The organism is Streptococcus sp. Marseille-Q5986, from assembly GCF_946902915.1.
In the GTDB taxonomy this organism is placed as follows: Bacteria; Bacillota; Bacilli; order Lactobacillales; family Streptococcaceae; genus Streptococcus.
On the sequence record NZ_CAMPPY010000002.1, the window covers coordinates 171,273 to 352,922 of the forward strand.

The window sequence follows — 181,650 nt, forward strand, 5'->3', positions numbered from 1 at the left end:
TTAATTCCACTGTAAATAAAAGCAAGAAGTCATTGACATATTTTCTTGCTTATACACGAATTATTATAGCAAAAACTTAATAATGAACAAAAAAACTCCTGATTGCCACTTTGACAATAAACAAACACCTTAAACAGCTATCACTTTCTTGCAAAGAATAATCAAAATCACTAACTCAAGTCTATCCTGAATCAAATAAAAGTTCAACCTTCTTCTCATTGTTAAAGAAGGTTGAGTCTTTATTTTTCACCATTCAACTATTCATCAAAAATTTAAACTTTCATTCGCTTGCTTAGCAACTGCAATCTGATATTTAACTTGCTCAAAGCCGGTTCCTCCTAAGGAATTCCGTCTCTGAACAGCGGTTTCTGGACGCAAGTAGATATAAATATCCTCTTCAATCAAGGGATGGTAGGCTTGCAACTCCTCCAAATCCCAATCTTGGATGTTTTTACCATGCTTGATAGAGTCTAGAACCAATTTCCCTACTATTTCATGCGCTTCTCTAAAGGGGAGGCCTTTTTCTGCCAAATAATCTGCCAGTTCAGTCGCGTTTGAAAAATCATTCTCTGTAGATTGCTGCATTTTGGCATGATTAACCTGCATGCTCGATAGCATACCCGCTAACACATCCAAAGAATTTAAAATCGTTTCTACTGTATCAAACATGCCTTCCTTGTCCTCTTGCAAATCCTTATTATAGGCCAGAGGCAAAGACTTCATGACGGTCAATAGTCCGAGTAAGTGCCCGTAAACTCGTCCTGTCTTCCCTCGAATCAATTCGGCCATATCAGGATTTTTCTTCTGGGGCATGATAGACGAACCCGTTGAAAAGCTATCAGACAAGCTGATGTACTGATACTCAAAACTGCACCAATTGATGATTTCTTCACAAAAACGGCTCATATGCATCATCAAAATGCTGGCATTTGATAGAAATTCCAAGATAAAATCACGGTCACTCACTGCGTCCAAGGAATTGGTATAGGGTTGTTGGAAGCCCAATAAATCACTCGATAATTGACGATCGATTGGAAAAGTTGTCCCCGCCAAGGCAGCCGCACCCAGGGGAGATAGGTCCGTATGTTTCAAGTTAAATGCAAAGCGTTCGCTATCCCTTTGAAACATATTATAATAAGCCATGAGATGGTGGGCAAAACTAATCGGTTGGGCGTGTTGTAAATGGGTATAGCCTGGCATGATGGTTTCCACATGTTTTTCAGCCAAATCCAGCAAAACACTGTTCAGATTCGCCAACTTATCCAAGACATGGCCAAGCTGCTCCTTTAGATATAAGTGCATATCCGTTGCGACTTGGTCATTCCGAGAGCGAGCTGTATGTAGTTTCCCAGCCAGAGGACCGATTTTCTCTGTCAGCAACACTTCCATATTCATATGAATATCTTCATTTGCAATATCAAAATGAAGCTCTCCTGCCTCTAAATCTCGCAACAAAGCTTGCAGACCATCTTGGATCTGCTCTGCCTCTTCCAAGCTCAAAATGCCAGTCTGTCCAAGCATTTGAACATGAGCTAGGGAACCCATCAAATCAAATTTTGCCAGCCGGTGGTCAAAGGAAATACTCGCACCGAACTGTTCTACCCAATCTTCCACAGTGCCTTCAAATCGACCACCCCATAATTTTGTATTTTTCGGCATATCCTGTCGTCTCTTTCTATCGCGTCACTACTCAACATTTTTCTGAACTTCTGAATAAACCTTAGTCGGAAGCCCCCAAAGCTTGATAAATCCAACAGCCGCATCTTGGTCAAAAGTATCCGCACTAGTATAAGTCGCCAAATTTTCATCGTAAAGAGAGTTTGGAGATTTCCGAGCCACTACCTGAGCGTTCCCCTTATAGAGTTTAACTTTTGCAGTTCCATTGACAACTTTCTGTGTCTCCTTGATATAGGCAATCAAAGCCTGAGTTGCTGGGCTAAACCACAAGGCATTATATATGAGATTGGACAACTCATTCTCGATAATGGGTTTGAAATGAGCCACTTCTCTCACAAGAGTCAAGTCCTCAATCTCCTTATGAGCTGCCAATAAAGTCACAGCACCTGGGCACTCATAAATCTCTCTGGACTTAATACCGACTAGGCGATTTTCCACGTGGTCAATCCGTCCGACCCCATGTTTTCCAGCTATTTCATTGAGTTTTTGAATCAAATCCACCACTTTCATCTTCTCTCCATTGAGGGAGATGGGCACCCCGCAACTAAACTCAATGTCAATAAATTCTGGACTGTCTGGTGCCTCTTCTGGCGAAGACGTAATTCCAAATGCTTCTTCTGGTGCTTGGTTCCAAGGATTTTCCAAGACACCACATTCATTTGCACGTCCCCATAGATTTTGATCGACAGAGTAGGGATTGTCAAGGTCAGCTGGAACTGGAACGCCGTTTTCTTTTGCATATTGGATTTCTTCTTCACGAGACCATTTCCACTCGCGAACAGGCGCAACTACCTTTAAATTGGGATCCAAAGCTGCAATCGATACTTCAAACCGAACTTGGTCGTTTCCCTTACCTGTACAACCATGGGCAATTGTAGTTGCCCCCGTCTGATGAGCTATTTCAACGAGTTTTTTTGAAATAAGAGGGCGACTAAGAGCAGATACCAAGGGATATTTTTGTTCATAGTAGGCATGAGCCTGAAGGGCCACTAATACATAGTCATTAGCAAATTCTTCCTTAACATCAATGACATAAGACTCTACAGCCCCAACCTTGAGAGCTTTATCATGGATGAACTCCAAATCTTTTCCCTCACCCACATCCATACAAACAGCGATCACATCATAGTCTTTTTTTAACCATGTAATAGCAACTGATGTATCCAATCCACCTGAATAGGCTAAAATAACTTTTTCCTTACTCATTTCTCTTCCTTCTTTCTATTTTTCGATAGAGGCTTTAAAAGCATCATCAATCAATTTGTCCAATTCCCCAGAATCCTTCAATTTCTGGATGGTTTTGTCAACCGCATCTTTTAATTCTTTACTATCTTTTTTCATGGCGACCGCGTAGGAATCATCTTGCTCTTTTTCAAAATCGAGGTCTGCGATGGCTAAATCAGGATTATTTTCTACAAATCCTTTCGCCACTGGTTCTTCAAAGATAACCGCATCTAGTTGCCCTGATTTCAAATCTGTTATCAAATTTCCATTTTTAGGAAGTGAAACGGGAGAAGAATTCTGCAAGGTTTCTTTGGCCAGAGTTTCCTGGATAGAACCTTTCTGCGCTCCAACCTTTTTCTGAGCCAAATCCTTCACTGACTGGTAATTCGTTAATTCAGATTTTCTTACGATAACCTTATTTTTCGAAGTGTAGTAGGGAATTGAAAAATCGTAAACTTGACTTCTCTCTTCTGTTTTAGAAATACCTGATATGGCAAGATTGGCCTTTCCTGAATCAAGATTAGCCAGTGCATTGTCAAAACTCATTGGAGAGAACTCCACTTCTACACCTAGTTCCTCTGCGATGGCTTTGGCGAGCTCAACATCTGAACCCACAATCTGATTTTTCCCATCAACCACTTTTTGGTATTCAAATGGAGCAAACTCTGGATTAAGGGCTACAACCAATTTTCTTTTGGGCTTGACGGCTTCAACACCTTGGGATTGAGTGTTACTACAAGCAAATAATAAGGGAAACATAAGCAAGCCAAACATCGTCATCAACACCTTCTTCATCTTATTCATAACAAAGCCTCCTTTATGTTTATTCCTTTTGATTGTATAAATAATACACCTATCTTCATCCTTTGTCAAGCCTAAATTGAAAAAATTTTCAATTTGAAACAAAAAAACCTAGAAATACTACATAAAAATGTCATTCCTAGGCGTATTTATGCTATTTCTCTCTGAGAAACATGAGTAGTCAGTCATCAAAAGGAGCTGAACGAGCTCATTTTCCCTCGCCCAATTCAATGATACGATGACATTGTTGGGCTACATAAGCATCGTGGGTCACAATAATAACTGTTTTCCCCTCGCGATTCATCTCTAAGAGAAACTTCAAGACCAAATCTCTATTTTCAGGATCCAGAGAACCTGTTGGTTCATCGGCTAAAATCAGCTGGCTGGGTTTTAAGATGGCCCTAGCAACTGCAATTCGTTGTTGTTCACCACCAGACAACTCGGAGACCTTTTGGTGCAACGTAGCTGACAAACCTACTCTCTCTAAAATCTCTTCCACCTTTTTGAGCTTGTCTTTCTTGGACAATTTCACATATTTCAGCGCCAGCATGAGATTGTACTCGACCGTTTCATCATCAATCAGGGCAAAATTTTGAAATAGATAAGAGATATGTTCACGGATTATTGTTTGTGACTTGGCAGAATTAACCGCTAGATTTGTCTGACCAAAAATCTCATACCGTCCGCTGTAATCACCATCTATCAAACCTAATAAATTTAACAAGGTCGACTTCCCACTACCACTCTTGCCAACAATGGCTACCAAATCCCCCTGATCAATCCTGAGAGACAAGTTATCCAAAATCACTTTTCCCCCAATGGCTTTGGTAATATTTTCTAACTCAATCATAAGATGCCCCCTTTCAATAATTCTACTAGACTTCTTTTCTCCATCCTAGAAGCCAAGGCTAGCACAAATAGTATATCCAAACATGTAAAACCTGCAAACAGTAGAAGCGGCAAGAGCGCATAGGCAAAGAAAATCAAGACTAGAAGAGGAAGACTATAGCCCAGCAAGAGCAGAACGAGGAGAGGACGGTAGCGATCGACCAGTTTCCACCCCATAAACTTCTTGGTAATGATATCTGTTCGCTTCAATAAGAAAGTTGTTACTAGTAAGAAGTAGGAAATCATCATGCTAAGGAGACCAAACAAAGCAAAGAGTATATTAAGATTTCGAACTGCATCTCGATAAGAATCTACTTTCTCTTGTTGAATGGCTTGAATCGATGAAAATTTTAAATAGCTACCATCAGATAAGTTATCGACTAACTCTGTAATCACTTTTTGATTTTGTTCTGTATTTTCAACTTTCATCGGGTTGTTTAAACCTGTCGTTGACAAGCGAGTCTTTTCTTCCCACATCATGTCTTGATCATTTACCAGACTAATGATTGGATTGTGGAGATTTTCCTTTCGATCATTATTATAAGGGAAGAAAGACCAATCTCCTTCATAATAGGCAATCTCGACATCCATATCTTCTATTGTTTGCTTTTGCTGATCTTCATACCTCATAGAAAGATAGGCGATGGATTTTCCCAAGAACTGATTCTTGCCTTCTTGTCCTTTATCACTGGCTGGCATCAAAATAACTTTTTTAGTGCCGGTATCTGGTAACTTGAATCCCTTGCTCTTTAGAAAATTGCTATTTGCATAGTAAACATCTACCTCATCAGGCAGTTGGTACTGCTGCACTTGTTCTGCTTTGATGACTGGTTTGATAGGAAGACTTGCACTTCGCACATAATTTACTTGTATTTTTACTAGCAAGTCTTGATAAAATTGGTAGAAATAATCTGTAGATTTCCCTGACCCTGCTAGCTCTTCTTGCCACAGATTATCACTGAGTTTGAAGGTTTCTAAGGTCAGGTAATTGCCTTGGCTTACCCACTGTTGCTGATAAGCAAGTTCTTTGTTTTCTTGTTCTAGACTTTTGCCCACCCCAATCAGTAAGGTCGTCAGTAAAATAGTTGTTCCTATTTTCATCACATAATTGAAGATGAGACCAAGTTTGACAGATGAAAAGCCTTTCAACATAGAGCTGACTGTTATTTTCTGAATCATCAGGTAGGTCAGCCAACTGATGAACAAATACAACTGTAAAAGCAGGACTTGGGATAAGAGTAAACTTGGGAATAGAAGTTTTGGTCTATAATCCAGCATTAAAAATAGTCCCAAGTCAATGATAAGACTTCCACCCAAGAGAAGATAAAAATTAGTCTTTACAAAACCAGCTAAAATCGCCCTACTTTGAAAACCAAGTAACTTTTGAACCCCCACTCGTTTCATCTCCATCATCGGCTGATACACTGTTACTAACATAAGAAGTAAAATAGCCAAGACAAAAACAATAGCAGATAAAAGCAAATCTCGATTTATGACTTCCACTGCACTTTTATAGGTAGGCTCTAGTAAGGTAGCCTGGTCTATCTTGAAAAAATCGCTCCATTTCTGTACAATCCTATCCTTATCCATCTCTTGTGTAGAAGTTATCGTATAGCGACCATTTAAACTACGAGATGTATCCTTGATATAGGTTTGAAAAGTCATAAGCTGAATAGGCTTGGCTTTTAGAAAGGTCGGAATCGTACCAAGTTTATTGGAAACTTCTCTATTACTGTAGACTCCGTCACCATCTGTAGTAAAATCAAGAGAAGAAATCCCAAACTCTTGGTAGGGGAAGGTATCTTTATCAAAAACACCAGACTTGATTACCTCATCACCACTGTCTGTTTTGATGATGGAGACTTTGTACTCCTTTGATACATCCTCAAAAAATCGAAGAACAGACGCTGCAGGTTCGTTAATATCTTTCAAATACAAATCCAAAGAATCTACAGTCTTTCCCATTTCCCGAATCCGAACCGCTTCACGTGTGTAGTTTACATTAAAAACAAAAAAAGTGGTACACAGCAACAGCAGAAACACACAAAGATGACTGATTTTTTTCATAGAGATACCTCCCGTGAAGAAACTCCCTCTCCAAAAGGGGAGGGAGAATTTTAATTAAAATCCATAGAAATATTCCATTCCCGTTGGTGGAAATTTGACGATTGAAGCCCGAGCCCATACCTCAGCATCTGCACGATCTTTAGAGATTTTACTTCCATCTTTAACAGTTGCTGTATGAGAGCGAGTAGAATGTAAATAATCAGAATATCCAAAAGTTCCTGTCCAACCTACTCCATAGTTCCATTGACCACCATCAACCCATACTGCCAAAACACTTGTAGAAGCAAGTATACCACATACCATTAAAGATGCAATACCAATTTTAACTAATTTTCTCATGATTTATTTCTCCTATCATTGAGAGCTATTCCGTAGAAACAGCTATAGTAATTTGTCAACAAGTATCGTAGTCCATTGGACTCTCCTTCCTTCTATCTCATTTCATTTTTAAACAACGAACTTACTCTTAACTGGGAGAATAGTGCTCTTCTGTATCAGGTCTTTGAACAACCAGAGTAGTATTAATCACACTCTAACTATTACTCAAGAATTAGCACAATAAACAATATGGATAGCGCTTTCAAATATTTAAACTCCTATCCCACCCTTTTGCCTACATTATAATTGAAAACATAATAACTGTCAAGTAATTGAAGTGAAAAATCATTTCTTTTGCATAAACCATTAACACCGGCGAAATTGCGAAATTTATAATTAGCACAGTAAGTAGTAAACTAAAAAATTTTGTAACCTTTTTCATATGCAAACTCCTTTATAATTTCCTAATTTTTCTCCAGTTATATACTGTACCTAATATCATGCCACTGCAACAAACAAATCTAAAAATATTTATGTTTTGTGTAATTATCAAGAACACAAGAATCAATTCTAACATCAACAACAAAACAAAAAATACATCAATTATTCTATATTTCATCATAGACCTCTCGTATTTAGCTATATTTGTTGCTATGTTATTGATTTTGCAACAAGTTAGCTTACAATAAATGATAGACAATAAATTGTAGGAATAGACTAAAAATTGTCCATTGGACTCTCCTTTCTTTTACTTAATCAAAATTTTATAAGAGTCATCCCCAAGGGAAGAAAATAGCCATCAATAACAACAGATGATATACTTTTTTATACCTTGAATATACAATATAAGTGCACAATAAAAACTCATAAGATTTTCTAATAAAATAGAATTGAACGAACTAGTTACGAAAAGAAATCTTATGAGCTACCATCATTTTACCGTAGATGAGCGTGAAAGTATTCTCATTTACCGTATGCAAGGCCTAAATTTTTCTCAAATTGCTAAGTTGCTCCATCGTCATCCGGCTAGTATTAGTCGCGAGTGGAAACGACATCTAAGAGAAGAAAGCTATTCTCCAAGAGAAAAGTGTAAACTGACAAAGTTCCTGCTAAAACACTATCCTCCCAGCAAATAGAGAGTCAGCAAAAATAAGACAACCGAGATTGGCAGAAAAGTAGCACGATTTGTTTTACAAAAAATGGAATAACAAAGACTACCTATCGAAAATGTCAGAATAACTTCAATAGTCATCTTTAAAGCAGGGTAATATATATTTTTAATAAAAAGAATTAAAAGGATAAAAAATACCAATGAACCAAGAACAGATTTGATATAAAATTTTAAATGAGTCATATTATGGAATATATACGTTATAAGACAAACTAATGCCAGGTATGTGATCTCCTAGATGTAAGACAGTTACACCATTTTCAACACCCCATTTAACTAATGCTGCAGCAGAAGCTGTTACAAGCGCAGCAACACCAGCTCCCCACAGTCCTGCCGCTGCTAATTCCTTGGCATACCAACCAACATAACCACCTGCAAAAGCCGCAGCAGCCCATCCATTCACACTTCTAATTTTAGGTCCAAGATTAATATACAAACCGACAAATCCTCTAAATTGAGTTTTTCTAACATCTAATTCTGCAATAGATAATATATCTTCGGCTTCCTGCTCAGTAATCTCTAAGTCTTCCATTAACTGTTCTTTAGTTGCGTATAAAACTGGATCTCCATATTCATTTTTCGAAAAATAATTTTCTAATTTCAAAGCAACTTCTGTCAATTTTTTATCATATGAATACTGTCCGTAATTTGTAATTATATTTATATCTGCGGAAGTAAATTCATCCACCTTATCTGAACTACTTATATTAGAAATCGTATATGCATTAGCAAGTGTTGGAGTCACTGCTCCAAATAATGATAATGCTACTATAGACGATGTTATTAATTTTTTCATGTTATTCTCCATAATTCTTAAAAAATCTAACAAAATAAGCAACGTTAAGTTTATATTGTGTATCAAAACAAGAAACAAGTATCATTCAAATCGAATATTGAAAACGATTGATTTCAGTTATTTATGGTAATTTACTTTATAGAGTTAATCTACTATAGCTAATATCAGCTAATATCGTCTCTATTATTCCGTTTACAGGATAACCATTTAAATGTTATCATTTATTAAAACTTCTGTGAAGCCAAATGTGATAAACTAAAAATCAGAAGTATACTTAATTTAAATTTATCGAATAACTACTTTAAAACAAAATTAACATTCACAGAAAATCTTATGTAATCACTAAATAGTCCATTGGACTCACCTTCCTTCTATCTCATTTCATTTTTTAACAACGAACTTACTCTTAACTGGGAGAATAGCGCGCTTCTGTATCAGGTCCTTGAACAACCAGAGTAGTATTAATCACACTCTAACTATTACTCAAGAACCAGCCCAACAAACAATATGGATAGCGCTTTCAAGTTTTTAAACTCCTCTCCCATCCTTTTATCTATATAATAAGTGAGAATATAATAACTGTCAAGTAATTGAAGTGAATTTTATAAAAAAAAAATTACAAACCAAATTTGTAAAGTTTACAATAAGCCGCTAGGGCAATTGTCTATCAGAATGTTCTTTTATCTGTTAATAATCTTAGAAAATCTTGTCGTTTCAAGTCTGAGAAATGTTTGGTAGAAAGACTTCCTTTTTGAAGTCCATCATCTCTAATCTGTAAATAATAGCTATGCTGGCTTGTTTTGATTGTCAAAAAATCACCCAATACAAAAACTCTTTTCCAGTTGCGAATCTCAAATTCTTTCATCTCTGATTTTGGAGTGCGGATAAGTCCTTGTCGCAAATCACGATGATGCTCACTTGTGAAAGTCATCCCATTCCCAAGATTTCTTATCAATAGTTCATCTGGAGTTACCATCACCAGCGCTATTTTAGTTAAGAAAATTGCAACTGCTGGTGGTAAAATCGCCAAATCAAACCAAGGATGTAAGTAGCGATAGGCTAAGAAATAATGAGGCTCCTCACCCAATCCTAGTTGTTTATATAAGTCCTTGACCTCACTATCTAACCTCGCTTCAAAAGACACATCCGAATGCTCTTCTTCCTTCTTCTGATTAAAATAACGCATCCAGACTAGGAAACCTATAAAGACTAGGACAAATATTCCTGATAAAAGATATTTTAAATTGTAGTTCATTACTTAACCTCCTGATTCACGACTTAATCTAATCAACATAGGGCAGGGACAACTTATATTATAGTATATTGAAATTAGAACAAGACCGTTGTCTCTTCCTAATTCAATCTACTATAAAATACTTTTCCTACTATATGTGAACTAAGTTCCCCAACAAGAGATAGCATTTAATGCTACTCCTGCTACAACAGCTACATTAAATTTAGCTAATTGAGATGAGGTAAATTTAGATTATTAACTTTAGTAAACAAGAGAGAGTCTTATTTTTTCTTTTTAACATTGAAAAAATAAAAAATAAAATTTTCAGTCATCAGTGTTACAATAAAAAGTCCAATTAAATCAGTTATTTTTATTCTCATCCAAAACCAAATAATGTAGGCTAAGACAGTACAAACCGTTACTGTATATTTTATTGTTTTAAGCATCTTAAACTATACCATGACAAAGTAGCTGCAATTGCCACACCAGAAGTTTTTACGGTAGATTTTAATACCAATTTTGCAATCTTTGGCCACGCTTTCTTTTGAATAAGTCCTGATAGCCCTCCCAGACCTCCACCGAATATATCTGTTAATAAATTTATTCCCAAAAAGTCTATAGTTGAATCCAGCATACAACTCATCCAACTCCTAGAATAAAAATCAGACTTCATATTCTGCAGAACTATATCTGTTTCCTTTGGATCCGATAATATTCGAATTCCCTCCGCTATATAAGGAGCTTGTGCTTTACCATAAGTCTGTTGTAAAGCATCCATATCAATCACTCGATTACCATTTTCATCCAAGTTACTAGCAATTTCAAATAAATAACGAAATTCAGATGCTATTTCTCTTTCTTCGGAAGTCAACTGAATACTAGGTGATGAATTGTCATCCGCATAAGCCACAAAGCTAGGTATTGACACTGCGCTCAACATCGTAATAATCATCAACAAACTTAAACTTTTACTCAATCTATTAAACATCTTTCTACCTCCAGTCTATCGGTTATTCTATTCAATTGCCATAAAAGCAATTTAAAAATATAATTTCAGTTCCCCTATTATACATTATTTAAAAATAATCCATTGGACTCACCTTCCTTTCATTTTTACAACTAGCGCATTATATCAGCCATTTCCATGGGAAAACCGTAGCAATGCTGAATAAGAAAGCAAGAATAACTAAAAAGCGAAAAACTTTTTTATTCATACTCTTTCCCTCCTATCTGTATTTTGTATCTATAGTATACCTCTTCTTTACTCTATTTTAAAATTAGTTAACTTTTTTCACACATTATTTTAGTTTTCTTTTTTACTATTCCTGTTATTATGATACAATATTTTTAATAGGATTTTATTGTTTGTTAACTTTTTTCACGAAAAGGAGGAAATCATGCGTTATGATTTCGGAAAGGTCTATAAAGAAATACGTGAGTCAAAGGGGCTGACCCAAGAAGAGGTCTGTAGGGGTGTTCTCTCAAGAACTAGCTTATCAAAAATCGAAAGTGGTAAGACAACCCCAAAATATGAAAATATGGAATTTCTTCTCCGTCAAATCAATATGAGTTTTGAAGAGTTTGGCTATATCTGTCAACTTTATCAGCCGAGCCAACGAACAGAAATCATGCAAACCTATCTCAATATGCGTTCCATTATCGGGACCAGCGATCTTGTCAATTTATTTCAAAAATGCCAAGACTACCTCAAGACCCACCACGATCTCCCTATAGAAGAAATCAGAGATATGCTTGAAGTTGTCATTTATATCCGTCAACACGGGACAGGGGAACTATCAGATCACGTAGAACAGGTTGTCAAAAAACTTTGGAGAAAAATTGAAAAACAAGACACATGGTATGAAAATGACCTGAAAATCCTCAATACCATTCTTTTCAGTTTTCCCATTGAATACCTCCATCTCATCACTGGAAAAATATTGCAACGCCTAGAAGTTTATAAAAACTATCAACATTTATATGAATTGCGAATGACAATTCTATTAAACCTTTCTACACTCTATCTATACAATCAAGACAAAAACATGTGCCAACAAATCTGCTATACTTTACTAGAGGACGCCAAGAACAAGAAAAGCTACGATAGGCTTGCTATCTGCTATGTCCGTATCGGGATTTGTAGAGATGATGCTAAGCTTATCCAAAAAGGCTTCTCCCTTCTGGAACTAACCGATGAGACCTCCATGCTGTCTCATCTCAAAAAAGAAGTGGAGACCTATTACCAACCGAAAGAAATATAAAAAAGTCGAGGGGCTTCCTCGACCTTTTCATATTATTCTGTTCGTTATTTCTTAATACCATCCGTTGTTAAGCCAGAAGTTTTTAGCAGCTGACCATGAACCATAACGTCCTGCAACGTAGGCATCTGCTACACGTTCTTGGTTTTCAGCTGAGTAGTCACCGTTCAAGTATGAATCTGTCAATTGGTAACGTCCGATATAACGTCCGTTTGTAGCTGTGTAGCTACCGCCTGATTCTTTTTGAGCGATCCATTCTTTAGCTTCTACTTCAGATCCGCTTACAGTTGCAGCAACTGTTTCGCTTACTACTGGAGTTTCTTCCTCTACCTCTGTAGTTTCTGCCACTGTAGCTGAAACAGCTTCATCTTGGGCAGCTGGTGCTTCATAAGTAGTTGGCGCTGGTGTTGCAGCAGGCGCTACAGGACCATCGATAACCAACTCTTGACCAACATAAATCAAATGAATGTTATCAATGTGGTTGTTTTCTGCCAATTTTTCAACTGTTGTGTTGTGAGTTTCAGCGATTTCTGAAAGTGTATCACCTTCTTTAACAGTGTATGTTGATGATTCTTGAGCAGATACAAATGATGGAGCAAATACTGCAAACAAGGCAGCTACTCCTGCAAGAGTTGTTTTAATCTTTTTAGTTATTGATTTCATATTCGAAAATTCTCCTTCTTTCTATAGTTCTATCATACCCTTTAAATATTACTATTTCTTGACACTTTTATATAGAAATATTACAAAATTATTTTTTATTTCCCTAAATAAGGTGTTTTTTGTCATAAACGATACTATTTTTATGATATTTGAGGTATTAGAAAGGTTTGCATCCGCAATTAAAGCCAAGACCTTTATTCTTTGATATAATAGAGATAAGAATTTTTATAAGGGGAAACTGATGAAATCACTTCGTTTTCAATCTGTCTTTGATATCATCGGACCAGTCATGATTGGCCCATCTAGTAGTCATACCGCTGGTGCTGTTCGTATTGGAAAGATTGTCTCTTCCATTTTTGATGATACTCCGACAGAAGTCGAATTCCAACTATTTAACTCATTTGCCAAAACCTATCGTGGTCACGGGACAGACCTAGCCCTTGTTGCAGGTATTTTAGGCATGGATACAGATGATCCTGAAATTCCAAACAGTCTGGAGATTGCCCACAAGCGTGGTATCAAGATTGTCTGGACTATTCAGAAAGACAGCAATGCTCCCCACCCAAACACCACTAAAATTACCGTCAAAAATGCTCACAAGACCATCAGCGTGACTGGTATTTCTATCGGTGGAGGGAACATTCAGGTAACCGAACTCAATGGCTTTGCCGTCTCTCTCAATATGAATACACCGACCATCATCATTGTTCATCAAGATATTCCAGGTATGATTGCCCTTGTAACGGAGGCTCTTTCACGCTATGGTATCAATATCGCCCAGATGAATGTCACTCGTGAAAAAGCTGGTGAAAAAGCCATTATGATTATCGAAGTCGACAGTCGCAACTGTGATGAGGCCATCGAAGAAATTCGCAAAATCCCTCATCTCCACAATGTCAATTTCTTTAAATAGGAGGAAGCATGTTTTATTCTATCAAAGAATTGGTCGATCAGGCAGAACTGGACTTTCAAGGAAATGTCGCAGAACTCATGATTGCAACAGAATATCAATTAACCGGTCGCGAACGTGAAGAAGTCTTCCTTCTCATGGAACGCAATCTGGAAGTCATGAAAGCCTCTGTCGAGCTCGGTCTCAATGAAAATAAATCTCGTAGTGGCTTGACAGGTGGGGATGCTGCCAAGCTGGACCACTACATCGAAAACGGAAAAACTTTATCAGATTATACAATTCTCTCGGCTGCCCGAAATGCCATCGCAGTCAACGAACACAATGCCAAAATGGGCTTGGTCTGCGCTACTCCAACCGCAGGAAGTGCTGGCTGTCTCCCTTCCGTTCTCACTGCTGCTATTGAAAAATTAGACCTCAGCCACGAGCAACAGCTGGATTTCCTCTTTGCTGCCGGTGCCTTTGGACTAGTCATCGCAAACAATGCCTCTATCTCAGGTGCTGAAGGTGGCTGTCAGGCAGAAGTCGGCTCTGCCTCTGCCATGAGTGCCGCAGCCTTGACATTGGCTGCAGGTGGGACCCCCTATCAGGCTAGCCAAGCCATCGCCTTTATCATTAAAAATATGCTGGGTCTTATCTGTGACCCTGTTGCCGGTTTGGTTGAAGTTCCCTGTGTCAAACGCAATGCCATGGGAGCCAGCTTTGCCTTTATCGCGGCAGATATGGCCTTAGCAGGTATCGAATCTAAAATCCCTGTGGATGAAGTTATCGATGCCATGTACCAAGTGGGTTCAAGCATGCCAACTGCCTTTCGTGAAACGGCTGAGGGTGGACTCGCTGCCACTCCTACTGGTCGCCGCCTACAAAAAGAAATCTTCGGAGAATAAGATTATCTATATCTATTAGGAGAAACTATGCCCTCTATCTCAGCAATCTTTTTTGATCTAGACGGAACCCTGGTTGACAGTTCCATCGGGATCCACAATGCCTTTACCTATACCTTTGAACAACTAGGAGTTCCGAGCCCTGATACCAAAACCATTCGTGGTTTCATGGGACCGCCCCTTGAAAGTAGTTTTGCAACATGTCTTCCCAAGGAGCAAATCTCGGAAGCCGTTCAAATCTATCGTTCTTACTACAAGAAAAAAGGAATCCACGAAGCGCAACTCTTCCCCCGAATAACAGAATTGCTTCAAGAGCTTTCGCAAAACTACCCTCTCTATATTACCACAACAAAGAATACTCCTACTGCTCATGATATGACTAAAAATCTAGGAATCCATCATTTCTTTGATGGCATTTATGGTTCCAGTCCTGAAACACCTCACAAGGCGGATGTCATCCGTTACGCCTTACAGACGCATCGACTCCCTGCAGACCAAGTTCTCATCATCGGGGACACCAAGTTTGATATGATCGGAGCCCAAGAGACTAGCATTAAAAAGTTCGCTGTCACTTGGGGATTTGGAGAAGAGGCTGATTTACTCAGCTATCAACCTGACTGGATTGCCCATACCATTGACGGTATCATTAAGCAACTATAAATAATACAACGATTTAAAACTACAGAGTAAAAAGGCCAAGGTCCTGTACAAACAGAACCTTGGCCTTTTATTTATAATTAATTGATTAGCCACCCTTACTCAGCATGGGTTGTCTCATTTGCAAAGGAAATAATCGCTTCTTTGAGCTCTTCTCCACTGAGTGAACGGAATTCTTCAATCTTTTGATCGATGGCTTCTAGAGGCATGACGTTAACCTTACCAACGAAAATCTTATCCATGACTTGGTTATCAACCAATTCGGTCGAAACCAAGAGTTCTTCGTAAAGTTTTTCGCCTGGGCGAATTCCAACTTCAACGATTGAAATTTCACTTTCCGTGTGCCCACTTAGAAGGACCATTTTCTTAGCCAAGTCGTAGATCTTGACCGGTTTGCCCATATCAAGGATAAAGACTTCTCCGTCCTTGGCATAAGCCCCTGCATGGATTACTAGACGGCTAGCCTCTGGAATGGTCATGAAGTAACGCGTCATACGGAAGTCTGTCACCGTTACAGGGCCGCCTTCAGCAATCTGACGTTCAAAGACAGGAATCACACTACCACGACTACCGAGAACATTCCCAAAACGGACTGCACAGTAGGTTGATTTGCTACGTTGGTTAAAGCCAGTGACAATTAACTCTGCCACGCGCTTAGTCGCACCCATAACATTGGGTGGATTGACCGCCTTGTCAGTCGAAATCATGACCATCTTAGGCACCTTGGCTGCATCAACAGCCTTGGCAACATTGTAGGTCCCAAAAATATTATTCTTGAAGGCTTCTTTTGGATTGCGTTCCATCATCGGAACGTGTTTGTGAGCTGCAGCATGGTAGATGATAGCTGGTTTATACTGCTCAAACACTTGTAAAAGACGATCATAATCCTGAATATCTGCAATGACAGGGACATAATCAATCCCTTGGAATTTACGAATCAACTCATGATAAATAAGGTAGATTGAATTTTCCCCATGACCGAGCAAGACAATGCGTTCAGGATTGAAACGGCTAACTTGTCGACAGATCTCAGAACCAATTGAACCACCAGCCCCTGTGACTAAGATAGTCTTACCTGTCAGTTCTGCGCCCAGACGAGATTCGTCAAGACAAATTTCCTGACGACCCAAAAGGTCCGTAATATCAATCTTCTGAAATCCTCCACCTGCTTGGTGAAGTCCCTGAACAACTGTTTCAACCTTAGGCATCTTGTAACATTTGACACCCAATTTATTACACATCTGCAAGATACGCTCATATTCTGACGGGTCAAGAGACGGAATCGCAACGATAACACGTTCGATTTGATGACGTTTGGCTAATTCAGGCAGATTATCATAAGAGCCTAAAACAGGGATTCCACCAAGTTTTTGACCCTTTTTCTTAGCATCCTTATCTAAAATACCGACAAGTTCCAAATCACTGGTTGGATGTTGGTAACTATCCATAAAGAGAGCCCCACCATCACCGGCACCAATCAAGAAGGTCCGACGGTGTTCTCCATCACCACTACCTTTTTTGCGTCTGGAGTAGATTAACTGCCAAGTAATCCGTGGCAATAAAATCAAGAAGGTACTCAACAAGATAAAGAGAATGATGAAACGAATGGAGAAGAGTGGCAAGAAGGCATAGCAGATACTATATGACAAGACACTGCTGGCAGTCACACCAAAAAAGATTTTCATAAAGTCCGCAATCTTGCTGTAACGACTAATACTCGCGTTCAACCCCCAAAAACCAATCATGAATTGATAAAACAGGAAGGCCAAACTCGTATAGATAATGTAGTCAACAGGTGCTGGATTAATCAAGCCGTAAAATAAGATATAAGATACAATAATGGAAACCACCATACTGAAAATATCAAATATTCCCCAGAAAACCTGCTTTTGTTGTTTATTTAAAATTTCCACCAGATCAATCACATAATCTGTGAGTTTTTTATTCATAGAAATTTACTCCTCCTTAAAAGAGTCAGATGATACTATTATTATGATAACCCGAATCGTTCAATCTATCAGGTCTTACTTGCTCTTTCTTAAAAGTTTGGCAAAGATAAACTGACGTACAAAACCTGGACAAAGTGCAACAATTGCCTGAATGAACATACTTTTAGCATATTCCATGTAAAAAATTTGCCCTCGTTCCAGCATCCGTTGGCGAGCTTGACGGTAGAATTTAAGGTAACGCAAGCCACCTCGACGCTCAAACATTCCTGCACCTACACGAACCCTACACAAGATTTGATCTAGGTTGCCAGTCTTGGCACCTGCCGTAATCATATTGAGCCAAAGGAGATCATCTTCCATGTAAAGCCCGTCTTCATAATTGCCCGCTTTGAGGACCATGTCCTTTTTGAACATGACTGTCATATGGTTAAAAGCGCTTCTCATTCTCTGATAAGACACAATGTCTGCATGCTGAGTTGGGACACGACGATAAGACACAATCTCATCTGGATTGTCAATAAACTCTGCAATCTGCCCACCTAAGAGATCGAGATTTTCTTTCTCCATTAGTTGAAGCTGTTTCTCAAAACGATCCGGAACGGCTAAATCATCCGTATCCATGCGGGCAATAATGTCATACTGGCACTGCAAAACACCGTAACGAAGAGCCAAGCCTAAACCTTGATTTTGCTCTAAGGGGCAACGTTTCACTGGAATGTCTGACTGAGCTTCCACTTCATCTAGCACCTGATAGAGCTCAGGCGTGAGGGATCCATCCTCAACAAGAACAAGTTCATTCGGTTTCAAGGTTTGATTTTGAACACTTTTGATAGCATCTCTCAAAAACGTCGGCTTTTCCTTTACATAGACCGACATCAAGACGCTCATTTTTTGCTTTTCAGGCACCGTTTTTCTCCAATATATAGATTTCCTTCCACTATTTTATCACAAATTTTCTCACTTTCCTATTTTTATATCAAATCAAGGAAAATTCTAGTAAAGAAATGTATCTCCTTTCACTCTGTTCTCGCTTAAATCAATCGAACTTTCTTAGCTGTCATTACTTGACATTATATAGAAAAAGCCTTAAAATAAGCTGTTAATAAAATCATCTATTCGAGGTTTTTATGAAAAAACAATCACTCTTTTTTATCCTAGGAATTGTCTTAATCGGGACTGTTTTACGCTCTCCTTTCACTGCTCTTCCAACCATTTTAGGAGATATCGCTCAGGGACTAGGAGTTGAGGTTAGTTCTCTTGGGATTTTAACCAGTCTCCCTCTCTTGATGTTTGCTCTTTTCTCTGCTTTTGCGAGTCACTTGGCGCAAAAGATCGGACTAGAACTCCTCTTTACCTACTGTCTGCTCCTCTTAACTATTGGCTCTGTCATTCGTATCCTCAATCTTCCCCTTCTCTATCTGGGAACTCTGATCATCGGAGCGAGCATTGCGATCTTCAATGTACTCCTCCCAAGTATGATCCAGGCAAATCAGCCTCAAAAAATCAGTCTCCTAACAACGCTCTATGTCACTGCCATGGGGATTTCAACTGCCATCGCTTCTTATCTATCCGTCCCTATCACCCAAGCTAGTTCTTGGAAGGGCCTCATCCTCGTTCTCAGTCTTCTCTGCTTGGTCACTCTGCTAGTCTGGTTGCCAAATCATCGCCACAACCACTACCTAGAAGGCCAAAAAGAAAAACAAGTCAAAGAAAATATTCTAAAAAGTAAAGATGTCTGGGCCATCATTATCTTTGGTGGTCTTCAGTCCTTGCTCTTTTATACAAGCATGACCTGGCTACCAACGATAGCCATTAGTGCTGGTCTTTCTAATAAAGATGCGGCCCTCCTCGCTTCTATCTTCTCACTGATCAGCATTCCTTTTTCAATGACTGTTCCAAGTCTGGCAACTCATCTGTCAGACGGCCACCGTCGAATCATGCTGGCAATTATCTCTATCGCTGGTATGACAGGAATTGCCATGCTCTTGTATCCAACCAATAATTTCCTCTACTGGTTAGTCGTCCATCTCTTGATTGGAACGGCCTGCAGTGCTCTCTTCCCCTACCTCATGGTTTGCTTTTCTCTTAAAACCAGTTCTCCTGAAAAGACAGCTCAGCTGTCAGGACTAGCGCAAACAGGGGGCTACATCTTAGCAGCTTTTGGTCCTACCTTGTTTGGTTACAGTTTTGAACTTTTCCAATCTTGGATTCCAGCTGTCCTTGCTCTACTTGTCGTTGACATCATCATGACTGTCTCACTCTTTATGGTGGATCGGGCTGATAAAATTCTTTAAACTTCTAGTTTTTACTAGGAGTTTTTTATATATAAAATTTTTACACATACTTCTTGACAGAGCTTTCAACTTGAGATACAATATATTTGAAAAGAATATATAAAAAAATTTTATATAATAAAAAGGAGGTTTCCCATGTACTTCCCAACATCCTCTGCCTTGATCGAGTTTCTCATCTTGGCTGTACTGGAGCAGGAGGATTCTTATGGTTATGAGATTAGTCAGACCATTAAGCTCATCGCCAATATCAAAGAATCTACGCTCTATCCCATTCTCAAAAAATTGGAAGCCAGTGGCTTTCTGACCACCTACTCTAGAGAGTTTCAGGGGCGTATGCGCAAATACTACTCCTTGACCAATCGGGGCGTAGAGCAGCTCGTTTCTCTAAAGGAAGAGTGGACGCTCTATACCGACACCGTCAACGGCATCATAGAAGGGAGTATCCGCCATGACAAAAACTGACTATCTGACTCAGTTAGAAACCTATCTCCATAAACTGCCTGAAGCTGACCGCATCGAAGCCATGGACTACTTTAAGGAACTATTTGACGATGCAGGACCAGAGGGCGAAGAGGAACTCATTGCCAGTCTAGGAACACCAAAAGAAGCTGCCCATGATATCCTCTCTGATCTTCTCGATAAAAAAGTCAATGAAGCACCTGCTCAAAAGAATGACCGCCAACTGCTGCACATTGCCCTCCTGGCCTTACTAGCAGCCCCTATCGGAATCCCTGTTGGAATTGCAATGATCTTAACCATTATCGGGCTTTTTATCGCGGCTGTCTCCGTCATTCTAGCTTTTTTCACCGTTTCGGTGACGGGTATCCTGCTGGGCGGACTCTTTATCGTAGAGAGCTTTAGTGTCCTAGTAGAAGTCAAATCTGCCTTTATCTTGATTTTTGGGGCCGGTTTGCTTTCTATCGGTGCTTCTTCTCTTGTTCTACTAGGTATCTCCTATGTAGCCCGTTTCTTTGGCCTCCTAATCGTCCGCTTGGTGCAATGGATTCTTAAAAAAGGAAAGAGAGGTGACAGACATGCGTAAATTGACAAAAGGATTTCTCATCTTTGGTGTGGTTTCTACAATTCTTGGTTTTATCATGATCATTGTAGGCGCTCAGTCCAACGGTATTCAAAGTTTGCTTGCCATGTCAAAAGACCCCGTCTATGACAATCGTATCGAAGAAGTGACCTTTGGAAATGAAGTGGAAAAACTTGATCTAGCCCTCGAGGAACACAGCCTGACCATCACAGAGTCTGTAGATGACAAGATCCACATCACCTATCATCCATCAGTGTCTGGTCGTCACGATCTAACTACTGGCATGAGTGACAAAACACTGAGCGTCACTGATAAACAAGCCTCCCAACATCATTTTCTCGGTTCAGGAATCGAAGGCCTACTTCGTATTGCCAGCAGTTATTCTCACCGTTTTGACGAAGTCGTTCTCTCCCTCCCTAAAGGAAGAAGGCTGCAAGCTATCACCGTCTCAGCCAATCGTGGACAAACCACTATCCGTCAAGCGACCCTTGAAAATGCAACCATCAAAACAAAAGGCTATCTCTTAAGAATAACAGAAAGTTCTATCAAGAACAGTACACTAACGACACCTCGTATTATCAATATCTTTGATACCGAATTGACAGATAGTCAGGTCAAGACCGAAGAAGAACATATCTATGCTGAGAATATTACGATCCACGGTAAGGTTGAGCTAGACTCTCATAACGACTTAACACTCTTTCTTTCTAAGACAGAATTCGATCGTATCAATCTAGACATTTCTTCTAAGTATAGCGGTATTTATTGTAAAGCATACAGAGAACATCCTAAACAAAAAGAAAATGAACTTGCCAACCCTTATAAAATTGAGAAAGCAGATGTTAAGGATATGCTCATTATAAAAGCCAATCAAGATATCTACCTCTCCAAGGAAGAAGAATACTCTACTCCATCTAGAAATCATTGACAAAAACGCTTTTATCTGCCAGTCTAAAAATAGAAAACAACCATAAAAAAGGAGGTTCCAATATGACACAAAAATGGTTTGAAAGTGCCGATCTTGAGAAGAAATCACCTCAGACGAAATCGGAAATCCAACCCGACGAGACCGAAACTACGGGAACTGAAGCACAAGCAAGCGAAGAAACTTCTGTCTCACCTAAAGAGTTGGAAACGCATAAGGAGGAAGCTCCCGAAATGATTGAGGAAACCCAAACCGAGGGACAGGGAGAAGGGGAAGCTGAAGGGGAACGCAACCAAGAAAAAAGCACCCTCAGCAAGGCTTTAGAAAGCCCCTATATCCCAGATATTGACCCTCGTAAAACAGCCAGATTCAAAGAAGAAATCACACTGTTTTGGACTTGGCTACTGGATGCTATCCAAGAACCAACTGCTAGCAAGACTACGGACCAAAAGCAGCGTTACAGTGTCTTTGGCCTACTCACTTTGCTATCCTCAATTAACCTTTTCTTTAGTATCTATCATATCAAGCACCTCTACTACGGCTGTATAGCTTCTATTGCCAATAATTTACCTAACCAGCTCCCTCCTTTAGATCTCTTTGCTGGACTCTCCATCTTGGTCGCTAGCGCTCTATTTTACTTTTCTATCATTTTGGGAGGCTTTACTGTCCGACGTGTACTGGACCAGGAGAGCGACTTCACATTCCAAGAAGCTTACGATTGTTACAGCCGACTCTTTGCTATTCCACTTGTCCTAACGGCTCTAGCAAGTTTCTTTGCACTCTTTGGTGGCTTGCGATTTGCTGGCATCCTCACTCTTCTAAGCATGGTCATCTTTGCCCTTGGCAATCTCTTTGTGATTAGCAAGCCAAGTAAGACCAGTAGCCTTGACCCATTTTATCGTTTCTTACTAGCTGTCTTACTTGACGGCGCTATTCTCTTACCCTTCTTCATTGCAGAACTCGCGCTGACAGTTGACTACCTTCGCATCCTGACCTTCTTTTAACCAAAATCCCTGCCATTTATTGATGACAGGGATTTTTATGCTTACTCTTTTTTGGACAATGGCTACTTGATGGTTGTCAATTCTTCAAAATCTTGTCCTAGGATGGGTTGTACTTCTAATTGATTAGCATCTAATTGCTGGTAAAATGCTTCTGGTAGTGACTCTAGGAATTTTTCATAATCCAAGCGAGCGATGGCTTCATAGTCTTCTGCTTTTGAGCCATCACCAGAAATCTTCACTAGGTCAATCTCCCAAACAAGCTCCTTGCCTGCCAGCTGCTCGGTATAAGGAGCTGGTACAAAGGCTTCCTTTGGCAAAATCGTCTTGACTCCCTGGGCTAGGTGATAGATACCGTGCACCTTACCTTGGGCGTCTGGGTAAAATTTCACACTGGCAAGGTAGGCATCAGATCCTTGAACCTTCTTGACCAACTCTTCAAAACGTGCCAATCCATCCTCAGCCAAAAAGCTCTCGAGGTATTCCTTGTTGAGATAGATAGGGGCCAAGAGCCCTTGGCAATATACTAGACGAGCTGCTTTGTCAGCTAGATAATGCTTGATCGTTTGTCGGAAATAAGCTTCAAACTCAAACTCTTCTAACCCTTCTACCACTTGCCCCAACTTACTCGATAGGGCTTGGAGGAGAGCTTCTACAATCTCCCAGTCCGCTCTGGTAAGGAAATCTGGAATCACCACTTGATAGCCTTTTCGGCTATCCGCATAGTTCACCTTGAAGAGAAATTGCGACTGACCTACAATCTCACACTCGATATACTCGAGACGATTGAGGGGCTGACGGAGATAGACCGCATCATAACTGTGTGACTCCAAGCCCTCTACCAAGGCCAAGATAGACTTGGCAGTCAAAATTTCCTGTTCTCCTAAAATGCTCTGTTTATTTGGAATAAAAAATGTTTTCGTCATAACTGGGCTCCTTTGAAATCGTTTATACATAGTATACCCTATTTTCCTGAAAGATACAGAAACAAATTTTAGATTTTTAGATAAAAAGCATAGAAAAACAGCCCCTAAGGGCTGTTTGATGTTATACTGTAGCTGCTTGATCCAAGCTTTCACCGATAGCAGCTAGGCGCTCCACCACTTCTGCTTGTGTCAATTCATTTTCTGAAACATAGCGGTTACGTGGGTGAACACGGCACTCGTGTGAGCATCCACGAAGGTACTTGTCTTCATTTTCTTCTGATGTCAAGATACGACGGTTACAGAAGGGATTTCCACAGTTGACATAGCGTTCACATGGTGTTCCATCAAACCAGTCTTTCCCTACGATGGTTGGGTTGACATGGTTGACATCAACGGCGATACGCTCGTCAAAGACGTACATTTTCCCATCCCAAAGCTCACCTTGAACTTCTGGGTCTTTACCGTAAGTAGCGATTCCTCCATGCAATTGACCGACATCTTTGTAGCCTTCACGGACCATCCAACCTGAGAATTTCTCACAGCGAACTCCACCTGTACAGTAAACCACGACACGCTTGTCCATGAATTTTTCCTTGTTATCACGAACCCATTTTGGCAACTCACGGAAGTTGCGGATGTCTGGGCGGATAGCCCCACGGAAATGTCCTAGGTCGTACTCATAATCGTTACGTGTGTCAAGGACAACTGTATCTTCATCAAGAAGGGCTTCTTTGAACTCTTTTGGAGACAAGTAAGCACCTGTTGTTTCAAGTGGGTTGATGTCGTTGTCAAAGTCGTTGTCTTCCAAACCAAGGTGGACAATCTCTTTTTTGTAGCGAACAAACATCTTCTTGAAGGCTTGTTCATTTTCTTCGTCAATCTTGAACCAGAGGTTTTCCATGCCTGGGAGGCTGTGAACGTAGCCCATATATTTTTGAGTTGTTTCGTAGTCACCTGAAACGGTCCCGTTAATCCCCTCATCAGCGACTAGGATACGACCTTTAAGGCCGATTGATTTACAGAAAGCCAAGTGATCTGCAGCAAATTGCTCTGCGTTTTCAATTGGAGTATAAAGGTAGTAAAGTAAGACACGAATATCTTTTGCCATAAGATTTGTTCTCTTTTCTATTCTTAAATTTTCAGAATTTCTCATCTAACTATACTAGTATACCCACTTGGGAAAACGAATGCAATTTATTTGACCGGAAATTGGAGAAAGGGGCCTGTCCCTGCACTTCATCAGTAACCATAGCGAATCGCCGACAATTCTCTCAATTTTTTGATTTGCTTAGCTTGACTTTCTGACAAACCCAGCTTATTGTCAATCAACACACGTGAGATATCAACGTTCATTTGGCTCAGAATAAATGGAGTAGAGGTTCCGTCGTCCCTTAGTCGTCTTTTATATATAACTAACTGATTTTTCAAGGGAGTAAGTTGATGCTCATCCTTTATATCTTCCAGTAGATAATCTATGATAGTCATGGCTTCACAACGCCTTTCTCTGCCTCCAGCAAACCATTTTAATGGTGTCATACTCATTTTCCTCCTGAAATTCACTTATAAAATTGAAAAACTATAACCCCTAACTCGCCTGCCAGTATTTTACCACACCCTATCTAAAACAGTCAGCAAAAATGGCAAGGTCGCTACAATATTATTGATCACATGAACCGCATAGGAAGGATAAATGCTCTTGGTATAGCGGGTCAAACCAGCAAAGATGATGCCAAATGTTGCAAAGACTAAGATATCTAACAGACTAGCCAGTCTTGAAAAATGAGGGAGAGCAAATAAAATGGACGGAAGAAGCAAATCAAGACCAAATCGCGAATGTTTAAAGAAGGCATGTTGAAGTAATCCTCTATAAATCAGCTCTTCCATCAGCGGTCCTAAAAAGAACAGGGATATGTAGATACCTAGCTCAGCAAAGTTAGTCTCACTATAACCAATCAGTAGAGCCCAACCTTCAGCAGTTGACTGAACATGTTTAGCTGTCTGAACGTTAAAAGAGATATAGAGCACTAGCGCTAGTACTGTCAAAATCGAAGACCAAAGCCTTTTTTTCTCGGAACGCAGAAGAGATAGCCATGGTCTGTCTTAAGCAGAATCCAAATCATGACTCCACTAAATAGTAGACTTAAGATATTTTGAATCCAGAAGAAATTACCTATCTGGGAAGAAAATTGCCAATAATTTTGAGCAATAAGCGTCAGCTGAGAAAGGCCAAATACGAAAAATAGGTAAGAGAAGACAGCACTCATTTTAAAAAGAAGACGATACTTGTTCATGTGAACTCTCCTTTGTAAACTCGAGACATCTCTCTTCGAAAATCTCTTCAAACCGCGTCAACGTCGCCTTGCCATAGATATATGTAACTGACTTCGTCAGTCTTATCTACAACCTCAAAGCAGTGCTTTGAGCAACCTGCGGCTAGTTTCCTAGTTTGCTATTTGATTTTCATTGAGTATAAATCATATTCCCCCAAATCCTAAATGGTTCTTGGGATTCCCTGAATGGTTAAAATAAGGAAAAGAGAAAACATAAATATCTATGCCCTTGTTTCAAAAAAATCACTGCCTTCCCCAGATAAACCTTAGGAAAACAGTGATTCCGTTTTTAGGAATTCGGAATGAATACACGAAATCAATTTAGTTGATTATTTTTTGTTTTTCAAGAATTCATCGTATTGTTTTTTCTTTAGTAAAAATTTATCTTATGAGTTGACACTCTAAAAATAAAATAGTATAATATAAATGAGAACGATTTCATTAAAATATAAAGGAGGTAGTGTGATGACAAATTTGAAAAAATGCATCGCATTAGGACTGGGGGTCACCTGCTTACTCCCCTTAACTAGTCAGACTGTTTCTGCTAGGGTGGTGTATTTTGATCTTCATGTTACACGCGAAGACTATTCCGTCAGTAGCCGAAAAACTGAAAAAACAGACGGCTCCCCTGCTGTTGCTAATATCACAGGTGGTCTTGGTTGGGGAAAAAAGGTCAGAATTCGTGCTTGGACTGCTGCTGAGGATGAACCTGCAACTGAGATGAAAATAGCTGATTCAAATGGTCGTTATAATCTTCGCTATAACAATGGTTATGGAACAATTGGACGCTATTATTATCTCAACGCCTCTAAATATGGTTGGCTTGATTCAAATATAACAGGACGTTTTGACCCTTAATTCGTCTCAAAACAAAAGTAGCAAACATTGGGTTATTCGCTAGTGTGTCATTTGAGCGCTCACTAGCCTAACACCCCCCTTCTAAGAGTAGAGGCATCATCTAAAAAGTATTATGTCTCTGCTCCTTTTTTAAAGGAGCTTTTTACTATGAAAAAATACCTATTATTTCTACTTATTCTTCCCTTTATCTTTTTAACAGCTTGTCAATATAGCAAAAAGCAAACAACTGAGTTAAATAAGGAAAATCTTCCCATAAAAGAAGGTTATAAAGAGATAACAGAGCAAATCTATCTCTCAGACCAGATAGATACCTCCTATGAAGAAGAATTACCTTTTTGGGATTCAAAAAAAGGAGACAAAGAAACATTGGTAACAGCTATCCAAAATTTTATGGGAAGGGATAGTGAAATTAGTGAAATTATTGCCGATAAGAATCCTTTAACCAGACTCCAAAAAGGAAAGACTAGAGCAGATATTACCGTCAATAAAACTGGATCATGGATTCATTTAGCATCTGATCAAATATCAGATCTATCAAGTGTTTTCGACAACCTACGATCAGACGCTATTGAAAATAATCTAAATCTAACCGACTTTAAAGAAGAACTTCCGTTTTCAAAAGAAGATAGTGTTAACAAGGTTAAGCAATTTCTAAATACCCTCCAATTAGGATTTGACGATTATGATTATCTCATCTACGCTATCTCAAAAGAAACACTCCTTGAGTATCTCCCAACCTACGAAAGAAATGCCAAAGAATTAAAAGGAACAAAGATAGACAAAAACAATCTGACAGATATGTATTATATTACTGTTTTTCCAAAACTTTCTAGTAAAAGAGTTATTGATGGCGAAACTCAGCTAGGTTCATCCGGAGAGATTAATTTTGCTCATGGTCCTGACCTAAACTTTATCATCACCCAAGCAGGGATTCAAGAAATTGACTTAGCTGGTGTTATCTTACCAACTCAAAAAACAGATAAAATGGCTACTCTTTCTGTCCAAAAAGGATTAGATGTTTTAAAAGAAAAATACGAAAATTTGATTTTGGACAGTCCAATTTATATTGAGTCATTTACAATCGAGTATATACCTATTCCCACTCAAGAAAAAGAACTCTATGGAGGAAATCTCTATCGTCCCTTCCTAATCTTTATAATCAAAGAAAAAGATCGTATAGATAAAGTAGTTATCGATCCCGCAAACTGGAAAGAGGTAAGTTAGATGAAACTACTTCTCCCCTTTAAATATACGCTAAAAGATTGGAGGATTTGGATTGGATTACTCTTTTCCTTAGTAGTTGCATTGATGATGTCCTATACAGATCTAACAATAAAATTAGACGGAGGAAATTCACTAGCAGTCCTTGATTATTTCATGTCCTCTTTCTCTAGAAATCTGGCAATGTCATTATATATCTTAACAGCAGCTTCCACTGTAGTAACAGACTTTTCACAAGACTACCATCAAAATAGACTCCCTTTTTTACTTAGTCGTATGTCTCTGCGACAATACGCTTCTTTCTTCGTAAAACGGTTAATTTTCCGTTCTTATTTTGTAGGACTGACCTTAGGATTCTGTTTTTTAATTCTCCTCTCATTTTATTTTCCCCTCACTAATTCTCACTACTCATCTACTTTTAGCAATCAGTGGTTGTTAAATCAAGGATTTATATTCCTTTTCTACTTCTTTCTCATTAGTCTAATTGGACTCTATTTTTCATTCTTTACTCTATTAGGTGGGGTTCTCTCCGTTTTTTACCCTAATGTGTTAATGGTCTATCTTCTTCCAAGTACAGCCTGGTTTGTCCTCACACAATTTGGTTTAGAGAGAGTTCTCCCTTTTTTTACTCTACCACATATCGTCTTAACGACAGATGATTATTTACGAGAAGGTCTAGAATATTTTCAAGTAGGTGACGAAAACTTTCGAAACATTTTTTCGCTACTTTATCCTTATATTTTCTTAATTCTATGGGCACTTTTGTCAATAGAAATCATTCGACTAGCTCTTAAAAAGCATTGGCATTTTTATGATAAGGAGTAATCTTATGGAGATTATACGTGTGGTAACTATTCTCTTAAAACAACAATTCACCTTCAAACGATTGTTGCCTATCTTAATTTTCTTTCACCTCTATACTTTGATTTTAATGCTACCTTTTTTTAACTTAGCTAATCACTTCGAAGAAACCTATCCTATCAGCATTGTAACCGTTCTCTTCACGAGTCAATGGTTCACTGCGATTGCTATTTTATCTGTCATACTACTATTTAGCAATCTTCCTTTAAAAGATACTTTCCAGTTTTGGTTGATCTTAAAGATCGGACAGAAAAAGTGGATGGTCTGCCAGTTTATTTATCTGATTATCGCGAGCTTAATCGCTTCGATTTACCAAATCATCAGCATTTTAATCACTTTTCTCCCTACACTACACTTTTCAAATCATTGGGGACGTCTCCTACCTTCCCTAGCTCAAGGGCGTATCTCATTTCCGGAAGGCGTTGATGGCATGACACATTTACGCTCAATTATACTACAATATTATTCTCCCTATAGAGCTTTTTTTCAAATATTCTTATTGTTATTCCTTATGTTCATATTGATTGGGGGAGTGATTTTCGTTTTCAATAGTCATTATTCTAATTTAGGAAATACCTTAGCCTGTGGATTAGTTATTGTAGAATTATTTATTACAGAAGCTTCACGTTTCTGGATTAAATTTTTATCTCCTTTAACTTGGCTAGACTTTCATTATATTAAATACGAAGCCCATTCTGGTTTACTATCCCTACCAGAAATAATTACTCGTATCCTACTTTTATACCTTTTGCTCGTCATAATCCTAGTAGTGATGAAAAAAATAAGGAGGTAATAGATATGACAGACTTACATTTAAAATCTATTCGTAAAAACTATAAACACAATGTAATTTTTGAAGACCTTTCCTTTGAATTTTCCAGTGGAAATATATACGGAATTGTTGGATATAACGGTTCAGGAAAAACAGTTTTACTCAAGTGTTTAGCGGGATTAGAAACTATAACTGAAGGAGAAATCAAATTAGATGGAAGCATACTTGGAATCGACTTTCCCTTCTTACCCAGTGTAGGTGTTATTATTGAAACTCCAGGATTTCTGGAAGGTTATTCTGGTTTTGATAACTTACATCAACTAGCTCTAATCAAAAATAAAATAGGCGAGAAAGAAATTATCCAGAGTATGATAGATGTCGGACTCGATCCTAGTTCCTCTAAAAAAGTAAAGCACTACTCTTTAGGAATGAAACAAAAATTAGCTCTAGCACAGGCTTTTATGGAAAATCCAGATATATTACTTTTAGATGAGCCAATGAACGGACTTGATAAGCAATCTGTTCAAAAAATTCGAGAAAAATTACTCCACTTAAAAGAAAAGGGTAAACTCATTATTCTAGCTTCTCATATAGAGCAAGATATCGAATGTCTCTGTGATGAAGTTCTATACTTGGGATAAGAGTGATTTATTACAGAGCCAATACTCCTCATAAAATAGCCCTTCTATACAAAAAAGACCAACTATACCTAAATTATAGGAGTTGGTTTATTTTTCATTCCAAAAAATCACTGCCTTCCCCAGATAAACCTGAGGAAGGCAGTGATCACATTTTTAGGAATTAGGAATGAATACACGTAATCAATTGATCTTATGATTTTTTGTTTTTCAAGAATTCATCGTATTGTTTTTGCATTTCGTTCAATACTTTATCGTAGACACCTTCAGATTTCAATTTTTCCATCAATTCTGGAATTGCTTTATCTGGGTCTACAGTACCAGTGTTGATAGCTGTATCGAATTGTTGCATTGTGTTAGCGATAGCTGAAATTTCATCTTTCACACTGTCAGTGTGAAAGATGAATCCAAGCGCTGGAGATTCTTTAGCTTCTGCCAATTGTTTCTTAGAATCTTCGATTTGTTAGTCTGTAACGTTTTCGTTGATGTAAAGAATCCAGTTGTTACCAGTGTTCCATCCACCCATGTGAGTATTTCCTTTGTAGGCATCAAGGACACGTACACGGTTTTCTTTACCTGCAAGTTTTCCCAGTTCTTGCCTTCTGGACCGTAAACAAGACCGTTCAAGAGATTCAACACTTCCATTGATTTTTCTTTGTTCTTAGAGTTGTTTGAACTGACAAAGTTAGCAACTTGTGTTGTTTGGTTTTTCTGGATGAAGTTAGTGATTGGTTTGATTTGGATGTCTTTGTTGGCAACACGTGAAAGCAAGCTGTTACCGTAGTCAGCTGGTCCTACTGTTTCTTCACGAACGAACCAAGTATCTTGTTGAAGTTCAAATGAAGTATCGCTTGTTGCTACGTCTTTTGGAATGTATCCAGCTTCATAGAATTTGTGAAGAGTCTTCAAATGTTCTTTGAAACGAGGAACGTCGTAACGGTTTACGATCTTAGTAGTGTCTCCTTCAAGGTCGATAACAAATGGAAGACCGTTTGGTACTGGGTAGTCAAAGTTATCAGATGGGATAAAGTTCTTTGTAACTGCAAATGGTACTACGTCTGGAGCTTCTTCTTTGATTTGGACTGCTTCAAGTGTTTCGTATGAAGTGACACCTGAAATGCCAATACCCTATTTTTCAAGAAGAGCGCCATTAAAGGCAAAGTTCTGAGATGATGCAACGTTAGCCGCAACTGGAACAGCATAGATCTTACCGTTTATAGTGTTCCCTTTGATGTAAGCTGGGTCAAGTGCTTTGTAAAGATCTGCTCCTTCTTTTTTGTACAATTCTGTCAAGTCAGCATAAGCACCTTTTTGAGCATTTACGACATAGTTAGTTGCAAAAGTGATATCATAGTTAGCACCAGAAGATGTAATAACAGGCATTTTCTAGCAATTCATCCAAGTTATCTGGTTTGTCACCGATTTAGTACATTTTAAGAACAGTTTTTTCACTTGAAGCAGTGTCAGCGGCTTTTTTTGTTGTTACCTGTAAGGTTTCCATAAGCAGCAAGACTTGCAGCCAAAGCGACTACGCTAGCAGATGCAAAAGCATATTTTTTTCAGTTTTTCATGATAAAAACTCCTTTTTTGTTTTTAAACTTATAAACGATTTAATGACTTTTACTTCAATCACTAAGATGAAGTTGGGAAGGGAGAAACGGTATTTCTCAGCAAGTGCTATTCTTTCACACCACCGATAGTCAACCCTTTAACAAAGTAGCGTTGGAAGAATGGATATAGAATCGCGATTGGAAGAGTTGCAACGACAACCATAGCCATACGTCCTGTTTCTTTTGGAAGAGAGACTCCCAGTTGACCAGATAGGCCGACTGCTTTGGCGATGTAGTCCATATTTTGCTGGATTTGCATGAGCAAATATTGCAATGGATACAAGTTGTCACTCTTGATGTAAAGAAGGGCGTTGAACCAGTCGTTCCAGAAACCAAGAGCTATCAAAAGCGTGATGGTTGCGATACCTGGAAGTGACAATGGCAAACAAATCTGGAAGACGATCCGTGCTTCACTGGCACCATCGATACGAGCGGATTCGAGAATGGCTTCTGGAATGGTCTTCTTGAAGAAAGAACGCATCAAGATAATGTTGAATGGTGAGAGGAGCATTGGAACAATCAAGACCCAAACCGTATCACCAAGTTGAAGCAAACGAGCCACCACGATATAGCCTGGTACCAAACCAGCATTGAACAACATACTAAGAAGAGCGAAGATCGTGAAGAATCTGCGGTACTTAAAGGTTGTCCGTGAGAGGGCGTAGGCATAAGTTATCGTGATGAAGACATTAGTCACTGTCCCGACTACTGTTACAAAAACTGAGATAAAGAGCGCTTGGAGGATTTTATCTTTAAACTGAGCCAAGAATTGGAATCCATCTAAAAATTCCTTTTTAGACTTTTGATAACGATTACATTATTAGTATACTCCTATTTGAAGGCTAGGTTAGGCTACTAGTTATAGAAAAAAAACTCCACAAATTATGTAGCAGATTTAAAGCTTTATCACCACTATCAAACAAAAGACCTACAGCAATTGTCTACTTTATCGCTATTAACCTAATGATAGATACCTTGTTATGACGCGCTGACACTAAACTTTGGGACAACTGACGCTAGTATTTTCAGAAGAAAAGTAACCGTCCAATAACGAAGTATATTGAAAAATCTCCAGACTAGGGAACTCAACGATAGTTCCTAATCTGGAGACTTTTAATGGGCTTGTTATTAGGCGTTTGCTTTCAATTTAGCAAGAACCTCTTTAAGATTATCAATCAACTCTGCTTCAGTATGCTCAGAGCCTTTTTCATCTGCTAAGAAGGAATCTGCATGACTCCAAAAAAGGTTATCCATGAAAAAAGCACGAGCATGATGGTTTTCAAAATCAAAACTCCATAAAATAACATCTGCTAGTTCCACTAACGTTTTTGTTTTTGGAATCTGTATATGTCGGTAGCAACCTTTTTAAAATTTAACGGAAATGATCCAAGCTTCTACAGATGTTGGCTTTTCAGCCTCTATTTCTTTTTTTACTAATTTTAAGTGTACCATCATACCTCCAATAGCAAATCGATAGGATTGCTCTTAGGAAACATTCCCTCTCAGTCATTTTAACATAAGTTTGTCTAACTGTGATATTTAAAACTAGATAATTCTTCTGTTTCACGAGAAACACTCTGACTTGGAAAAAGATGCCTTTAAGTCGTATAAATCATCGAAGCTGTCGCAATGGTATGCCACTGATTAGCTATAGTTGCTACGAAATCCTTATCTGTGTAGAAATCAGTAAATGGTAGGATTTCAACTTCTAGCTCGTCGATGCAGTCAATCTGACCAGACAGATAATCCTCTATACGGCTTTCTGCGCGTTTGATACATTGCAAGAGTCCGCCCATACGGATATCGACTGTATCCAAGCCAAAGACCTTATTTTCTTTCAACCATTGGTAGCTAAAGAGGACATGGAAGTGTTCGATTTGGCTTCTGAGTTCTGGTAATTCTTGTCTGGTGATTTGTTGTAAACTTTCTTTATCGTTTTCTTGGTAGGCATTACGAATACGTCGTCCCACATCCACTTTACTACTTAAAATCTGCTTCAACTGATCCTGAGTTTCAAAGAGGTAAGCATAGTTTCCTGCTTTTTCTTTGATTTCAGCAAGAATCTCAGCTGCCTGAGCGAAGTGTGGTTTGTCCTGTTCAGGTGTTATGTGCTGGTAAAGGATAGGGCAGAGAACATCCTGATAAAAGACATAGCGGTTGGGGGTGATTCCACTGAGATTGCCTGGCGGAACTTTTCTTTTGGCAAATCATACTCAAAATTAGCTCCCAAATCTTCGATTTTCGCTTCTACAGCATGACCTTACAAGTCTTCGACACGGTAGCTTGGCAAAACGTGTCTCCATCTCACGGTGAACTTCGTCAATACTACAGCCATAGATACTATCATGCGGAGCATTTTGTAGAAGGACTTTCCAAGCATAGGTCAACTGGTCCTTATGGTTGTGCCCACCAGTGATGACAGTTAATGGCTCCACCACTTGTTCTAGCAGGTTGCTATTTTCTTGGAAGGCTTGTTTAAAGTAAATCCGTGATGAAGAAGTGTTGGCAAGCGCGTACCAACCATCTGTTTCCTGGCTCGTCAACTCACCTGTAACGGTTGATATCTGCTCTGGTAGGGTACTTTCTACTGCATGGACATAGTCGTCAAATGAACTATGCACAAAAGTCACATCTGGGAAGAATTCATTGGCCACACGAATGGCTTCGCTTAGATTTTTATGTACAGGCTGATGGTCACATCCATTCATCATCAACCATTGGTTGGTCGAAACGTAGTCACGCACATCTGACAGTTTTTGTTTCCAGAAAGTTAGGGTCTCATCCTTATCAACTGGGATTTCATTCCCATTACTGTACCAGTTGGCAAAGAGGATACCGAGGACACGACTTCCGTCTGCACCCTGCCAGTACATTTCTGAAAACTGAGAAGTGAACTGCTTATCTTCGAGAACTTGGTTGTCAAAGCCAATCGGCTTGACACCACGGCCAAAGGCTGCCACGTGAATGCCTGATTTTTGAAGGATTTGAGGCGCTTGTCCCATATTCCCAAAGGTATCTGGAAAGTAACCAATCTGGGTTGATTTACCCCATTTAGCAGTTTCTTGCTGACCGATAAGAGTATTGCGGACGTTGGCTTCACTGGAAATCAAATAATCATCCTGCAAGATGTAAAAGGGACCAATTTTGAGTTTGCCTTGGTCGATGTAACGTTGGACTTTGTCGCGATTTTCAGGGCGAATTTCCAAGTAGTCATCAAGGACAATCGTTTGGCCGTCCAAGTGGAAACTCTTGAACTCAGGGTCATTTTCAAAAAGATCAAAAAGATTGTCAAATAACTCCACCAACTGCATACGGTGGCTTTCAAAAGGTAGATACCACTCACGGTCCCAGTGACTATGTGAGATAATATGTACGACAACATTTTCCATGAAGTAAAACCTCATTCTAACTTAAATTTTTTAACGTTTTAAATGTAAATTTGTGATTCTGACACGAATCGGTGAAACTAAAGCGAGCTCCTTATACTCAATGAAAATCAAAGGACAAACTAGGAAGCTCACCGCAGGTTGCTAAAAACACTGTTTTGAGGTTGTGGATAGAACTAACCATACCTACGGCAAGTCGAAGCTGACGTGGTTTGAAGAGGTTTTCGAAGAGTATTAGTATCCAGGTAATCCAAGACCAATTCACAGAACATCATGTTGGCCCAAGAGAACCATTCACGTGAGTAAAGCGTTGGGTCGTCAACGTGGAAGCTTTCGTGCACGACACCTGTACCACCATCGCAGGCAACCAGCTGATCGAGTAAGAATTTCTTCACAGTCTTATCTCTTGTTGTCAATCCTTGGATAGAGAGGGCAATGGGCCAGATATAGCGATAGAAGGTATGAGAACTTCCGAGACCGCTAGCGTATTTCCTTTGATAGAAGTATGGATTTTCAGGGCTCAGAATGGTACGACGTGTGGCTTGATACACCTCATCGTTGACATCGCAGTAGCCCAGATAAGGCGCAGCCAACAAACTTGGTACGTTTGGATTATCCATGATGCTAGCATTTCCACTTCAAAGGCATAAATCTTTTCACCTTTGCTGTTAGTAGTGTAGGCGTAGTTTTCGATGCCTTCTTGGATCTCTGCCTGCAAGCGTTTAGCGTCAGCAATAATACTCTCGCTATCATCTAGGTCTAGTTCTGCAAAGATTTCTTGCACATACCCCAAGACAACTACTGCAAACATATTTGACGGAATCAAATAGCTATACTGACAGCAGTCATCACTCGGACGAAAGGCTGACCAGCTCATACCTGTCACCGCAAAGGCAGGTCTAAAGCCATCATTTACCAGAGTATCTTCCTTACGGTCTGTATCTCGAACAAAACGATAAGGAGAATGGTTGTGGTCTTGCTCCACTGTCCAGAGATGAAGAATTTCCTTAGTCTCTGCGACAAAAGTCTCATCAAATTGGCTAGTCTCACCAGTTTCCTTCCAAAGGAGATAAGCCAACTGCAAAGGGTGGCAAAGCGAGTCCACTTCATACTTTCGCTCCCAAATCCAGCCATTAAGGTCTGTGTGATCAGTCTCGTGGTGGCCCTTCCAGTTTTTCTCAATGTTAAAGGAGTTGGCATAAGGATCCTTAAGCACCAAGGTCATCTGACGTTTAACCAAACCAGCAATGGTCTGACGCAGGAAGGCATCTCTTTTAGCCACATGCAGGTAGGGTCTGAGTTGAGCTGTCGAATCCCGAAGCCACATGGCAGGAATATCCCCAGTCAAGACAAAAGTTGAACCATCTTCTAGGATCTCAACTGTATTATCCAAGGTATCTGTATAACAACGCTCAAATACATCTACCCACTCTGGATGTTCCTTGACCCGCTCTGCTACTTCATCCAGCCAGTCTCTAACAATTTCTTTCGAATAAATCATCGTGCAATTTCCTCTTTCAAACAAGTTTCATTTTCAGTATATAGCTTTTAAGGCAGAAAATACATACACAAATGATAGTCATTTTCTACAAAATAGTTATCTTTAAAACTCCTTTTCTAAAGGCCCTCTTTTTCTGATATAATGTAGAAAAACAGCTGAAGGAAATACCCTGAAACCACTACTTGAAACCATCGATACCCGTTTTGGCACTGCCAGCAAGCATGCCTTTCTCGGGGAAATACCCTGCCTTATACAGGCGTGCCTTTTGGGATGAATTACTTTGTGCCCCAGACCAGCGACCAGGAGGGTTCTTGGTTTTTCGATCCGCATTTGCCCATCTTTCAGGGGATTCGATTAACCCACCAGCCCAGTCTTTGGATTGGGGAACTACTCTTGGCTCCTTCTGACACCTATCACCGGTCAACTTGGGGGAGACAGCCTCTTCCATCGCCAGCCTTCCTATGATAGGGATAAGGCTACTTTCCAGCCTCATTATCTAAAGATTTTCTCCCTTCGCTATCAGATTGAAATCCAGCTTACCCCGACTTGCTACGGCGCTTCTATTCGTTTGGAGCAAAAGCAAGGCAAAGCCCTCTCCCTCTACCTTCACGCAGCAGATGAACTGACAGTAGAACAAGTAAATAAGCGGACTCTTGCCCTGCGACAAGAAGGTAAAACTGAAACCAACAAAAATCCACTGATACTGTTCACTGCCCTGCAAATGAATACGGATATTCTTGCTGTCAGCAAAGAAGATGGAGACTGGCGAATTGACTTAGCAAACAGTCATGCAGATATTCAGCTAGCGACTTCTTTTATCTCTCCTTCTCAAGCTCTGATTAATCTACCTCAAGAAGATTTTAATAGCTGTAAAGAAAATGCCCAAGCGAACTGGGAAAATTTCCTCCATCGTTTTGACATTATAGAGACAGGAGAGGCTGACCGAACCTTCTTTGACCACTGCCTCTACAGACTCTTCCTCTTCCCACCAACTTTTTATGAGGTTGATGAATCAGGGCAAGCCATCCATATGGACCTGGTTACTAGTACTGTCAAGCCCGGTGTCCTCTTTAGAAACAATGGTTTCTGGGATACCTTCCGGACTACATTTCCCCTCTTTGCTCTTATCATACCAGAGCATTATCGTCTCTTTTTAGAAGGCTTTCTCAATAGCTACCGCAATACTGGATTCCTTCCAAAATGGCTAGCCCCTGATGAACGGGGTATGATGCCAGCTACACTTTTAGACGGTATTATCGCAGATAGCGCCTGCAAGGACATGGCCCCCGACCTAGAAAAAGAACTGCTCCAAGCCATGCTTGAAACAGCCAGCAAGTCCGACCCTCTCGGCATCAATGGTCGTCACGGACTAGCCCAATAGCAAGAACCAGGCTACCTCACTACCGACCACCACGAAAGCGTCAGCCATACCCTAGACTATGTCCATAGTGATTTTTGCATCGCTAGCTGTGCCGAAAAACTAGATTAGAATGACATCGCGGAAACTTATAGAACTGCATCACAAAATTACCGCCATCTATTTGACGCAGATACAGGTTACATGAGGGCGCGAGACAATCAAGGCAACTTCCGCCCTGACTTCTCTCCTTATAGTTGGGGACGTGATTATGCCGAATGTCCAGCCATTCAAGCGACTTTAGGCGTCCTCCACGACATCTCAGGCTTAATCCAACTTATGGGTGGAAAAAAGCCTTCAGCAACTATCTTTTGAAAACCTGTCAGGACGCTCCTCTCTTTGAAACCACCGGCTATGGTTACGAGATTCATGAAATGAGCGAGATGGCAACAGTTCCCTTTGGACAACTCGCTATTTCTAACTAGCCTAGCTTTCACATCCCTTATCTCCTTCGCTACAGCAACTACCCAGACTACACTGCCCTTCTCATCAAAACCTTGCGTCAGAAAGCCTTTCACCCAAGCTGGGAAGCCTATCCTGGCGACGAAGACAATGGCAGTCTCTCTGCTTGGTACATCTGGTCGGCTCTCGGATTTTATCCAACCTGTCCAGGCAAACCCAGCTACGACCTCGAAATCCCTCTCTTTGACCACCTCCGTATCTACCTGGCTAAGAAAAATAAATGGCTGGATATCCATGCCGAGCAAAACCACAGCCACTTCAACTTTGTCAAAGAATGCCGATTGGACAAGACCATAGTATCTAGCATCCAACACCAAGACCTCTTGAAAGCTGAGCAACCGACCTTCACCCTCAGCTGCTTGCCAAGCCAGCCGTCCACTTCCTGAAATGCAAAAATCTCCTAGCAAGCTTTCCTGCTAGGAGATTTTCTTATGAGAGGTACTTGTTTAAGCTTTAAAAATCGGATTTATCATCTGATGTTTATCAAACAATCTATCAATTAAGCTTCTTCGTCTTCTTTACGACGACCTGCAAGACCAAGACCAAGTAATGCACTTGCTGCAGCTGCTACCATAGCTACGGTAGAATCTGCTGTACCTGTATTTGGCAACTCTTTAGATGCTTTACGCGCATTTGCTTGTGCTGACGCTGTTTGACTAGCATTAGCTGAACTTCCATTGTCTGTAGAAGGACGTTGTTTAAATATGTCTTTACTTACGATTGTGTAAACTTTACCGTCTTTAGTAATTACAGTTGCATCTCCTGCTTTGTCGAAGATCACTTCTACTACATCAGCATTTACTCCTTTAATCTTAGCTTTTGCAGCTTCTTTTTCTGCATCTGTTAAGTTATTGAGATCTACTACTGTTTCTTTTTCGAAGTCAACGTTGGTGTTTTCACCATTGTTCTTAGCTGCAACATCTTTAGCATCTTTAACTAATTGAGCTGCTGGAATTGTTGCTGTCTTACCTTCTGGAGTTGTTACTGTCGCATTTCCGTTTTCGTCTACTACTACAGTTGATCCTGGGTTGACTGCTTTAATTGATTCTTTAACTTTTTCAATTTCATCAGCTGTTAATTTAGCTTTATCTCCAACTAACACTCTAGTTGCTGGTGTGTTTACGTTGTTTCCTGCTTCTGGCTTAGCTGCGTCTTCTGATGATTTAGTTAAGTCTGATGCTGGAATTACCGCTGTTTTTCCTTCTGGTGTTGTGACTGTTGCATTTCCTTTGTCGTCTACTACTACAGTTGCATCTGGATTTACAGCTTTAACTTTGTCTTCGACCATTTTCTTCTCTTCTGGAGTTAAGTTAGCTAGATCTTGAACCTCTGTCTTAGCCGCTGGTGTGTTTACGTTGTTTCCTGCTTCTGGTTTAGCTGCGTCTTCTGATGATTTAGTTAAGTCTGATGCTGGAATTATCGCTGTTTTTCCTTCTGGTGTTGTGACTGTTGTATTTCCTTTGTCGTCTACTACTACAGTTGCATCTGGATTTACAGCTTTAACTTTATCTTCGACCGCTTTCTTCTCAGCATCTGTAAGTTTTTCTGGATTTGCTACTACAGTCTTATCTGCTGGTTTAACGATGTCGTTGCCTGCATTTGGTTTAGCTGCGTCTTCTGGCGATTTGAATAAATCTTTAGCTGGAATTGTTGCAGTAGTTCCATCGTTTAAAGTAACTGTTGCAGTTCCTTTATCATCAAACTTAATAGATTTAGCTTCTGGGTTGAGTTCTTTTAATTTCTCTTCCACTTTAGTTTGTGCAGCTGGATCTGTCGGCTCACCAACCACTTTATCTGCTGGTTTAACAATTTCACTGTTTCCAGCATCAGGTTTAGTTGTATCATCTTTAGTTCTTACCAATTCAACTGCTAGAATTGCTGCAGTTTCTCCATCTGGAGCAGAAACTGTAACTGTTCCTTTATCGTCAATTGTTACGACAGCATCTGGATTTACAGCTTTAACTTCATCCACCAACTTAGCTTTTTCAGCGTCTGTTAGGTTAGCTGGATCTTGAACTACAACTTTATCAAGTGGTTTATTAATATCATTTCCACCTTTACCGTTATCTAAGTCGACTTCAGTTTTCACTAATTTAGTTGGAATAACAATCCCTTTGTCACCATTTTCAGTAGTAACTTCAATATTGCCTTCTTCGTTATATTTAACGTCTTTGGCTGTTGGGTTAACTTTCTTAACTTCTTCTAAGATTTTAGCTTTTTCTTCATCTGTTAACTTAGCTGGATCTTGAACTAGAGTTTTATTAACTGGTTCTTTAACTTCATCAACTGCTTTAATCGCTGCTTTATCAGCTTCTTCAATCTTATCAACATCTGTTGCTGATGTAGCTTTATCTACTGCTTTCTTAGCTTGATTTGCGATTGCATCTACTTCAGATTTTAGATTTTCTTTAGCTTTAGGAGTTAAGTCTGTACGTGCATCAATTGCTTCTTTCTTAGCTTTTGCTTCGGCTTCAATTGCTTTACGTGCATTTGGCTTATCTTCTACAACTGGTACAGATTTGTTGATTTCTTCTTTAGCTTCAGCTTGAAGTTTTTTTACTTCTGCATCTGTTTTAGCATCATCAATTGCTTGCTTAGCTTGTTCTGCTAAATCTTTAGCTGCCTGAACTACTACTGCTTTTTCTTCATCAGTAGCATCTGGAGTGTTAGCAATCTCTTTTAATTGTTCAGCTAATTTATCATCAATTGCTTGCTTAGCGGCTGGTTTAGCTACTGCTTCTGGGTTTACAGCTTTAACATCTGCTACACCTTTTTTACCTGCATCAACCACAGCTGTTTGAACTGCTGGTAATGCTTTTGGATCATCAACATTATCAGGTTGCTCATCAATTTTCGCTAATTGTGCATCTGCTAATTGCTTAGCTTCAGCTTTAGCTTTAGTTTTTTCTTCTTCTGTTAAGTCTTTACGACCGTCGATTTCTGCATTTTTTGTAGCTAATTCATCAGCAATTGCTTTCTTAGCTTCTTCTTTTGCTACTGGGTTAACAGCGGTTACATCTGCTATACCTTTATCTTCTGCATCATCCACAGCTGTTTGAGCAGTTGTTGCTTCTTCTGGTGTATCAGTAAAGTTTGGTTGCTCATCAATTTTCGCTAATTGTTTATCTGCTAAGTCCTTAGCTTTGTCTTTAGCTGCTAATACATTTGTTACAGTTTCTTTTGCTAGCTCTTTTCCTACGGGATTAACTTTATTAAGTACGTCTCCAATTTTTCCTGCTGCAGTTGCAACAGCTGCATTTGTTGGTGCTGCATCGATTTGGGCTTTAACTTTATCAGCTTCTTCCTTAACTTTATTAAGTGCATCAGCTTTTTCCTTGTCACTTAAGTTAGCGTTTTTGTTGATTTCTTTTTCTTTAGCTTTAACAGCTTCGTCAATTGCTTGTTTAGCTTCTGGTTTTACAGCTACTACAGGATTATCATTTGCGATCGCAGTTGTTCCTGCGTTTTGTGCTTGTGTTAGAGCATCCTGTGTTTTAACAGCATCAGTATTAATTGCATCAAGAGCTGTTTTCTTATCATTGTTTACTTTTTCAATAGCTGCTTGTTTTTCTTCTTGAGTTGCGTCTTTATTACCATTGATTTTTTCAATTTGTGCAGCTGCTGCTTGTTCTACTGCGTTAATAGCAGGTTGTTTATCCAGTTTTACAACATTTGTCAAAAGAACACTATCAGTAGATCCGTCTTTATAAGTAACGACAAGCTGATTACTTTGTTTTGCTACAGATTGAATGTAGTTTGATGCATTTTCTACTTCTGTATTATTTTTATCTGACAATCTTGCATCATCAGCTGTGCTATATTTAATCTTGATATTCTCTTTAATTTTAGCAAAATCAGCTTCAGTTAGATTATCTACATCAGAAACCGCGATTTTATCAGCTTCGTTTGTCTGACTTTCAATATCGTATTTTTGAGTTTGTTCACGAACTACAAGTTTGAAAGCTCCTTCTTGAAGAAGATTAGTATTCTGAAGTGGTGGGGAAAATACTGCCCCCTCTAAATCTTCAGCTACTAGGTATCTTGTCATTAATGTTCCTACAAATTTTGGTTGATCTGGAACATTTACCGTTCCCACAATTTTCGTAATAGCTGGACTATCTGCTGGTGCATTAATACCATTAGTATCCGTCTGTGAGGTCATAGTTAAACCATAACTATTTACAACTTGTCCTTGTGCGGCACCAGAATTTCCTACAATACCTTTCGCCTGTACTATACGAAGATCCTTAATTTTTCCACTGTCGTCTGTAACACCAAATTCAAGATTTGTTTCTTCACCTTTATAAACATAGATTTCTTTTGCAGTAGAGAACGGAATAATTCCTTTGGGTCTTACATTCAGAACTTTACTTTTTTCAATTGTATCTACAGAGCCGTCATTATATGTTACAGCAAGTTTTGTAGAATCTGTTGGAGACACTACTACTTCTTTAATCAGTTGAGAAGGGTTGTTAACATCTGTTCCCGCTAAGTCTTGCAAACGAGCATCAGTATTCGTTTTAGAGTACTCTAATTGTAATCTTGATTTAATTGTTCCTAACTCATCGTCTGTAATGTTATCAATATCATTAACAGTGATACGTTTAGAGCCCGTTAAATCTTTAACATCATACTTTTGAGTTTGTGGTTTAAGCATGACACGGAAAGCGTGATCGTTAGCTACTTCGTTTCCAGAACCAGTAAAATCTGTTCCTTCCGTATCCCTAACTCGCACATAACGCCAACCGAGAACCATACCTGTAGGGCTCTCCCCTTTTGTTGCTGCGTCTAGTCGATCTTTTGATAAATCATCTACTGCTGCTGGAGTACCTGAGTATCTGATAACCGCTGGTGTCGCTTCCGAAGCTGGTGTTTCAGTTGTAAACTCATTTGCTGTATATCCATACTGGGTATTGATTTTATCAGTTTCACCTGCTACAGGATTAAATAGCCTATTACCCCCTTGTAGCACCGTAGCTGCCAAAATCTTATCCGCATCGTCTTTTATTTTAATATCAAATGAGTTTTCTTCTGCTCCATAGACATAGATTTCTCGTTTAGCTGCATCAGAGTATGGAATCTCTACGGTCGGATCAACGTTTGTGCGAGCAACAGTTGAAAGTGGAGTTTTATCTGTTGCTTCTGTTCTAAACGCATTATCTTTACCTTCAGTTGGAGTTACTGACGGAGCAGCAGCTGTTTCTGGCTGGATTTGATCCGCTTGAACAGATACAGCTCCATTACCTAAGAACATGAAGAGAGCAGCGACCGCTACACTAACCGCTCCAAAACTATATTTACGGATCGAGTAACGAGTGACCTTCTCACGGTGCAGACGTTCAACACGACTCATAGATGGTTTGTTTGCCATTATTTTCTCCTTTTATCAGGTCAATTGATTTGATTTTCACATGACACCTGCATACAAAAATCCGACACTTATATTTTACCTTATTTTCAATATATATGCAAATGATTTTATTTGAAATTTTCGCAAAAAAAAAAAAAACGTCTTGGGAAAGCGAGGACTTTTTGCACAAATTCATTTAGTATATTTTCCCGTTTTTATAAATAAATAAGTCGCACATTTTTATAATGAATTTACTTTTGTTTTAATTCCATTCACAAAGATAGCACATTCATATAGGAGTGTTAGTAAAATAAATAAGTTTGAAGGGTGAAATAAACTATTTCTACACCGCATAAGAAAAAATTATTCGTAAAAAATATGAACCAAAAATAAAACATACTACCTCATTTCGGTAACATGTCATTATTTTCTCTTACAAGGAAGCCTCAAACTCAGCGACAGTCATGTCCAGTTACTGGCTAGCAACTTCAGAATTCAGAAGACCTTGGCGAATCATATCTAAAAAGTAACGAGTTTCCCACGTTCAAGTTCCTGTTCAATACCTTTCTCAAGCCCTCAGATCGACCGCGTTCTAGTCCTTTTTCTTCAGCTTGTTCCAAGGCGTAGTCCTGCGCTAACAAGGCTTGTTCTTCTCGCATACGTAGTTGGCTAAACATTTTTCTGCCATCCTCGGACCAGCTCTTATAGTCCAGCAGTTGGTCTGCCTGGCTAATAGCTCGCTCGAGTTACTGAGTAAAGGGCTTGTTTCCAAAAAACTCCAACCAGGGCTTGCGAATCTTGTCTTTGCTGCTTTCCTCAATTTGAAATTGAAAGACTTAAATCTAGTCCGGTTAAGTCACATCATGCCCACCTAGTTTCAGGTGAAGTCAAATCTTAACTTCGTAAAGGAGAGGCACTTTCTCTACATGAAACAATAGATAAAGTCCGTCATCTTATTAACAACCTTATCCACAGTTTGTGCATAAGATTGTTAATAAGTGATACCTCTTTTCATAAATCTATTCTGATCCAGTCATCATTCCTCAAAAATTATTTTTTATTACAATGTATGAATGGCTGTTCGACTGACTGCTACAACTTATCCGTCAAAAGATAATAAATTGAACTTCCCGCTCTCTCTAGTCATACTTGGTCTTTGTTAGCTAGTCTATCAATTCAAAAAGAAGGAGCTATAAACTCCATTTAGCTATAATCAAGCAGATATATCCCCATAATTATCCACAAGCTGTTGATAACTTCTGTGAATTACCCATTTTTTTGGAACTGTTTCACTCTCAGTTGTCTATTATCTCTAAGGTTAATAGGATATTCCCACTCTTATAAATCTATGGAAAAGTCTGAAAATCACTCCATGTTCATATAAACTGTCATTTTCAAGAAACAAGGTCATACTCTTCTAAAATCTCTTCAAACCACGTCAGCGTCGCCTTACCGTAGGTATAGTTACTGACTTCGTCAGTTTTATCTACAACCTCAAAACCATGTTTTGAGCTGACTTCGTCAGTTTTATCTGCAACCTAAAAGCTGTACTTTGAACAACCTGCGGCTCGCTTCCTAGTTTGCTTTTTGATTTTCATTGAGTATCAAATCTGACAAGAACCAAAAAACACCTCTCTGAATGTTCATTCCAGCGAGATGTTCCTTTTATCTTAGCTATTGTAAATCGATTGTCTAAAGTCATCTGAATCTTTGAGATAAGCTTTATAAATCGCTTTTTTCAGTTTTTGAACGGGTGTTTCGATAAATTTAAACTTTTTAGCAGCTGTATTGCCTGATTTTATTTGAGCAAGTTCTTCTTTAACAGCTTTCTGCATCAAGTCACTTAACTGCTGACTTGTCAGCCTTACTTCCTGACCTTCATATTGGATTGTCAAAGGTTTCAATTGATCAATCTTAGCTACTCTTTCCTTGATCTGTGCTTTTTTGAACTCAGCATAGCTCTTACCATTCAAAATTTTATTGAAAATGTAAGTATCAGATAGAGGCTTGTTCTCAGATTCTGCTGCTTGTTTGTATTGATTTGACACATAAGGAACAAAGCCTTCATAATAACCCAAAGCAGCCATCAATTCAAATGCTTGTTTTCTAAAGGTGATGTCCCCACTCATACCAGAGTCATTTTGACTAACACCATAAATGGTATCAAACATATCAACAGTATAGTAACCGTTTGCTGCAATCTTACCTTTATCCAAAAAACCAGCAATAATATAACGATTGACCAGGATATGATTGTCAATCAAACTATCAATATCTGTCAATTTTTTGGCATCTTCTAATGTCAGAGCTTGAATTTCCTCACTCTTATGAGTTGGTTTAACCGCTGGATTGCGGTAATCTACCCAAGTTCTAGGACCTGTTGAAGTGATTGGCGTTATTTTTTTGAAATAACTCATCTTGTCTTCTGCAGATAAGTTTCTACTTGCCTCTGCTTCTAGGTAATCTAGAGTATAAAGGACATCAAAACTTCCCTTCATGTAAGATTGCAAATCTTCTGCCGTTTTAAATCGATCAGGTGTTTTATTGTAAAATCCATTCTTATCACTCTCATCATATACAAAATTGAGATTGAAATAAGTATCTTTTTCTGGATTATAGGAGTTTTCAAAAATACCACGCGCATAAAACTCTGCTCCTGTGCCATCTCGACGACCGTGATTATTAAACAAGACCGTTCTATCTAGTAAGTGCGTCATTTCATGAGAATAAGTCGCTGAACCTCTATCATCCAAAACCCTATCTATAAAGTAACGGACACCTAATCCATTGGCCTCAGCTCCCACCTTACTTACTGGAGAATAGTAATTCATAGGGGTCATAAACTGGTCGACTCCCTTATCAGCTCCACTACCAGTAGCTGGTGACCAAGTGCTATCAATCTGGGCATTCGGATTGCTTGTATATTTCTTCATCGTATCAATAATCAAGCGATTTGTAAGCAACTTATCACGATTTTCTGGTTTTGTTATACGATAAAGAGTATCAACATAGTTGGCTTGCTGTACAGCCGCCTTTTCAATTAAAGACTTGACTCTAGCCAGCTCAGCCTGATACTTAGTTGGATTAGACTGGGCAAGAGAGGTATCTATATAGGAACCAATGTTACCATAGGTAATCGTCGCCATATTACTAATCACGTAAACATGTGGTTCTTTCACATTCAAAAGTCCCAAAATAGCAGCCATATTAGCCTCTTGTTTACGAGGATCCTTTTCCCCAGCTGTCAACTTGCTATATAGCCCGACATACGCTGAAGGATTTTCTTTAGATGGTTTGTCGACAATCATAGCTTGGCTAGATTTTTTAAGCCAAGTATCCGCATCATCTGACGTAAAGAGTTGGCGATTGCTGTCTAAAAATTCCTTCAAGCTAGCCTTACCTGTAATAGTAGATAAGTATTTTGTAAATGTTTGAGGACTATTGGTCAATTTCATCTCTTCATAAGACATGGACCCTAATTTTTTCAAACTATCCAAGGCTGTCATCGTCTTATTGCCAAATGAACTTGGATTAAAGGCCAGAATATCACGAATATTCGTGTCCCCAAATTGAATATTATAAAAACGATTGATATAAGACAGTCCCAACAAGATCTGCTCTTTATATTGCTCAAGCTCTTGTTTGACCTTGCTGCGATTTTCAGGGGTATCTCCTATAATCCCCAAAGTATGCGAGGCAATCTTTTTGAAACTTGACTCAGCTTGCGTCTTCGTCTGATCAAAGCTTTCTTGAATTGACAGTTTTTGAAGATACTCTGTGCGCAACATATCTTTGATCTCTTGGTCAGTGATGTTTGGGTGTGTTTTTCCTAGCAAGATTTTACGCAGGATAATATCTCGAGGATCATGGGTAGGCTCTAACTGCGCTTTTAATTTTTCATTTGTCAACAAGTCTACATTTCTCATCTCCGCAGTAGCTCCCGTCACATCCACTGCATTTTCTAACTCGCTATTTTCTGGCAGTAAATGCGGTTTCTCCTCTTTCCTTCCAACCAAGATTACTTTTTGTCGCATAGACTTAGTTATTTCAGTCTTCTCTACTGGATTTGTTAACTCTCCTGTATCCGGATTAACTTCATAAGTTTTAGTTATTGTTGTTTCACCTTGTTCACCTACATCTTCAACTACTTCTTTTCCTTTTGGAAGTCCAGGGTCATCTTTTCTCAACTCAGTGATTTCTATAGGTGACGCTATCTTTTCCACATTTCCAACTTTTACTACTTTGTCTTTAGCTGGAATATTTTCAGTGGTTGTTTCTTCTGAGATAGCCCCTGTTTCTTGATTCAATGTGTATTTTGTAGTTGATACTGAGCTACCATTCTCCCCTGGTGTTTCTACTTGTTGCTCTTTGTAATTTAAAGCTAGCGATGCTGTATAGATTGTTTTAAAAGGAATTTCTTGTGATTGAACTGTTGGTTTTGTTCCTACTGCCGTTATTTTCGCTTGCATTGCTTTGGCTACTTTTGTCGTTACAGCTGGCTCAGTCAAGTCTCCTGTTTGTGCATTTACTTTATAAACACGAATAGTAGTCGTTTCTTCATCTTGACCTTGTTCTCTAACTACTTTAACCCCTTTATCAAGTGACTCATCCGCGACAAACTGTTCACCTCTTTTGACTGTTGATGTTGTTTCTTCTACATTCCCAATCTTAACAATTCTAACCACCGGTTCTTTCTCTATTTTTGTTGAAGTATGTTCTACTATTTTCCCAGTACTTTCATCAAAACTGTAAGAAGTAGTTGTCACTTCCTTACCATTTTCGCCTGCTACTTCTACTTGTTGCTCTTTGTAATTTAAAACTGGCGATGCTGTATAGATTGTCTTATATTCCAATACTTTTTCTTTCGTTACTGGACTTGGGACAGTTGGTTTCTTCTGAGAATCTGACTGGTCTTGAGAAGCTAAGGGGTCAGGCTGAGCAGTTGGTTCTGGTTCATTTGCTTGACCTGTGTTGACCTCTAGAGATGGAGGCAGTTGTTCTGGTTGCTTCGGCTCGGCTTCGGGTTTGTCAGGTGTTTGTTTCTCGCCTGGTGTTGCTTCTGTACCCGGCGTTTCTTCTGCTCCTGGTCTTGGTTGTCCTATTCCATCAACTGGTTTTGTCTCTGTTTCATTCTCTACTATTGGAGTTTTTTCAGGTTGAACTGGTCTGCTCTCCTCAGATTTTGGTTCAACTTCTTCCTTAGTCCCAACTGCAATCACCTTGTTCACTGGTTCTTTTGTGATTACATTTTCTATAACTTTGCTAGATTTTTCTCCATTAACGATAGTGACTTCCGTATAGATGGTGCGTTCACCAACAATACCTTCTTGAACAACTTTAACTTGACCTTTAGCTAAGGTTGCATCTTCTTGTTCTATCGTTTGGAAAGCAACCTCCTCTGTAGTGACTAGCAATTCTGGTTTCTCTACTATGGCATTTAACACACCTTCCTCAGGACTTGTTTTATAATCACTAGTATCTTCTGCTTTCGGTTGTTCTCCTTGGGGATTTCCTGCAACTTCTTCCTTAGTCCCTATAGGCACAATTTTAGCAGGAGTTTGTTGACTTACAGGAGATTCAACAATTTTCTCAACTGCGTAGGATGGTTGAGGAGATTGCACAAAATCTTCAATCGCGCTAAAATGAGATGCAGTCTGTGGTACAATCTTCTTAGATTGAGGTTCTGAACTTTCTTCCTTTTGAGATAATGCTGGCGACTCTACCTTATCAACAGAAAGTTCCTTGTTACTACTATCTCTTACCAAATAATATCCCGTAAATTCATATCCATGAACTCTTTCAGGACTTGGTAGAAACTGACCTTCTACCCTTTTAACAAGGGCCGGTTGCAATTCTACCAGATTTTCAATAGCAGAGATGGATACTCCCCAGCCACCAACAGCAAAGATGGTCACAAGGAAGTAAGACGCTCCCTTTTTTCTCTTGATTAAAGTGAAGGAAAGCAATAATAATCCTGCTCCCAGGATAAACATCCCATCATTAGAAAACAGACCTGTTTCTGGTAATCTTGTAGCCAATTTTCGATAGATAAAATAATATTCTTTTCCTTCTTCTACTTCAATCTTATTTTCTTCAAACCATTGCAACTCAGATTTCAGCTTTTCAGATAAATCCTGCTCATCCAAATAATGACTTGAAATTAGTGTTGAAGTCCTTTCTGTAGCCTGGACGGGTTGAGCCCCCATACCAGCAAAAAATAAACTCGTGCCTAGCAAGACCGAGCAAGCTCCTATTGCATATTTCCTCAAAGAAAAACGCTGCTTTCTCTCAAATTGAAATTCTTTCATCCCATATCCTATCATTCATTATTACTGTATATTTAGTATATCAGAAATAGTTTGTATTCACAAATCTTTCTAGTTATTCCCTTATCATTCCAAGTTGAGAGAGACAACATACAATAATTTTTATTTAAATGTATATCAATGTTCTTTGCTTTTCTTAACAAACGCAATGCAAAAAGAGCCTGTTGCCAAGCTCTTTGTACTCAATGAAAATCAAAGAGCAAACTAGGAAACTAGCCGCAGACTGCTCAAAACACTGTTTTGAGGTTGTAGATAAGACTGACGAAGTCAGTCACATATATACGGCAAGGCGACGCTGACGTGGTTTGAAGAGATTTTCGAAGAGTATTAGTCTATTATTTCTTCTCAGCGCGAAGGGCTGACAAGATTTGTGTTCGGATATCATCCACACCATTTGGCGTATTTGGTAAAAAGATGGTTTGATTTCCTTTAGAAGCAAAGGTATTCAAGGTATCCAAATACTGGTTGGTCAAGAGGATAGACATGATTTGTTCTTCTGTCATGCCAACATTGGCTTCCTTGAGTTCTGTGATAGACTCTGCCAATCCATCCACAATCGCCTTACGTTGTTGGGCAATCCCCACACCATGAAGGCGATTTTTTCTGCTTCGGCTTCAGCTGCAGTGACGATTTTAATCTTATCGGCTTCAGCCAATTCTTGCGCTGCGACCCGCTTGCGTTGCGCCGCATTGATTTCATTCATGGATTGCTTAACTTCTGCATCAGGTTCGACCTTGGTAATCAAGGTTTTCACAATAATGTAGCCGTAAGTTGTCATTTCTTCCGCTACTTGATGTTGAACCTCAAGGGCAATCTCATCTTTTTTCTCAAACAATTCATCCAAGGTTAATTTTGGAACAGAAGAGCGAAGGGCGTCTTCGATATAAGATTTAATCTGAGATTCTGGACTCATGAGTTTATAGTAGGCATCTGTCACGCTCTGCTCGTTGACACGGTACTGGGTCGCTACATTCATCATAACGAACACATTGTCCTTGGTCTTAGTCTCAACCACAATATCGCTTTGCAGCAAACGCAACTGAATCCGCGCTGCAATCGAAGCAATCCCAAAAGGCAAGCGAATATGAATACCGCTATTAGCAACCTTTTGGTATTTTCCAAAGCGTTCAATAATCGCCACCGACTGCTGACGAACCACATAAACTGTACTCAGTGTGACTATCAGCAATAGAAGCACAAAAATCATCAAAAATGTTGCCATTATCGTGACCTCCAGCATTATTTTTCCTGTATTATAGCATATTTAAAGAAGGCTGTGCCGTTTTTACTGCGATTTTTCCTGAAATGTCAATAATTAGAGGTGAATTGTCCTATTATCGTCTAATCTCTTGCTAAAACAACTCTTTATAAAAGGCAATCGTTTCTTCCAAGGTTGGCACAAATGGATTTCCTGGTGCGCAGGCATCAATCAAGGCATTCTTAGAAAGGTATTCAAAGTCGAAATCTTTTTCTTCGATACCAAGTTCAGTCAATTTCTTAGGAATACCTACTGTCTCAGAAAGCTTCTCAATCTCAGCAATTGCATAATCGGCACATTCTTGATCTGATTTACCTTCTACATGAAGTCCCAAGGCCTTGGCAACATTGCGAAAAGCTTCTGGTGCACGTTTAGCATTTTCACGTTCTATAACTGGTAGCAACATAGCACAGCAGACACCATGTGGCAAATTATATACTGCACCTAGTTGGTGAGCCATTGAGTGAACATAGCCCAGACCTGCATTGTTAAAGCTCATACCACCAAGGAAAATAGCATTAACCATACCTTCACGCGCTTCAATATCGTGTCCATTTGCTACAGCACGAGGAAGGTATTCCTTGATGAGTTCAATAGCTCCGATAGAGAGTTTCTTGGTCACATCATAAGCACCAGGTGTTACCAAAGCTTCAACAGCGTGAGTCAGAGCATCCATACCTGTCGCTGCAGTCAAAGCTTGAGGTTTGGAAAGCATGAGTTCCGGGTCATTAACAGAGATAAGAGCAAGGCTATTCTTGTCAACCATTACCATCTTAACCTTGCGTTCTTCATCGGTAATCACATAGTTAATAGTAATTTCTGCAGAAGTTCCTGCCGTTGTATTGATAGCCACAACTGGCAAGCCTTTTTTAGCAGACTTATGAAGCCCTTCATAATCCTGTGGTTTTCCACCATTTGTAGCCATGATAGAGATACAACTAGCTGCATCCTGTGGAGACCCACCACCAAGACTGATGATAAAATCACATCCATGTTCTTCCAAAGCAGCTACCCCATCTGTGACATTCTTACAAGTAGGGTTTGGCTCTACATCGCTAAAGATGACATATTCGATTCCTTCTGCATCTAGCGGTTTTAAAACCTTAGGCAAAATGTCACTTCCTTCGATGAACTTATCTGTCACCAAAAGTGCCTTTTTATAGCCAAGTTCCTTGATATAAGGACCCACTTCATTTACAACACCTTTACCGATAAGGTTAACTGATGGAACGTAAAATGTAGCCATATGCTTTTCCTCCTGCGCCTCTGCGCTATCTATTTAACATCATTATATTACTTTTTGTATTCGTTTTCAATTATTTGTGAATTGTTTAACAAATATTTTTAAAAGGATAGGAGGGACGCAAGCTCACCTCCTATATAAACAAGTTTTATTTATGTAGTGGTCCCAACAACTGACATGCACGATAGTCCGCTGATTCTAAATCTTCTGTTCCAAATAAAGACCAATTTTTAGGTCTAAAGATATCTTCCTCAGGTACATTATGCATATTGACAGGAATTCTCAACATAGAAGCCAAGGTAATCAAGTCTGCTCCAATGTGGCCATATGTTATGGCTCCGTGATTAGCTCCCCAATTATTCATGACGTCATAGACAGACTTGAAAGCACCTTTTCCTGTCAAACGTGGAGCAAACCAAGTAGTTGGCCATCCTGGATCTGTACGATTATCTAAAGTATGATGAACATCTTCAGGAAGTTCAAGTGTGTAACCTTCTGCAATTTGTAGCACTGGACCAACCCCTTTTAGAAGATTGAGACGTACCATTGTTACTGGCATATCCCCCTTCGTCAAGAAGCGAGTTGAGAATCCTCCTCCACGGAAGTATTCGCGGTTTGCTGGTGGGAAGTCTGTGTTTTCAAGCATAGCCTGCACTTCACTTTCTTCCAACTCCCAGAATGGTTTCATAACAGGTTTTCCATCACGACTAGCTTGACCAGTACCATCCAATGTACAAGAACCAGAGTTGATTAGATGTAAGAATCCATCTGCAGCACGACCCTCTAAAGTATGTCCCGTTACACGTTTAACAGCCTCTGGACTCCAATAAGTACGCACATCAGCAAAGATTTGTGGAGTATTTGTTAATAGATAATTAAAGAGCATAGACACACCATTTAGTGAATCATTCTCTGTCGCAAATACAAAGGGTTTTCGAATACCGTTCCAGTCAAACTGAGTATTGAGGAAAGTTTCCATAAAGTCCCCATTTGGAAAATGGTCTGTCCACTGGCGTTGACCTTGGAAACCAGCTACTAAAGCATGGTGACCAGCTGCTTCTTCCTCAAAACCAAGTTCAGCAAGTCTTGGGTTACCAACCATTAAGTCACGTCCAATCATGAACATCTTAATAACAAATTCCCATTGTCTATCTTTTTCTTCACGGCTTAAAACAAGGTCTTCACGGTTATGGTCGAATCCTTCTTTTACGTTTTCTTTCACCCATTTGAGCGCACGTTCGAACTCTTCAGGGTCATAAATACCACGGTCAATACGGCGCGTGAACTCCGTCATATCTACCGATTCATTTCGCATTCCTAAGTATTCTTGGAAGAAATCTGGATTTACAATAGAACCGCCAATCCCCATCGAAACACTACCCATTGATAGGTAAGCAGTGTCTCTCATCAAGCCAGTTGCAAGAGCTGCACGCGCATAGCGTAAAAGCTTTTCTTTGACATCTTCTGGAATATCTGTATCATTAGCTTCCTGAACATCTCTACCATAAATCCCAAAGGCCGGAATCCCTTTTTGAGCATGTGAAGCTAGTACAGCTGCAAGATAGACAGCTCCTGGGCGTTCTGTCCCATTAAATCCCCAAATAGCATGAGGAATATCTGGAGACATATCCATAGTTTCACTACCATAACACCAGCATGGTGTAACTGTAATTGTTGCGCAAACATTTGACTTTTTAAACAACTCATGGGAAGCTGCAGCCTCTGGAACACGACCAATGGTAGATGGAGAAATCACGCATTCCACAGGTTCCCCATCTGGATATTTCAATGTGCTTGAAATCAAATCTGCCACACTTTTAGCCATGTTCATTGTTTGTACTTCCAGTGATTCGCGTACACCTTGACGACGACCATCAATAGTCGGGCGAATACCAATACGTGGATGTTGAATCATAATACTTTCCTCTTATTTTTTTGTTTCTTTTATACTACCATCACCATTATATTTACGGTAGCCTGGGTGACGACCTGTAACCTTATAATTTTCTCTCATAGAGAATAGATGTTCCAAAGTCGGACGTGAAATCTCTTGTTCTTCCACACCCTTAGTTGACAAAAGCATACGTCCATGGAAAGTTGTCTTAGCAACTAACTCCAAAGTCTCCATACGATAATAGGCTGTAATAATATCACTTCCAACAGTTAAAGCTCCGTGGTTCTCAAGCAACATTACATCATGATCTGGTAGATAAGGTGTAATTGCTTCTGGCACTTCCATTGTAGACGGAACTCCAAATGGAGTTATAGGAATTGCCCCAACCACAATCGCGCTCTCAATTAGTGAATAAGTATCTAAAGGAATATGTGCAAGAGCAAATCCTGTTGCAATCGGTGGATGCGCGTGAACAACTGAACGGACATCCTCACGGTCTTCGTAGCATCGAATGTGCATTTTTATTTCACTAGAAGGACGGTAATCACCTTCTGCTTCTAAAATCTCTCCTTTGAGATTTAACTTCACCAGCTTTTCTGGAGTAATAAAACTTTTGCTGATACCAGTAGGAGTTGCAATAATGGTATCCTCATCTAATCGAACAGATACATTCCCATCGTTTGCAGCAACCCAACCAAGTTGCCACATCTTATGACAAACATCACAAATCTGTTCACGAATTAATTTTTCATCTTGAGTCATAAACTCACTCCTTTCTAAAAATGAAGTTCGAATTCAAGATTTCCGTTACTGTTAATGGTAATAGTAACCATATGATTTTTCTGATCAAAATTGAGAGATGGCTGATCATAGGAATTATTTGTTCCTGATAATGAATGAATAGTAGGAAGTTTATCTATACCTCTTAATACTATCTTTGTAACCCTTTTCTCTCCAAACTGAGTATCTTTGATATAATGTTCTTCAATCCACTTAATCGCACCTTTCTTGGTCAATTGTGGTAGTTTCTTTGCCTGATTTGCATCTTGAGCATTAGACCATAGTGAATCTTTATTTGTTCTAAAATTATTTAAATTCACTTTCAATCCATTACTTATTCTCTCAAAAATACCATAGGTATGAGGTTCAAATTCAACATCCATTTCTAAAGAATTAAATTTTAATTTCCCAGTCTGTTTAACATTCTCATTTACCTTGTAATTATAGACAAACCATCTATTATCTAATTTCTGAGCAAAGATATCTCCTTCATAATTCATAGGATACAGCTTATTTAAGTATTCTTTTCTAGCCTGAGTAGAGCTAAATTCTGGAGAAGTGATTTCCTTAATCTGAATACGGCTACCAGAAACAGACTCTTTCAATTTATCTGTTTTTAAAACACCTGGAATAGCTGGAATAACATTATAACGACCAGTCATGTATAATGGAGTTTGTTCTCTATCAGTATTTACGTTTACAAAGAACTTACCATTTCCTTTATTTGAATAGTCTCCATGTATGAATACTTTTGTATCCTCAAGTACCTTTTCTTTGGATGGTGCTGGATGCGCTATTACATATCTAAAAAATTCTTTTATTACTTCGCTAAAGAGTAAGCTTTCTTTATTATTTACACCATAGGTATAAGCTGGATGTTCAAAATTATAAACTACACCTCCATTAAGGTAAACCCCTAAAGCTTCTTCTCCTAGCATAGACTCTGGTTCAGTCAACCATTGTCTATCTCCTTGACTTTTTCCGATATTACCACTTGCAAACAGTTTCCATTTACCTGTCTCATACCACTTCCAAGTATCCATCAAACCACCCCATTGATAAGTATGATTTGATAGCCAAAGTCCCTTCATATAACTTTCTGTAGTTGAATCATTTCCCTCGGCAGCAGGTGTATTTTTGAACATGAAAATAAGGTTCTTCCAGTACTTATCAACAGATTTCTGAAATGCTATCTTACCGTTTTTTCCAAATGCTTTTTCTATTGCAGAACCATTATTTTGTTCAGCCCATATAAAATATCCTCCATTTTTAGCTGATACTTTTAAGTAATCTGCCGCCTTATTTTCAATATCATTTGCCCAAATCCAATAATTCTCTGTACTGAAAATACCATGCAAATTTGGATATTTTTGATACATTTTATCAATCCAGCTGGTACTTAACCAATGTGCCGAAGTATAATAAGGCATATTACCAGCAGTGTAAACCGTCAGAATAACTGGAATTGGTTCATTTTTTCCAGTCTTAGGATTTACATATTTCGCTGCTTCTTCTAACATATGTTCATAAAAATCTCTAGCAGCTCCATCTCTTTTAGGAAGATCATCTGGATGTAACTGCATAACAGTATATGGTTTTAAGTCATCTGGTATATTCTCCCACTTACCTGTTAATGTATCTCCTCCCCAAAAAGTATATTTCCCTTTGTTAAACTCTTCTCCGTTAGCATATAAAGGCATCATAAGTAACGGATGTTCATTATTAATTTCACGACGTTTATCAACTTCTGACCAATCATTAGGATTCTTAAATTTACCATTTGCCATAAACATGGCTCCACCTAAAACCAATTCGTCAGCCCATGTATGTTTTCCTGAATATGATTTAAGTTCTATCGTCTGTGTATCTTTTGGAATTTCAACATCAACCAGAAATGCCGATGTATCATACTTAATTCCTTTCGGATATTTTGAATCTGATGAATAAATGACTTTACCATCCGCAACAACTTCAAACTTTTGAATATCTGCGTAATCTGAATTTAAATGATTGGCGCTCCTATCAATTCCGACATAGGAAATAAATCTTGTAACATTAGCACCCGAAACATCATATTTTATACTAGACGGGTTACTTGCTACAGTTCCCAATCCTTTATTAAATTCTATTTCCTTCCCGTCAATTAATAATTTTATTTTATTATTTGCACCGTTATTACCAGGTGTAAACGGTTTATCTTTCTGAACTGTTTTTGATTTATCGTCATCACCATGAGTAGCATCAACCCATTCTAAATCAGAAAGATATACTCCCCCATTAATTCCTTTATTAAGAAGATCTGGAGTTATAGTTTGAGTACTAACAGTTTTAATAAGTTTAGCATCAGCAAATACAACTTCATCACCCCATGTATGTTCTCCTGAGAATGATTTTAAGGATATTTTTTTAGCGTTTTGTGGAATTGTCACACTAATAAATTGTGCCGGAGTATTATATCTGAATCCATCTGGATTAGTTACATTACTGGAATAAACTACTTCTCCATCTATTTCTATTTCTATTTTATCCACTACTGCGTGGTCTGCTCTAGAACTATTAGCACTTTGATCAATTCCTATATAAGTTTCAAATTTTTCAAATCCTTGACCACTAATATCATAGCTGATTACAGACGGGGAATCTGCGACTGTCCCTATTCCTTTATCAAAATACTTAACTTTATTGTCAGAAGTAAGTAATGAAATTTTAGTGTGTTCTCCTTTATTTCCCGTTGTAAATGGAGCATCTTTTTGTACTGTTTTTGTTTTATCTACATCACCATGAGTTGCAGAAGACCATTCCATATCTGAAAGATATGTCATCTCCGTATCAATTTCTTGATCTTTAGTACTTGGTTTTCTTAAGTTATTCCCTGTTACTCTGGCAGTTTCAGTACTAGCTCTGTCATTAGAATTACTTTGGACTACATCTGCATAAAACAATTTACTTCCTAAAAAACTTGTTAAAACAGCCGTAGTTATTAAAATCTGTTTTGCTATTTTTCTACTTTCCATTTTTATTTCCTCAATATTTACATACAACTTCCTCAATAACAAATAATTTTGTAAGATATTCTGGAACACATAGTGCTAAATTACTTAAACTGACTTTTATTCCAGCATTCATTAATTCATCTCCATAAAAGAACTCATCAAATCCAGAGACGGAATAGCATTTATCTTTATCTAAACCACTAAAATAAGCTCTTGTATAACCTGGATTCAACTTACTATTCAATTGAGCATACAGTAAAATCGACTGGCATTTATTCTTTGAAACAACTTGCCAACTAGCAGAATCACAACTAAAAGGACTGTTTATCCTATAAAAATCCCCATATTGAAACAATGAACGATATTTTTTATAAAACTGAATTTGTTCTCTCACTTGTTCTTTTTCTTCTACCGACAATCTCGTAACATCTAATTCATAACCGAAAGAACTAAAATAAGCTACATTTGTCCTAGTGTCCAAACTCGTTTGTCTTCCACTTTGTTCATTTGGAGAAATAGAAACATGGGCTGTCATCATTGATGGAGAATATCCGTAAGAAGTTCCATGCTGAATTTTCAATCTTTCTATCGGGTCCGTATCATCACTCGTCCACGCTTGCGGTGCATAATACATAAGTCCTAAATCAAAACGTCCACCACCTGAAGAACAAGATTCAAATAGAACTGAAGGGAACTTAGTTATTAAACGATCTAATAACTGATAAAGACCTAAGATATATCGATGACCAAATTCAATCTGCTGTTCAGAATCAAGTTCAATACTATAAATATCTGTTATATGACGATTCATATCCCATTTGATATAATCCAGATTTGTTTCGATTATAATTCTAGAAATAGAATCAAAAAGATAATCAACAACTTCCTGTCTCGTCAAATCCAACACATATTGATTTCTTCCTACTGACTTTTCTCTGTCTAACAAATGGATAGTCCAATCGGCATGTTTCTTGTACAAATCACTATCAATAGAAATCATTTCAGGCTCAAACCACAAACCAAATTGTAAACCTATTTTGTGAATTTCATCTGCAAGAAATCCAATACCTTCAGGAAGGCGACTTCTATCTGTTACCCAGTCACCCAGAGAACTTTTGTCATCTTTCCTATGACCAAACCAACCATCATCCAGTACAAATAATTCTATCCCTAAATCTTTAGCAGTCTTTGCTAAATCTAAAATTTTTTCTGTACTCAAGTCAAAATAAAATGTTTCCCAACTATTGAGTATTATAGGACGACTAGCTTGAGAAAAATTAGGATTAACTAAATGATGTCGATAAAAATCTGATAGTTGTTGGCTCATCTGATTCATCCCTTGATCAGAATAGGTCACAACTGCTTCTGGTGTCACAAAACTTTCGGCAGGATTTAATAAAAAACGAAATTCTACTGGATTTATTCCTACCGTTACTCTAGCGGTGTCAAAATGGTCAACTTCAATCATATTTTGAAAATTTCCAGAATAGATAAAGTTAAAACCATAAACCTCACCACTATGCTCTGTAGTTTCCCTCCTTGATAACATAAAGAAAGGATTTTGCTGAGGACTTGATGAGTATCTCAAGCTATCTATTGCTTGAATACCTGGTCTAAGCGGAGTTCTATATAACTGACGTTCCCTCAGCCATGCTCCAGAAAATTGAATAAAATCATATTGACTATCAGGCAGATCTAACTGTAAGCTCATTGCTTTCAAAAGAGTCAACTTATTATTACTACTATTTAAAAATTCCGTATTTCTAACCAAGACATTGTATTTCGGAAAAATTGTGTAATTTAATCTAACAGTTAAATTTAATATGGAATCCTTTAAAATAATTGTTAATGTTTCCGCACACTGACCAATATCATCAAATGTTGAAGGTAGAGAGTTAAGACGCTTTTTCCCTTTTTCAAGTTCAAAACCTTGATATTTTAGTGTCGTTATCCTACTACCATTCATTCCTTGAACTTGAAAGGCTGGATGCCGAAAATCTCCTTTCCCATATGAAGAATATTCATTTTGTATCATAGACTGTTGAATATCCTCAAATTCTTCAGAAAAAGATACTTCAAATCCTCTTTTTTCATAGGCCATCAATTGGTTATAATTTTCCTTGACATGAATCCTTTTCCCAAAATATAGATGTTGAAGTTCCCCATTTTCTAAAATTCTAAAAATATAACTACTATCTTTCATTTCCAAATGAAAAACGATCTCGTCCTTATTAATATAAATCGTCATCTCTACCTCACAATTTTTTCTTTACTTCTTCAGTATCACGATAGAGTACGGTGCCAATTCTATCTCATCTTCTTGAATAGTAAAATCTCCAATTACTCTGGTAAAATTCTCTATCGAAAGATTCTCTATTTTTATTTTTTGTTTAATCTGAGCAGGATTTCTCAGAGAGAGAATTTCAGTAGAAGTCTTCTGATTGTGACACTTATAACCATAAATTTCAAATTTTTCAGGACTTCCTCCTATTTTTTTACTATATTTTAGTGTTTGATAATTCTCCTCTATCCATTTGACGGCACGAGCATTGGCTTTCCAGCGTTCTTCATCAAACATATCAAAAGAATAGTGAAACTCCCAAAAAGCATTCCCTCTTGTTGAAATAAATAATAGATAAGCTTCAAAATCTGGTATTGATGCAAACATTTGGTGATCCATGTACCAGGTATTTGCACTGACAGCATAGATTGGTTCATGATTATAAAGCGACCACATAGGTAACTGTATCTCACGTTTTTCCAAAAATTCTTGATACTGAATATCTCGGTAAGTAATCATACGATTGATATCATTACCTGCATTCTCTGTAAACCCTACATCTTGAGATATTTGAATCCATAAACTATTGACCCACTGTAAAAACCATGGACTAGGATTTACATAAGAAGTCAAGTTTAACCAACAATCTTTTCCTCCTCGCTCCTTTCTTAGATCTATCAACAGTTGAATTAAGAACTCATAAACCGCTGTCATGGTATACATACCATGCGACCCACTCTTATCAGATTTGTCAGGTTGAAGTAACCAGCCATCAATTTTCCAATAGCTGATATCGAATTCTTTTTGATATTCCAACATCTTTTTCTTCATTTGATTGAGATAGTTAAAATCAGCGACGTTTACATCATTTGAAGTATAATTTTTAGAGCCAATCCTTAACTCTGGATGTGCTTCCAACCAATCACTCATAATGATTTCTGTCCCATTATAACCACCTCTGGGACCAATCCATAATCCTAGGCTTGAACCAAATCCATTTACAAGATGTTTAATATTTCTCAAACCATTTGGGAATTTATGATTGAATTCCCAAACTGATTGATAGTTTGTCCAACCATCATCAACAACATAAGCATCTAAATGGACTCCATGATTTTCAAATCCATCTCTAATCTCAGAAAAACTTTTTAGAATACCTGCTTCTGTAATGTCGGTCATATGGTCATACCAGGAATTATACTGTTTACGGAAATAACTAGGTTGAGCTATTCCTTCCACATATTCAAAAAATTCCTCTTGAATCTCTTCTTTTTTATAGGAACCTGCTCCCCCAACAATACAAGGCCACAAAATTTTCTCTTGATTAATAACCGTTCCTAAGTAATACCTTGATACATAATGTCTACAATCTACCTTGTTTTCAGACATGGGAAATTCCATTCCTAAGAATAAAGAATTAGCATAAACAGGTTGTCCCAATTCTACATAATAACCGGAAAAATTTGCCATTTCCTTAATACAATCTTGTCTTTTAGGATAGAAAATGTGGTCTTCTGTTTCAAACTCAAAACTCTCTACCTCTACAGATTTAATAACTTCAGTAGAAGATTCTAAAACTAATTGTTTCGAAAGAACATCATCCCTCGATTCAAAGATTAAACGTAAACGAATGGAAGGATAAACAAAAGAAACCTCAATCCGCTTATCTCCCTCTTCCCTAACGATTGCTGAAAAATGATTTGAAGAAAGTTTTATACCATTCTCCAATGTAATGGTAAATTCCTCTTTCGAAACATTTTTTATCATTACTCCTGCCCGTTTGTTTACGATATCAGTAGTATAAAATCGACCATCTCCCCAAAAGAAATTACGTCTTACATTTTTATTTTCAATTTTCATATAAACTACTCTCTCAACTCAATTTTGATTACGCTATCAATCAAGTCTGGTAATAGATAGGTAAAATGAGGAACTTCTCCAAACTGTGCAAAACAAATTCCTTTATAGGCATTGGTCGTCCAGCTTTCTGAAATTTTCACCTCACTTCCATCATGAAGAAAGCTCATTCTTTTTACGTTTTCTTTACTAATACCAAGAAGAGCTAACGGACCTATAGGTTGTTCAAATACATGAGCATAAACCGTATTTCCGTTACGAGTATAGTATCCCCAATCTGGTTTTGGTAAATTTTCATCTCCACTACATCCATAAATTGCCTCACCATTTCGAGACATCCATTGATGAAAATCATCTAATATTTTCTTACTTGGATCATTAATTCTTCCCAAAGCATCTGGGCCTACATTAAGAATCATATTCCCGTTTTTACTAACACATTCAACTAACTTTCTTATCAAAGTTTGACTAGACTTATATAGATAATCTGTAGGATTATAAGCCCAATTGTTATTCATAGTTAGACAAAGTTCCCAAGGAACAGGCTCACCTTTAAAGTTTCGAATACCTTCGTGAGGAACAATTTGCTCTGGACTAACAAAATCTCCAGCGTAAGAGGTAATTTCATCTGTAACAATACTTCCGAATCCTTCACCTGATGTTTCTAATCTATTATCTACGATAACGTTTGGCTGATAATGACGAACCATGTCTATTAATTTTGAAGCTCCCCATTTTTCACCTACCATGTCTTCATAAGAATAATCAAACCATAATATGTCAATCTGACCATAACCAGTTACAATTTCTTTAACTTGATTGTGCAAATACTCCAAATAACGGTCAAAGTTAATTTTCTCATCTCGATAGGCTTCATTTCCTCTCATTGGATGATTTAGATCAGCATATTTAGGAAAATCAGGATGATACCAGTCAATCAAACTAAAATATAACCCTACTTTTAAACCTTCAGCTCGAACGGCATCTACAAATTCTTTAACTAAATCTCTACCTGCAGGTGTATTTGTTGCTTTATAATCCGTAAATTTTGAATCAAACAAACAAAATCCATCATGATGTTTAGCCGTTAAAACCATATACTTCATCCCTGCAGCTTTTGCTTGTTTAGCCCATTCTCTAGGGTTATATTCCTTAGGATCAAAAGCTCGAAAATATGGTTCATAATCTTCAATAGATAATTTCTGATGACTACGAATCCATTCCCCTTTTCCTGGAATAGAATATAAACCCCAATGAATGAACATCCCAAATCTTGCTTCTCTAAACCACTGAGTTCTACTATTGATAGTTTCAAGTGTATGTTTCATCCTTTTACTGCTCCTCCTCCTAAAGCTTCAATAAAGTATTTACTTGTAAATGCAAATAGAATGATTGGTGGTAATACGATTACAACAATCGCTGAAAAGAGACCATTATAATTAGTATTAAAACTTGTAGTAAATTGACCTAGTAATGCTGGTACTGTTAATTCATTCTTATCAATCACCAACATAGATGCCCAATAATATTCATTCCAGTTATTAATAAAGGCAAGTACTGCCGCTGTTAAAATTCCAGGTCTAGCAATTGGCAACATCACTTTCCAAAAAGTTTGAGCATATGTCGCACCATCAATCTCTGCCGCCTCCTCCAATTCTTTTGGAATAATTTCAAAATAGTTCTTTATAATGAAGAAACTCATAGCAATTCCACTACAAGAGTAGACCAGAATTAGAGCAACTGGGGTATTATAAATCCCCAACGCATTTACTAATCTATAAACTGGAAAAGTCATAGCTGTTGCTGGAATAAATAGAGTAGAATACAGCATAGAAGTCACTAACTTCTTCCCTCTAAATTCCATCCTAGCAATAACATATGAAGACATGGAGATCATAACAATGCTAATAATAACTGATATAGACACTACTTTAAAGCTATTCCAAAAGTAAGTGAAAATATGAAGTTTTGTAAAAACATTTATATAACCTTCAAGAGTAAAGTCAGTCGGTAAACTAATACCTGGATTTTTCATAGGATCTGCTTTTAATGATGATAAAAAAATCCACGCAATAGGGAAAATAGAAATTAAAATGGTAAGGAGCATATAACCATATATAAGAACTTTGCCTTTTTTACTAATACCATTTATATGTGTATTCATAATCATTTCCTACCTTTCAGTCTCTTTCTTTCTCTGAATAAAATATTAATACAAACGATAATCAACATTCCACCTAAGATTTGTATAACTCCAATTGTATTTGCACGAGCATACTGAGTTCGTGAGCTAGCCACTGCTAATTCTCGAATAACAAAACTGATACTTTTTGTTCCTGCAGCACCATTTGTCAAAAAGAATACTTCGTTATAGAGCAAAAATCCTGAAGTTGCTGCCATAATTGAAACAGTTTTAATTGTCCCCTTAATCATCGGAATCGTAATATACCACTCTTTCCTCCAACCAGTAATATTGTCTAAAATAGCAGCTTCTTGAACTTCTTCTGGAATAGCAAAAATTTGCCCAAGAATCATAATGGTTGATGCTCCTGCAAAGAAGATATAAGCGCCAGTCATAGCTACTATATTTAATCCTGGAGTCAACAGTACTGAATCTTTAAACGATGGATTAAATAGATGAATAATTTGGTTAACAACACCATAGTTTGGATTATAGATTTGAAGAAAAATCAAGCCCATAGCAGCACTAGAAATGATACTTGGTACAATATAAAGATTCCTAGATATCTTCCAGCCTTTTAATTTCTTAGATAATGTAATTGCAACAGATACAGCTAAAGGAACTTGAATAATAACACCAATTACAGCCCAACGAACAGAATTAATTAGAGCTTCTGTAAAAAATGGGTATTCTTTAAAAACATACCTATAATTTTCAAATAATTTATCAAATCCTAGAAACTCAGGGGTGTTTAAATTTGTATAATCCCATTTAGCAAATGAAGTTAAAAAGATTGTTACTACAGAATAAAAATAAAATAGAAAGAAACAAATCAACGTTGGCAAAAGAAATAAAAAGATAAATCGTCTTTTTTGATTCTTCCTATTTTGTAGGCTCATAACTTTTTGTGCCATAAACAAACTCCTTTTTTTCAACTATATAAGTAAAATCAAGCTCAGTTGGCAGTGCCAACTGAGCTTCGTTTTCACTCCCTAAAACAATTAACCAATCAATGATTTCAACACATCTTGAGTAGATTTCACTTTTTGATCAACATCTACATTTTCAGCAGCACTTTCTGTCAATGCATTGATAATAGCTGTCTGTACATCGCCTCCCCAAACATCACTTACAGTTGGAACAACTACTGTTGCATTCTTAACTTGCGTGATTGCTTGTCCTAAAATTTTAGTAGTAGCTTCTGAACTCTTTTCTGAAAGTTCTTTTACATTTACATTTTCATTAGAAGGATTTGCTCCTACTTTTTCAAAAATTACTTTTTGTACATCATCGCTAGTCATATATTTCAAAAACTCAAGAGCTAGTTTTTGTTTAACTTCAGACATCTTACTTGAGATAGTGATACCACCTCCAGAAGAACTAATTGCAACACCTGCTGGATAGATTCCAGGTGCAAGACTTGGGTTCTTAGACATCTCACCAGAAGCCCACACACCATTAAAGAAGACTGCAGATTTACCTTCTTGGAAGTCTTTAGAATAAGCATTAGCATCGCCACCAGCATTCTTAGAACCATTAGCTTGAATTTCTTTCATAACCATTTTCAAAGCATCTGCAAATTCTTTAGATTCAATTCCTTCTTTTGTTAATGGTTTATCTAATAATTTACGCCCACTTTCTGTGGTTCCTAAGACTGTATTAAACAAGCGAATAGATGGTTCTCCAGCACCAAATGCATACACTCCATCTTGCTTTCTCACAGCAGCCATTGCTTGTGTAAAATCTTCCCAAGTATTCCACTGATCAGGTGTCTTAGCACCCGCTTTTGCAAATATGTCCTTGTTGTACCACAAACCCATTGTAAATAACTGTTCGTGAACTGTATAAATTTTTCCATCTTTTTGGTTTTGCTTATAGTTCAAACCAACATTTTTTTCAAGCTTATTTGAATCGATATATGGTTTCAAATCTAAAACAAGTTTTTGTTCAATCGCAGCTAATGATACTGCATTACCTGCTAGGTCAATCACATCTGGAAATTCACCACTAGCAACCTTGTTATTCATTACATCCTTCAAATCACCATTTATAGGAATTGGTTTAAATTCTACACCACTATCTTTATGTTCTTCTGCAAATTTATCATATAAATCTCGCATAGTCTTAGCTACAGGCCATTCATCTTCACTATGATGATACCCATGATAGAATTCTAATACTTCTTTACTAGAAGAAATTCCACCGCTTGCATCCTTAGATGTTCCACAAGCTGCTAAACCAAGGGTAGCTACCAACCCGATAACAGCGCATTTCAAAAGACTTTTTTTGTTCATGACAAAACCTCCGTTTTTTTATTTTTGTTTATGATAGCTGAGGATAATAATATTGTGTATCAGCAATATTTGTCATAATATCCTTTAACCCTGTATCCTCGTTTATTTTACCTTGACTCAATAGCTGCACAACAATATTCCCCACAGCTGTAGCCTCAGTTGAACCTGTAAGAACTTCTTTACCAGTTCTATCAGCAATCATTTGATTAAAGTAACTGGCTCTAGCACCTCCTCCAATCACATATATCCTCTTATAAACCTTATGAGATAGTTTCTCTAGTAGCTCTATCGTTTTCTTATACGTTTCAGCTAGGCTTTCATAAACGATTTTAAATAGTTGTCCATCTGTCCACTCTCTAGTTTCATGATGATAAGCTAGATATTCTGTCAAAGTCTTGTACATATCAGATTCGGTTGCAAATTCAGGTGATTCAGTATCAATCAGAGGAAGATCTTCTTTTTCTTTCTCCACCATTGTCCTAATATCATCAAAAGAATAGGCTTTCCCTCTTCGTTCAAATGAACGTCTTAGTTCCTCTATAATCCGCAACCCTGTACAATTCTTCAAAAAAGTAATCACTCCATCTTTGCCTACCTCATTTGTAAATCCGTAGCTGAAAGATTCGGTAGTAAGAATCGGTGAAGTAAGCTCCACTCCAACTAAAGACCAAGTACCTGATGAAATAAATAAACTATCTTCTGTCTTAGGAACTGAGACAATCGCACTGGCTGTATCATGGCTACAAACATTCACAACAGGAATATCTCCTAAACCATACTCCTCTTTTATCCTTCCAAGGACATTTCCCTCTGAAACAATTTCAGGAAGTAAAGATGAATCCAATTCAAATAGTTTTAAAATATTCTGATTCCATTTTTGACTTCTCGGATCAAAGAGTTGGGTTGTTGAAGCAATGCTTTTTTCAGTTGCAAACTTACCTGTCAAGAGATAATTAAACAAATCTGGCATTAAAAGAATCTTATTGGTCTTATAGAAAGAGTCAGGAGATTCTTGACGTGCCTTAAAGAGTTGAAACAAGGTATTTATCTCCATAATCTGATTTCCTGTCTCTGAATACAGTTTTTCTAATTCAGTCATTTCAGATATTTCCTTTAACACTCCCTTTGTTCTTTCATCACGATAATGAACAGGTTGTAATAACAGCTTACCTTCATTATCAATCAGTCCAAAATCAACTCCCCATGTGTCAATACCGATAGATAAAATCTTGTAACTAGTATTAGCCAATCGGATGCTTTCAAGAATTTTAGCTAGTAGAAAGTCAACATCCCAAGATAAATGCCCTTTTACTCTAATAGGTAGATTAGAAAAGCGATTTATTTCTTCCATTACTAGTTTATTTTCAGAAAGGTAACCAACGATTGCTCTTCCAGAAGTCGCACCTAAATCTATTGCTAAAACCGCTTCCATTTTTCTTCTCTCTTCGTCCTTGATTAACTTTATTATAATCCCCACATTTTATTTTTTCAATATGTGAACGCTTACTTGAATAATGTGCATATATTTACTCCATAAACATAAAAATAATTCAAATTCCTCCAATTTGTGCTATAATATAGTTTGAATGATAAATTAGGAGGAGCTTATGATAAAAGATGAACGTGTACTTGAATTGATTGAAATTATCAAAAAGAAAAAAAGAATTGCCGTAAAAGAGCTGGCAGAAATCACTTTCTCCAGCACAAGTACCTTACGTCGTGATTTAATTTTCTTAGAAAATCAAGGTCTTATCAAAAGAAAGCACGGATACGTGACCCTGTCCTCTATGAACACAATTGAACTTTCTCATCAAATACGGGAAGGAGAAAGTACTAGGCAAAAGAGATTAATCGCTAGTCTCGCTAAAGACTTTATTCGGTCTGGCATGTGTATTTATCTTGATTCCAGTACGACTGTCTACGAACTCTGTCCTCATCTCGCCGAACTAGATAATCTAATTATTTTTACAAATGGTCTACATACAGCACAAACCTTATCTGAGACTGTTAGAGATAGCTCCAAAATCTTTATCACATCTGGCGAGGTCAAACATCAATCCTGTTCAGTTATTAACTATGATAAGGAAAATTCTTTATTAGATCATTTTAATATCGATTTAGCATTTTGTTCAGCAAGAGGTATTGATGACCAATATGTTTATGAAGCTTCTCTCAGCCAAGCTATTTCAAAAAAGAATATTATTGACAAAGCCCATGAAACCATCTTACTGATTGATAGTTCTAAATTTTACAAGACTGGATTTTTTAAAATTAATCCCCTCTCCAAATACACAACCTTTATTTCTGACGCCTTGCCAGATCAAAAATTATTAGACGCAGTAGAATTATTTGATGGAGAATGGGTTTCTGATAGTCAATGAAAAGCAAACAGGAAGCTAGTCTCAGCTTGCTCAAAGTACAGATTTGAAAATTGATCAAGTCAAGTCCCCCATGGATACGGCAAGGCGAAGCTGACATGGTTTGAAGAGATTTTCGAAGAGTATTCGTTCTGTCTGCTGACGATTTACAAATACTCGCCACATGACATTATTTTCTTAGAACCCCCTAAAAACAGAGACTGGACAAAGACTCAATTTCAAGAGAAATGGGGCAAATCTTCCCACAATAAAACGCATAGTATCAAGTTTTTGCACACCTGATATTATGCGTTTTTCTGACTTTAAATGCTTTTTGCCTATCTCCTATATTTCAAGAATTAAGCAATGTTGATGATATGAATTTGATGTGGTATACTATTTTAGTCATCGGTTACCGATTACGTTCCTATGGGTTCGTGAGAGGAGGTGAAACTAATGAATCTTGCCCCAGAGCTCGTTCTTACTATTATAGCGGACGTCATAGCAGGAATCATCTTGTATTTCGTTTGCAAATGGCTAGATGGTAAGAAGTAGACCGAATGACTAGCCTATCAACACCCGTTAAATCGCTAAGATACGTAAAAAAGCCCTTAACTATGCCAGTAGTTAGGGGCTTTGGTGTTCTAATGAACCTTACCCATTAAACCTATTCTAACACACAAGCGCTAAGATTTCAAGAATTTTATTCATTGTTTAAAATTCCTTAGGTGTCTGAAAGGTCTATAATGACGTTATACTCAATGAAAATCAAAGAGCAAACTAGGAATCTAGCCGCAGGCTGCTCAAAACACTGGTTTGAGGTTGTAGATAAGACTGACGAAGTCAGTCACATATATACGGCAAGGCGACGCTGACGTAGTTTGAAGAGATTTTCGAAGAGTATTACCATCTAGTATCTAAAAACCGACTAGCTCTTATGAACTAGTCGGTTTCTCATCAATGCGCCAACATTTCTTGGGCGATTTCTTGGCCAGATAGGTTATCTGGGTAGTAGGTTGGCCAATTATCCATTTCTTCAAATAGAGCTTCTTGACTTGTGCCTCCAAAGAAGATATGAAAATGTTCTGCCTTGACTGGGGCGATATTGTGGTCACTAAACTGAACATACTTGAATTGTCCAGCATCCGCATCTGTTGCTTCAAAGAGAAAGCGCACGCCACGATTGCCTTTCTTATAAGTCAAGATTTTCTTGCCAACATACTTGTAGGTGAATTTCTTACTTTGTCCACCTTGAACAAATTCTATAGTATTATCAGTAATATTGATCTTAGTGACATCTGTCTGGTAGCCTTTTCTATAGTAGGCATTGTACTCTTCCTTGGTCATCTTGCCAGTCAACTTAGCCTTGTAGTCAAAGACTTGATCAAAAGTTCCATCCTCAAGGAAAGGATAGACCGACTGCCAGTTGCCAACATAGTCACTCAAGATACGATCTTTGACATCTGCATCCTCAAAGTAACCATTGTAAACTGTCTTGGTATTTTCTTCCTTTTCTGGCTCAATTTCTGGTCCTTCTTGGTCTGTTGTTTGTTTCAAAGCCTTGAGGTTTTTCTCCATCACGGAGATATAGTCCTCACCAGCCTTGGTTGCTTCTTCTGTCAGACTTTCTAGCGGATTGAGCACATCTAGTTTGACGCCCGTTTCTTTTGAGAGTGTATTGGCGAGGGCTTGTGAGGCATTTTCTTCAAAGTAGATATAAGAAATCTTATTTTTCTTGATATACTCGGTCAATTCTGCCAAACGTGCTGCTGATGGCTCTGCATCTGGTGAGAGACCTGAGATAGATACTTGCTTGAGACCGTAGTCCAAGGCAAGGTAGTTAAAGGCAGCGTGCTGCGTCACAAAGCTCTTTTGTTTGGCTTGAGACAAGCCTTCTGCATAAGCCTTATCCAAGGCTTGCAATTTTTCGATATAGGCAGATGCGTTCTTTTCAAAGGTCTCTTTTTTATCAGGATAATCTGCTGACAAGCTATCACGGATGTGCTCTACTAGTTTAATGGCACGAACTGGTGATAACCAAACATGGGGATCATACTCATGGTGATGGCCTCCTTCGCCATGGTCATGGTCTCCCTCTTCTTCCTTACCACCTGGCAATAGGAGCATATCACCTGTCGCCTTGATAGTTTTCACTTTTTTCTTATCCAAGGTATCTAGCAATTTAGGTACCCATGTTTCCATGTTTTCATTTTCATAAACGAAGGTATCTGCATCTTGGATTTTGGCAACTGCCTTGGCAGATGGTTCGTATTCATGAGGTTCTGTCCCAGCACCGATTAGGAGTTCTACATTAGCCGTATCTCCTGCGACTTGCTTGGTAAATTCGTAGACAGGGTAAAAGGTTGTCACAATATTTAGTTTGCCATCTGCCTGCTTTTGACTGGAACAAGCCACTAAAAACAAGGCACATAGACTGGCTAGTAATAAGCTAATTTTTTTCACGTTCGTCTCCTATTTGATAAAACGTCTTACTAAACTGATGAGTATAAAGACAGTTACAAAAATAATGGTAATACTTGCACTTGCAGGTGTTTCTGCATAGTAGGAAATGTAAAGCCCTGCTACCATTCCCAAAAATCCAATAGCACTAGCAAGCAGCATGACCGATTTAAAGTTTTTCCCCAGACGCAGGGCAATACTAGCTGGCAAGACCATAATGGTCGACACCAGAAGAGCTCCTGCAGCTGGAATCATAAGGGCAATAGCCACCCCTGTCACCATGTTAAAAAGAATGGACATGGTACGAACGGGCAAGCCATCCACAAAGGCCGTATCCTCATCAAAGGTCAAGATATACATTGGACGAAGGAAGAGGAAGGTCAAAATCAAAACAACCGCCGCAATGACAAAGAGGGAAATGACCTGCTCTTCGCTGATAGTCACAATCGAACCAAAAAGATATTGGTCCAAACTCATGGAGCTCAAACTTTTCCCCTTACTCATCACGATAAGAGACACTGCAAGTCCTGTTGACATGAGGATGGCAGTTCCGATTTCCATAAAACTCTTGTAAACCGTACGGAGATACTCCAGGAAGACTGCCGCAATCAAGACAATGGCAATAGTGGAAATAGTCGGAGAAATCCCCAGAACCAAACCAAAGGCTACCCCTGAAAGTGAGACGTGGCTGAGGGTATCACTCATCAAACTCTGACGGCGCAAGATGAGGAAGGTTCCCAATACTGGCGAGAAAAGACTCATAGCAATAACCGCCAGAAAGGCGCGTTGCATAAAGTCATAAGATAATAAACTAAGCATGGCCCACCTCCTGATCATTCTCATGAACGTTGAAACAACGCCATGGCGAGTCTTGGTTACGAACTAGATGAATATTGCGGTCTGCATAGTCCTTAACTTCTTCAGGGTCATGGGTAATCATCAAAACAGCCTTGCCATGATGATGGGCGCTGTGGTGCATGAGTTCGTAAAATTCATTTTTACTTCCTGCATCCATCCCCGTTGTTGGCTCATCTAGGACAAAGATATCTGGGTCAGAAGCAAACATACGCGCAATCACCGATCGCTGCTTTTGTCCCCCAGAGAGAGAGCCCAAGCGTTTATCACGGTGTTCCCACATGCCAACTGAGTCCAGACTGACCTTGATATGTTCCTCATCATGAGCATTCAAGCGACGGAACCAACCCTTTCGCGGATAGCGACCCGATTTGACAAATTCATAAACCGTACTTGGAAAACCCGCATTGAAACTGGCAATCTGCTGGGGAAGATAGGCTATCCTAAGCTTTTTCCCATGAGTATTTGTCTTTGAGATAGTTACTTTGCCAAATCTTGGTTGCAAGATGCCTAGACTCGCCTTGATAAGCGTTGTCTTGGCAGCCCCATTTTCACCAGTCAGGGTGACAAACTCCCCACTATCAACACTATAGTTGATATGCTCGAGAACAGGCTCCTTATCATAATAGAAGGATAAATCCTCTACCGTAATATATCTCATTATTTGATTTCTCCTACTAAAGCAGTCAAAAACCGCTGGATTACTTTTTGTTCATTTGGAGTAAACTGAGTCGCCACTTGTTCATAGGTTAAAAGTGTATGCTCATGGTGATGATGATGCTCCTCAGCGATTGGACGAGCCAAGTCAGTCAATTGATAAAAAATCACACGCGCATCTTTAGGATCTTTAGATGTTTCCAACATTCCTTCCTTGACCAAAGACTTAATGGCCTTGGTAACTGCTGCCTGACTGACATTGAGACGATGGGCCAACTCCGAGTTGGTTAGGGATTCTTCTGACAAGAGCATGAGGATGTGTTCCTGAGTGTTGGTCAAAGCCACCTCACTCGTGCAATGCCCGATTAGAATTTCATGCTGGTTCTCAGATTTCAAGATCACCTCGTTTAAAAAGTTATCGATTTCCTGTGCAAGCTGTCTCATGTGTTACTCCTTCCCTAGCTATCTTTTTCGTAAAAACATAGATAGCCACCGATTCTTTACTGGTTAATTATATCATAAACCAAAAAAGAGTCAAGGGAAAAAGGCGTAAAAACGTTTCCCTTGACTCTTCTAGATGTAAAATTTAACCTATTTTTGCTTTGGTTTTCGATTCGATAAGATACCTGCTAAACCAGCTACCATTCCCATCAAGAGCAAGAAGATGGACTGTTCACTTCCTGTATTTGGGAGAGCCTTTTCTGAGACAACTGCCTTCTTGCTAAATTGACCTGCCACCTCATAAGTCAGTGGAACATTTGTAGTCGCATCGTTAGCAGCCGCATTCGTTTGAGGCGTTTCTACTGGCAGACTAAAGGTTTTAGAATCCACAGAAATCGTCCGTGAGTTCGGATTGATCTTTTCATACTGGGTCAAATCAGCGGTTTTAATATACTCTTCAAAGGCTGCATCCATAGATGGGCCTTCTTCACGCGCACCACCCAACATAGTGTAGCCATCACCACCCGCAGCTAAGAAATCATTGGTTGCAAGATAGTAGGTTTTTACGAGATCTAGGAGATCATAACGACCAGTCATGCGGTTTTTTACCTGGATGGCCAAGACACGTTTACCTGATGGTAGGTTGGTATCATAGTAGACCTTCACACCTGAAACTTGCAAGAAACCACCACTTGGCTCTAACAGTGGTTGCCCGTTCTCATCCAAGACCTTCTTGCCATCCTTATCGACCTGCAAGATAGATCCGAGTGATTTTTCAAACATATCCAAGACTTGTTGCCCCGTCACTTGGATTTGTGAAATGGTATTTCCAAACGGAAGAACGGCAATGACATTTCCTTTAGTGATTGGTTTGCCTTTTGCAATGGTTTCACGCAAACCACCACCATTTGTCACAGCGATGTCTGTCGGATGGCTAAATCCTGTTTGACCATACTGATAGAGAGAGTCTGCCACGACGTTTCCGAGGTTAGTTTCACGGACCCGAACATTTTCACGAGCACCGTTGAATTCTACAGGGCTGTTTGAAACGACTTCAACAGCATTTTCAGCATCGTATTTTTGTTTAATGTCTTTGACTAATTTTTCAACTTTTGGATTGGCAGTTAGTTTCTTGGCGTCAGCAGCTGCAATCAACGTAGGATTGCCCAAAAGCTGATGTGATTTGTAGATAATCTTCCCAACATTATGAAGGTAACTTCCTGTTTGGTTATAGGTAACATTGTCGCCATAAGTTGTGGAAGCTACTGTATGAGAATGCCCATCAATAACTGTCACACGTTTGCCTTTGAGACGAGGATTTTTAGAGAGAGCTTCTGCCAAGGTTGAACCACGCCACTCGACTGGAGTTGTGGTATCTACACCCAAGTGAGCGAGCACAACATAGTGTTTGTAGTCTTTACCTTCTGCACGAGCCTTGGCTTGAACTTCTTCGATGACCTTATTGACTTCAGAGATTGGATCTGTAAAAGTTACCCCTTTAATGTTTTTAGGGTGGGTTTTTGTAGCAGTTTCAGGTGTTGTTACACCGATTACAACAAATTCATCACCTTCCATAGTCTTATCTTTATCAACGATTGTAGAAGCTTCAAAAAGACGAGCTCCATTGATATAAGTATTTGAGCTAAGTAATGGGAATTTCAAGATTTCCTTGTATTTCTTAGCTTCGTCCAAACCAAAGTCAAACTCATGGTTTCCTACTACCATGGCATCATACTGCATCTGATTGAGAATTTCAGCACGCGCTTCACCCTTAGTAGAGTTGGAAATCGGCAAACCTTGAAAAGCATCTCCCGCATCAACAACTAGAGTATTTTGATTTGATTTCGCACGTTCCTGCTCAATGACAGTCGCTAACTTGGCATCTCCAATTACTCCCTTTTCCTCTACAATACGACCATGGACATCATTGGTGTGTAAGATAACGGTGTCCTTTTCTTCGCTTTTAGTAGATTCAGCAGGAGCTGTCGGAGCTTCTATAGGTGCAACAACGGTTGCTGGAGTCTCTACCTCATTTGTTGGAGTTGCTGGCGCTGCAGGATTCGACACAGGAGCAGGAGTCTTCGACATGGCGGGAGTTACTACAACAGCTGAACTTTCTGCAGGAGTTGTTGCTTCTTCAGCGTAGACTTGTCCAGCTAAGAAGGCTGGAGCTAACAGGGCTGTCGACAAGACAGGTAACAAAGAACGTTTATTCATTTTGAAACCTCTTTCTTTTTTCCTTTATATTATACAATATTTCTAGAAAATTTGAAACCTTTGACTAATTTGCATCTAAAACATTCGCTATTTAAACAAAAAAGCTTGGGTTCAAATCCCAAACTTTTAACTCATTTTATTGAAATTCTTTGACATCTCCATCATAAGTCGCCCAATCTTTGCTGAAAAAGCGCTCATTCAGATGGTAAGTCGGAGCTGGTGTGGGATTTGATAGGAAAGGATCAACTGCCTTGTCAAAAGCCAACCAACCCAACCAACCTAAGTGGATAGTATCCTTGATAAAGTAAGGAACCCCTCCATTTTTTGAAAAGTCAGCAATGTTGGCAAAGCCTTGACTTTCTAGTTGGTAACGAATTTTCTCCACTGCGTGTTGGTACATTTTTTCACTGAGTTCTGTATATTCCATCCATTTTTTGTTGACGGGCTGGATAACAAAGAGCACATTGACTTTTGATTTGGCAAATTGATTGAGAACCAGCTGCAAATCATTGTATTCAGACGACTTTAGGAAGTTATAATTTTTTTGATACCCTTCCCATTTTTTTAAGTCTTTTTTGACCTCATGCGTGTAGAAATGATTCTCCATCCCCATATCGTTATTGGTCGTATTTGCTTCTGCATCCTTACGAGCGATTTTCTCCAACTCATCATACGAAAACTGATCCGGAAGATCTTTTAAATAATTTTCCACATGTTCTTTGTACTTGAGTTTCCCCCGAATGGAAAATTGACCAAAAAGAGAGGACTGCTTTTCATTGAATCGTGCAAAGAGGTTGATGATAAGTCGATCGGCATCTGACAAGTCCTCTCCTTTTGAAAGCTTTTGAAGGATGCCTTTCAATGCCACACTCGGATTCTGCTTCAACAAACGCGTCGCGGCATGCTTAGCCGAAATGTCCCCAGATTGATTTTCCAAAAAAGCTGTCAACTGGTCGCTATTAAAGAATCTCTGAAACGCTGCTGGCTCATAATCTGTCTCTGTAAACCACTGAGGAGATATGACAAACACCGCCTGCTTTTCCTCAATTTCTGGCAGAATCTGCTGCAAACCGAAATATTGGTTAAGCGAGGCCGCTCCTGCCTGACCCAGAAAGTACGGGCGATAGGGACGATTGTATTTTTCTGCTAAAACAGCTGGATGGACACTATCAAATCGGATCCATTCACTTGACCCTAAAAAAGGGACAAAATGCATATTTGGATCCGTTAGCGCCCTCACTTTTTGACTTCTCTCTTTAAAACTTTCTCTACTGATGGAAGCAGCAGAGTATTTCTCCTCCATCAGATTGTGGCTTTGTTTACTAGGATAGAAATAAATCAATAATAAGACAAAAAAACTAGCAAGAAACAGAGGCCCAAAGATTAACCATAAGCGTTTAAGCATTTTGTAGCTCCACAATACCAGCGATGATTTTATTGGCCGTATTCCAGTCATCACGACCGAACTCCGTCACTGGAACACGAATGTCAAAACGGTTTTCAATCTCAACGATCAATTCAACCGTTCCCATGCTATCCAAGACACCAGCATCAAAAAGATCTTCATCCATCATGTCAGAAACATCTTCCATAAACAACTCATCAATAATTTCAATAACTTCTGATTTGATATCCATTTTTTATATCCTTTATTTTTTAAACTATAAATCATTCAAGAATCCAGAAAAGATTAAGAATGACAGCATGACGACATGGAAGGTGACAACCATGCCAAGCAACTGAATCCAGCGATTCTCAGGTAGAGCAGGCTTCCCTGCTTTTTTCCGTTCCTTATTAAGCGTTTTTTTCTTGCGAACCCAGGCATCATTGATCACCAAGCCCAGTCCATGAAAGAGTCCATAGGCGATATAGTACCAAGTCACTCCATGCCAAAATCCCATAATCAGCATATTTACAATGTAGGCCATGCTTGAGGTTACATTTCGATTTTTAAAGACTTTCTTTCTGGTCAATACCATGACCATTCGCATAAAGACAAAGTCACGGAACCAGAAAGAGAGACTCATATGCCAGCGATTCCAAAATTCCTTTAAATCCCTCGATAAAAAAGGTTTGTTAAAGTTGATAGGGCTACGAATTCCCATCAAATTTGAAATGGCTAAGGCAAACATAGAGTAACCTGCAAAGTCAAAGAAGAGCTCCAGACCAAAGGTATACATAACTGCCAAGGCATAGAGGTTAAAGAAACCACCTGACTGCAGGGCTAGATTCTTCAGAGGAGGGAGTAAGGTCTCTCCTAAAACATGAGCCAGGATAAACTTATATAGAAAGCCAAGCATGATATACTTGACAGCCTCTTCCAGCATATCCATCAACTCATCCCGCTCAGGAATGGTCTGATAATTTTCATTGAAACGTTTAAAGCGATCAATTGGACCACTTGAAAAAGTCGGCATGAAGAGAAGGAAACGTAGGAATTCCCAGAGGGTAAAATCCTTAATCACTCCATCTCTCAGCTCGATGATAATCCCAACCGAACGAAAGGTCAGGTAAGAAATTCCCAAAAATCCAAGCAAAGACTGCGTTCCATTGATAGCTGGTTGCACCTTGACAAAGATAATCGGAAGGAGGGACAGAAAGCTAACTAGGTAGAAGACCCACTTGCCATCCTTACTTTTTCGATAATGCTTGTAGGAGAGTACGAGCAATATTTCCCAGCAAAGGTAAATACCCAAGGCAGCTAATTGATTAGTCTTCCCACCCACCAACATGGTGACGATAAAGAAGAGGCTAACCAGCACTTCATACCAGGCAAAGCGTTTCTTGAAAAAGAGACCGATAAAAATGGGCAAGGTCGCAACAATCACATAGACAAAATACTGAGGATTACTGTATGGCTCTAAATGAGGAAGCTGTTGAAAGAACTCCATCATCTCTTATTCACCTCGTTAATCAATCCTTTGATGTCAATTTTTCCATTTGGAGTCAGCGGTAAGCTGTCCCGATAAAGGAATTTTGATGGCATCATATAAGACATCATGATATCTGCTAAATCTTCCTTAATAGCCTTGGTAATATCGATATCGCGTTCAAACTGTTCACGAACACCATCTTTTAAGATGACATATGCCAGTAGATTTTGTACCTTGTGGTCCTTGTTATAACGTGGAACAGCAACAGCCGACTCAATAAAGCGAGACTTGTTGAGGTTTTGAGAGACATCTTCTAACTCAATGCGGTAACCGTTGAACTTAATCTGGAAGTCCATGCGTCCGCCGTAGAGAAGCAAGCCCTCATCTGTCATAGTTCCTACATCCCCTGTATGGTAGGTCAGAAGGCCTTCAAACTCAAAGAAGGCTTCCGCCGTTTTTTCAGGATTGTTCATATAACCTTTTGAAACAGCTGGCCCAGAAACAATGATTTCTCCCTGTTCACCATTTGGCAGTTTATTGCCTTCCTCGTCAATGATAAAGGTTGAAGAATCAGCCTTGGTATAGCCGATTGGTAGGCGTTTGAGAGTCGCCAACATCTCGTCTGTCACGGCAACAGCTGATAGGGCTACTGTCGCTTCTGTTGGACCGTAGGCATTGATAATACGAGCATGCGGGAAACGTTTGCGCAATTTTTGAGCCGTTTTGACCGTCAATTCTTCCCCATCAAAGTAGAAATGCGTAATTCCAGGCATTTTCTCACTGTTGAAGTATTCAGACAACATGGCCATATCTGCAAAGGAAGGTGTTGATGTCCAGATAGCGATTGGCAATGAAAAGATAGTCGCAAAGAGTTGCTTAAAGTCCTGGGTAATAGCTGAAGGAAGAGCGAAAAGCGTACCACCAAGTGCCAAGGTCGGTGCCCAGTACATGACAGACAGGTCAAAAGAATAAGGTGGTTGAGCCAGCATTTGCGGACGACTTGGCGTCGCAAATTCCTTGTCCGTAATCATCCAATTGGTAAAGCTGAGGAGGTTGTCATGTGAAATCTGCACTCCCTTAGGCTTACCAGTCGTACCAGAAGTAAAGATAATGTAGTAATTATCATCTCCCTTGACTGGATGCGTGATTTCATAGTTGTTCCCTTGGGCAAAGGCTTCTTGAACCTGAGCTAGATTTATCATTGGTGTAGAAACCTGCTCCAAGGGAAAGGCTGAAATGGCAATAATCAAGCTTGGCTCTGCTACTTCTAAAATAGCCGAAACTCGCTCCAAGGCCGAATGGCTATCAATTGGAATGTAGGCATGACCTGACTTAGTCAGCGCTACAAAGGTTGCCAACATCTCATATTCCTGACCACCAAAAACAACCACAGGAGATTTCTCTGGCAAATCTAGTTGGTCAATGGCTGCAGCCAAACTATCCGAATCAGCCTTTAAATCGCCATAAGTATGTTCCTGCCCCAAAACATTATAGACAGGATAGCTAGGCTGTGTCTGAGCAAAATGCTCAATGGTTTCAATCATATCTACTATTGGTTTATTTGACACAATAGGAATTCTCCTTCAAGTTAAAATTCATTATAGATAAAGCTTCCTTGACCCTGACCAAGATAGCTAAAGAAGTAAAGCAGCCCTAGAAAGATAAGAAAATACAAGGCTGTCCGACCAAGAAAGAGGTACAATTCTTTTCTCTGTTTCATCAAGAAAAACCATTCATTTCTGTAATTTTTCGCTAAAATAAGAGTGATCCTTACTAGCTTATTCTTCTACCATTGTACCACTTCATATAGTATTTTTTCAATTGTTTACCGTATGTTTTCACTAGATTTCAGCTTATTTTAAGGATTATGCGGTTTTTCTATGTATATTTCAAATAGAGTGATCCTGGGCAAAACTCAATTTTAGTAGAAAATGAGGTAAATCTTTCCATAATAAAACGCACAATATCAAGTTTTTTCAACACCTGATACTATGCGCTTTTCTGATTTTAAAGACTTTTTAACCCGTCTCTCATTTAAAATAATCTCGTCTGATATAGATTAAAATAGCTTCTATCATCAGACAAATGGCTGATAGCCAAAAACTGATGCTAATACCAAAACTCTCAGTAATATAGCTCATTAGCAAAATAAATACTGAAAATGATAGTGTCGAAATCACTTCAAGAACGGAATAGACATTAACCAAATGATTTTCCTCTACTGTTTCCTGAAGAAATACACTTTCAGGAACTTCTTTTAGTTGCGATAACATACCAACTAAAGCTGAAAATACTAAAAACATCTGTGCGTTTGGAAAATATAGAATAGTCAGCGTCACTATTGCCATGGCTACAAGAGAAAAAAGAATACTTTCCCATTTAGCAGCGAGAAACTTTTTAGATAGTCTAAAAGCAATTAAGCCACTAATTATAATCCCAATAGAGTACGCTGTATTAGAATATCCCCAGTAACTTTCCGTTTTATTTAATAACTCCGTTACAAAAACAAGTATAATGGAAGAAACCCAAATCGTATTTGAAAAAATTTCCAATAAATTTGCTGATACAAAAAGTCTTAATCTAGGATCTCTAGCAACTAACTTCCAACCTTTGAATAAAATTTCAAGATTAGTTTCTGACTCTAACACCTCCTCTTCAGCGTCAGGAAGAAATAACATCAGAAAGCTAGAAATGATATACAACATTAAAATGATAAACGTGGTAGGTAACAGACCAATTGTTGCAAATAAGAGTCCCCCTAACCCCCACCCCACCAATTGAACGGCTTCACCACTCATTGACAAGGCTGAATTAGCCTTACCCAAATCGGTCGCATAGCGTGGCACAATAGCATAGGAAACAGGTGCTGCAAAACCATCTAATATGGAAATTGCCACAACAAATAGATAGGTTACCAAAGGCGCTACGGATTGCATTACGGTAAACATTCCTACCAATATCGCCAATAATATGGTCTTTCCAAATTGGGATAAAGATAAAACCCTATTTAGCGCTAACCTTTTAGTAACTAAAGGAACTAAAAGACTCGCAACAAAAGAGGATATCCCTATTAAAATAGGAACTAGTGATGTGGCAATTACTGATTTTGAAACAATGTATATGTTCGCAATGATGGTTACTCTAAAGAAAATATCTGCTAAATTTGCAAACAATTGAGAGACTAACAACTTGATAAATGAATTAGACATGTACTTTTTAAAATCTTTCCCCTCTGTTTGAAAATAAATAAAATCCTAAGCAAAGAAGAGTCTGAATTCCAAATATTAAATAATTACTTTTTATACTAAAGTTATCTGCAAAAACACCGGCTAGAAAATCTGCTACCATAAAACTTATTGAAATAAATAAATTATATACCGACCACGATACTGCTCTATTTTTCTCTATCGACATATTAAATTTAGAATAAAAATGGTTATTATAACTGGAATTGAGAATACGCATTAATAGAAAAGTTATAATTTGGATGAATAAATTGGTTTGAAAAAACATAAAAATAGCTAGTATTGGTATCATTAAACTTATTTCAAACTTAATTTTTAGATAACTCCCCAAAGCCATAGATATATTAAACATAAATAGTACGATACCCAACATATCTAATGAGAGTCCCTGTTCATCTAAAAATATACCTGCATAAGAGTTGCTAATCATAATTAGAGTTGAGAATGCTACTCCTAACAATATTAAGTTCCACGGAATATCTTTAACATTATCGATGCTGAATATTTTTTGATTATTATTCAGTGTATTTCTGATTTCAGGTAATCCTATTAAATTTAATTGACTTAAAACCACAAATACAATGGAAATAATAATCGGATAACTATAATTCCTATTCAATAAATATGGAGATATAATTGTAATAATAGCAATAAAAACATATTTTACTGTATTGAGATATTTCAAAAATGATTTATATACTACCTCGTCATCAATTATTTCAAAATTATAAGCATTAAGAACGCCTGAAGATAATGATTCCGACAATCCAAAAGATATTGTTGAAATATATATTATATTTGATTTTCCAAACAGTAAACAAGATAGCGCTAAAATTAATAGGAAATTTGATATAACCAAAATTTTCTTGTAACCAAACTTACTTGAAATAACGCTTAATGGAATATCAAAAACTGCGCCACATAACTCGGTAATAACTGATAAACTAGCTATTTCTGTGAAAGAGAAACCTAGATACTTTAAAAGTAACATTGTTACAAAGTAATACGGTAATCCAGACAGAAATATATTCATCACATATAAATTAAAAATCCGTTTACTCATAATTTGCAAACTGAGTCTCTAAAATATTCTAGACTCTTCTCCTTAATCAAGTTAACATAACAGCCGCCTTCGCAAATTTTTACTAAGCCACAAGATAAACATTTAGAATTCTTCGTTCTAAAAGAACGAATTTCTCCATACAACAAGTCATCATACCAAATATCTAACAAATTTTTTTCAAAAGCATTTTGCTTGGTCCGATTAATTCCTAAAAAGGCAATACAAGGTATGATATCTCCATTAGACATTATTTCCATTTTAGTATACTTCGCACGACATCCATAATACATTTCATCAAACTCTGAAAATTCAATCGAATTATTTATTAATTCTGGATAGGCGGTGTAAAGATGACACCCCTCAGTAGCAAAATTTAACTTAGTTTCTCGTTGAGTTATATAATCTGTAACATACTTATTCAGTCTTCTCAAATCAGCTAAATCGTATTTTTTCTTTATTTTAGTATATCCTGTTACCTCAGAATAATTAGCTATTGAAAACCTATCTATTTTATTCTCTATACAAAAATCAACTAATTCTATAATTTGTTCATAGCTTTGCTTTGTATACACTGCATTAATTCTACATTTTTTCCCAACAGCTTTAAAATATTTTGCTAATTTTATCTGTCTATCAGGTCTTACCCCCATCAATTCAAAATTTAATTCAGGATTTAAAGTCTGCAAAGATAAGACTGGTGTAATATAGTTAGAATTAGTCAGAATATCTACTGTGCTTTTCTTTATTAACTGGGCATTGGTCGTTATAGTAGTCTTCAACTTTAGTTTTTCACAAGCTATCAATAAATTATCAATATCAAAATATCTAGTCGGCTCTCCACCTAAAATTGAGATACTAAGCACTCCATTATCTTTTGCCTGACGCAAAATTCGCTCCCAATCTTTAGCAGGTTTGGAATTTCTATCTTCTCGATTTGCTAAAAAACAAAAACCACATTTTAAATCACAGTACATGCTAGGGTATATTACTAATTCGAGTGGAAAACTCAGTATATTATGCTTTTCTAATTTTGCTACATGCTTCCTCGCATTTTTTAAAGTTTCGGCAGGATCTTTCAATGATCCCTCAATATTTTTATCAGAATAGATATCTAATGATAATGCTCGCTTTAATTTTCCTGCTTCTATATCTTTCTTAAAAAAAGAAACAGCAATTTCGAAACCATGGGTTTGAACTAGATATAGAAAAAAAGCCTCAGTCTCATCTAATTCAACTCGATCAAAATTTGTTTTATTTATTAAAATTCCACCAAACTTCTCTAGTCTAAATAAAATATCTTCTGAAATTCTTCTCATCTTGAATACCTTTCTAAAAAAGCAGAGGGAAAAGTAACCTCTGCTTATCCTATGAGATAAATTACTTTATCACTTCCAACCGTCGCCTTTTGCCATAGAACTAGACTCAAGGACTTTTTCAAGTTCTTTAGACATAATTGTAACTCCTTTCAAATAGGATACTGTAATTATATTCTTTTTCATCACTTACAATAAAACATTCCCATATCTGCGTATTACTTTTTACTTGCTAAAATTTTTTCTAAATGTCCTTCATAAGTCTTTGCTAAGTGGTTACTTCCCGCTAATTTCATTGCTCCAATACACTTCCTCATTTCAATAATTGCTTTACAATCCATCTCTTTTTTGTAGCGATACAGATGTTGTGCATACTGAAACACCAACCGTTCATAAATTTCTATCTCGGTGAAAAAGCATTGATTCAGTTGCTTTTCAAAATATAAAGCATCAAGAAGTTTTCCTCTTTCAATACATGTGATATATCCGTTTAATAGCATAGATGAAATCAATCGTCTATTATTAGGAATTTCTTTATAAAAATCAGAACGTCTAGACATCTCTCTAGCCAAAACCATGAAGACATCGTGTTTTAGGACATCTAACGTATTTGAAAAAACCAATAATTCATAGTATCCCCAATATTCAACACTAAAGAGATAGTCAGTTAGATAAGATAAATCATCACCAGAATAATAAGCTTCTCCAGATAAATCTTGTAAACGAATTTTTAATAAAATAATGTTAAGCTTATGAAATTTCTCTTGTTTAGAATCTGACTCCATCTGAGAATAAAGTAGTTTTTTCAACCCATCAACATCATGATTTGATACAAAATGCCTAACCTTTGATAAGAGTTCGTTCAGTTCATCACGATGAAAATCATGAACAGCATACATAAATTCATCAATAGGCATGTTAATTTCATCCAAAATAGCCATAAATTTTGAAATGGTTAAATCAGTCTCTCCCTTTTCAAAACGTGAAAGCTGTGATGTTGATATACCAGCTTTTTCGACATCTCTCAAGCGAAAACCTCTAGATTCTCGAAACTTTTTAAAAATTTCTCCAAATTTTTTCATAGTATCTCTCCAATAAGCATATATGGGAACAGTTTTTGATTTTTAATATTTTAGCATAAAATAGAAGAAAATAAAAGTGAGGTATTTCACATGAAAAAACAAAAACTATTGCCTTTATTATTCCTAATTTTTGGAGGAATTATGATTATCGTTGTTAGCTAGTACTAAGAAGTTAGTTACTAGAATACTTATATCTTCAATCGAAAAAGAGACTGGGAAAAAGTCTTAAAAATCAGAAAAACGCTCAAATCCTTTGGCGCTCTAAGCTTTTCTAATGATAGATAGGTCAAAAAATTATCTGAAAAGTTCCCAGGATCGTCGTCTCAGCATCAAAAATACGTGAAATTTGCATAATTAAAATAAATTTCAGGGGGAGTTATACAAAAAACGACGATTTAAATCGTCGTTTTACTTATATAAATATGTAATCTTTTTTTGAAAATACGTCTATTTATTTTTTATTGTTTTTTATTGTAAAGTAGACCGAACCGAATGAACATAGGTTGTAGAAAGCAAATGAAAAAACTACAAGGATGATAGCTCCTGTGTCTAAATAGCCCATTTCGAGACCTCTTTTCAAAAACAACAAGCCTATAGTTTCGACAACGATCAAAAATAAAAATATATAAAAAATTTTCACATTAAGCATATTGTTACCGCTTTCTTTTTATTTGGTTTTATTGTATAATAAAAGTTGAAAAAAATCAAAAATAAAAAGGAGTTTCCGTTATGTCTAAGATGTTTAAATTCATGTGTTTGCTAGTTATGTCTGTTTTCTGTATGTCTAGCATTTCCCCATCGCTTGTTGTTTTTGCTGATGATAGCTTATCGGCAAACTCTAAAGTTGTATCTGGTGAGACTCAGTTTAAGAATGGCTCATCAGTGCGGTTCGGAGATACGCAAGTAAATATTTTAAGTGATGAAGTTCTTGAGGTGGTCAATCCAGATGGAAGTGTAGACACTATTGAACAACGTGCTGATGGTGTCTATATCAATGGGGCATTTTATATGGCTTATCAAAAGAATGAAATCGACCTAAATATATCTTTTAGATCATACGATCCTAATGTTTGGAATTACGTCAACACAATACATGGGAATAAATTAGCCAACACATTCGCTAACTTCATGATTGGTTCTGGAATATCCGCGTTCTTTGGTCTTATAGGTTCTATGGTGGGTGGCCCATGGGGTGGCATAATTGGTGGAGCATATTTTGGTATACAAGCTTATGAGAGTTACTTGGAGTCACAAAGCCCGTATCCATACTACATAACAAGTACTTATATCCATGTTGCTCAAAGAAAATGGAAGTTTATCACTGAATACTATAGAAACTCAGACTATACTGGGTATGTAAAAACCGTAACAAGCTACGTGAATTTCTAAAATATAAACCCTGCCTAGATATAAAGGCAGGGTTTATATTTTAGTTAATTGCTCAAGTAATTTGTAAGCATAATACTTGCGAAACTCTATTTGTTCAAGCGGTTCAAAAGCTCTTGTTTTTTATCCTCAAGCTCAGCTCTCCTTTGCTCGATTTCTGCACGTCTTTGGGCAATTTCTGCTTGTGCTTCAGGGGTCTCAAGCGTACCTTGTGACCTATGAAATTCTATTAGCATATCAATGATTTTTGGGTCTAATTCGTTGATATAATCAGGATTTGACCATTTCGGCACGTTGCTTGCAGGTGCTTGCTTTTTGCCGCCTTTTTTGGGCGTTTTAGCTTGTTGTTCAGCTTTCTGACTGTAGTTGACCTCGTGGAATTTTCGTGCTTGATATGATGCGTTTTATTATGAGAAGATTTACTTCATTTTTTGCTGAAATTGGGCTCTTGCCCAAGCTCTATCAACATAGTTGTTTTCCAAATTAGAAAAGTGAGAATACAAGCACGGCCAAGGCTGCACCAATAACAGGTCCCACAACAGGAATCCAAGCATAAGACCAGTCTCCGTCTCCCTTGTTTGAAATTGGAAGGATACTGTGCATGATACGAGGTCCAAGGTCACGCGCAGGGTTCAAGGCATAGCCTGTTGTCCCACCAAGTGACAGACCGATACCGACAATCAAAGTCCCCACCGCAAAGGTTCCGATACCTGCCTGAAAATCGTAAAGACCCAAAGCAAAAATTGTCAACACCAAAACAAAGGTTCCAAGGATTTCACTAATCAAGTTTGATACAGTATCTTTGATGGCTGGACCAGTACTGAAGGTTGCCAAGATATTTCCTGCATTTTCTTCTGCCTCATAATGCGGTTTGAATTGCAACCAAACCAAAATCTGACCCAGCATAGCCCCTGCGAACTGGGCTAAGATATAAGGCAAAACGGAAGCCCAAGACAAGTCACCTTTTAAGGCCACACCGATGGTCACAGCTGGGTTTAAATGAGCTGGACTGAGCTTGCCAGATACAAATACTGCAACCGCAACTGCAATCCCCCAACCCATAGTAATCACAATCCAACCTGAACTGTTACTCTTGGTTTTAGGAAGAACCACACCTGCAACAACACCATTTCCTAGAAGAATCAGGATTAAAGTCCCCAAAAATTCTCCAAATAATTCATTCATCATCTTTCTATCTCCATTAAAAAGAAGGAGCGGGCGACAAGGATTGCTACCCTCCACCTCTTTTATTTTTTCTTAATTTTTTAATTCTGCTAAGTCGTTTTGAGCAAGAGCTGCTTTTACATCAGCACGGTAAGCGGCTTTTTCATCTTCTGACCAGTCATAGAAGCGTCCCATTTCATTCAAAACTGGCTCAACGATGCTATCCAAACTATCACGCATAAAGAGCATGTGGTTGGTACGACGAAGGAGGAAGTCAACTGGGCTAAGAGCCAACTCATTGCGCATTGCATAGTGAAGGGACAAAGTGTCTGCCAAGCTGAGTCCTGGCGCTTGTTCCAAGCTGTGAGCAAGGGCAAAGACTTTCGGTGCATTTGAACCGTAAAGATTTGCTAGGTAATGAGCTTCCTTGCTATCCAAACCACGTGACACTCCAAGTTGCGCAAAGGCTTCGATTTCTGAGTCTACATTTGCTGGGTTCAATTCTCCACCTGAAACAGGGTAAGTCTTAGAGTTGATGAGTTTGAAGCTACGGTCAAATTCTGCTTTGAGGATGTCAACCACGCGCTCCATAGCCCCTTCAGCCATCTTACGGTAGTCTGTGATTTTACCACCAGCAAGAGTCAACAGGCCATTGTCATCACGATCCAAGCTCGAACCACGAGAAACTGCAGATGGGTCCAAATGTTTCTCAGATGTGCTGCTTTCAAGCTTGCTGACAGCAGACTCAACATCTTCACGCGTTTTTTCCTTAGAGAGATAAGATTCGACAGTCGCAATCAAGTTGTTAAAGCTTTCGTCGCTAATGGTTCCATTATTTCCTCCATTGTAGTCCGAAGCACTATTGCCTACAATCAATGGACGAAGACCTGCCCAGCTGCTTTCGATATCATCAATGGTGATGTTAGCTTCTGGGAAGCGGTTGTTGACAATACCAAGTAGATAATCTACATCTTCCTGAGTCACTTTTGGATGTTCCAAATCACCTGTGTAGTCTGTATCAGTTGTACCGAAGTAGGTTTTGTTTTCACGTGGGAGAACAAAGACCATACGACCGTCACCCAAACCTGTGTCGAAGTAAACTGGCTGTGAAACCTTGATTTTGCTTGAATCCACTACCAAGTGAACTCCCTTAGTTGGGCGCATTTGTGAGAATTGCGTTCCCTTATTAGACAAATTACGTACTTTATCACTCCAAGGACCTGTTGTATTAATCACCAGACGAGCCTTGATTTCAAAGACTTGGTCTGTCAAGAGATCACGAGCTACAACACCTGTAATCTTGCCGTTTTCGTCAAAGAGGAAGCCTTCTGCCTTCACGTGGTTGGCAATGAGGGCACCGTCTTGGTTGGCACGTTTGATGTTTTCAATCACGAGACGCGCATCGTTGTTACGGAAGTCAAGGTAAATCCCACCTCCTACCAAACCTTCTTTCTTCAAGTTTGGCTGGCGTTCCAAGACTTGATCCTTGCTCAAAACCTTGTTAGCAGCTGGTGTGTTGCTAACACCTGCCAAAAGGTCGTACAAGTCCATGGCTACTTTGAGACGGAAGAGACTAAAGGTCGCTCCATCCTCATCGTAAACTGGCAAGAGCATTGGATCTGGTTTTGGAATGTGTGGAGCGATTTGTTGAACCACTGCACGTTCAGAAACCGTATCTGAGACCACTTCTACGTCAAATTGTTTGAGGTAACGAAGTCCTCCGTGAACCAATTTTGTTGAACGGCTGGATGTTCCTTCTGCGAAGTCCTGCATTTCAATCAAACCGGTCTCAAGACCGCTAGCTGCCGCCTGCAAGGCTACACCAGCCCCTGTGATTCCTCCACCGATAATCAAGAGATCCAGGGTGCGTTCCTGCATTTTTTTAATTGACAATTCACGTGTTTTCTTTGAAAATTCCATATTTACACACTTTCTAACTGAGTCGCTTTATTCTTCCAGTATTATACTCTTCGAAAATCAAAGTCAAACCACGTCAGCGTCGCCTTACCGTAGGTATGGTTACTGACTTCGTCAGTTCTATCCACAACCTCAAAACAGTGTTTTGAGCTGACTTCGTCAGTTCTATCCACAACCTCAAAACAGTGTTTTGAGCTGACTTCGTCAGTTCTATCTGCAACCTCAAAGCAGTGCTTTGGGCAATCTGCGGCTAGCTTTCTAGTTTGCTCTTTGATTTTCATTGAGTATTAGTCGTCTACTTCCGCAAAGACTTGGGTTGCTTTCACAGCCTTCTTCCAGCCCTTGTAGAGTTGTTCCTTGCGAGATTCGTTCATAGATGGCTCAAAGAGTTCTCCTGTCTCGTTCAAGAGTTTCAACTCATCCAAATCCTTCCAGTAGCCTACTGACAAACCAGCTAGAAAGGCTGCTCCTAGGGCAGTTGTTTCCAAGTTTTTAGCGCGTGCGATATCAATTCCCAAGATGTCAGCTTGGAACTGCATGAGGAAGTTGTTCATAGCTGCACCACCGTCTACTTTCAAGACTTGAATAGCTGTCTGCGCATCCACTTGCATGGTGTCGATGATGTCACGCACTTGATAAGCGATAGATTGCAAAGTCGCCTTGATAAAGTCTTCTTTACTTGTTCCACGAGTCAAGCCAAAGACAGAACCGCGAGCGTTTTGGTTCCAGTATGGAGCTCCTAGTCCTGTAAAGGCTGGAACGACATAAACTTCATCATCATTGTGAGAATCACGAGCGTATTTTTCAGATTCTGGTGAATTTTCGACCATGCGAAGACCATCACGAAGCCATTGAATGGCACTTCCTGCGATGAAGATAGAACCTTCCAAGGCATAGTAAACCTTGCCATTGATTCCGTAACCAATCGTTGTCAAGAGGTTATTTTCAGACAACTGCATCTCTTCACCAGTATTCATGATGATGAAAGAACCTGTTCCATAAGTATTTTTAACCATACCAGGTTCAAAGGCCAACTGTCCAAAGAGGGCTGCTTGTTGGTCCCCAGCCATACCTGAGATTGGCACCTCTCCACCGTAGAAATGGAATGGCGCTGTCTTACCGTAAATTTCAGAGTTAGAACGAACTTCTGGCAACATAGCCTTAGGAATGTTGAGGATTTCCAAAATCTCATCATCCCATTTGAGTTCTTTTATGTTATAAAGCATGGTACGAGCTGCATTTGAGTAGTCCGTCACGTGAGCCGCACCGTCAGTCAATTTCCAAACCAGCCAAGTATCAATGGTACCAAAGAGTAATTCCCCTTTTTCTGCTCGCTCTTGAGCACCTTCTACATGGTCCAAAATCCAACGAACCTTGGTAGCAGAGAAATAAGCATCGATGATTAAACCAGTCTTTTCATGGAATTTTTCCACATAACCTTGGCTTTTTAGTTGTTCAGCCAAAGGTGCTGTCTGGCGAGACTGCCAAACGATAGCATTGTAGATAGGAAGCCCTGTTTTCTTATCCCAGACAACCGTTGTTTCACGCTGGTTGGTAATCCCGATGGCTTCGATTTGGTTTGGCTTGACACCACTTTCGATGAAAGCACCTGCAATAACTGACTGAACAGAGTTCCAAATTTCATTGGCATTGTGCTCTACCCAACCTGCCTGAGGGAAAATCTGAGTAAACTCTTTTTGACTCGAGCTAACCTTTTCTCCTTTTTTGTTGAAAATAATGGCACGAGAACTGGTAGTTCCCTGGTCAATGGCCATGATATATTTTTCTTGTGACATGTGCTGTCCTCCTGATAAAGATCTTGAGGATGTTTCCTCTTTACACTTACTAGTATACAAAATAAAGCGCTTTCTTGTTTATCAACTTTTTTTAATTTTTAAAAAAATGTGAGGAGATTGTGTGAATTTCACAAAAAAAGACCTGGAAGCACCAAGCCTTTTAGGTGAATAATAACTGACGAATCCCTGCCAAATCTTCCATATCCAAGTCGTTTTTTAAATAATAGACTGGTGTCTGTTCCTTCTTATGAATAGGGTTATTGGTAACCAGCAAATCATAATGCTGACTAGGATCATAGGCTTCAATAGTAATGAAACGATTGTATTCCAAATACCGTTTCAAAATGGCTACCATCCTTGAAAAGACAAGAAAACCAGATGTCAAATCCAGACCAATCCGCATATGCTGACCACCATTTTCAGCCATATACTCTATCAACTGGAGCCATTCCCAGAGAATTTTCTTATCCAAATCCGTCCCCTGCTGAAAGGCTGGCAAGGCATGAAAAATCTCTTCTGCTGTCTCTTTAAAATCATGTTCCATCAGCAAATAGGGATGACGATTCTCCAACTGGTACTTGTAGCGATCCTGTAAAATATAGCCCTTATAGAGATAGACTTGAGCACAAAGCTGACTGAGTTCATAGGTAACGTGATCCTCTGTATAATCCCCCAGTAACTCCTCTTTCTTCATTTCTTGAATCAATTGCGTCAGCAAATCTGCCAACTGCCCTCCAAAACCAAGAATATACTCCATAGTATGAAGGGGAAGAATACGATGAGATAGGAGAAAAGAGAAGAATATCATCATCTCACCATCCTCAGCTCCTAGTGGAATATGTTGCCCAGAAAAAAAAGACGAGGTCTTTCGAAGCAAACGAAGGTAGAAAATATTATCAAAATACCCTCGCATTTTCTCTTCTATGACTTGAAACTGACAAGCATTGACCCGAAGACGTTGTTGACTGATGTGAGCCCAGAGAACCAAGTCCAATTTCTGCCCCGCAGACAAACTTGCACCGCAGATTTCCTCTAAATTGGCAATCTCCTGTTTTCTCTCTGGTTTCTGCATGTGTCCTTCCCACTCCTGACTCGACCAAACCTTGCGGAAAAGACAGAAATAGAAGTAACGAATCTGATGTTCTGGACCTCGCCAACGTCCATTTTGGATAGATAAATCAAATTCTGACAAAATCTGATTTAAACTAGCCAAATGGCGACCAAGCGTGGCCTCACTAATCATCAATTCTTGAGCCAGCTGATGGGCTAAAAACTGTTGGTGGTAAAGAAGATAAACAAGAATCTGATATTTAACAGCATTCTCTAAAAACAAGCTCCGAATATCTCTCCCCTTGGTAGTTGCACCGATCGATAGACGCAGATTTTCATCTTCCAAGTGGATGGTCAGCTCTAGTCCTCTTTCCAAGGCATTTTCGTTAATCAGAGAGATATACTTGGTTAAGGTCGCCTTTGAAAATCCTGTTTCTTCCATTACAGCCTTGACGGTCGTCTGAGACTCTTGTAATAGAAAGGAAAGGATTGAAAATTGACCAGATTCTGCTTTTTCCATCAAATCGCCTAAATACATTTGTTACCCCTTTCATTTTCTCCTACAAGTATAGCATAAATCTTTCAAATGCTGAAATAATCTGTTTCTCATTTTATTTTAAGGCTGATTTCCTCGTCATTATTCCAGAGAAACAGCAAACACACGGCTCCCCCTTTGAGCATTTTTATGCTAAAATAGTAGCTATGGATAAAATTATTAAAACAATATCAGAAAGCGGAGCCTTTCGTGCTTTTGTCCTTGATAGTACAGAAACCGTCCGCACCGCTCAGGAAAAACATCAAACTCAAGCCAGTTCAACTGTTGCACTTGGCCGTACCCTTATCGCTAGCCAAATTCTCGCAGCCAATGAAAAAGGAAATACCAAGCTAACAGTTAAAGTTCTTGGAACGAGCTCTCTTGGGACCATCATCACGGTCGCTGATACCAAGGGGAACGTCAAAGGCTATGTTCAAAATCCTGGTGTTGACATCAAAAAGACTGCAACGGGTGAAGTCCTAGTCGGACCTTTTGTTGGAAATGGTCAATTCCTCGTTATCACAGACTATGGTACTGGAAATCCTTACAACTCTATGACTCCCCTCATCTCTGGAGAAATTGGTGAAGACCTGGCCTTTTACCTGACTGAAAGCCAACAAACCCCTTCTGCAGTCGGCCTCAATGTCCTTTTAGACAAGGAAGACAAGGTCAAGGTTGCAGGTGGTTTCCTAGTTCAAGTCTTGCCAGGAGCCAAGGAAGAAGAGATTGCCCGCTTTGAAAAACGCATCCAAGAAATGCCAGCTATCGCAACCCTTCTGGAAAGCGACGACCATATTGAAGCCCTCCTCAAGGCTATCTACGGTGACGAGACCTACAAGCGTCTTTCTGAAGAAGAAATCCGTTTCCAATGTGACTGTAGCCATGAGCGCTTTATGAAGGCTCTTGCTAGCCTTCCAAGCTCAGACTTAGAGGAAATGAAAGAGGAAGACCACGGGGCAGAAATCACTTGTCAATTCTGCCAAACTACTTACAACTTTGATGAAAAGGACCTGGAGGAGCTCATTCGTGACAAATCTTAATACGCCTTTTATGATTGGCAATGTTGAGATTCCCAATCGTACTGTTTTAGCGCCCATGGCTGGCGTGACAAATTCAGCCTTTCGTACCATCGCAAAGGAGCTCGGAGCTGGACTCGTTGTCATGGAAATGGTCTCTGACAAGGGAATCCAATACAACAACGAAAAAACCCTGCACATGCTTCATATCGATGAAGGCGAAAACCCTGTTTCTATCCAACTTTTTGGTAGTGATGAAGACAGCCTAGCACGCGCAGCAGAATTCATCCAAGAAAACACCAAAACCGATATCGTCGATATCAACATGGGCTGTCCTGTTAACAAAATCGTGAAGAACGAAGCTGGTGCTATGTGGCTCAAGAACCCAGACAAGATCTACTCTATTATCAACAAGGTCCAATCTGTCCTTGATATCCCCCTCACTGTCAAAATGCGTACCGGCTGGGCTGACCCATCTCTGGCAGTAGAAAATGCTCTCGCCGCTGAGGCTGCTGGTGTCTCTGCCCTTGCTATGCACGGTCGTACCCGTGAGCAAATGTATACTGGTCACGCTGACCTCGAGACCCTTCACAAGGTCGCTCAAGCTTTGACCAAAATTCCATTTATCGCCAACGGTGACATTCGTACGGTTCAAGACGCTAAACAGCGTATCGAAGAAGTTGGTGCTGACGCAGTTATGATTGGCAGAGCTGCCATGGGAAATCCTTACCTCTTCAACCAAATCAACCACTACTTTGAAACAGGAGAAATTCTCCCTGATTTGACTTTTGAAGACAAGATGAAAATCGCTTACGAACACTTAAAACGCTTGATTAACCTCAAGGGGGAAATCGTCGCAGTTCGTGAATTCCGTGGCCTCGCTCCTCACTACCTTCGTGGTACATCTGGTGCAGCCAAGCTTCGTGGAGCCATTTCACAAGCTAGCACCCTAGCAGAGATTGAAGGCCTCCTGCAATTAGATAAAACTTAAATACGACAATAAAAACCCGTAACTCATGAAGTTTACGGGTTTTCTTGATTGTTGACACTAGAAGCCTATTATTGAATCAAGGCAACGCTTGAAACTTTACCATCTGCACCTGTTGTAATCTGAATCACTTTCCCATCACCTACTTTGGCATTATACTTGCCGTCATCAAGAGTGTAAGAGTAGCCTCTGATAGAATAGTTTTCTTTCTTTCCATCTGCAGTTTCTACTGTGAATTGCCCCCCTGATGAAACCGTAATAGTTTCGCCATTTGCTCCCTTCCAGTCGCCCGCTGCAGCTGAGAAGTCACCATCCACCATGGTTAAAACTCCCTTGTAGCGTTTGTTGTGTTCTGCTTGCTTTTCCTGAAGCTTGCGATCAGTTGTTGAATCATAGCCTGACTGGTTAGACTGGACTTGAGAGCCTTGCTGATTAGGGGCTTGCTGATTAGGGGCTGCTTGTTCCTGTCTTGATTCAAGCGCTGGTTTCGCTTGTGACTGATCTGCCGTTGTAGAAGACTGACCAGAAGATGCCTGAGCCTTTTCAGATGAAACTGAGCTTGAAGACTTCTGAATTTTATTTTCCTTGCTCGAAGAAGCTGCTTTAGAACTTGATGATTGACTTGTCTTTGCAGAGCTGCTGGTTTTAGTAGCTTCTTTTTTATTTCCACAAGCTCCTAGTAGCAAGGTAGAAACCAATACAGTCGCTGCCATTAATTTGATATAGGTTTTCTTTTTCATTTTTCTACTCCTTTGTAATGTTTTAGAAATGTTAGGTAATTTTTTGTAATATTATTGTAACATTTCGCGCAAAAAGTGTCAATTATTTTCTAAATTCGTTTAAAATTTTTATTTTTTCCCACATTTAGTCCTCCCACTATTCTATTCGTAATAGAAAATAAAAAAACAGGATAATTCCTGTTTTTTTATTTTAATTTTGTCATCTGTAACTACATATAGGGTCTTTGTGAAGGTTATTTAGTTGACTGGTATTCACTAAAGTCTTTCTTTACACGATTAACAAAATCATCTACAGTAAAAATTTTTGAATCTAATTTTTTAGCAAAGAAGATCGTGCTACTTGCTACTTCAATCAGTGTACGCGAGCCAGTAGTCAATTCCTCTTGAGCCTTACGAATTTCTTCATCTAGTTGTGCATAGGAATCATAGTTATTTTTAGCCATTTCAGCCGCAGCTTGATAAGCCTCTAAAACAACTTTTTCAAAATGCAAACGGAATGGATTCTTACGCATCGTTTGATGAGTAGATACACGAGCATTGGTTTCGTCTGCTTGGACAGTATTTGCCATTCCTACAAGTACCAACGTTGATACAGCTAATGTTAATGTTAATTTGATTGTACGTTTCATATCAAAACTCCTATCTTATAAAAATTGGGTTAAAACGGATAGATACCATGTATAATAGATATCCTTACTAGATTGGGGTTCTACCCAATCTAGCATCAAACATCTAATACAAATTCCTTTGAAAAATCTAGTCATTATTTTCTTCTTTTCATCGTGATTAATGAAGTTCCAGCCAAACCAAGGAGACCAATGATTTCAAGAACTAAATTAGTTGCTGCCCCTGTGGATGGCAATTTCTTCTCAGTTGCTGATGTAGGATTTCCTTTTGCCATTGTTTCATTTCCAGTAGCCAGTGGTTTAGGATTAACTTCTTTATTCTGGAGTTTTCCAGTTTGACTTTCTCCCATCTGTGTTTGACTATCTTGGATAGACGGTTTAGTCTGCTTAGGTGTAGTGTCATTTTGATTCTTAGAAAGTGTCTTGATAGCAAACAAACTGAAGTGGCTCGTTTTAAAGACAACTTGCCCATTTTCAACTTTAGAAGGAATACGCTCAAGGTCGCCATTTTCCTTTACGTGATAGACGTGAACATCTGAGCCAGTCTGCCCAAGTGCGAGCCGAACAGTTCGTTCTCCATTGACATGAGTTTCCTTGCCTCCTTTAGAAAGAGATAAGTCAAACACACGAACTGTTCCTCCTCCTGTTTTACGAGCAATTTTATCAGCCAACTCTTTCGTCGTTACTTCCTTTATGTTTACCTTGTCAGCATCAACAGCCTGATCAAATACAACCGTAACCTTAGTCTTTCCGTCAGAAGCTGTAAAGATTTTTGAAGTTTTTGGAGGTGCTGGTTGCGGAACTGGTTTCACTTCTGGAGTTTCCGGTGTTGGTTTAACCTCTGGTTTTGGAGTTTCTGGTTGTGGAATCGGCTTTTCTGGTGTTGGAACAGACGGTTTTTTGTTCTCCGGTTCTTTCGGTGTACTTGGTTGCTTACCTTCTGGCTGAGATTGATGATTTGGTTTGGTATCTGGAGCTGGAGTTGTTGGTTTTTGAGCACCTGCCTGCGGTCGTCCATGGCCTGATTTAATTTTTTCTAGATTTTCTACCTTACTCTTAGCTGTTTCTACCTTGGCTTTAGCAGTATTAACTCTGTCAGTATCTTGAGGTGTTTGGGATTCAGCCTCTGCAAGCTCAAGCTCTGCCTTGGCAACCCCTACTTGTGCTTCCGCAATTTCCAGTTCGATTGTTTTTCTAGTATTGGTTGGGTAGTTACGGTGATCTTTTTCTTCTTGAATTTTGGCTTTTTTCTCAGCTTCTTCAACCTTCTTCTGAGCTTCTGCTACCTTGTCCTGTTTCTGAGGCACTTCCTGTGCCTTTTTTCCTGGACTTGGGGAACCTGAAGAGTTCATATCCTTTTCTGTTGGTTTGCTTGGTTTCGGTTGCTCTGATTTTTGTGGTTTTTCTGGAGTTTTTGGAGCTGGTGCTTTCTTCTCCAATTTTCTTACAGTCTCTTGGATTTTCTCAAAAGCTGAGCGGAAATTCTTTTCAAAATATCCTTTTAAACTATCACCAGATAAATTGCTATAATTATCCAACGCAGTCTGCTTCATACCAGATTCAAATTCTTTTATGATATCTCCATCTTTAGGGTATCTTAGCAAGTAGTCTCTTACCTGCCTAGTCATTATCTCCATTTGAACATAGAGCTGATAATCTTTAAAGTCCGAGGTATATTTTTTGAAATAATTTTCCTTATGATATCTAGAAGCTCTATCTTTCACAATATCCTTAAAATCTTTTATAGATTGTCGTATCGTATTTTTTGAATCATCCCAAATGGTCTTTTGTTTTCCATAAAATTCTTCATCTGGCAGCTCTGCTTTCTCGTTCAACTCTTGTAAAGATTTTTCTAATTTTTCTAGTTCTTGAAATCCCTTTTTGATTAAATCTTGAACTTCTTTTGTATCCGAAAGAGAAGGTGCAGGTTTGTCACTCTGATTCCCTGCCACTGGAGTTTTCGGTTTACTAGAATCAAGTGGAAGGACTGGTTTAGATGGCTGTTCTCCTTGTTGTCCTACTGAAGGGGCATCCCCCCCCCCCCCGTAAACCATCATTTAGAGAGGGCTCTTTAGGAGTACTTTTACTACCTGAATGATTTTGAAATAACTTTATTTCTTCATCTATTTTTTTCTCAACTTCCCTTCCCAGCTCCTCTACCATGCTTTTAGTAGTAACTCTATCAATCTTATCTCTGTATTTATCTACAACCACCTGAACCTTTGTGACAATTTCTGAAAATCCAGAAACAGATCGATCCAGTGAGTCTAAACGACTAGTCACATAGTCCGAAATCTCTTTGTTAACTCTTTGTACAGCATCCTCATATTCTTTTTTATCACTTGGAGATACTATTTGTGGAATAGGGGGATTAGCAGAAACTTTCTCTGTCGCATGAACCACACTTCCCATAAAAAGACTGGCAACCACTACACTAGCTACTCCTATACTAAATTTGCGAATAGAGTAGCGCATTTTTCTTTCATAATTTGATTTAAACATGTCTATATCCTCCATGATTTTAATTAACTACAGTATACTCTACTAATATGAATTGTATATGAAATTTGCTGCATTATTTTCACTATCCTTTAATTTTTCCATTTGGAATAATCACTTCCTGCAGTAATTTCTCTTCCTCTGCTATTCTACGGTATAAAATAGCAGCATACACAGGAAAAATAAAGATGAATGTTACATAAGCATGACTCACCAGGGCTAAACCAACTAGTTCTGGTACTATATTTAAAAAGTAATTAGGATGCTTTACAGTTCTAAAAAGGAAGTGATCTACAAATTTGTGATTATTGACAAGCATAAGCTTCACTGTCCAAATATCTCCCAACAAGTGAATCACCAACATCAACATCAGCATAGAAAAAATAAGCAAAACTACACCAACCATGCCCATGCCATCAAACATTGTCTTGTGCACCATGGCCTCAACAAAGCAAGAGAGATAGAAAATAATATGCGCAAGCGTCAATCGTTTTGTATTTTCAACCCCAAATTCTTGCCCCCCCTTGCTAAGGATTCGTTTCTCATTCTCTATCGAACGCTTTAAAAAAATCAATCGAATAAGGAATGTTACTAAAATAATTGCTAATACCATATTAGTATCCTTTCTTTTGTCTATTACAAAGAATAACACCCATATGTTAACCCTATATGAACCATAACAAAAAAAGAACGGAATGCTTTCCGCTCCTGCTCTTTAAACACCTAATCTGTCTGCAAGCTAATCTTAAATTCCATACCGTGTTCATAAGGGAGAAAACTATAATCCATTTGATAGCTTTCTAGGATATTATTCACAATGTAAAGACCCAAACCGGAACCTTTACCCTTATCTGTCACGATTTGAGAATGATAGAAGATATCAAATAAATGCTCTAGTTCTTGGTCACTTAGAGGCGCACATGTATTTTTGATAGAGAGATAGCCATCTTGCTCAGATATCATCACACATCCATTTTGATCTGAATATTTGATAGCATTACTAATCAGGTTTGTCAAAACCTTATCCAATGCCCTAAGACTCATAACGACCCTTGTAGCATCTGTCAATTGATTTTCAATTGTAACACCTCTTGAATGAGCTAATTCTTGATAACGTGATAAAATATCTACTAAAACTGTTTTCACAGTCAAGGTCTCACGACACTCTGTCCACTCTTGAAATTTAGAAGACTCCAGCACTTCTTCCAATAAGTGGCTCATCTGGTCAATCTTATTTATACTCTTTGCAATATATTTTGGATGATCTTTGTAATCTCCAATATTATACTGCATATTTTCTAAGATAATTCTAAGGCTTGCTAAAGGAGTTTTTAACTCATGTGATGCTCCACGAACAAAGGAAACCTTCTGATTTTGCAACTTAATAATCCGCTCATTGCGTCTCTCTAACTCGTCAATCACCAGCAACAAATTTTCATAAACATCATTGATTTGTTTCCCAACTTCCCCAACTTCATCCTTTCGCGTTTCATCAAAGCGAATATCATGATCCAACTCCTGCATCTTACTTGTAATTTTTGATATATAGAATAGAGGTTCCAACAGACGTTTTGTATAAAAGTAAGAAAAGACAAAAGCAAATACAATCGTTGCTAAAAAAGTATATGGCAGATAAAGAAGCATAATTCGAGTTGCCTCTTTATAGATATCAACACCTTGAATAAATTGAATGGTTACCTTCTTACCGTCAGCTGTCGTAATCTGACGGTCAATAGTCACAATATAGTTAGTGATACTACCTTCTTTAATTTCTAAATCGTGTATGAGGGAAAGTCTCTTATCTAGTACATCAGTTTTTAAGTGTGCAGAAATTCGAAGAGATTTCGAATAGGACTCCAGCAAACTAGGCAGTTCATGAGCATTTTTGCCTTCTAAGTACTTGCTCATAATAGTCGCACTCTCATTAAACTTCTCACCTTCTTGCTGAATGTAATAAAAGGGGAAAGTCAAATAAATCGCAATGTGTATAATCAAGGCAATCCCACCTAGAACGGTAAAACTTCTTAAAAAAGACTTGGTTAATAATTTTGGATTTTTAATCATAAGCTAATTTTATATCCGGTATTTCTCACTGTTACAATGCAATCCAGATCCAACTTCTTACGAAGATTTCGAATGTAAACATCAATTACTCTATCAAGAGGCAAGTCGGCAGGATCATTTGAGATAGACTCTAGTATTTGCTCTCTCGTTAAGACCTGATTTTTATGTTGAATCAAACATTTCAAAACCAATAACTCTTTTGGTTTAATAAAAATTTCCTCATTTCTGACTTGAGCTTTATAGGAAGTAAAATCTACTGTAACATCCTGATAATGCCAGATATCCTCTACAACATAATACCGTCTAAGCAAGGCCTGAATACGCTTGACTAATAGCACCAGTGAAAATGGTTTGGTAACATAATCATCAGCATAAAAGTCAAATACCTGCATCTGGGTCTGCTCATCTCCAAGAGCACTTAAGACAATTACTGGGATATCATGGTTTCCATTAATTTCTTTTAAAACGTCAAAACCACTCCTCTTAGGCAGCATTAAATCTAGCACCATCAAATGGATAGGACATTCGTGAAATTTTTCCAAAGCCTCTTGACCATCCTTGGCTAAAACGACATGGTAACCTGATTCTCTCAAAAAAGCCGCAACTCCTTCTCGAATCATATCCTCATCATCTACAACTAAAATGTTCATCTATTTCCCTTCTTAACCTATCTAAAATTCACTCTTTTGCTAGGTTTACATTATTTTTATTTCATACGCATAAAAAGAAACAGGGCTCTATTGAAATGGTGGAAATTTCAGGAAACTCTGCTCTTTTTCATTCTATACAAATCTTAATACCTATCTATTCTTATTATAACCAATATTTACATATTGTCAACTTGTCACCCTTTGGTTTCATAAAAATAAATACTAAAAGAATCAGGACCACTCCTGATTCTCCATTTTTAAGCAATATCAAATTTTAACTGACCAGCTTTGACACCAATCTTGAGAGTCTTACCTGCTACCAGCTCTCCCTTGAGGAGGAGCTCAGCTAGCTTGTCTTCCACTTCTGTTTGCAGGGTTCTGCGAAGTGGGCGAGCTCCCATTTCTGGATCATATCCTTGGCTTGCCAGTAACTTCAACGCTGAAGCTTGCAATTTCAAGTCGATCCCCTTCTCTGCCAGGCTAGCAATCAATGGTTTGACCATAATCTTAACGATTTCCTGCATGTGTTCGCTATCCAAACTGTGGAAAACCACCTTCTCATCAATACGGTTGATGAATTCCGGTCGATAAGCCTTTTTCAACTCTTCAAATATTCGTTTTTCCATATTTTCCTGGTCAAAACGAATGTCTTTCGCGCCAAAGCCGACCGTCTTGTCATCACGAAGGGCTGTCGCGCCAAGGTTTGACGTCATGATGATAATGGTATTTGAAAAATCAACCTTGCGTCCCTTGCTATCTGTCAAGACACCGTCGTCCAAAACCTGCAAGAGAACATTAAAAATATCTGGGTGGGCCTTCTCTACCTCATCAAAGAGGAGAACGGAGTAAGGTTTGTTGCGAACCTTCTCAGTCAACTCCCCACCTTCTTCGTAACCCACATAGCCCGGAGGAGCTCCATTGAGACGGCTAGCCGCAAATTTCTCCATATATTCGCTCATATCAAAGCGGATAAGGGCTGATTCGTCATCAAAGAGGACTTCTGCCAGAGCCTTGGCCAATTCGGTCTTCCCAACCCCTGTCGGTCCTAGGAACATAAAGGAACCAATCGGACGCTTGTGGCTGCGAATCCCTGACTGGTTGCGGCGAATGGCACGGCTAATACTTGAAACAGCTTGATCTTGACCGATGACACGTTTGTGCAGTTCAGCTTCAAGATTTAGATACTTCTTAGCATCAGTCTGAGTCAGTTTTTGAACTGGGATGCCTGACAATCGACTCAAGGTGGTCAAAATATCAGCCTCTGTCACCAAGTCTTTATAGACAGGCACTTCCTCTTCTTTTGCGATTAGCTGGGCTGCCTGTTTCCACTTGCCATCCATAAGAGCCTTGTCAGCTGGACTCAAGCCGGATTCGTCTGCTTTCACATGCCTGGATTTGTTTTGCACTGTTGCTGCCGCTTCATCCAATAGATCGATGGCAGAGTCTGGTAAGTGACGACTGGTCAAGTAACGATGCGCCATCTTGACAGCTGTTTCAACGGCTTTATCTGTAATTTGCACACGGTGGTGTTTCTCATAGGCAACCTTCAAACCCTGTAAAATGGTCATACTATCGTCCACGCTTGGCTCTTCAATCGTCACTTTGGCAAAACGACGAGAAAGAGCTGCATCCTTTTCGATGTGTTTTTGGTATTCTTCCTGAGTGGTGGCCCCAACTGTTCTCAGAGTTCCACGCGCCAAGGCTGGCTTCAAGATATTGGCCGCATCCAGAGTTGAGTCAATACCGCTACCAGAACCCATGATGGTGTGGAGTTCATCGATAAAGAGAATCACTTTGCCGTCTTCCTCGATATCCTTGATGATGTTGTTCATGCGCTCTTCAAAGTCACCACGGAAGCGTGTCCCTGCAACGACATTCATCAAATCAAGCTCTAACACGCGCATCTTAGCCATTTCCGCAGGTACATCACCACTAGCAATACGCTGGGCAAGACCAAGCGCCAGAGCAGTTTTCCCGACACCCGCATCTCCAACCAAGACAGGATTATTCTTGGTTTTACGGCTCAAGATTTGAATCATACGTGAGATTTCCTTGTCTCGACCGATAACTGGCTCTAACTTGCCAGAGCGTGCTTGCTCCGTCAGGTCATGCGTGTAGTCCTCTAGACCACCACTTTGAGTTTGAGGCATACCCATCATATTTGCCATGGAATTTTGCTTGTCAGATACCGTGCGATGGCGTTGACGCAAAGCCTTAAGGTCTTCTCTTGTCCAACCAGCACGTTCCTCTAAATTGCGACGAAGAGCAGCAATTCTGACCTGATCTTTCTGGTCTTCATAAGAAAAGCCTGCTCTCTCCAAGATGCGAGTCGCCAAAGCATTACCATCATGCAAGATCGCATAGAGGACATGCTCTGTCCCTAGCACCTTTGCATGGACCACTGAAGCCACATACTCTGCTTCTGCAAATAGAACCTCTAAACGATGGGAAAAGGGCAATTCTGTAAAGGTTTCGTCTTGCCCATAGTCCGTTTCAGTCAGTTCTAAAGCAACTTCTTCTAAACGGTCCATTTCATAAGGATAATCATTTAGGGTCGCACCTGCCACACTGTAACTGTGATTGGACATGGCAATCAATAAATGCCAAGACTCTAGGTAACGAGCTCCAAAATGGCTCGCAACCATGTAGGCACTTTCGATACATTCATTCAATGCTTTTGAATAGTTCATCTTACTTCTCTTTTCTATCTACCTCTTGTATGACCTGTCGTAGCATATTAGCTCGACGGACTGGAGCTTCTTCTCCTAAAACACGATCCAAAGCTACTACCACAAGCAAATTCATCTCCTGCTTGGTCATCAAGTCCTGCTCCACCAAAAGCTGGAGAATATCCTCGTAAATCTCCTGACTAACTCGCTCACCAATCGAGTAAAGCAAATCGCGGAGCATCTCATGATGACTGGAAAACTCAATCCGCCCTATGCGAATGTAGCCTCCACCACCACGCTTGCTCTCAACCAAGTAACCCCTACTTTCCGTAAAGCGTGTCTTGATCACGTAGTTAATCTGACTAGGAACAACCTGGAAGGTATCTGCCAACTGGCTCCGTTGCAACTCCACGATACCAAATTGATCTAAAATTGCTTTGATGTAGGCCTCAATATGATCCGATGTATTTTTAAATCTCATAGTAAATCAAACTCCTTCTTTGAACCTTGACTATCTTTGACTATTATACCGAAATTTTTGATTTTTTTAAAGGAAAAGGGCGCTGGTAAAGGATAATCTTCACCAACTCCCTATTTTTCTACTTATCTAAGCCTAATTCTGCTAATATTTGACGTTTGTAGGCAATTTTTTGGACTTCCTTGTCCTCGTCTTCAGACCAATCTAGTTTAATTTCTGAAACAATCTGCCCAGGACGATTTTTCAAGATATAGATGCGATCGCTGAGATTGAGGGCCTCTTCGATGCTATGTGTGATGATGAGGGTCGTCAGTTGCAACTGCTTGTGAATCTCCAGATACCAAGCGTGGAGTTCCATCTTGGTCATCTCATCCAAGGCACTAAAGGCCTCGTCAAGAAGAAAGAGCTTGTGCCCAAAAAGATAGGTCCGGAGTAAGGCTACACGCTGACGCATCCCTCCACTGAGTTCGTGAGGATACTTGTCCCGTACAGCTGTCAACTGGAAGGTCGCAAGGATGTCGTCCGCTCGGGCAATAGCCTCTGCCTTATCCACCTTTTGAATCAAGAGTGGCAGGATGATATTGCCAAGCACCGTCTTGTGTTCCAAGAGTAAATCCTTTTGCAACATATAACTCACGCGTCCCTTAGGATTTTCCTCGCCATCAAGGACAATTCGCCCAGACTGGACTTCTAAAATCCCAGCGATTAGGTTAAAGAGGGTGGTCTTTCCAACACCACTTGGACCTAGGATAGAAACCACTTCACCCGAAGTCACCTGTAGGTTGATATCCTTTAAAATCTTTTCATCGCCATAGGCATAACTTACATGTTCGAGTCTAATTTCTGTCATTATTTCACAAATTCATTGGTAAAGCCTTTGTCTGTCAAGTCTTCTTTAAGGATACCATTTTCTTTATTCCATTTGTAGAAGGCATTCCAGCGAGCTGCATCAAATTGACCCCATTTTTCCTTGTCGCTTGCGTATTCTTTTGACAAGTATTTTTGAGATTCGATGACAAAGTCACGTTTTTCCTTGAGTTCAGGTGCATTCTTGATGAGGATATCAGCTGCTTCCTCTGGATGCTCCATGGCATATTGGTAACCTTTTTTGATAGCTTGGATGACTTTACGTGCTTCTTCTTTGTTATCTTTCAAATAGTCGTTGTTGGCGATGATAACTGGTGAGTAGTAGTCAAACTCCTTGACATAGTCTTTCAAGTACATGAAGTTAGCATCTACACCTTGAGATTTAGCAAGGATACCATCCCAACCATAGTAAATCCAAGCAGTATCAAATACTCCATTAGCAATTGGTGTGATAGAGTTTGAATCATTATTTGGTACTTTTTCGACCTTTTCGAAGTCTCCACCTTGAGATTCTACCAAGGTTTTCAACATAGCAAGTTCAGTCGGGTCATTCCAGGTTCCGTATTTCTTGCCAACCAAGTCCTTTGGACTGCTGACATTGTCCGATTTACGTGAGATGATTCCTGATGTATTGTGCTCTACGATAGCGGCAACGGCAGTGATTCCTGCCCCTTTTTCCAATTTCTTAGCCATGTAGTCTTGGAAATAAATAGCAAATGGCGCCTTGCCATTGATCACCAAATCAGATGAACTTTCTTCTGGTGGCAGTTTCAAGTCAACATCCACTCCAGCTTCTTTGAAATAGCCTTTTTCCTTAGCAACATAGAGCCCTGTGTGGTTGGTATTTGGTGTCCAGTCTAAGATAAAGTCAATCTTCTTGAGTTCTGCCTCTTTTTTGTCCTTCGAAGCAGTTCCTTGACCACAGGCTACAAGCACAACAGCTACAAGAGCTGTTAAAACAGTTAAAAACACTCTCCATGTTTTCTTCATTTTGATTTCCTCTTTTCTTTTTTGAAACATTCTACTTCTACGAACGTTTCCATTTAATAACATATTTTTCACTAATATCAACCAGCTTCATACCCAGAAGACTGATAATCGATACCAGAATAATAATAGCAAACATGGTATCATACTGAAACAGTTTCTTGGACTGAATCATGTAAACACCTAGTCCTTCAAAGCCTCCCAACCACTCAGATACCACTGTTGTGATAAAGGCGTAGGAGACACTGACCCTGAGCCCTGCATAAAAGTAAGGCAGACTGACAGGAATTTTAAAATGCCACAGGATTTGCCAAGGCTTGGCCCGCATCAGACTAAACAAGGTCAGCATATCCTTGTCACAATGCCTAAAACCGTCCAAAATGCTGACGATGATAGGAAAGGTTGTCGTCAAGATAATCAGGACAATTTTGGGCAAAATCCCATAACCTAGCCACAAGACCAGAATAGGGGCTATGGCAATAGTCGGAATAGTCTGAACAACCACCATCATTGGGTAAATCAGATCATTAAGCCAAGTCAAACTGTCCATAAGTACAGCCATGAGACAGGCAATCAAGATTCCCAAAACCAACCCCAGTAAAGCCACTCTCAAGGTCGCCCAGCTATGGTGCCAGAGAAATTCTCTGTCACGAACAAAGGACTGGAGAATTTCAAGAGGTGTCGGCAGGATAAACTTGGGGAGAAGTTTAAGAAAACCTGCTAACTGCCAAATTGACAAGACTCCGAGAAAACCCAATAAACTAATGTGTCGTCTCAGTATACTTTTCAAGTTTCTCATCAATACTTAAAATCTCTCCTACATTTATTTTGACATTGGCAAAGACATTATCTGCCTCCTGCCCTGCCACTTCCAGCGCTTCTTTGAGAATGCGCATAAGCTCATCAAACTCCCCTTCCAAGACCGTTTCAAATGGTGTCACCACCATAGTCACTTCTTGAGCTTGCAGATAAGTAATAACATGATCAATAACAGCTATCCGATCAATCCCCTGTGATAGGGGTAAAACTTGCAAGGCAATGCTTGCTTTCATAAAAACCTCCTCTTCTCAGGCTTCCTTTTGACAAAAAGAAAACCTTTCCCATATATACGGAAAAGGTGCAAAATTCGGCTAAGTATCCTTCCCTACGCTGGCATTACCCAGATCAGGTGCGGTCGAAGTTTAACACTTCCTCTCAGACTGTACACAGACTCCCGTATCTTATATGGACATATGATAACGCAAAAGCAAGGATAAGTCAAGGAAACTGCTTACAGAAAATCTTGAAAAAGAGTTTGAAGGCAAATGCTTCAAACTCTATCATAGCTTTCTTATTTAGCCTCGTACCAAGTTGCCCCTTCATTTTCATCTGCGATAAGGGGAGCACTGAGTTGGATGGCTTCTTCCATGGTTTGTTTCACCAGCGCTTTAATCGCTACTAGTTCTGTCTTTGGAACCTCAAGGACGATTTCATCATGCACTTGCAACAGCATCTTGGTCTGATAGCCATCTTCAACTAGAGCTTTGTCTAGCTGGATCATAGCAATCTTGAGAATATCTGCAGCTGATCCTTGGATAGGAGAGTTAATGGCTGTACGCTCTGCAAAACCACGAATGTTGAAGTTACGCGAATTGATATCTGGCAACTCACGACGACGCTTGAAAAGGGTCTCTACATAGCCCTTATCACGCGCTTCACGCACCACCTCATCCATGTAGTTTTTAATACCTGGGTAACGCTCAAAATAGGTGTCGATGTAGGCTTTGGCTTCCTTACGGCTGATTCCTAGATTATTAGACAAACCAAAGTCTGAAATCCCGTAAACCACGCCGAAGTTAACCGCCTTGGCGTTACGACGGTCGTTTGGAGTCACATCCTCAGGGTGTTCAATCCCAAAGACCCGCATGGCCGTCGAGGTATGGATATCGGCTCCTTCTTGGAAGGCCTTAATCAAGTGCTCATCTTTAGAGATATGCGCCAAAACGCGCAATTCAATTTGCGAATAGTCAGAGCTAAGCAACACGCTATCCTCCCACTCAGGTACAAAAGCCTTACGAATGAGACGACCTTGTTCCAAACGAACAGGAATATTTTGCAAGTTTGGATCCACACTAGACAGGCGCCCTGTCTGAGTCAAATCCTGCACATAGCGCGTGTGAATCTTGCCATCATCCAAAATCCAGTCCTGCAACCCAACCACATAAGTAGATTGAATCTTAGCAATCTGACGGTAGTCTAGAATTTTCTTGACAATCGGAGCAATAGGAGCCAAACGCTCCAGCACATCCACCGCTGTCGAGTAACCTGTTTTGGTTTTCTTGGTGTATTCTAGAGGAAGGCCCAATTTTTCAAAGAGAAGCAGGCCCAACTGTTTAGGTGAATTGATATTAAACTCCTCACCAGCCAACTCATAGATTTCTTGAGTGAGCTGCTCAATGACGACCTCATTTTCAGCCTGCATCTCAAGCAGGGTTTCTTTTTTGACCTTGATTCCAGCGATTTCCATCTTGGCAAGGACAAAAGCCAGAGGTTGCTCCATGTCATAGAGGAGATCTAACTGTCCATGTTCACTGAGTTTTTCAAGTAAAACCGGCTCTGTTTCAACCAATACTGCAGCCTTGCGAGCCAAATGCTCCAAGAATTTCTCTCTCTCAGGGATAGCTTTCTTGACACCCTTACCGTAGAAAGTCTCATCATCAGCCAGATAAGTCTGGCCATAGAGATTCGCAATGGTTGAAATTTCATTATTCTCGACGGTAGAGAGGAGGTATTTGGCCAAACGACTGTCAAAAGCAGGGGCCTGCAGGTTCAAGCCCAAGCGATTTAAAAGAACCTTCGCTTTCTTAAAGTCATACACTTTCAGAGGTGTTTTTTCTAAAAATTCCTTGAAAATCGGCTCCTGCAAGAGCTCAAGTTTGTCTGTAGTGTAAAGTTTATCCCCACAAGACCAAGCAAAACCAACCAAGTCATCTGTATGGTAATTCTCACCAAAGAGTTCAAAGTGGAAGATAGAGTCTGCGCTCAGCATGTCTTGACTGACTTGGTCAATGATAGTGAAATCCAAGCTCTCAGGCGCATCTGCCGATGAAATATTTAGAGCTTGTTTGAACTGTTTGAAGCCCATCTCATCGTAGAATTTCCCGAGATTTTCCACATCTGGCCCATTATAGACCAAATCATCAAGGCCAATCTCAATTGGTGCCTTGGTATCGATAGTTGCCAGTGTTTTAGACAAAAAGGCTTGTTCCTTATCATTGATGAGATTTTCCTTCGTCTTAGAGGCCTTCATCTCATCAATATTTTCATAAATACCCTCGAGCGAGCCATGTTCCAGCAAGAGCTTGATGCCCGTCTTTTCACCGATTTTCGTGACACCTGGGATATTATCAGACTTATCCCCCATAAGAGCCTTAAGATCAATGAACTGAGCTGGTGTGAGGCCCATTTTTTCCATGAGGAAATCTAGTGTAAAGGCCTCAAACTCAGCCACACCTTTCTTGGAAATCTCAACCACTGTATGCTCATCCGTCAACTGGATCAAGTCCTTGTCTCCGCTAACGATTGTCACATCGAAGGAAGCTTTCTCAGCCAAGCGACCTAGGGTCCCGATGATATCATCGGCTTCATACTGAGGTAACTCATAGTGGCGAATCCCAAGATGGTCTAACAACTCACGAATGAAGGGAAATTGTTCACGAAACTCATCTGGAGTTTTAGCGCGACCACCTTTGTAGTCTGCATACATCTCTGTTCGAAAAGTCGTCTTACCTGCATCAAAAGCTACCAAAACATGGCTGGGTTCAACCCGCTCTAAGACATGATTCAACATGAGTTGAAAACCGTAGATTGCATTGGTATGAAGGCCATTAGCATTTTTAAAACGATCCAGCTGCTGATAGAGCGCAAAAAAAGCTCGAAAGGCAACAGAAGATCCATCAATTAATAATAATTTTTTCTTGTCCATACACCCATTATAAAGGAAAGAAGGGAAAAATACCATCGGAAAGAATAGGCAAATGGCAGTGAAGGCCTCTTTTTTATATTCTTTCTAGATCCTAGCTCCGTTACTATCCACTCGATAGCCATCCACAGTAGTATTCACTGCTAAAGCCCCTGAAGCATTGACGTAGTAATACTTTCCTCCTACTTGGAACCACTGGCTAGACTTCATAGCCCCCGAACTCTCCAAATAATACCATGTCCCATTTTCCTTGAGCCATCCTGTCTGCATCTCTCCCGATGTCTTTAAATAATACCAATACGAGCCATCCTTTACCCAACCCGTTGACATGGTACCATTTTCTTTGAAGTGATACCAACTGCCATTTATTCTCTTCCAACCAGTTGCGAGTTTCCCGTTCTCCCGGTAATTCCAAATACCATTTTGCTTCTTCCAACCATTCTCCACCGATTCTGTTTCCATATACTGGACGTATCTCCTCATTCCACTATAGGACAGGTAACTAAGCCACTTATAACCTTCCTTTTCTACGATTTGATCGTAGAAAACATTTTCACCAGGATAGTAGTAGTCAATAACTTGTCCTGTACTTGACGGCTGATTTCGAATGGCAGACTTTTGAGTAAACGTATGAGTCCCACTAGATGCCAGCTCTGGTCTGATAGGATTTCCAGTTCTACCACCATTCCCTACCAAGTCCTTAAAATGGATAAAGCCTGTCATCGAACTAGCCTTGACTTTTCGACGGTTATACTTTTCTCGAACCCCATAATTATACTCTTCGATCTCAATCGTATCCCCTGACACATTTGATACCCAGGCCACGTGCCCATAATAACCTTCTGTCGACCAAGCAATAGCCCCAACTTCTGGCTTAGTATCCACACGGTAGCCTTCTCGCCTTGCACGATGTCCCCATTCATTCGCATTTCCGTAAGCAGGAGGAATCTCAAAGCCATTTACACTACTCAAACGAAAGGCCGCAAAAGAGGTACACTGGCGAGAATACATCCGCCACTGATCGATTTCAACACTACCATTTTTGTAGTGAAGCGGATAGTCATCTCCACGCGCTACACTATCAGCTTGAACCGCTTCCCCACCAAACAAAAAGGTACTTGTAACGAACAAAGTAACCAGCCCTAAACCCAACTGAGTATATCTACTCTTCTTAACTCCTAATTTTAAAAACGTCATTCATTCTCCTTAATAATATAAATTTCCGAGGTGACCCTCGTTTATACTATTCGGGAGAAAAAGAAAAAAGTGAGCAAAGCTCACTTCATTTTAGGATTCTTGGTCTAGGTAGTGAATTAAATTTTTTTCTGTCAAGATATCTGAGTAGGTGAAGGATTCCACATAGACATTGGCTTGTTTGTCTCCTTCAACATCCCCAAATTCAACGATAAATAGGGATGGATAAACCTCAATTAGCTTACCCAATCTATTTTTTTGGCGCTTACGACCATTCTCCAAAGTCATTTCAACGACTTGTCCCTCATGTGCCTTGATTTCTTCTTTGATTTTTTTCATCTTGGCTACATCTGTAAATGCATCTGACATCTTATGCCTCCCTCTTTGAGATACTTGAAAATTTATTGTATTCTTTTTGGAAAATCAATTCCACCGTTCCACGAGCTCCACTACGGTTTTTCTCGATGATAACCTCAACCTTGTTATTTGGAATTCCTTCCTCTTCTTCACCCGCACGATCATAGTAGTCGTCACGGTATAGAAAAGCTACGATATCCGCATCCTGCTCGATAGAACCCGATTCACGAATATCAGACAAGACTGGTCTCTTATCCTGACGCTGTTCCACTCCACGAGATAACTGACTGAGAGCAATGACTGGGACTTTCAATTCCTTGGCTAGAATTTTCAGCTGACGAGAAATTTCAGAAACTTCTTGTTGGCGGTTCTCGCGACCAGTCCCTGTGATAAGCTGTAGGTAGTCTATCAAAATCAATCCTAGATTGCCCGTTTCTTGAGCTAGTTTGCGTGAACGAGAGCGAATTTCCGTGATTCGAATCCCTGGTGTATCATCGATATAGATACTCGCGTTGGCTAGATTCCCTTGGGCAATAGTATACTTTTGCCACTCCTCATCAGTCAATTGACCCGTACGGATAGAATGAGACTCCACCAAGCCTTCGGCCGCTAGCATACGGTCTACTAGACTTTCCGCACCCATTTCCAGTGAAAAGATCGCTACCGTCTTGTCCAACTTAGTCCCAATGTTCTGAGCAATATTCAAGGCAAAAGCTGTCTTACCAACCGCTGGTCGCGCCGCTAGGATAATTAGCTCCTCCTCGTGGAGACCTGTCGTCATATGGTCCAAATCTCGATAGCCCGTTGCAATACCAGTTATATCCGTTGTTTGTTGTGACCGAACTTCTAAGTTCCCAAAGTTGATATTTAAAATATCGCGGATATTCTTGAACCCACTACGATTGGCATTTTCGCTAACATCAATAAGTCCCTTTTCAGCTTGAGCGATGATTTCATCTGCAGGCTTAGAAGCCTCATAGGCTTGGTTGACAGACTCTGTCAACTTGGAAATCAAGCGACGTAGCATAGCCTTTTCGGCTACAATTTTAGCATAATACTCCGCATTAGCTGAAGTTGGTACAGAGTTGACAATCTCAACAAGATAGGACAGACCGCCAATATTTTGGAGATCCCCTTGGCTATCCAAAATCGTCCGAACCGTCGTCGCATCAATCGCTTCCCCACGATCCGACAAGTCTACCATCGCTTGGAAAATCAACCGATGAGCATACTTAAAGAAGTCACGAGAATCAATGTATTCTCGGACAAAAACGAGCTTACTCTCATCTATAAAAATAGCCCCCAGAACAGATTGTTCTGCCAAAATATCCTGAGGTTGAACTCGCAGTTCCTCTACTTCTGCCATCTGACTTTCCTTCCTTTTACAATCTTGTCAAGAAGTTGTAAACTTAACCTTCTTTTACACGAAGATTGATGACACTTGTAACATCTTGATAGATCTTCACTGGTACATCAATCAAACCTACTGCTCGAATTGGTGCTTGCACTTGAATATTGCGTTTGTCAATCTTAATACCGAACTGCTTTTGTAATTCTTCTGCAATCTTCTTGTTAGTGATGGAGCCAAATGTACGGCCATCTGGTCCAACCCTTTCAACAAACTCTACAACCGTTTCTTCTGCTTCAAGCTTAGCCTTGATGGCTTTTGCTTCAGCAATCATCTCAGCATGAGCCTTTTCTTCAGATTTTTGTTTTCCACGCAACTCACCCACTGCTTGAGCAGTTGCTTCCTTGACCAAATTCTTTTTAATCAGGAAGTTTTGAGCGTAGCCAGTTGGTACTTCCTTAATTTCGCCTTTCTTCCCTTTTCCTTTAACATCTGCTAAAAAGATTACTTTCATTCTTCTTTCTCCTTTTCCTTTAATTCTTCCAAGATTAGTTGAGTCAACTTTTCTCCTGCTTCTGACAAACTCATATCCTCGATTTGCGCAGCTGCTAGATTAAAGTGACCTCCACCACCCAGCTCTTCCATAATGCGTTGCACATTGATTTTACTACGACTTCGAGCCGAGATTGAGATAAATCCTTGTGTATTTTTTGCCAGAACGAAACTAGCCTCAATACCGGACATAGCCAGCATTGCATCGGCAGCCTTACTGATAACAACGGTGTTATAAGTGGTTGAATCCTTAGCTTGGGCAATCAAGATATCTGAACCTAACTTACGACCTTGTAAAATGAGTTCATTTACCTCACGATACTCTTCAAAATCTGTCGCAGCAATCTCCTGGATTGCGATACTGTCACTTCCCCGTGTTCTCAGGTAGCTAGCCACATCAAAGGTCCGACTCGTTACGCGAGACGTAAAGTTCTTGGTATCCAGCATCATTCCAGCCATCAGTACGCTAGCCTGCATACGACTCAAGCGATTTTTCTTAGAATTTTGGAACTGAATCAATTCTGTGACCAGCTCACTCGCACTACTTGCTCCACTTTCGATATAGGTGATGACTGCATTCTCAGGGAAATCCTGATCACGTCTATGATGGTCAATAACAATAGTTTGAGTGAACAAATCATAAAAATCTTTTGACAAAGTCAAAGCCGTCTTAGAATGATCCACCAGAATCAATAATGAACGGTTTGTAACTAGCTTCATCGCATCTGTAAGAGATAAGAGTTTCGTAGCATCTTCCTTCTTTAAGAACTGGATAGCACGCTCGATATCTGCTGACATTTTGTCTTCATCATAGACAGCATAACTGTCCTCAATAATATTACCTGCAAACAACTGTATACCAACAGCAGAGCCCAAGGCATCCATATCTAGATTTTTATGACCGACTACAAAAACCTGGTCAACACTTCGAATCTTATCAGAAATGGCTATCATCATAGCTCTCGTACGTGTACGAGTACGTTTGATAGACGCAGCAGTTCCTCCACCGAAGTAGACTGGATTCTTGGTCTCATCATTTTCCTTGACCACCACCTGGTCACCACCGCGAACTTCTGCTAAGTTCAAGTTGAGCAAGGCAATTTTCCCTATCTCTTCATGATTTCCATCACCATAAGAAAATCCCATACTTAAAGTTAGGGGTAGCTGCCTCTGTTTTGATTCTTCTCGGAAAGTATCAATAACAGAGAATTTATCATTCATCAATTCCTCGAGTACTGTGTAATCTGTGAATGAATAAAAACGATCCATCCCCACACGGCGAGAAAACATAGCATACTTACTAGTAAATTCTGAAACAAAATTAGCTACAAAGCTATTGATATGGCTGATATCAGAGTCAGACGTCGCATCCTCCAAATCATCATAGTTATCTACCGAGATGACTCCAATGACTGGACGGCTAGTTACCAATTCGACAGTTGCTTTATATTCCCCAGAAACATCAAAGAAATACAGAACACCCGAAGCCTTGTCCATATGAACAGCATACCGTGTTTCGCCCAAGGTAGCATACGAACCTGGATTCCCAACAGAAGCCTTGATAATGGTTTGAATTAATTCAACATCAATTTCGCCTTCTTCAGTAGTCAAAATTAGCTCAGCATAAGGATTAAACCATTCCACTTCTCCGCTTGATAAGTCTAATTTCAGGACTCCCACCGGCATTTGATCAAGCAAAGTACTCAAGCTATTCTCAGCTTGGTGATTTACATATTGGATTTGTTCAATTTCGCTCTTTTCATACTGTTTTTTTTGCCATACAAATAAAAGCAGATAAAGAAGTACAAATAAAAATAAAACAGTAATTGTTACAGCAATATTATGTGAAAAAATAATCAGCAAAGTTAAGATTCCGAAAGTTGCAAGTCCTAGTAAGACCGCAGAAAACGGGATTAAATTATTTTTTTTCATTCTAAACCTCTTGCGCATTATTATATCACAAAAACCCTTAAAAAGCGACCTTTTAAAAGATGCAAGCCCTTCTTTCATGATTGAGGTAATTTCTCAAAGTAACTTCCACTTTCCTGACCGAAGTGGAAATTCGTCTAAAACGGATTTGTATGGTGGAATTAAGTGCGAGACGTTTGAGTTAGAAATGAAGCCTACTCTGACCAAACAGAAACACCTTACCCTTTCAGACTGTAATGATATCCAACTAGGCTTAGAGCGCGGTGAAACCTTCAAAGCTATTGGACAATCCATTCTAAAAGACCCAACTACTGTTTCAAAAGAAGTCAAACGAAATAGACAAGGCCGAGAGTCTACGTGTGATAACCTTCCTTGCACTTTACTCGATAAGGCTCCCTCTGTCTGTAATGATTGCCCTAAAAGAAGACAAAATTGCGGATTTAAAAAAATCTTCTACCTTGCTAAACAAGTTCAAAAGCAATACGAACAAACTCTTGTCGAGGATCGTGAAAGGACTCCTCTCAATTCTCAGACTTTCTGGGACTCCGAAAAGGATACCTATCTATCGCTCCTATTGACCTAGCCAGAGCCGTTAAATTTAAAGAAAGACGGAAAAATAAGCTACCTTCCATCCCTAAAGAAGCTAAAAAACCGTTCCTCTGAGGATTTTCAAATCTATTTAGCCCTGAATCAACTAGACTCATGGCTGGAAATGGACACGGTTATGGGCAGAATGGGAGGTAAAATCCTAGTCACCTTCAATCTTTCCTTCTGTAACTTTATCTTCGCTAGGCTGCTGGAGAATAAAACTGCCCTTGCGGTTACCAAACACCTCATGATATTAAGAACACTCTTCACCAAGCGAACAAAGACTTTTTCCAACTCTTTCCCGTCATTCTTACCGATAATGGTGGAGAGTTTGCCAGGGGCGATGATATCGAAATGGATGTTCGAGGAGAAAGTAAACTTTTCTTTTGTGACCCTAATCGCTCTGACCAGAAAGGGAGAATTGAGAACATTCACACGCTGATTCGCGACATTCTACCTAAAGGAACTTCTTTTGACAACTTCATTCAAGAGGACATCCATCTCCTCTGTTCGCATGTCAACAGTGTCAAACGCGCTGCTTTGAATGGAGAGTCAGCCTATGAACTCTTTGCCTTTACTTACGGAGAAGGGATTCCTAAGCTTCTTGGTATTTCTAAAATACCTGCAGAAGACGGCTGTCAATCTTCTAAATTACTTCAACAGTGGTTCTAAAAACGAACCTTCAACCCCATTCAAACGTCTCACTCTAACTTCCACCATAGCGGAACTTAGTTTGGGAATTTAGCCAAATAATAAAAGAGACTCAAATTGAGCCTCTTCATTTCATTCATTAGTTTGGATAGATGTAAGTAACATAACCTTCAGATGTTGTAGTTGGGTTGAACCATCCACGCTTGTTACTGATTGTACGATCCCCACCATAGTTTGATTCTGATACTTGAATACGAGTAGTTGAATCAACTGCTGTAACAACCGCTACGTGTCCATAGCCGCCATCATTCCAACATGCAATCGCACCAACTTGTGGTTGAGAACCAGTACGGAAACCTGCAGCAGCTGCACTTGTAGCCCACTGTGCTCCGTTACCCCAGTAATCTCCAGCCCAAGGTGCTAATGTTTTAGCTCCCCAAGTACATTCACCAGTTGGATAACTTGAAGCATTTGTACTGTATGTTGGACGTTGTCTAGTAGGAGTCGGAGTGTAGCTTGAGTCCTCGTCGTTAGATACTGACGTTGCTTGCACTTGAGCTGAGAAACTTGTGTTTCCTGAAGCAAGCACTGATTGTTGTTGACTTGTTTGACGTGCTTTATAAGCTGCCTCTGCTTCAGCTGCTGCTTTCGCTTCTGCCTCTGCTGCTGCTTTCTGTTCCAACAAAGTAGCTTTCTCGCCTTCTGCAGTAGCTTTTTCTGCAGCAAGATTCAACTCAGCAACTTTTAACTCCGCCTGTTTTGTTATCAATGCTTGTGCATCGTCAGCAAGCGTTTGTTGGTTCGCAATAACTGTATTGATAGCTTCATTATTTGCGACTTGTTTTTCTGAAATTGATTTTTTATCAGCTTTTTGTTGCTCTAACATTTTGTTGTTAGCTGATACAATCTCGCTCATCGCTGCAACACGTGAAATAGCTTCCGTAATTGATTTTGAGTTTACAATTGTATTGATGTAACTAGTTGCAGCACCGTTTGTTTGTGCGCTACGTGCTTGTTTTTCCAAAGATTCATTACGAGCAACAATGTTCTTAGAAAGCTCTGTAATTTCTCCTTCAAGTTTTTTAGATTCCGCTTGTAGTGTTTCATTTTCAGCTTGCAAGTTTGTTTGCTGTGTTTGAATGGCTGTAACTTGCGTTTGGATTTCATCTACCTGTTTTTGAGCTTCTTTTTGTTGAGCTGTCAAGTCACTAATCTTACTATCTTGAGCAGCAATTTTTTCATCAGTTGTTTCAGCGTAAACAGTTGTTAACACCGCCACTTGAGACACTAATACTGTACTTAATAAAAGTGACGCTAAGATTTTTTTCTTCATATTGTGTAGATACTCCTTCTATTTAAGACATTACTAGTATACCAAAAAAAGACATAATAAATATTACGCCTTTGTTACATTTTTATTTCTTTCTTATAGATAGCATTTTTCAAAAATATATTGGAAAATAAGCATCCATAAAAAGTTTAAAATCATTGATGGGACAAGGCTATAGACGATGAAAACTGCCGTCGATTCCACCGTCAATCCCATAGCAAGAGCAAGGAGATAGCTCCCCATATCAAATAGGAAACTCATCACAACTATTGTTAACATTCTTGTCCAACGGTTTAGCAAAATTACACTATTAAATCTATGGAGCGAAGCACCTATCAAGATAAATAGAAGCGTCGCAATTCCTATCAAGTGGAAAAAATAGATATCGTACACCAAACCTACTATACAGCAATAAGCTAGATAGAGGTATTCTGAAACCTCAATTGTCTCAAACAAGAGAAATAAAAACAGAAAATGACTTGCTAAATGAAAGTTAGTGAAGAAGGATCCCGCTAATTGTCCAATATGTGCATCAATTAGTACGAGGAAAGGGAGTAAAAAGAAAATACCAATTTGTTTTAACAGTCTCATTGCTAATTCCCCACTAACTCTACCACATGAAGATTTTTGGTGTCAGCACTTAACTTTACTATTACCTCCTTTGTTAGATAATCACTGCTGTGTGTTGTAGCAACAACTTCTCCAACAGGAATGTCCTTAACATTAAAGCTTCCGAGCCCCCCTGTAGTCACCTTGTCTCCTGCGCTAATGTCACTGTTACTGTTTAATTGGCTAATTTTAAGTAGTTCAGACTCCTTATCATAACCAACGATAATCCCATAAATTTCAGTAGAACCATGCAGGATTTTAACAGAAATTTTATCTGAATTTTCGGTGTTTGTCAATAGGTTGACCGTTGTTGAATGATCCTCCACCTTTGAAACACTACCAATCAAACCCCCGTTTGCAATGGCCAACATATTTTCAGAAGCTCCTTTTGAACTTCCCGCATCAATTGTTAACTCTTGTTTCCAAGATACTGGAGCTCGCATAATCACATCTGCTGCAATGGTTTTTGGAGCCTGCAATTTTGACTTCATATCCAGCAACTGACGTAGTTGTTCATTTTCATTTTTTAAACTTTCTGATTGATTAGACTCCACCTCTAGTTGATAAAGCTGTTTTTTTAGACTCTCATTTTCATTGTATGTCTGCGTCAAATGTCCCAAATCCGATTTGAAATCGTCAAACCACTGAAAGGGGGTTTGGACAATTCTATCCACTAAAGAGATTCCATCTCCCAGTTTCGTCACAATAGCACTTGAATAAGTTGTCACTAATAGTACAGAAACTGCGAGAACTGTGACAAAAACGATGATTAGATATTTTGATTTTTTAAAACGGCTCATATTCCTACCTTTATACTAAAAATCTGCTACAGTGAGCTTCTTATCAATCCTACAAATCCGCTAAGATTTTAAGAAAAACAAGAAACATCCCAGAATCAAAATCACAAAAATTACCAGTGTATCCTTTTGACTCCATCTCAACTGTCTATACTGACTTCTCCCCTTTCCTCCCTGATAGCCACGTGCTTCCATGGCTATTGCCAATGAATCTGCACGCTTTAAGCTCGTCGCAAAAAGAGGAATTAGAATCGGAATCATAGCCTTTACTTTTTGAACGATGCTGCCTTCGCCAAAGTCAACTCCACGAGCCTTCTGAGCATTCATAATCCGTGTCGTGTCATCCATCAGGGTTGGAACAAAACGCAAACTCATTGATAACATGAGACCAATTTCATGAACAGGAACTTTCACGCGTTTCAGAGGCGCCAAAAGAGATTCAACTGCAGCTGCCAGACTCAAGGGCATGGTCGTTAACGTTAGCAAGGTTGAAAAGAAAGTAATCAACACAAAACGACAAAAAATGATTCCAGCTTGTTGCAAAGCATAATCCGTTATTCTTATAAAAGAAAACTCAAATAGGACATCTCCACTTGAAATGAAAAAGAGCTGAAAAAGAGTCGTAAAAGCAATCAGGAAGAACATGGATTTTAATCCCTGAACGAAAAATGAGAGAGAAACGCCCGACAATGCGATAAATATACCTGTCGCTACAAACAGAATGAGATTGGTGAGAGGATTATTGGCCCAAAATACAATCAAAACCAGCAGAATCATGGCAAGCAATTTACTACGTGGATCCAAGCGATGAATAGTGGAATTCCCCGGTATATAACGTCCTAAAATCATACTATCCATTTAGTGACTCCTTAAACTCCTCTATCTTGATTGGCAGTTTCTTAAAAGCTACACCCCTATCTGTCAAACGTTTACAAAAAGCAGTGATTTTAGGCACACCTAACTGTACTTTTTCCATAGAGGCTACATCTTGGAAAACAACACTCGGTTTGCCACTTTTGACTAAACGCCCCTTTTCTATAACGTAGACCTGATCAGCGTATGCAGCTACATCATCCATCAAATGTGTTACCAGAACGATTGTCATTCCAGAAAGGTGGAGCTTTTTAAACAAGGTCATCAATTCTTTTCTACCCAAAGGATCTAGCCCTGCTGTCGGCTCATCCAAAACCAAGACAGTTGGCTCCATGGCTAGCATACCTGCTATAGCCACACGTCTCATTTGGCCACCCGAAAGTTCAAAAGGACTGCGCTCAAAAAGTGTCTCATCAATGCCTACCAAGGCTAACTTTTTATGCGCAATTTTCTTGGCCTCTTCCTCAGAAACTCCAAAATTTTGCGGTCCAAATGCAACATCTTTCAAAACAGTTTCTTCAAAAATCTGATTTTCAGCAAATTGAAACACTAGGCCAACCTGCTTTCGAATCTGGCGAATTTCTTTATTGGTTGATGTAGGGGTAATGACGGTATCGAAAACTTGAACAGAACCCCTACTTGGTACCAGTAAGCCATTTAAAAGCTGTAAAATCGTTGATTTCCCACTACCTGTGTGCCCGACTAAAGCTGTATAGGAACCATCCTCAATCGTCAAAGAAACATCAGTCAAGGCCGATGAAGATAGGGGTGTCCCCTCTTGATAGGTAAAGCTCACATTTTCTAGAGTAATTCCCATAGCTTGTCCTCTAGCTCTCCTTCTGTCAAATAGATATCCGGCAACTGATAGCCAGCATCTCTCAAAGATTCTCTCAATTGATTAGTAAAAGGCTCATCTAACCCTATCTGGTCAAGATCATCCCGAGAAAAAAGCTCTCTTGGGCTGCTGGTTGACTCCACTTGGCCTTTTTTCATGACCAAAATACGGTCACTCATCGCAACTTCTTCTAAGTCATGTGTAATGGAGACGACTGTCATCTGGTGATCTTTTCGAATCTCTTGAACTGTCTGAATCAGTTCTCTGCGGCCCTCGGGATCCAACATACTTGTAGCCTCGTCCAGGATTAAAATAGCTGGCCTCAGGGCAACAACTCCTGCAACAGCCACCCGTTGTTTTTGTCCACCAGATAAACGAGCTGGTTCTCTCTTCTTAAAGTCCAGCATCCCTACCAACTCCAAAGATTCAGACACTCTCTTCTTCATTTCTTCTCGAGGAAGTCCCTGATTTTCTAAGCCAAAGGCGACATCATCTTCAACAGTTGCCCCCACAAATTGGTTATCTGGATTTTGAAAAACCATACCAATTTGTCGACGCAAATCCCAAACATTCTCAGAGGACAGCAATTGCCCATCTATCCAGATTTCCCCAGACTCTGCTTCAAGCAAGCCATCAATCAAACGGATAGTTGTCGATTTTCCACTCCCATTATGACCTACAATCGAAAGCCATTCTCCCCGTTTCACGTGAAACGAGACATTATTAACATCATAATAATCCTGGTCTTCCTTGTAACGAAAAGACAGATCTTTTACTTCAATAATAGATTTCATTTCGAACCAAATGTCCCTTTGAATACATGAGCGCTACCCTTAAAATAATCATAACCAGAGTAGATAGTGAAAAACAAAGCGATATAAAGCAACAGCTGACCAATTAAATTCCAATGTAAGAGCAAAAAGATAATGGCAAACATCTGACTAAAGGTCTTGATTTTCCCTGGCATCGCTGCTGCTAGAACTGTCCCTCCCGTCTCAACAAGCAACAAACGCAAGCCTGTCACCGCAAGTTCACGACAGATGATAATAGTAACAACCCAAGCTGGAGCCATACCTAACTCAATCAACATAATCAAAGCTGACATAACCAACAGCTTATCAGCCATCGGATCTGCAAACTTTCCAAAGTTGCTGACTACATTCCATTTACGAGCAAGGTAGCCATCAAGATAATCCGTTATACTAGCAACTGCAAAGATGATCGCTGCCAGCAAATGACTTCCTTGTGAATGACCCAAAGTCAAAATAAAAATAAAGAGAGGTATAAAGAGAATTCTACCAATAGTTAATACATTAGGAATTTGTTCTTTTTTCATTGATTTTTCCTTAATCTGTAGTAAATGTAAGTGTCACAGTTCCAGTCTGAGTTGTCAGCTTCGAAGTATCAATCATTTGATTGTCCACAGTCACAGTAACTCCCTTTACCACACCCAAAGTAATAGTTACAGAATCTTTCGTTGAAACTGTTGTTTTTGCATTCTTATTGTCTGCGGATAGTGTCACACCACCTTCCAACTCACTTCCCGAAACACTAACCCAGATAGTCGTATCTGAAACTGCCAGCTGAACAGTAGCTGTTTCCTTACTCGTTTTATAGAGAGCTTCAATGCGGTTTCCTTCGCCTGATACTGTAATAGTTGATTCCGTAGTAGAAGATGAGCTAGCCGTCTGACTACTAGAAGATGAACTAGTTGAGGTTGTGGAACTAGTTGAGCTAACAACACTATAATTTGCAGAAGAAGGACTTGGCTGAGTTTGGATGTAGTTCCAAACATAGTAAGTGACAAAAATTAAAATTGACAAAGCAAATAGAACGAAATAAAACAAGGGGAGATAAGACGTTTTTTTCTTGTTTGATCGTCTGCGACCAGGCAAGCCTTCTTCATCAACATCAACCTCTTCATAAGTGATCATACTACCTGAATCATAGGCGTCCAAAACAATTCTCTCATCCAACTCTACTGCCCAGGCATATTTTCTTAAAAAAGAACGAGCATAGAAGGTACTAGGAAGTTGATCAAAATCATCTGCCTCCATAGCTTCTAGAAAGTTCAACTGAATTTCAATTTTTTCCTGCAATTCTTCCAGACTCAATCCCTGGTTAATTCTAGCTAAACGTAGAACCTCGCCAATTGTTTTTTTTCTCATACGTACCATTCCTTCTTTCTAGTATTAGTCATCTTTTAAGCTGGAAAGATGGTAAAATCAACTAGATCACCATCATCAATCAAACGATGTCCAGCTTCTAGAATATCCTCCAAAGTAATTTCCTGTAAAATTTTCGGAAAATCAAAAATTGTTTCTCCGCGATTCATCGGATCGTATTGAGTTGCAATAAATTCCAAGGAGTTCATGCTACTGAAAAGCTCCCCAAACATCTCACTCTTAACAAGATCTAAATGTTCCTCTGTAATATCCGTATCACTACTAAACTGACGAATCGCTTTACGAAATTGATGCGACAGTGAAACAGGCTCTTTGGTATCCATCGTCAATATCACAAAATGAAAGCGACTGTTGACTTCAACCTCAAGTGACAATGACGCATCTAACTTCCCAGTCTCATATAACCTTTGAAAACGGTCAGAAGTCCAACCAAACATCATCGTAAATAGCAATCTCAATAAAATATTGTAACGATAAGACTCAGCTTCTGTTATTTGCCCATTACCTCTAATCGCAACAGCAAGTTTGGGTGAAGAAACTTCCATCCGAAGGCTATCCGTTTGCTTCACAGGCTGCAAGGGTAATTTCTCTTTTGTAACTGTAAACTGTTCTAAAATCTTTTTGTCCTTTTTCGAAAAGTATTCCTCAACAACTTCCACATCAATATTTCCAACTAAAAACAGTGACATGTTGACAGGTTTATAAAAGTCTGTAAAGTTTTCTTTTAAATTTGAAACTTGAATCTCAGAAATTGATTTTTCACTTCCAACAATATCTGTTGCTAAAGGAGTATCAGGATAAAGATTGGCTAATGTTGCAAAAAACAAACGTGAGTCTGGATCGTCTTGGTACATCTCTCGTTCTTGCTGGATAATATCTTGTTCCCTTAAAACAGACTCTTCTGTGAAATGAGCATCTCCGACTAACTCATCTAGCAAATCTAAATTCTCTAATAGATGGTCAATTGTTGAAAAACGATAGCTGGTCTTAGTAAAGCTTGTAAAGGCATTACTGTCCGCACCTAATCGAGTAAAAGCTGCCATCATATCCTCAGAGTTTTCTCTTTCAAACAATTTATGTTCAAGAAAATGTGCAATTCCTGCTGGATGATGACGTGAACCTTTTTCCAAGCTTGTATAAGTTGCATCTACAGAACCAAATTGAACCGTTACAATCCCATAAACCTCATTGAAATCTTGTTTAGGGAGTAAAGAAACTGTCAATCCATTTGACAATTGTGTTTTGTAGACTGTTTCCTTTACAGCAGGATAGTGTTTTTCTTCAAAAGTAACCTTTGTCATTCTACTCCTTCCATAAAGTAAATCGCTTGTAACTTCAAACTGTTGGCAGCTTTACATACCGCTTCTTTATCAACACTCTCTAATTTTGCCACCAATCGATCAATATCAAAGCTTGATTTTCCAAATAGAGCATTCAAATAGGCTCTTTCAACCAGGGTCTGTTGATTATCTTGAGCCATCAATAAAGATCGTCGAATCATCTCCTTGGTTTGTTCAAGTTCAAAATCTGTAAAGTTACCCTTTTTCAGATCTAGCAATTGATGATTCATCATTTTTCTAGCCTGATTTCGATTTTCTCTATCAATACCCGCATACATCCTTAACAGACCACTAAACAAATCCAATTGACTAGATACTGTATAGGCAATTCCAGCATTTTCACGAACGTTTGTAAAGAGTTTCGAATGTGTAAATTCACCCAACAGACCATTCATAGCAAGCATGGGTAAATGCTTATCATCGCCGTATTTTACAGGAGAATGATAGCCCATTTCCAAAATAGATTGCCCAACATTTCTCTGAACCATTCCTTCTTGTAGAACATTCGAATAAGACTGATGGTACTGGATAGTAACATCGCTCTTTCTAGCTGTGAAGGGCAATGATTTCAGCGATTCTGTAATTTCTACTTCATTAAAATCACCTAAGAAAAAGAAATCAATTCGATCATTTTTCAGAGCATCTTGAAAGCAAGTGTAGCTACTTTTTGGAGACTCATTTGAAATGCTATTTCGTAAATCACTGTATCTCAATTGAAGACGCTCATCATGGAAGAACAAGCTATCCAACTCCTTATGAGCAAAACAAAATGAATCATCCATATCAGTAGCTAAACTAGCCAATAATTGTTTTTTTTCAATTTCAAATAGGGATAGCTCAAAAGCACCATCTTGAACTAAGGGGGCAAATAAAGTCTGTTTCACCAATTCTAAAATTTGAGAAGTCAAGACATTCTTTTTACTTAAAAAATCATCCCTCACATAGGTAAATGTTACATCAAGAATATGTGCCTGTCCCCTACGATAAGCACCTGTAGAAATATCTGTTCCATATAAACTTGCCAAGTATCTGCGAAATGCTTGTGATGTTGGGTAAGCTTGATTTGCCGTCTCCAACATACTTGCACTTAACATGCGTCCTGCTATTGTCTCAAGAGATAAGGGAGTAGTAAAACGAATAGTGATTTTATTTGTTTTAAACTTTTTGGATTGAACAAAATGTGCTGAAATTCCAGGCACTAATTCCATACCTTACCTCCTTACATATAGAGTTCTATTATACCACAAAAATCAAAATTTTTCTTGTTCTCTTTATAGCTTTAAAGAGTAAAACCGTTTTCATTTTATCTAACTTTCCTTCAGCTATTTCAAGGAAAATTATGGTATAATACCAAAGATTGAGGTGAATTATGGAATACAAATTATTTGAAGAATTTATTACGCTCCAAGCCCTCCTAAAAGAACTTGGAATTATACAAAGCGGTGGTGCTATCAAATCCTTTTTAATAGATCATCAAGTTTACTTTAATGGTGAATTAGAAAATAGACGTGGGAAAAAAATCCGTATTGGAGATACGATTGACATTCCTGATTTAAAGATTGACATCACCTTGACAAAACCAAGTTTAAAAGAGCAAGAAGAGTATCGAGCAGATAAGATTGAGAAAGAGCGAATTGCTAAACTTGTCAAAGAGATGAATAAAGGTGTCAAGAAAGAAAAACAAAAAACTTCTTCATCACCTAAAACCAAGCAAGTTCCACGTTTTCCAGGAAGATAACCATGTGGCTCCAACATTTAACAATTAAAACCTTTCGAAATTACAAAGAGGCAAAAATTGATTTCAATCCAAAATTAAATATCTTTCTAGGTCAAAATGCACAAGGAAAAACCAATATTCTAGAAGCAATCTATTTCTTGGCCTTGACACGTAGTCATCGGACTCGTACAGATAAAAATCTCATTCATTTTGATGACGAGCAACTCCATCTTTCTGGCTTGCTACAGAAGAAAACAAGCTCTATCCCTCTAGAAATTGATTTAACGCCAAAAGGGCGTGTGACTAAAGTCAATCACTTAAAACAAGCTCGCCTATCAGACTACATCGGACATATGAATGTTGTCCTCTTCGCACCTGAAGATCTCCAGCTAATTAAGGGAGCACCTTCTGTCCGTCGAAAGTTTATAGACATCGAACTGGGACAAATTAAACCAATCTACTTGTCAGACTTATCAAACTATAACCATATACTCAAGCAAAGAAATACTTACCTAAAATCCAGCCAAAAGATTGATGAAACATTTCTGTCAGTCTTAGATGATCAGTTAGTAGAGTATGGTTGTCGCGTTATAAAGCATCGAATAAAATTCATTAAGGACTTAGAAAAATTTGGTCAAAAAAAACACTTAGAAATTTCAAACAAATTAGAAGAGTCGTCAATATCTTATCAATCATCTGTCAACTTCACTGATGAAGAACAGCTAACAAGTTCCTTTAAAATTGCTTTGGAGAAAAGCAGATCCAGAGACTTATTTAGAAAGAATACTGGAGTTGGCCCCCATCGAGATGACATTACTTTCTATATCAATGGTATGGATGCTAGTTTTGGAAGCCAAGGTCAACATCGTAGTCTTGTACTTTCTATCAAACTAGCAGAGATTGAGCTAATGGAAAGTATTACCAACGAATCTCCGATACTACTGCTTGATGATGTTATGAGCGAACTTGATAACACACGGCAACTAAAATTACTAGAAACTATTTCTCAATCTATTCAAACCTTTATTACAACAACAAGTTTAGACCACTTACAAAACTTGCCAGAAAACCTTAGTATATTCAATATCCAAAACGGTCAGATATCTATAAATTAAATTGACATTGTTGTAAACAAAAAAGAACTCCTGAAATTATGAGTTCTTTTTTGTTTACATAGAATAGTTTGGTGCTTCATTAGTGATTTGTACATCATGAGGATGGCTTTCTTTTAGACCAGCCCCAGACATTTCAATAAATTGGGCATTATCATGTAGTTCTTTAAGGTTAGCTGCACCACAGTAACCCATACCAGAGCGAATACCACCAATCATTTGGAAGACAATATCAGCTACTGCTCCTTTATAGGCAACACGACCTTCAATTCCTTCTGGAACGAGTTTGTTTGCTTCATTAACAGAACCTTGGAAGTAACGGTCACTTGAACCTTTCTTCATTGCAGCGATTGATCCCATACCACGGTAAGTCTTAAACTTACGTCCTTGGAAGATTTCCGTTTCACCTGGCGCTTCGTCTGTTCCAGCAAACATTGATCCAAGCATAACAGCATTTCCACCTGCAGCAAGTGCTTTAACAATATCTCCAGAATACTTGATTCCACCGTCAGCGATGATTGTTTTGCCATATTCACGCGCAACTGCTGCTGCATCATAGATTGCTGTCACTTGTGGTACACCAACACCTGCAATCACACGAGTGGTACAGATAGAACCGGGCCCAATTCCAACTTTGACAACATCTACACCTGCTTCGTAAAGAGCACGCGCTCCTTCTGCAGTTGCAATATTACCTGCAATCAAAGTACGATCTGGGAAATGAGCACGAATTTCAGCAATTTTACGCAGAACTCCAGCAGAGTGACCATGTGCAGTATCAATAACAATTGCGTCAGCACCTGCTTCAAAAAGGGCTTCGGCACGTTCAAATGTATCTGAAGTGACGCCCACCGCACCAGCAACTAAAAGACGACCGAATTCATCTTTTGCCGCATTTGGAAATTCAATCACTTTTTCAATATCTTTAATAGTAATCAAACCAGAAAGACGACCGAATTCATCAACCAAAGGAAGTTTTTCAATACGGTGTTCTTGAAGAATGCTTTCAGCTGTTGCAAGATCTGTACCAACAGGAGCAGTAACAAGATTTTCACTAGTCATGTGATTTGAGATTGGTTGATTGTAATCTGAAATAAAGCGAAGATCTCGGTTTGTTAAAATACCAACCAATTTACGATTTTCAAGTGTTTCAACTACTGGGACACCACTGATACGGTAACGGCCCATCAGTTCATCTGCTTCAGCAATAGTGTGTTCTGGAGTCAAAAAGAATGGATCAATAATGACACCATTTTCAGAACGTTTTACCTTGCGAACTTCATCTGCTTGTTGCGCAATAGACATATTTTTATGGATTACTCCAAGACCACCTGCACGAGCAATGGCAATAGCCATTTGACTTTCTGTGACTGTATCCATCGCGGCTGTTATAATTGGGATATTTAAAGTCAGATTATCTGCCAATTTTGTTGTTAAATCTGCATCATTAGGCAACACATGACTTTCTGCTGGAATGAGCAATACATCATCAAAGGTAAAACCTTTTTTCAAAAATTTAGTGTCCCAATTAGACATTGAAGTTTCCTCTTTTCTTTCTTTTTGAGCTTGACTCTTTTTGTATTGTATCTATCATACCATTCTATGGAAATTTGTCAATTATATTTATAGCAGAAAACATAAAAAAACTATCCCTGTTATTCTATGGAAGAGATAGTTTTACGATTCATACTTTATCTATTATTAAAATAATTTAGTCCCATTGCTCCCTTAACTTCAGATAGAGTTTGCCCTGCAACCTCACGAGCTTTTTCACTCCCTTTTTGAAGCATATTGTACACTTCACCCATATCCTTAGCAAATTCGATACGGCGCTCACGAATAGGACCAAGTTCACGTTCTAATATTTCAAGTAGATAACGCTTGGTCTTCACATCACCAAGACCACCTCGTTGATAATGTTCTTTCATATCAGCAATTTCTTGAGCATCTTCTGGACGACCAAAAACATCTAGATAATGGAAAACCATATTTCCTTCAATTTTACCTGGATCCTCAACGCGGATATGATCTGGATCTGTATACATACTCATGACTTTTTTACGTAAAGTATCCGCATCATCTGCTAGATAAATACCATTATTAAGGGATTTAGACATTTTAGCATTTCCATCTAGACCAGGCAAACGTCCTGCTCTCTCATTTTCTGGATATATCCCTTCTGGTTCCACCAAAACATCACAGTTATAGGAATTATTAAAGGAACGAACAATCTCACGAGTTTGTTCAATCATTGGTTTCTGATCTATCCCTACAGGAACATAATTACCCTTGAAGGCAGTAATATCTGCTGCTTGCGCAATTGGATAAACCAAAAATCCTGTCGGAATACTTTCTCCAAACCCTTTCTGAGCAATCTCTGTTTTCACTGTTGGATTGCGCTCCAAACGAGCTAATGAAACTAGATTCATATAGTACATAGATAGTTCAGCCAATTCTGGAATCTGGCTTTGAATAAAGATAGTTGATTTACTTGGATCCAATCCAACTGCTAGGTAATCCAAAGCAACATTCCCAATCGATTCTACAATCGTTTGAGGAACTTTGGCGTGATCTGTCAATGCTTGTTGGTCCGCCAAAAAAACAAACATATCATACTTGTCTTCTTCCTGCAGTAATACTCTATTTTTAAGACTCCCAACATAATGTCCAATATGCAGTTTTCCTGTTGGGCGATCTCCTGTTAAAATAATGGGTTTCGTCATTTTTTTCTCCTTCGAAATAGTCTCTTCAATTATAGCATTTTTTTGTTAAAATAACAGAAAATTATTTAAATCAAATAGCTAATACGCTGTAAACAAAACTGTAAAATTAGTTGACATAAAATTGACAAAGAAAAATTTGAATATTTCTCTCTTTTCTAGTAGAATAAATATATTACATATATAGGAGAAAAACATTGCTTACAGTATCTGATGTTTCACTACGTTTTAGTGATCGCAAACTTTTTGATGATGTCAATATCAAATTTACAGAAGGAAATACGTACGGATTAATTGGTGCTAATGGTGCAGGAAAGTCAACATTCTTAAAAATCTTAGCTGGTGATATCGAGCCAACAACTGGTCACATCTCTCTTGGTCCAGATGAACGTCTCTCTGTTCTCCGTCAAAATCATTTTGACTATGAAGATGAACGTGCAATTGATGTCGTTATCATGGGAAATGAAAAACTTTATAGCATCATGAAGGAAAAAGATGCTATCTACATGAAGGAAGATTTCTCTGATGAGGATGGTGTGCGTGCTGCCGAACTCGAAGGTGAATTTGCCGAACTTGGAGGTTGGGAGGCAGAGAGTGAAGCGTCTCAACTACTTCAAAATCTTAATATTCCAGAAGAATTGCACTATCAAAACATGAGCGAATTGGCCAATGGTGAAAAAGTGAAGGTTCTCCTTGCTAAAGCACTTTTTGGTAAACCAGATGTTCTTCTCTTGGACGAGCCAACCAACGGTTTGGATATCCAGTCTATTACTTGGCTAGAAGACTTCTTGGTTGACTTTGATAACACCGTTATCGTAGTATCACACGACCGCCACTTCTTAAACAAAGTATGTACTCACATGGCCGACCTTGACTTTGGAAAAATCAAACTCTATGTCGGAAACTATGACTTTTGGAAGGAATCTTCTGAGCTTGCTGCTAAGTTGCTAGCAGACCGTAATGCTAAGGCAGAAGAAAAAATTAAGCAATTGCAAGAATTCGTTGCTCGATTCTCTGCTAATGCTTCTAAGTCAAGACAAGCAACATCTCGTAAAAAAATGCTTGACAAGATTGCATTAGAAGAGATTGTGCCATCTAGTCGTAAATATCCATTTATCAACTTTAAAGCAGAACGTGAAATTGGTAATGATCTCTTGACAGTAGAAAATCTAACTGTAAAGATTGATGGCGAAACTATCCTAGACAATATTAGTTTCATTTTGCGTCCAGGTGATAAGACAGCTCTTATTGGACAAAATGACATCCAAACGACTGCATTAATTCGTGCAATCATTGGTGACATCGACTATGAAGGAACTGTCAAGTGGGGAGTTACTACTAGCCGTTCCTACTTGCCAAAAGACAACTCAGCTGAGTTTGCAGGAGGAGAGTCAATCCTTGACTGGTTGCGTCAATTTGCAAGTAAAGAAGAAGATGACAATACCTTCCTACGTGGTTTCCTTGGTCGTATGCTCTTTTCTGGTGATGAGGTTAACAAACCTGTAAACGTCTTGTCAGGGGGAGAAAAAGTACGTGTCATGCTTTCAAAACTCATGCTCTTGAAATCAAATGTCCTTGTACTTGATGATCCAACAAATCACTTGGACTTGGAATCTATCTCAAGCTTGAACGATGGATTGAAAAACTTTAAAGAATCAATCATCTTTGCTAGTCATGATCACGAGTTCATTCAAACTTTGGCAAACCATATCATTGTTTTGTCTAAGAATGGCGTCATCGATCGTATCGATGAAACATATGATGAATTCCTAGAAAATGCAGAAGTACAAGCAAAAGTTAAAGAACTTTGGAAAGACTAAATAAGACTTCAAAACTCAGTTGGATTAACCAACTGAGTTTTCTATCATTCTACGAGGTAACATGAAATCATTTTTTAAAACATATTGGACCTATTTTGTTTCTTTCATCATTCCTTTAGTAATTATGACTGGAGTATACCTAACTCAAGGTATCTACTGGAATAGCGATGCATCTCCACTATTAGGAGACGGTTTCCATCAATACGTTATTTTTGATGTAGCTTTACGAAATATTTTACATGGAAATGGCAGTTTGTTTTACACCTTTACAAGTGGTCTAGGGCTAAACTTCTATGCCCTATCTAGTTATTACTTGGGTAGCTTTCTTTCACCTCTGGTTTACTTTTTTGATTTTTCGAATATGCCAGATGCTGTTTATCTGACCACTCTCTTAAAATTTGGATTGATTGGTCTGTCAACCTTCTTTAGTTTGAATAGATTATTTAAAGATATCCCAAATTTTTTAAAACTGGCTTTATCTACTTCCTATGCTTTAATGAGCTTCACTGTCAGCCAGTTAGAGATAAAAAACTGGCTAGATGTTTTTATCTTGATTCCTTTAATTATAACTGGTTTACACCTACTTATAACACAAAAGAAGCGCCTACTATACTTTACAAGTTTGTCAATCTTATTTATTCAAAATTATTATTTTGGGTATATGACAGCATTATTTCTTATTTTCTGGTATCTCTGCCAAATTTCTTGGGACTTTAAAACTCGAAAATCATCTTTTCTTGATTTTGTTGTTACCTCCTTTTTAGCAGGAATGGCTAGTTTGATTATGACTCTTCCTACACTGTTTGATTTACAAACTCATGGAGAGAAGTTAACTGCCATTACAAAATTGAAAACAGATAGTAGCTGGTATCTGGATATTTTCGCAAAACAATTTATTGGATCTTTTGATACAACTAAGTATGGATCTATACCAATGATTTTTGTTGGATTGCTTCCTTTTATTTTAGCCATTCTATTTTTCACAATAAAATCTATTAAGTTTCACGTGAAACTTACCTATGCAATTTTCTTTACTTTTTTAATAACAAGCTTTTACATAGAAGCACTTGATTTATTTTGGCAAGGGATGCATACCCCGAATATGTTTTTGCATCGCTATGCTTGGATTTTTTCTACTCTGTTAATTTATACTGCAGCAGAAGTCTTAAATCGCTTGAAAGAACTGAAGCTCTGGAATCTATTTATCTCACTTTTTCTTCTACTAGCAGGATTTCTGGCTACTGTCTATTTTAAATCACACTATTCTTTTCTAACAGATTTGAATATCCTACTCACTCTTGAATTTCTACTGGTTTATGCTCTTTTACTTCTTGCAGTCATTAGAAAATTTATCTCTGTAAATCTATTTGCAATTCTTTTGTCTTTATTTATAACAGCTGAGATAAGCTTAAATGCATCATCTCAAATGGAAGGAATAGCTAAAGAATGGGCCTTTGCTTCTCGTAGCGCCTATAATAGAGATATCACCGCTACGGAATCCATTCTAAACCAAATTGACAATCCATTTACACGTACTGAGAAACTGCAAATTCAGACAGGAAATGACAGTATGAAATTTAATTACAATGGAATCTCTCAATTTTCGTCTGTACGAAATCGTTCAGCTAGCACTAGTTTGGACAAACTTGGATTCAAATCCTCTGGAACCAACCTCAATCTCCGTTATGCAAATAATAGTCTTTTAGCAGACAGTTTATTTGGAATCCAGTACAATATTTCTGAAACTTCACTTGATAAGTATGGTTTTCAAGTGATTTATCAAAAGGATCATTTAACCTTATATAAAAATCAACTCTCTTTACCCATTGCTTTTGCCACACAATCTATTTACACAGATGTAAACTTTAACAATCACACTCTAGATAATCAAGCTTTATTTATAAACCAGCTCGCTAATCTCAACTTAGATTACTTTTCCAAAATAGCATATGATAAAACAGATACTTCAGATGGTTTAACGAGCATCACAGGTTCTGCGAATGAAGATGCAAAGATTAATTATCAAATTGAAGTTCCAGAAAACAGCCAAGTTTATCTCTCTTTCATAAACCTTCACTTTTCTAACGATAAACAAAAGAAGGTTGACATCCTTGTCAACAGTGAAAAAAAGACTTTTACAACTGACAATACCTTTAACTTCTTTAATTTGGGTTATACTGAGGAACAAAAAACTTTCAATATCAATGTTAGTTTCCCTGGAAATTCACAAGTATCATTTGAATCTCCAGCCTTCTATCGTTTAGATACTCAGGCCCTAACTGAGGCAATCCAAAAGATTAAAGAACAACCTGTAGAAGTATCCACCTCTAAAAATAAAGTCTTTGCTACATATGAAGTAAAACAAGATACCTCTATTTTTTTCACTATCCCTTATGACAAAGGTTGGTCTGCATACCAGGATGGGAAAAAACTTGAAATCAAGCAGGCTCAAACTGGTTTTATGAAGGTTGATGTTCCAAAGGGAAAAGGTACCATTACACTTTCCTTTATCCCTAATGGTTTTGTTATTGGAACAGTCTGCTCACTAACTGCCCTTCTTCTTTTTGGGATCTATAATCACAGACAAAATTTATCTAAGACAGAAAAAGATTGACCAATTCCTTGACCAATCTTTTTAATCTTCTTCCATTTTCTTAGGTTGATAAGCTAGCATACCTAAAGCAGTAAAGAAAGCTAGTGTTATAATAAGGAAAATCACTTGGTGATGAATATTTCCTGTCATAGAGATTGTTTGTCGTAAACCTGATACAGAGTAACTCATTGGTAACCAAGGATTGACACCCTTAAAGAAATCATTTGTCAAAGCAAGTGGATAGGTCCCTGCACTTGATGCTAACTGTAATAAAAGTAAAATAAGAGAGAAGAAAGCTCCTATACGGCTATTCCAAGTTGTTAAAGCTGTCACCATAGACATGAAAGCTAAACTTGTGATTATAATTAGAATCAAGGTCCTCATCTCATGGTTCGCAGTCAATCCAATAAGACGGACACCTCCATAAACTAAAACACCTGCTAAGACAGCTATAATCCCATTTATTTCAGAGCGAGACTTCAACCAAGCCCAGCGGCTCTCTGGATGACGTCCAGAAGGCAACTTAGCAAAAATCATATTAGTAGATATAGCAGCAACAAAGAGAGCAACTGATATCATATAAGGAGCCATGGCAATCCCATTTACAGGAACTTGATCATTGTCTGTTTTTGAGAGAACTAGAGGATCAGATAATATTTCTGCATTTTCAGATTCTGTTGATACTGATTTAAGTTGATTGTTAGCATTGCCTAATCCTTGTCCTAATGAATCAACTCCTGTCTGTAAATCTTCAAGACTAGAGGTTAAGGTTGTTCCACCATCTGCTAGTTTTCCAGCACCATCTACAATCTTCATAGCGCCACTTCCTAGTTGAGATGCTACAGAAAGTAACTGTGTTGATTTATCTGTTAATTGACCAGAGCCAAATTGTAATTTAGTAAGACCTGCTACTAGCTCTGGACTCTTATTATTCAATTGAGCAGAACTAGATGACAAACTTTCTATACCTGATACTAATTCTGGAGTTTTTCCAGCTAACGCATCTACTCCAGCTGTCAAGGTTGATGTGTTTTCTGTCAACTTACTTGATCCAGAAACTAATTGTTCTAGACTAGTTGTTAAATTTACATTCTTTTCACTTAGTTGATTGGTACCTATAGAAATAGTATCCAGTCCCTTAGTGTAGTTTACAACTCCTTTTTCAATTGACTGACTTCCAGGAACCAACTGATTGTCTACAGTAGTTTGTAATTTTGTAAATCCATTTGACAATGTTGTCAAGAAGCTAGATGCTACAGGTAAGAGTTGATTTGCTTTCGTCTGTACATCAGATAGATTAGTTACTTGTTGTTCTGAATTCTCTATACTTTCTTTCAATCCTCCTACTGTCGTTAAAATTGTTTTTGCTGACTCAATAGTAGAATTAGAATTTTTAGAAATAGCTTCTGTCAGTTCTTTCTTTTGTTCCTCTGTGAGAGATTGATAAGTAGCTGTTGATTGAAGGTTAGCAATAGTTTTCTCTTGTTCTGTCTGACTTTTGGTCACAATATCCTGAGCAAAAGCCGTTAGATTTTGCAAAGCTTCTGACAATGTACCTTTCAGTTGAGGATTATCTGACATTGTAAGAGCTTGTAGTGTTTTATTTAGTTCTCCTAGACTAGTTGCCAATTGAGTTATTTGTTCATTCTGTTGAGATGAGGAATTCAGTTGATTTGAAATTTCTTTAATCCCAGTATTTAATTGCTCCATTCCATCTCTTAGTGCATCTGATTGATTTGATAATTGACTTGTTCCATTAGAAAGTTTTTCTACACTACTTGTATAAGCATTTACACCAACTGAAAATTGATTGAAACCTGTATCCAATTGTGAAACCCCACCTGTATAGGACTTTATACCTGTATTCAGCTGATTTACACCTGCCACCAATTCAGGAGTTCTTGAGGCTAATTGATCAAGTCCAGTGTCAACCTGTGAAACTGCATTTGTATAACTTTGTAAACCACTATTAAAAGTTCCTAAACCAAGATGTAATTGCTCTATGGCAGACACATAGGCAGACAATCCTTTTGTAAATTGATTAGCTCCATTTGAAAAAGTTACACTTGAGTTAGCTAGAGTATTGAGATTTGTCGTCAATGTTTGACTTCCTTTTGCTAACTGATTAGTCCCATCAGCCAGTTGTTCACTTCCATCAGCTGCTTTATTTATTCCAGACTTCAAGTCACTCATTTTTTGAAATAGTGCCTTGGTATATGTTTCAGTTACATTCGTAGAGACGGTTTGTTTTAATTGTGTCATTGCAGAATCACTCATCTTACTTGCAATAAAGCTACGGCCACTTGAAGTTTGATAATCAATTTGCATCTGTTCAGGGTGATTTGTTAGGATCGAAGTAGCTTTTTCAGATAGATCACTTGGTAAAGTCACTACCATATAATATTCGCCATCCTCTAGCCCCTTTTTCCCCTCTTCTTCATTGACAAAATAAAAATCTAAAGTCTTATTTTCTTTTAAATTAGACACCATGTCTTTTCCTATAGCCATTGTATTTCTATTATAAGAAGCTTCCTTGTCATTATTAACAACTGCTACAGGTAACTCCGATACTTGACCATATGGATCCCACATTGACGATAAAAATATGATATTGTATAAAGCTGGAATGAGAGAAATTCCTATCATTACAATAATGAATGTCGGTTTTTTAAAAATTGCTTTCCATTCTTTAAACATATTTCCTCCTTTTTTAAACATATTGTCTAAATTTTTGATATAATAGATTATACATTAAAAAATTTAAATTACAAGATAAAAAAATATTTTTTTAGACATATAGTCTAAATTGTTCATAAGGAGAAACTATGCAAGAAAGTAACAAACGCTTAAAAACAAAGCGAACTATTGAAAATGCTTTGGTACAACTACTGATGGAACAGCCCTTTGATCAAATTTCTACTGTCAAGCTAGCAGAAAAAGCCGGAATTAGTCGTTCCAGCTTCTATACTCACTATAAGGATAAGTATGATATAATTGAGCACTATCAAAGCAAGCTATTCCATACATTTGAGTATATCTTCCAAAAACATGCTCATCATAAAAAAGATACCATTTTAGAAGTATTTGACTATTTAGAGTCTGAACCACTCTTAGCTGCACTCTTGTCTGAAAATGGTACAAAAGAAATCCAAAATTTCTTAAGAAATAAGCTTCATATCATGCTGAGCACGGATCTTCAGAAGCGCTTTATGCAACTACAACTAAATTCAATTGAGTTAGAATATAGCAGCATTTATCTAACAAATGCCCTATTTGGTGTTTGTCAGACTTGGATTGCTCATGGGAAAAAAGAAAGTCCGCAAGAAATGACAGACTTCCTTATGAAAATGCTAGGTGATGTCAACTAAGAACAAAAAAGAACACCATCTGGTGTTCTTTTTATCTAACTCCGCCAGTAGGACTCGAACCTACGACATCATGATTAACAGTCATGCGCTACTACCAACTGAGCTATGGCGGATAAAATAGTCCGTACGGGATTCGAACCCGTGTTACCGCCGTGAAAAGGCGGTGTCTTAACCCCTTGACCAACGGACCATCTATCTGTAGCAGATATAACCATTATATCAATTTCTTACTAATTGTCAATCACTTTTTAGATTTTTTCTCTAGAATATCTTTTAGTTTACGAACTTTCAAACGGGTAATGGGACAACGATGATTTTCATAAAAGACAACTTCTAAATTTTTTCGATCAATTTCTCTCACATTTCTCACATTGACAAGGAAAGATTTATGGGAGCAATAAAATCGCTGAGTATGTTTGTCCTTCTCCTGAATATCTGTCATAGTTCCATAGAATTCTTTTGCAAAATTCTTACCAATAATCCGAAGTTTATGAGAAACTCCTGTGGTTTCGATATACAAAATGTCATGGTAAGGAATTTTCAAATCATTTCCCTTATAGTTGTAATCAAAATAGTCTACAACATCTTCGTTTTCAAGCAGCATGCTCTTAGTGTAAAAAATACTCTGCTCGATACGTTTTTTGAACAATTCATCATTGATATCTTTATCAACAAAATCTAGGGCTGATACCTGGTATTTGTACGTTAAGGTAGCAAATTCAGATCGACTGGTAATAAAGACAATAATAGCATAAGGATTGTGATGACGGATAAACTGAGCCACTTCAAAGCCTTTTTTCTCGATTCCATGAATATCGATATCTAGGAAATAAAGCTGGTTTACTTCATCATTTTCGATATATTCCTTAAACTCACGAACTTTTCCTGTTGTCTTATATGAAATAGGAATATTCGATTCTTCCGAGATTTCATTTAATATTCTCTCTAGTCTCACTTGATGTTCAATAACATCTTCTAAAATTAATACTTTCATTCAAATTCCCTCTTAAATCTAATAATTTGTCTAAATGTGTTGTCTTCCATCTCTGTTTCTAAAATAATGTTGTCATACTTATCTAAAATCTCTTTAACATTATTAAGTCCTAGACCTCTGTTTCTTCCCTTGGTAGAAAAACCTAAGGCAAACAAGTCTTCTGAAGGCGTCATAGTAATTTTACATGAATTCTGGATAACTATAACTGTTTCAAAATCCATTTTAATGACTGCAACTTCCATTTGTTTCAAGTAACTATCTGCGGCACCTTCAACAGCATTATTTAATAGAATGCTCATGATGCGAACAAGATCAAGTAAATCCATTGACAATCTAGTAATGACATCTTTTACTTCCAATGTAAACTCTACATCATTATTTCGTGCATATACAATCGATTGAGCAATTAAACTTCGTAAAGCCGAATCTTCTATGTTATTTAAATCAAAGTAAGTATATTTATCTGACCTCAATTTCTGATTTGCTTTTACTAGGACTTCGTTGTAAATCCTGTCAATTTCATGTAAATCTCCACTGTCAATCGCCATTTGCATGCTGACAAGCATCCCTGCATAGTCATGACGAAAACCTCGAATCTCATTATACAAACCCACAATCTCATCTGTATACGTTTGTAAATACTTTTGTTCAAATTTCTTCTGCTTTAGGGCAATCTCTTTTTCAATTTGAACCTTATAAGAATTCATTGCAAAGAAAACTAATAGTAGACAGATAAAAACAATGGTTGATAAAATACTTCCGAAACTATTTAAGTGATGAATCGTACTTACTATATCTGAAACAAACAATAAGACATGCAATCCGAAAAAAGCAACTATCACTTTTTTTAAAAAAGGGTAGAGGTAATCTTTGTCAAAATAGGAAAGTTCTAAGTGGAAATAAGTAATAGTTTTTTTAATAACAAAATATGTTAGTAATAGAACTCCTAAATAAAACATTCCTTCATGTTCTGTGACAAAACCATCACCTGTTATAGAGGATAGGGTTACTGATAAAAAAGTATGAGTGCTATGATACAATAATGATAACAATAAACTTATGAACATTCCTTTATATTTATCATACTTCTTTAAAACTACTATGGAAGTATATAAAATAAGAGGGAATAGAAATTTTTCAATTCCTAGTCCAACTAATGAAATAAAATCAAAGAAAAATTCAGCTACAGATTGACATACAAATATCCAAATTATAAACAGATATCTTTCTTTTTTGCTTACTTTACAAATTAATTCATAGCTTATTGTTAAAATAAAAATATGAAGAATAACTATTCCAAATCCTAATAAACTCATCCTATCACCCTATAATATCATTACTTTGTCCTATTTGAAAAAAGATGTTTTAAAAAGTAAGGTAGTCTTTTATCCCCACCCCGAATTTCCTGCAATTCTGCCTCTGTTACCTCTTTAAATTTTTCTAATTTTACTGTATTTTTCATAATGAAATCTCCTGTATTATTTTTTTCTTGTAAGTTAACTTACAAACCTATTATACAAAATGAAGACCATATAAGAAAAAATTTTTCCCAACTGTACATTTTTGCATCTGAAACGCACTTTTTTTAAGAAAAAAGCTGGGATTTATCCCAGCTTCGCATCTAAAATTGATCCCAGCAGGATTCGAACCTGCGACCGTTCGCTTAGAAGGCGAATGCTCTATCCAGCTGAGCTATGAGACCTAACATGACTATTCTATCAAAAAACAAGAGGTAAGTCAATCTTTTATTTATGGTAAGGAGAACCCTGCTGAATCGTAAAAGCACGGTAAATTTGTTCAACAAGAACCAATCTCATTAACTGATGTGGTAATGTTAGACGTCCAAAATTGACAGAAAGATTGCTCCTATTTTTTACAACAGGAGCTAGACCTAAACTTCCTCCAATGATAAAAGTAAGAGTTGAGTAGCCTTTGATAGAAGCCTGCTCTAGTTGCTTACTAAAATCTTCTGAGGAGAATGTTTTTCCTTCAATTGCTAGTACAACGACAAAGTCTCTTTCTCCAACCTTAGAAAGAATTCTTGCGCCTTCTGTTTCCAAAATTTTTTGATTTTCTAATTCACTGGCTTTGTCAGGTGTCTTCTCGTCAGCAAGCTCAATCATTTCTAATTTGGCGAAACGTGAAATTCGTTTTGTATACTCAGCAATACCATCTTTAAGGTATTTCTCTTTCAGTTTTCCTACTGTTACAACTTTTATTTTCATTCTTCTATTCTATCATATCCACACTTCATTTCACATCTTATACACATGAAAATCATCCAAAAATACTATTAAATTCACAGAATAAGGTGAGTTATCCACAAATTGTGTAAAACTTTTAAGCTTAGATTAAGTTAATAGGTTTATAATCTTGACAAACAATAGCAAACGGAGGCGTTTATGAAACACTTACAAAAATTTTACAAAAAAGGAGTTACTTTTCTTGTAATTATTCTAATAGGATTTTTGAGTGGTGCACTAGGAAGTTTTGTAACATTGCAACTTTATCAAAAACAAGAAAATCAAGCTACAATTAATAATCCTGGCACTGTAATTCAAACATCGTACAAGAATGAAAACTCAACTACTCAAGCAGTGAATAAAATTAAGGATGCTGTTGTATCAGTCATTACTTATTCTGCTAATAAACAAAGTAGTATATTTGGAACGGAAGAATCAAATTCTGATACGGATAATCAACAGATTGCAAGTGAAGGATCAGGTGTTATCTATAAAAAGAACGAAAATGATGCTTATATTGTAACAAATACTCACGTTATTAACGGAGCTTCAAAAGTCGATATCCGTTTAGCTGATGGTACAAAAGTCCCTGGTGAAATTATTGGATCGGATACCTTCTCTGATATTGCTGTCGTAAAAATTTCTTCAGAAAAAGTTACAACAGTGGCAGAATTTGGTGATTCAAGCCAACTTAATGTTGGAGAAACAGCGATTGCTATTGGTAGTCCTTTAGGTTCAGAATATGCTAATACAGTTACACAGGGAATCATCTCAAGTCTTAATCGAAATGTTTCTCTAAAATCTGAAGATGGTCAAGCTATTTCAACAAAAGCCATTCAAACAGATACTGCCATTAACCCTGGTAACTCTGGTGGTCCGCTTGTAAATATTCAAGGACAAGTAATTGGTATTACATCAAGTAAGATTGCAAGTAACGGTGGAACATCTGTAGAAGGTCTTGGTTTTGCAATTCCTTCAAACGATGTACAAAATATCATTAAACAGCTTGAAAGTGATGGTAAAGTGACTCGTCCTGCTCTTGGAATCCAAATGGTCAATCTGTCTAACGTTGGAGCTAATGATCTTAGAAAACTAAACATTCCAAATCGCCTCACCTCAGGTGTAGTTGTTCGATCTGTTCAAAGTAATATGCCTGCAAATGGACATCTTCAAAAATACGATGTCATTACTAAAGTTGACGACAAAGAGATTATTTCATCAACAGACTTACAACACGCTCTTTACAATCATGCTATTGGAGACACTATAAAAATAACCTACTACCGTAATGGTAAGGAGGAAACAACCTCTATAAAGCTAGATAAGAATTCTGGTGATTTGGAACATTAATTGACATCAGTGTAAAGAAAACTTTACAGAAAGTAAAAGATATGTTAGTGTAGAATCATGGAAAAATTTGAAATGATTTCTATCTCTGAGATACAAAAGAATCCTTACCAACCTCGGAAAGAATTTGATGTAGAAAAATTAAAAGAATTAGCTCAGTCAATCAAAGAAAATGGGCTCATACAACCAATCATTGTTCGCCAATCTCCTATAATTGGTTATGAAATCCTTGCAGGAGAGAGACGATATCGAGCTTCTCTCCTGGCTGGTCTGATCTCTATTCCAGCCGTTGTGAAGCACCTCTCAGATCAGGAAATGATGATCCAGTCAATCATTGAGAATTTGCAGAGAGAAAACTTAAATCCTGTTGAAGAAGCACGCGCCTATGAATCTTTAGTAGAGAAAGGATTTACTCACACTGAGATAGCCGATAAAATGGGGAAATCTCGACCTTATATCACTAATTTTATTCGTTTACTTTCCCTACCAGAGCATATCTTAGCTGAAGTAGAAAATGGAAAAATTTCTCAAGCACATGCCCGTTCACTAGTTGGTTTGGATAAAGAGCAGCAAGACTATTTCTTCCAACTAATCAAAAATGAAGACATCTCTGTGAGAAAGTTGGAAGCACTTCTTACAGAAAAAAAACACAAGAAGCAGAAAAAAAGCGATTCTTTCATCAAAGATGAAGAAGATAAATTAAAAAAACTACTAGGTTTAAGTGTAGAAATTAAACTTTCTAAAAAAGATACTGGAAAGATTGTCATCTCTTTTTCAAGTCAAGAAGAATACGATAGAATTATTAACAGCCTGAAATAAGGCTGTTCTTTTATTTTCTTAACCCACAAATTTATCCACTAATTTTTTTATCAAAAACCCTATTGAATCAAGGAAATAGCTATTTACCCCCAACTTGTGGATAAATACTACTAACATTGTGGATTGTTTTCCACAATCTGTGGAAAAATCCTACTATCTATGGTAAAATAAGTCTAGCACTAAACTACTAAAATCATAGTAAAGGAGGAAAAATAGTTGAAAGAAAAGCAATTTTGGAATCGTATTTTAGAATTTGCGCAAGAAAGATTGACACGATCTATGTATGATTTCTATGCTACACCTGCTGAACTCATCAAAGTAGGAGAAAATACAGCTACTATATTTCTACCGAGATCAGAGATGGAAATGGTGTGGGAAAAGCAATTAAAAGATATTATTGTTGCTGCTGGTTTTGAAATTTATGATTCTGAAATCAAACCTCACTATATTTTCACTAAACCTCAGAGTACAGAGTCTCCTCAAGTAAATGATACGAATAGCGTCTCTACTTACAGTTACACACCTACACTATCAACGATTCCCTATTCTGAAACAGGATTAAAAGAAAAATATACCTTTGATAACTTTATTCAAGGTGATGGAAATGTTTGGGCGGTATCTGCTGCACTAGCTGTATCTGAAGATTTAGCTCTAACCTATAATCCTCTTTTCATCTATGGAGGACCTGGTCTTGGAAAGACTCACTTGCTCAATGCGATTGGAAATGAGATTTTGAAAAATATTCCTGATGCGCGTGTCAAGTACATTCCTGCCGAAAGCTTTATCAATGACTTTCTTGAACACTTGCGACTTGGAGAAATGGAAAAGTTCAAAAAAACTTACCGTAGCCTTGATCTCTTATTGATTGATGATATCCAATCTCTCAGCGGTAAAAAAGTCGCAACCCAGGAAGAATTTTTCAATACCTTCAATGCTCTTCATGATAAGCAGAAACAGATTGTCCTAACCAGTGATCGAAGTCCTAAACACCTAGAAGGCCTTGAGGAGAGGCTTGTCACGCGCTTTAGCTGGGGATTGACGCAAAATATCACCCCTCCTGACTTTGAGACACGTATCGCCATTCTTCAAAGTAAAACGGAGCATTTGGATTACCATTTCCAAAGTGATACTCTGGAATACTTGGCTGGCCAATTTGATTCAAATGTTCGAGAACTGGAAGGAGCAATCAATGATATCACTTTAATTGCCAGAGTGAAGAAGATTAAGGATATTACCATTGATATTGCTGCTGAAGCTATCAGAGCACGTAAGCAAGATGCACGCCAGATACTTGTTATTCCAATTGAGAAAATCCAAACTGAAGTTGGTAATTTTTATGGAGTGAGTGTCAAAGAAATGAAGGGGACGAGACGAGTTCAAAACATCGTTTTGGCACGTCAGGTTGCCATGTACTTAGCTAGAGAACTAACAGATAATAGTCTTCCAAAAATAGGAAAAGAATTTGGCGGAAAGGATCACACAACCGTTATTCATGCCCATGCCAAAATTAAATCACTGATTGACGAAGACGATAATTTACGTTTAGAAGTAGAAGCAATCAAAAAGAAAATTAAGTAGCTTGTGGATAACTTTTTATTTTTTATCTTTTTTATCCACATTTTTTAAACAAGCTCAAAAGCTTGAATTTACTAAATAGCACCCAGTTTTCCACAGAATTCACACACCTTATTATTACTATTAACTTTCTAATACTAAAAATAAATAAAGGAGAATCCATGATTCATTTTTCAATCAATAAAAATTTATTTCTACAAGCCTTAAATACTACAAAACGAGCAATTAACTCAAAAAATGCTATTCCAATTTTATCAACAATCAAAATTGACGTTACCAATGAAGGAATTACTTTAATTGGATCAAACGGTCAAATTTCTATTGAAAATTTCATTTCTCAAAAGAATGAAGATGCCGGTCTCTTGATCACTTCTTTGGGTTCGATTCTTCTTGAAGCTTCTTTCTTTATCAATGTTGTATCCAGTCTTCCAGATGTAACGCTAGATTTCAAAGAGATTGAACAAAATCAAATTGTTTTAACCAGTGGAAAATCAGAAATTACACTAAAAGGAAAAGATAGCGAACAGTACCCCCGAATCCAAGAAATTTCAGCAAGCACTCCTCTGGTTCTTGAAACAAAATTACTCAAGAAAATTATCAATGAAACAGCTTTTGCTGCAAGTACACAAGAAAGTCGTCCAATTTTGACAGGTGTCCACTTCGTATTGAGCCAACACAAAGAATTAAAAACAGTTGCAACAGACTCTCATCGTCTAAGCCAGAAAAAATTAACTCTTGAGAAAAATAGTGATGATTTTGATGTCGTGATTCCTAGCCGTTCTCTACGTGAAATTTCAGCGGTATTTACAGATGATATTGAAACGGTAGAGATTTTCTTTGCCAATAACCAAATCCTCTTTAGAAGCGAAAATATTAGCTTCTATACTCGTCTCCTAGAAGGAAACTATCCTGATACAGATCGCTTGATTCCAACAGACTTTAACACTACTATTACTTTTGATGTGGTAAACTTACGCCAGTCAATGGAGCGTGCTCGTCTTTTATCAAGTGCGACTCAAAATGGTACTGTGAAACTTGAAATTAAAGATGGGGTTGTTAGCGCCCATGTTCACTCTCCAGAAGTTGGTAAAGTAAACGAAGAAATCGATACTGATCAAGTTACTGGTGAAGATTTGACCATTAGTTTCAATCCAACTTATTTGATTGATTCCCTCAAGGCTTTAAATAGCGAAAAGGTGACCATTAGCTTTATCTCAGCTGTTCGTCCATTTACTCTTGTGCCAGCAGACACTGATGAGGATTTCATGCAGCTTATTACACCAGTTCGTACAAATTAAGTGAAAGAGGTTGGGCCTAGCTCGCCTCTTTTATGATATAATCGAAAAAGAAAAGGAGAGTAGTATGTATCAAGTTGGAAATTTTGTTGAAATGAAAAAACCACATGCTTGCACAATCAAGTCAACAGGAAAAAAAGCTAATCGTTGGGAAATTACACGTGTAGGAGCAGATATCAAAATAAAATGCAGTAATTGTGACCATGTTGTCATGATGGGGCGCTATGATTTTGATCGAAAAATGAATAAAATTATTGACTGAGAACCCTTAGTTAGAGAGTTAGCAAGTTTTCCCTTTTTATGGTATAATATTAGGGATTGAAATGAAAACGGAGAATGAGAAAATATGGCTTTAACAGCAGGTATCGTTGGTTTGCCAAACGTTGGTAAATCAACACTATTTAATGCAATTACAAAAGCAGGAGCAGAGGCAGCAAATTACCCATTTGCGACGATTGATCCAAATGTTGGAATGGTAGAAGTTCCAGATGAACGCCTACAAAAACTAACTGAAATGATAACTCCTAAAAAGACAGTTCCCACAACATTTGAATTTACAGATATTGCAGGGATTGTAAAAGGAGCTTCAAAAGGAGAAGGGCTAGGGAATAAATTCTTGGCCAATATTCGTGAAGTAGATGCGATTGTTCACGTAGTTCGTGCTTTTGATGATGAAAATGTGATGCGCGAGCAAGGACGTGAAGACGCCTTTGTGGATCCACTTGCAGATATTGATACCATTAACTTGGAGTTGATTCTTGCTGATTTAGAATCAGTTAATAAGCGTTATGCGCGTGTAGAAAAGATGGCGCGTACGCAAAAAGATAAAGAATCAGTAGCAGAATTTAATGTTCTTCAAAAGATTAAACCTGTTCTTGAAGATGGAAAATCAGCTCGCACAATCGAATTTACAGATGAAGAACAAAAAGTTGTCAAAGGTCTCTTCCTTTTGACAACTAAACCAGTTCTTTATGTTGCCAATGTAGATGAGGATTTAGTTTCAGATCCAGATTCTATCGACTATGTCAAACAAATTCGCGAATTTGCAGCGACAGAAAATGCTGAAGTAGTCGTTATTTCTGCGCGTGCTGAGGAAGAAATTTCTGAGTTAGACGATGAAGACAAGCAAGAATTTCTTGAAGCACTTGGATTGACAGAATCAGGCGTTGACAAGTTGACTCGTGCAGCTTACCACTTACTTGGACTTGGAACTTACTTCACAGCTGGTGAAAAAGAAGTTCGCGCTTGGACCTTCAAACGTGGTATGAAGGCTCCTCAAGCAGCTGGTATTATCCACTCAGACTTTGAAAAAGGCTTTATTCGTGCAGTAACCATGTCATACGATGATTTGGTGAAATATGGATCAGAAAAGGCAGTAAAAGAAGCCGGACATTTGCGTGAAGAAGGTAAAGAATATATCGTCCAAGACGGTGATATCATGGAATTCCGCTTTAATGTCTAAAAATTTAATAAATAGTGTCAATTAGGTTGGAAAAAAATTCCAACCCTTTTGGCTTTTGAAAGGAAAATAAATGACCAAATTACTTGTAGGCTTGGGAAATCCAGGAGACAAATATTTTGAAACCAAACACAATATTGGTTTCATGTTGATTGACCAACTAGCGAAGAAACAGAATCTCACTTTTACACACGATAAGATATTTCAAGCTGATTTAGCATCTTTTTTCTTCAATGGAGAAAAAATTTATCTTGTCAAACCAACGACCTTTATGAATGAAAGCGGGAAAGCTGTTCATGCTTTATTGACTTATTATGGTTTGGATATTGAAGATTTACTCGTTATTTACGACGATCTTGACATGGAAGTTGGGAAAATTCGTTTAAGAGCAAAGGGATCAGCAGGTGGTCATAATGGCATCAAGTCTATTATTCAACATATAGGTACTCAGGTCTTTAACCGTATTAAAATAGGAATTGGAAGGCCCAAAAAAGGTATGTCAGTTGTTCACCATGTTTTAAGTAAGTTTGATCAGGAAAACTATATAGGTATTTTACAGTCAATTGACAAGATTGACGATGCTGTAAATTACTATTTACAAGAAAAAAACTTTGAGAAAACGATGCAGAGGTATAATGGCTAAATGGTGACTTTATTAGATTTATTCTCAGAAAATGATCAGATAAAAAAATGGCATCAAAATCTGATAGATAAGAAAAGACAACTAATACTTGGTTTATCAACGTCTACCAAGGCTCTTGCAATTGCAAGCAGTCTAGAAAAAGAAAATAAGATTGTGTTACTGACTTCAACTTATGGAGAAGCAGAACGAATTATCAGTGATCTTCTTTCTCTCTTAGGAGAGGAACTTGTCTATCCTTTTTTGGTCGATGACTCTCCTATAGTAGAGTTTTTGATGTCTTCGCAAGAAAAAATCATTTCTCGGGTTGAAGCTTTGCGTTTTTTGAGTGATCCGTCTAAGAAAGGGATTTTAGTTTGTAATATCGCAGCGAGTCGGTTGATTCTACCCTCTCCGGCTAGATTTAAAGAAAGTATTATAAAAATTGCAGTTGGCGAAGAATATGACCAACACGAGCTACTTCACCGGTTAAAGGAAATTGGATATCGAAAAGTTACTCAAGTACAGACACAAGGTGAGTTTAGTATTCGAGGAGATATTTTAGATATTTTTGAGATGTCTCAGTTAGAACCTTTCCGAATCGAGTTTTTTGGTGATGAAGTAGATGGAATTCGTACTTTTGAAGTCGAAACACAATTATCAAAAGAAAATCAGACAGAACTCACCATCTTTCCAGCTAGTGATATACTTTTGAGAGAAAAGGATTATCAACGAGGTCAGTCAGCTTTAGAAAAGCAAATTTCGAAGACCTTATCACCAATTTTAAAATCATATTTGGAAGAGATTTTGTCAAGTTTTCATCAAAAACAAGTACATTCAGATAGTCGAAAGTTTTTGTCCTTATGTTATGATAAAACATGGACTGTATTTGATTATATTGAAAAAGATACACCAGTATTCTTTGATGACTATCAAAAATTGATGAATCAGTGTGAAACATTTGAAAGAGAATTAGTGCAATACTTTACAGAAGATTTACAGAATGGTAAATCATTTTCTGATATGCAGTATTTTGCAGATATAGATCAAACCTATAAAAAACAAAGTCCAGTTACCTTTTTCTCCAATCTGCAAAAGGGCTTAGGAAATCTCAAGTTTGATCACGTTTATCAATTTAATCAATATCCTATGCAGGAGTTTTTCAATCAATTTTCTTTTCTTAAGGAAGAAATTGAGAGATATAAAAAAATGGACTACACCATTGTTCTGCAGTCTAGCAATTCAATGGGAAGTAAAACATTGGAGGATGTTTTAGAGGAATACCAGATCAAATTGGATTTCAGAGATAAGTCAAGTATCTGTAAAAAATCTGTAAACTTGATCGAGGGTAATCTAAGACATGGTTTTCATTTTGTGGATGAAAAAATTCTCTTGATTACTGAACATGAGATTTTTCAAAAGAAATTAAAACGTCGTTTTCGAAGACAACATGCTTCAAATGCGGAGCGATTAAAAGATTATAATGAACTTGAAAAAGGAGACTATGTTGTTCACCATATCCATGGAATTGGTCAATATCTAGGCATTGAAACAATTGAAATCAAAGGGATTCACCGAGATTATGTCAGTGTTCAATATCAAAATGGGGATCAAATCTCCATTCCAGTAGAGCAGATTCAGTTACTGTCCAAATATGTTTCAAGTGATGGTAAAGCGCCAAAACTTAATAAATTAAATGATGGTCATTTCAAAAAGGTCAAGCAAAAAGTTAAGAACCAGGTAGAGGATATAGCTGATGATTTAATCAAACTGTATTCTGAGCGTAGTCAGTTGAAGGGTTTTGCTTTCTCGGCTGATGATGATGAACAACATGCTTTTGATGATGCTTTTCCTTATGTTGAAACGGATGATCAGCTTCGTAGTATTGAGGAAATCAAGAGAGATATGCAAGATTCTCATCCCATGGATCGACTTTTAGTTGGGGATGTTGGTTTTGGGAAGACTGAGGTTGCAATGCGTGCTGCTTTTAAGGCGGTCAATGATCACAAACAGGTGGTCGTTCTAGTTCCAACGACGGTTTTAGCGCAACAGCACTATACGAATTTTAAGGAACGATTTCAAAATTTTGCTATTAATATTGATGTGTTGAGTCGCTTTAGAAGTAAAAAAGAGCAGTCAGAGACACTTGAAAAACTAAAGAATGGTCAAGTCGATATTTTGATTGGAACGCATCGTGTTTTGTCAAAAGATGTTGTGTTTGCTGATTTGGGCTTGATGATTATTGATGAGGAACAACGATTTGGTGTCAAGCATAAGGAAACTTTGAAAGAACTCAAAAAACAAGTAGATGTTCTAACCTTGACTGCAACACCAATCCCTCGTACTCTCCACATGTCTATGCTGGGGATCAGAGATTTGTCTGTTATTGAAACTCCTCCAACCAATCGCTATCCTGTTCAAACCTATGTTTTAGAAAAGAATGACAGTGTGATTCGTGATGCTGTTTTACGTGAAATGGAGCGTGGAGGTCAAGTTTACTATCTTTACAATAAAGTTGACACAATTGATCAGAAGGTTTCAGAATTACAGGAGCTGATTCCAGAGGCTTCGATTGGTTATGTTCATGGTCGCATGAGTGAAATCCAGTTGGAAAATACTCTATTAGACTTTATTGAGGGACAATACGATATCTTGGTGACGACAACTATTATTGAGACAGGGGTGGACATTCCAAATGCCAATACTTTATTTATTGAAAATGCGGACCATATGGGCTTGTCAACCTTGTATCAGTTAAGAGGAAGAGTCGGTCGTAGTAATCGTATTGCTTATGCCTATCTCATGTATCGTCCAGAAAAATCAATCAGTGAAGTCTCTGAGAAGAGATTAGAAGCAATCAAAGGATTTACAGAATTGGGCTTCGGATTTAAGATTGCGATGCGAGATCTTTCGATTCGTGGAGCAGGAAACCTCCTAGGAAAATCTCAGTCTGGTTTCATTGATTCTGTTGGTTTTGAATTGTATTCGCAGTTATTAGAGGAAGCTATTACTAAACGAAACGGTAATGCTAACGCTAACACAAGAACCAAAGGGAATGCCGAATTGATTTTACAAATCGATGCTTATCTTCCTGATACTTATATTTCTGACCAACGACATAAGATTGAAATTTACAAGAAAATTCGTCAAATTGACAACCGTGTCAATTATGAAGAGTTACAAGAAGAGTTGATGGATCGCTTTGGAGAATACCCAGACGTTGTAGCCTATCTTTTAGAGATTGGTTTGGTCAAGTCTTATCTTGACAAGGTCTTTGTTCAACGTGTGGAAAGAAAAGATAATAAGATTACAGTTCAATTTGAAAAAGTCACTCAACGATTGTTTTTAGCTCAAGATTATTTTAAAGCCTTATCCGCAACGAACTTAAAAGCGGGCATAGCTGAGAATAAAGGATTAATGGAAGCCGTATTCGACATTCGAAATAAGAAGGACTATGAAATTTTAGAAGGTCTGCTGATTTTTGGAGAAAGTTTATTAGAAATAAAAGAATCAAAGGAAGAAAACTCCCTTTAACATTTTTCTTCTATAAAAAAGATAAAAATGGTATAATAATAATTTGAGGTAATAAAAATGAGATTAGATAAATATTTAAAAGTATCACGAATTATTAAACGCCGCACAGTCGCAAAGGAAGTAGCAGATAAAGGCAGAATTAAGGTAAATGGAATTTTGGCTAAAAGTTCAACAGATTTGAAAGTTGATGACCAAGTTGAAATTCGCTTTGGAAATAAGTTGCTGCTTGTTAAAGTACTGGAGATGAAAGATAGTACAAAAAAAGAAGATGCAGCAGGCATGTATGAAATTATCAGTGAAACACGGGTAGAAGAAAATGTCTAAGAATATTGTACAATTGAATAATTCTTTTATTCAAAATGAACACCAACGTCGTCGTTACCTGATGAAGGAGAGACAAAAGAGGAATCGTTTTATGGGTTGGGTCCTTATTTTGATGATTTTGTTGTTTATTTTACCAACTTATAACTTGGCCCAAAGCTATGATCAGTTACTGCAACGTCGTCAGCAATTAACAGAGTTGAAAGAGCAGTACCAAATTCTTAGTGATGAAAAGGATAAGGAATCCGTTTTTGCTACAAAGTTGAAAGATGAAGACTATGTAGCAAAATATGCACGCGCAAAGTACTATTACTCAAAGAAACGAGAAGCAATTTACATAATTCCTGATTTGCTTCCGAGGTAATGTCATGGAAAATTTATTAGAAGTTGTTGAGCAATTTTTAAGTTTATCAGATGAAAAATTAGAGGAATTGGCAGCTAAAAACCATTTATTACGATTACAAGAAGAAAGGGAAGAGAAGAATGCGTAAGTTCTTAGTAGTTTTACTGCTACCTGCTTTTATCATAACCTCAAGAGTAGTTAGCACAGAAAAACAGCTTCCTTACTCTTCGCAAGAAATTTATTATCTAACCGAGTCTGATTATGGATTCTACTATAAAGAAACTCTGGAATCCCCAATGGTATACGGAGAAACAGCAGTCTATGCTAATGAGGATCTTGTTAAGGAGTCTGGCAAATTGACTACTGAAAACGCCTTTAAAATCATAGAATGGCGTTTGAATAGACAAGGTATTCCTGTTTTTAAATTAGACAATCACCAGTTTATCCTTGCAGATAAGCGTTTGGTCTATGATCAAAGTCAAGTTGAAATTCAAACTAGACAGGTATGGTTGGAGCCGGGGGTTGTTATTTATAATAGTCCTTATGATGCTAAAGAAATTTCTTCATCCCTCTCTCCCTATCAACGCGTAACAGTGGATAGAGCCCTCTTTGCTGAGGGACAAGAATTTCTTCATATTGATCAAGTTGGGTGGGTATCCAAAGAGTCCGTCTCAGAAGAAGACAATCGTATCCAGAAGGTTCAAGAAGTTTTATCAAACAACTATCAGAATGAAAATTATTCTATTTATGTTAAACAACTGAGTACGGGTAAAGAGGCTGGTGTGAATGAAGACAGCAAACTCTATGCAGCTAGCATCTTGAAGCTAGCCTACCTTTATTATGCTCAAGATAAGATAAATCAAGGGGAGTATACGCTAGACAGTAGCTTCAAGTATATCCCAGAAGTAAATAGTTTCTCTGGGTCCTATAAACCAGAAGGTAGTGGTAGCTTACCTAAAAAAGAAGATAACAAAGAATACAGTCTTCAACAGTTAATTACCAAGGTAACAAAAGAGTCTGACAATGTTGCTCACAATATTTTAGGTTATTACGTGACCAATCAATCTGATGGGGCTTTCAAAGAAAAAATGTCCACCATTATGGGTGAAGATTGGGATGTGAATGATAAATTGACTTCTTCAAAAATGGCTGGAAAGGTCATGGAAGCTATTTATAATCAGAATGGTTTTGTCCTAGAGTCTCTAGGTAAGACCGATTTTGACAACCAACGAATCGCAAAAGGTGTTTCGGTTAAGGTAGCTCATAAAATTGGAGATGCCGATGAGTTTAAACATGACACTGCCATTGTCTATACGGATTCTCCTTTCGTTCTCTCTATTTTTACCAAAAATTCTGATTATGACACCATTGCTAAGATAGCCAAGGATGTCTATGAGGTTCTAAAATGAAGGACCAGGATTTTTTAAATCATTTTCTCCAAAAAGAGTATTTCAAAAAACATTCTAAAGTCGTGTTAGCTTTGTCTGGTGGACTGGATTCAATGTTTTTATTCCAGCTATTGTCTACTTATCAAAATGAGTTAGAAATTGAGCTGATTGTAGCACATGTCAATCACAAGCAGAGAAGTGAGTCTGACTGGGAGGAAAATGAACTAAGGAAGTTAGCTGATGCAGCTGGACTTCCTATTTATGTCACAAGCTTTTTAGGAGACTTTTCAGAAGCGTGTGCTCGAGAGTTTCGTTATGATTTTTTTAGGAAAATCATGAAAAAGGTTGGAGCAACTGCCTTGGTCACTGCCCACCATACAGATGATCAGGTTGAAACGATTTTGATGCGCTTGATTCGAGGAAGTCGGTTACGTCATTTAACAGGAATAAAAGAAAGTCAAGTAGTTGATGATATTGAAATCATCCGTCCCTTGTTGCCTTTTCATAAAAAGGATTTTCCACCAATTTTTCATTTTGAAGATCAAACGAATCAGGAAAATACCTATTTTCGCAATCGCATTCGAAATAGGTATTTACCAGAACTTGAAAAAGAAAATCCTCGTCTTAAATTCTCCCTTTTAGATTTGGGAAGGGAAATTTCAGATTACCAAGCAACAATAACGGAGCTTTCGAAACAAATTGATGTGGAAGATTTGAATGAGCTTTTCTCATATTCCCAACAAACTCAAGGAGTCTTGCTTCAGAACTATCTCAATCAATTTCCAGACTTAAATCTGACAAAGGCTCAGTTTGCTGAAGTTCGACAGATTTTAGCAACTAAAAGTCAGTATCGTCATTCTCTTAAAAATGGCTACGAATTGATAAAAGAGTATCAACGGTTTCAAATTTGTAAAATCAGTCCTCAGGCCGATGAGAAGGAAGATGAACTTGTGTTACACTATCAAAATCAAGTTCGATATATGGGTTATTTATTTTCCTTTGGCATCCCTATTGAAGGGGATTTTGTTCAAAAAGTAACGGTTTCACGGGAAACATCTGTACATATTAGATGTAGAAAACCTGGCGATGTTCTTATCCTGAATGGGCATCGAAAGAAACTGAGACGTTTATTTATAGATTTGAAAATCCCCATTGAAAAACGAAAAACAACCCCTATTATTGAGCAATTTGGAGAAATTGTCTCAATTTTAGGAATTACGACCAGTGATTTGAGTAAAAACACGAAAAATGATATAATGAACACTGTAGTTTATATAGAAAAAATAGATAGGTAAAAAAATGTTAGAAAATGATATTAAAAAAGTCCTCGTTTCACACGATAAAATTACAGAAGCTGCTAAAAAATTAGGTGCTCAATTAACCAAAGACTATGCAGGAAAAAATCCAATTTTAGTCGGGATTTTAAAAGGATCGATTCCTTTTATGGCTGAATTGGTCAAACATATTGATACGCATATTGAGATGGACTTCATGATGGTATCTAGCTACCATGGCGGAACAGCAAGTAGTGGTGTGATCAATATCAAGCAAGATATGACTCAGGATATCAAAGGAAGACATGTTTTATTTGTAGAAGATATCATTGATACAGGTCGAACTTTGAAGAATTTACGAGATATGTTTATTGCAAGAGAAGCTGCCTCTGTTAAAATTGCAACCATGTTGGACAAACCAGATGGACGGGTTGTAGAAATTGAGGCAGATTATACCTGCTTTACGATTCCAAATGAATTTGTAGTGGGTTATGGTTTAGATTACAAAGAAAATTATCGTAATCTTCCTTATGTTGGAGTGTTGAAAGAAGAAGTGTATTCAAATTAGAAAGAACAATTTTTAATGAAAAAACAAAATAATGGTTTAATTAAAAATCCTTTTCTATGGTTATTACTTATTTTTCTCCTAGTTACAGGTTATCAGTATTTTAGTACAGGTAGTGTTGCAGGGAAAAGTGAGCAAATTAATTATACAGAATTGGTAAAAGAAATTACCGATGACAATGTAAAAGAATTAACTTACCAACCAAATGGTAGTGTTATCGAAGTTTCGGGTGTCTATAAAAATCCTAAAATAAGTAAAGAAGAAACAGGTATCCAGTTCTTTTCTCCTTCTGCCACAACAGTAGAGAAATTTTCAAGTATTATTCTTCCTTCAGATACTACAGTATCAGAATTGCAAAAACTTGCTTCTGACCATAAAGCGGAAGTAACTGTTAAGCATGAAAGTTCAAGTGGTATGTGGATTAATATTCTTGTATCCATTGTGCCATTCGGTATTCTCTTCTTCTTCCTGTTTTCTATGATGGGAAATATGGGAGGAAATAATAGCCGTAACCCAATGAGTTTCGGACGTAGTAAGGCTAGAGCTGCAAATAAAGAAGATATTAAAGTAAGATTTTCAGATGTTGCTGGAGCTGAGGAAGAAAAACAAGAACTAGTGGAAGTTGTTGAATTCTTAAAAGATCCAAAACGATTTACAAAACTTGGAGCCCGTATTCCAGCAGGTGTTCTTTTAGAGGGACCTCCGGGGACAGGTAAGACGTTACTTGCTAAGGCAGTAGCCGGAGAAGCAGGTGTTCCATTCTTTAGTATTTCAGGTTCTGACTTTGTAGAAATGTTTGTAGGAGTTGGGGCTAGTCGTGTTCGTTCTCTTTTTGAAGATGCAAAAAAAGCAGCACCAGCTATCATCTTTATTGATGAAATTGATGCTGTTGGACGTCAACGTGGAGTCGGTCTCGGCGGAGGTAATGATGAACGTGAGCAGACCTTGAACCAACTCTTGATTGAGATGGATGGTTTTGAGGGAAATGAAGGAATTATCGTTATCGCTGCGACAAACCGTTCAGATGTTCTAGATCCAGCTCTTCTCCGCCCAGGACGTTTCGATAGAAAAGTCTTGGTTGGTCGCCCTGATGTTAAAGGTCGTGAAGCAATCTTGAAAGTTCACGCTAAAAATAAACCTCTAGCAGACGATGTTGATTTGAAACTAGTTGCCCAACAAACACCAGGATTTGTGGGAGCTGACTTAGAAAATGTTCTAAACGAGGCAGCCTTGGTTGCAGCCCGTCGCAACAAATCAATCATTGATGCTTCAGATATTGATGAAGCAGAGGACAGAGTGATTGCTGGACCATCTAAAAAAGATAAAATAGTTTCACAAAAAGAACGTGAATTGGTTGCCTACCATGAAGCCGGACATACCATTGTTGGTCTAGTCTTGTCGAATGCCCGTGTTGTCCATAAGGTTACAATTGTGCCACGTGGACGTGCAGGCGGATACATGATTGCACTTCCTAAAGAAGATCAAATGCTTCTGTCCAAAGAAGACATGAAAGAGCAATTGGCAGGTTTGATGGGTGGTCGTGTAGCTGAAGAAATCATTTTTAATGTCCAAACTACAGGAGCTTCCAATGACTTTGAACAAGCTACACAAATGGCGCGTGCAATGGTCACTGAATATGGTATGAGTGAAAAACTTGGCCCAGTTCAATACGAAGGTAATCATGCTATGTTTGGTGCACAAAGTCCTCAAAAATCAATTTCAGAACAAATAGCCTATGAGATTGATGAGGAAGTTCGTTCATTATTAAATGAGGCACGAAATAAAGCAGCTGAAATTATTCAATCAAATCGTGAAACCCACAAGTTGATCGCAGAAGCATTATTGAAATACGAGACATTAGATAGTACACAGATTAAATCTCTTTACGAAACAGGAAAAATGCCTGAGACAGTAGAAGAAGAATCTCATGCACTATCTTATGATGAAGTAAAATCAAAAATGAGTGAAGAAAAATAAATTGGCTCATTGTCAACTGTAGTGGGTTGAAGTCAGCTAAGATCTAGAAAGGACAAATTTCGTCCTTTCTTTTTTGATATTTAGGGCGATAAAAATTCGTTTTTTGAAGTTTTCAAAGTTCCGAAAACCAAAGGCATTGCGCTTGATAAGTTTGATGAGATTATTAGTGGCTTCCAATTTTGCGTTGGAATAGGGTAGTTGAAGGGCGTTGACAATCTTCTCTTTATCCTTGATGAAGGTTTTAAAGACAGTCTGAAAAAGAGGATGAACCAGCTTAAGCTTGTCCTTAATGAGTCCGAAAAATTTGTCTAGCTCCTTGTTCTGAAAGTGAAAAAGCAAGAGCTGATAGATATTATAGTGGTGTCTCAAGTCTTCTGAATAGCTCAAAAGCTTGTCTAGTATTTCTTTATTGGTTAGATGCATACGAAAAGTAGGGCGATAAAATCGTTTATCACTCAATTTCCGACTATCTTGTTGGATGAGCTTCCAGTAACGTTTGATAGCCTTATATTCATGGGATTTTCGCTCAAATTGATTCATAATTTGAACACGGACACGACTCATAGCACGGCTAAGATGTTGCACAATGTGAAAGCGATCTAGAACGATTTTAGCACATGGAAAAAGCTGTTTAGCTAAGGCATAATAAGGACTAAACATATCCATCGTAATGATTTTCACCTGACAACGAACAGCTCTATCATATTTAAGAAAGTGATTTCGGATGATAGCTTGTGTTCTCCCCTCAAGAACAGTGATGATATTGAGCTTTTCAAAATCTTGCGCAATAAAACTCATCTTTATCTCCCGATTGAAACAGTCACTCCCCTGACTGTTTCAACATACCAAGACATAATCTCGGGAAGACGAGAAAAATCATGTTTAAAACGGAAGTCATTGAGCCCTCTTTTCCATTCTCTTTCTACTATAATTTTACTTTTCAGAATTTCGATAAAGAGGAAAAAAGTTCTTGACAAAGGGGGAAAAGTAGGTATAATAGAAAGAGTTGAAAGGCTCAAGGTCCGTTGGTCAAGGGGTTAAGACACCGCCTTTTCACGGCGGTAACACGGGTTCGAATCCCGTACGGACTATGAGTGTATCGTGGTAGAAAAAAACTTGAAAAAAGTTTAAAAAAACTGTTGACAGAGACAGGGAGCTGTGATATACTAATATAGTTGTCGCTTGAGAGAGTGAGTGACAAAGACCTTTGAAAACTGAACAAGACGAACCAATGTGCAGGGCACTATAACTAAGGTTATAGTACTGAACAATGAAAAAACAATAAATCTGTCAGTGACAGAAATGAGTGAGAACTCAAACTTTTAATGAGAGTTTGATCCTGGCTCAGGATGAACGCTGGCGGCGTGCCTAATACATGCAAGTAGAACGCTGAAGAGAGGAGCTTGCTCTTTTTGGATGAGTTGCGAACGGGTGAGTAACGCGTAGGTAACCTACCTGGTAGCGGGGGATAACTATTGGAAACGATAGCTAATACCGCATAAAATGGATTATCGCATGATAATCCATTGAAAGGTGCAAATGCATCACTACCAGATGGATCTGCGTTGTATTAGCTAGTTGGTGAGGTAACGGCTCACCAAGGCGACGATACATAGCCGACCTGAGAGGGTGATCGGCCACACTGGGACTGAGACACGGCCCAGACTCCTACGGGAGGCAGCAGTAGGGAATCTTCGGCAATGGACGAAAGTCTGACCGAGCAACGCCGCGTGAGTGAAGAAGGTTTTCGGATCGTAAAGCTCTGTTGTAAGAGAAGAACGAGTGTGAGAGTGGAAAGTTCACACTGTGACGGTATCTTACCAGAAAGGGACGGCTAACTACGTGCCAGCAGCCGCGGTAATACGTAGGTCCCGAGCGTTGTCCGGATTTATTGGGCGTAAAGCGAGCGCAGGCGGTTAGATAAGTCTGAAGTTAAAGGCTGTGGCTTAACCATAGTACGCTTTGGAAACTGTTTAACTTGAGTGCAAGAGGGGAGAGTGGAATTCCATGTGTAGCGGTGAAATGCGTAGATATATGGAGGAACACCGGTGGCGAAAGCGGCTCTCTGGCTTGTAACTGACGCTGAGGCTCGAAAGCGTGGGGAGCAAACAGGATTAGATACCCTGGTAGTCCACGCCGTAAACGATGAGTGCTAGGTGTTAGACCCTTTCCGGGGTTTAGTGCCGCAGCTAACGCATTAAGCACTCCGCCTGGGGAGTACGACCGCAAGGTTGAAACTCAAAGGAATTGACGGGGGCCCGCACAAGCGGTGGAGCATGTGGTTTAATTCGAAGCAACGCGAAGAACCTTACCAGGTCTTGACATCCCTCTGACCGCTCTAGAGATAGAGTTTTCCTTCGGGACAGAGGTGACAGGTGGTGCATGGTTGTCGTCAGCTCGTGTCGTGAGATGTTGGGTTAAGTCCCGCAACGAGCGCAACCCCTATTGTTAGTTGCCATCATTTAGTTGGGCACTCTAGCGAGACTGCCGGTAATAAACCGGAGGAAGGTGGGGATGACGTCAAATCATCATGCCCCTTATGATCTGGGCTACACACGTGCTACAATGGCTGGTACAACGAGTCGCAAGCCGGTGACGGCAAGCTAATCTCTTAAAGCCAGTCTCAGTTCGGATTGTAGGCTGCAACTCGCCTACATGAAGTCGGAATCGCTAGTAATCGCGGATCAGCACGCCGCGGTGAATACGTTCCCGGGCCTTGTACACACCGCCCGTCACACCACGAGAGTTTGTAACACCCGAAGTCGGTGAGGTAACCGTAAGGAGCCAGCCGCCTAAGGTGGGATAGATGATTGGGGTGAAGTCGTAACAAGGTAGCCGTATCGGAAGGTGCGGCTGGATCACCTCCTTTCTAAGGATAAGGAACTGCACATTGGTCTTGTTTAGTCTTGAGAGGTCTTGTGGGGCCTTAGCTCAGCTGGGAGAGCGCCTGCTTTGCACGCAGGAGGTCAGCGGTTCGATCCCGCTAGGCTCCATTGGTGAGAGATTACCAAGTAATGCACATTGAAAATTGAATATCTATATCAAATAGTAACAAGAAAATAAACCGAAACGCTGTAGTATTAAAAGAGTTTCTGACTGAAAGGTCAAAAATAAGGTTAAGTTAATAAGGGCGCACGGTGGATGCCTTGGCACTAGGAGCCGAAGAAGGACGTGACAAACGACGATATGCCTTGGGTAGCTGTAAGTAAGCAATGATCCAGGGATTTCCGAATGGGGGAACCCAACAGGTACTACCTGTTACCCATATCTGTTAAGGATGTGAGGAGGAAGACGCAGTGAACTGAAACATCTAAGTAGCTGCAGGAAGAGAAAGCAAAAGCGATTGCCTTAGTAGCGGCGAGCGAAACGGCAGGAGGGCAAACCGAAGAGTTTACTCTTCGGGGTTGTAGGACTGCACTGTGGACTCAAAGATTATAGAAGAATGATTTGGGAAGATCAGCCAAAGAGAGTAAAAGCCTCGTATTTAAAATAGTCTTTGTACCTAGCAGTATCCTGAGTACGGCGGGACACGAGAAATCCCGTCGGAATCTGGGAGGACCATCTCCTAACCCTAAATACTCCCTAGTGACCGATAGTGAACCAGTACCGTGAGGGAAAGGTGAAAAGCACCCCGGGAGGGGAGTGAAATAGAACCTGAAACCGTGTGCCTACAACAAGTTCGAGCCCGTTAATGGGTGAGAGCGTGCCTTTTGTAGAATGAACCGGCGAGTTACGATATGATGCGAGGTTAAGTTGAAGAGACGGAGCCGTAGGGAAACCGAGTCTGAATAGGGCGCATTAGTATCATGTCGTAGACCCGAAACCATGTGACCTACCCATGAGCAGGTTGAAGGTGCGGTAAGACGCACTGGAGGACCGAACCAGGGCACGTTGAAAAGTGCTTGGATGACTTGTGGGTAGCGGAGAAATTCCAAACGAACTTGGAGATAGCTGGTTCTCTCCGAAATAGCTTTAGGGCTAGCGTCGACATAAAGATTCTTGGAGGTAGAGCACTGTTTGGGTGAGGGGTCCATCCCGGATTACCAATCTCAGATAAACTCCGAATGCCAAAGAATTGTGGTCGGCAGTCAGACTGCGAGTGCTAAGATCCGTAGTCGAAAGGGAAACAGCCCAGACCACCAGCTAAGGTCCCAAAATAATTGTTAAGTGGAAAAGGATGTGGGGTTGCACAGACAACTAGGATGTTAGCTTAGAAGCAGCTATTCATTCAAAGAGTGCGTAATAGCTCACTAGTCGAGTGACCCTGCGCCGAAAATGTACCGGGGCTAAAACAATTTACCGAAGCTGTGGATACCTTTATAGGTATGGTAGGAGAGCGTTCTATGTGTGGAGAAGGTGTACCGTGAGGAGTGCTGGAACGCATAGAAGTGAGAATGCCGGTATGAGTAGCGAAAGACAGGTGAGAATCCTGTCCACCGTAAGACTAAGGTTTCCAGGGGAAGGCTCGTCCGCCCTGGGTTAGTCGGGACCTAAGGAGAGACCGAAAGGTGTATCCGATGGACAACAGGTTGATATTCCTGTACTAGAGTATGTAGTGATGGAGGGACGCAGTAGGCTAACTAAAGCAGACGAATGGAAGTGTCTGTCTAAGCAGTGAGGTGTGAATTGAGTTAAATGCTTAGTTCTATAACATTGAGCTGTGATGGGGAGCGAAGTTTAGTAGCGAAGTTAGTGACGTCACACTGCCAAGAAAAGCTTCTAGCGTTTAAACATACTCTACCCGTACCGCAAACCGACACAGGTAGTCGAGGCGAGTAGCCTCAGGTGAGCGAGAGAACTCTCGTTAAGGAACTCGGCAAAATGACCCCGTAACTTCGGGAGAAGGGGTGCTGACTTTAAGTCAGCCGCAGTGAATAGGCCCAAGCAACTGTTTATCAAAAACACAGCTCTCTGCTAAATCGTAAGATGATGTATAGGGGGTGACGCCTGCCCGGTGCTGGAAGGTTAAGAGGAGTGCTTAGCGTAAGCGAAGGTATGAATTGAAGCCCCAGTAAACGGCGGCCGTAACTATAACGGTCCTAAGGTAGCGAAATTCCTTGTCGGGTAAGTTCCGACCCGCACGAAAGGCGTAATGATTTGGGCACTGTCTCAACGAGAGACTCGGTGAAATTTTAGTACCTGTGAAGATGCAGGTTACCCGCGACAGGACGGAAAGACCCCATGGAGCTTTACTGCAGTTTGATATTGAGTGTCTGTACCACATGTACAGGATAGGTAGGAGTCTAAGAGATCGGGACGCCAGTTTCGAAGGAGACGCTGTTGGGATACTACCCTTGTGTTATGGCCACTCTAACCTGGATAGGTGAACCCTATCGGAGACAGTGTCTGACGGGCAGTTTGACTGGGGCGGTCGCCTCCTAAAAGGTAACGGAGGCGCCCAAAGGTTCCCTCAGAATGGTTGGAAATCATTCGCAGAGTGTAAAGGTATAAGGGAGCTTGACTGTGAGAGCTACAACTCGAGCAGGGACGAAAGTCGGGCTTAGTGATCCGGTGGTTCCGTATGGAAGGGCCATCGCTCAACGGATAAAAGCTACCCTGGGGATAACAGGCTTATCTCCCCCAAGAGTTCACATCGACGGGGAGGTTTGGCACCTCGATGTCGGCTCGTCGCATCCTGGGGCTGTAGTCGGTCCCAAGGGTTGGGCTGTTCGCCCATTAAAGCGGCACGCGAGCTGGGTTCAGAACGTCGTGAGACAGTTCGGTCCCTATCCGTCGCGGGCGTAGGAAATTTGAGAGGATCTGCTCCTAGTACGAGAGGACCAGAGTGGACTTACCGCTGGTGTACCAGTTGTCTTGCCAAAGGCATCGCTGGGTAGCTATGTAGGGAAGGGATAAACGCTGAAAGCATCTAAGTGTGAAACCCACCTCAAGATGAGATTTCCCATGATTATATATCAGTAAGAGCCCTGAGAGATGATTAGGTAGATAGGTTAGAAGTGGAAGTGTGGCGACACATGTAGCGGACTAATACTAATAGCTCGAGGACTTATCCAAAGTAACTGAGGATACAAAGTGTGAGGTTTACTTGGTATTTGATAGATATTCAATTTTGAGTAGGTATTACTCAGAGTTAAGTGACGATAGCCTAGGAGATACACCTGTACCCATGCCGAACACAGCAGTTAAGCCCTAGAACGCCGGAAGTAGTTGGGGGTTGCCCCCTGTGAGATATGGAAGTCGCTTAGCTTTTATCCGCCATAGCTCAGTTGGTAGTAGCGCATGACTGTTAATCATGATGTCGTAGGTTCGAGTCCTACTGGCGGAGTACTGACAAAAACGTTCAATCGAACGTTTTTTTATTATATGGCTATTAGTCCGTCTCGCTCCGTCAGGTGAAGTGTATAGATGGGTGGTTATGATTTATAAGTGGGGTAGACAGTTGAAAATCTAAATCTTGGTTTTTGTACCTATAATTACATCTTTATTTTACTTTTAGTTCGTTTAGCTTTAAATTCTTCTTTTATAGGATTTGAAGCTTTTTTAGTTTATATTTTTGTTAGACTAGTGTTAGTAATAAGAAAGGGAATTTTTATATGCTTCAGAAATTTTATGACCGAGCATTTGTCTTTTTGAAACTGGTTGAACAAGAATATGCCTCTTTAGGCCAGAGTTGTGCTGAGTGGGAATCACTTCATCTTCGGTTTTTACTATATTACTTAATCCGATTTAAAATAAAAAGTGATAGGGACTTTTCATTATATCACTTTAAAACAGCTTATCGTCTATATCTAGATACATTCTTGAAAGGAGATACAACTCTTATTCAATAAGAAACTCATAAATCATATATCACGAACAATAATATGTATTGATTTCATATTTTGTAGGATTTTGTTTAAATTTTAAGGATTTGAATCTTGTTATTTACAGAAATTCCAAATCTTTTCTACTGTTTCTTCTTGATAAAAAGGCGATTTTTTCTTATAATAAATTGTAAGATATAATTGCGGGTGAGATTCCTGCCATGTATGTGAGAAAGGAAGAGCCTGAGGGCTCAGACAAGATTATGACTTCAGTTGTTGTTGTAGGTACCCAATGGGGTGATGAAGGTAAAGGGAAGATTACAGACTTCCTTTCAGCGAATGCAGAAGTGATTGCGCGTTACCAAGGTGGTGATAATGCAGGTCACACGATTGTGATTGATGGTAAGAAATTTAAGTTGCACTTGATTCCATCTGGGATTTTCTTCCCTGAAAAAATCTCTGTTATTGGGAATGGTATGGTTGTAAATCCTAAATCTCTTGTAAAAGAGTTGAGTTATCTTCATGAGGAAGGTGTAACAACTGATAACTTGCGTATTTCTGATCGCGCGCATGTTATTTTGCCTTATCATATCGAGTTAGATCGTTTACAAGAAGAAGCTAAGGGGGACAATAAGATTGGTACTACAATCAAGGGAATCGGTCCAGCTTATATGGACAAGGCTGCTCGTGTGGGAATTCGTATCGCAGATCTTTTGGATAAAGACATTTTCCGTGAGCGTTTAGAACGTAACTTTGCTGAAAAGAATCGTCTTTTTGAAAAATTGTATGATAGTAAAGCGATTGCTTTTGATGATATTTTTGAAGAGTATTACGAATATGGTCAACAAATCAAGAAATATGTGACAGATACATCTGTTATCTTAAATGATGCGCTTGATAATGGCAAACGTGTACTTTTTGAAGGTGCACAAGGTGTTATGCTAGATATTGACCAAGGTACCTATCCATTTGTTACGTCGTCAAACCCTGTAGCTGGTGGTGTGACAATTGGTTCTGGTGTTGGTCCAAGTAAAATTGACAAGGTTGTAGGTGTATGTAAAGCCTATACCAGTCGTGTGGGAGACGGTCCCTTCCCAACTGAGTTGTTTGACGAAGTGGGAGAACGTATTCGTGAAGTAGGTCATGAATATGGTACAACAACTGGTCGTCCACGTCGTGTGGGTTGGTTTGACTCAGTTGTCATGCGTCACAGTCGTCGTGTATCTGGTATTACCAATCTTTCATTGAACTCTATCGATGTTTTGAGTGGTTTAGATACAGTGAAAATCTGTGTGGCTTATGATCTTGATGGTCAACGTATTGACTACTATCCAGCTAGTCTTGAGCAATTGAAACGTTGCAAGCCTATCTATGAAGAGTTGCCAGGTTGGTCAGAAGATATCACGGGAGTTCGTAATTTGGGGGAGCTTCCTGAGAATGCGCGTAACTATGTTCGTCGTGTGAGCGAATTGGTTGGTGTTCGTATTTCTACTTTCTCAGTAGGTCCTGGTCGTGAACAAACAAATATTTTAGAAAGTGTTTGGTCATAAGAGATTTTTAAGATTTGTTTAAGATAGGTCGGGTATACTATAGATAGTTACAAGAAGACCTCCTAACTTGTTGTAACAAATATCCTAAACTTTTCTTTTTCATAATAATCTCCCTATAGAGTCACCGCATTCGGTGGCTTTTTTTGTGTTGAGATTCATGATATAATAATAAAATCGATAAGTAGGAAAAGAGAAATTGATGAATTATACAGTTGAAGAAAAAGAAGTTTTTATGAGGGAGGCTTTGAGAGAGGCTGAGATTGCTTTGGAACACGATGAAATTCCAATTGGTTGTGTGATTGTCAAGGACGGTGAAATCATTGGTCGTGGGCATAATGCACGTGAGGAGTTGCAGCGAGCGGTTATGCACGCGGAGATTATGGCTATAGAGAATGCGAACCTGAGTGAGGAGAGCTGGCGCTTGCTGGATTGCACGCTTTTTGTGACCATTGAGCCTTGTGTCATGTGTAGTGGGGCGATTGGGCTTGCCCGTATTCCAAACGTGGTCTACGGGGCTAAAAACCAGAAATTTGGCGCTGCTGGAAGTTTGTACGATATCTTGACAGATGAGCGTCTCAACCATCGTGTAGAGGTTGAAACGGGAATTTTGGAAGATGAATGCGCAGCTATTATGCAGGACTTTTTTAGAAATAGACGGAAAAAATAATTTTGCTTTTAAAATGAATAGGAATGTGATATAATAAATAATGGAGCAACAGTTCTGCGTGAAGTGGGTCAGGGGAGGAATCCAGCAGCCCTAAGCGATTTGAATTGTGTGCTCTTTTTTCGTGCACTTTAAAAATCCTTTAAAATCAACACTTTAAGGGGTTTTTGTTTGTCTTGTATAAGAAAAAGGGGCAGACGAGGGGCACAATTTAAAATTTTATCTTGTCTAACTTGCTAGATATGTCTGATACCATTTTTTGGGTAACGTGAGAATAAATCTCTAGTGTGGTCTTTGAGTCGCTATGCCCTACTCTGTCCATGATAGCAGTCAAGGGGATACCTAATTCAGCAAGTAGGGATATGTGAGAATGTCTAAATGTATGTGTAGTTATGTTTTTTTCTATGCCGATTTTTTGACCATGTCTTTTCAATGCACAAATAACCCGGGCATTTGTTATTGGCTCTCCTAGAGTATTGATGAAAATAAAATCTGTATCAAATCCATTTGTCGCATTTTCTACTATCTGCTCTTTGATGATGTCTAACACTTTTTGAGGTGCTGTTATAACCCTATCAGACTTGATTGTCTTTGGTGTAGTTCTCTCTTTTTGTCTGAAATCGTATGTATGCTTGATGTGAATAGTCTTTTTAGAAAAATCTATATCTTCCTTGTAGTTTAAGGCTGCCAGCTCTCCATACCTCATGCCAGTAAGAAAAAGAACTTTAGCTATTCGGATATACTTTGTAATTCGATAATCACATAGGGCTTCGTCTTTTAAATTTTGGATGAATAACTTAAACTCTTTCTGATCTAAGTATTTGGTATTTTTCTTTCTGAGATCGTCAGTTGTAATTACCTTTCTAGGCATTTCAACAAATAGCATTTCATTTGTATCAATATAATTCATTCTGATAGCGAATTTCATTATCTGATTGAGCTTGAACTTGATTTTAGAAACATAGTTATGAGACCTTCCATCTTGTAATAGCTGATCTATCACTTTTTGTAATAATCGTCTATCAATATTTCTAACTAGGTAGTCGCCCTCTATCTGCTTTAAAATCTCTTTTTTTACATTTTTTGAAGCATAGACTGTTGAATTTTTAACACCATGTTTCCAATTTTCCTCAAATTCCTCATATAGTTTTTCAAAAGTTATATCAGAAACAAAATGTTGTTTTTCTCCTAACTTTTGTTTTATCTTTTCCTGCAACAAGATGGCGGCTTGATTTCTTACTTGTGGAGTTTTCTTCTCCATGGTTACTGAAACTTTTTTTAATTTCTCAGTATATGGATCTTTGTATCTCTCAAAAAATTTATATTTTCCGTTGGGAAGTTCTTCCATCCACATTGTATTTACCTCACTTTTTTGATAAAATGGGATAGTAAAAAGGGCTTTTTAATGCCTTTTACTATACAGGATATCCTCACACTCAAAGATAGCCGTCGGAGAGTGTGGGGATTTTTGAGTTGTTTCCAAAATGGAAACAGTTGTCAGCTCGTCAGATAATAAAATAAGGCGTACCTCTTAGAAGTACACCAGACAAGTTTATCCTTGACGAACAAGGCTTTTTTACATTCTTAGTGTATTTCTTTTTTTAATTTCTGTCAAACGTCAACTTATTCTTGATTAAAAAAGAAAAAGTCAACAATAGAGAATTGCTGACTTTTTCTATAAACCCAATTGTGTGAGCCAAGGGCGAACCTTGTTTCTGTATAACGATAATATCATTATTACTTCAAAAAGTCAATGCATTTTATAAAAATAGATTCAAAAAATTTTTTTATTCTAAATTCGGACTTATTAAATGTAGGAGCGTTCTGTGAATATTTCTCAACAATTAAATCAGCTTCAATCAGTCGTCTCTGGTTTAGTTCATCGGAACATAATTTTTTATGAAGATAAAATAAATTGATGATGTCAATGATTTTTGGATAATGAACTAAGGCAAGATTTATCTTCATTGTACTTGCATAAGATTTTGTTTTAGGATCTGGTTGCTTTATGTGATCAGCACCGTCAAAAAGATTTATTAAAAAAACATTATTATGAGCGCAAGAATTTCTAATATTTTTAATCAATTTGTGTTGAGTAGTATACAGAGGGTCTGTTTTCAGCTCTGACTTTTTTATATATAAATCAGCAAGCGTAGTAAAATCACCATAACTTACAATTTCTAAAAATACCCAAATAGATAAATCTGTTCTTTTTTGAAACATATCTTTTTTATATTTATTTAAGCGAAATTGTTCAATTGTATTTGAAAATTTTTCAGGGTATTCATTTTTAAATTCTTCAATTATAGAGTAACCGTCTTCTTTGTCGTCCTCTGTAAGAAGTGTCATAAACTTTGTTTTTAATGAATGTTCTACATCTAAACACATTAATAATAATAGTTCACGTAACCGAACATCTAAAGAAGCGCAAATCGTTAAATCTAAGAAATCTAAGTTATCGTACTTTCCTTTGGGATTTTTAGGGAAATTTTTTCTGTAACTAGTGATTTTATAGTAGTAACTTCTGTTTTTAAGGTAATCAATAAGTTGGTCTTTAGAATGGTTTTCAATAGTAATATTTTTTTCTAAAATTTTTTCGTACAAATCTTCAAAATTGGATTTAGGTTTTTCCATTCTTTCCTCCTTTCTACTACATGCCAACTATTTCCAAAATGGAAACAGTTGCTAGATAAAAAGAAAAGTAGCCGTATCAAATACGGCTACCATCACGTTATGGATCTAAAATCCAAATGTAAACTTTATGGATCTAAACTCCTAATAGCTGTATTGTAATATAATTATTAAGAAATGTCAAGAGATTAGAAAAGGTATAATTCTTTTAACTTTTCGTTAATTTTGTCCAATGTGTTATCAGATACTTTCATTTTTCCGATTGGATCTAATCTATTTTTCTTTAAAATTCTATCTTTGCTGATTGTTTGAAGGTTATTACACTTGGCATAAGAACGCTTAATGTATTTTTTGTAGTATTGAGTTAATTCAATAATGTCAGTTATTTCTGATTGTGTCCGTTTAAGGTGGTCATCGTCTATTATCTTAGGTTGAATTATTTCGTTTGAAAATTGTTCTGTATAAGCTTGGTAGACATCCGATAAGGCAGTTTCAGTAATTGCATTATTGGAATCTAAATATTTTAGGTAGGCAAATAGTTCTTTGTGTAATTTTTCAACATATTCATCAAGCAAAATAGAAGGATATTCCGCAATGACTTCGTCTATGAGTACAGTATCTATTTGATTTTTAGATGTTAGAGGAATTACTGTAAGTGTTTTTTTATAGGGACTATCTACTTTGTCTAAGACAATAGCCCAATGATTATTTGATAATTCTCCGCCTATATTTACACCGAACTCTACGAATATCAGAGAGCCACGACTGAATTTCCAATATTTTCTTTTTTGAGTCTTAGCTTCAAATAAGAATTGTTCAGATTGTCTTTTAACTGCTGGTGCAAGAAATCGGTATTTAGAGGATGTATGTTTTGCTTTACCAAGTTTATAGAGTTTTTCAACTTCTATGTAGTTTTGTTTGGTTTGTTCAAAATATGGATTTTCTTTGTTCATTTTATCCCCCTCTATATACTCCGACAACTGCATAGATCTTGATGTGTGTGTCTTCGGCTGGTGGGAAGTCTAGGATGATGTCTTCATACTTGTCATTGAGCGATACGAGGCGTAAGCGTCCGTTTTCGGTATAGATCTTTTTGAAGTAAGAACGGTCTCCGTATGCAATCACTGCCAGGTCTCCATTATAGGTAGTCAATCCTTTGTCTACCAAATAGAGAATGTCTCCGGCTTGGTAGTCAGGTTGCATGGAATCTCCACTTACCTTAGTCGCTATATCGTGGCGTGGTGGTTGCTCGTCAACCTCTATATTCTCTCTGTCTGTATCGTCGTAACCAAATCCGTAGTTAAATCCGCAAGCTGCTGCCGTCTCAGAAACAACTTCAACTTGATACAAGCTGACAATTTCCTCCGATACTTCGTTTTTCTTCGTTTCCTCTTCGTTTTTCTGTCGATAGATGCTGCCGTTTGCTTTTTGGCTCTCCAGAAGCTCCTCAGAAGTCCGTAGGACGATTTTTTTATTATCTGGGGTTAATTGTACCACCTTGTCCGTTATCTGCTGTGTGAGCAAATCTGGGGACGCTGTGGGGGTTATATCTTTACCGTGTAGAATATAATCTGTTGTTGTGTTGAAAAGTGCTGCTAATTTCGCTAATTTAGCACCAGTTGGCAAATTTTTTCCATTTTCCCACTTAGACACCGTTGTATCTGATTTATACCCTAAGTAATCAGCTACTTCTGTTTGTTCTAAATTATTTGCCAAACGTAATTCTCTAATTCTATGCGATATATCTTGTATATTTTCTATCTTGTCAGTTGTTTGCTGTGTAAGAAAATCTGAGTATGCTGAAAGAGTAGTAGAGTTTGAAATGAGTTGGTTGTCATCTAATTGAGAAACCAAAATATCAAAATCCATATTCATAGCCGAAGCGATATTTTGTAATGTCTCTAATGAAGGAGAAATTGGTTTTTTAGTATTTGGATTTTCACCTTTCTCTAGCATAGAAATATATCCCTTGCTTTTCCCTGCTAGTTCAGCGAATTTTTCCATTGATAATTTATGGGTGCTTCTATATTCTTTTATAATTGTACCTATTCTCATTTTATACCATTCCTCCTGTTGTTTAATATATTTTACAAAAAAATCAAAAAAAAATCAAATTTTTTGTTTAATCCGCTTGACAACGATTGTTTAATCTGTTAAACTATAAGTGTAAGGTTGATAGGGCGACCAAAACCTTGCAAATAATCAGGAGGTAAAGATATGTTAGAACAAGGTGTTATATTAGCTTTAGCAATCAGTTTCTTGCTTGACAAGCATGTTGAAAGACAGCATAAGAAAGCAGAAATAGAGAAACTAAAGCAAGAAATAAAAAAACTAGCTCTCGAAAATAAGAAAGCTAGTAAATAACCCAATCAAGTTAGGCTAGGGGCGAAAGCCCCAGCTGATACTTGTAAATCTATCATATCACAAAAAAAGCATTATGACAATACTAAATATCATTTATGCTGGTCTAATCGTTGCTTTCTTGTGGTCTTCTTATCAGGATTACAAGATTCAAAAGGAATTTAAGAAAGTTTCAACGGAAAAGCAATTATTAGAAGATACTATCTCTTGAATGTATAAGCTGGTTTTTATAGACCAGCTTATACAAAAGATAAAAAGTTTAATAAATTAAACAAATAGTGTATATAAGGAGGGTAAATTGATTGGTAAGAAAATAAAGCAACTGAGAGAAAAACAAGGCTTATCTCAAGATGAACTTGCTGAAAAATCAGGAGTTTCAAGAATGACAATTACATACTTAGAAACAGGTGCTACTAAAGACGTAAAGTTAGGAACTTTAAATAAAATAGCAGTTGGCTTGGATGTTGCTTTGAAAGATTTTATGTAAATAAAATGTTTAATGAATTAAACTGGTCAAGAAGGTCAAACTTTTTCAAAATCGATAGAATTAATTCTATCAAAACTGTTGACAAGTACCAACAGTTTTGAAAAGACCTATCAGTAGAAAGGAAGAAGTCAATGTATGGAGCGAAAATGAGGGAGCTGAGAGCTGCTCAAAAGCTGGGCTTGCGTGAGCTTGCTAAGCGAACCTTGATAGACTACACGACCTTGTCACGTATAGAGAACGACCTGAAGGCGGTGACGCTGTCGCAGGCGGTGGTGATTGCCAAGGCGCTAGGGTGTAGAGTGGAAGATATGTTGTAGGAGGAAGGAGAAGGGAATGAACGAACTAGAAAGAACAGCCCTCAACGAGATATTGAGGACCGTGACATATATTGCTGAGGAGAAAGGGGGAGAGGAGAATGGTAGAGCCTTTCTTAATTGGCTTTGTTTTCGGTAGTTTTCTGTGCTACATTGTCGCTAGTCTGATAGGTGCTGTATTGGACTTTAAACTTCAGAAGTGGCAACAACAAAGCGATAAAAGCAATCCAACCCGTAAGGATTGAAAACTGTAATTCTGTGAGAGTCAAGGTAGCGACAGCTATCACTGCAGTCGCTAAACCTACAGATGAAATGTAAGTTGTGATTTGTGTATAAACTTTATCAGGTATCAATTTTCTATTTCGTCCACATGAAATACAGTAATAAATTGAACCGAAAAATATAAAGCAAAGAATAAGAACGAATACAATAGCAAGGATTCTTTGTTCTGTAAAAGCTTTCAAGAAATCTGTTAACAGTGAATCAGAAATAGGATAGAAGGTAGTAAAAAGGTGAAATCCTACGATAACTGTCGAAATCGGAACTAGGACACCATATAAGACGATTTCCTTTAGATAGTGAAAAAATGACGATTTCATTATTCTCCTCCAGTCGTTTTTATTTTAATTATATCAAATTTAGAAAGGAATTAGAGAGTGAATGAAATAGCTTTATCAAACAACCTCAATCAGATTGAACTAGAAATCAATCATCACAAACAAATTGCAGGGCAGTCAATTTGGGAAATCGGCAGACGACTGAAACATGTCAAAGAACGTAATCTTACCCACGGTCAATTTGGAAGTTGGGTAGAGAGTATAGGAATTGCTAGAACAGAAGCAAGTAGATTTATAAAAATAGCTGAAGAGATTCCAAATTTGGGCACGTACACAAATTTGGGGACAAAGGCCCTTTATCTCATTGCAACCCTTCCAGCAGAAGAGAAACAGGCTCAAATTAACAGGATTGAGCAAGGGGATAACCCAACAGTCAGAGAGTTGCAAGATTTGAAATTAAAATTTTCTGCAGCTAAAAGAAAAATAATGGAACTGCAAAAGGGGGAAGAACAGACTAGGGAAATCGTGAAAGAAGTTCCTGTTATGCCGGCGGACTATCAGGAAGCCCTCCAGAATCATCAAAAACTAGAAGAGCGTGCTAAGTCTGCAGAGGAGAGGAATGCTTTTCTTGAAGCGCAATTGAAAGACCTGTACGCTCAACGTGCAGAAGTGGATGAAAAATCGAACAAGTACGATGAATTGACAAAAGCCATCCAGCAATCCCAAGGGCAGTTGGACGACTACCAGAAAAAAATCGCAGCCTACAAGAATATCCTTAGCCTTATCCAGAAAGGGAATGATTTTCTTGCTAATATGGGCGGTCTCATCTACGCAGATGAAGAAAAAGTTTTACATGCGGACGGGGTAGCTGGTCAGGAATTTGACAGTTTTGTCAATCGAGGTATCCGATTCTTTAACGATTTACAAGCAATCAGAAAGAAAGACAAGCAAATCTTGGAAGGAGAAATTTTATGACGCATGAAGTGGTTTCAAGTCAACCGAGCGAACTGACTCAAGAGGATATCTTGATACAAGTTCTACAAACTCAAAAAGAATTAAAGCAAAATCAGGAAGTATTGGCAGGAGATGTTGATTATCTAAAAAATGAGCAACCGGTCAACCCATCCATTTGTTTAGAGCTTGAAAATTTAAGAAAAGTGAAAGTCATCACGGCTCTTGGCGGTAAGGATAGTCAAGCGTATAAAGACCGCTCTTTTGCCAGCAAGGTCTTTCGTCAGGCGGCTAAAGACTTTAAAGAATTCTTTAGGATTCCACGGTATGACCTACTGAAGAAAAAAGACGAAGAAAAGGCTTTTAATTACTGGAAGTCATGGGAACCATCACATAATACCAAGATGGAAATTAAGACCATAAATGGGTAAAGGCTAAGCAATTTAGAGAAGGAGATAGTAAAGATGCAACCAGGGAAAGGAAGACCAGTAAAAAAGAGCAGCCGTGGGGTTCGCACGGTCGCAATCTCAGATGAACTATTTGAGGATTTATATGAGCTAGCTCAAGGAAGTGGAATACCAATCAGTCAAGCGGCGGATTATATCTTTAAAAATGGACTGAAAAATGTCCGCATAGAGACGGAAACAGTCACCAGAAAACGCTTGGTGTTTGAAGATTAGGAAGGAGAAATCATGCTAGATTTTAAGAACTTGGAAGCTCAGCTCATCTTTCAAAAATCCAATTAACGATTATACTTCTGTCAGCAATGATTTTCTTAAAGATTCGAACCTAGAGCCTGCTTCTATCGGTATCTTGATGGTAGTACTCAGCAATAAAGAAAACTGGATTGTCTATCCAGAAGAAATTGCAAATCGTTTAGGAGTGAGTCGGGATATGGTAGATAGGCATTTCAAGAAGATAGAGAAGGCTGGTTATCTCAGAACTTTTAAAAAAAGTCTTGGACGAGGTAAAGGAGTTCAGACCTTTCGCTTCTTCTCAGATGTCAAAATTACCGATTCTCAATTTGAGATGATGCTGGAGAGATTGGAGAAGGGATTACAAAAGTTATCCACAGAATAGTAGTTACATTTCCTTATTTTACAAATCTGTATTTTACAAATCTGTATTTTACAAATCAGTAAAATAAGGCACTAATAAGTATTAAATAACAACAAGTATTAACTAACAATAAATATTAAAAGACAACCAGTCCTACTTCTATTAATAAATAAAAAAAGAGAAATTTAAAATTTCAAATTTAGGACTTTGCAAAAATGGGAAAGGAGAAAGAAATGAGACCAAAACGATATCCGTATAGCGGGAAAAAAGAGTCCACCTTTGTAAAGGCAGACCCTGAGTTAGTTCAAAAAATACTGATAGATTCAAAAAGTCTGACAACAACTTGGGATACAAATAAAATTAGTTGTCGATCTTTAGAAGCCCAAGTTCTAGCATGGAATTTACCAAAGCAATAATGGCGCTTTTAGAAGTTGATTTTGACACATATTCAATAATGTTGACAATATGTTGAGCTTGTTCAGTATTGATACCGAGATCTAACGAATTTAATTCAGTCACAACGTAGTCTACTAGTTGATTGTTTGAATTAAAATTTTGATCTATGTGTTTCGAGACAACTTCCATAAATTTATTAGAATCCATATTACATCTCCTTTCTATTGGAATTTTGACTAAAACGTGAGAGGTCTTAGTCAAGAATGATTATAGCATAATCTAAATTAAATAACAATATGTAGTGTTTTTATATGTTTAAAACACAATATATTGGGAAAGGAGCAATGTGTGTGGAAGAAGTTTAAGCATTTGTTGATTGAAAAAGGGATGACACAGAAGGCATTAGCTGAAAAAGCTGGTATCAGTCCAAATACAATCAGAAATATCAAAACCGAGCGTATTTCTTTTAAGAATATGTGTAAAATCGCTGACGCACTGGAAGTCAGCTTGGATGAACTAAGATAAAACAAAAAGCACCTGACGGCAACCAGGCGCTAATCAAAATTATTCAAGGAAATTATAACATGAAAGGAGCAAAAATGGAAACAGTTCAAATCGTGAGAATTAAAGATGTGATCATCGAGAAGATTTCTGCAAACGATGAAGAACTAGAGCGCATCTTTGGATGTTCAAAACGGCAAGCGGGAGACATGAGACGTGAGATGAAAAAGCTACCTAGCCAACAGAAGCATCTTAGGAATGATGGCCAGCTTGTCACGATTAAAGGTTTTGATGCCTACCTGCAATACAGAGGAAGCCTAGATTGGAAAAAAGAAATGAAAAAAGTAAGAAAATGAGATCAGTAGGATGAACTTTTTAACAAAAATAAAAAACTGGTTGGAAAAAGAAATAAATACTGACTGGATAATCGTAGCTTTGGATTTAAACAGAGCATTGATCGACCTTCAAGAGGAATATCAACAAGCGAATCAGCGTATAGCAGATCTTGAAAGAATCGTAGCAATCTATAAAGAAAAGGAAAACTCAAAATGATGGAATACATTTACCTGGTAACAATCGTTGGAATCATCCTGTGGTCGCTAGTAAATAAACTAGATAACCACGCTGAAATGAAGCAGAAAGAGCGCCAGCGAATGGCAAGTAATGTCGCACGCATGAACTTGAGAAGTTCAGACAAGCAATTTACTTATGATGTAGAACCGCCTGTAGGATTGCGTCCTGAGCCATTAGCCTTACCAGAACCACGAAGAGCACGCTATGCAAAGTATTTGGGATAGAGCAAAGGAGACGCTGATGACTAGAATTGAACTTGAAAACCGTGTATGGCTTTTGGCCAACCACGAAGAAAAAAACGAATTGCTGGATCTTGGGTTAACATCCAAAGCTCGATATGTGAAACGAGTTTTGGAACTCGGGAAGGTGTATGCTCATGTTTGATTATGATAGGGATATCATGCAACCGCCTGAAGAACAAGAGGAACTTGACCCTAGCCGGTACATCTATATTGGATGTGGGCAGTACCGATATGTGGGTGATGAAGTATGATTGAGGAGTTATACGCAGAAATCGACAATTGGCGCTCTGATTATATTCATCTTGCCCAAGAGCTGGGGCAAATCATCAACGAACAACAAGATATTATTTTGAAATTACAAAAGGAAAACAGGCGCTTAAAGCGTGAAAATTGGAATTTGAAGAAGACGAAGGGAAGAAGATGAGCTCTTAGAAGGCTCTAAAATCGCCTGTATTCGATTTTAAGAAGCAGGTATATAAATTATCGAACGAAGAATAAAAAACGGAAATAGACCCCAAATATGAAGAATAAGGGGCATAGGAGAGAAACAATGGCAACACTTTACGAATTGACAGGGCAATTTCTTGATATTTACAACTTGGAGTTGGACGAAGAAACAAAACGAGACACCTTGGATTCCATTGATTGGGAAACTGAGTATGAAACCAAGGTAGAAAACTATATCAAGGTCATGAAGAACCTTGAAGCGGACATTGAGGCTCGTAAGAATGAAATTAAGCGCTTGATGGAGCTAAACAAGGCAGACGAGAAGAAGAAAGAACACTTGAAAGATACACTTTCAGCAAGTATGAGTCTGACAGGGCATGAACGTGTTGATACACCACTTTTCAAGGTATCATTTAGAAAATCTCAAGCCGTGGAGGTAGACGAAGCAGTCTTGCCAGAAGATTACAAGGTAGCGACTTGGAAAGTGGATAAGAAACGCTTGAAAGAGGACTTGAAGAAGGGACTTGAAATCATTGGTGCAAGTTTGGTTGAACGTAAAAACTTAAGTATCAGATAGGGGTCAAGATATGAAAAAATCAGAAACATTAACAGAGTTCAGCAAGGCTTTTGCGAAAACTCAACAAGAAATGAAACAACCCTTAAAAGATGCTAACAATCCATTTTTTAAAAGCAAGTATGTACCGCTTGAAAATGTGGTAGAAGCTATCACAGAGTCAGCAAGCAAGAACGGCTTATCATTCACACAGTTTCCGTCAAGCGATGAAGCTGGGAATGTAACGGTTGGGACACTAGTGATGCATAGCTCAGGCGAATGGATTGAATATGATCCAATCAAAATGAAGCCAGTTAAAAACGACCCTCAATCAATTGGGTCAGCTATCACTTACGCTAAACGCTACGCATTATCTGCTATTTTTGGAATAACAAGTGACCCAGACGATGATGGGAATGAGGCTACGCAAACAAAAAAGCAAGCACCAGCGAAGAAAAAAGATGATCCTGTTATCTCAGTTGAGAAGGCAAACTACTACTTGAAAGAAATTGCTGCTATTTCTACTGAAAAAGGCAGAGAGGATGGCTCTATCGTTAAATGGTTCTTGAACCATCTTGGAGTGGTTGATTATAAGATGATTAAGCAGTCGCAGATTGAAGATGCGGATCTGCTTTTGGATAAATTGAAAGGAAAATAGAGAATGTTGAATAACGTCGTATTAGTTGGTCGTTTGACCAGAGACGCAGAATTGCGTTACACACAGTCAAATGTGGCAGTTGCTACGTTTACCCTTGCAGTAAATCGCACCTTTAAAAGTGAAAATGGAGAGCGTGAAGCTGACTTTATCAATTGCGTTATGTGGCGTAAGCAGGCTGAAAATCTTGCTAACTGGGCTAAAAAAGGCGCTTTGATTGGAATCACTGGACGTATTCAGACTCGGACTTATGATAACCAACAAGGTCAACGTGTCTATGTGACAGAAGTGGTTGCTGAGAATTTCCAGCTTATGGAATCTAAGAAAGATGGTAGTCAACAAACAGTTGGTAACCAGGACCAGCAAGCACCGAGTTTCGCGAGAAATTCAAATCCGATGGATATTTCGGATGATGATTTGCCATTTTGAGTGTTTTGTATGAACAGACTAAAAGAATTAAGACAAGAAAAAAGCTATCTCAAAAAGAAATAGCAAAAGAAATGAGCATATCAGAAAAGACTCTATCACGCTGGGAATATGAAGGCAATCCATTGGAACGACTAGAAAGCTTAGTTGATGAACTAAAGGAGCACAAGGACTTGTTAGGAGTTCTGGATTAGTACACAGCTTTTGATTTAGCTAATGACATTCTTGCAATAGCAAGTGTAGAAAAAGTTAGGTGCTTAGGGAGGTTGAATGCAGGAGAGATTGATTCTTAAATTTGAGTTAAACAGGAAGCAGATGATTAACTCAAACGATAGACCACACTTTCATCAAAAGGCTAAAATTACGAAGTTCTTACGGCAGTTAGCTGCATACGAGGGCAACAATGTACTGAGAGATTACTTTGGCTTGCCTTACAGCGAGGACAAGCCTTGCAAGGTTAAGGTTCGGATATATCCTCCGACCAATCGGAAGTATGACCCACCGAACTGGTCACCAACGAGCAAGGCTTTGTTTGATGGTTTGACGGACGCTAAGATTTGGACAGATGACAATTACAATGTGATAGTATCGACTGAGTTCATGCACGGTGGCAAGTCCGGAAATAAGAATTATAGGATTGAGCTGGAGATTTACGAATAGGAGGTAAGAAACATGGTTGGAGTAACCTATAAGGAAATTCATCTCTTTGTTGAATTTTTGAAAGAGCAGTATGGGCAAGGGCGTCCAGACTATATTGAAGCCCTGAACGACTTAGACGGTCTGGTGGAAGCCACCTATAGAGAAGGTATTGAAAGATTTTTAGAAGATGAATTACGATAAACAGACAGTCATTGACGGACTGAAACGCACGATTGAGCAAAACGAAGAGAAGATAATCGAGTATTCGAAGCCGTGCGATTCACGCAAGAGACGGATTCGAGCGCTGGAGCGCGATTTGTTGAAAATATTTTAAAGGAGTTGTAATGGATATTGTCGATTTATACTTAGAGCATGGAGATTTTAGAACAGCTGTACGCTTGAGTGGTCTGCCAATGCACATCGCGCATATCAAATTACGTAAGGCTGGTGTCTTGAAGATTGCTGACAAAATCCAATTTGGCAGTAAAGGAGCTAAGTTAGGCGGACAAGCAGAACAGTTGTTTCAGACTTTAGTACCTGACGCTGTTGATGCCAATGCGCTTTTCAAGAAAAATAATCCTGTCTATGATTTTGTTTTTAAAAATATGACGATTGATGTGAAATACAGTTCGTTATATTCAGGCGGAAAGTCAAATCATTGGGGGATTAGGTGCAAAGGTGAGCAAGATTTCATAGTTGCATTTTTGGAAAGAGAACAAGGTACAGGTATTGACAGTCCTTATTGCCTCTTGCTTCCAATGGATTTTGTAGATATGAAGCAGATGCATATATCGCCTAATGGCAGTTGGTTCAAAGAGTTTCAAGTAGAACCAGAAGAGTTACGAGGAATTTTAAATGATTATGCAGAACTAAGAGAAAAAGGGCAGTTTTGAGGATAAATAGAAAGATGAGGTGATGTTGTGTTATGACGTTCGTGGAACACAATAACCGTCAGAAAGCTAATAAATTTGCTGAGTATGTGACAGGGAAGCCTTTGCGAGAATACTTAGCAAAGAAAGTGAAGCAGTATTGCGGTGAGAATGTATCTGTCTTTGATGG

At 38.5% G+C, this 181,650-nt stretch carries 154 protein-coding genes, 6 tRNA genes, 3 rRNA genes, 1 other RNA gene, 15 pseudogenes and 1 riboswitch (1 of these 180 cut by a window edge); of the genes and pseudogenes, 73 read left to right on the forward strand and 106 right to left on the reverse strand.

Annotation, left to right across the window (positions count from 1 at the left end; genetic code table 11):
• Positions 1-4, forward strand: the 3' portion of a protein-coding gene (locus tag OVN21_RS04385; RefSeq protein WP_267247438.1) for a MurR/RpiR family transcriptional regulator. 761 nt of this gene lie to the left of the window's left edge; only the last 4 of its 765 coding nucleotides appear in the window; the start codon falls outside the window, past its left edge; its stop codon occupies positions 2-4.
• A gap of 260 nt (positions 5-264) precedes the next feature.
• On the opposite strand, the gene argH is transcribed toward OVN21_RS04385, so the two are convergent.
• From argH to OVN21_RS04415, 6 genes are all read right to left on the reverse strand, one after another.
• Positions 265-1,659: an argininosuccinate lyase gene (argH, locus tag OVN21_RS04390; protein ID WP_267247439.1), complete on the reverse strand. Its 1,395-nt coding sequence runs from the start codon at positions 1,657-1,659 to the stop codon at positions 265-267.
• Positions 1,660-1,686: 27 nt separating this feature from the next.
• Positions 1,687-2,883 carry an argininosuccinate synthase gene (locus tag OVN21_RS04395; RefSeq protein ID WP_267247440.1) on the reverse strand — a complete coding sequence of 399 codons (1,197 nt, stop codon included), beginning with the start codon at positions 2,881-2,883 and terminating at the stop codon, positions 1,687-1,689.
• Between the two features lie 15 nt (positions 2,884-2,898).
• Complete coding sequence (locus OVN21_RS04400; protein WP_267247442.1) at positions 2,899-3,705, reverse strand: ABC transporter substrate-binding protein; 807 nt, start codon at positions 3,703-3,705, stop codon at positions 2,899-2,901.
• A 205-nt stretch (positions 3,706-3,910) separates the two neighbouring features.
• Positions 3,911-4,552, reverse strand: a complete 642-nt coding sequence (locus OVN21_RS04405) for an ABC transporter ATP-binding protein (protein ID WP_267247443.1) — start codon at positions 4,550-4,552, stop codon at positions 3,911-3,913.
• The gene (locus OVN21_RS04410; RefSeq protein ID WP_267247444.1) at positions 4,549-6,657 is read right to left on the reverse strand and encodes a bacteriocin-associated integral membrane family protein; all 2,109 of its coding nucleotides are present in this window, start codon (positions 6,655-6,657) and stop codon (positions 4,549-4,551) included. The genes OVN21_RS04405 and OVN21_RS04410 overlap by 4 nt, the downstream gene beginning before the upstream one ends.
• A gap of 54 nt (positions 6,658-6,711) precedes the next feature.
• On the reverse strand, positions 6,712-6,996 hold the full coding sequence (locus tag OVN21_RS04415) for a lactococcin 972 family bacteriocin (protein WP_267247445.1): 285 nt from the start codon (positions 6,994-6,996) through the stop codon (positions 6,712-6,714).
• 899 nt (positions 6,997-7,895) lie between these two features.
• Here OVN21_RS04415 and OVN21_RS04420 point away from each other — a divergent pair.
• Positions 7,896-8,111: a helix-turn-helix domain-containing protein gene (locus OVN21_RS04420; protein WP_416370413.1), complete on the forward strand. Its 216-nt coding sequence runs from the start codon at positions 7,896-7,898 to the stop codon at positions 8,109-8,111.
• Positions 8,112-8,330: 219 nt separating this feature from the next.
• Here OVN21_RS04420 and OVN21_RS04425 read toward each other — a convergent pair whose 3' ends face one another.
• The 3 genes from OVN21_RS04425 to OVN21_RS04435 form a co-directional block, all read right to left on the reverse strand.
• The gene (locus OVN21_RS04425; RefSeq protein WP_267247446.1) at positions 8,331-8,942 is read right to left on the reverse strand and encodes a hypothetical protein; all 612 of its coding nucleotides are present in this window, start codon (positions 8,940-8,942) and stop codon (positions 8,331-8,333) included.
• A 667-nt stretch (positions 8,943-9,609) separates the two neighbouring features.
• Complete coding sequence (locus OVN21_RS04430; RefSeq protein ID WP_267247447.1) at positions 9,610-10,197, reverse strand: hypothetical protein; 588 nt, start codon at positions 10,195-10,197, stop codon at positions 9,610-9,612.
• Positions 10,198-10,606: 409 nt separating this feature from the next.
• Positions 10,607-11,164 (reverse strand): hypothetical protein, encoded by a 558-nt coding sequence (locus OVN21_RS04435; protein WP_267247448.1) that lies wholly within the window; start codon positions 11,162-11,164, stop codon positions 10,607-10,609.
• Between the two features lie 409 nt (positions 11,165-11,573).
• On the opposite strand from OVN21_RS04435, the gene OVN21_RS04440 reads away from it, so the two are divergent.
• Positions 11,574-12,437: a helix-turn-helix domain-containing protein gene (locus OVN21_RS04440; RefSeq protein ID WP_267247449.1), complete on the forward strand. Its 864-nt coding sequence runs from the start codon at positions 11,574-11,576 to the stop codon at positions 12,435-12,437.
• Between the two features lie 51 nt (positions 12,438-12,488).
• Here the strand turns inward: OVN21_RS04440 and OVN21_RS04445 are convergent, their stop codons facing one another.
• A complete protein-coding gene (locus OVN21_RS04445; RefSeq protein WP_267247450.1) occupies positions 12,489-13,097 on the reverse strand; it encodes a LysM peptidoglycan-binding domain-containing protein in 609 nt (202 codons plus the stop codon).
• Positions 13,098-13,338: 241 nt separating this feature from the next.
• Here OVN21_RS04445 and sdaAB point away from each other — a divergent pair, with 241 nt between their 5' ends.
• From sdaAB to OVN21_RS04460, 3 genes are read left to right on the forward strand one after another with little or no spacing between them, the layout of a single operon-like run.
• Entirely contained in the window at positions 13,339-14,010 is a 672-nt protein-coding gene (sdaAB, locus tag OVN21_RS04450) for an L-serine ammonia-lyase, iron-sulfur-dependent subunit beta (RefSeq protein ID WP_000838912.1), read from the forward strand.
• An 8-nt stretch (positions 14,011-14,018) separates the two neighbouring features.
• Positions 14,019-14,891, forward strand: coding sequence for an L-serine ammonia-lyase, iron-sulfur-dependent, subunit alpha (sdaAA, locus tag OVN21_RS04455; protein WP_267247451.1), 873 nt, complete (start codon positions 14,019-14,021; stop codon positions 14,889-14,891).
• A gap of 27 nt (positions 14,892-14,918) precedes the next feature.
• Positions 14,919-15,548, forward strand: a complete 630-nt coding sequence (locus OVN21_RS04460; RefSeq protein ID WP_267247452.1) for an HAD hydrolase-like protein — start codon at positions 14,919-14,921, stop codon at positions 15,546-15,548.
• A 95-nt stretch (positions 15,549-15,643) separates the two neighbouring features.
• On the opposite strand, the gene OVN21_RS04465 is transcribed toward OVN21_RS04460, so the two are convergent.
• Together OVN21_RS04465 and OVN21_RS04470 are read right to left on the reverse strand one after the other, a co-directional pair.
• Entirely contained in the window at positions 15,644-17,494 is a 1,851-nt protein-coding gene (locus OVN21_RS04465) for a polysaccharide biosynthesis protein (RefSeq protein ID WP_267247453.1), read from the reverse strand.
• A gap of 75 nt (positions 17,495-17,569) precedes the next feature.
• On the reverse strand, positions 17,570-18,400 hold the full coding sequence (locus OVN21_RS04470) for a glycosyltransferase (RefSeq protein ID WP_267247454.1): 831 nt from the start codon (positions 18,398-18,400) through the stop codon (positions 17,570-17,572).
• Positions 18,401-18,621: 221 nt separating this feature from the next.
• On the opposite strand from OVN21_RS04470, the gene OVN21_RS04475 reads away from it, so the two are divergent.
• The 5 genes from OVN21_RS04475 (at position 18,622) to OVN21_RS04495 (ending at position 22,756) form a co-directional block, all read left to right on the forward strand.
• Positions 18,622-19,788: a CynX/NimT family MFS transporter gene (locus OVN21_RS04475; RefSeq protein ID WP_267247455.1), complete on the forward strand. Its 1,167-nt coding sequence runs from the start codon at positions 18,622-18,624 to the stop codon at positions 19,786-19,788.
• Positions 19,789-19,923: 135 nt separating this feature from the next.
• Complete coding sequence (locus OVN21_RS04480) at positions 19,924-20,250, forward strand: PadR family transcriptional regulator (RefSeq protein ID WP_267247456.1); 327 nt, start codon at positions 19,924-19,926, stop codon at positions 20,248-20,250.
• The gene (locus OVN21_RS04485; RefSeq protein WP_267247457.1) at positions 20,237-20,830 is read left to right on the forward strand and encodes a DUF1700 domain-containing protein; all 594 of its coding nucleotides are present in this window, start codon (positions 20,237-20,239) and stop codon (positions 20,828-20,830) included. Before OVN21_RS04480 ends, OVN21_RS04485 begins: the two co-directional genes overlap by 14 nt.
• Positions 20,823-21,755, forward strand: a complete 933-nt coding sequence (locus OVN21_RS04490) for a DUF4097 family beta strand repeat-containing protein (protein ID WP_267247458.1) — start codon at positions 20,823-20,825, stop codon at positions 21,753-21,755. Before OVN21_RS04485 ends, OVN21_RS04490 begins: the two co-directional genes overlap by 8 nt.
• A 62-nt stretch (positions 21,756-21,817) precedes the next feature.
• Positions 21,818-22,756 carry a DUF6574 domain-containing protein gene (locus OVN21_RS04495; protein WP_267247459.1) on the forward strand — a complete coding sequence of 313 codons (939 nt, stop codon included), beginning with the start codon at positions 21,818-21,820 and terminating at the stop codon, positions 22,754-22,756.
• A 62-nt stretch (positions 22,757-22,818) separates the two neighbouring features.
• Here the strand turns inward: OVN21_RS04495 and OVN21_RS04500 are convergent, their stop codons facing one another.
• From OVN21_RS04500 to OVN21_RS04515, 4 genes and pseudogenes are all read right to left on the reverse strand, one after another.
• Positions 22,819-23,679: a DUF4299 family protein gene (locus OVN21_RS04500; protein WP_267247460.1), complete on the reverse strand. Its 861-nt coding sequence runs from the start codon at positions 23,677-23,679 to the stop codon at positions 22,819-22,821.
• Between the two features lie 121 nt (positions 23,680-23,800).
• On the reverse strand, positions 23,801-24,787 hold the full coding sequence (locus OVN21_RS04505; protein ID WP_267247461.1) for a rhodanese-related sulfurtransferase: 987 nt from the start codon (positions 24,785-24,787) through the stop codon (positions 23,801-23,803).
• Positions 24,788-24,918: 131 nt separating this feature from the next.
• Positions 24,919-25,215 carry a bacteriocin immunity protein gene (locus OVN21_RS04510; RefSeq protein WP_267247462.1) on the reverse strand — a complete coding sequence of 99 codons (297 nt, stop codon included), beginning with the start codon at positions 25,213-25,215 and terminating at the stop codon, positions 24,919-24,921.
• A 69-nt stretch (positions 25,216-25,284) separates the two neighbouring features.
• Positions 25,285-25,970, reverse strand: a pseudogene (locus OVN21_RS04515) (lysostaphin resistance A-like protein).
• A gap of 504 nt (positions 25,971-26,474) precedes the next feature.
• On the opposite strand from OVN21_RS04515, the gene OVN21_RS04520 reads away from it, so the two are divergent.
• From OVN21_RS04520 to OVN21_RS04540, 5 genes are all read left to right on the forward strand, one after another.
• Complete coding sequence (locus OVN21_RS04520; RefSeq protein ID WP_267247463.1) at positions 26,475-26,867, forward strand: hypothetical protein; 393 nt, start codon at positions 26,475-26,477, stop codon at positions 26,865-26,867.
• 147 nt (positions 26,868-27,014) lie between these two features.
• A complete protein-coding gene (locus tag OVN21_RS04525; protein WP_267247464.1) occupies positions 27,015-28,091 on the forward strand; it encodes a hypothetical protein in 1,077 nt (358 codons plus the stop codon).
• A complete protein-coding gene (locus tag OVN21_RS04530) occupies positions 28,092-28,913 on the forward strand; it encodes a beta-carotene 15,15'-monooxygenase (RefSeq protein ID WP_267247465.1) in 822 nt (273 codons plus the stop codon).
• A gap of 4 nt (positions 28,914-28,917) precedes the next feature.
• A complete protein-coding gene (locus OVN21_RS04535; RefSeq protein WP_267247466.1) occupies positions 28,918-29,742 on the forward strand; it encodes a hypothetical protein in 825 nt (274 codons plus the stop codon).
• A gap of 5 nt (positions 29,743-29,747) precedes the next feature.
• Positions 29,748-30,362, forward strand: coding sequence for an ATP-binding cassette domain-containing protein (locus OVN21_RS04540; RefSeq protein WP_267247467.1), 615 nt, complete (start codon positions 29,748-29,750; stop codon positions 30,360-30,362).
• A 190-nt stretch (positions 30,363-30,552) separates the two neighbouring features.
• On the opposite strand, the pseudogene OVN21_RS04545 reads toward OVN21_RS04540, so the two are convergent.
• From OVN21_RS04545 to OVN21_RS04570, 6 genes and pseudogenes are all read right to left on the reverse strand, one after another.
• A pseudogene (locus tag OVN21_RS04545) lies at positions 30,553-31,882 on the reverse strand (extracellular solute-binding protein).
• A 154-nt stretch (positions 31,883-32,036) separates the two neighbouring features.
• A pseudogene (locus tag OVN21_RS04550) lies at positions 32,037-32,753 on the reverse strand (carbohydrate ABC transporter permease); the annotation flags it as partial.
• 344 nt (positions 32,754-33,097) lie between these two features.
• Complete coding sequence (locus OVN21_RS04555) at positions 33,098-33,289, reverse strand: hypothetical protein (RefSeq protein ID WP_267247568.1); 192 nt, start codon at positions 33,287-33,289, stop codon at positions 33,098-33,100.
• A 278-nt stretch (positions 33,290-33,567) separates the two neighbouring features.
• Positions 33,568-34,155: pseudogene (locus OVN21_RS04560) on the reverse strand (beta-N-acetylhexosaminidase); the annotation flags it as partial.
• A pseudogene (locus OVN21_RS04565) lies at positions 34,149-35,358 on the reverse strand (alpha-mannosidase); the annotation flags it as partial. The pseudogenes OVN21_RS04560 and OVN21_RS04565, both read right to left, overlap by 7 nt.
• 173 nt (positions 35,359-35,531) lie before the next feature.
• Positions 35,532-36,748, reverse strand: a pseudogene (locus tag OVN21_RS04570) (glycoside hydrolase family 125 protein).
• A gap of 277 nt (positions 36,749-37,025) precedes the next feature.
• Here OVN21_RS04570 and OVN21_RS04575 point away from each other — a divergent pair.
• Positions 37,026-39,121: pseudogene (locus tag OVN21_RS04575) on the forward strand (GH92 family glycosyl hydrolase).
• A gap of 113 nt (positions 39,122-39,234) precedes the next feature.
• Here the strand turns inward: OVN21_RS04575 and OVN21_RS04580 are convergent.
• From OVN21_RS04580 to OVN21_RS04650, 15 genes and pseudogenes are all read right to left on the reverse strand, one after another.
• Entirely contained in the window at positions 39,235-44,106 is a 4,872-nt protein-coding gene (locus OVN21_RS04580) for a DUF1542 domain-containing protein (RefSeq protein ID WP_267247468.1), read from the reverse strand.
• Between the two features lie 451 nt (positions 44,107-44,557).
• Positions 44,558-44,900 (reverse strand): annotated as a pseudogene (locus OVN21_RS04585) (hypothetical protein); the annotation flags it as partial.
• Between the two features lie 855 nt (positions 44,901-45,755).
• On the reverse strand, positions 45,756-50,393 hold the full coding sequence (locus OVN21_RS04590; protein WP_267247469.1) for a ZmpA/ZmpB/ZmpC family metallo-endopeptidase: 4,638 nt from the start codon (positions 50,391-50,393) through the stop codon (positions 45,756-45,758).
• A 353-nt stretch (positions 50,394-50,746) separates the two neighbouring features.
• A pseudogene (locus OVN21_RS04595) lies at positions 50,747-51,633 on the reverse strand (SPFH domain-containing protein).
• Positions 51,634-51,763: 130 nt separating this feature from the next.
• A complete protein-coding gene (locus OVN21_RS04600) occupies positions 51,764-52,915 on the reverse strand; it encodes an iron-containing alcohol dehydrogenase (RefSeq protein WP_267247470.1) in 1,152 nt (383 codons plus the stop codon).
• A 145-nt stretch (positions 52,916-53,060) separates the two neighbouring features.
• Complete coding sequence (locus OVN21_RS04605; protein WP_267247471.1) at positions 53,061-54,827, reverse strand: L-fucose isomerase; 1,767 nt, start codon at positions 54,825-54,827, stop codon at positions 53,061-53,063.
• A 12-nt stretch (positions 54,828-54,839) separates the two neighbouring features.
• Positions 54,840-55,568, reverse strand: a complete 729-nt coding sequence (locus tag OVN21_RS04610; protein ID WP_267247472.1) for a class II aldolase/adducin family protein — start codon at positions 55,566-55,568, stop codon at positions 54,840-54,842.
• Positions 55,569-55,582: 14 nt separating this feature from the next.
• Complete coding sequence (locus OVN21_RS04615) at positions 55,583-58,600, reverse strand: glycoside hydrolase family 98 domain-containing protein (protein WP_267247473.1); 3,018 nt, start codon at positions 58,598-58,600, stop codon at positions 55,583-55,585.
• Between the two features lie 10 nt (positions 58,601-58,610).
• On the reverse strand, positions 58,611-60,827 hold the full coding sequence (locus OVN21_RS04620; protein ID WP_267247474.1) for an alpha-galactosidase: 2,217 nt from the start codon (positions 60,825-60,827) through the stop codon (positions 58,611-58,613).
• Between the two features lie 21 nt (positions 60,828-60,848).
• A complete protein-coding gene (locus OVN21_RS04625) occupies positions 60,849-62,720 on the reverse strand; it encodes an alpha-N-acetylgalactosaminidase (RefSeq protein ID WP_267247475.1) in 1,872 nt (623 codons plus the stop codon).
• A gap of 5 nt (positions 62,721-62,725) precedes the next feature.
• The gene (locus tag OVN21_RS04630) at positions 62,726-64,045 is read right to left on the reverse strand and encodes an alpha-L-fucosidase (RefSeq protein ID WP_267247476.1); all 1,320 of its coding nucleotides are present in this window, start codon (positions 64,043-64,045) and stop codon (positions 62,726-62,728) included.
• The gene (locus OVN21_RS04635; protein ID WP_267247477.1) at positions 64,042-64,881 is read right to left on the reverse strand and encodes a carbohydrate ABC transporter permease; all 840 of its coding nucleotides are present in this window, start codon (positions 64,879-64,881) and stop codon (positions 64,042-64,044) included. Before OVN21_RS04635 ends, OVN21_RS04630 begins: the two co-directional genes overlap by 4 nt.
• Positions 64,882-64,883: 2 nt before the next feature.
• On the reverse strand, positions 64,884-65,813 hold the full coding sequence (locus OVN21_RS04640) for a carbohydrate ABC transporter permease (protein WP_267247478.1): 930 nt from the start codon (positions 65,811-65,813) through the stop codon (positions 64,884-64,886).
• 87 nt (positions 65,814-65,900) lie between these two features.
• Positions 65,901-67,193 carry an ABC transporter substrate-binding protein gene (locus OVN21_RS04645; protein ID WP_267247479.1) on the reverse strand — a complete coding sequence of 431 codons (1,293 nt, stop codon included), beginning with the start codon at positions 67,191-67,193 and terminating at the stop codon, positions 65,901-65,903.
• A gap of 28 nt (positions 67,194-67,221) precedes the next feature.
• Positions 67,222-68,625 carry a rhamnulokinase gene (locus OVN21_RS04650; RefSeq protein ID WP_267247480.1) on the reverse strand — a complete coding sequence of 468 codons (1,404 nt, stop codon included), beginning with the start codon at positions 68,623-68,625 and terminating at the stop codon, positions 67,222-67,224.
• Between the two features lie 175 nt (positions 68,626-68,800).
• Between OVN21_RS04650 and OVN21_RS04655 the strand changes: the two genes are divergently transcribed.
• Positions 68,801-69,574 (forward strand): DeoR/GlpR family DNA-binding transcription regulator, encoded by a 774-nt coding sequence (locus tag OVN21_RS04655; protein ID WP_267247481.1) that lies wholly within the window; start codon positions 68,801-68,803, stop codon positions 69,572-69,574.
• Positions 69,575-70,507: 933 nt separating this feature from the next.
• Here the strand turns inward: OVN21_RS04655 and adcA are convergent.
• From adcA to OVN21_RS04725, 15 genes are all read right to left on the reverse strand, one after another.
• Positions 70,508-72,013 (reverse strand): zinc ABC transporter substrate-binding lipoprotein AdcA, encoded by a 1,506-nt coding sequence (gene adcA / locus OVN21_RS04660; protein ID WP_267247482.1) that lies wholly within the window; start codon positions 72,011-72,013, stop codon positions 70,508-70,510.
• A gap of 9 nt (positions 72,014-72,022) precedes the next feature.
• A complete protein-coding gene (locus OVN21_RS04665) occupies positions 72,023-72,829 on the reverse strand; it encodes a metal ABC transporter permease (RefSeq protein WP_267247483.1) in 807 nt (268 codons plus the stop codon).
• Positions 72,822-73,526, reverse strand: coding sequence for a metal ABC transporter ATP-binding protein (locus OVN21_RS04670; RefSeq protein WP_267247484.1), 705 nt, complete (start codon positions 73,524-73,526; stop codon positions 72,822-72,824). Before OVN21_RS04670 ends, OVN21_RS04665 begins: the two co-directional genes overlap by 8 nt.
• Positions 73,526-73,966: a zinc-dependent transcriptional regulator AdcR gene (gene adcR / locus OVN21_RS04675; RefSeq protein ID WP_267247485.1), complete on the reverse strand. Its 441-nt coding sequence runs from the start codon at positions 73,964-73,966 to the stop codon at positions 73,526-73,528. The genes OVN21_RS04670 and adcR overlap by 1 nt, the downstream gene beginning before the upstream one ends.
• A 147-nt stretch (positions 73,967-74,113) precedes the next feature.
• On the reverse strand, positions 74,114-76,180 hold the full coding sequence (nt5e, locus tag OVN21_RS04680) for a cell surface ecto-5'-nucleotidase Nt5e (RefSeq protein ID WP_267247486.1): 2,067 nt from the start codon (positions 76,178-76,180) through the stop codon (positions 74,114-74,116).
• 136 nt (positions 76,181-76,316) lie between these two features.
• Complete coding sequence (gene dltD / locus OVN21_RS04685; protein WP_267247487.1) at positions 76,317-77,585, reverse strand: D-alanyl-lipoteichoic acid biosynthesis protein DltD; 1,269 nt, start codon at positions 77,583-77,585, stop codon at positions 76,317-76,319.
• Positions 77,578-77,817: a D-alanine--poly(phosphoribitol) ligase subunit DltC gene (gene dltC, locus OVN21_RS04690; protein WP_000351967.1), complete on the reverse strand. Its 240-nt coding sequence runs from the start codon at positions 77,815-77,817 to the stop codon at positions 77,578-77,580. Before dltC ends, dltD begins: the two co-directional genes overlap by 8 nt.
• A 24-nt stretch (positions 77,818-77,841) precedes the next feature.
• Entirely contained in the window at positions 77,842-79,074 is a 1,233-nt protein-coding gene (dltB, locus tag OVN21_RS04695) for a D-alanyl-lipoteichoic acid biosynthesis protein DltB (protein ID WP_267247489.1), read from the reverse strand.
• Positions 79,071-80,621, reverse strand: a complete 1,551-nt coding sequence (dltA, locus tag OVN21_RS04700) for a D-alanine--poly(phosphoribitol) ligase subunit DltA (RefSeq protein WP_267247490.1) — start codon at positions 80,619-80,621, stop codon at positions 79,071-79,073. Before dltA ends, dltB begins: the two co-directional genes overlap by 4 nt.
• A 20-nt stretch (positions 80,622-80,641) precedes the next feature.
• A complete protein-coding gene (locus OVN21_RS04705) occupies positions 80,642-80,773 on the reverse strand; it encodes a teichoic acid D-Ala incorporation-associated protein DltX (protein ID WP_000813667.1) in 132 nt (43 codons plus the stop codon).
• Positions 80,774-81,083: 310 nt separating this feature from the next.
• The gene (locus OVN21_RS04710; RefSeq protein WP_267247491.1) at positions 81,084-82,262 is read right to left on the reverse strand and encodes a ryptide export MFS transporter; all 1,179 of its coding nucleotides are present in this window, start codon (positions 82,260-82,262) and stop codon (positions 81,084-81,086) included.
• A gap of 7 nt (positions 82,263-82,269) precedes the next feature.
• Positions 82,270-83,361: an MFS transporter gene (locus OVN21_RS04715; protein WP_267247492.1), complete on the reverse strand. Its 1,092-nt coding sequence runs from the start codon at positions 83,359-83,361 to the stop codon at positions 82,270-82,272.
• On the reverse strand, positions 83,358-84,677 hold the full coding sequence (gene kwcM, locus OVN21_RS04720) for a KxxxW cyclic peptide radical SAM maturase (RefSeq protein WP_267247493.1): 1,320 nt from the start codon (positions 84,675-84,677) through the stop codon (positions 83,358-83,360). The genes OVN21_RS04715 and kwcM overlap by 4 nt, the downstream gene beginning before the upstream one ends.
• Before the next feature lie 69 nt (positions 84,678-84,746).
• A complete protein-coding gene (locus OVN21_RS11145; RefSeq protein WP_194252049.1) occupies positions 84,747-84,860 on the reverse strand; it encodes a KxxxW-cyclized peptide pheromone in 114 nt (37 codons plus the stop codon).
• Between the two features lie 32 nt (positions 84,861-84,892).
• Entirely contained in the window at positions 84,893-85,756 is an 864-nt protein-coding gene (locus OVN21_RS04725; protein WP_267247494.1) for a helix-turn-helix domain-containing protein, read from the reverse strand.
• Positions 85,757-86,536: 780 nt separating this feature from the next.
• Here OVN21_RS04725 and OVN21_RS04730 point away from each other — a divergent pair.
• On the forward strand, positions 86,537-87,145 hold the full coding sequence (locus OVN21_RS04730) for a hypothetical protein (protein WP_267247563.1): 609 nt from the start codon (positions 86,537-86,539) through the stop codon (positions 87,143-87,145).
• Positions 87,146-87,231: 86 nt separating this feature from the next.
• Here OVN21_RS04730 and OVN21_RS04735 read toward each other — a convergent pair whose 3' ends face one another.
• From OVN21_RS04735 to OVN21_RS04760, 6 genes are all read right to left on the reverse strand, one after another.
• Positions 87,232-87,435: a hypothetical protein gene (locus OVN21_RS04735; protein ID WP_033684522.1), complete on the reverse strand. Its 204-nt coding sequence runs from the start codon at positions 87,433-87,435 to the stop codon at positions 87,232-87,234.
• 190 nt (positions 87,436-87,625) lie between these two features.
• Positions 87,626-88,330: an MIP/aquaporin family protein gene (locus OVN21_RS04740; RefSeq protein WP_267247495.1), complete on the reverse strand. Its 705-nt coding sequence runs from the start codon at positions 88,328-88,330 to the stop codon at positions 87,626-87,628.
• Positions 88,331-88,399: 69 nt separating this feature from the next.
• Positions 88,400-90,226, reverse strand: a complete 1,827-nt coding sequence (glpO, locus tag OVN21_RS04745; protein WP_267247496.1) for a type 1 glycerol-3-phosphate oxidase — start codon at positions 90,224-90,226, stop codon at positions 88,400-88,402.
• 41 nt (positions 90,227-90,267) lie between these two features.
• Entirely contained in the window at positions 90,268-90,504 is a 237-nt protein-coding gene (locus tag OVN21_RS04750; protein WP_267247497.1) for a hypothetical protein, read from the reverse strand.
• A 6-nt stretch (positions 90,505-90,510) separates the two neighbouring features.
• A complete protein-coding gene (gene glpK / locus OVN21_RS04755; protein ID WP_049511829.1) occupies positions 90,511-92,019 on the reverse strand; it encodes a glycerol kinase GlpK in 1,509 nt (502 codons plus the stop codon).
• 160 nt (positions 92,020-92,179) lie between these two features.
• Complete coding sequence (locus OVN21_RS04760) at positions 92,180-93,607, reverse strand: helix-turn-helix domain-containing protein (protein WP_267247499.1); 1,428 nt, start codon at positions 93,605-93,607, stop codon at positions 92,180-92,182.
• 164 nt (positions 93,608-93,771) lie between these two features.
• Here OVN21_RS04760 and hslO point away from each other — a divergent pair, with 164 nt between their 5' ends.
• Positions 93,772-94,644 carry an Hsp33 family molecular chaperone HslO gene (hslO, locus tag OVN21_RS04765; protein ID WP_267247500.1) on the forward strand — a complete coding sequence of 291 codons (873 nt, stop codon included), beginning with the start codon at positions 93,772-93,774 and terminating at the stop codon, positions 94,642-94,644.
• Positions 94,631-95,611, forward strand: coding sequence for a tRNA dihydrouridine synthase DusB (gene dusB / locus OVN21_RS04770; RefSeq protein WP_267247501.1), 981 nt, complete (start codon positions 94,631-94,633; stop codon positions 95,609-95,611). Before hslO ends, dusB begins: the two co-directional genes overlap by 14 nt.
• A 68-nt stretch (positions 95,612-95,679) precedes the next feature.
• On the opposite strand, the gene OVN21_RS04775 is transcribed toward dusB, so the two are convergent.
• From OVN21_RS04775 to OVN21_RS04865, 20 genes and pseudogenes are all read right to left on the reverse strand, one after another.
• Positions 95,680-96,348, reverse strand: coding sequence for a hypothetical protein (locus OVN21_RS04775; protein ID WP_267247502.1), 669 nt, complete (start codon positions 96,346-96,348; stop codon positions 95,680-95,682).
• A gap of 233 nt (positions 96,349-96,581) precedes the next feature.
• Complete coding sequence (locus OVN21_RS04780; protein ID WP_267247503.1) at positions 96,582-96,977, reverse strand: hypothetical protein; 396 nt, start codon at positions 96,975-96,977, stop codon at positions 96,582-96,584.
• A gap of 134 nt (positions 96,978-97,111) precedes the next feature.
• Positions 97,112-97,969, reverse strand: a pseudogene (locus OVN21_RS11150) (LPXTG cell wall anchor domain-containing protein); the annotation flags it as partial.
• A 450-nt stretch (positions 97,970-98,419) separates the two neighbouring features.
• A pseudogene (locus OVN21_RS11155) lies at positions 98,420-99,031 on the reverse strand (GAG-binding domain-containing protein); the annotation flags it as partial.
• 321 nt (positions 99,032-99,352) lie between these two features.
• Positions 99,353-99,476: pseudogene (locus OVN21_RS04790) on the reverse strand (YSIRK-type signal peptide-containing protein); the annotation flags it as partial.
• An 82-nt stretch (positions 99,477-99,558) separates the two neighbouring features.
• Positions 99,559-100,086 carry an isoprenylcysteine carboxyl methyltransferase family protein gene (locus OVN21_RS04795; RefSeq protein ID WP_267247505.1) on the reverse strand — a complete coding sequence of 176 codons (528 nt, stop codon included), beginning with the start codon at positions 100,084-100,086 and terminating at the stop codon, positions 99,559-99,561.
• Between the two features lie 110 nt (positions 100,087-100,196).
• A complete protein-coding gene (locus tag OVN21_RS04800; protein WP_267247506.1) occupies positions 100,197-101,537 on the reverse strand; it encodes a sensor histidine kinase in 1,341 nt (446 codons plus the stop codon).
• A complete protein-coding gene (gene bgrR, locus OVN21_RS04805; RefSeq protein ID WP_267247507.1) occupies positions 101,534-102,187 on the reverse strand; it encodes a response regulator transcription factor BgrR in 654 nt (217 codons plus the stop codon). Before bgrR ends, OVN21_RS04800 begins: the two co-directional genes overlap by 4 nt.
• Before the next feature lie 257 nt (positions 102,188-102,444).
• The gene (locus tag OVN21_RS04810) at positions 102,445-104,877 is read right to left on the reverse strand and encodes an ATP-dependent Clp protease ATP-binding subunit (RefSeq protein ID WP_267247508.1); all 2,433 of its coding nucleotides are present in this window, start codon (positions 104,875-104,877) and stop codon (positions 102,445-102,447) included.
• Position 104,878: 1 nt separating this feature from the next.
• Positions 104,879-105,337: a CtsR family transcriptional regulator gene (locus tag OVN21_RS04815; RefSeq protein ID WP_267247509.1), complete on the reverse strand. Its 459-nt coding sequence runs from the start codon at positions 105,335-105,337 to the stop codon at positions 104,879-104,881.
• A gap of 118 nt (positions 105,338-105,455) precedes the next feature.
• Positions 105,456-106,184 (reverse strand): ABC transporter ATP-binding protein, encoded by a 729-nt coding sequence (locus OVN21_RS04820; RefSeq protein ID WP_267247510.1) that lies wholly within the window; start codon positions 106,182-106,184, stop codon positions 105,456-105,458.
• A complete protein-coding gene (locus OVN21_RS04825) occupies positions 106,184-107,191 on the reverse strand; it encodes an ABC transporter substrate-binding protein (RefSeq protein ID WP_267247511.1) in 1,008 nt (335 codons plus the stop codon). The genes OVN21_RS04820 and OVN21_RS04825 overlap by 1 nt, the downstream gene beginning before the upstream one ends.
• 37 nt (positions 107,192-107,228) lie before the next feature.
• The gene (locus OVN21_RS04830; RefSeq protein ID WP_267247512.1) at positions 107,229-107,987 is read right to left on the reverse strand and encodes an ABC transporter permease; all 759 of its coding nucleotides are present in this window, start codon (positions 107,985-107,987) and stop codon (positions 107,229-107,231) included.
• The gene (locus OVN21_RS04835) at positions 107,950-108,240 is read right to left on the reverse strand and encodes a thiamine-binding protein (protein ID WP_049532470.1); all 291 of its coding nucleotides are present in this window, start codon (positions 108,238-108,240) and stop codon (positions 107,950-107,952) included. Before OVN21_RS04835 ends, OVN21_RS04830 begins: the two co-directional genes overlap by 38 nt.
• Positions 108,241-108,312: 72 nt before the next feature.
• Positions 108,313-108,415, reverse strand: a riboswitch (TPP riboswitch).
• Positions 108,416-108,518: 103 nt separating this feature from the next.
• Complete coding sequence (gene polA / locus OVN21_RS04840; protein WP_267247513.1) at positions 108,519-111,152, reverse strand: DNA polymerase I; 2,634 nt, start codon at positions 111,150-111,152, stop codon at positions 108,519-108,521.
• An 84-nt stretch (positions 111,153-111,236) separates the two neighbouring features.
• Entirely contained in the window at positions 111,237-112,346 is a 1,110-nt protein-coding gene (locus tag OVN21_RS04845; protein WP_267247514.1) for an SH3 domain-containing protein, read from the reverse strand.
• Between the two features lie 90 nt (positions 112,347-112,436).
• Positions 112,437-112,712 (reverse strand): Veg family protein, encoded by a 276-nt coding sequence (locus OVN21_RS04850; RefSeq protein ID WP_045617919.1) that lies wholly within the window; start codon positions 112,710-112,712, stop codon positions 112,437-112,439.
• 1 nt (position 112,713) lies between these two features.
• Positions 112,714-114,066, reverse strand: coding sequence for a replicative DNA helicase (gene dnaB / locus OVN21_RS04855; protein WP_000852476.1), 1,353 nt, complete (start codon positions 114,064-114,066; stop codon positions 112,714-112,716).
• 43 nt (positions 114,067-114,109) lie between these two features.
• Positions 114,110-114,562 (reverse strand): 50S ribosomal protein L9, encoded by a 453-nt coding sequence (gene rplI, locus OVN21_RS04860; protein WP_267247515.1) that lies wholly within the window; start codon positions 114,560-114,562, stop codon positions 114,110-114,112.
• Entirely contained in the window at positions 114,559-116,532 is a 1,974-nt protein-coding gene (locus OVN21_RS04865) for a DHH family phosphoesterase (RefSeq protein ID WP_267247516.1), read from the reverse strand. Before OVN21_RS04865 ends, rplI begins: the two co-directional genes overlap by 4 nt.
• A gap of 196 nt (positions 116,533-116,728) precedes the next feature.
• Here OVN21_RS04865 and OVN21_RS04870 point away from each other — a divergent pair.
• Positions 116,729-117,789 (forward strand): annotated as a pseudogene (locus tag OVN21_RS04870) (transposase).
• A 118-nt stretch (positions 117,790-117,907) separates the two neighbouring features.
• Here the strand turns inward: OVN21_RS04870 and pcsB are convergent.
• From pcsB to yfmF, 10 genes are all read right to left on the reverse strand, one after another.
• A complete protein-coding gene (pcsB, locus tag OVN21_RS04875) occupies positions 117,908-119,101 on the reverse strand; it encodes a peptidoglycan hydrolase PcsB (RefSeq protein WP_267247517.1) in 1,194 nt (397 codons plus the stop codon).
• A 93-nt stretch (positions 119,102-119,194) separates the two neighbouring features.
• Positions 119,195-119,689, reverse strand: a complete 495-nt coding sequence (gene mreD, locus OVN21_RS04880) for a rod shape-determining protein MreD (protein WP_267247518.1) — start codon at positions 119,687-119,689, stop codon at positions 119,195-119,197.
• Positions 119,690-119,691: 2 nt separating this feature from the next.
• Positions 119,692-120,507: a rod shape-determining protein MreC gene (mreC, locus tag OVN21_RS04885; RefSeq protein WP_267247519.1), complete on the reverse strand. Its 816-nt coding sequence runs from the start codon at positions 120,505-120,507 to the stop codon at positions 119,692-119,694.
• A gap of 60 nt (positions 120,508-120,567) precedes the next feature.
• Positions 120,568-121,362 (reverse strand): energy-coupling factor transporter transmembrane component T family protein, encoded by a 795-nt coding sequence (locus OVN21_RS04890; protein WP_267247520.1) that lies wholly within the window; start codon positions 121,360-121,362, stop codon positions 120,568-120,570.
• On the reverse strand, positions 121,355-122,194 hold the full coding sequence (locus OVN21_RS04895) for an energy-coupling factor transporter ATPase (RefSeq protein WP_267247521.1): 840 nt from the start codon (positions 122,192-122,194) through the stop codon (positions 121,355-121,357). The genes OVN21_RS04890 and OVN21_RS04895 overlap by 8 nt, the downstream gene beginning before the upstream one ends.
• The gene (locus OVN21_RS04900) at positions 122,179-123,006 is read right to left on the reverse strand and encodes an energy-coupling factor ABC transporter ATP-binding protein (RefSeq protein ID WP_267247522.1); all 828 of its coding nucleotides are present in this window, start codon (positions 123,004-123,006) and stop codon (positions 122,179-122,181) included. Before OVN21_RS04900 ends, OVN21_RS04895 begins: the two co-directional genes overlap by 16 nt.
• A complete protein-coding gene (gene pgsA, locus OVN21_RS04905) occupies positions 123,003-123,548 on the reverse strand; it encodes a CDP-diacylglycerol--glycerol-3-phosphate 3-phosphatidyltransferase (protein WP_267247523.1) in 546 nt (181 codons plus the stop codon). The genes OVN21_RS04900 and pgsA overlap by 4 nt, the downstream gene beginning before the upstream one ends.
• Before the next feature lie 10 nt (positions 123,549-123,558).
• Positions 123,559-124,380 (reverse strand): cytoskeleton protein RodZ, encoded by an 822-nt coding sequence (gene rodZ, locus OVN21_RS04910; protein WP_267247524.1) that lies wholly within the window; start codon positions 124,378-124,380, stop codon positions 123,559-123,561.
• Between the two features lie 35 nt (positions 124,381-124,415).
• Positions 124,416-125,699: an EF-P 5-aminopentanol modification-associated protein YfmH gene (yfmH, locus tag OVN21_RS04915; protein ID WP_267247525.1), complete on the reverse strand. Its 1,284-nt coding sequence runs from the start codon at positions 125,697-125,699 to the stop codon at positions 124,416-124,418.
• The gene (yfmF, locus tag OVN21_RS04920; protein ID WP_267247526.1) at positions 125,696-126,946 is read right to left on the reverse strand and encodes an EF-P 5-aminopentanol modification-associated protein YfmF; all 1,251 of its coding nucleotides are present in this window, start codon (positions 126,944-126,946) and stop codon (positions 125,696-125,698) included. The genes yfmH and yfmF overlap by 4 nt, the downstream gene beginning before the upstream one ends.
• Positions 126,947-127,107: 161 nt before the next feature.
• Here yfmF and yaaA point away from each other — a divergent pair, with 161 nt between their 5' ends.
• Together yaaA and recF are read left to right on the forward strand one after the other, a co-directional pair.
• A complete protein-coding gene (gene yaaA / locus OVN21_RS04925) occupies positions 127,108-127,476 on the forward strand; it encodes a S4 domain-containing protein YaaA (protein ID WP_148842505.1) in 369 nt (122 codons plus the stop codon).
• Between the two features lie 2 nt (positions 127,477-127,478).
• Complete coding sequence (recF, locus tag OVN21_RS04930) at positions 127,479-128,570, forward strand: DNA replication/repair protein RecF (RefSeq protein WP_267247527.1); 1,092 nt, start codon at positions 127,479-127,481, stop codon at positions 128,568-128,570.
• A gap of 54 nt (positions 128,571-128,624) precedes the next feature.
• On the opposite strand, the gene guaB is transcribed toward recF, so the two are convergent.
• Positions 128,625-130,103, reverse strand: coding sequence for an IMP dehydrogenase (gene guaB, locus OVN21_RS04935; protein ID WP_267247528.1), 1,479 nt, complete (start codon positions 130,101-130,103; stop codon positions 128,625-128,627).
• Positions 130,104-130,258: 155 nt separating this feature from the next.
• The gene (gene trpS / locus OVN21_RS04940; protein WP_267247529.1) at positions 130,259-131,290 is read right to left on the reverse strand and encodes a tryptophan--tRNA ligase; all 1,032 of its coding nucleotides are present in this window, start codon (positions 131,288-131,290) and stop codon (positions 130,259-130,261) included.
• A gap of 194 nt (positions 131,291-131,484) precedes the next feature.
• On the opposite strand from trpS, the gene OVN21_RS04945 reads away from it, so the two are divergent.
• Positions 131,485-133,107, forward strand: a complete 1,623-nt coding sequence (locus tag OVN21_RS04945; RefSeq protein ID WP_267247530.1) for an ATP-binding cassette domain-containing protein — start codon at positions 131,485-131,487, stop codon at positions 133,105-133,107.
• Positions 133,108-133,168: 61 nt separating this feature from the next.
• On the forward strand, positions 133,169-135,721 hold the full coding sequence (locus OVN21_RS04950; protein ID WP_267247531.1) for a YfhO family protein: 2,553 nt from the start codon (positions 133,169-133,171) through the stop codon (positions 135,719-135,721).
• 21 nt (positions 135,722-135,742) lie between these two features.
• Here OVN21_RS04950 and OVN21_RS04955 read toward each other — a convergent pair whose 3' ends face one another.
• A complete protein-coding gene (locus OVN21_RS04955; RefSeq protein ID WP_267247564.1) occupies positions 135,743-138,397 on the reverse strand; it encodes a YhgE/Pip domain-containing protein in 2,655 nt (884 codons plus the stop codon).
• Between the two features lie 128 nt (positions 138,398-138,525).
• Between OVN21_RS04955 and OVN21_RS04960 the strand changes: the two genes are divergently transcribed.
• The gene (locus OVN21_RS04960; RefSeq protein WP_267247532.1) at positions 138,526-139,068 is read left to right on the forward strand and encodes a TetR/AcrR family transcriptional regulator; all 543 of its coding nucleotides are present in this window, start codon (positions 138,526-138,528) and stop codon (positions 139,066-139,068) included.
• A gap of 39 nt (positions 139,069-139,107) precedes the next feature.
• On the opposite strand, the gene OVN21_RS04965 is transcribed toward OVN21_RS04960, so the two are convergent.
• The 7 genes from OVN21_RS04965 to rlmH all read right to left on the reverse strand — a co-directional run bounded on the left by OVN21_RS04965 (position 139,108) and on the right by rlmH (position 142,287).
• Positions 139,108-139,181, reverse strand: a tRNA-Asn gene (locus OVN21_RS04965).
• Between the two features lie 5 nt (positions 139,182-139,186).
• A tRNA-Glu gene (locus OVN21_RS04970) sits at positions 139,187-139,258 on the reverse strand.
• Positions 139,259-139,309: 51 nt separating this feature from the next.
• Positions 139,310-140,062: a competence system response regulator transcription factor ComE gene (gene comE, locus OVN21_RS04975; protein ID WP_267247533.1), complete on the reverse strand. Its 753-nt coding sequence runs from the start codon at positions 140,060-140,062 to the stop codon at positions 139,310-139,312.
• Entirely contained in the window at positions 140,059-141,378 is a 1,320-nt protein-coding gene (comD, locus tag OVN21_RS04980; protein WP_267247534.1) for a competence system sensor histidine kinase ComD, read from the reverse strand. The genes comE and comD overlap by 4 nt, the downstream gene beginning before the upstream one ends.
• A gap of 20 nt (positions 141,379-141,398) precedes the next feature.
• Positions 141,399-141,524: a competence-stimulating peptide ComC gene (gene comC / locus OVN21_RS04985; protein WP_267247535.1), complete on the reverse strand. Its 126-nt coding sequence runs from the start codon at positions 141,522-141,524 to the stop codon at positions 141,399-141,401.
• A 166-nt stretch (positions 141,525-141,690) separates the two neighbouring features.
• Positions 141,691-141,764: transfer RNA gene (locus OVN21_RS04990), tRNA-Arg, on the reverse strand.
• Positions 141,765-141,807: 43 nt separating this feature from the next.
• Complete coding sequence (gene rlmH, locus OVN21_RS04995; RefSeq protein ID WP_267247536.1) at positions 141,808-142,287, reverse strand: 23S rRNA (pseudouridine(1915)-N(3))-methyltransferase RlmH; 480 nt, start codon at positions 142,285-142,287, stop codon at positions 141,808-141,810.
• A 177-nt stretch (positions 142,288-142,464) separates the two neighbouring features.
• On the opposite strand from rlmH, the gene OVN21_RS05000 reads away from it, so the two are divergent.
• From OVN21_RS05000 to ftsH, 15 genes are all read left to right on the forward strand, one after another.
• On the forward strand, positions 142,465-143,655 hold the full coding sequence (locus OVN21_RS05000) for a S1C family serine protease (protein ID WP_267247537.1): 1,191 nt from the start codon (positions 142,465-142,467) through the stop codon (positions 143,653-143,655).
• 57 nt (positions 143,656-143,712) lie between these two features.
• Positions 143,713-144,471, forward strand: coding sequence for a ParB/RepB/Spo0J family partition protein (locus OVN21_RS05005; protein ID WP_267247538.1), 759 nt, complete (start codon positions 143,713-143,715; stop codon positions 144,469-144,471).
• Between the two features lie 216 nt (positions 144,472-144,687).
• Positions 144,688-146,049, forward strand: a complete 1,362-nt coding sequence (gene dnaA, locus OVN21_RS05010) for a chromosomal replication initiator protein DnaA (RefSeq protein ID WP_267247539.1) — start codon at positions 144,688-144,690, stop codon at positions 146,047-146,049.
• A 158-nt stretch (positions 146,050-146,207) separates the two neighbouring features.
• A complete protein-coding gene (gene dnaN / locus OVN21_RS05015) occupies positions 146,208-147,344 on the forward strand; it encodes a DNA polymerase III subunit beta (protein ID WP_267247540.1) in 1,137 nt (378 codons plus the stop codon).
• Positions 147,345-147,408: 64 nt separating this feature from the next.
• Positions 147,409-147,603, forward strand: coding sequence for a DUF951 domain-containing protein (locus OVN21_RS05020; RefSeq protein WP_000285186.1), 195 nt, complete (start codon positions 147,409-147,411; stop codon positions 147,601-147,603).
• Positions 147,604-147,687: 84 nt separating this feature from the next.
• Positions 147,688-148,803 carry a redox-regulated ATPase YchF gene (ychF, locus tag OVN21_RS05025; RefSeq protein WP_267247541.1) on the forward strand — a complete coding sequence of 372 codons (1,116 nt, stop codon included), beginning with the start codon at positions 147,688-147,690 and terminating at the stop codon, positions 148,801-148,803.
• A gap of 70 nt (positions 148,804-148,873) precedes the next feature.
• Positions 148,874-149,443, forward strand: a complete 570-nt coding sequence (gene pth / locus OVN21_RS05030; RefSeq protein ID WP_267247542.1) for an aminoacyl-tRNA hydrolase — start codon at positions 148,874-148,876, stop codon at positions 149,441-149,443.
• On the forward strand, positions 149,444-152,953 hold the full coding sequence (gene mfd / locus OVN21_RS05035) for a transcription-repair coupling factor (protein WP_267247543.1): 3,510 nt from the start codon (positions 149,444-149,446) through the stop codon (positions 152,951-152,953).
• Positions 152,954-153,010: 57 nt separating this feature from the next.
• Positions 153,011-153,277, forward strand: coding sequence for an RNA-binding S4 domain-containing protein (locus OVN21_RS05040; protein WP_001234973.1), 267 nt, complete (start codon positions 153,011-153,013; stop codon positions 153,275-153,277).
• Positions 153,270-153,638 carry a septum formation initiator family protein gene (locus OVN21_RS05045; RefSeq protein WP_267247544.1) on the forward strand — a complete coding sequence of 123 codons (369 nt, stop codon included), beginning with the start codon at positions 153,270-153,272 and terminating at the stop codon, positions 153,636-153,638. The genes OVN21_RS05040 and OVN21_RS05045 overlap by 8 nt, the downstream gene beginning before the upstream one ends.
• Positions 153,639-153,642: 4 nt before the next feature.
• Positions 153,643-153,765, forward strand: coding sequence for an SP_0009 family protein (locus tag OVN21_RS05050; RefSeq protein WP_000429343.1), 123 nt, complete (start codon positions 153,643-153,645; stop codon positions 153,763-153,765).
• Positions 153,758-155,026 (forward strand): serine hydrolase, encoded by a 1,269-nt coding sequence (locus OVN21_RS05055; protein WP_267247545.1) that lies wholly within the window; start codon positions 153,758-153,760, stop codon positions 155,024-155,026. The genes OVN21_RS05050 and OVN21_RS05055 overlap by 8 nt, the downstream gene beginning before the upstream one ends.
• Positions 155,023-156,300 (forward strand): tRNA lysidine(34) synthetase TilS, encoded by a 1,278-nt coding sequence (tilS, locus tag OVN21_RS05060; RefSeq protein ID WP_267247546.1) that lies wholly within the window; start codon positions 155,023-155,025, stop codon positions 156,298-156,300. Before OVN21_RS05055 ends, tilS begins: the two co-directional genes overlap by 4 nt.
• Positions 156,301-156,304: 4 nt before the next feature.
• Complete coding sequence (gene hpt, locus OVN21_RS05065; protein WP_267247547.1) at positions 156,305-156,847, forward strand: hypoxanthine phosphoribosyltransferase; 543 nt, start codon at positions 156,305-156,307, stop codon at positions 156,845-156,847.
• 15 nt (positions 156,848-156,862) lie between these two features.
• A complete protein-coding gene (gene ftsH, locus OVN21_RS05070) occupies positions 156,863-158,821 on the forward strand; it encodes an ATP-dependent zinc metalloprotease FtsH (RefSeq protein WP_267247548.1) in 1,959 nt (652 codons plus the stop codon).
• A gap of 36 nt (positions 158,822-158,857) precedes the next feature.
• On the opposite strand, the pseudogene OVN21_RS05075 reads toward ftsH, so the two are convergent.
• Positions 158,858-159,729 (reverse strand): annotated as a pseudogene (locus OVN21_RS05075) (ISL3 family transposase); the annotation flags it as partial.
• Between the two features lie 111 nt (positions 159,730-159,840).
• Here OVN21_RS05075 and OVN21_RS05080 point away from each other — a divergent pair.
• From OVN21_RS05080 to ffs, 10 genes are all read left to right on the forward strand, one after another.
• Positions 159,841-159,912 (forward strand) — tRNA-Glu (locus OVN21_RS05080).
• Between the two features lie 230 nt (positions 159,913-160,142).
• A 16S ribosomal RNA gene (locus tag OVN21_RS05085) occupies positions 160,143-161,690 on the forward strand.
• 51 nt (positions 161,691-161,741) lie between these two features.
• Positions 161,742-161,814 (forward strand) — tRNA-Ala (locus tag OVN21_RS05090).
• 121 nt (positions 161,815-161,935) lie between these two features.
• Positions 161,936-164,836: ribosomal RNA gene (locus OVN21_RS05095) — 23S ribosomal RNA — on the forward strand.
• Positions 164,837-164,912: 76 nt separating this feature from the next.
• Positions 164,913-165,028, forward strand: a 5S ribosomal RNA gene (gene rrf / locus OVN21_RS05100).
• The 16S, 23S and 5S rRNA genes sit together here with 3 tRNA genes alongside, the layout of an rRNA operon.
• Positions 165,029-165,033: 5 nt before the next feature.
• Positions 165,034-165,107: transfer RNA gene (locus OVN21_RS05105), tRNA-Asn, on the forward strand.
• Positions 165,108-165,375: 268 nt separating this feature from the next.
• Entirely contained in the window at positions 165,376-165,612 is a 237-nt protein-coding gene (comW, locus tag OVN21_RS05110) for a sigma(X)-activator ComW (protein ID WP_267247549.1), read from the forward strand.
• A 236-nt stretch (positions 165,613-165,848) separates the two neighbouring features.
• Positions 165,849-167,135, forward strand: coding sequence for an adenylosuccinate synthase (locus tag OVN21_RS05115; protein WP_267247565.1), 1,287 nt, complete (start codon positions 165,849-165,851; stop codon positions 167,133-167,135).
• Positions 167,136-167,334: 199 nt separating this feature from the next.
• Positions 167,335-167,802: a tRNA adenosine(34) deaminase TadA gene (gene tadA / locus OVN21_RS05120; protein ID WP_001110112.1), complete on the forward strand. Its 468-nt coding sequence runs from the start codon at positions 167,335-167,337 to the stop codon at positions 167,800-167,802.
• Between the two features lie 37 nt (positions 167,803-167,839).
• Positions 167,840-167,925, forward strand: an RNA gene (ffs, locus tag OVN21_RS05125) — signal recognition particle sRNA small type.
• An 85-nt stretch (positions 167,926-168,010) separates the two neighbouring features.
• Here ffs and OVN21_RS05130 read toward each other — a convergent pair.
• From OVN21_RS05130 to OVN21_RS05150, 5 genes and pseudogenes are all read right to left on the reverse strand, one after another.
• Positions 168,011-169,153, reverse strand: a complete 1,143-nt coding sequence (locus OVN21_RS05130; protein WP_267247550.1) for a tyrosine-type recombinase/integrase — start codon at positions 169,151-169,153, stop codon at positions 168,011-168,013.
• A 383-nt stretch (positions 169,154-169,536) separates the two neighbouring features.
• Positions 169,537-170,433, reverse strand: coding sequence for an Abi family protein (locus OVN21_RS05135; protein WP_267247551.1), 897 nt, complete (start codon positions 170,431-170,433; stop codon positions 169,537-169,539).
• 185 nt (positions 170,434-170,618) lie between these two features.
• The gene (locus OVN21_RS05140) at positions 170,619-171,383 is read right to left on the reverse strand and encodes a hypothetical protein (RefSeq protein ID WP_267247552.1); all 765 of its coding nucleotides are present in this window, start codon (positions 171,381-171,383) and stop codon (positions 170,619-170,621) included.
• Position 171,384: 1 nt separating this feature from the next.
• Complete coding sequence (locus tag OVN21_RS05145; RefSeq protein ID WP_267247566.1) at positions 171,385-172,191, reverse strand: XRE family transcriptional regulator; 807 nt, start codon at positions 172,189-172,191, stop codon at positions 171,385-171,387.
• A 105-nt stretch (positions 172,192-172,296) separates the two neighbouring features.
• Positions 172,297-172,485 (reverse strand): annotated as a pseudogene (locus OVN21_RS05150) (helix-turn-helix domain-containing protein); the annotation flags it as partial.
• Between the two features lie 162 nt (positions 172,486-172,647).
• Here OVN21_RS05150 and OVN21_RS05155 point away from each other — a divergent pair.
• From OVN21_RS05155 to OVN21_RS05170, 4 genes are all read left to right on the forward strand, one after another.
• The gene (locus OVN21_RS05155) at positions 172,648-172,794 is read left to right on the forward strand and encodes a hypothetical protein (RefSeq protein WP_007285158.1); all 147 of its coding nucleotides are present in this window, start codon (positions 172,648-172,650) and stop codon (positions 172,792-172,794) included.
• A 73-nt stretch (positions 172,795-172,867) separates the two neighbouring features.
• Complete coding sequence (locus OVN21_RS05160; RefSeq protein WP_267247553.1) at positions 172,868-173,002, forward strand: hypothetical protein; 135 nt, start codon at positions 172,868-172,870, stop codon at positions 173,000-173,002.
• An 87-nt stretch (positions 173,003-173,089) separates the two neighbouring features.
• Complete coding sequence (locus OVN21_RS05165) at positions 173,090-173,278, forward strand: helix-turn-helix domain-containing protein (RefSeq protein WP_267247554.1); 189 nt, start codon at positions 173,090-173,092, stop codon at positions 173,276-173,278.
• Between the two features lie 131 nt (positions 173,279-173,409).
• Complete coding sequence (locus OVN21_RS05170) at positions 173,410-173,595, forward strand: helix-turn-helix domain-containing protein (protein ID WP_267247555.1); 186 nt, start codon at positions 173,410-173,412, stop codon at positions 173,593-173,595.
• 113 nt (positions 173,596-173,708) lie between these two features.
• Here OVN21_RS05170 and OVN21_RS05175 read toward each other — a convergent pair whose 3' ends face one another.
• Positions 173,709-174,191, reverse strand: a complete 483-nt coding sequence (locus tag OVN21_RS05175) for a hypothetical protein (RefSeq protein WP_267246853.1) — start codon at positions 174,189-174,191, stop codon at positions 173,709-173,711.
• A 57-nt stretch (positions 174,192-174,248) separates the two neighbouring features.
• On the opposite strand from OVN21_RS05175, the gene OVN21_RS05180 reads away from it, so the two are divergent.
• From OVN21_RS05180 to OVN21_RS05195, 4 genes are all read left to right on the forward strand, one after another.
• On the forward strand, positions 174,249-175,124 hold the full coding sequence (locus OVN21_RS05180) for a DUF3102 domain-containing protein (protein WP_267246854.1): 876 nt from the start codon (positions 174,249-174,251) through the stop codon (positions 175,122-175,124).
• On the forward strand, positions 175,121-175,531 hold the full coding sequence (locus OVN21_RS05185; RefSeq protein ID WP_267246855.1) for an ORF6C domain-containing protein: 411 nt from the start codon (positions 175,121-175,123) through the stop codon (positions 175,529-175,531). The genes OVN21_RS05180 and OVN21_RS05185 overlap by 4 nt, the downstream gene beginning before the upstream one ends.
• Positions 175,532-175,564: 33 nt before the next feature.
• Positions 175,565-175,780 (forward strand): hypothetical protein, encoded by a 216-nt coding sequence (locus OVN21_RS05190; protein WP_267246856.1) that lies wholly within the window; start codon positions 175,565-175,567, stop codon positions 175,778-175,780.
• 136 nt (positions 175,781-175,916) lie between these two features.
• Positions 175,917-176,180 (forward strand): HTH domain-containing protein, encoded by a 264-nt coding sequence (locus tag OVN21_RS05195; RefSeq protein ID WP_222861492.1) that lies wholly within the window; start codon positions 175,917-175,919, stop codon positions 176,178-176,180.
• A 339-nt stretch (positions 176,181-176,519) separates the two neighbouring features.
• Here the strand turns inward: OVN21_RS05195 and OVN21_RS05200 are convergent, their stop codons facing one another.
• Entirely contained in the window at positions 176,520-176,762 is a 243-nt protein-coding gene (locus tag OVN21_RS05200) for a hypothetical protein (RefSeq protein WP_267246857.1), read from the reverse strand.
• 141 nt (positions 176,763-176,903) lie between these two features.
• On the opposite strand from OVN21_RS05200, the gene OVN21_RS05205 reads away from it, so the two are divergent.
• From OVN21_RS05205 to OVN21_RS05265, 13 genes are all read left to right on the forward strand, one after another.
• Complete coding sequence (locus OVN21_RS05205; RefSeq protein ID WP_033675869.1) at positions 176,904-177,080, forward strand: helix-turn-helix domain-containing protein; 177 nt, start codon at positions 176,904-176,906, stop codon at positions 177,078-177,080.
• Between the two features lie 74 nt (positions 177,081-177,154).
• Complete coding sequence (locus tag OVN21_RS05210; protein ID WP_323743920.1) at positions 177,155-177,412, forward strand: hypothetical protein; 258 nt, start codon at positions 177,155-177,157, stop codon at positions 177,410-177,412.
• Positions 177,413-177,422: 10 nt separating this feature from the next.
• Positions 177,423-177,608 carry a hypothetical protein gene (locus OVN21_RS05215; protein ID WP_267246859.1) on the forward strand — a complete coding sequence of 62 codons (186 nt, stop codon included), beginning with the start codon at positions 177,423-177,425 and terminating at the stop codon, positions 177,606-177,608.
• Complete coding sequence (locus OVN21_RS05220) at positions 177,605-177,853, forward strand: hypothetical protein (RefSeq protein WP_267246860.1); 249 nt, start codon at positions 177,605-177,607, stop codon at positions 177,851-177,853. The genes OVN21_RS05215 and OVN21_RS05220 overlap by 4 nt, the downstream gene beginning before the upstream one ends.
• A 16-nt stretch (positions 177,854-177,869) precedes the next feature.
• A complete protein-coding gene (locus OVN21_RS05225; RefSeq protein ID WP_000196747.1) occupies positions 177,870-178,013 on the forward strand; it encodes a hypothetical protein in 144 nt (47 codons plus the stop codon).
• Between the two features lie 105 nt (positions 178,014-178,118).
• Positions 178,119-178,295 carry a hypothetical protein gene (locus OVN21_RS05230; protein ID WP_267246861.1) on the forward strand — a complete coding sequence of 59 codons (177 nt, stop codon included), beginning with the start codon at positions 178,119-178,121 and terminating at the stop codon, positions 178,293-178,295.
• 126 nt (positions 178,296-178,421) lie between these two features.
• Positions 178,422-178,895: a siphovirus Gp157 family protein gene (locus OVN21_RS05235; RefSeq protein ID WP_267247556.1), complete on the forward strand. Its 474-nt coding sequence runs from the start codon at positions 178,422-178,424 to the stop codon at positions 178,893-178,895.
• Between the two features lie 10 nt (positions 178,896-178,905).
• Positions 178,906-179,529: an ERF family protein gene (locus tag OVN21_RS05240; RefSeq protein ID WP_267247557.1), complete on the forward strand. Its 624-nt coding sequence runs from the start codon at positions 178,906-178,908 to the stop codon at positions 179,527-179,529.
• 3 nt (positions 179,530-179,532) lie between these two features.
• Positions 179,533-179,955: a single-stranded DNA-binding protein gene (gene ssb, locus OVN21_RS05245; protein WP_267247558.1), complete on the forward strand. Its 423-nt coding sequence runs from the start codon at positions 179,533-179,535 to the stop codon at positions 179,953-179,955.
• A gap of 5 nt (positions 179,956-179,960) precedes the next feature.
• On the forward strand, positions 179,961-180,146 hold the full coding sequence (locus OVN21_RS05250) for a helix-turn-helix domain-containing protein (RefSeq protein ID WP_267247567.1): 186 nt from the start codon (positions 179,961-179,963) through the stop codon (positions 180,144-180,146).
• A gap of 76 nt (positions 180,147-180,222) precedes the next feature.
• Entirely contained in the window at positions 180,223-180,612 is a 390-nt protein-coding gene (locus tag OVN21_RS05255; protein WP_267247559.1) for a hypothetical protein, read from the forward strand.
• 12 nt (positions 180,613-180,624) lie between these two features.
• Complete coding sequence (locus OVN21_RS05260) at positions 180,625-180,792, forward strand: hypothetical protein (protein ID WP_267246865.1); 168 nt, start codon at positions 180,625-180,627, stop codon at positions 180,790-180,792.
• Positions 180,793-180,935: 143 nt separating this feature from the next.
• Positions 180,936-181,484 (forward strand): hypothetical protein, encoded by a 549-nt coding sequence (locus tag OVN21_RS05265; protein ID WP_267246866.1) that lies wholly within the window; start codon positions 180,936-180,938, stop codon positions 181,482-181,484.
• Positions 181,485-181,650 lie beyond the last annotated feature (166 nt).

Coding starts and splice junctions, on each gene's coding strand:
- mfd (WP_267247543.1), top strand. CDS start 149,444: ATGGTGACTTTATTAGATTTATTCTCAGAAAATGATCAGATAAAAAAA.
- OVN21_RS04600 (WP_267247470.1), bottom strand. CDS start 52,915: ATGGCTACATTTTACGTTCCATCAGTTAACCTTATCGGTAAAGGTGTT.
- OVN21_RS05195 (WP_222861492.1), top strand. CDS start 175,917: ATGGTAGTACTCAGCAATAAAGAAAACTGGATTGTCTATCCAGAAGAA.
- OVN21_RS04665 (WP_267247483.1), bottom strand. CDS start 72,829: ATGCTTAGTTTATTATCTTATGACTTTATGCAACGCGCCTTTCTGGCG.
- OVN21_RS05200 (WP_267246857.1), bottom strand. CDS start 176,762: ATGGATTCTAATAAATTTATGGAAGTTGTCTCGAAACACATAGATCAA.
- OVN21_RS04730 (WP_267247563.1), top strand. CDS start 86,537: ATGTCTAGCATTTCCCCATCGCTTGTTGTTTTTGCTGATGATAGCTTA.
- yfmH (WP_267247525.1), bottom strand. CDS start 125,699: ATGACAAAGGTTACTTTTGAAGAAAAACACTATCCTGCTGTAAAGGAA.
- OVN21_RS04640 (WP_267247478.1), bottom strand. CDS start 65,813: ATGGCACAAAAAGTTATGAGCCTACAAAATAGGAAGAATCAAAAAAGA.
- nt5e (WP_267247486.1), bottom strand. CDS start 76,180: ATGAATAAACGTTCTTTGTTACCTGTCTTGTCGACAGCCCTGTTAGCT.
- OVN21_RS04520 (WP_267247463.1), top strand. CDS start 26,475: ATGACAAATTTGAAAAAATGCATCGCATTAGGACTGGGGGTCACCTGC.
- OVN21_RS04795 (WP_267247505.1), bottom strand. CDS start 100,086: ATGGTATTAGCAATTATTTTAGTAACATTCCTTATTCGATTGATTTTT.
- tadA (WP_001110112.1), top strand. CDS start 167,335: ATGAATTATACAGTTGAAGAAAAAGAAGTTTTTATGAGGGAGGCTTTG.
- OVN21_RS04420 (WP_416370413.1), top strand. CDS start 7,896: ATGAGCTACCATCATTTTACCGTAGATGAGCGTGAAAGTATTCTCATT.
- OVN21_RS04500 (WP_267247460.1), bottom strand. CDS start 23,679: ATGACGAAAACATTTTTTATTCCAAATAAACAGAGCATTTTAGGAGAA.
- ftsH (WP_267247548.1), top strand. CDS start 156,863: ATGAAAAAACAAAATAATGGTTTAATTAAAAATCCTTTTCTATGGTTA.
- OVN21_RS05185 (WP_267246855.1), top strand. CDS start 175,121: ATGACGCATGAAGTGGTTTCAAGTCAACCGAGCGAACTGACTCAAGAG.
- OVN21_RS04415 (WP_267247445.1), bottom strand. CDS start 6,996: ATGAGAAAATTAGTTAAAATTGGTATTGCATCTTTAATGGTATGTGGT.
- OVN21_RS04430 (WP_267247447.1), bottom strand. CDS start 10,197: ATGAACTACAATTTAAAATATCTTTTATCAGGAATATTTGTCCTAGTC.
- OVN21_RS05265 (WP_267246866.1), top strand. CDS start 180,936: ATGGATATTGTCGATTTATACTTAGAGCATGGAGATTTTAGAACAGCT.
- OVN21_RS05130 (WP_267247550.1), bottom strand. CDS start 169,153: ATGTGGATGGAAGAACTTCCCAACGGAAAATATAAATTTTTTGAGAGA.
- adcR (WP_267247485.1), bottom strand. CDS start 73,966: ATGAGACAGCTTGCACAGGAAATCGATAACTTTTTAAACGAGGTGATC.
- yaaA (WP_148842505.1), top strand. CDS start 127,108: ATGGAATACAAATTATTTGAAGAATTTATTACGCTCCAAGCCCTCCTA.
- trpS (WP_267247529.1), bottom strand. CDS start 131,290: ATGACGAAACCCATTATTTTAACAGGAGATCGCCCAACAGGAAAACTG.
- OVN21_RS04865 (WP_267247516.1), bottom strand. CDS start 116,532: ATGAAAAAAAATAATTTAATCCCGTTTTCTGCGGTCTTACTAGGACTT.
- OVN21_RS04815 (WP_267247509.1), bottom strand. CDS start 105,337: ATGAGATTTAAAAATACATCGGATCATATTGAGGCCTACATCAAAGCA.
- OVN21_RS04490 (WP_267247458.1), top strand. CDS start 20,823: ATGCGTAAATTGACAAAAGGATTTCTCATCTTTGGTGTGGTTTCTACA.
- OVN21_RS04705 (WP_000813667.1), bottom strand. CDS start 80,773: ATGAAACAGAGAAAAGAATTGTACCTCTTTCTTGGTCGGACAGCCTTG.
- OVN21_RS05155 (WP_007285158.1), top strand. CDS start 172,648: ATGTTAGAACAAGGTGTTATATTAGCTTTAGCAATCAGTTTCTTGCTT.
- recF (WP_267247527.1), top strand. CDS start 127,479: ATGTGGCTCCAACATTTAACAATTAAAACCTTTCGAAATTACAAAGAG.
- comD (WP_267247534.1), bottom strand. CDS start 141,378: ATGAGTTTATTAGGATTTGGAATAGTTATTCTTCATATTTTTATTTTA.
- OVN21_RS05235 (WP_267247556.1), top strand. CDS start 178,422: ATGGCAACACTTTACGAATTGACAGGGCAATTTCTTGATATTTACAAC.
- OVN21_RS04540 (WP_267247467.1), top strand. CDS start 29,748: ATGACAGACTTACATTTAAAATCTATTCGTAAAAACTATAAACACAAT.
- OVN21_RS04950 (WP_267247531.1), top strand. CDS start 133,169: ATGAAATCATTTTTTAAAACATATTGGACCTATTTTGTTTCTTTCATC.
- mreC (WP_267247519.1), bottom strand. CDS start 120,507: ATGAGCCGTTTTAAAAAATCAAAATATCTAATCATCGTTTTTGTCACA.
- OVN21_RS04460 (WP_267247452.1), top strand. CDS start 14,919: ATGCCCTCTATCTCAGCAATCTTTTTTGATCTAGACGGAACCCTGGTT.
- ssb (WP_267247558.1), top strand. CDS start 179,533: ATGTTGAATAACGTCGTATTAGTTGGTCGTTTGACCAGAGACGCAGAA.
- OVN21_RS05050 (WP_000429343.1), top strand. CDS start 153,643: ATGGAAAATTTATTAGAAGTTGTTGAGCAATTTTTAAGTTTATCAGAT.
- OVN21_RS04955 (WP_267247564.1), bottom strand. CDS start 138,397: ATGTTTAAAGAATGGAAAGCAATTTTTAAAAAACCGACATTCATTATT.
- rplI (WP_267247515.1), bottom strand. CDS start 114,562: ATGAAAGTAATCTTTTTAGCAGATGTTAAAGGAAAAGGGAAGAAAGGC.
- comC (WP_267247535.1), bottom strand. CDS start 141,524: ATGAAAAATACAGTAAAATTAGAAAAATTTAAAGAGGTAACAGAGGCA.
- OVN21_RS04425 (WP_267247446.1), bottom strand. CDS start 8,942: ATGAAAAAATTAATAACATCGTCTATAGTAGCATTATCATTATTTGGA.
- OVN21_RS05210 (WP_323743920.1), top strand. CDS start 177,155: ATGGAAACAGTTCAAATCGTGAGAATTAAAGATGTGATCATCGAGAAG.
- OVN21_RS05240 (WP_267247557.1), top strand. CDS start 178,906: ATGAAAAAATCAGAAACATTAACAGAGTTCAGCAAGGCTTTTGCGAAA.
- argH (WP_267247439.1), bottom strand. CDS start 1,659: ATGCCGAAAAATACAAAATTATGGGGTGGTCGATTTGAAGGCACTGTG.
- dltC (WP_000351967.1), bottom strand. CDS start 77,817: ATGGATATCAAATCAGAAGTTATTGAAATTATTGATGAGTTGTTTATG.
- OVN21_RS05005 (WP_267247538.1), top strand. CDS start 143,713: ATGGAAAAATTTGAAATGATTTCTATCTCTGAGATACAAAAGAATCCT.
- hpt (WP_267247547.1), top strand. CDS start 156,305: ATGTTAGAAAATGATATTAAAAAAGTCCTCGTTTCACACGATAAAATT.
- comW (WP_267247549.1), top strand. CDS start 165,376: ATGCTTCAGAAATTTTATGACCGAGCATTTGTCTTTTTGAAACTGGTT.
- OVN21_RS04835 (WP_049532470.1), bottom strand. CDS start 108,240: ATGAAAGCAAGCATTGCCTTGCAAGTTTTACCCCTATCACAGGGGATT.
- OVN21_RS04740 (WP_267247495.1), bottom strand. CDS start 88,330: ATGATGAATGAATTATTTGGAGAATTTTTGGGGACTTTAATCCTGATT.
- glpK (WP_049511829.1), bottom strand. CDS start 92,019: ATGTCACAAGAAAAATATATCATGGCCATTGACCAGGGAACTACCAGT.
- OVN21_RS04850 (WP_045617919.1), bottom strand. CDS start 112,712: ATGTCAGATGCATTTACAGATGTAGCCAAGATGAAAAAAATCAAAGAA.
- OVN21_RS05190 (WP_267246856.1), top strand. CDS start 175,565: ATGCAACCAGGGAAAGGAAGACCAGTAAAAAAGAGCAGCCGTGGGGTT.
- OVN21_RS05175 (WP_267246853.1), bottom strand. CDS start 174,191: ATGAAATCGTCATTTTTTCACTATCTAAAGGAAATCGTCTTATATGGT.
- OVN21_RS05230 (WP_267246861.1), top strand. CDS start 178,119: ATGATTGAGGAGTTATACGCAGAAATCGACAATTGGCGCTCTGATTAT.
- yfmF (WP_267247526.1), bottom strand. CDS start 126,946: ATGGAATTAGTGCCTGGAATTTCAGCACATTTTGTTCAATCCAAAAAG.
- OVN21_RS04445 (WP_267247450.1), bottom strand. CDS start 13,097: ATGAAATCAATAACTAAAAAGATTAAAACAACTCTTGCAGGAGTAGCT.
- OVN21_RS04605 (WP_267247471.1), bottom strand. CDS start 54,827: ATGATTCAACATCCACGTATTGGTATTCGCCCGACTATTGATGGTCGT.
- pgsA (WP_267247523.1), bottom strand. CDS start 123,548: ATGAAAAAAGAACAAATTCCTAATGTATTAACTATTGGTAGAATTCTC.
- OVN21_RS04645 (WP_267247479.1), bottom strand. CDS start 67,193: ATGAACAAAAAAAGTCTTTTGAAATGCGCTGTTATCGGGTTGGTAGCT.
- OVN21_RS04510 (WP_267247462.1), bottom strand. CDS start 25,215: ATGACACCATTAAAATGGTTTGCTGGAGGCAGAGAAAGGCGTTGTGAA.
- OVN21_RS04750 (WP_267247497.1), bottom strand. CDS start 90,504: ATGAAAATCAAAGAGCAAACTAGAAAGCTAGCCGCAGATTGCCCAAAG.
- OVN21_RS04710 (WP_267247491.1), bottom strand. CDS start 82,262: ATGTCTAATTCATTTATCAAGTTGTTAGTCTCTCAATTGTTTGCAAAT.
- dnaB (WP_000852476.1), bottom strand. CDS start 114,066: ATGGCAGAAGTAGAGGAACTGCGAGTTCAACCTCAGGATATTTTGGCA.
- OVN21_RS04635 (WP_267247477.1), bottom strand. CDS start 64,881: ATGAATACACATATAAATGGTATTAGTAAAAAAGGCAAAGTTCTTATA.
- OVN21_RS04760 (WP_267247499.1), bottom strand. CDS start 93,607: ATGTATTTAGGCGATTTGATGGAAAAAGCAGAATCTGGTCAATTTTCA.
- OVN21_RS05020 (WP_000285186.1), top strand. CDS start 147,409: ATGTATCAAGTTGGAAATTTTGTTGAAATGAAAAAACCACATGCTTGC.
- OVN21_RS04655 (WP_267247481.1), top strand. CDS start 68,801: ATGATAAAAGATGAACGTGTACTTGAATTGATTGAAATTATCAAAAAG.
- pth (WP_267247542.1), top strand. CDS start 148,874: ATGACCAAATTACTTGTAGGCTTGGGAAATCCAGGAGACAAATATTTT.
- OVN21_RS04405 (WP_267247443.1), bottom strand. CDS start 4,552: ATGATTGAGTTAGAAAATATTACCAAAGCCATTGGGGGAAAAGTGATT.
- OVN21_RS04485 (WP_267247457.1), top strand. CDS start 20,237: ATGACAAAAACTGACTATCTGACTCAGTTAGAAACCTATCTCCATAAA.
- OVN21_RS05115 (WP_267247565.1), top strand. CDS start 165,849: ATGACTTCAGTTGTTGTTGTAGGTACCCAATGGGGTGATGAAGGTAAA.
- OVN21_RS04630 (WP_267247476.1), bottom strand. CDS start 64,045: ATGAAACATACACTTGAAACTATCAATAGTAGAACTCAGTGGTTTAGA.
- OVN21_RS04480 (WP_267247456.1), top strand. CDS start 19,924: ATGTACTTCCCAACATCCTCTGCCTTGATCGAGTTTCTCATCTTGGCT.
- dltD (WP_267247487.1), bottom strand. CDS start 77,585: ATGCTTAAACGCTTATGGTTAATCTTTGGGCCTCTGTTTCTTGCTAGT.
- OVN21_RS04900 (WP_267247522.1), bottom strand. CDS start 123,006: ATGAAATCTATTATTGAAGTAAAAGATCTGTCTTTTCGTTACAAGGAA.
- dltB (WP_267247489.1), bottom strand. CDS start 79,074: ATGATGGAGTTCTTTCAACAGCTTCCTCATTTAGAGCCATACAGTAAT.
- OVN21_RS04590 (WP_267247469.1), bottom strand. CDS start 50,393: ATGAAAGAATTTCAATTTGAGAGAAAGCAGCGTTTTTCTTTGAGGAAA.
- OVN21_RS04670 (WP_267247484.1), bottom strand. CDS start 73,526: ATGAGATATATTACGGTAGAGGATTTATCCTTCTATTATGATAAGGAG.
- OVN21_RS04615 (WP_267247473.1), bottom strand. CDS start 58,600: ATGGAAAGTAGAAAAATAGCAAAACAGATTTTAATAACTACGGCTGTT.
- OVN21_RS04400 (WP_267247442.1), bottom strand. CDS start 3,705: ATGAATAAGATGAAGAAGGTGTTGATGACGATGTTTGGCTTGCTTATG.
- OVN21_RS05160 (WP_267247553.1), top strand. CDS start 172,868: ATGACAATACTAAATATCATTTATGCTGGTCTAATCGTTGCTTTCTTG.
- OVN21_RS04440 (WP_267247449.1), top strand. CDS start 11,574: ATGCGTTATGATTTCGGAAAGGTCTATAAAGAAATACGTGAGTCAAAG.
- OVN21_RS04410 (WP_267247444.1), bottom strand. CDS start 6,657: ATGAAAAAAATCAGTCATCTTTGTGTGTTTCTGCTGTTGCTGTGTACC.
- OVN21_RS04505 (WP_267247461.1), bottom strand. CDS start 24,787: ATGGCAAAAGATATTCGTGTCTTACTTTACTACCTTTATACTCCAATT.
- OVN21_RS05040 (WP_001234973.1), top strand. CDS start 153,011: ATGAGATTAGATAAATATTTAAAAGTATCACGAATTATTAAACGCCGC.
- pcsB (WP_267247517.1), bottom strand. CDS start 119,101: ATGAAGAAAAAAATCTTAGCGTCACTTTTATTAAGTACAGTATTAGTG.
- tilS (WP_267247546.1), top strand. CDS start 155,023: ATGAAGGACCAGGATTTTTTAAATCATTTTCTCCAAAAAGAGTATTTC.
- OVN21_RS04435 (WP_267247448.1), bottom strand. CDS start 11,164: ATGTTTAATAGATTGAGTAAAAGTTTAAGTTTGTTGATGATTATTACG.
- OVN21_RS04820 (WP_267247510.1), bottom strand. CDS start 106,184: ATGACAGAAATTAGACTCGAACATGTAAGTTATGCCTATGGCGATGAA.
- guaB (WP_267247528.1), bottom strand. CDS start 130,103: ATGTCTAATTGGGACACTAAATTTTTGAAAAAAGGTTTTACCTTTGAT.
- OVN21_RS04725 (WP_267247494.1), bottom strand. CDS start 85,756: ATGAAAAAATTTGGAGAAATTTTTAAAAAGTTTCGAGAATCTAGAGGT.
- rlmH (WP_267247536.1), bottom strand. CDS start 142,287: ATGAAAATAAAAGTTGTAACAGTAGGAAAACTGAAAGAGAAATACCTT.
- OVN21_RS04625 (WP_267247475.1), bottom strand. CDS start 62,720: ATGAAAATTGAAAATAAAAATGTAAGACGTAATTTCTTTTGGGGAGAT.
- OVN21_RS05055 (WP_267247545.1), top strand. CDS start 153,758: ATGCGTAAGTTCTTAGTAGTTTTACTGCTACCTGCTTTTATCATAACC.
- glpO (WP_267247496.1), bottom strand. CDS start 90,226: ATGGAATTTTCAAAGAAAACACGTGAATTGTCAATTAAAAAAATGCAG.
- OVN21_RS04620 (WP_267247474.1), bottom strand. CDS start 60,827: ATGACGATTTATATTAATAAGGACGAGATCGTTTTTCATTTGGAAATG.
- OVN21_RS04775 (WP_267247502.1), bottom strand. CDS start 96,348: ATGAAAAAGAAAACCTATATCAAATTAATGGCAGCGACTGTATTGGTT.
- OVN21_RS05225 (WP_000196747.1), top strand. CDS start 177,870: ATGACTAGAATTGAACTTGAAAACCGTGTATGGCTTTTGGCCAACCAC.
- OVN21_RS05215 (WP_267246859.1), top strand. CDS start 177,423: ATGAACTTTTTAACAAAAATAAAAAACTGGTTGGAAAAAGAAATAAAT.
- OVN21_RS04780 (WP_267247503.1), bottom strand. CDS start 96,977: ATGAAACGTACAATCAAATTAACATTAACATTAGCTGTATCAACGTTG.
- polA (WP_267247513.1), bottom strand. CDS start 111,152: ATGGACAAGAAAAAATTATTATTAATTGATGGATCTTCTGTTGCCTTT.
- comE (WP_267247533.1), bottom strand. CDS start 140,062: ATGAAAGTATTAATTTTAGAAGATGTTATTGAACATCAAGTGAGACTA.
- OVN21_RS04475 (WP_267247455.1), top strand. CDS start 18,622: ATGAAAAAACAATCACTCTTTTTTATCCTAGGAATTGTCTTAATCGGG.
- OVN21_RS04580 (WP_267247468.1), bottom strand. CDS start 44,106: ATGGCAAACAAACCATCTATGAGTCGTGTTGAACGTCTGCACCGTGAG.
- OVN21_RS04535 (WP_267247466.1), top strand. CDS start 28,918: ATGGAGATTATACGTGTGGTAACTATTCTCTTAAAACAACAATTCACC.
- dnaN (WP_267247540.1), top strand. CDS start 146,208: ATGATTCATTTTTCAATCAATAAAAATTTATTTCTACAAGCCTTAAAT.
- OVN21_RS04715 (WP_267247492.1), bottom strand. CDS start 83,361: ATGAGTAAACGGATTTTTAATTTATATGTGATGAATATATTTCTGTCT.
- rodZ (WP_267247524.1), bottom strand. CDS start 124,380: ATGAGAAAAAAAACAATTGGCGAGGTTCTACGTTTAGCTAGAATTAAC.
- OVN21_RS05140 (WP_267247552.1), bottom strand. CDS start 171,383: ATGAACAAAGAAAATCCATATTTTGAACAAACCAAACAAAACTACATA.
- OVN21_RS04800 (WP_267247506.1), bottom strand. CDS start 101,537: ATGATTAAAAATCCAAAATTATTAACCAAGTCTTTTTTAAGAAGTTTT.
- OVN21_RS04810 (WP_267247508.1), bottom strand. CDS start 104,877: ATGAACTATTCAAAAGCATTGAATGAATGTATCGAAAGTGCCTACATG.
- mreD (WP_267247518.1), bottom strand. CDS start 119,689: ATGAGACTGTTAAAACAAATTGGTATTTTCTTTTTACTCCCTTTCCTC.
- OVN21_RS04525 (WP_267247464.1), top strand. CDS start 27,015: ATGAAAAAATACCTATTATTTCTACTTATTCTTCCCTTTATCTTTTTA.
- OVN21_RS04495 (WP_267247459.1), top strand. CDS start 21,818: ATGACACAAAAATGGTTTGAAAGTGCCGATCTTGAGAAGAAATCACCT.
- bgrR (WP_267247507.1), bottom strand. CDS start 102,187: ATGAACATTTTAGTTGTAGATGATGAGGATATGATTCGAGAAGGAGTT.
- OVN21_RS05135 (WP_267247551.1), bottom strand. CDS start 170,433: ATGGAAAAACCTAAATCCAATTTTGAAGATTTGTACGAAAAAATTTTA.
- hslO (WP_267247500.1), top strand. CDS start 93,772: ATGGATAAAATTATTAAAACAATATCAGAAAGCGGAGCCTTTCGTGCT.
- kwcM (WP_267247493.1), bottom strand. CDS start 84,677: ATGAGAAGAATTTCAGAAGATATTTTATTTAGACTAGAGAAGTTTGGT.
- sdaAB (WP_000838912.1), top strand. CDS start 13,339: ATGAAATCACTTCGTTTTCAATCTGTCTTTGATATCATCGGACCAGTC.
- OVN21_RS04890 (WP_267247520.1), bottom strand. CDS start 121,362: ATGGATAGTATGATTTTAGGACGTTATATACCGGGGAATTCCACTATT.
- OVN21_RS04895 (WP_267247521.1), bottom strand. CDS start 122,194: ATGGGAATTACTCTAGAAAATGTGAGCTTTACCTATCAAGAGGGGACA.
- ychF (WP_267247541.1), top strand. CDS start 147,688: ATGGCTTTAACAGCAGGTATCGTTGGTTTGCCAAACGTTGGTAAATCA.
- OVN21_RS05045 (WP_267247544.1), top strand. CDS start 153,270: ATGTCTAAGAATATTGTACAATTGAATAATTCTTTTATTCAAAATGAA.
- sdaAA (WP_267247451.1), top strand. CDS start 14,019: ATGTTTTATTCTATCAAAGAATTGGTCGATCAGGCAGAACTGGACTTT.
- OVN21_RS04395 (WP_267247440.1), bottom strand. CDS start 2,883: ATGAGTAAGGAAAAAGTTATTTTAGCCTATTCAGGTGGATTGGATACA.
- OVN21_RS11145 (WP_194252049.1), bottom strand. CDS start 84,860: ATGAAAAAGAATATAATTACAGTATCCTATTTGAAAGGAGTTACAATT.
- OVN21_RS04650 (WP_267247480.1), bottom strand. CDS start 68,625: ATGGAAGCGGTTTTAGCAATAGATTTAGGTGCGACTTCTGGAAGAGCA.
- OVN21_RS05260 (WP_267246865.1), top strand. CDS start 180,625: ATGGTTGGAGTAACCTATAAGGAAATTCATCTCTTTGTTGAATTTTTG.
- OVN21_RS04960 (WP_267247532.1), top strand. CDS start 138,526: ATGCAAGAAAGTAACAAACGCTTAAAAACAAAGCGAACTATTGAAAAT.
- OVN21_RS04610 (WP_267247472.1), bottom strand. CDS start 55,568: ATGACTCAAGATGAAAAATTAATTCGTGAACAGATTTGTGATGTTTGT.
- OVN21_RS05000 (WP_267247537.1), top strand. CDS start 142,465: ATGAAACACTTACAAAAATTTTACAAAAAAGGAGTTACTTTTCTTGTA.
- OVN21_RS05220 (WP_267246860.1), top strand. CDS start 177,605: ATGATGGAATACATTTACCTGGTAACAATCGTTGGAATCATCCTGTGG.
- OVN21_RS04830 (WP_267247512.1), bottom strand. CDS start 107,987: ATGAGAAACTTGAAAAGTATACTGAGACGACACATTAGTTTATTGGGT.
- OVN21_RS04845 (WP_267247514.1), bottom strand. CDS start 112,346: ATGACGTTTTTAAAATTAGGAGTTAAGAAGAGTAGATATACTCAGTTG.
- OVN21_RS05170 (WP_267247555.1), top strand. CDS start 173,410: ATGTATGGAGCGAAAATGAGGGAGCTGAGAGCTGCTCAAAAGCTGGGC.
- OVN21_RS05255 (WP_267247559.1), top strand. CDS start 180,223: ATGCAGGAGAGATTGATTCTTAAATTTGAGTTAAACAGGAAGCAGATG.
- OVN21_RS04530 (WP_267247465.1), top strand. CDS start 28,092: ATGAAACTACTTCTCCCCTTTAAATATACGCTAAAAGATTGGAGGATT.
- OVN21_RS04825 (WP_267247511.1), bottom strand. CDS start 107,191: ATGAAGAAAACATGGAGAGTGTTTTTAACTGTTTTAACAGCTCTTGTA.
- OVN21_RS04465 (WP_267247453.1), bottom strand. CDS start 17,494: ATGAATAAAAAACTCACAGATTATGTGATTGATCTGGTGGAAATTTTA.